This window comes from Achromobacter animicus, assembly GCF_040775605.1.
In the GTDB taxonomy this organism is placed as follows: domain Bacteria; phylum Pseudomonadota; class Gammaproteobacteria; order Burkholderiales; family Burkholderiaceae_B; genus Achromobacter; species Achromobacter animicus.
On the sequence record NZ_JAYGJK010000001.1, the window covers coordinates 2,831,824 to 3,059,639 of the forward strand.

Genomic DNA, 227,816 nt, shown 5'->3' on the forward strand with positions numbered 1-227,816 from the left:
CAGCGGGCGGCCAGCAGGCAGCCGGCGACGGTCTGATCGTTATTACGAAAAGAAGTAAAGACATTCGATATTGATCGTTTGGATTCATATAACGAATTGTTAGATTTGAGGCTCGTTTTCACGCGCGCTGACGATTCGTTCCATGAACCTGACTTTCGACCACGTCCACAAGCATTTCGGCGACCTGCCCGTCGTAGACGGCTTCACCAGTGAATTCAAGACCGGCGAGCTGGTCGCGCTGGTCGGCCCCTCGGGCTGCGGCAAGTCCACCTTGCTGCACCTGGCCGCCGGGCTCGAAATGCCCACGCAGGGCAGCGTGCTGGCCGACGGCGACAAGGTCACGGGACCGAATCCCAGCCGCACGCTGGTGTTCCAGGAACACGCCCTGTATCCCTGGCTGACGCTGGAAGACAATGTGGCGCTGGCGCTGGAATTTCAGAACACGCCCAAGAAGCGCGCCCGCGAAGCCGCACGCGAATGGCTGGCGCGCGTCAGCCTTGAAGGCTTCGAACACTACTATCCCCATCAGGTCTCCGGCGGCATGCGCCAGCGCGCTGCGCTGGCCCGCGCGTTCATCGCCCAGCCCCAGACCATGTTGATGGACGAACCCTTCGGCGCACTGGACGCGCTGACCCGCCTGAGCCTGCAGGATGTGCTGCGCCAGCTCATCGCGCAGGAAAAGCCGACGGTGCTGCTGGTGACCCACGACGTGGACGAGGCCCTGTTCCTGGCCGATCGCATCGTCGTCTTCAGCCCGCGTCCGGCGCGGGTGCTGCGCGAATTCAACCTGGCCCACCGCGTCAAGACGCACGACCTGTCCGACCTTGCCAGCGAAAAGCGCGAAATCCTGCGCCTGTTGGGCATCGGCGTCGGCGGTTCGGACGCGCACGCCGACATCGCGCTGGCCGCCTGACCTTCTTCCCCAAATATTCACGGCCGCAAGGGCGCGGCCGCTTATCGAATTTCCTGGAGCTCTTCTGATGAAACTGAAGCAATGGTTGTCCCTGCCGCTCGCCGCGGCGCTGCTGGCGGCTGCCCCCGCAATGGCTGCCGAGAAATTCCGCGTGGGCTACCTGCGCGTGATGGACGATGCGCAGGCGATCGTCGCGCAAGAGGGCGGCTACTACAAGAAGGCCGGCCTGGATTCCGAACTGATCGAATTCAAATCGGGCACCGATCTCATCAAGGCAATCGTCGGCGGCCAGCTCGACATCGGCGTGCTCGGCTTCACCAACGCGGTCGCGTGGGCCTCCAAGGGCGCTGACCTGAAGGTGGTGGGCGGTGCGCAGCAGGGCTATCACTCGCTGATCGTGCGTGACGATTCCGGCATCAAGGACATCGCCGGCCTGAAGGGCAAGACGCTGGCCTCGCAGGCCGAAGGCAGCACCGCCGACGTGGTCCTGAAGGGCGTCGTGCTCAAGCAGGGCAACCTGATGGCCGATGACGTCAACGTCATGGGCGTGAGCCCGGCGGTGGCCGTGCAGTCGCTGGTGGGCAAGCGTGTTGACGCCGCCTTCCTGTTCGAACCCTACGACCGCATCGCGCAACTGGTCGCGCCGGTCAAGCAGATCTATGAAGTGGGGCAGGCCTGGCCGTTCCCGTGCATGGTCGTCATCACCTCGGGCGAAACGCTGGCCAAGCGCAAGGACGATGTCTGGAAGGCGCTGGACGCCCAGAACCAGGCCATCACGCTGCTGCAGAAGGAACCGGCGCAGGCATCCAAGCTGATCGCGTCGTACTTCATCGCCGAGCCCACGCTCAAAACGCTGACCCGCGGCGAGCTGCCGCGCGAAACCGTCATTTCCGAGGCCATCAGCACGCAGGTGTTCACGCCCAAGCTGACGGAAAAGGACACGGCGCGCATGCAGGAAATTGCTGACATCCTGCAGGCCCAGGGTTCGCTCAAGACGCGCGACGGCAAGCCGTACGACGTCTCCAGCATCGTCGACCTGTCCTGGCAAGAGGCTCGCAAGCTTTGAGCGCATCTACCCGTGTGACCGGCGCCCGCAAGCATCTTGCGGGCGTTTTGGGCGTCCTGTTCATCCTGGCGCTGTGGCAACTGGCCGCGTTCGCGCTGCCCGACTTCCTGATGCCGGGCGTGCCCGCCGTCGTCGAGCGGCTGTTCGAAGACCTGGGCAAGCAGTCGTTCCACCAGAGCCTCATGGGCACGCTGGGACGGCTGGGCGCCGGCTATGGGCTGGCGCTGGCCGCGGGCGTGGGCTTCGGCCTCGTGGCCGCCGTGCTGTTCTTCTTCCGCGAAGTCCTGCGCAGCGCCATCGTCATCCTGCAATCCATTCCGTCCATCGCGTGGGTGCCGCTGTTTCTCATCGTGATGGGCTTTGGCAATACGCCCATCATCGTGGTCGTGGCGCTGTCGGCGTTCTTCCCGGCTGCGCTCAGCGTGATGAACGCCACCGAATCCGTGCAGCGCGTGCACGTGTCGGCGGCGCGCGTCATGGGCGCGACGCGCTGGGGGCTGATCAAGCGGGTGTACCTGCCGGCGGTCATGCCCGAGCTCATCACCGGCGCGCAGTTGGCGTTCGGCAATGCCTGGCGGGCGCTGATCTCGGCCGAAATGCTGATCGGCTTCGGCAAGGGGCTGGGCCGGTCGCTGGCGTACTCGGGCGAAATCGCGGACATGACCGGCGTCATGACCAACATCCTCGTGATCGCCGTGCTGGCTGCGTTGATCGACCAATTCGTGCTTGAAAACCTCAAGCATCGTTTGCTGCGTTACCAATACGTCTGACGTTGTCATCATGATGTCCCGCATGCGTCCATTCGTCCTTGCCGCGGGCCTGCTGCTCGCGGGCTTCGCGCAGGCGCAGCCGGAGACCTTTCCGGCGGCGCGGGCGCGCGGTGAGCTGGTCGTGGGCGTGCCGTATCTGGCGCCGCCGCCGGTCGCGGGGGCGAAGATCCGCACGCCCGAAGGCCTGGACGCCGCCATCACCGACAAGCTGGGCGCCAGCCTGAACCTGCCGGTCCGGCTGGTCCAGTTGCCGGCCGCTGACGCCGCCCGGGCGCTCAAGGCGGGCGAAGTGGATCTGGTGCTTGCGGACCGCGGCGACGGACAGCCGCAGACCGTCGCGGTGCAAGCCACCGGCTACGCGGCACGGCCCAAGGCCGTGATCCGCACCGACACGCGGATGCGCAAGCCCGCCGACGTGCAGGGCCGCAGCGTGTGCATGGCCGAAGCCGCCACGCAGGCGCAAGCCCTGGCGCAAAGCTGGGGCGCAACCGTCAAGACCTATCGCGTGCCGTCGGACGCGCTCGTCGCCGTGCGCGAAGGAGCGTGCGACATCGGTCTGGTCGACGATGCCGTCTGGGAGCCGCTGATGCGCTTTCCGGAATGGAAGAAGTTCTCCTCGACGCTGACGCCGGATGGCGCACGACAGGAGCGCGTGTGGCTGCTGCGCGCGCAGGACGAGGCCTCGCGCGCGTGGCTCGGGCAAGAGATGCGGGCGTGGGACCGCGCCGGCGCCTGGAAGGCCATGACCACGAAATGGGCGCGCGACGTCGCCTTCGACGTCTATCTGGATCAGGAAGTCCCGGACTGCCACGGCTGATGCGCGGCCGGTCCGCGCCGCGCAGGCCGGGGCGCGCAGGCCGCATCCGCGCAGGTCGCATCGCCTGCCGATCCGCGCACTTACAATGCCGGGCATGACGCACACGCTGACCGCTCCCTGCACCTACCAGGAAGACATCAAGAAAAGCCGCTTTGCCGCGTATGCCGCGCCGGTCGCCACGATCGACGACGCCATGCGCTTCTTTGCCGAGCACAGCGACCCCGAGGCCACGCACAACTGCTGGGCCTACCGCATCGGACAGGAATACCGCTTCAATGATGATGGCGAACCCGGCGGCACCGCGGGCAGGCCGATCCTGCAGGCCATCGAAGGCCAGGACATGGACCGCGTGGCGGTATTGGTCGTGCGCTGGTACGGGGGAATCAAGCTCGGCGCGGGCGGACTGGTGCGCGCTTACGGCGGATGCGCAGCCAATTGCCTGCGGTTGGGCGAGCGCACGGAAATCGTCGACATGGCAATGGTGCGCTGCGCATGCGGATTCGGCGAGATGGCGCTGTTGAAATCGCGGTTGGCCCAGGCAGGCGCCGCCATCTTGCAGGAAGACTACAACGCGGACGGCGTCACGCTCACGTTCACGGTGCCGCGTGTGGTGCTGACTGAATTGGAAGTCACTGCGGCGAACATCACGCGCGGCCGGTCCGCGTGGGAAGTCGTTTTGTAGCCAGCCAGCGTCCGCACCGGCCTGCCGCGCAGCGGCGTCCGGGAAGCAAATGTCCCGGTGCAAAAGGAAGGGGCCCGATCCGGGCCCCTTGCGGTTTTACGCGTCCTGGCTGTCTTGCGCCGCGGCGATTTCCTGGTGGACCTTTTCCATGTCCACTTCCTTGATCTTGGCGAGCAGTTCGTTCAACTGACCGCCGGACAAGGCGCCGGGTTGCGAGAACAGCAGGACCTTTTCGCGGAAGACCATCAGCGTCGGAATCGAGCGGATGCCCAGCGCGCCGGCCAGTTCCTGCTCGACGTCGGTATTCACCTTGGCGAACGTGACGTCCGGATGCTCGGTGGCGGCCTGTTCGAACACCGGCGCGAAACCACGGCACGGGCCGCACCAGGGCGCCCAGAAGTCGACGATGAGGGTGCCGTCGGGCGTGATGGCTTCCTGGAAGCTGTCTTTGGTGAGTTCAACAATACTCATAAGAAATCCTTGCCGCGTGGGCGGCGAAAAGCGGTGGCGGAGACACCGGGGGCCTGCCCCGGCGCTGATGCGGCGACGCGTATTGCCAGGCCTTGAAAGCCCATAGTAGAGCCGGTCCAGGCCGCGTCGCAATGGTTGGCGCCGTCAATGGCGCAGAATACGGCCCTCAGGCCGCCGATTTCGTGGAGACGCCTGCGCCATTTTTCAGCGAGGCGACGATCTCGAAAGAACGCAGGCGGTCTGCGATGTCGTAGAAGTCGGACACGATCATGACCTCGTCGGCCTGGGTTTCCGCGACCAGGGCTTCGAGTTCCCGCTTGACGGTGTCCGGTCCGCCCACGATCGAAGCGCCCAATCTCTGATTGACCGCCTCGCGCTCCCATTCGTTCCACACGCCGTCCATGCTTTCGACCGGCGGCTGCAATTGCAGGCGATGGCCGCGCACGAGCGACAGGAACTTCAGTTGCTGCGTGGTCGACTGGAACCGCGCGGCCTCGTCGGTTTCGGCGGCAATGACGGGCACGCCGATCATCGAATAGGGGCGCGCCAGCGTCTCGGAAGGCTTGAACAAGTGACGGTACAAGCGCATCGCGGCCATGCCTTCCGGCGAGAAATGCCCGGCAAACGAGAAGGGCAGGCCAAGTTCAGCCGCCATGCGCGCGCTGAAGTCGCTGGAACCCAGCAGCCAGATCGGCACATCCAGGCCTTCACCGGGGATGGCGCGCACGGGCTGGCCGGGGCGCGAGGGGGCCAGAAAGCCGCGCAGTTCCTCCACCAGGGCCGGGAACTCAAGACCGCTGCGCGGGCTGCGGCGCAGCGCCTGTTGCGTGGCGCCGTCGCTGCCGGGTGCGCGGCCCAGGCCCAGGTCGATGCGGCCGGGGTACAGGGTCTCGAGCGTGCCGAACTGTTCTGCGATGATCAGCGGCGCGTGGTTGGGCAGCATGACGCCGCCCGAGCCGACGCGCAGCGTGCGCGTGTGGCCGGCCACATGGCCGATCAGCACAGCCGTGGCGCTGCTGGCGATGCCGTTGATGTTGTGGTGCTCGGCCAACCAGAAGCGGTTGTAGCCCAGTTGCTCGACATGCTGCGCCAGCGCGACCGTATTGCGGAACGCGTCTGCGGCATCGCGGCCCTGCACAATGGGGGCCAGGTCCAGCACGGAAAAGGGGATATTCGCCAGGGCGCTCATGCGTGCGCCTCCGCTGCGTCATGACAGGCCGGCAGCGCGGAAATGAAAGGGGAAGGGCGCAAAATGTACTCCATATGCTGATCTACATGGGGAGTGTATCGGCGAATTCAACCGCGCCCGCCAGCAACCATGCCCTTGGCCGGGTTGATTGATTTTTCCGATCCCTACAATAGCAAGCACGAACGCGGCCTGGAATGGCCGCGCATTTGCCATTCCACACTTGCCATCCAACCAAAGGAGACGCGCATGGGCGCCAGCGGCCAGAACAACCGCATCGACAACATCGAATTCAACGTCGCGGACATCGCGCGCAGCAAGCGGTTCTATGGCGACGTCTTCGGATGGACGTTCACGGATTACGGTCCCACGTATTCGGAATTCACCGATGGCCGGCTGACGGGCGGCTTCACGACGGGTGAAGCGGTGCGGCCGGGCGGTCCGCTTGTGATCCTGTACGGCGACGACCTGGCCGCAACCCGGCAACGCATCACGGCCGCGGGCGGTCGCATCAGCCGCGACGAGTTCACGTTTCCGGGCGGCAGCCGCTTCCATTTCACGGACCTCGACGGCTACGAACTGGCGGTGTGGACGGCCGCCAAATGAAAAAACCGCCGCAAGGCATGGCCTGCGGCGGCTTTGCGCGAATAGCGTGTCAGCCTGACTATTCAGGGAAGAACGCGTAGCGGATCACGAACAGCACGGCTACGAGCCACGTGGCCGGGTGCACGTCGCGCATCTTGCCCGTGGCGGTCTTGAGCACCACGTAGCTGATGAAGCCGAAGGCAATGCCGTTGGCGATCGAGTAAGTGAACGGCATGACCAGCGCGGTCAGCGCGGCCGGCGTGGCTTCGCAGACGTCGTTCCAGTCGATGTCGATGAGCTCGCGCATCATCAGGCCGGCGACGTAGAGCAGGGCGGGTGCGGTGGCGTAGGCCGGCACGGCGCCCGCCAGCGGCGAGATGAACAGCGCGGCCAGGAACAGCAGGCCCACGATCAGTGCAGTCATGCCGGTGCGTCCGCCAGCCTGCACGCCGGAGGCGCTTTCGACGTAGGCGGTGGTGCTGCTGGTGCCCAGCATCGAACCGGCCACAATGGCGGTGCTGTCCGCGAACAGCGCGCGGCCCAGGCGATTGGGCCGGTCTTCAGGCACCAGGCCCGCGCGCTTGGCCACGCCCACCAGCGTGCCGGTGGCGTCAAACACTTCGACCAGCACGAACACCAGAATCACGTGCACGAAGCCGGAATGCAGCGCGCCCATGATGTCAAGCTTGAAGAGGGTAGGCGACAGGCTGGGCGGCGCCGAAAAGATGCCCTTGAACTCGTTGTAGCCCATCACCATCGACAGCACCGTGACCACGATGATGCCGATCAGGATGGCGCCACGCACGCGCAGCGCATCCAGCGACGCGATCACGAAAAAGCCCAGGATGGCAAAGAGTGGACCGTGCGTGGTGAGGTTGCCCAGCGTGACCTTGGTGGCCGGATGGGCGACCACGATGCCCGCGCTGGATAGCGCGATAATGGCCAGAAACAGCCCGATGCCGGCTGCGATGGCACTGCGCAGTGAATGCGGGATGCCTTTGACCAGCCAGACCCGGATGCCGGATATCGTCAGGAACAGAAAGATGATGCCCGAGATGAACACCGCACCCAGCGCCTGCTCCCAGGTGTAACCCATGGTCTTGACCACGGTGAAGGCAAAGAAGGCGTTCAGCCCCATGCCGGGCGCCATGCCGATCGGCCAGTTGGCGATGAACGCCATCACCAGCGAGCCCAGCGCGGCGGCCAGGCAGGTGGCAACAAAGACCGCGTCGCGGTCCATGCCCGTCGAGGACAGGATGTCAGGATTGACGAAGATGATGTACGACATCGTCAGGAATGTCGTCAGGCCGGCCACGACTTCCGTTCTTGCGGTCGTGCCGTGCTCACGCAGCTTGAATAGCTTCTCCAGCATTCGAGTCCCCAGGGTTTTTGCAGGATTTTCAGGTTGTGGCGGGCGGGGCGGAAAGCCCCGTCCCAGTCAAGAACCCGCGTATTTTCGCATCAGTTGTAAACTCTGCCGCCATGATCATTCTCGGCTTTGAAAGCTCCTGCGACGAAACCGGCGTCGCAGCCGTCTGTACGGAACGCGGCCTGCTTGCGCACGCGCTGTATACCCAGATCGCCATGCACCAGGAATACGGGGGCGTGGTGCCGGAACTTGCCTCGCGCGACCACATCCGCCGCGTGGTGCCGCTGACCCGCCAGGTGCTGCAGGACGCGGGTCTGCAGATGTCCGACATCGGCGCCGTGGCCTATACGGCCGGGCCCGGTCTCGCCGGCGCCTTGCTGGTCGGCGCCAGTGTCGCGCAGTCGTTCGCCTGGTCGCGCGGCCTGCCTGCCATCGGCATCCATCACCTCGAAGGCCATCTGCTGTCGCCGATGCTGGCCGATCCCCGGCCCGAGTTTCCCTTCATTGCCTTGCTGGTCTCAGGCGGCCATACCCAGCTCATGCGCGTGGACGGCGTGGGTCGCTACGAGCTGCTGGGCGAAACCCTGGACGACGCCGCGGGCGAGGCCTTCGACAAATCCGCCAAGCTCATGGGCCTGGGCTACCCGGGTGGACCCGCGCTGTCCCGGCTGGCCGGCAGCGGCGACGCCTCGCGCTTCGACCTGCCGCGCCCCATGTTGCACAGCGGTGACCTGGACTTTAGTTTCAGCGGCTTGAAAACCGCCGTGCTGACCCGAGTCAAGGCGGCCGAACAGAATGGCGGCCTGGACGAACAGACCCGCGCGGACCTTGCGGCCGCCACGCAGGCGGCCATCGTCGAGGTGCTGGCGGCCAAGTCCATCCGCGCGCTTAAACAGACCGGGCTGCGCCGCCTGGTCGTGGCCGGCGGCGTGGGGGCCAACCAGCTTCTGCGCGCCAAGCTCGATGCCGCGCTCAAGCCGCTCAAGGCCCGCGCATACTTCCCGCCGCTGGAACTGTGCACCGACAACGGCGCCATGATCGCGTTCGCGGCCGCCGAACGGGTGAAGGCCGGATTGGCCACGCTGGACGCCAGCGCCCATAGCTTCACGGTCAAGCCGCGCTGGGATCTGGCCGATATCGCCTGAGATGAAAAACGGGCGGCCAGGCCGCCCGCTTGTTTCACTCATCCGATCCGCCCATCGCGGGGGGATTACTTCTTCTTGCTGCCGATCCGGCTTTCGGTGCCCTGGATCAGCCGGGCGATATTGGCGCGGTGACGGTAGAACAGCAGGATGCCGATGATCGCCAGCGCCACGCCCAGCGCCGGCTGCGCCTGCCAGGCCAGCCCGGACCCGAACACGTAGTACACGGGGGCGAAGAACGCGGCCACCAGCGAAGCCAGCGACGAATAGCGGAAGAAAATGGCGATGATCAGCCAGGTTGCTGCGGTGGCGACGGCCAGCCAGGGCTGGATGGCCACCAGCACGCCCAGCGCGGTCGCCACGCCCTTGCCGCCCTTGAAACCCAGGAACACGGGGTAGAGGTGGCCGATGAAGGCGGCCAGCGCCACGCAGGCCAGGGCGACGGGGCCGATGCCGGGCGCCAGCTTCTCGGCCAGCCAGATCGCGAACCATCCCTTGGCGGCGTCCCCCAATAGCGTCAGCGCGGCGGCGGTCTTGTTGCCGGTGCGCAGCACGTTGGTCGCGCCGGGGTTCTTGGACCCATAGCTGCGGGGGTCTTGCAGACCCATCAGCTTGCTGACCACCACGGCGAAGGGCACGGAGCCGATCAGGTAGGCCAGCACGACGAGCGCGACGGTAAATGCCAGGGAGGGTTCGGTTATCGCCATGGAAGGGGAGTCCGTTGTTGTAGTAGTGGCTGCGGATTCTACCGCGGGTACAATCCGCCACGTCACCCGCGTTTTATTTTCTTTCGGATGCACAATGCGAATTCTGGTTTCGAACGATGATGGCTATTCGGCCCCTGGCCTGGAAGCGCTGGTCGCCGCGCTGGAAGGGCTGGGCGATCTGACCGTCGTCGCGCCCGAGACCAACCACAGCGGCGCCTCCAACTCGCTCACGCTGAACCGGCCGCTGTCGGTGCGCACCGCTTCAAACGGCTTCATCGCGGTCAACGGCACGCCGTCCGATTGCGTGCACGTCGCGCTGACCGGCCTCATGGATACGCGCCCCGATCTGGTCGTGTCGGGCATCAACAACGGCGCCAACATGGGCGACGACACCCTCTATTCGGGCACCGTCGCCGCCGCCAGCGAAGGGTATCTGTTCGGCATCCCCGCCATCGCCTTCTCGCTGGCGGAAAAGGGCTGGGAGCACATCGACTCGGCCGCGCGCGCCGCCCGCCTGGTCGTCGAGCGCCATCTGGCCCAGCCGCTCGCGGCGCCGGTGCTGCTCAACGTCAATATCCCGAGCCGCCGTTTTGAAGACATGCACGGGTTCGCGGTCACGCGGCTGGGCAAGCGGCATCCGTCGCAACCGGTCGTGCGCACCACCACGCCCTATGGCGACACGGTCTACTGGATCGGACCGGTCGGTCTGGCCGCCGACGCCACGCCCGGCACGGACTTTCACGCCGTCGAGCAGGGCATCGTGTCCGTCACCCCGTTGCGTCTGGACCTGACCCAGCACAGCCAGCTTGACGAGATCCGCACCTGGGCAGAGCCGCTATGCGCAAACGCATAAGCCAGCCGGACATCACGCCCGGCGCCGGCCGCAGCAGCCCGGCCCGCCACGACGCCGGCCGGCTCGGCCCGGGTTACACGCCGGCCAACAGCAACACGCGCATCTCGGCCGCCACCTTGCAGCGGCAGGCGCAGACGCCCGTGCCGCAAGCGGGCAGCAACCTTGGCCTGAACTCCGAACGCTTGCGCCAGGCCATGGTGCAGCGTCTTCGCTCTCAGGGGATCACCGACGAACGCGTGCTGAACGCCATGGCCGCAGTACCGCGCCATCTGTTTGTAGACGAGGCCCTTGCCAGCCGCGCGTACGAAGACGCCGCGTTGCCCATCGGTCACTCGCAAACCATTTCCCAGCCGTGGGTTGTGGCGCGTATGATCGCGGCTGCTTGCGAAGACCGCGCGCCTACCCGTGTGCTCGAGGTCGGCGCCGGTTGCGGATACCAGGCCGCGGTGCTCGCGCAGTTCGTGCGCGACGTCCACACCATCGAACGCATACGCGGGCTGTACGAGCTGGCGCGCGAGCATCTACGCGCCTTGCGGCTCACTACAAGGATCCGGCTCATCTATGGAGACGGCACTTTGGGGCTGCCCGGCGTGGCGCCGTTCGATGCTATCGTTGTGGCTGCCGCAGGTCTGGCCATCCCGCAAGCGCTGCTGACGCAGCTTGCTCCGGGAGGCCGTCTCATCGCTCCCGAAGGGGGCTCGAACCAGCGCCTGGTTCTGATCGAACGCACGGGCGCGGCAAGCTGGAAAAGAACCGAACTAGAGGCCGTGCGCTTTGTGCCGCTACGGTCCGGAATACAATCTTGAGCGACAGGAGAAACGTATGCTCAACGGGCAGTTGCAACTGACCGATATGAATTTGGGCGCGTCCATGACGCGTCTTCGCCGCCCGCTCTTCGCAGTGGGGGTTCTCAGCCTCGCCATCCTGGCCGGCTGCGCATCCAAAGGTACTCGTGCCCCGGTGGTCGACATGACCGGCGGGCAACCCGCGCCGACGGCCACGTCCGGCAGCTATGTGGTCAAGCCGGGCGACACGCTCTACAAGATCGCCCGCGCCAACAACGTCGACATCGAAAACATCAAGCGCTGGAACAACATCAGCGACCCCAACCAGATCTCGGTGGGGCAGGTGCTGCGCATGTCCGGCGGCGCCACCGGCGGCGGCGCGCAGACCGCGCCGATTGCCAGCAACCGGCCGCAACCGCGTCCGCTTGACCAGCCCGAGACTCCTGCGGCCACCACGCCCGCACCGGATGCCACGCCCACGCCGGCGCCGGCGCCGGTCGACACCAAGCCGGCCACGCGTGCGGCCGATGCGGGCGTCATCAACTGGGCCTGGCCGGCCAACGGCCAGATCGTGCAGGCGTTCAATGCCAGCAGCAAGGGCATCGACATCGCCGGCGCGCTGGGCGACCCGATCACCGCCGCGGCGGATGGCCTGGTCAAGTACAGCGGCAATGGCGTGCGCGGCCTGGGCAACCTCATCATCGTCGAGCACCAGAACGGCTTCATCACTGCCTACGCGCACAACCGTGCGCTGCTCGTGAAGACCGGCCAGACGGTCAAGCGCGGGGCCAAGATCGCTGAACTCGGCCAGAGCGACACGACGTCGCCGCGTCTGCACTTTGAAATCCGCCGCCAGGGTACGCCGGTGGATCCGATGCAATACCTGCCGCCCAAATGACGCCCACCCTGGTATTCGACCTCGAGACCATCCCTGACGCCGACGGGCTGCGCAAGCTCAACGGCTGGGGCGCCGACGTGCCCGACCACGAAGTGGTCGAGCGCGCGCTGACCGCGCGGCGTGAGGCCGTGGGCCACGACTTCCTGCCGCTGCATCTGCACAAGGTCGCGGTGGTAGGGTGCGTGTTCCGGGACGACCAGGGTTTTCGCGTCAAGACGCTGGGCCAGCCGGACGATCCCGAAGCGGCCTTGCTTGCGGGCTTCTTCAAGACCATCGAACGCTACACGCCCAAGCTCGTCAGCTGGAACGGCTCGGGCTTTGACCTGCCCGTCCTGCATTACCGCAGCCTGATCCAGGGTGTGCCCGCGCCGCGCTACTGGGACATGGGCGAAGAAGACCGCGACTTCAAGTTCAACAACTACATTTCGCGCTATCACAACCGTCACATCGATCTGATGGACGTGCTGGCCAAGTACAACGGCCGCGCCAACGCGCCGCTCGACGAACTGGCCAAGCTGTGCGGCTTTCCCGGCAAGCTCGGCATGGACGGCAGCAAGGTCTGGGAGGCCTGGAGCACGGGCCGCGCCGACGAAGTGCGCGCGTACTGTGAAACCGACGTGGTCAATACATGGCTGGTGTATTGCCGCTTCCGCTTCCTGCGCGGAGAACTCGACCGCACCGCCTACGAGACCGAAATCGCGCTGGTGCGCGACACGCTCTCGGCCAGCGATGCGCCGCACTGGAAGGAATACATGGCGGCCTGGGACGCGGACTGATCCGCGCGGGCGGCCAGCCAGCCTGAATCCTTGCCAATGCGCACGGGTCAGGGGATACCGACGGGGCCTGTGTGGCCCCGTTCTCGCGTCTGGCGGGCAAGCAATCGACTGAAACAAGACGGCCGTAAACGAAACCTGGATGAAACCAGGCGGATCGCACAATGGCCTCGCTTTCTTCACTTTCAGGAGACATCCATGTCCCGATTCGCTATCCGCTCCAATCTGGCCGTCCTTGCTATCGTCGCCGCGTCGAGCGGTTTCGCGGCTGGCTCCGCAATGGCTGCGCCGCCTCCTCCCGCCGAGGGCGGTCCGGCCGCCATGCACGAAGGCCATCGCGGCGGTGGTTTCCACAAGGGCATGCGCGACGGCCTGCTGATCCCCGGTCTGGGCCCCGTCTCCAAGGCCCAGGTCGCCGAGCTGAAGCTCGACGCCAAGCAGGAGGCCCTGTTCAAGACCGCCCAGGAAGGGCAGCGCAGCCTGCACGAAGCGATGCGCGCCGACCGCGGCACGCGCCATGACCTGCTCAAGTCGCAGCTGGACAGCGGCAAGCTGGATCCCCGCGCGCTCATCGAGCAGTCGGAAAAGCGCCGCGATGCGTTCGGCCCGCAAGCCAAGCAGGTGCGCGACCAATGGCTGGCCGTCTGGGATAGCCTGAACGACACGCAGCGCGGCCAGGTGACCAAGATCGTCAAGGAGCGTGAAGCCCGCATGGCCGAGCGCCACGCCAAGATGGACGCCCGCGCGGACGGCAAGGGTCGCCCCGGCATGCGCGGTGCCGACGGTCGTCCCGGCATGCCGCCGCCTCCGCCGGCTGCCGGCGACGTCCCGCCGCCCCCGCCGCCTGCCGCGCCCCAGGCCAACTGAGCCGGCAAGTCCTGGGCCAACACACTGGCCGCAAAGCGGAGCAACGCTCCGCTTGAACAGCAACCCGACACGCTTCCCGCGTGCCGGGGTGTTTGTTTTCCAGGCGGGGCGAAGCCGGATTTCCCCGTTTTGACGCATGGGCCTTGGCCGCGCCCCATAACAGGGCACCAGCATGGTGCATTGCCAGAGCCCGAAGGACACTGCGGCAGGCCGCACGCTGGCGCTGAAACCTGGCACGGACATTGCTTGAAGGGATTTGAGCCGGCTTTACCTGCACAAGCCGGCCAGCCGGATGCGCCGCGCGCCGTCCGCTCTTTCGACTATCCGATCAGGACCTTCGCACCATGAATAAGACGTTGCTAGCCTTGCCCCTCGCGCTTGCCGCTTGTTTTGCAGGTGTGGCGCAAGCCGAACCCACCGATCTGGGTGGCGGCTTTTCGCTCAGCGGTAACGCGACCATAGTCAGCGATTACCGCTTCCGCGGCTATTCGCAGACCGACTTCCGTCCCGCCGTTCAGTTGGGCTTTGACCTGAACCACAGTTCGGGCTTCTACCTGGGCAACTGGAACTCCAACGTCTCCAGCTTCGTGTTCACCGACGGCAACCTGGAAATGGATTTCTACGGCGGCTGGAAGGGTGACGTGGGCGGCGGCTTCACGCTGGATGCGGGCGTGCTGCATTACTACTATCCCGGCTCCAGTTCCCCCAAGGGCGGGAACTACAACAACACGGACCTCTACCTGGGCGCGTCCTACGGCAACTACAGCCTCAAGTATTCGTACACGCCCAGCGACTTTTTCAGCACGCCGGACAGCAAGGGCACCTGGTACCTGGACGGCACGGCCACATTCGACCTGGGCGACGGCTGGGGACTGCTGGGCCATCTGGGCTACCAGAAGCTCAAGAACCAGACCAACATGGACGGCGACTCGATCGGCCATTACGTCGACTACAAGGTGGGCGTGACCAAGGACCTGACGGGCTGGATTCTCGGTCTGGCGGCCGTCGGCGCCACCAAGGACAACTGGCTGCCCACCAAGTACGGTCACCCGTCGGGCCGTATCGGCGCTGTCTTCTCGGTCGCGCGCTCGTTCTGATATCCGTGGCGGCGCCTGAACGGCGCCGGCCTTTGGGGCTGTTCCGGCACGCCGCCTTGCTCGGCGGCGGGCCGGAACAGCCCCTTTTTTACCCGCGCGGGGCGCAGCACCACGCGGCGTGGTGCGGGCCGCTCCGGCCCCATCAAACCCGATTTCCGGTAAATCGCGAAGTCCTTCTACAATCACGGGTTGCGTGCAATTCTGGACTGCGTGAGATGTCTGACGTTTTGAGTATCGAATCCCTGGACCTGGAAGCCAGGGGGATCGCCCGCCGCGACGGGAAAGTCATTTTCGTGGAAGGCGCCTTGCCGGGCGAACGGGTCACCGCGGTCACGTTGCGCCGCAAGCCTTCCTATGAAACCGCCCGTGTCGACGAGGTGCTGCGTCCCTCATCGCAACGCGTGGAACCCCGCTGCCCGCATTTCGGCGTCTGTGGCGGCTGTGCCATGCAGCATCTGGAGCCCACCACGCAGGTGGCGATCAAGCAGCGCGCGCTCGAAGACACGTTCTGGCATGTCGGCAAGCTGCGCCCGGCGCTGATCCTGCCGCCGCTGCAGGGGCCGACCTGGGGCTACCGTTATCGCGCGCGCCTGTCGGTGCGCGTGGTGCCCAAGAAGGGCGGGGTGCTCGTGGGCTTTCACGAACGCAAGAGCAGCTTTGTGGCCGACATGCGCGAATGCCATGTGTTGCCGCGCCACGTCAGCGATCTGTTGATCCCGCTGCGCGAAATGATCGCGTCCATGTCCGCCCCTGACCGCATGCCCCAGATCGAGGTGGCGCTCGGCGAAGGCGTGACGGCGCTGGTGCTGCGCCATCTGCTGCCGCTGACCGACGGCGACATCGCCATCCTGCGCGCCTTCGCGGCCAATCACAACGTGCAATGGTGGCTGCAGTCCAAGGGTCCGGAAACGGTGCACGCGCTGGAGCGCGAGCACAACGATGCGCTGTCCTACACCATGCCGGAGTTCGGCCTGCGCATGCCGTACCGGCCCACCGATTTCACGCAGGTCAACCACGCCATCAACCGCGCGATGGTGTCTCGCGCGCTCAAACTGCTGGACGTGCAGCCTACCGACCGCGTGGCAGATCTGTTCTGTGGTTTGGGCAACTTCACGTTGCCGCTGGCCACGCAGGGCCGCGAGGCCGTGGGCGTGGAAGGCAGCAAGGCGCTGACCGACCGCGCCTTCGATGCGGCATCGCGCCACGGCCTGGGCGACCGCACCAGCTTTGCCACGCTGAACCTCTTCGAAGTCGACGCGACCTGGCTGCGCAGCCTGGGCTACTTCGACCGCATGCTGATCGATCCGCCGCGCGAAGGCGCCCACGCCGTGTCGCAGGCGCTGTCCGAGCTCACATACGAAGAGCGGCCGCGCCGCATCGTCTATGTGTCCTGTAATCCAGGCACCTTGGCGCGAGACGCATCCATCCTGGTCCACGAAGGCGGCTACGTGCTCAAGAGCGCCGGCGTGATCAACATGTTCCCGCACACGGGCCATGTGGAATCCATCGCCGTATTCGAAACGCTGGATGCCGAGGGTGTGCGGGAGGCGAAGGAACGCGCTCGTCAGCGCGCGATCCAGGCAGCGGCCGATGCGGCGGCCGCCGAGCAAGCCAAGCTGGCCGCGGCGGCTGAAAAGGCGGCAGCCAAGCAGGCTGCCACCGAAGCTTACGAGGCCCGTGTCGCCGCCGAGGCGCAGGCGGACCAGTAAAAAGCAGCGGCGGGCGAGCCCGCGGCGGGCGAACCCCGCGGCGGGCGTCTCCCGCGCCTGGCGTTATCCGGCGGCGGGAAAACCTCCGTCGCGTGTTGTCAGTGCGAGCAGCCCAGATTCTCCAGAATGGGGCAGTCGGGCCGCTCGTCGCCATGGCAATGCTGCGCCAGATGCTTGAGCGTGGCGGCCATCTCGCGCAGCGCCTCCGCCTTGCGCTCCAGCTCCTCAACGTGCTCAAGCGCAATGCGCTTGACGTCTGCGCTGGCTCGGCTGCGGTCCTGCCAGAGCGCCAGCAGCTCGTTCATCTGCTCCACCGAAAACCCCAGATCGCGCGCTCGGCGCACGAAGCGCAGCGTGTGCACGTCATGATCGCTGTACACACGGTAGCCGGAATCGGTGCGCACGGCGGGGCTGATCAGGCCGATGCTTTCGTAATAGCGGATCATCTTGGCCGAGATGCCGGATTGCTTGGCGGCTTGTCCGATGTTCATGCTTGCCTCCCGTGCGGGCGGAATGCCTTCAGGCGCAGCGCATTGCCCAGCACGAAGACGCTGGACAGCGCCATCGCGCCCGCCGCAAAGATCGGCGACAGCGACAGACCGAAGGCCGGATACAGCGCGCCAGCGGCCAGGGGAATCAGCGCCGCGTTGTAGGCGAACGCCCAGAACAGGTTTTGGCGGATGTTGGCCAGCGTGGCGCGGCTGAGCGCGATGGCGTTGGGCACGCCGTGCAGGTCGTCGGCCATCAGCACGACGGACGCTGCCTCGATCGCCACGTCCGTGCCGGTGCCGATTGCGATGCCGGTGTCGGCTGCGGCCAATGCGGGCGCATCGTTGATGCCGTCGCCCACGAACGCCACCTTGCGGCCGCCTTCGCGCAGCGTCGCGATAGCCTCGACCTTGCCGTCCGGCAGCACCTCGGCGCGCACTTCATCGATGCCCAACTGGCGCGCGACCGCCTGCGCGGTGTGGCGGTTGTCGCCCGTGATCATGGCGGTCTTCAGGCCTTGCGCGTGCAGCGCGGCGATGGCGGAGACGGCCGAGGGCTTGACCGGGTCCGTCACGGCGATCATGGCGCCCGCCTGGCCGTCGATGGCGACGTAGATCGGCGTCTTGCCTTCGTTGCCCCAGTCGGCGGCGCGTGCGCCGAATGCGCTGACGTCGACGCCACGTTCGGCCATCAGACGCGCTGCGCCCGCCAGCACTTTGCGGCCCGCCACCGTGGCCTCGACGCCGGCGCCGGTAATGGCGGCAAAGTTTTCGGCGGGAAGCAGTTCAATCTTGCGTTCGGCAGCCGCGGCCACGATGGCCAGCGCGATGGGATGCTCAGAGCGCGCCTGCACTGACGCCACCCACTGCAGGACCTGCTGCGGATCCTGGCCCGGCGAGGGCTCCAGTTCGGTGAGTGTGGGCTTGCCCAACGTCAGGGTGCCCGTCTTGTCGAAGGCCACGACGTTGACGTCGCGCAGCGTCTGCAACGCATCGCCCTGCCGGAACAGCACGCCCATTTCGGCGGCGCGCCCGGTGCCCACCATGATGGACGTGGGCGTGGCCAGCCCCATGGCGCACGGGCAGGCGATGATCAGCACGGCCACCGCGTTGACCAGCGCATGGGATAGCGCCGGTTCGGGGCCCATGAAGAACCACGCCAGGAAGGTGAGCAGGGCGGCCGCCATGACCGCCGGCACGAACCATGCGGTCACCTGGTCCACCATCGCCTGGATCGGCAGCCGCGCGCCCTGGGCCGCTTCGACCATGCGGATGATCCGGGCCAGCATGGTGTCCGCGCCCGTGTGCGTGACGCGCAGCGTGAAACTGCCGGACGTGTTCAGCGTTCCGCCGGTGGCCTGCATGCCAGGCTGCTTTTCCACCGGCACGGGCTCGCCCGTCAGCATGGACTCGTCGACATACGAGCTGCCTTCGATGATGTCGCCGTCCAGCGGAATCTTCTCGCCCGGCCGCACCATCACGATGTCACCCGTGCGCACGCGTTCGATCTCGATGTCCTGCGCCTGGCCGTCGCGCAGCACGCGCGCTGTGCGCGGCTGTAGCCCGATCAGCCGCTTGATGGCCGCGCCCGTCTTGCCCTTGGCCCGGGCTTCCAGCATGCGGCCCAGCAGGATCAGCGTGACGATGACGGCGGCAGCTTCAAAATAGACGTTGCGCGCCGCGTCCGGAAGCAAGCCCGGCGCAAACGTGGCGACAACCGAATAGCCCCAGGCCGCGCCCGCGCCCAGCGCCACCAGCGAATTCATTTCGGGCGCGCGGCGCCACAGCGCCACAAGCCCCTTGGTGAAGAACTGCCGGCCCGGCCAGACCAGCACGGCGGTGGTCAGTACAAACTGCAGCAGCCAGCTGTTTTGCCGGCCAATCGTTTCCATCACCCAGTGGTGCATGCCGGGAATCAGGTGCGATCCCATTTCCAGCGCAAACACCGGCAGCGTCAGGACCAACGCGGCGATGAATGCACGTTGCAAGCGGTGCGCCTCGGCGTCGCGGGCTTCGGACTGCCGCTCGGCATGGTCATCGTGGGCGGCGATCGGGCGCGCCTCATAGCCCATCTTGCCGACGGCCGCGACGAGCGCCTGCGGCTCGGCAGCAGTGGGGTCGAAGGAGACCCGCGCGCGCTCGGTTGCAAGGTTCACTTGCGCCTGCGCAACGCCGGGAACATTCGCCAGCGCTTTTTCCACGCGCTTGACGCATGATGCGCAGGTCATGCCTTCGATGGCGAGTTCCAATTCGGAAAATGAGGACGAGCGTGCTGCGTGCATGACTATCTCGATCTGGATGGGAGCGCCCAGTTTCATCCTTCCCATCGTGGGAAGGTCAAGCGCCATTCTACGCTTGACCTTGACATGATGGGAACGTTTAACCTGCCCGACATGGTGGCTAAACCGCCGCCGTCAACTTTTGGAGAAAACCATGAGCATCGCTTTCCAAGTGCCCGACATGACCTGCGGCCATTGCGTCAAGACCATCACCGGCGCCGTCAACGAGGCTGTCCCGGGCGCCGTGGTCGCCGTGGATCTGCCCACGCATCGCGTCACCATCACCGGCACCGACCAGGCCGACAAGGTAGAAGCCGCCATCCGCGACGCGGGTTACGAGCCGGCCCGAGTCTGAGGACGCGAACGCGGCTTTGTGATAGCTTCGGTCTTTCGCAAAATATTTAGTAATCGCCAAAAACTATCGATCAATTAAGTTAATTAAATTTGATTAATTGATAGTCGAGATTTATGATTCTTTTCATGGCGGGCCAGAAACCCGCCACTTAAGTTATCAAACCAAGGAGAGAATCGAATGCTGCAAAACCGCGAAGGCCAACGTGTTCCGAATGTGACGTTCCCCGTTCGTGAGGACAACACGTGGAAGAAGGTCACGACCGACGACCTGTTCAAGAACAAGACGGTCGTGGTCTTCTCGCTTCCCGGCGCTTTCACGCCGACCTGCTCGTCCACCCACCTGCCGCGCTACAACGAACTGGCTCCCGCGTTCTTCGCCGCCGGCGTCGATAGCATCGTCTGCGTGTCGGTCAACGACACCTTCGTCATGAACGAATGGGCCAAGGACCAGGAATCGGCCAACATCACGCTGCTGCCCGACGGCAACGGCGCCTTCACCGAAGGCATGGGCATGCTCGTCGACAAGAGCGACCTGGGCTTCGGCAAGCGCAGCTGGCGCTATTCCATGCTGGTCAAGGACGGTGTCGTCGAAAAGATGTTCATCGAGCCGGAAAAGGAAGGCGATCCGTTTGAAGTGTCGGACGCCGACACCATGCTGGCTCACTTCGCGCCGTCCGCCAAGAAGCCTGACCAGGTCGTGGTGTTCTCGAAGCCGGGCTGCCCGTTCTGCGTCGAAGCCAAGGCGCTGCTGGACAGCAAGGGCTACGCCCCGATCGAGATCCCGCTGGAAAACAAGGTCCGCGGCCGCGTGATCGGCGCAGTGTCCGGCAAGGGCACGGCCCCGCAGGTGTTCATCAACGGCGCCCTGATCGGCGGCCTGGAAGACCTGAAGGCGCACTTCGCCTGATAGACCGGCGAGACGGCCGGGCAGGGGCATGGCCCCCGCCCGGTCGCCCGGACGCGCGGCGGTTGATTCCGCACTGGCCGCCGCGCGCTCCGGCGCAATGGCCGGCAACGTAGCCGCCGCGCCACTTCCGCAAGTTTCCCTTCTTTTGCGCCCTTGTGCGGGCGCCGTGCGTCCGCAATCAGGACGCAGGACGGCGTTTGTCTCGAGGGCACGCAACAAGGCGGAATTTGCCTTCACATTCTGATCATTACGCGACCACGGGGGACTCCCAATCATGAAGACGCTGCATACCGACATTGCTGTCATCGGCGCCGGCACCGCAGGCCTGGCTGCTTACCGAGCCGCCAAGGCGGCGGGCAAGCGCGCGCTGCTTATCGAAGGCGGCCCTTACGGCACGACCTGCGCCCGGGTCGGCTGCATGCCGTCCAAGCTGCTGATCGCGGCCGCCGAGGCGGCGCACGCGGCGGCGCACACCGATGCGTTCGGCGTGCATGTCGGCGGCGAGATCACGGTCGACGGCGCCGAGGTCATGGACCGCGTCAAGCGCGAGCGCGACCGCTTTGTGGGCTTTGTTGTCGACGGCGTGGAAAACATTCCGGCCGAAGACAAGGTGCGCGGCTACGCGAAATTCGTGTCCGACACCGTGCTGCGTGTGGATGACCACACCGAAATCCAGGCCTCGCGTGTCGTGATCGCCACCGGCTCGCGGCCGTCCGTGCCGCCGCCTTTCCGCGCGCTGGGCGATCGCCTCGTTGTGAACGATGACGTGTTCGCGTGGGACGACCTGCCTAACCGTGTGGCGGTTTTCGGGCCCGGCGTGATCGGGCTGGAGCTTGGCCAGGCGCTGGCCCGGCTGGGCGTGGAAGTTCGCGTGTTCGGCATGAGCGGCAGCCTGGGCGGCATCAGCGATCCGCAGGTGCGGCAAACTGCCCGCAAGATCTTTCAGCGCGAGTTCTATCTGGACACCGATGCCCGCGTCCTGGAAACCGGCCGCGTCGGCGACGAGGTGGAAGTGCGTTACGTGGCGCTGGACAACAGCGAGCGCACCGAGCGCTTCGACTACGCGCTGGTCGCCACGGGCCGCCGGCCCAACGTCGATGGTCTTGGTCTGGAAAACACGTCGCTGGCTCTCAACGCGCAAGGCGTGCCGCAGTTTGACCGGCTGACGATGCAGGCGGGCAGCTCGCCGATCTTCATTGCCGGCGACGCCAACGCCGACGCGCCGCTCTTGCACGAGGCCGCCGACGAAGGGCGCATTGCGGGCGAGAACGCGGCGCGCTTCCCGGAAGTGCGCGAGGGATTGCGCCGTGCGCCGCTGGGCGTGGTCTTTTCGGATCCGCAGATTGCGCTGGTCGGCGCAGGACACGCGAAGCTGGTGCCGGGAACATTCGTCACCGGCGCGGTCGATTTCAGCGATCAAGGCCGTTCGCGCGTCATGCTGAAGAACCGCGGCATGCTGCACGTGTACGCCGACATCGAAACGGGCCGCTTCCTGGGGGCCGAGATGATCGGACCCAGCGCGGAGCACATCGGTCACTTGCTGGCGTGGGCCGTGCAGCAGGAGCTCACGGTGGCGCGCATGCTGGAAATGCCGTTCTACCACCCGGTGATCGAGGAAGGCCTGCGCACCTCGCTGCGCGATGCCGCGTCGAAGCTGGCGCTGGCGCAGGAAGCGATGCGACAGGCCGACGTGGAAACGGTCTGAGCGCCGCAGACGTGAGCGGGTCGCACACGTAAGCGGGTCGCAGACGTAAGCGGGCCGCGGTCGCAAAGGGTCGCTGACGTAAAAGGGTCGCGGACCTCATAGGATCGCGATCGCAAAAAAAGGGCCGCGCCATGAAGGCGCGGCCCTTTGTCGTCGGCGCGGCCGCATTGCCCCGGTGCGGGGCAGGGCGTCAGTCGTCCGATTGCTTCTTCGGCACCGGGAACGGGTTCTCGCGGTATTGCAGCGTGAAGCCTGCGCGTTCGTCCTGCGCCAGTTCGCGCGCCAGATACGGCATGGCCTGTTTCAGCGCGTCGTGCAACGTCCAGGGCGGGTTGATGAGGAACATCCCGCTGCCGTGCAGGCCGTAACCATCGATGGTCGCCTTTTTGACGGTCAGGGTGGCGTGCAGCCAGCTCTTGACCTTCAGGTTCTCGAAATGGCGCGCCATCTCGCTGGCCTCGCGGCGTTGCACCAGCGGATACCAGATGGCATACGTGCCGGTGGCAAAGCGCTTGATGCACTCCTTCACGGTGAGGAGCGTGCGCCGATAGTCGTGCTTGTCCTCATACGACGGGTCGATCAGCACCATGCCGCGTCGCGTGGGCGGCGGCAGCAGCGCCTTGATGCCCTCGAAACCGTCGTCGCCGTAGATCGTGGTCTGGCGCTGCGCGGCGCGGCCCTGGTGCTCCAGGTTGCCGACCAGCGTGTCGATTTCGGTGGGATGCATCTCGAACAGGCGCAGGCGGTCGGACGGGCGCAGCGCGTCCAGCGTCAGCCACGGCGAGCCCGGATAACGGCGCAGACGGCCGTTGGTGTTGTAGTCGCGGATGCGCGCAACGTAATCGGCCAGCAGCGGCGGCAGGTCCTGCGCTTCCCACAGGCGGCCGATGCCGTCCGCGAACTCGGACGTCTTGGCTGCCCAGTCGCTGTCCAGGCTGTAGAGGCCGGCGCCCGCATGGGTGTCGATGACCCAGTACGGGGCGTCTTTCTTGTTGAAGTAGTCCAGGGTATGGACCAGGATGGCGTGCTTGAGCACGTCGGCATGGTTGCCGGCGTGAAAGGCGTGGCGGTAGCTGAACACGGGGCTTTCTGCCTCAGGCGGCGGGCCGGATGGCGGCCAGCTCGTCGGTGAAAATGCCGTCGATGCCCCAGTCGAGCAGCAGGCGCGCGCGCTCGGGGTCGTTGACGGTCCAGGCCGCGATGCGGTAGCCGGCGGCGTGCACGGCGTCGATCAGTTCGCGGGTGGCGTCCTTCTGGTTGATGTTCAGCGCCACGCATTCATATTTGGCAAGGCGTTCGCGCCAGTCGGCGGGGACCTTTTCCACGAGCAGGGCGCGCGGCAATTCGGGAGCGGCCTGGCGGGCGGCTTCCAAGGCTTCTTCGGCAAACGAGGACAACAGCGGCGCGGTGCCGGCGCCTTGCCACAGTTCGCGGGCCGCCAGGGCGACGGCGCGGCCGGTTTCGGCTTCGCGGCCGGGGCAGGGCTTGATCTCGACGTTGCTGGCGATGCCGTTGGCCAGCGTGTAGCGGGCGACGGCGGCAAAGGTGGGGAGCGGTTCGCCGGCGTAGGCCGCCGAATGCCAACTACCGAAATCAAGCTGCGCCAGTTCGGCGTAGGTCTTGGCGGCGGCAGGGCCTTTGCCGTTCGAGGTGCGGTCGACGTCGTCGTCGTGCATCAGCACCAGCACGTTGTCGCTGCTGAGCTTCACGTCGTATTCAAACATGGTGAAGCCGTGTTCGGCGCCGACGCGCATGGCGGCCAGCGTGTTCTCCGGCGCCAGACGGCCGCCACCGCGGTGCGCGATGTGGCGGGAGTAAGGCCAGGAGGGAAGGTTTGCGGTCATTTGGTGCTGCTTTGGGGTTCTTTTGGGACAGGTTGCAAGGATACCTTGTTCTGCGACACGTCCATGATCATGCGCGTGGCCAGATACAGGCGCGGCACGATGCTGTTGACTAGGACGTACTCGGCGTCATTCGAATGCGCGCCGAATCCGCTCAGTCCCATGCCCTCGATGACGGGTCCGCGGGCCTTCAGCGCCGCAAAGGCGGCGTCCGTGCCGCCACCGCTGGCCCGGTCCACCACCTTCAGCGGCAGGTCGAGCTCCTGGTAGACCTTCACGCCGTGCTGGGCCAGGGCGCGCGACGCCGCAGTCGCCTCCAGCGGCGGGCGGCGGACCTCGAACTTCACGCTGACATTGGACTCGGGCAGCAGTTTCTTCTGGATGCGTTCCTCCAGCGTGCGCGCCAGGGCATCGAAGTCGGACACGCGCAGCGCCCGCGCGTCGCCCTGGGCGGTGGCCAGTCCCGGAATGACGTTGCGGTTGGTGCCTGCCTGGGCGACGGTCCAGTTCAGCTTCAGCCCCTCGTCGGGCTTGGAAAGATCGTCCAGCTGCAGGAGCTGGTGCGACAACTCGTAGAGCGCATTGACGCCGCCCTCCGGCCGGGCGCCTGCGTGCGAGGTCTTGCCCTGCACGGTCAGGTACGCCGCCCCGATGCCGCTGGTGGCCAGCGTCAGGCGCGGTTCCATGCCGCCGCCCTCGAACGAAAAGACCGCATCCTGGTCGGCGCCCAGGCGGGTGATGGTGCTGCGCGCGCCGGGCGAGCTGATCTCTTCGTCCCCGTTGATCAGCACCGTCAGCGTGCCGTAGTCGGCAAACTTCAGTGTTTTCAGGAGCGCGATCGTGTGCAGGATGGCCGCCACGCCGTGCTTGTCGTCGGCAATTCCCAGGCCATAGGCCTTGTCGCCGTCGATCCTGAACGGCTGGTCCTTCAACATGCCGTTGCGGTACACCGTGTCCATATGGGCGATCAGCATGATCTTCTTGCTGCCGCCGCCCTTGAATTCGGCGTGGACCATCGGCCCGACCTTCTCGGGGGTGTCGTCCAGCCGGAATACGTCGGTAGGCGCAATGATTTCGACGGCGCCGCCCAGTTCCTTGAGCCGGTCGCGGATCAGTTCGGCGATGCGTTCAACGCCTTCGACATCCTTGCTGCCCGACTCGATATTCACCAGATCACGCATGGTATCGAGCATGGCCTGCTGCTGGCCCTTGGCCGCCTCCAGCACATTGGCCACCGGTGCGGCCTGCGTGATGTGGGCGCAGCTCAGAAACATCAGGGCGACACAGGATTTCAGCATGGGGAGGCGGGAAGGCATGAACGGCATCGTGGGTGACCTTTTTGCGCGCGGGAAGGGAAACCGGCCTTGTGCCGGCCTGGCAGGGCGGCCCTCGATCTGCGGGCTAACCCCCGGTCCACGATACGAGCGCGGGGCGGGGGCGGTAATGGGGGATTCCCGGGTTGACGGACCTCGCCCTCCGTGGGGACGGATGGTCCACGACGCCGCGCATTGCCCGTTGGCTTGGACAATGGCCGCGCAATGAATGAGAAATGGTAAAATCCGCCCGCTGAACCCGGTTTGAACCGGTATGGGAATAGAGGCGAATCGACTTCGCCTTTTTTTATGCGTTTTCGTGCGGCCCCGGGCGTCTACCCCCGGAGCGCGGCAACAGGGATTCCATGTTCGAATTTATTCGCAGCCATCGGCGCTGGATGCAGTTCATCCTGCTGATCTTGATCGTGCCTTCCTTCTTCCTGGTCGGGATTCAAGGCTATGACAGCTTCATGAGTCGGGAGCCCGAGCTGGCGACGGTGGCTGGCCAGCCGATTTCCCGCGCCGAGTTTGATCAGGCGCACCGCAACCAGCTTGACCAGTTCCGCCAGCGGCTGGGCGCCCAGTTCGATCCGGCCGTGATCGATACGCCCGCGCTGCGTGAAGGCCTGCTGAACCAGCTCATCAACCAGCGCCTGCTCGCCAACGTGGCCGCCGACAACCGTTTCTCGGTGTCCGACGAGACGCTGCGCAACACGATCGCCGCCATCCCCGAAGTCCAGGATAACGGCCGCTTCTCGCCCGAACGCTATCGCCAGGTGCTGGCCGCGCAGGGCATGTCGCCGACGTCGTTTGAAGCCGGCCTGCGCCGCGACCTGGCCATCGCCCGTGTGCTCGAGCCCGTCGGCGAATCGGCCCGCGCGCCGGCCGAAGTGGTCGCCGCCGTGGAATCGGCGCTGACCCAGGCCCGCACCGTGCAACTGCGCAACTTCTCCGCCGCGGACTTCCGCTCGCAAGTCACCGTGAACCCGGCCGACATCCAGGCCTGGTACGACGCCAACAAGCAGCAATTGCAGGTGCCGGAACAGGTGCAGGTGCAGTACCTGGTGCTGGACGAAGCCGCCGCCACGCAAGGCGTGCAGGTCAAGGACGAGGACCTGGCTTCGTATTACGAACAGAACAAGAACCGCTTTGGCCAGCCCGAGCGCCGCCGCGCCAGCCACATCTTCATCGAGCTGCCGTCGGGCGAAGACGCCCGCAAGGCCGCGCGCGCCAAGGCCGAAGACATCGCCAAGCAGGCCGCCGCCGATCCCGCCAAGTTCGCCGAACTGGCTGCCAAGAATTCGCAGGACGCCGGCTCGGCCGCCAAGGGCGGTGACCTGGGCTGGATTGCCCCGGGTGCGCAGCCCGGCCCGTTGGACAAGGCCATCTTCGGCCTGGCCCAGAACCAGGTGTCCGGCGTGGTCGAAAGCCCGTTCGGCCTGCACATCGTCAAGGTCACGGAAATCAGCCCGGGCGCCGTCAAGCCGCTGGCCGAGGTCAAGGACCAGATCACCGCAGAAGTCCGCAAGCAGATCGCCGCGCAGCGTTTTTCCGAGATGGCCAGCCAGCTGAACAAGCAGGTCTACGACCAGCGCGACAGCCTGCAACCGGCTGCCGACGCCGTCGGCCTGAAGCTGCGCACCGCTTCCGGCGTCACCCGCGAAGGCCTGCTGCCCGCCGAGAAGGCCGGTCCGGGCTCCGCCGCCGACAGCCCCGACGCCGCGCTGCTGGACAACCCGCGCGTGCGCCAAGTGCTGTTCTCGCCCGACGTGCTGCGCGAAAAGCAGAATTCCGGTGTGATCGAACTCGCGCCCGACACGATGCTGGCCGTGCGCGTTGCCTCCGTTGAACCGGCCCACGTCCCGCCGCTGGACAAGGTCAGCGAAGTCATTCGCGCCAAGCTGCTCGACGAGCGCTCCGCCGAAGCCGCCAAGAAGGCCGGCGAGGCGGCCCTGGCGGCCGCCAAGGCCGATCCCGCCGCGACGCCCGAAGGCTTCGGCCCGGCCATCAGTGTGACGCGCCAGAATCCCCAGGATCTGTCGCGCCCGGTGCTGGACGCCGTGATGCGCCTGCCGTCGGCCACGCTGCCGGCCTTCACGGGCGTGCAGTCCGGCGTGGACTACACGCTGGTGCGTCTGGAAAAGGTGGAAGCCGGCAAGTCCGATGCGGCCGACATGGAGCGCCTGGCGCAGCAACTGTCGGGTGCATGGGGCCAAGCCGAAAACGAGGCTTTGATCCGCATGCTGCGCCAGCAGTACGAGGTGAACGTCACGCCCGCCGCCGCGGATGTCATCCGCGGCGATCAGGCCCAGGCCGCGGGCTGATCGCCCTGGCAGATAGTCAGTTCAACATGGGCCGCAGCGCCGGCCACACGTTGTCCAGCAATTGAGGCTGGGCATCCTCGTTAGGGTGGATGCCGTCAGCCTGAAACATCGCCCGGTTCGTCGCGATACCTTCCATCAGGAAGGGCACGAGCCGGGCGTTTTCGTTTTTGGCCACATTGGAAAACACCGCGGCAAAGCGTTGGGCGTAGTCCCGCCCGTAATTGGGCGGAATCTGCATCCCGACAATCAGCACCTCGGCATCGGCCTTGCGCGCCGCCTGGGTCATGGTCCGCAGGTTTTGCTCGGTCATGTTCAGGGGCAGGCCGCGCAAGGCATCATTGGCGCCCAGCTCCAGCACGACGACCGCCGGTGCATGCTGGCGCAGCAAAGCGGGCAGGCGGGCAACGCCGCCGCTGGTCGTGTCGCCGCTGATGCTGGCATTGACGACCTGGAACTTCGGGTATTGTTCTGAGATCCTCGCGGACAGCAGGGGCACCCAGCCCGTGCCGCGTTTGATGCCGTACTCGGCGGACAGGCTATCGCCCACCACCAGCACAGTGCGCGGCGTGGAACCCTGGGGCGCCGCGGCGGTCTGAGCGTGGGCGGGCGCCGCCGCGGCGGTCGCGAAGGCAGTCACAAGAAGCAGACGGGAAAATAGGCGCATGGATAGCAATAACTCAATCGTGGTGAAAGGGCTGGGCAAGCGGGTGGCCGATGCCGGTGGATCGCTTTCTATCCTGGAAGGAATTGATTTTACGGTCGCGGCGGGCAGCGCCGTGGCCATCACGGGCAGCTCGGGCTCGGGTAAGTCGACTCTGCTGGGACTGCTGGCCGGTCTGGATGTTCCCAGCGTGGGCAGCGTACACCTTGCCGGGCAGGACCTGTTCGCCCTGGACGAAGACGGCCGCGCGCGCCTGCGGGCCAATCACGTCGGCTTCGTGTTCCAGTCCTTCCAGTTGCTGCCCAACCTGACCGCGCTGGAAAACGTGATGCTGCCGCTGGAGCTGGCCGGCCAATCCGCGCGCGAGGCCGCGCAGGCCATGCTGGAACGGGTGGGGCTGGGCGCGCGCCTGCACCACTATCCGCGCACGCTGTCGGGCGGCGAACAGCAGCGCGTGTCGCTGGCCCGTGCGTTTGTCGTGCAGCCGGACCTGCTGTTTGCCGACGAGCCCACCGGCAGCCTGGATGCCGCAACCGGCGTGACGGTCATCGATCTGATGTTCGACCTGCACCGCGAGCACGGGACGACGCTTGTGCTGGTCACGCACGATCCGCAACTGGCGGCGCGCTGCGGACGGCAATTGGTGCTGGCGGCCGGCCGCATGGTCACGGACGATTGAGACGAATACCCATTGCTGTCGCAAATGTACGGGAGTAGGCTAACTCAAGGAGTTGCCATGTCTGCCCGTACATCCATCCATGCGTTCTTGGTTGTTGCGTTGCTGGCGCCCGCCGTTGCCGGCGCGAGCGGTGGTGTCATCCGCTTTGTCGGGGGCATCGTGGAACCGGCGGTCTGCCGGCCGCGCGTGACGCCGGCAAGCGCCGGTGGACTCCCCCGCGTGGTCTGCGTGCCTGAATCCCGGACCCGCGCAGTGGATCCGGCGCCGCGGGTCAAAACCTCCGTGCGGGAAGTGCCTGCGGACACTTCCGAAGACCGGGCCGCGGGTAAGCGCTATTTGGTGACGCTGGAATACCTGTAGGAATGGCGCCGTCCCGGTGCGCCGGGACAGCACGAGCAACGCGCGGTCGGCACGGCCGCCCCGCGCTCACCCCAGATTGCGGATCTCTACGACCGGATCGACGTCGGCCGCATAATCGACGCCGTCGATTTCAAACCCGAACAGCCGCAGGAAATCGCGCTTGTAGCCAGCAAAATCGGTCAGCGCATAGAGGCTGTCCGTATCGACCTGATCCCACAGCGCCTGCACCCGCGCCTGCACCTTCGGGTCCAGTTCCTTGTAGTCGGCCCGCAGCCGGCCTTCGTCGTCCAGGATCGGCGACGGGCCGCACAGGCTGTCGCGATAAAGCCCATACACCTGCTCGATGCAGCCTTCGTGCGTGCCGTCTTCCTTCATGACCTTAAATAGCAGGGACAGGTACAGCGGCATCATCGGGATGGCCGAGCTTGCCTGCGTGACCACTGCCTTGAGCACCGACACGCGCGCGTCGCCCCCGTGTTCCGAAAGCTTGGCCCGGATGTCCAGCACGCGCTGGTCCAGGTCTTTTTTGGCCGCGCCGATGGACCCGTTCCAGTAGACGTCGTGCGTGATCTTTTCGCCCAGATAGGTAAAGGCCGTGGTGGTGGCGCCCTCCGCCAGCACGCCGGCCTCCAGCAGCGCGTCGATCCACATCTGCCAGTCTTCGCCGCCCATCACGGCGACGGTGGCGTCGATCTCGTCCTGCGAGGCGGGTTCCAGCACGCCGTCCTTGATGAGCTCCTTGTCGGTGTCCAGGCCGCGCAAGGTCACGGATTTGCCGATGGGCTTGAGCGTGGAGGTGTAGACCTGGCCCGTCTTCGGGTGCGTGCGTCGCGGGGCCGCGAGGCTGTAGATGACCTGATCGACCTGACCCAGGTCCGCCTTGATGGCGGCGATGGTCTTTTGCTTGATCTCATCGGAAAAGGCGTCGCCGTTGATGCTCTTGGCGTACAGGCCTTCGGCCTCGGCAAACTTGTGGAAAGCGGCGCTGTTGTACCAGCCCGGCGTGCCCGGCTTGGCGGCGTCGCCCGGCCGTTCGAAGAAGACGCCCAGCGTCTGCGCGCCACAGGCAAAGGCCGCGCTGATGCGTGCGGCCAGCCCATACCCCGTCGACGCGCCCAGGATCAACACGCGCTTGGGGCCCCCAGGCACCGGTCCTTGCGCCTTCACGTAGTCGATCTGTTGCTTCACGTTGGCTTCGCAGCCGGCAGGATGGGTGGTGACGCAGATGAAACCGCGCACGCGGGGCTTGATGATCATGGGAGCCTCTTGTTGGGAATACGCCAGGGACGGATGCGGGAATGGGCATCAGGCGAAGCGCATTGTACGGGAGGCGGCCGGCCCGCGATTTCGAATCTGTCGCCGTTCAACGCCGGGCTTACGTGCCGCGGGCAGCCCGCGCCGCCGCGGCGCTTTGCGCGCGACCCCGGCGCCATTCGATCATGCCGATCCCCACGCCGCTGGCGCAGATGATGGCGATGCCCAGCCAGGTCAGCGGGTCGGGAAAATGGCCCCATACCAGCCAGCCCACGGACGTGGCGCTGATGATCTGCAGGTAGATGAACGGCGCCAGCGTGGACGCCGGCGCGCGGCGGTAGGCGGCGATCTGGAACAGGTGGCCCACGCAGCCCGTGATGCCGGTGGAGATCAGCACGGCCCAGTCGAACGCCGACAAGGCCTGCAGGAACGGTAGCGCGGGCGGCAGGATGAAGGGCAGGGCAAGGGTCAGGCAGATCGTGCCCACCGCACCGCTCCAGATCAGCGAGGTGAACGGATCGTCGCCGGCGACGCGGCGTGTGGCGATGAACTGGGCCGTGAAGCAACAGGCCGTCAGCAGGCCGAAGATCGTGCCCACCGGGTGCAGGCCGCCGCCGGGGCGGATGACGATCAGCACGCCGACAAAGGCGATGCCCGCCGCGACAAAGCGTGACATGCGCGCGGGTTCCTTCAGGATCCAGGGCGCCAGCGACAGCACGAGCAACGGCGCCAGGAAATTGATGGACGTGGCCTCGGCCTGGGGGATGTAGCTCAGCGTCGTGAAGAACATGAGCGTGGCCAGGAACATCGAGCCGCCGCGGATGAGCTGCTCGCGCGGCTTGGTGCTGCGCAACACGCGCATGCCGCGCGCGGGCAGCACAAGCGCCAGCACAAGCACCAGGTGGATGGCGTAACGGAACCACGACAGCACGAGCAAAGGTACGCCCGCGTCCATGACCCACTTGCCGCTCGCGTCCAGGCACGACAGGGTCCACATCGACAGCACCAGCAGCAGCACACCGATCATCGGGCCGCGCGCGGCGGACGCGCCGGGGCGCGGGCGACCGTTATCGGCCGGGGACATGGAGGGTACTCCTTTCAGCGTGCACGAGGCATGGCGCCTTTGGGGCGATGGGCGGCTGACATGATACGCTCATCGCGCCGGGGGAAAAGGCCAATGATAGAACTACGCAACGTCGAAACGTTTTTCTGGGTCGCCACGCTGGGCAGCTTTCGCGCCGCGTCCGACAAACTCAACACTACGCAACCCGCCGTCTCGCAGCGCATCGCTTCGCTTGAGGCCGACCTGGGCGTCAAGCTGTTCGAGCGTGATGCGCGCGGCGTCAAGCTGACCGCCAAGGGACACGAACTGCTGTCGCATGCCGAGCGCATGCTGCAGGTGCGGCGCGACATGTTCGAAGCCGCGCGCGAGCAGAACGTCATGTCGGGAACCGTGCGCATCGGCGTGGCCGAGACCATCGTGCAGACTTGGCTGCCCGCGCTCATTGAACTGATCCACGCGACGTATCCCGCGCTGGTGCTGGAAATCGAAGTCGATACCACGCATGTGCTGCGCTCGCACCTGATGTCGCGCCAGATCGATCTGGCGTTTCTGATGGGGCCGGTGCTTGAAGCACGGGTCGAGAATCTGCCGCTGTGCACCTATCCGCTGGCGTGGGTCGCCAGTCCGCTGCTCGATCTGGGTCCCGAGCCCCTGACACTTGCGACGATCGGCAAGCTGCCGATCATCACGTATCCCTCCAACAGTTCGCCGTACCGCGTGGTGCGCGACATGCTGACCCGTGCGGGTGTCACGTCGCCGCGCATGTATGGCAGCGCCTCGATGTCCATGGTGGTGCGGATGACGCAGGACGCCATCGGCACCAGCGTGATCGCGCCCGTGTTTCTGGGCAAGGAGCTGGCGCGCGGCGAGTTGCGCATTCTGCAGGTGCAGGCTGATCCGCTGCCCGAGTTGAGCTTCACCGCCACGTGGGTGCAAGGGCCGGACAGCCATGCCGTGCGCGTCATCGCGCAGATGGCGCAGAAGGTTGCCGCGCAGACCTGACCGGCAATTTGGCCGTAGGTGTTTTCCCGAGCGGGCGGCGTCGCGGATTGCTTGTTGCATAAGCGAGAAGGGGGCCGCCGCGATTGCCCGTCGGCCGCAAAGCCGCGCCGATGCGTCGTTTGCGCGGATTGGCGCCGCCGCACGCCGCGAGACCCAAAAAATATTTATACCCCCATATCGGAACTTACGATTGGACGCTCGCCGCCCCTGACGCTGCAATGGCGCTCATAACGGAGTAGCGGCTGGATACACATCCGAGACCACCGATTCCTACCGGCGCGCAACCAGGACAACGGGATCCCGCGCGCGGCACACGATCCCGCAGCCAGGAGTTTTTCCATGAAGAAGTCCCTTGCTTTTGCCGCCATCGCCGCCAGCCTTCTGGCCGGCGCCGTCCACGCCCAGGACCTTCCCAAGACCCACTTGAAGATCGTGGGCGGCCTGTCCAACCTGACCGCCTACAACGACTACGAAAAGCCGTTCTGGACCAAGACCATTCCCGAGCAGTCCAAGGGACAGGTCACGGCGGAGATCAAGGGCTTCAATGAAATGGGCTTGAAGGGGCCCGAGCTGCTGCGCCTGATGTCGCAGGGCGTCATCGAATTCGGCACCGCCACGCTGTCCTACTTTGCCAGCGACAACCCGATCAACGAAGCCATCGACCTGGCTGGCCTCGCGCCCGACGTCAAGACCGCGCGCGCCGTGACCGAAGCCTTCGAGCCCGTCTACGCCAAGCTGTACGGCGAAGGCAACAACGTCAAGTTGCTGGGCATCTCCACCTATCCGGCGCAGGTGCTGTTCTGCAATGCCGAGATCAAGGGCCTGGCCGACATCAAGGGCAAGAAGGTCCGCACCAGCAGCCGCACCACGGCCGAATTTGTCGAAGCACTGGGCGGTTCGAGCGTGACGATGGCCTTCGGCGAAGTCGTTCCCGCGCTGCAGAACAAGGTGGTCGATTGCGCCATCACGGGTTCGCTGTCGGGCTACTCCGCCAAGTGGTACGAGGTGTCGACGCACCTGGTGGCGCTGCCGATCAACTGGAACCAGCAGATCCATGCCGTCAACCAGAAGGCCTGGGACAAGCTGGATCCGAAGGTGCGCACGTTCCTGCAGGACAACGTCAAGACGCTGGTCGACAACATCTGGGATGCCGCCGCGCGCCAGACGCAGGAAGGCTATGACTGCAACACTGGCGCGGCTGCGTGCCCGTACCCGGTCAAGGGCAAGATGGTCCTGGTGCAACCCTCCGACGCCGACAAGGCGTTGCTCAAGAAGGTGGCGCAAGAGGCCGTCCTGCCCAAGTGGGCCGCCCGCTGCTCGGCGCAGTGCGTGAAGGACTGGAATGCCACGGTCGGCAAGACGCTGAACCTGACCGCCAGCAAGTAAGCGCCAGGACGCGCCGGCCCACGGGCCGGCGCGAACTCCGGCCGGTGATGGCGCGCGGTGGTCCGTGACCTTGGCATGAGGTCCGCGGCGCCCGCACGCGATGGCAGGCCGTGCCACCTGAGGTTCCATTCATGACTCAAACCGAACACTTCCGTCTGCTCGGCGGCCTGTTGCGGCGCGCGGAAAGCTTTTCCCGCGCTGCCGTATGGGCCGGCGGCGCCCTGACCGTGGCCAGCGTGCTGCTGATCTCTTTCGACGTGCTGGCCCGCAAGTTCCTGGGTTTCACGACCGGGGGCGCGGACGAACTGTCCAGCTACGCGTTTGCCATCAGCACCTCCTGGGCGCTGGCGTTTGCCACGCTGCAGCGCGCCAACGTGCGCGTCGACGTGCTCTATCAATATTTGCCCGTGCGCCTGTCGGCCGTGCTGGACTGGATTTCCATGGTGGCGCTGGCCGTCTTCATGGTGTTTCTGACGTATTACGCGTACGACGTGGTGGTGACGTCCTGGACGCAGAAGTCCGCGGCCAACACGCCGCTCGCCACGCCACTGTGGATTCCACAGGGATTGTGGGTGCTGGGTCTGGCATGGATGTGCATCACGGTCGCGCTGATGCTGGCGCGGGCATCCGCCGCGCTCGTCACGGGCGATATCGAACTGGTCAAGCAGATCTGCGGCGTGCGTTCGGCGCAGGAAGAGGCTGACGAGGAAGCCGCCGCGGGCGAGCGCATGGTGAAGGGAGAAGCCGCATGATTGCCACCGCTTTGACACTGCTGCTGGTCCTGATCGGCCTGTCGATCCCCGTGGGCGCTGCGCTTGGCGTCCTGGGCCTGATCCTTGACCCGATGTTCTCGATGTTGCCGCTGACGCGCGCCATCGGCGAGATCTCCTGGAGTTCTAACAACGAATTCCTGCTGGTCGCGATTCCGCTGTTCATCATGCTGGGCGAGGTCCTGTTGCGCGCCGGCTTTGCCGAACGCATGTACAGCGCGATGAGCCTGTGGCTGTCGTGGCTGCCGGGCGGGCTGATGCACGCCAACATCGGCGCCTCGACGCTGTTCTCGGCAACCTCCGGCTCCAGCGTGGCAACGGCCGCCACCGTGGGCACCGTCGCCATTCCGCAGATCCGCAAGTATGGCTACAACGAGCCCCTGTTTCTCGGCAGCCTTGCCGCGGGCGGCACGCTGGGCATCCTGATTCCGCCATCGATCAACCTGGTCATCTATGGCGTGCTGACGAACTCGTCGGTGCCCAAGCTGTACCTGGCCGGCATCATCCCCGGGTTCGCGATGGCGGCGCTGTTCATGCTGACCGTCGTGATCGCCTGCGTGGCCAAACCGTCGTGGGGCGGCAAGAAGATCCACGCAACGTGGGGCGAACGGATCGCCAGCCTCGTGCATCTTGCGCCGCCGCTGGGCATCTTCTTCCTGGTGGTCGGATCGATCTACGCGGGCCTGGCAACGCCGACCGAGGCCGCCGCGCTGGGCGTGCTGGGCGCGTTCATCCTGGCCGCGTGGTTCCGCCGCCTGACGTGGTCGATGCTGCGCGAGGTGATGGAGGGCACGATGCGGTCCACGGCCATGATCATGCTGATCGTCATTGCCGCCAGCTTCCTGAACTTCGTCATGTCGGCGACGGGATTGACCGATGCGCTGACCAAGTCGATCACCGGCCTCGGCCTGTCCCCCGGCTGGATGCTGCTGATCGTGGTGATCTTCTATCTGGTGCTGGGCTGCTTCATGGAAACGCTGTCGATGATGATCACGACGATCCCCATCGTGGCGCCCATCATGATCGGCCTGGGCTATGACCCGATCTGGCTGGGCATCGTCATCATCGTGCTGGTGGAAGCGGCCCTCATCACGCCGCCCGTGGGCCTGAACCTGTTCGTCGTGCAAAGCCTGCGCAAGAGCGGCTCGATGAGCGCCGTGATCGTCGGCAGCCTGCCGTTCGTGGCGGCCATGTTCGTGATGCTGGCGCTGCTGGCGTTCTGGCCCGACATCGCGTTGTGGCTGCCGCGCGTCTTCAGTTGATGACTCTTTGATTCCGGCGCGGCCCGTCGGCCGCGCCGCTTCCCACTCCTTCTTCGCAGGACTGATATGAAAGCCGTATTCAAGATCGACGACGCCAATCCCCGCCAGGTGGAAGTGGCCTTCAACAGCGTGATCGTGGCGGGCTGGGCCGGGCGTGACATGGCTGCCATCGAACACCACATCGAGGAACTGGCCGCCATTGGCGTGCCGCGTCCGAGCAGCGTGCCGCTGTACTACCGCATCGCCGAGAACCAGCTTACGCAGTCGGCCAACGTGCAGGCGCTGGGCGAGGAATCGTCGGGCGAGGTCGAGACGTTTGTTTTTGCGATTGATGGCGAGATGTACGTCAGCATCGCGTCCGACCATACCGACCGCAAGCTGGAGACCGTCAGCGTGGCGATGTCCAAGCAGGTCTGCGTGAAGCCCGTGGGCGCCGAAGCCTGGCGGCTTGCGGACGTGGCGGGGCACTGGGACGAGCTGATCATCCGCGCCTACATCGTTGAGAACGGCGAAAAGGTGCTGTACCAGGAAGGGCCGCTGTCCACGTTGCGCACGCCGCAGGACCTGATCGCGGGCTACACGGGCGGCGGCGCCGTGCTGCCGGAAGGCGCTGGCATGACCTGCGGCACGGTGGCCGCCATCGGCGGCATCCGCCCGGCCGCGGATTTCACGATGGAACTGCACGATCCGCGCCTGAACCGCACGCTGCGCCACCGCTATCATGTCGAGTCGCTGCCCGTGGTCGCCTGATGGCTGCCACGCTCGGCGCTGAATCCGGGCGCGTTCCCCGCGAAGGCGTCCGTCCGAACACTTACGCCGCCAGGCGGCATTAGGACAATGATGGTTTCGACCCTGAATGATCTGACCTCGGCCCTGCGTGAGGGCCGCAGCACCTCCGTCGCATTGACCGAAGCCGCGCTGGCGCGGGCTCAGGATCCGGCGGGCGAGGGCGCTCGCGCCTTCACCAAGCTCTACGCCGATTCGGCGCTGGCGCAGGCGCGCGCGTCGGACACGCTGCGCGCGGCCGGCATCGTGCGGTCCGCGATCGAAGGGTTGCCCATCAGCATCAAGGACCTGTTCGACATCGCGGGCGAGACCACGATGGCCGGTTCCGTGGCGCGCGAAGGCGAGCCGGCGGCCGAAGCGAATGCCGAGGTCGTGCAGCGCCTGATTGCTGCGGGCGCCGTCATCATCGGCCGCACCAATATGACCGAATTCGCGTATTCGGGCCTGGGCATCAATCCCCACTACGGCACGCCGCTGAACCCGTACGACCGCGCCACCGGCCGCATTCCCGGCGGCTCGTCGTCCGGTGCGGCGGTGTCGGTTGCGGACGGCATGGCCGTCGCGGGGATCGGGTCGGATACGGGCGGCTCCGTGCGCATTCCTGCCGCCCTGTGCGGCCTGACCGGGTTCAAGCCGAGCGCCTGGCGGGTGTCCATGCAGGGCGTGCTGCCGCTGTCGGCCAATCTGGATTCCATCGGCCCCATCGCCGCCAGCGTGCGGTGCTGCGCCGAACTCGACGCCATCCTGTCGGGCGATGCGGGTCCCTTGCCGCAGGCGCTGCCCGTGCGTGGCCTGCGTCTGGCCATTCCGACGACGCTGGCGCTGGACGCCATGGACAAGCATGTCTCCGACACCTTCGCGGCGGCGGTGCAACGCCTGGAGGACGCCGGTGCGCTGATCGACCGGATCGAGATTCCTGAATTCGCCGAACTGGCCGCCATCAACAGCAAGGGCGGTTTCACCGCCGCCGAAGCCTGGGCCTGGCACCGCGACCTGATCGCGCGCGCGGGCAAGCGTTACGACCCGCGCGTTGTCTCGCGCATCATGCGCGGCCAGGATATGACGGCCGCCGATTACATCGAACTGCTCGATGCGCGCGAGGCGTGGGTAGCCGCGGTGGACCACCGCATTGCCGGTTACGACGCGCTGATCATGCCCACGACGCCCATCGTGGCGCCGCCGGTCGCGGACCTGCAGGGTTCCGACGAAGCCTACTACGCCGCCAACGGACTCATCCTGCGCAATCCCACCCTCATCAATTTCCTGGACGGCTGCGCGCTGTCCTTGCCCTGCCACGCGGCCGGCACGGCGCCCGTGGGCCTGATGATCGCGGCCAGCAATGGTGCGGACCGCCGCGTCCTGGGCATCGGCCTGTCAGTCGAAGACCTGTTCGTCGCGCGCTGAGCGGCGCTTACCTGCCACGAGAGAACCCATGCCAGAAGCCGATAACGTTAGAACCAGCCTCGCGCTTGCCCGCCAGGCGCGGCTGGATGCCCGCAGCGGCCGCCTGACGGGTCCCACGGCGAATCTGGCGCCTGGGCACGTTCAGGCCAACCTGGCGATTTTGCCGCGCGCGCTGGCGGCGGATTTTCTGCACTTCTGCCAGCGCAATCCCAAACCGTGCCCGTTGCTGGCCATGTCCGAGCCAGGTGACCCGGCGTTGCCGGAGCTGGGCGCGGACATCGACATCCGCACCGACATCCCGCGTTACCGCGTCTGGAAGGACGGCGAACTCGTGGCGGAGCCGACGGACGTGCGCGACCTGTGGCGCGACGATCTGGTGTCCTTCCTGATCGGCTGCTCGTTCTCTTTCGAGGAGGCGATGCTGGACAACGGCCTGCCCGTGCGTCACATCGAGCAGGGCAGCAATGTGCCCATGTACCGCACCAACATCGCAACGCAGCCGGCTGGCGTGTTCGGCGGTCCGCTGGTGGTGTCGATGCGGCCCCTGAAGGCCGCCGACGCGATCCGGGCGATCCAGGTGACGTCGCGGTTCCCGTCGGTGCATGGCGCGCCCGTTCACATTGGCGATCCGTCGCTCATCGGCATCGCGGATATCGATGCCCCCGATTACGGCGATCCCGTGGAGATCCGCCCTGGCGAAATGCCGGTGTTCTGGGCGTGCGGCGTGACGCCGCAATCGGTGGTGGCGGCGGTGCGGCCGGAATTCTGCATTACGCATGCGCCCGGCCACATGCTGGTCACCGACCTCATCAACAGCCGCATGGCGGTGTTCTGATCCGGGCGCGGCCCGAGGGTGGTTTGTCGGCGGGGCGTCAGCGCTGTTGCATCAGCGCCTTCACGCGCTGGTCGTAGTCGGGCGGAAAGGTCCAGAAGCGCATGCCTTGCTGCGTAAAGCCTTCCTGCAGTCCGCGCTCGGCCGGCGCCTTGTGCCACAGGAACTGCATCAGCACGTCGCTGCTGACCCACGCGTTGCCGAACCAGAAGCTGTGGGCGCGGCGATTCAGATCGGGGATGGCGCGCGGATCGACCCAGATCATGTCGAAGTTCAGCCGCTGCGAGGCGGCATTGACAAAATCCACCTGCTCCTCGGTCAGATCGTCCGCATCGGGCCGGCCGGCCCGTGACGCCCGCTGGTGGCGCGCCGCGAAACGCAAGGCGCGATCACCCAGATTGGCGCCCAGGCTCACGCGTTCGGTCAGGTCGATGTACTGCCGCAGGTCCGTCACGAACCGGTAGGTGTCCTCGTCGGGCGCCGCAAAATAGATCTGGCCCAGGCGCAGCCGCGCGCGCAATGCCTCGCGGCTTTCGCCTTCGCGGGGCTGCGCCAGGGTGGCAAGCCCTTCACTGGCGATGCGCGCGCCCGCGCTGAACGCCAGCACGTTGATGTGCTCGGCATTCGTGTTGCGCGCGAGCAGTTCCAGCAGGCGCGCGAAGGCGGGCACCGATGCCCGCGCGGTGCGGACATCCGTGGCGTAGGACAGCAGACTGCCGGCGGACGGCCACAGAAAGGCCAGGACGACCGCCTGCCGGCCCGTAAAGTGATGAAACTGCGCGGCCTGCGCGGTGCCGCGCCATACGGCATTGTTGAAGCCGTGCACGTACACGATCAGGTCGCGGTGCCGGCTGACCGCCAGGGCGTCGTTGATTAGCGCGAAGTAGGCCTGGGCCTCTGGGGACGTCTCCGCATCGCTTTGCGGGGTGAGGGCGACAAGCTCCTCCATGCGCTCCAGGCTGAGCACCGGCCGGCCGCGCTGGCTGCCCGAGGCCGAAAGCTGGCGCAATTGATCCCAGTCCAGCGTCCCGTCGCCAATCTGCACTTCGGCAACGCCCATGCGCAGCGTGTCACTGGGAAAAATGGAATAGAACGGTTGGCGCGATTCCAGGAAGACGGCGCGGTTGGTGGCGTAGAGCAGGGGAATCGACGTGCCGTCGAGCGCGGTCTTGTGCGCAAACGGCTCCACCTGGCCGGTCGTGAACTTGACCGGCGTGGGCATCAACTGCACGGGTGAGGAGCAGGCGGCCAACAGCGCGGTGAAGCACGCCGCCAGGACGGCGCGGGCGGCCCACCACGGGCATAGCGGCGACGCAAGTGAGCGGGCTTCGAGAAAGCGCATGCGATGGGCCCGGTGCGTGTTGGGGGTTGGCGCGAATCGGCGAAGGGACGCGAGGATTGTCGCCGTGGTTCCGGCGGCGATCAAGGGGGAGGGAAAACGTGTGGCGCGGCTGCGAATGCCGCCGGGGGGGAGAGACTGCCGGGGGATGCGGGGAGGGGCGCCGCCCCGGTTGGGGACGCGGGGCGGCGGGGTCAAGCGCCGGCCCGTGAGGGGGCCCGCGCTTGGGGGGAACGGGGTTAGAAAATGTGGCGGTAGCCCACGGCCGCGCCGAACTGGTTGCTCTTGCCCGCGATTTCGCCGCTGGCGGCATCGCTGACCTTGTTCCAGTCGACGGTGCCGTACAGTTGCGAGCGCTTGGACAGCGAGTATTCGGCCACGGCGACCAGCGCATAGCGCTTGCCCTTGTCGCCTTCGACGACGACGTTCTCGCTGCGGTCGTAGTAGGCGGCGCCCGTGATGGCCCAGCGCGGGGTGGCCTGCCAGGTCACGCCGGCGAAGTAGCCGTTGTCCTTGCGGTCCAGGCTGGCGGTAGTGGTGCCGCCCATGACGCCGTTGACCCAGCCCGTTTCATCGCGGCCGTTGAAGTAACCCGCGAAGACCTTGGCCGACTCGAACTGATAGGACGCGTTCAGGTTCCAGGCGCGCTGGCGCTCGTCGGAATCGGTGGCGGCATAGGTTTGCTGCCACGCGGCGCCCAGGCCAAGCTGGCCGATCGTGTAGCGCAGGCTGGCGCCGTACTGCTGGCCGGCCTTGCGGTCTTCCCAGTCGTCGCCGTTTGCCCAGGATGCCACCACGGCCAGATTGCCGAACGTGTTGGCGTATTTGGTCATGTTGTTGGTGCGCACGCGCGACATGGCGGCGGGCAGCCAGGCGTTCTGTTCGTAGTTGCCGACGGTCAGCGGGTCGAAGTAGTCGGCCAGCAGGTCGAACATGGGGGTGTTCTGCAGGCCGAGCGTCAGCGTGCCGATGCTGCCGCCGTCCAGGCCGACATAAGCCAGGCGGCTGAAGGCCTTGGACGTGTCCGATCCCCGGCCGTTCTGCAGATTGATGCCATTTTCCAGGCGGAAGAAGGCGCGGTTGCCGTTGCCCAGGTCTTCGGAGCCGCGCAGGCCCCAGCGGCTGTTGGAGATGGCGCCGTTTTCCATGGAGATGCGGCTGCCGTCTTCGCCCACGGCGCCCGAGCTGGTGCTCAGGTAGCGGATGCTGACGTCGGCGATGCCGTACAGGGTGACGCTGGTTTCGGCGCTTGCCGCGCCGGCGGCCAGGCCAAGGCCGGCCGCAGCCAGCGATAAGGTGATGCGCTTCATGTTGGACTCCTCCAGGTGTAGCTGATTTGTGGTTGCGCCGCGCTTGTGGCTTGGCTTGCTGCGCCCGGCGGTTGGCCGGATGCCTGGCCGCTGCACCGACGCCAGGGTTGGCGCGGGTCCGGAGCAGAGGCCAGCTTGCAGAAATGCGCCGTGCCGTTGCCGGACACGAGCGACTGGGGATTCTAAGTAAGTTGGGGGATGGCGAATATCGAAAATATTCGGCGTTTTCCCGGGTTTACAGGCCGATAAACCCGCGCCGCCCCGTTGACGTGCGAACTGAAAAGAAAAAACCCCGTTCGCGGGAACGGGGTTTTTGTGGCGTCAGCGCGACGTTACAGCGTCATGTGCAGCGGCAGCCAGGTGGCGATGCCAGGCACCGCATAGAGCAGCAGCACGGCCGCGATCATCAGGAAGAACATCGGCAGCGATGCGCGCGCGATGTAGGGCAGTTCACGTCCGCTCATGCCGGACAGCACAAACAGGTTGAACCCCACCGGCGGCGTGATCTGTGCCATTTCCACCACGAACACGATGAAGATGCCGAACCAGATCAGGTCGATGCCCGCGGCCTGCACCGTCGGCAACAGCACGCCCATGGTCAGCACCACGATCGAGATGCCGTCCAGGAAGCAGCCCAGGATGATGAAGAACACCATCAGCGCCATGATCAGGCCGAACTGCGACAGGCCCAATCCGCCGATCCATTCCGCCAGCGCGCGCGGCAGGCCGATATAGCCCATCGCCAGCGTGAGGAACTGCGCACCCGCCAGGATCAGGGCAATCATGCAGTACAGCCGGGTGGCGCCCAGCAGCGACTGCATGAACGTCGAGCCGTTCAGCGATCCCTGCAGCGCCGACAGGATCAGCGCGCCCACCACGCCCACCGCCGCCGCTTCCGTGGCGGTGGCGATGCCGGTGTAAATCGATCCCAACACCGCGCCGATCAGGAGCAGCACTGGAATCAGGTGACGCGAGCGTGACAGCTTCTGCATGAAGGTCAGGCCGGGATCCGCCGCCGGCACCTGGCCGGGATTGCGGATGGCCCACCAGGCGATGTAGCCGCTGAACAGCAAGGCGAGCAGAATGCCCGGAAGGATGCCTGCGATGAACAGCTTGGCGATCGACACATCCGCCGCCACCCCGTACACGATCATGATGATCGAGGGCGGGATGAGCAGGCCCAGCGTGCCCGCGCCGGACAGCGTGCCGAGGATCTTTTCCTCGGGGTAGCCGCGGCGCGTCAGCTCGGGGATGGTCATCTTGCCGACCGTGGCGCAGGTGGCCGCGGACGACCCTGACACAGCCGCAAAGATTGCGCAGCCGATCACGTTCGTGTGCAAGAGGCGCCCCGGCAGCCGGTTCAGCCAGGGCGCCAGCCCCTTGAACAGGTCTTCGGACAGCCGCGTGCGGAACAGGATCTCGCCCATCCACAGAAACAGCGGCAGGGCGGTCAGCGTCCAGCTGGACGAGGCGCCCCAGATCGTGACGGCCATGGCGTCGCCGGCCGGACGGCTGGAGAAGATCTCCATGCCGATCCACGCGGTGCCCGCCAGCGTCAGGCCGACCCAGACGCCGCAGCCGAGCAGGACGAAGATCGAAACGACCAATAAGGTAATGACGAGAAGTTCATTCATGGGTTTGCTGCGAGGTGGCGGCGGCGACGCCGCGCGAACGGCGGACCAGCTCATCGACGAGGGCGACGAAGAACAGGACGGTGCCGACGGCCATGGTCGTCTGCGGGATCCAGAGCGGCGTGGCGTCGTTCGACGTGGACACGTCGTTGAACAGCCAGGAGTCGTAGGTCAGTTTGATGCTGAAGAAGGCGAAGGCGGCGGCCAGCAGGCAGCCGACGGCCAGCGCGAAAATGTCCAGACGGCGGCTGCCAGCGGGATTCAGCGAATTGAGCAGCAGCGTCACACGGATGTGTTCACCGTGCTTGAAGGTGCTGGCCAGCGCAAGGAAGCCCGCAGCGGCCATGAAATACCCGGCATAGGCGTCCGTGCCGGGTATGTTGAAGCTAAGCTGGCGGGCGATGATCGCCGCCAGCACCGAGACGAGCACACCTATCGTGCACAGGCCGGCCAGCAGGCCGGCCGCGCCGTACAGGCTATCTAGAAAACGGCGCATGGCGAAATCACTGCTTCTTGTAAGCGTCGATCATGGCCTGGCCGTCCGCACCGGCCTTCTTGAGCCAGTCTTCAAGCATGCGCTTGCCGATCACGCTCAGGCCTTCCTTGAGCTCGACGGTGGGCTGGATGGTTTCCATGCCGTTCTTGGCGAGCTCGGCCTGGTACCACTTGTTCTTTTCCTGCGACAGCTTCCAGCCGCGTTCCTCGGCCTGCGCGCCGGCTTTCTTCAGCGCTTCTTGCGTGGTGGGATCCAGCGCGTCGAATGCCTTCTTGTTCACGATGATGGCGTTCTTGGGCAGCCAGGCCTGGGTGTCGTAGAACTTCTTGATGTACTCGTACGTCTTGGTGTCGTAGCCGGTGGACGCCGACGACATGTACGAGTCAATCACGCCGGTGGCGAGCGCCTGGGCCAGTTCGGCCTGCTGCACGGTCACGGGCTGCGCGCCGACCAGTTCGGCGATCTTGGCCGTGACGGGGCTGTAAGCGCGCCACTTCAGGCCCTTCATGTCGTTGATCTGCTTGATGTCCTTGTTGGCGAAGATGCCCTGGGGCGGCCATGCCACCGCATACAGCAGCGTCATGCCTTGCGAGGCCAGCTTCTTTTCCAGGAACGGCTTTTGGGCCTGATACAGCTTGAACGAGGCGTCGTAGCCGGTGGCCAGGAAGGGCAGGCCGTCCAGTTCGTAGATCGGGTCTTCGTTGGCGAAGTTGGTCAGCAGGATCTCGCCGATCTGCGCCTGGTTGCCTTGCACCGCGCGCTTGATTTCGGGCGCCTTGTACAGCGAGGCATTGTTGTGCAGCGTGATCTTGAGCTTACCTTGCGACAGCGAATCGACGTCCTTGATGAAGGTCGTCAGGTTCTCGACGTGGAAGTTGCTGGCCGGGTAGGCGCTGGGCAGATCCCACTTGGTCTGGGCCTGTGCGCCCGCGCTGAATGCCAGGACGATGCTGCCGGTCAACAGCGAGATTTTCTTGTACATGGTGGTCCTTCTTTGCGAATGATGAAGACGGGTCTGACCCGATAGGCATTGCGAAAAAAAGAAAGCGCGGCGCCGCGTCGCGCCGCCTGAATGCCGTGCCATTCTATGTTGCTGTGCGGTAACAAAGCGCGGGAAATCGCCTTATTACGGGTAATTCCTAGGGGGACTTGTTGTTCATTGGTTGAAGGTTCAATGACCCCGCGAAGTTTGCGTTGCGCGCCGATGGCAAGCCATCCGGCGCGCATTTTTTTCTTCTAAGATTGCGGAATCGCAGATGTGGTGAAGAGGGTCGCGTGAATTTCGTTTTTCGCCGTGATGAGTTGCTGGTCGAAGCATCGTCCAGCGTGTTGCCGGATGCGGCGTTGTGTGAACGCATTGGCTTGGCGGCTGCGGCTCTGCAGCCGGTCTGGATGGAAACCGGGTCGCCGTATCGCACGGTCTGCGTCGACCCTGGCCTCGAAGCGCCCGAAGGCTACGCCTTCAAGAAGCTGCGTTCGCTCTTCGGCGTATTCGACGACGAAGGCATGGCGCTGGCCGGCCGAGCCTATCAGATCGCCGAATGGGCGCGCACCCACCGGTTCTGCGGCGCCTGCGGCACGCCCGCCGAACGTGTGGCGCACGAATTCTGCCTGCGCTGCCCGGCCTGCGGCCTGTCCGCGTATCCGCGCATCTCGCCGGCCATGATGGTCCTTATCCGCAAGGGCGACAGCATCCTGCTGGCGCGCCATGCCAATGGGCCAGCGGCGCGCTACACGGCGCTGGCCGGCTTTGTGGAACCCGGCGAAAGCATCGAGCAGACGGTCCATCGGGAGGTCTTCGAAGAAGTCGGCCTCAAGGTCGGCAATCTGCAGTACTTCGGCAGTCAGCCGTGGCCGTTCCCGCATTCGCTCATGGTCGCGTTCACCGCGGACTACGTGTCAGGCGACATCCGCATCCAGGAAGACGAGATCGCCGACGCCCGCTGGTTCGGCCCGGGCGACGAGATGCCCGACATCGCGGCCCGCATTTCCATCGCGGGCTGGCTGATCCGGGCCAATCTGCCCATGGGCTGGACCGCACCGTAAGGGGCCGCGGCGCCGCCCGTGCGGTAGGGGTATTCCCTCAAAACGAGGGATTTTTTCCGGCGATCGAGTATTTTTTATTGATGAAATGTAGATAAATTATTAGTATTTCGCTCAGTTAAACCTCGCCGTCCGCTCCTATGACCCCCACTTTGATTGCCTCGTCGGCGCATCTTGCCGGCGGCAGCGCGCCCGATCTATCCGAGGTGGAGTTCGGCCTCATGATCGCCAGCCACGCATTCGACCGCTGGACCGTGCGGTGCATGGCGGCCGCAGGCCTGCCCGATCTCACGCCCACTGACGTGATGGTGTTTCACCACGTCTACCACCGCGAGCGGCCCAAGAAGTTGGCGGACATCTGCTTCACGCTCAACGTCGAAGACACCCACATCGTCAGCTATGCGCTAAAGAAATTGGACCGGCTGGGCGTGGTACGCGGCGAACGCAGCAGCAAAGAAGTCTTCTACAGCGTCACGCCCGAGGGCGCGGCGATTCTCAAGCGCTACGGCGAAATCCGCGAGCAATGCCTGACCGCCGGCCTGGATGGGCCGGGCGGCGGCGGTCTGGAGTTCAGCCGGCAACTGGCGCACACGCTGCGCGCGCTGTCCGGCCTGTACGACCAGGCGGCCCGCGCCGCGACATCTCTCTGAACCCAACATGCGGGGCAACGCCCCGATCTGTCAGCAACCCGACCGTGGCCGAACGCGCTCCGGCGGTCTCTTGTTTTCAAGGACACCTATGAAGTGGCAATTCTGGATTGACCGTGGGGGCACCTTCACCGACATCGTGGCGCGCCGTCCCGATGGCACGACCACCACCGCAAAGATGCTGTCGGAAAACCCCGAGCAGTACCGCGACGCCGCAGTGGCCGGCATCCGCAAGCTGCTGGGCATCGCACCCGGCCAGCCGGTGCCCGCCGACCAGGTCGAGTGCGTGAAGATGGGCACCACGGTGGCCACCAACGCGCTGCTCGAGCGCAAGGGCGAACGCACCTTGCTCGTCACGACGCGCGGCTTCCGCGATGCGCTGCGCATCGCCTACCAGAACCGCCCGCGGCTTTTCGACCGCAATGTGCTGCTGCCCGAGATGCTGTACGAATCCGTGGTCGAGGCGGACGAGCGCGTCGCAGCGGACGGAGAGGTCATCCAGCCGCTGGACGAAGCCGCGCTGCGCCGCGACATGCAGGGAGCGTACGACGACGGCATCCGCGCGGTCGCCATCGTCTTCATGCACGCCTGGCACGCCACCGGCCACGAACAGCAGGCCGCGCGCATCGCCAACGAGATCGGCTTTACCCAGGTGTCTGTGTCGCACGAGGTCAGCCCGCTGATCAAGTTCGTCTCGCGCGGCGACACGACCGTGGTGGACGCCTACCTGTCGCCCATCCTGAAGCGCTACGTCGATCAGGTGGCCGGCGAACTGCCGGGTATCCGGCTCATGTTCATGCAGTCCAGTGGCGGCCTGACCGACGCGCATCGCTTCCGCGGCAAGGACGCAATTCTCTCGGGCCCGGCCGGCGGCATCGTCGGCATGGTGCGCACCAGTGAAATCGCCGGTTTTCCGAAGGTGATCGGCTTTGACATGGGCGGCACGTCCACCGACGTGTCGCACTACGCGGGCGAGTTCGAACGCGAATTCGAAACCCAGGTGGCCGGCGTGCGTATGCGCGCGCCGATGATGAGCATCCATACGGTCGCAGCCGGTGGCGGCTCGATCCTGCATTTCGACGGCGCGCGGCTGCGCGTCGGCCCCGATTCCGCGGGCGCCAATCCGGGGCCGGCGTGCTATCGCCGCGGCGGTCCGCTGGCGGTGACGGACTGCAACGTCCTCCTGGGCAAGATCCAGCCCGATTTCTTCCCGAAGGTGTTCGGACCCGATGCCAACGAGGCCCTGGACCGCGACGCCGTGGTCGAACGCTTTTCGGCCATGGCTGATGAAGTGCGCGCCGCCACGGGCCGCGAGATGTCGCCCGAGCAGCTTGCCGAAGGCTTTCTCGAGATCGCCGTGGGCAACATGGCCGAAGCCATCAAGCGCATCTCGGTGCAGCGCGGCCATGACGTGACCGAGTACGCGCTGACCGTGTTCGGCGGCGCGGGCGGACAGCACGCCTGCCTGGTGGCCGACGCGCTGGGCATGACGACAGTGTTCGCGCACCCGCTGGGCGGCGTGCTGTCGGCCTATGGCATGGGGCTGGCGGATCAGACCGACATGCGCCAGAAGACGGTCGAGAAGGTGCTGGACGCGAGCCTGATGGGCGAGTTGAAGGACGAACTGGATGTTCTGGCGGGCCAGGCGGTCGGCGAACTGCGCCGCCAGCACGTCGCCGAAGCGGACATCACCGTGCAGCGCCGTCTGCACTTGAAGTACCGGGGCACCGACACCGCGCTGGAAGTGGCGTACTCGGACCTGGATCAGGCGCGCCGCGACTTCGAAGCCGCCTACCGCCAGCGCTATTCGTTCCTGATGCCCAACCGCGAACTCGTGGTCGAGACCATCTCGGTCGAGGCGACGGGCGGCGGTGAGCGCGTTGGCGAAGCGTCCACGTCGCGCACCCGCGAAGGCGCGCTGACAGCCCGCCGCGTGGTCAGCATGTACAGCGCCGGCGCTTGGCGCGACACGCCGCTTTACGTGCGTGAAGACATGGCCGGCGGCGATGTGGTTGCAGGCCCCGCGATCATTTCCGAGCCCAACCAGACCACGGTCGTCGAGCCCGGCTGGCAGGCCGAACTGACGGCGCAGGATCACTTCGTGATCCGCCGCGTGGAAGCGCGCCGCGAGCAGCGCAAGGTCGGCACGCAGGCGGATCCCGTCATGCTCGAGGTCTTCAACAACCTCTTCATGTCGATCGCCGAGCAGATGGGCTACCGCCTGCAGAACACGGCGTACTCGGTCAACATCAAGGAACGCCTGGACTTCTCTTGCGCCATCTTCGACGCGCAGGCCCGCCTGATCGCCAACGCGCCGCACATGCCGGTGCACCTGGGTTCCATGGGCGAGTCCGTGCGCACGGTCATGAACGCCAATGCCGGCAAGATGATGCCCGGCGACGCGTACGTCGTGAACGATCCGTATCACGGCGGCACGCACTTGCCTGACGTCACGGTCATCACGCCGGTATTCGACAAGGCGGGGCGCGAGATCCTGTTCTACGTGGGATCGCGTGGCCACCACGCCGACATCGGCGGCACCACGCCCGGCTCGATGCCGCCGGATTCCAAGACGGTCGAAGACGAAGGCGTGCTGTTCACGAACTTCCAGCTCGTCAAGGACGGCGAGTTCCGCGAAGCGGCCGCGCGCGGGATCCTGGGATCGGGCCGCTGGCCGGCGCGCAACCCGGATCAGAACATCGCCGACATGCACGCGCAGATCGCCGCCAACGAAAAGGGCGTGCAGGAACTCTTGCGCATGTGCGATCACTTCGGCCTGGATGTCGTGCGCGCCTACATGGGCCACGTGCAGGACAACGCCGAAGAGGCCGTGCGTCGCGTGATCTCGGTGCTGAAGGACGGCAGCTACGAATACCCGCTGGACAACGGCGCGGTGATTCGCGTGGCCGTACGGGTGGACACCGAAGCGCGCAGCGCGGTGGTCGACTTTACGGGCACCTCGGCGCAGCTGGACAACAACTTCAACGCGCCGGGCGCGATCGCCGTGGCCGCCGTGCTGTATGTGTTCCGCACGATGGTCAACGACGACATCCCGCTGAACGACGGCTGCCTGGTGCCGCTGTCCATCATCGTGCCGGAAGGCTCGATGCTGCGTCCGAACCCGCCGGCTTCGGTGGTCGCGGGCAACGTGGAAACGTCCATGTGCATCGTCAACGCGCTGTATGGCGCGCTGGGCGTGCTGGCCGCCAGCCAGGGCACCATGAACAACTTCACGTTCGGCAACGCGCGCCATCAGTACTACGAGACCATCTCGGGCGGCACGGGTGCGGGTCCGGTGCGCATCGACGCGGCGGGTCCCCACGACGAAGGGTTTGCGGGTACGTCGGTCGTTCAGGCGCACATGACCAACTCGCGCCTGACCGATCCGGAAGTGCTGGAGTTCCGCTTCCCGGTCCGTCTGGAGTCCTACGAGATTCGCAAGGGCTCGGGCGGCAAGGGCCGGTATCCCGGCGGCGACGGCGGCATACGCCGCATCCGTTTCCTGGAAGACATGACCGCGGCCATCCTGTCGAACAACCGGCGGTACGCGCCGTTCGGTCTGGCGGGCGGCGAGCCGGGCGCCATGGGCCGCAACACGGTTGAACGCGTGGACGGCACCATCGAGGAACTCGGTCCGCAGGACAGCGCGCAACTGCGTCCGGGCGATGTCTTCGTGGTGGAAACGCCCGGAGGCGGCGGTTACGGCGCGCAGTGATGCACGCCAGGATGTCCAGTCCCGATCACTCGGGATCGGACATCACGTCCAGCGCGATATCGGCGCGTGCCTTACGGTCGTAGACGCGCAGGACGACCGCCTCATCGGTTATTTCGAACATCGCCGTCGCCAAGGTGTTCTCGTCATCGGGATCGTCCTTGGCGGTCCGCAGGATCGGCAGCTTGCCCTCAGTATCGAGCAGGGCAGCCAGCATGTCGGCGCTGCCCGATTCCGGCAGCCATCCATCCACCAGGCCTTCGATCCGGTTCTGCCGCGCCCGCGACGAATCGGTGACGATCTGCGCCTGGCCGCGGGTGGCCGCGTGCACCATGTGGTTGGCGTGGCCGTAGCGCCGGCCGATCTCCTGAATGGACACCGAACCCGGCGTGACCTCGGCGCTGAGCAGGCGCGGGTCCGACGCCGCGCCCAGCGTGTGATGAAAACCGCCGGCGTGGGGCAGGTCGTGCAGCAGCGCCACCGCCTCGTCCAGCGTCGTGCAGTCCAGGACCGCGCGCGCTGCGAACATGCGGGGCACGCCCGCATGGCGTTGCCGTGTACGCAGGTTGTTGATGGTCTGCACCAGGCCCACGCGATTGGCGGCGAAGGTGTGGCCGGGCAGGGAGCCCGGGTAGTAGAAGCTGAGATAACCCGGCGCGTCGTCCAGCGCCACGTCCACCAGATGGCAGCGGCCATACAGATAGGGGTCGCCGTCCTCGTTGTGGCCGATCCAGCGCGTGCCGTCGGCGGTGCGCAAGGCGGCCGACGTGCAGCCATCCGTGGTGCTGTGCAGCAGATCGCCGCGGCAATGCCATAGCAGCACGTCCTTGAGCGGCATGCGCAGGCCTTCGGCCAAACCTTCGAGTTCTTCCCAGATCTCGGGCAGGGCGGCCTGCGTCTGCTGCGCCAGCTCGTCGACGAAAGGATGACCGCGCCAGGGCCGCAGGGCTTCCCAGGTGCCGCTCTGTTCCAGATAGGACCCCATGATGGGACGGGCCAGCTTGCCCAGCGCCACGCCGACCTGGCGGCGGTTTCCAGCGATGCGTACGTATTTGCAGGCCATCGAAAACCTCCGGATGTCTCGCGGATTGTACGGGGTCTGCCGTTCCGCCGGGCTCCATCCGATGCGTTAAGATCGTCGATAAGTTGCGCCGGCGAACCCGGCGCGGCCCAGGAATCATGCCCTTACAACAAGCCCGGGGTGCCTGCCGCTCCCCAAGAGGAGAGTTTCATGATCAAACGTAAAGTCGCCGCCGCTATGGTGGGCCTGTCCCTGACCCTGTTCGGCGCCGCGTCGGCCGCTCAGGCCCAGGGCAGGGAATTGGTGGTGGCCACCGATACCGCTTTCGTGCCGTTCGAATTCAAGCAGGGCAACACGTACGTCGGCTTCGACGTCGATCTGTGGGCGGCCATCGCGAAGGAACTCAACCTCAAGTACAAGCTGCAACCGATGGACTTCGCCGGCATCATTCCCGGCCTGCAGACCAAGAACATCGACGCCGCGCTGGCGGGCATCACGATCCGCGACGACCGCAAGAAGGTCATCGACTTCTCGGATCCCTACTACGAAAGCGGCCTGGCCATCCTGGTGGGCGAAAAGAACACCGACATCAAGGACGCCAAGTCCCTGGCCGGCAAGACCGTCGCCGTCAAGACGGGCACCGCGACCGTGGACTTCCTGAAGGCCCAGGTGCCGGACGCCAAGCTCAAGCTGTTCCCCAACATCGACAACGCGTACCTTGAACTGGCCACCGGCCGGGTCGATGCCGCCGTCCACGACACGCCGAACGTCCAGTATTACGCCAATACGGCCGGCAAGGGCCGCGTGAAGGTGGTCGGCTCGGTCAAGAGCGGCGACTTCTACGGCATTGCCTTCCCGAAGGGCAGCGAACTGGTCCCCGAGGTCAACAAGGCGCTCGCCAACCTGAAGGCCAGCGGCGAGTACGACGCGATCTACACCAAGTGGTTCGGCAAGAAGCCCTGACCGGCTCGGCAAGCGGCACTTTTCACGGACGCGCCGTGTAAGCCGCGGTGAAGGACCGGGTCCGGCGCGTTGCCGGATTCGGTGGTGGCAAGCGCCACCGCTCCCGACCGCGAGGCGCGTCCGCCATGATGCGGGCGCGCCGCTGCGCGCCATAGGGGGAAGATCGTGGAGTTTGACTGGGCTGTCATCGAGGAAGCGTTACCCAATCTGCTGACGGGTACGCTCATGACCATCAAGATCACGTTCTGGGGCCTGGCGGGCGGCTTTCTGCTCGGGGCGCTGTCGGGCGTGACGCGGGCCTACGGGAACGCGATCTTGTCGGGCATCGCGCAGGTCTATGTCGCGGTCATCCGCGGCACGCCGATCGTGGTGCAGGTCATGTTCATCTACTTTGCGCTGCCGCTGCTGGCAGACATCCGGGTCGACGCCGAATTCGCGGCGATCGCCACCCTCATCATCAATTCGGGGGCGTACATCTCGGAGATCGTGCGGGGGGCGCTGCTGTCGGTCCATAAGGGCCTGAAGGAAGCAGGGCAGGCGATGGGCCTGCCGTTTCACAAGATCCTGCTGCACATCATTGGTCCCGTTGCGTTCCGGCGCATGATTCCGCCGCTGGGCAACCAGTGCATCATCAGCCTTAAGGATTCGTCGCTGTTCATCGTGATCGGCGTGGCGGAACTGACCCGTCAAGGGCAGGAAATCATGGCCAGCAATTTCCGGGCGGTCGAAATCTGGTCCGCCGTGGCGATCATCTATCTGATCCTCACGGGGCTGATGGCGTTGACCCTGCATCTGGTCGAAAAGAGGATGCGCATCATATGAGCATGGTTGAATTTCATAACGTCACCAAACGCTTTGGCGACTCGACGGTGCTGAACGGCATCTCGCTCAACATCGATGCTGGCGAGGTCGTGGTGGTGGTCGGGCCGTCAGGCTCGGGCAAGTCCACTTTCCTGCGTTGCATCAACGTGCTGGAGACGATCAACGACGGCGACCTGCTGGTCGATGGCCTCAGCGTGAAAGGCGACCCGGCCACCGTACGCGAGATCCGGCGCGAGGCGGGCATGGTGTTCCAGCAGTTCAATCTGTTCCCGCAGATGACGGCACTGGAAAACGTCATGTTCGGACCCGTCCACACCCGGGGTCAGAGCCGCGACGAGGCCCGTCAGCTTGCTCAGGGGTTGCTGGCAAAGGTGGGGCTGGCCGAACGCATGAATCACTACCCTTCGGAACTGTCCGGGGGGCAGCAGCAGCGTGTGGCAATTGCCCGCGCGCTGGCGATCATGCCCAAGCTGATGCTGTTCGACGAGCCCACGTCTGCGCTGGATCCCGAGCTGCGTCACGAAGTGCTGAAGGTCATGCGCGACCTGGCGGAGGAAGGGATGACGATGGTGGTCGTGACGCACGAGATGGAATTCGCGCGCAAGGTCGGCAGCCGGCTGATCTTCATCGATGCCGGCAAGATCGCTCATGATGGTCCGCCGGAGGAGCTGCTCAGCAATCCGCCCAGCCAGCGCTTGAAGGACTTTCTGCAGCACGTGACCTGACGTGACGTAAAAAAGGCGTCCGGCTTGGGGCCGGACGCCTTTTTAGGTTGGCGCGGTAAGGAGGGCCTCAGCCCTTCACGCGGACGATCTTCTGCACCTGCGGCACGTGCCGGATGGCGCGGATGACCTGGGCCAGATGCTTGCGGCTGTCGACCTGGATGGTCAGGTGCAGCGACACGGTGGACACGGCGTCGTCGTGCATCGTGACATGCATGATATTGGCGTCGGCGGCGGTAACTTCCGCTGCCAGCCGTCCCAACACGCCGCGTTCATTGCGCGTGACGATGTCCAGACGCGTCGCCAGATGCTTGGCGGTCTGCGCGTCCCAGCCCACGTTGATCCACCGCTCGGGCTCGCGCAGGCGCTGGCGCAACGCGACGGGGCAATCGGCCGTGTGCACCACCAGGCCGTGACCCATGCGCATTCCGGCCACGATGGGATCGCCGGGCAGCGGACCGCAGCAAGGCGCCAGCTGCACCGCCTGGCCTTCGTTGCCCTGGATCAGGATGGGGGCGCTGCGCGCCGAGGTCAGTTCGTCGACCGCGGCGGCCGTGGTGGCGACCAGTTGGTGCTCCGGCGCAAATCGGCGGGCAACCACCGCGGCAAGCCGCTTGCCCAGTCCGATGTCGGCCAAAATTTCCTCGCGCGAACTGGCGCCGGTGCTGCGCGCCAGCTTTTGCCAGCCCGGGTCGTCGGTGGCGGGCAAAGGCATGTGCAATTCCTGCATTGCCTGGGCCAGCAATCGTTCGCCGAAAGCCACCGACTCTTCGTACTTGACGGTACGCAGGTAGTGGCGGATTTCAGAACGCGCCCGGCCGGTGCGCACATAGTTCAGCCATTGCGCATTGGGGCGCGAGGCCGGCGACGTGACGATTTCCACGGTGTCGCCGCTGCTCAGTTCGGTGCGCAGCGGCACGAACTCGCCATTGACCTTGGCCGCGACGGCCTGATTGCCGATGTCGGTGTGAATCGCGTAGGCGAAGTCGACGGGCGTGGCGCCGCGGGGCAGCGAAATGATCTTGCCGCGCGGCGTAAAAACGTACACGGCGTCCGGGAACAGGTCGACCTTGACGTGCTCGAGGAATTCGCCTGAATCGCCGGTCTGGCTCTGGATGTCCAGCAGCGATTGCAGCCACTGGTGCGTGCGCTTCTGCAGATCGTTGAGCGTCAGGTCCGCGCCCTTGTACAGCCAGTGCGAGGCGACGCCTTCCTCGGCGACGTGGTGCATGTCGCGCGTTCGGAACTGGAACTCGACCGGCGTGCCGTAGGGGCCGACCAGCGTCGTGTGCAGGGACTGATAGCCGTTCACCTTGGGGATGGCGATGTAGTCCTTGAACTTGCCGGGCACCGGGCGGAACAGCTGATGCAGCGTTCCCAGCGCCAGATAGCACTCGGGCAGCGTGTGGACCACGATGCGGAAACCGTAGATGTCCAGCACGTCCGAGAAGGACTTTTTCTGGTCGACCATCTTGCGGTAGATGCCGAACAGCGTCTTTTCGCGGCCGCTGACTTCGGCCTCGATGCCGGCGGCGGGCAGGGCGGCCCTTACGGAGTCGGCGATCTTGGTGATGACCTCGCGGCGGTTGCCGCGCGCAGCCAGGACGGCCTTGTACAGCACCTGGTAGCGGTTCGGGTGCATCGCGGCAAAGCACAGGTCCTGCAGTTCGCGGAACAGCAGGTTCAGGCCGAGCCGATGCGCGATCGGCGCATAGATGTCCAAGGTTTCGCGGGCGATGCGGCGGCGCTTTTCGGGATTGACCGCGTCCAGCGTGCGCATGTTGTGCAGCCGGTCGGCCAGCTTGATGAGGATGACGCGCACGTCGCGCGCCATCGCCAGCAGCATCTTGCGGAAGCTCTCTGCCTGTTGTTCGGCCTTGGTGGCGAAGTCCAGGCGGTCCAGCTTGGACAGGCCATCGACCAGCTCGGCGACTTCCGGACCGAATTTCTCGGCCAGCTCGTGCTTGGCGATGCCCTGGTCTTCCATCACGTCGTGCAGCAGGGCGGCAGACAGCGCGTTGACATCGAGCTTCCAGCCCGCGCAGATTTCGGTGACGGCGATGGGATGAGAGATGTAGGGCGAGCCGCTGGCGCGGAACTGGCCCAGATGCGCCTGGTCCGCAAAGCGATAGGCTTCGCGCACGCGCTCTACATCATTCTTGTCGAGATAGCTGCCGATGATTTCGGTCAGCGGCGCCAGCGAGGCGACCGGGGATCCGGTCGCGTCCGCCGCTTCTTGTGCGGCGACGGACGGTGGCGTGGGGGAGTTCTTGTCTTTCTTGCCCGTGCGGCGCCCGAGACGGGAGCCGGCACGTAGTGCGGCAAGCAGACCAGATGAAGCGTACTTCAGCCCGGGAAAAGCCATGCTTGCAGCCCCCCGGAGCGTATCAGGTGGGAACTTTACGCAGCATTTCCACGCCGGTGAGTCCGCCAGCGATTTCGCGCAGGGCCGTGACCGTGGGCTTGTCCTTGCTGTCCAGGCGCGGGGCGTGGCCTTGCGCCAATTCACGGGCGCGGTACGTCGCGGCCAGCGTGAGCTTGAAACGATTGGGGATTTGATTCAGACAGTCTTCGACAGTGATGCGAGCCATTAGGACACCTGGTGCTGATGGATGATGGGGAGAATGCGTTCGGCTCAGTGTTCGGCCGGGATGCCAAGTTGAGCGAACAACTCTGCATGACGGGCGGCCTGAGATGAAAAACGCAGCCGTGCGGCGCTGACGATTTGGGTCAGCTCCGACAGGGCTACGCTAAATTCTTGATTAATAATAACATATTCGCATTCAGGCGCATGGGCGATTTCGCCGCCTGCGGCCATCAACCGGCGAGCGATGACTTGGGGCTCGTCCTGGCCGCGCGCCTTGAGGCGGCTTTCGAGCTCGTCGATGGACGGGGGCAGCACGAAAATGCCGATCGCGCGCGGAAAACGCTGCTTCACCTGGCGCGCGCCTTGCCAGTCGATTTCCAGCAGCACGTCGCGTCCCTGGCTGGTCGCCTCGTCGATGCGGTCGCGGGGCGTGCCATAGAAATTGCCGTGGACTTCGGCCCATTCCAGCAGGTTCTGCGCTTCGCGCATGCGCTTGAAATCGTCGATCGACACGAACCGGTACTCGCGGCCGTCTTCTTCGCCGGGGCGGGGCGCGCGCGTCGTGCAGGAAATGGAAAGCAGGATGGAGGAGTCCTGGGCAAGCAGGGCCTTCACGAGGCTGGACTTGCCGGCGCCGCTGGGCGCGACGACCATGAAGACGTTTCCGGGAGTGGCGTGCATGAATGAATGTGACCGGCTGTGATGCTGAGACTCGAAGAATAGCAAATCGCGCGGTTGGCCGCGCGGTCCGGCAACGCGTGAATCCGTGCCGGGCCGACGTTGAACCCAGGCGGCCGGCCCGCCGTGTGCGGGGCACGACGGGCTGGTCATCCCTTTAGCGGGAATGTAGAAAGTGTGTCGCGCCTGGAACCTTCGCTTGCAGCATCCGTAAGACGATTCGGGTAGGATTTCGCGCATTCATAAGACGGAGAATCCGATGAACACGAACGAGATCGATCCGCCCCGCGTCGCCCTGGTCACGGGCGCCGGCACCGGCATTGGCCGCGCAGTCGCGCTGGAATTCCTGGCGCAGGGTTACCGGGTCGTGCTGGCGGGCCGCCGGCGTGAGCCCCTGGAAGCCACCCGGACGGCCGCCGGGGAAGACGGTCTGCGGGCACTCGTCGTGCCCACGGACGTATCCGACGAGCAGGCAGTCCGCGATCTCTTCGATACCGCCCAGCGCGAATACGGCCGCCTGGACGTGCTGTTCAACAACGCCGGGCGCGGCGCGCCGGCCGTGCCGATCGAGGAATTGCCGGTGGCCGTGTGGCGCGAAGTCGTCGACACCAACCTGACGGGCATGTTCCTGTGCGCGCAGGCTGCGATCCGCATCATGAAAGCGCAGAACCCGCGAGGCGGCCGCATCATCAACAACGGCTCGATTTCCTCGCACGCGCCGCGGCCGTTTTCCATTGCCTATACCGCCACCAAGCACGCGGTGACCGGGCTGACCAAGTCGATCTCCCTGGATTGCCGGGCGTACAACATTGCATGCGGCCAGATCGATATCGGCAACGCCGCCACGGAAATGACCGAGCGCATGGCTGCCGGCATCCTGCAGGCCGATGGCAGCACCAAGGTCGAACCGCGCATGGACGTTGCGCACGTGGCGCAGGCCGTGGCCGCAATGGCCCGTCTGCCGCTGGACGCCAACGTGCAGTTCATGACGCTCATGGCCACCAACATGCCGTTCGTGGGCCGGGGCTGAGCGTCATTTAAGGAACGAAATCGCCGGCACGAGCGTGCCGGCGTTTTTGCGTTCATCCCCAGGCGCCCAGTGGGCGCCGTCCGCCGGCCTTGCGCTTAGCGCGAGGCCTGAGCAAGCAGTTGCTTGGGCGGGGTATCCAGATAGGCGCGGGCGCCCAGGTAACGTTTGGACCAGTAGGCCGTCTTCATGTCGTCGACGCGCACCTTGGTGCCGCGGCGGGGGGCATGAACGAACTTGTTCTGGCCAATATAGATGCCGACGTGCGAGGTGACGCCGCGTCCACGGGTGGCGAAGAACACCAGATCACCGGGGCGCAGTTCCTTCTTGGCGGACACGGTCTTGCCTTCGCTGCGCTGGGCGCGCGCGGTGCGCGGCAGCTCCAGGCCCGCGATTTCGCGGTAGACATACAGGACGAGCCCGCTGCAATCGAAGCCGTCGGCGTCATCGCCGCCCCAGCTGTAGGGCGTGCCGATGGCCTCCAGGCCGGCCTGCACGACGCGCTCGCGCAGCGTCAGGACGGTGGGCTCTTGCGCGAGGCTTAAGCCGCTGAGGGTGGGGCGGGCTTGTTCGGCGGCCAGCGAGGCTTGGGCGGCGCCAGGAATCCAGGAGAGCGTCAGGGCCAGCAGGGGCGCTGACAGAAATGCGGGCGTGCGGAATTGGGTAAAGCGAAACTTTCGCGTGGGCGGCGTCATTACGTCACTTCAGAAATCGGAGTGGGCGGCATGGCTTTGCCTATGAGGCAAGCCGGCGGAAAGGGGAGCGGTTTCCAGGCAGAAAGCAAGAAACGCCTCAAGATTATAGTGTAATAATGTTTCATTACATTTGTAGTGCAATGCAGCATAATCGTCGGCCTGTTGTTACTGTGCGCCCACCGCGCCACGTAACAGGCTCATCAGAAATCGCGTATGCGCGGGCCGTTGTGTGCGATAGCCACGACGGCGGCCCTGATGACATTTCATTGCCCAACGCCTCGGGCATAATCGACCGCATCGGCCGTCGGTATTGCCGTTGCGCAAAGCCGATGCCAAAAAAGACAGATAAGAAGGCGGAGTAAAGCTCAATGATGAACGCAGTACACCCTTTGTCGTCCATGAACCGGCCTGAGGCCCTGCCGTTTGAACCCTTCCAGGACGCGTTGTCCGCCGTAGACCGGCTGGCGGAAATTTATGCGCGCAATACGGCGTTCCTGCGTACCGCGTTTCGCGAGGTCTTGAAGGGCACGGGCAATGGCAGCGCGCGATTCCGCGCCTACTACCCGGCCATCCGCATCGTCGTCGAAACCTACGATCCCATCGACACCCGGCTTTCCTATGGCCACGTGGCCGAACCGGGTTACTACCAGACCACCATCACACAGCCGGTCCTGTTTCGCGATTACCTGATCGAGCAGATCGGCCAGTTGTTGCAGAACCATCGGGTGGCGGTCGAAGTGGGCGAGTCGGATTCCCCGATTCCGCTGCATTTCGCGTTTCCCGAGGGCGCCTACGTGGAAGGCGAGCACCTCGAGGCGCTCAAGCGCCCGCTGCGCGACCTGTTCGACGTGCCGGATCTGGCCGTCACCGACGACGCCATCGTGAACGGATCGTGGCGCGGCAAGGAAGGCGAACCCAAGCCGCTGGCGCCGTTTACCGCGCAGCGCGTGGATTATTCGCTGCACCGGCTGCAGCACTACACCTCGACGGCGCCCACGCACTTCCAGAATTTCGTGCTGTTCACCAACTACCAGTTCTATGTCGACGAGTTCTGCGCCCGGGCCCGCGCCCTGATGTCCAGCGGCAACGAAGACTACGAAATGCTGGTCGAGCCCGGCAACCGCATTACGCGCCGTGGCGAAAGCGGTCCGGGCGACGAGGCCCAGGCCGTGCGCTTGCCGCAGATGCCGGCTTACCACCTGGTGCGCGGCGATCACTCCGGCATCACGTTGGTCAACATCGGCGTCGGGCCGTCGAACGCCAAGACGATCACCGACCACATCGCCGTGCTGCGTCCGCACGCGTGGCTGATGCTTGGCCATTGCGCCGGCCTGCGAGATTCCCAGCGCCTGGGCGACTACGTCCTGGCGCACGGCTATGTCCGTGAAGACCACGTGCTGGATGACGATCTGCCCACCTGGGTGCCCGTGCCGGCGTTGGCGGAAGTGCAGGTGGCGCTGGAGCAGGCGGTCGAAGAAGTGGCCGGGCTGTCCGGTTGGGACCTGAAGCGCATCATGCGCACGGGCACCGTGGCGACAATCGACAACCGCAACTGGGAGTTGCGCGACCACGTCGATCTGGTGGAACGCTTTGCCCAGTCGCGCGCGATTGCGCTGGACATGGAATCGGCCACGATCGCGGCCAACGGATTCCGCTTCCGGGTGCCTTACGGCACCTTGCTGTGCGTGTCGGACAAGCCGCTGCACGGCGAATTGAAACTGCCCGGCATGGCCAGCGCCTTTTACCGGCGTCAGGTCAACCAGCATCTGGAAATCGGCATCCGGGCGCTGGAGCGGCTGCGCGACATGCCGCCGGAGCGGCTGCATTCGCGCAAGCTGCGCACGTTCATGGAAACGGCGTTTCAATAAGACGGCCGCTGCCGGGAGGGCTCCGGGGCGAATCCGTCCCCAGCTCCCGGCCATTTTTCATGTCGGGGCCGATTGCGCTATTCTCGCGCGTTGCTCGGTAATCCCAGGGCGTTCGCAGCGAATTGCGCGAGCGCCATCCAGACGTGAAGGAACGCATTTTGGCACCATCGGAACACGATGACCGTCGCTCAGGCGGCACGCGCAACGCGCAGGCGGACAGGCCGTCCGAATTGCGGCGCACGCTGTCGGCGCGCCACCTGACCATGATCGCGGTCGGCGGGTCCATCGGCACCGGACTCTTTGTGGCGTCGGGCGCGACCATCGCCAAGGCCGGCCCCGGCGGTGCGCTGCTGGGCTATGTGCTGATCGGCATCATGGTCTATTTCCTGATGACCAGCCTGGGCGAACTGGCGGCCGCCATGCCGGTGTCCGGTTCGTTCTCGACCTATGGCGCGCGCTATGTCGAAGACGGCTTCGGCTTCGCGCTCGGGTGGAACTATTGGTACAACTGGGCGGTGACGGTGGCGGTCGACCTGGTCGCGGCGCAGCTCGTCATGGCGTACTGGTTTCCCGACGTGCCCGGCTTCTATTGGAGCGCGCTGTTCCTGGCCATCACTTTCGGACTGAACGCGATGTCCGCCCGCGGGTTCGGCGAGGCCGAATTCTGGTTTGCGCTGATCAAGGTGATTGCGGTGCTGGCCTTCGTCACCATGGGCGTGATGATGCTGCTGGGCATCATCCGCGGTGGCGAGACGGGCGGGCTGGCCAACTGGACGGTGGGCGACGCGCCCTTCGCAGGCGGCTTTGCTGCGCTGATCGGCGTGGCGATGGTGGTGGGATTTTCGTTCCAGGGCACCGAACTGATCGGCATTGCCGCAGGAGAATCCAAGGATCCGGCCCGCAATCTGCCGCGCGCGGTGCGCCAGGTGTTCTGGCGCATTCTGCTGTTCTACGTGGCGGCGATCCTGGTCATCGGCCTCTTGATTCCCTATACCGACCCGCACCTGCTGCGCAACGATGTCGAGGACATCAGCGTCAGCCCGTTCGCGCTGATCTTCGAACGCGCGGGACTGTTGGGTGCGGCCTCCGTGATGAACGCCGTGGTGCTGACGTCGGTGCTGTCCGCCGGCAATTCGGGCATGTATGCGGCCACGCGCATGCTCTACAGCCTGGCGCGCGAAGGCAAGGCGCCGCGGATCTTCGGCCGGATTTCGCGTAGCGGCGTGCCCCTGTGGGCGCTGCTGGCCACCACCGTCGTCGCGGCGCTGTGCTTTTTCACCTTCCTCTTCAGTCCCAACGACGTCTATATCTGGTTGCTCAATACGTCGGGGATGACCGGGTTCATTGCGTGGCTGGGCATTGCCATCAGCCATTACCGGTTTCGGCGGGGTTACGTGAAGCAGGGCAACAGCCTGGCGGATCTGCCGTATGTGTCCCCGTTCTTCCCCTTCGGTCCGATCTTCGCGTTCGTGCTGTGCCTGATCATCACCTTGGGTCAGAACTACCAGGCGTTCCTGGAGGACAAGATCCAGTGGGGCGGCGTGGTCGCCACCTACATCGGCATTCCGCTCTTTTTGCTGATCTGGGCCGGCTACCGCCTGACGCGCGGATCGCGCTTTGTCAGCTACCGCGACATGCGTTTTCCGGACGCGCGCGCCCGTAGTGAATACCTGGATTCGGCCCTGCGGGGCGAGCCGGCGACGGGCGAGAGCCGCTAACAGGGTGGCCGGCAGGCGGGGGTAGCAACCCCAGCGGGCGCCGCGCCCCTTACTCGATGTTCTGCGCCTGCTCGCGCATCTGCTCGATCAGCAGCTTCAGGTCCATGGCGGCGCGGGTGACTTCCATGCTGCCGGCCTTGGAACCCAGTGTGTTGGCTTCGCGGTTCATTTCCTGGAACAGGAAATCCAGGCGCTTGCCCGCGCTGCCGGCGTTCTTCTTGCCGGCCGCGGGCTTGCCGCCGCCGTCGGACAGCAGGTGACGCAGTTCTTCCAGGTGCGAGCGCAGGCGGGACAGTTCTTCGGCCACGTCGATGCGCAGGGCAAAGAGGTTGGCTTCCTGCGACAGGCGTTCGGACAGTTCCGCGCCGGAAATGTGCGTGAATCCACCGGGGAATGCGGATTCGACGCTTTCGCGCAGCTTGGCGGCCTGGCGCTCGCGGTGGTCAGCCAGCAGTTGCGGCAGATGCGCCTGCACGATGTCCACGACGCGCGCGACGCCATCGGCGCATTCGCGCATCATGCCGGCCAGGCGTTCGCCTTCGCGCTCGCGGCCTTCCTGAAGCTGTGTCAGGGCCTGCTGCGCGGCCTGCAGGCACGCGGCGCCCCAGATCTGCGGGTCCAGGGCGTCGTTGCCGCGCTGGCCGGGCCAGTTGAACAGTTCGGCCAGACGCGGGGACGCGATGTCCGGAATGATGCGGCGCGCGGCCTGCAGCTGTTCGGCCAGGCTGTCGAGCCAGGCGGGATCCAGCTTGGACAGGTCGGCGTTGGCCGCACGGGTGAAGGACACGCGGATTTCGACCTTGCCGCGGGCCAGGTTGGTGGTCAGCAGCTCGCGCAGGGGCGTTTCCACGTGGCGCAGTTCGTCGGGAAGACGGAAATACAGGTCGAGAAAGCGGCTGTTGACGCTGCGCAGTTCTATGGCGAGAGTGCCTTGTTCTAAGTCTGCTCGGGCGTTGCCGAAGGCGGTCATGCTGCGGATCATGGTGTGCGTGTCCTGGTGATTCTTGGAATAGGAGCCGGTTGCGCCGGGGCCCGCGGCGCCCAGGTCCTGGGCAGCGGGTCTGTGTTTTCAACCGGATACATCGCGGCAGGATACTCCAAGCGAGATTGTCTTGTGACGCCTGCCCGTACAATGCCGCGAATCTAAGCCAAGTCTGGAGCCAGTTGTGACCACCATCCCCACGAATGTCCGGCCGTCGGGCCGCGCCGCCGACCAATTGCGTCCGTTCAGCCTGGAGCGTGGCTTTACGCGATACGCCGAAGGCTCCGTGCTGGTGAAGGCGGGCGACACCCATGTGCTTTGCACGGCAAGCGTCCTGGACAAGGTACCGCCTTTTCTGAAGGGCAAGGGCGAAGGCTGGGTAACGGCTGAATACGGCATGTTGCCGCGGGCCACGCACACGCGCGGCGACCGCGAGGCCGCGCGCGGCAAGCAGAGCGGCCGCACGCAGGAGATCCAGCGCCTGATCGGACGCAGTTTGCGGGCGGTGTTCGACATGAAGGCGCTGGGCGAACGCACGCTGCACCTTGATTGCGACGTGCTGCAGGCCGACGGCGGCACGCGCTGCGCCAGCATCACGGGCGCCTGGGTCGCGGCGGCCGACGCGGTTGGTCTGCTGATGAAACGTGGCGATCTGGCCACCAATCCGATCCGCGACGCCGTCGCTGCGGTGTCGGTGGGCCTGGTCAACGGCCAGGCGGTGCTGGATCTGGACTACCCGGAAGATTCGGCCTGCGACGCCGACGTGAACGTCATCATGACGGGCAGCGGCGCATTCGTGGAAGTGCAGGGCACGGGCGAGGGCGCGACGTTCACGCGGGCTGAGCTGGACACGATGCTGGTGCTGGCGGAAAACGGGATTGCCAACCTGGTGAAGGCCCAGCGCGCCGCGCTGGCGTGAGCTGTGTGGTGCCGGGTCCGTCGTGCGAACCCGGTGACAGACTTCTGCCGCAGACGCTTGCAGCGTGGCCACAACGCAAAAAAAGCCGCAGATGCGGCTTTTTTTGTGCCTGAGTTTCAGGCATTCGCGAGTTACTTCGGCAACAGCGCCTCCACCTTGCCCACTTTTTCAAGCCCCCAGATCGTCGCAATCAATCCGCGCAGTTCCTGTTCCGTCGCCGCATCGGCGTACCTGCCCAGGCTGAGCGTCTTGTCCTCGATTTCGGGGCGGCTGAGCGTGTTGCCCGGGTCGCCCTTGGGTTCGTCGACGCGGCCATGCAGCACGCGGCCGTCGCAGGTGTACACCGTGACCTTGCCGATCCAGCGTTGCGGATAGGCGCCGTCGACTTCGGGGTCGAGCGCCATTTCCACTTTCCCGCGGAAGGCGGCGACGCCCGGGTCGTCGAGGCCCGCGTCAAATTCCGCCAGACCGGCGCGGCCTTGTCGCGCGATCAGCGCCAGCACCGTGCCCATCGAAAACTTGGACTGGTGCACTGTCTGCGGATTCACAACCGGACCAAGAACGTCGATGGCGCCCTGGTGGACGTGCGCCACGACGCGTTCGACGTCGTCCTCGGTCAGGTGGTTGTCGCGCAGCGCCTGCTGCAGCGCGTCGGCGGCCGGATGCGTGTGGCGGCACGAGGCATGGAATTTGAACGAGGTTTCGGCTAGCGCCCAGCGCTGTCCCAGGCGGTCGCACAGGCGGCTGGGGTCGGCGTCGGTGGACATGCCGGCCGCCATGCCCTGCGGGCCTTCCAGGATGTGGCGTGCGCCGGTGAACCCTTCGCGCGCCAGGTAGGCCGCGGTGATGCCGTCTGCAGCCGCCTTGGCGGTGTGCAATTGCTTGGAATCAGCGGCGTCGCGCAGGAATTCCCACAGCCCCGCGGCCTGCGTGCCGGCCGAGCCCAGCGCGTGCAGCATCTGTTCAGGGGACAGGCCCAGCAGCCGGCCGGTGGTGACCGCGGCGGCCAGCGTGCCAGCCGTGCCGGTCGTGTGGAAGATCTTGTAGTGCGAGCGGCCCAGGAACTCGCCGACGCGAATGCCGACCTCGTAGCCGGCCACGGCGGCGGTGAGCAGATCGCGGCCCGAGGAGCCCAGCGCCTGCGCCACGGCCAGGGCAGGCGGAAACACCACGGCCGCCGGGTGAAAGACCGAGCCGTTGTGCACGTCGTCCTGTTCCACCACGTGCGCGGCGGCCGCGTTGACCATGGCGGCAAAGAGCGGCGTGGTGCGGCGGCGGGTGATCAGGACTTCACTGGGACCATCCGCCGGCCCCATCGCGGCGGCATAGCGGTCGATCGCCTGGACCGCGCGGGCCGACGCGCCGGCCAGGATGGAGGCCAGGCAATCGAGCAGCAGGTCTTCGGCGCGGCGCAGCACCGGGGCGGGAATGTCTTCGTAGCGCAGGTTGGCGGCAAAGGCCGCGAGTTCGGCGCTCAGGTGCGGGGTGTCTTTGTCTGCGGTCATGTCGGAAGATGGCGTGTCAGAAGGAGCGGGGCAGGCCCAGGATGTGTTCGGCGACGTACGACAGGATCAGGTTGGTCGAGATGGGCGCCACCTGGTAAAGGCGCGTCTCGCGGAACTTGCGTTCGACGTCGTATTCATTGGCAAAGCCGAAGCCGCCATGGAACTGCAGGCAGGCGTTGGCGGCTTCCCAGGATGCGTCCGCCGCCAGCAGCTTGGCCATGTTGGCCTGGGCGCCGCAGGGCTCGTGGGCATCGAACAGCCGGCAGGCCTCGTAGCGCATCAGGCTGGCCGCTTCGACGTTGATGTGCGCGCGCGCAATGGGGAACTGCACGCCCTGGTTCTGGCCGATGGGGCGGCCGAACACCACGCGTTCCTTGGCGTAGGCGGTGACCTTGTCGACAAACCAGTAGCCGTCGCCGATGCACTCGGCGGCGATCAGCGTGCGCTCGGCGTTCAGGCCATCCAGGATGTACTTGAAACCCTTGCCTTCTTCGCCGATCAGGTTTTCTTCGGGGATTTCCAGGTTGTCGAAGAAGAGTTCGTTGGTCTCGTGGTTGACCATGTTGGGGATCGGGCGGATCGACATGCCGTGCTTGACCGCGTGGTGCAGGTCGACCAGGAAGATCGACATGCCTTCGGACTTGCGCGTGACCTGATCCAGCGGCGTGGTGCGCGCCAGCAGAATCATCAGGTCCGAATGCTGCACACGAGAGATCCAGACCTTCTGCCCATTGATGACATAGCGGTCGCCGCGCTTGACGGCGGTGGTCTTGATCTTGGTGGTGTCGGTGCCGGTGGTGGGTTCGGTGACGCCCATCGACTGCAGGCGCAGTTCGCCGGCGGCGATGCGGGGCAGGTATTCTCGCTTCTGGGCTTCGGAGCCGTGGCGCAGCAGTGTGCCCATGTTGTACATCTGGCCGTGGCAGGCGCCGGAATTGCCGCCGCTGCGGTTGATTTCTTCCATGATGACCGAGGCTTCGGTCAGCCCCAGGCCCGAGCCGCCGTATTCCTGCGGGATCAGCGCCGCCAGCCAGCCGGCTTCGGTGAGGGCGCGGACGAAGTCCTCGGGATAGCCGCGCTCTTCGTCGACCTTGCGGAAATATTCGGAGGGGAATTGCGCGCAGAGGTCGCGCACGGCTTCGCGGATGTCCTGGTAGGCGTGGGAGGCTTGGTGCATGTGGCTGACTGTTCTATGTGAAGGAATGGTTCGGTACAGGATCGAATGTGCCGCAAGGGCGGCCAGGTGCCAATTCACGAATCATTAATACGGGGTTCCTGAACGCAAAAGCGCACCTTCATGACCGCTGTGCGTCATGTTTCCGCCAAGGTTGTGTCAAGAAATTGCCAAACTGCATCTCCATAATCCGTGGCACTGCCGCGAAGGCGGCCAAGGCTATACACGGATGGATATGCGGAAAAATCTGAGAGTCACGACGGCGCTATCGGCCATTCTTGCGTTGTTCGTCGTGCTGTTCGCTGTCGCTGCGGCGGCGGGTATCACGGTCTTGCGCGACAACCGCGCCGATATCGAGGCCCTGGGCCGGGGCAGCATCGAAAGGGCGAGTGATCTCGCGGATATGACCAGCCGGCTGTTTCAGGCGCGCGCGGCGCTGACCGACGCCAAGACGGCGATGGAAGGCGGGCTGGAAGGCGCGCGCAACGCGTCGCTGGCCCAGGCCGATGGGCTGCTCAAGCAGGCCGCCGCCAGTCTGGCGCGCCTGCGCGCCAATCCCGACTACAGTGCCCAGGGCGCGCCGCTGTTCGGCCAGGTGCTGACGGCCTATGCCGCCTTTGCGGACCAGACGCTTGCGCCGATGAGCAAGGCGATCCAGGGCTGGAACGGCATCGAGGTCAACCGGCTGACGGACAAGGCGCTGCCCGCCAGTGGCGCGGGCTATGTGAAGCAGGTCGAGGCCTACCAAGCCTACGCCCGCGAACACGGGCAGGAGGCGGTGGCCGGCGCAAGCCGCACGCTGGAGCGTGTGATCGTGGTGGCGGCCGCCGTGCTGGGTTTCGTCCTGGTGTTGGCGATCCTGATTCGGCTGGGATTCCGCCGCAGCATCGTGCGGCCGCTGAACGAGGCGGGGGCGCACTTTGACCGCATCGCGGACGGCGATCTGACCGGCGCGATCACGCAGCGCGGCGACAACGAGATCGGCGTGCTGTATTCGGCCATGCGCCGGATGCAAACAGGGCTGTCGACCGCGGTCGCGTCGGTGCGCCTGGGCGTCGAAGAGATCCATACCGGCGCCGGCGAAATCGCAGCCGGCGGCGCGGACATGTCGGACCGCGCGGCCCGGCAGGCGGGCTCGCTGCAGGAAGCGTCGGCCAACATGACGCAGCTGGCGCACACCGTGCAAATGACCGCCGGCAACGCGGACCTGGCCAGCCGGCAAGCGGTCAGCGCCACGCAGTTGGCGCAGCGCGGCGGCCAGGCCGTCGACGAAGTGGTGCACAGCATGCAGGGCATCGCCGACAGCGCGCGGCGCATCGGCGAGATCGTGGGCGTGGTGGACAGCATTGCGTTCCAGACCAACATCCTGGCGCTCAACGCGGCCGTGGAAGCGGCGCGCGCGGGCGAGCAGGGCAAGGGTTTTGCCGTCGTGGCGGGGGAAGTGCGGTCGCTCGCGCAGCGCAGCGCCCAGGCGGCGCGCGAGATCAAGGGCCTGATCGAAGACTCGGCCGCGCGCGTGGATGCGGGCGTGCGTCACGTGAACCTGGCGGGCGACACCATGCGCGATATGGTGGCTTCCGTGGACCGTGTGACGCAGATCGTGAACGAGATTTCCAGCGCCACCGCCGAACAGGCGTCCGGCATTGCCTCGGTGAACGATGCGGTGGCCGATATCGAGCGGTCCACGCAGGAGACGGCCGCCATGGTCGAACAGACGGCGGCCGCTGCGGCGGCGCTCGAAGCCCAGGCGCAAGGACTGCGCCGGGCCGTGGCCAAATTCCAGATTGCAGAGGGCGCGCAGGCGGCAGCGCGCGAAGCCTCAGCCGGTGAGCTGCGGCAGGATGGCGCCCGTGTAGCGCTCGGCCACGAGCGACAGGTTCCCGTGCTTGACCTTGTGCTTGACATGGGCAGCCGCCGAGGCGATGTCCTCAGGGCGGATGCGCTCGCATAACGAGGGCGTGACGGTCAGGGCGCCCACGCCCAGCGTCACGAACGGAAAGAAGCGCGGCACGCCGTAACGGTCTTCGGCCTCGATGCCCCCGTTGCGGCGGCCCTGTTCGTCGTACAGGGCCATGGCGCCCTCGTTGAATTCGGCAATGATGCGCTCGATGCGCGTCATCCAGTCCGGACTGCGCAGCAGCACCACAAAGTCGTCACCGCCCACATGCCCCACGAAATCGCGCTGCGGGTCGCAATGGCGTTTGATGACGTCGGCGGTCAGCATGATCATGTCGTCGCCGCGCCAGTAGCCGTAGACGTCGTTGAAGGGCTTGAAGTTGTTCAGGTCCCCGTAGCAGATCGTGAAGTCCGCGGCGTCTTCCAGCAGCGTGGCAATGTGCCGGCTGATGGGGATATTGCCGGGCAGGGACGTCAGCGGATTGGCGTAGCGCGCCGCCTCGATACGCATCTCGGTCACCGAGCGCACCAGGGTTTCGCCCGTGGCCAGGCCGTCATAGCGGCCGTCGCGCGTGATGATCAGCCCGTCCATCAGGTAGCGCTGGTCTTCGGAAATCAGCACGTGGCTCAGCTGGTCGATCGACACGTTCACGTCCACCAGCACCGGCTCGGCGTTCATGAAGGTCGAGCAGGCGTCGCGGCCGAAGAGCTCGCGCGTGTAGCGCTGCGCGTAGTGTTCGGAGAAGTCCCGCCGGTTGATGATGCCGACCGGCCGGTTGTCGGCGTCGACCACCGCCACGGCGTGCAGGTTCTTGTGCTCGATGAAGAGGCGATGCACGTCGTCGTTGGTGTGCTTGGTCAGGAGCGCGGCGGGGGCCTCGACCCGCAGACTGACGGCCGTGCCGCCGGCGGCGCGCTGCGACACCGGCGCCGACGTGCGCGAGCGCAGCGAGTCGCGCAGGGGTGGGGTCAGTTCGGTCAGCAGGGTTTCGTCGGGCATCCCCAGGAACCAGCCCTGCGCGTAGCGGATGTCCAGCTCGCGCACGACGGCAAGGTCCTCGGCGGTTTCGATGCCTTCGGCGATGACCGACGTGCCCAGGTGCTGCGCCACCTTCAGGATGGCGCGCACCATGTTCTGTTTACGCTCGTCGTGGCCGATGCCGTCAAAGAAATAGCGGTCGATCTTGACCAGCTCGGGCTGGGTTTCGGCCCAGAGCTGCAGGTTGGAATTACCGACGCCATAGTCGTCGAGCGCGATGCGCATGCCGGCCTCGCGCAGGCAGGCAAAGGCGTTGTGCAGTTCGCCCATGCGGTCCGACAGCGGATCCTGCTCGGTCAGTTCGACGACAATGCTGGCCGGTTCCAGCGCGCAGTCCTTGAGCAGCCTGCCGGGCATGTCGTGGCCCCAGAGGGTCCAGTAATGGAGCAGGGCGGAACCGGACAGGTTCAGGAACAGCTTGCCCGCAGCGTCGTTCTGTTCGAACCCGCGTGCGCCCGCGCGGAAGCTGGCCAGTTCAAGCTGGGGGTGCAGCCCCTGGCGTCGCGCTTCGGCGAACAGGGCGTCGGGAAAGTGCAGGGGGGTGTCGGCGGGACCGCGGATGAGGCTTTCGTGGCCGTAGATGCGGCTGTGCGACAGGTCGACCACAGGCTGGAAGCGCGGCCGCAATAATCTTTCGCGCAGAATGCCAGCCAGACTGGCGTGCGCGGGCGCGCCGCCGGGAGGATTGAGCGGAGCGCGGGCCGCGGCGGGCCGTGGCAAAGCGTGAATGGAGTTCATCGCCGGGGCATTGAGATACGATCAGTGACAAGATCGGTCATATTGACAACAAAATATGTCTGCGTTGTTGCGCCATGTCGTGACGTGCAATCTTCAGTCGCTGTTACATCCGTGTCAACAACGAATTCTCACGTACGTGGTACCCACGCCAATATCGTGGAATGCCCGCCCGCCGCCGGCCTCGCCCTATACAATCCGGCCTATGACTTCCCCCAAGATTCCCGACTCCCTGCGCCGTGTTGTCCTGGCGTCCAATAACGCCGGCAAGCTGCGCGAGTTTTCCGCCTTGTTCGCGCCGCTGGGCATCGAGCTGGTGCCGCAGGGCGACCTCGGCGTGCCGGAAGCCGAAGAGCCGCACGTCACGTTCGTGGAAAACGCGCTGGCCAAAGCCCGCCATGCCAGCCGCCTGACCGGATTGCCCGCGTTGGCGGACGACTCGGGCCTGTGCGTGGCCGCGCTGGACGGCGCGCCGGGCGTGTATTCGGCGCGCTATGCCAAGATGAACGGCGGCGAAAAGTCCGATGCAGCCAACAACGCACTGCTGGTGCGCAACCTGGCGTCCGTCGCCGACCGCAGCGCCTGGTATGTGGCGGTCCTGGCGCTGGTGCGTTCCGAGAACGACCCCCGTCCGCTGATCGGCGAAGGCCTGTGGCACGGCGAGATCATCGACGTGCCCGAAGGCGCCAACGGCTTTGGCTACGATCCGCACTTCTACCTGCCCGACATGGCGCTGACCGCCGCGTCGCTGGATCCCGATGAAAAGAACCGGGTCAGCCATCGCGCCCGGGCGCTGCGCGAGCTGCTCAGCAAGCTGAGCCACGCTTGACCACGGCGCCGCCAAGGCGCCAGGAATTTTTTCGCATGTCCATCACCATTCCCATCCGCAACGATATGGGCGCGACCAAGTCGCGCCTCGTTGTTCCCGCTGGCGCCACGCTGACCAGCCTGCCGCCGCTGTCGGTCTACGTCCACGTGCCGTGGTGCGTGCGCAAGTGCCCGTACTGCGATTTCAACTCGCACGCCGCGCCGGGCGAGATTCCCGAACGCGCCTATCTGGATGCGCTGCGCAGCGACCTCGAGCAGTCGCTGCCGTCCATCTGGGGCAGGCAGGTCATTTCCGTCTTCATCGGCGGCGGCACGCCCAGCCTGTTGTCGGCGGCCGGCCTGGACGAGCTGCTGGCAATGCTGCGGGCGTACCTGAACCTGTGGCCTGATGCCGAAATCACGATGGAGGCCAACCCCGGCACGGCCGAGGCGGGGCGCTTTCGTGACTATGCGGCCAGCGGCGTCACGCGGTTCTCGCTGGGCATCCAGAGCTTTGACGATGTGCAGTTGAAGAAGCTGGGCCGCATTCACGATGCCAGCCAGGCGCGCGCGGCCATCGAGATGGCGCAGCAGGCGGCGGCCCGGGTCAATCTGGACATGATGTTCGCCTTGCCCGGGCAGACGCTGGAAGCCTGTACGGCCGATCTGCGGCAGGCGATTTCGTTCGGCACCGAGCACCTGTCGCTGTATCACCTGACGATGGAGCCGAACACGGTCTTCGCGAAGTTTCCACCTGAAGACTTGCCGGACGACGACACGAGCGCCGCCATGCAGGACGCGGTGGAAGCCGAGCTGGCGGCGGCGGGACTTGCGCGCTACGAGGTATCGGCCTACGCCAAACCGGGCGCCCGCTGCCGCCACAACATGAATTACTGGGAGTTCGGAGACTACCTGGGCATCGGCCCCGGCGCGCACGGCAAGCTCTCGTTTCATGACCGCATCGTGCGCGAAGCGCGGCTGCGCAGTCCGGATTCGTGGATGCAGGCCGCCATGGCGCGCGACGGCAGCCATCTGGCCGAGAGCCGGCAGGTCGGGCCGGACGAGCTGCCGTTCGAGTTCATGCTCAACGCCCTGCGCCTGAAGGACGGCGTGGCCGCCCCGGCGTTCAACGAACGCACCGGTTTGTCGCTTGCCGTCATTGCGCACCAATTGGAGGCAGCCTCGAAACGGGGCCTGCTCGACGCCGATCCCACGCGCCTGCGCGCGACGCCCCTGGGCTGGCGCTTCCTCAATGACCTTCAGGAAATGTTCCTGTAAGGTGCAAGCACCAAGATGGGGCGATCATGCTCCATCTTTTGCACCACGATGGTGCTACATTGCCCCAAGACTGCCGTGCCTCCCCCCGGGAATACCGGGGCTAAACCTGGCACGCTTATTGCTTCCCTCTTTTATGCCAGTCGACGGGCAAAGCCCTCGACCCTTTTATCTAATGGAGATGACATGGCAAGCCCGAAAGACGTCCTGAAACAGATCGCCGATAACGAAGTGAAATTCGTGGATTTCCGCTTTACCGATACGGTTGGCCGTGAGCACCACGTTTCCGTGCCCACCACCGCTATCGATGAAGACAAGCTGGAAAGCGGGCAGGCTTTCGACGGTTCGTCGATCCCGGGCTGGAAGGGCATCGAAGCCTCCGACATGCTCCTCATCCCCGACTGCGCCACCGCCAACCTGGATCCGTTCCGCGAAGAGCCGACCCTGATCCTGTCGTGCGACGTGGTCGAACCGTCGGACCTGAAGGGCTATGACCGCGACCCGCGCTCGCTGGCCAAGCGCGCTGAAGCCTACCTGAAGTCCTCCGGCCTGGGCGACACCGCCTACTTCGGTCCGGAACCCGAATTCTTCGTGTTCGACGGCGTGACCTGGAACACCGACATGTCGGGCACGTTCGTCAAGATCAAGTCCGAAGAAGCCCCGTGGTCGACCGGCCTGGAATTCGAAGGCGGCAACACCGGCCACCGTCCGGGCGTGAAGGGCGGCTACTTCCCCGTTCCGCCGGTCGATTCGTTCCAGGACATGCGTTCGGAAATGTGCCTGCTGATGGAACAGATGGGCGTGCCGGTTGAAGTGCACCACCACGAAGTGGCTGCTCCCGGCCAGCTCGAAATCGGCACCAAGTTCAGCACGCTGGTGCAGCGCGCCGACTGGACCCAGATCGTCAAGTACGTCGTGCACAACGTGGCCCATGCCTACGGCAAGACCGCCACGTTCATGCCCAAGCCCATCGTTGGCGACAACGGCTCCGGCATGCACGTTCACCAGTCCATCTGGAAGGACGGCCAGAACCTGTTCGCGGGCAACGGCTACGCCGGCCTGTCCGAATTCGCCCTGTACTACATCGGCGGCATCATCAAGCACGCCAAGGCCCTGAACGCCATCACCAACCCGGGCACGAACTCGTACAAGCGTCTGGTCCCGCACTTCGAAGCGCCCGTGAAGCTGGCCTACTCGGCCCGCAACCGTTCGGCTTCGATCCGCATTCCGTACGTCGGTAACCCGAAGGGCCGCCGCGTCGAAGCGCGCTTCCCGGACCCCCTGGCCAACCCGTACCTGGCTTTCTCGGCCCTGATGATGGCCGGCCTGGACGGCGTCCAGAACAAGATCCACCCGGGCGATCCGGCCGACAAGAACCTGTACGACCTGCCGCCGGAAGAAGACGCGAAGATCCCGACCGTCTGCGCCTCGCTGGAAGAAGCGCTGGAATCGCTGGACAAGGATCGCGAGTTCCTGACCCGTGGCGGCGTGTTCAGCAACGACATGATCAACGCCTACATCGACCTGAAGATGGCCGATGTGACGCGTCTGCGCATGACGACGCACCCGGTCGAATTCGACATGTACTACAGCCTCTGATGGTTTGAGGCCGTGGCTGGGGGGAGCGCGATGAGGTAGGCAGAAGCACGGCTTACACCACGCGCACCACCAGGTAGCCGCCCGACGAATTGCCCGCCCGGCCCCGCGCCGGCGGGCAGGGCGCCGGGTTGGCGCGCCCGTCGCGGACGCGTTCCGCTTTCCCCTGTCCATTCGGGTACGTTGAAAATGAATGTTGAAGCTCTCGATCTGCTAGCCACGTCAGTCTTCCTGGTCAACGAGCGCGGCCACATCGAATACGCCAACGCCGCCGCCGAGGACCTGTTCGGCCGCTCGCGCAAGCAACTGGGCGGGCATTCCGCCGCCACCCTGTTCGACAACCCCGAGAATATCCAGTCATCCATCGACCGCGCCGCGGGCGGCAGGTACGCCGACGTGAGGCAACTGGCCTCGTTGCGCCGCGCCGCCGAATCCGTGGAAGTCGCCGTGACCACCGTCGGACTGACCGGCCAGCGTTGGCCGGTGCTGATCGAGACCCGCGAAATCGAGCAGCGCGTGCTGGCCGACCGCAACCACCGGCTGGTGGACGAGATCGAAGCCCACCGCGAACTGCTGCGCAACCTGGCGCATGAAGTCAAGAATCCCCTGGGCGGGCTGCGCGGCGCCGCGCAACTGCTGGAAGCCGAGCTGCCCAGCGCAGCCCTTGCCGAATACACCCAGGTCATCATTTCCGAAGCCGACCGCCTGCAGGCGCTGGTGGACCGCCTGAGCGGCCCGCAACGTGTGCCGCTCAATGCGCGGCCGGTGAACATCCATGAAATCTGCGAGCGCGTCTGCGCGCTGATCCAGGCCGAGTTCCGCAACGACGTCACGATCCAGCGCGACTACGACGCCTCGGTGCCGGACCTGAAGGGCGACGCCGCCCGCCTGATGCAGGCCGTGCTCAACGTGGCGCGCAACGCCGCGCAGGAACTGGTGGCGCGTCCGCAAGGCCCGCAGACCGATCCCGGCGTGGTGACGCTGCGCACCCGCGTAGCGCGGCAGGTCATGCTGGCGCACCGGCAGCACCGCCTGGCGCTCGTGCTGTCCATCATCGACAACGGTCCGGGCGTGCCGGACCACATCCGTGACCGCATCTTCCACCCGCTGGTCACGGCCAGGGCTGGCGGTACCGGCCTGGGCTTGAGCCTGGCGCAGGACTTCGTGCAACAGCACGGCGGCATCATCGAATTTGAATCCCGACCGGGGCGCACCGAGTTTCGCCTGGTCCTCCCGATGGAGCCCGCAAACTGATGAAACCCGTATGGATCGTCGACGACGACCAGGCCATCCGCTGGGTCCTCGAAAAGGCCCTGGCCCGCGCTGGCGTCCCCACCCGCAGCTTTTCCCAATCGGCCGACGTGCTCGAGGCGCTTTCGCGTGAAACGCCCGTGGCGCTGGTGTCGGATATCCGCATGCCCGGCGGCAACGGCCTGGAGCTGTTGCGCCAACTGAAAGAGCGGCATCCCGGTCTGCCGGTCATCGTGATGACCGCGTTTGCGGATCTGGACAGCACCGTTTCCGCCTTCCAGGGCGGCGCGTTCGATTACCTGGCCAAGCCGTTCGACGTGAACGAGGCCGTCGCGCTGATCCAGCGCGCCATGCAGGAATCGGCCCAACCCGAAAGCCCGGACGGGCAGGGCGAAGCGGCGCAGAACAACGAGCGCTGGATGATGACGCAATCGTCGTCCACCGCCATGCAGGAAGTCTTTCGCGCGATCGGCCGGCTGGCGCAGTCCAAGGTCACCGTCCTGATCACCGGCGAATCCGGCACGGGCAAGGAACTGGTGGCCCGCGCGCTGCACGGCCACGGCGTGCGCGCCAGCGGCCCGTTCGTAGCGCTGAACGCCGCGGCCATCCCGCGCGACCTGCTGGAGGCCGAACTGTTCGGCCACGAGCGCGGCGCGTTCACCGGCGCCAACAATCTGCGCCGCGGCCGCTTCGAAGAGGCGCACGGCGGCACGTTGTTCCTGGACGAAATCGGCGACATGCCGATCGAGTTGCAGACGCGACTGCTACGCGTGCTGGCCGAGGGCAGCTTTTACCGCGTCGGCGGCGCGCAGCCCGTGCGCGTGGACGTGCGCATTGTGGCCGCCACGCACCAGCCGCTGGAGCAGCGGGTCGAGCAGGGCCTCTTCCGCGAAGACCTGTTTCACCGCCTGAACGTGATCCGCCTGCGGCTGCCGCCGCTGCGCGAGCGGGTCGAGGATATTCCCGCGCTGGCCCAGCACTTCCTGACCGCCAGTGCGCGCACGCTGGGCGTGCCCGTCAAGCGGCTGACGCCCGAGGCGCTGGCCGTGCTGACCAAGTTCGACTTCCCGGGCAACGTGCGCCAGCTGGAAAACTTCTGCCACTGGCTGACGGTGATGGCGCCGGGCCAGACAGTGGATCGTATCGACCTGCCGCCTGAAATCCGGGCGATGGAACATCAGCCGCAGCCCGGGTCCGCACCCATGCGGCCCGCGACGCCGACGGCTGGCGTGGGTACGGTCGTGCAGTCGGGCGCCTACGCTGCGGAACCGGCTGAGGACGGCGCGCCGCGCAATTGGCAGGATTCGCTGCTGCGCGATGCGCAGTACCGGCTGGAGCGCGGCGAACCCGCGGTCATGGCGACACTGACGCGCCAGTTCGAGAAGATCCTGCTGCAAAGCGCGCTGGATGCCAGCCGGGGCCGTCGCGTGGAAGCCGCCTCGCGCCTGGGGATCGGCCGCAACACCATCACGCGCAAGCTGCGCGAGCTGGGTATCGAAGACGAGTAACCGATCCGGCGCCGGCCCGGCAGTGGGCCGGTTCCGGACGCCGGACCCGAGCGCATGTGGGCTCGGGCCGGCCTACAAGCCGAGCAGGCTTTCGCACAGGCGCGGCGACTTCAGTTTCTGCAGCCACCACTTCATGGCCTCGCCGGGCGGCTCCGCCCGCCACGCGTACGCCACGTGTTCCGTCAGGGACATGCCTTCATCCGTTTCGCACACCACCAGCAACCCTTGCGCAAGGTAGGGTGCGGCCAGCGTCAGCGGCAGATAGCCGCAGCCCAGGCCGCGCACCTGCGCGTCGATCTTGGCCTGCATCGACGGCATCACCAGCGTCGGCTGCTCCGACAGGATGCCGCGCGACTGCACGGGCAGGTTGCGCGAGGTATCGGCAATCACCACGGCGCAGTAACGCGTGATGTCCGCGCGGCTGAGCGGCTGCGGCAATGAGGCCAGCGGGTGATTCGCCGCCACGCAGAATCCGAACTGCATCACGCCGATCGCTTGTGAACGATACGGGCCCGTGGGTTCGCCAGCCGCGCCCGCGCCGATCACCAGGTCGGCGCGGCCGGAGGTCAAGGCATCCCAGTTGCCGCTCAGCACTTCCGTGCTAAAGCGCAGCGTCGTGGCGCTGCCCACCGCATGGAATTCGTCGATCAGGTCGTAGATGGGCCGCCACGGAATCACGGCACTGACGGCGATGCGCAGTTGCACTTCCCATCCCGTGGCAATGCGCTTGACCCGGCTGGCCAGCTCGTCCAGCGATTGCAACAGATGCCGCCCATCCTTGAGCAGCGCTTCGCCCGCCGGGGTCAGCAGCGCGCGGTGCCCCGAGCGGTCGAACAGCAGCACGTCCAAGCCGTCTTCGAGCTTGCGGATGGAGTAGGTGACGGCGGAGGGCACCTTGCCCAGTTCGCGCGCCGCCTTGGCAAAGCTGCCGTGGCGTGCAATCGCGTCGACAAGGACAAGAAGTTCCGGGGTGATGGGCTGCATGTCAGAGCGCGAAATGTGGGTATTCAAATAATTTGAACGAAGTCATCAAAATATAGCGCCAAAACCGAGGGGCAAGGCGCGCAGAATACCACTCATGCCGGGGATGCAGACAAACGGCAAGGCGGAAAGCCAGCCAGGATGCACCCCCTAATCATTCATATTATTGAAACAGGAGTTCAAGATGCTTACGATTCGCCGCGCTGCAGAACGGGGTCATGCCAACCACGGATGGCTTGATTCGTTCCACACCTTCTCCTTTGCCAACTACTACGACCCGGCTCACATGGGCTTCGGCGCGCTGCGTGTCATCAACGACGACCGCATTGCGGCCGGCCGCGGCTTCGGCACGCACGGCCACCGGGACATGGAGATCATCACCTACGTGCTGGACGGCGCCATCGCCCACAAGGACAGCATGGGCAGCGGCTCGGAAATCCAGCCGGGCAACGTCCAGCGCATGAGCGCCGGCCGCGGCGTGATGCACTCCGAGTTCAACCCCCGTCCCGATGCCGAAACGCACATGCTGCAGATCTGGATCGAGCCGAACGTGACCGGCATCGCGCCGGAATACGAAGAGCGCGCCTTCAGCGATGAGCAAAAGCGCGGCCGTCTGCAAGCCCTGGTGACGGGCGACGGCGCTGACGGATCGATGACGATCCATCAGGACGCCCGTCTGTACGCCGGTCTGTTCGACGGCGACGAGTCGGCCTCGCTGCCGCTGGCTGCCGGCCGCCGCGCCTGGGTCCACGTGGCCCGCGGCAGCGTGACGGTCAACGGCGCCGCGCTGAATGCCGGCGACGCCGTGGCGATCACCGACGCCGCCAGCGTCGAGGTGTCGGGCGGCAAGGACGCCGAAGTGCTGGTCTTCGACCTGGCCTGACGCCAACTGCCGGGCGGATCCTGGAATCCGCCCGGTTTCACACAATACCGGCCGCGAGGCCATTAAGATGGCCCCAGGCCTACCCATTGCGGAGCATTGCACCATGTCGACCCTGTCCCAAGCCGGCGAAAGCCAGATCGAAACCGTTGTGGTGCCGCGCACCAGCGACTTGGGCGGTTTTTCCGTCCGCCGCGCCATTCCTTCCATGCAGCGCCGCAGCGTCGGTCCGTTCGTCTTCCTGGACCAGATGGGACCGGCGGACTTCGACGTGGGCGCCGGCATCGACGTGCGTCCCCATCCGCACATCGGCCTGTCCACCGTGACGTACCTGTACGAAGGTTCCATGGTCCACCGCGACGGCGCGGGTCACACGCAGACCATTCTGCCGGGCGAAGTGAACTGGATGACGGCCGGTCGCGGCATCGTCCATTCCGAACGTTCCTCGCCGGAAAGCCGGCTTGCGCCGCAGCGCCTCTGTGGCCTGCAGATCTGGGTCGGGCTGCCCAAGGCGCACGAAGAGACCGATCCGGGGTTCACGCACTACGGGCTGGACGCGCAGCCGGTGATCGAAGGCGAGGGCGTGCGCGCCCAGGTCGTGGCCGGTTCGCTGTTCGGCAAGACCTCCTCGGTCAAGACGCTGTCGCCCCTGTTCTATGGCGACCTGCAACTGCAGGCAGGCGCGACTACGGTGCTGCCGGCCGAACACGAAGAGCGCGCCGCCTATCTGGCGCAGGGCGAGGTCGAAATCGACGGCCAGACGTACGAAAGCGGGCGCTTGGTCGTGTTCGCCCCGGGCAAACCGGTGCAAATCCGGGCCAGGACGGCCGCGCGGTTCGCGGTGCTGGGCGGCGAGCCGCTCGACGGCCCGCGCTTCGTGTGGTGGAACTTCGTGTCCAGCAGCAAAGACCGCATCGAACAGGCCAAGCAGGATTGGCAACGCACGCGGTTCGATCAGATCGTGCCGGGCGATGAGACCGAGTACATCCCGCTGCCGGAAGCCCGCGCCTGAGCGGGGCGGGATGACAATGCGTGATGGGGGGTGTAATGCCCCTCATGATCGTGTAACTTTTATTGTTTATTTTTGAGGGTTACACTGGCGCCGGAGATCATCATGAACACCAGCCACGCACCCGAATTCCGCCAACTGGGCGACCACGTCGCCCTGGATCTGATCAACACCGTCGAGCAGAGTAGCGCCGGCCCGGTCGACCGATGGCAATCGGACGCGGACGTGGCGGGCTGGCTGGCGCTGGCGGGATTCGCCGCCGCGCAGGGCCCCGCGCCGGCCGGTCTGCTGGAAAGCGCCCGCGGCCTGCGCGAAACCGTCCGGGAATTGGTCGCCCAGCGCAAGGCGCACGCGCCCCTGGCGCTTTCCGCGTTGAATCGCGCCCTGGCGGCGGGGGGCAGTCACCTCGAGCTTGCGCCGGCAGACGACGGCAGCCTGGTGGTGTCGCGCCGTTATCCCTCGCAAACCGCAGCACAGTGGTTGCTGCCGGTGGCCGAGGCGGCGGCCGACCTGCTCGCGTATGGCGATTTTGGATTGGTGCGCAAGTGCGAAAGCGATGCGTGCTCGCTGTGGTTCTACGACAGGACGCGGTCGCACAAGCGGCGGTGGTGCAGCATGGCGCTGTGCGGCAACCGGCACAAGGTGGCGGCGTTCCGGCAGCGCGAGGCCGCCGACGCCAGTGCCAAGGCGAAATGACAACGATCGATGGTTCTCAGCCCGGCTTATGCCGGGCTTTTTCATTGTTGGCGTCGGGAGGATGTGGGAGCCGGGCGGCCCGCACCGCCACATTCCATCACCGCATTACACGCCGATTCGATGTTGAGTAACCGGTAACACGGCTATTGACAGGTTACTTAAAATGCGTAGACTGTGCCGTGAAGCTTCGAAATCCCATCGTCATTCCTTGCCCGAATACCGGAGATCCTCATGACTGCCCACCCCGACCACACCGTCCATTACCGCCATGCGCAAGCCGACGGCCTGCGCTTCTTCTATCGCGAAGCCGGCGACCCGCAGGCTCCCGTGCTTTTGCTGCTGCACGGCTTTCCCACGTCTTCGCATCAGTTCCGTAACGTCATCCCGCAACTTGCCCAACACTTTCGCGTCATCGCGCCCGATCTGCCCGGATTCGGCTTTACCGAGGTTCCGGCCGAGCGCGGCTACCGCTACACCTTCGACAACCTGGCCAAGTCGCTGGAAGCGTTTGTCGACGAACTGGGGCTGACCCGCTACGCGATGTATTTCTTCGACTACGGCGCGCCGACCGGCTTGCGACTGGCGGTGGCGCACCCCGAGCGGGTGACCGGTCTGGTTTCGCAGAACGGCAACGCGTATCTCGACGGCCTGGGCGACGCGTGGGCCCCCATCCGCGCCTATTGGAACGACCCGTCGCCCGCAAACCGCCAGACCATTCACGATGCCATCCTGAACTTCGAAGGCACCAAGTGGCAGTATGTGCACGGAGTGGCCGACCCGGACAGCGTCGCGCCCGAAGGCTATACGCTGGACGCGGCCCTGCTTGAACGGCCGGGCAACAAGGATATTCAGCTCGACCTGTTCCTGGACTATGCGAACAACCTGACGCAATACCCCGCCTTCCAGGCGTTCTTCCGCCAGGCCCAGGTGCCCACGCTGGCGATCTGGGGCCGCAACGATCCGTTCTTCATTCCGCCGGGCGCCGAGGCCTATCGCCGCGACAACCCGGATGCCGTGGTTGAACTGCTGGACACCGGCCACTTCGCGCTGGAAACTCACGGCCAGTACATCGCCCAGCGCATCATCGATGTGATGGGGCGCTGACCGGCGGGGGCGGCCTGATGGTTGCCCCGGCCGGATTTCACGGCAGGAGCCTGCATGACGCGCCACTTTGACGACCTGCAGCTGGGCAGCATCGAGATGTTCTGCCTGGCTGCGGAACTCAGCAGTTTCACGGCCGCCGCCAATGCTGCGGGCGTCACGCCGGCAGCCGTCAGCCGCAGCGTCTCGCGGCTGGAGGCGCGGCTGGGCATTCGGCTGTTCGTGCGCAGCACGCGGCATATCCGGTTGAGCGACGAAGGGCGTGCCTACTTCGAGCAGGTGCGCCCCGCCATTGCGCAATTGGTCGACGCCGAACGCCAGGTGGGCGGGCAGGGCGCGGCCGGGCGGCTGCGCATCAGCCTGCCGACGCCCTATGCGCATTACCGCGTTCTGCCGCTGCTGCCCGCATTTCGCGACAAGTATCCCAACGTGGACGTGCACGTGCACATCAGCAACCGCAATGTCGATTTCGCCGATGACGGTTATGACCTGTCGGTGCGCGGGCGCGCGCCCGACGACTCGGCGCTGATCGCGCGCAAGCTGGAGGACGCGGAACTGGTGGTGGTCGGCGCGCCGGAATACCTGCGCCGGCGCGGCACGCCGCAAACGCTGGAGGATCTGGCTGCGCACGACTGCATCCAGTTCGACCGGCCTAGCAGCGGGCGGCGCATTCCGTGGACATTTCAGGTGGAGGGCGAAGCGGTCGACATCGTGACCGACGGCGCCTATGGCACGGCCGAGGATGTACTGGGCGGCGTGACGCTGGCCCGTGCGGGCGCCGGCCTCTTTCAGACGTATCGCTTCGTGGTCGAAGACGATCTGCGCGCGGGCAGGCTGACCGAGGTGCTGCAGCAACATGGCGGCAGCACCCGGCCGTTCGTGTTGTTGTACCCGCATGCCCGGCACATATCGCGCCGCGTGCGGGCGTTCGTCGATTTCCTGGTCGACAAGCTAGCGGACTGAGCGGCGTCAGACGCCTTTCAACTGCGCGATCACCACCAGGATCACTGCCGCGTTGCCTGGCTGCTGCGCAACCGAATTGGCGGTGCGCGCGTGGCCGGCCTTCTCGCCCAGCACCCGTGCAAACAGGCCGGACGCGCCATCCAGCACGGCGGGCTGATCCAGAAAGCCCGGCGCGCTGGCGACATAACCCTCGACGCGGACAAGGTGGTCCAGCCGGTCGAAGCTGCCGGTGTGCTGGCGGATCTGCGCCAGCACGTTCAGCGCGGCCAGTTCCGCGGCCTGCCGGCCCTGGTCAACGGTCAGCTCCACGCCGACGCGGCCCTGCCACACCACGCGCCCGTCGCGCAACGGCAATTGGCCCGAGATGAACAGCAGGTCGCCCGCCTGGCTGACGGCGGTGTACTGGCCCAGCGGCTGGGGGGCGGGCGGAAGGATCAGGCCAAGTTCGGCCAGTCTGGCTTCAATGGACATGGTGGGTCTCTCAAGGTGAGGACGCCCGCCGCGCGGCGGGCGGTCGTGGTGATGCTACCAATGACCCGCAGCGGCGCCGCCATCGACCGGAAGGATCGCGCCGGTGGTGTAGGCCGAATCGGTCAGATAGGTAACCGCACCGACAATGTCGTCCACCTTGCCCATGCGGCCGGCAGGCTGCAACGAATTCAGGAAGCCGAACGTGGCCGGATCGTGCATCGGCGTCTCGATGATGCCGGGCGCCACCGCGTTGACGCGGATGTTCCGGTCAGACAGTTCGATCGCCAACGCCCGCGTGGCGTGATTCAGGCCGCCCTTGATCAGCACGGGCAGTAGCGCCGGGACGCGGCTGCTGGGCTGCATGGCGATGCTGGCCGTGATGTTGACGATGTGGCCGTCGCGGTATTCCGACATGTGCGCGGCGGCCTGCTGGGTGATGTGGAAGAAGCCCTTCAGGTTGGTATCGATGATGCGGTCCAGGTCATCGTCGGTGTAGTCGCCCAGGGGCTTGGGAATGAAGATCCCCGCGTTGTTGACCAGCACGTCGATGCGGCCGAACCGCTCCGTGGCCTGGCGCACGATATCGCGGGCAGTGCTGGCCAGGGCGATGTCGCCGGCCACGGCCAGGAAGCGGTCGGGCAAGCCCAGGCCTTCCTTAGCCAGCCGCTCGGCGGCCGCGTTCAGGCCTTCCTGGCTGCGGGCGTTGCCCACCACGTTGTCGCCGCGGCGCAGGTATTCCTGCGCCAGGGCAAATCCGATTCCGCTGGACGCGCCTGTAATCACTACAGTCTTGTTCGACATTTCAATACTCCGGTTTGGCATTTGAGGGTGCCTGCGCGCTCAGACAGTGAGACGAACTATAGGAGCGGGCGCGCAGGCGATAAACGCCCGCGGCGGAACATGAATTGATACCCGGCGGAATAAGCGAGGCGGATCGTGCTGTGCGCCGCCGCTGTCCGGCGATAAGATGCGCTACCCGTGCATAACGACAAACGGGAGGGAGACATCATGCATCGCTACACCCACAATGCGCTGCGCGGCCTGGCCGCGTTGGCGTTGATCCAGGGCGCCGTGCCCGCGCACGCCGCCGGCTATCCGGCCAAGCCCATCACCTTCATCGTGCCGTACACCGCGGGCGGTACGACTGATCTGGTCGCGCGCACGGCGGGCCAGAAAGTGGCCGAAAAGCTCGGGCAGCCGGTCATCGTCGAGAACCGTCCCGGCGCGGGCGGCAACATCGGCATGGACGCCGTCGCCAAGGCCGCGCCGGACGGGTACGTCATCGGCTTCGGCGCGATATCCACGAACGCGCTCAATCCGTTCGTGTACCCGAAAATGCCGTTCGATCCGACCAAGGATTTCACAGGCATCAGCATGCTGGGGGCGTCTTCCGTGGTGCTGGAGGTGGGCCCGTCGGTGAAGGTGGACAGTGTCAAGGACCTGGTCGCGTACGCCAAGGCGAATCCCAATACGTCGTACGGCACGCCCGGTACGGGCACGTCCATGCACCTGGCGGGGGTGATGTTCGACCAGTTGACCGGGGCCGGCATGCAGCACGTGCCCTACAAGGGAAGCGCCCAGGCGTTGAACGATCTGCTGGGCGGACACTTGCCGGTCATGTTCGACAACCTGCCCGCGTCGCTGCCGCACATCAATGCGGGCAAGGTCCGCGCGCTGGCGGTCACCGGCAGCAAGCGCGCGCCAGCGTTGCCCGACGTGCCGACGCTGGCCGAACTGGGGTATTCGGGCGCGGTCGTGGATCCGTGGTTCGCGGTCTATGGGCCGGCCGGCATGTCGCCCGACGTGACGCGCGTGCTGAGCGACGCCTTCCAGGCGGCGCTTGCGATGCCGGACGTCAAGGACAAGCTGGAGAAGGCCGGCTTCATGCCTTATGGCTCGTCGCCGCAGGAAGTCGAGCGGCTGACCCAAAGCCAGCACGAGGCCTTCAAGGCCTTGTCGCAGAAGGTGAAGCTGTCGGCGGATTGATCTGCAGTGCGGGGCATGCGGGACGCGGGGGCGCCGAGGTCCGCGCGGGCCTCGCAGGTCCCGCTACCGGCCACGCGCCAGCGCCTGTTCGCGCTGTTCTTCAAGCGCTTCACGGCGGATGAAGTCGCGCACGAAGGTGTCGGCCGGGTTGTGGTGCAGGTTGTAGGGCGTATCCCATTGCGCGATGCGGCCCTTGGCCATTACCCCGATGCGGTCGGCGATCGCGAACGCTTCGGCCTGGTTGTGCGTGACCAGGATCGCGGTGTGGCCTGTGGTCTTCAAAATCTCGCGCACCTCGAAGGCCAACCGCTCGCGCGTGTCCACATCCAGGTTTGAGAACGGTTCGTCCAGCAGCAACAGGTCGGGCGAGGGCGCAAGCGCGCGGGCCAGGGCCACGCGTTGCTGCTGGCCGCCGGAGATCTCATGCGGATAGCTGTTGGCGGCGTGTGCCAGGCCGACGAGTTCCAACATTTCTTCGACGCGGCGGGCGCGGTCCGGACGCGGCAGCTTGCGCAATCCGAACGCCACGTTCAGCGCCACGGTCAGGTGCGGAAACAGCGCGTAGTCCTGGAACATCATGCCCACGCGGCGCAGCTCGGGCGCGACCTGTTCGGTGGGCGACGAGATTACCGTGCCGTCCAGCAGGATGCGGCCGGCGCGCACCGGCTCGAACCCGGCAATGGCGCGCAACACGGTGGTCTTGCCGCAGCCGGACTCGCCCAGCAGGCAGCCGATGTGGCCGGCGGGCAAGCCCAGCGACAGGTCCTGCACGATGGGTTTCAAGCCAGCGGGTGTGTCGTAGGCCAGGGAGATGTGGTCGATTTCTAGCAGATCGGGCACGATGATCAATGTCCCATTTTCAGATTGGTGCGCGCCAGCAGAATGACCGGCAGCAGGCCGGCCAGCACGATGGCCAGCGCGGCCACGGCGCCTTCTTCATACGTGCCGCGCGCGGCTTCCGCGTAAAGCCACGTGGCCAGGGTGTCGAAATTCATGGGGCGCAGCAGCAGGGTGGCGGGCAGTTCCTTCATGGCGTCCACGAACACCAGCAGCGCGCTCGCGGCCAGCGCGGGCCGCAGCAACGGCAGGTGGACGCGGCGCAACGTGCCGCCGGAGGTTTCGCCAAGCAGGCGCGATGCTTGTTCCAAGGACGGCGGGATGCGCGCCAGGCCGGCTTCCAGCGCCCCGGTGGAAATCGCCAGGAAGCGGATCGCATAGGCGCACACCAGTGCGCCCATCGAGCCCATCAGGAACAGCCCCGTGCCGCCGAACACCCGTGCGACCGCGGTGTCGATCCACACGAAGGGTGTCAGCAGGCCGATGGCCAGCACCGTGCCAGGCACCGCATAGCCCAGGCTGGCGATGCGCGCGCAGGCGCGGCCAGGATTGAAGCCGGCGCTTTCGCGCAGGGTGCGGCCCGCCCACGCAACGATCATCCCGCAGAGCAGGGTGACCACGGTGGCGCTGGACGCGACGATCAGGGTGTTGCTCAGGCCGCCGATCAACTGGTCCGACACACCGCCCACCAGGTGAAGCCGCTTGTAGGTTTCAACGACCAGATACAGCGCCGGCGCGACAAACCCGATCAGGACGGGAATCCAGCCCAGCAGGGCCGCGACGGCAGCCGCCGCGCCACGCAGCCGACGCGGCTGCATCGGGCGCATGCGCTGCGTGTTGGCGTAGCGCTGCCGCTTGCGGCCGTGGCGTTCCAGCAGAATCAGCCCGATGACGATCGCGAGCATGGTCAGCGCAATCTGCGCGGCGCCAGCCAGGTCTGAACGGGTGACCCAGGTGGTGTAGACGGAGACGGTCAGCGTTTGCACGCCAAGGAATTCGGAGGCCCCGATGTCGTTCAGGGTCTCGAGCAGCGCCAGGCTCACGCCCACCACAATTGCGGGACGAGCCAGGGGCAGGGCGACGCGGCAGAACACCGCCACGCGGCCCGCGCCCAACGTGCGGGCAGCTTCGAGCAGGCTGGCGGCCTGCGTCATGAACATGACGCGGGTGCTCAGGTAGACATAGGGGTACAGCACGAAGCCCAGGACAAAGATCGCGCCGTAGATGGAGCGCAGATCGGGCAGGCGGAATTGGCGCGGGCTGTCGAAGCCGAGCATGGCGCGGATCGCCGACTGGATGGGTCCGATGGGGTGTAGCAGGTCCAGGTAGGCAAACGCGATGATGTAGGTGGGCACCGCCAGCGGCAGCAGGAGCGCCCAGGTCAGGACCCGGCGCGTGGGAAACTCATACGCGGTCACGAGCCATGCGGCGCCGGTGCCAAGCAAGGTCACGACGATGCCCACTCCGGCCAGCAGCATGACGGTGTTCGCGAAGGCCTGCGGCAGCACATAGCTGGCCAGATGCTGCCAGTGTTCCAGGCTGCCGCCCATCGCCCACCAGCCGAGCGTCAGTACCGGCGCCAGCACCGCCAGCGCGATCAGGGCCGCGCCAACCAGCCAGCCGGTTCCGCGTTCAGACCAGCGCAGCCGCAGCGGCGTGGGCAAGGATTGTGTGTGCATGCTTCAAAGTCGGTTGCATCAATGGCAAGGCCTGTTCCCCCGGAAAAGCGGGAACAGGCCCTACGCGTTGCGCCCGGTGCCGGGCGCTCGCGTGTCACTGCATCAAGGTCACGCCATGCCCGAAGGTACGGCGGTCCGGCAGCTTATCAGTTGTCGAAGCCGACCTTGTCGACCAGTTCGCTGGCTTGCTTGCGATGCTTGGCGATCTCGGTCAAGGGCAGGGGATCGACCTTCAGTTCGCCGAAGCTTGCGATCACCGGGTCCAGCTTCACGCCCTTGCGGACGGGGTATTCGTAGTTGGCCTGCGCGTACAGGGCTTGGGCCGGTTCCGACACCAGGAAGTCCAGCAGCTTGACCGCGTTGGCCTTGTTGGGAGCGTGCGCCGCGACGGCCGCGCCGCTGACGTTCACGTGCGTGCCGCCGCTCTTGGCATTGGCGAAGGTCGGGCGGATGACCTTGATGGCATCGCCCCACTTGCGCGCGTCGGTGCCGGGCTCGGCGTTCTTCATGTGGCCGACATAGTAGGCGTTGGCCAGGCCGATGTCGCAGATGCCGCCCAGAATGTCGCGCGCCACGTCGCGGTCGCCGCCGGCGGCCTTGCGGGCCAGATTGGCCTTGACGCCGCGCAGCCATTTTTCGGTGGCCTCGGCGCCGTCATGCGCGATCATGGAAGCGACCAGCGCGGTGTTGTAGGGGTGCTGGCCGGAACGGATGCAGACCTTGCCCTTCCACTTGGGATCGGCCAGATCTTCGTAGCGGAAGGATTCCAGCTTCAGGTCCTTTTCCACATACAGCACGCGGTCGCGCAGCGACAGGGCGTACCATTTGCCATCGGCGCCGCGCAGGTTGGCGGGAATGACCGAATTCAGCGTGTCGGACTTGACCGACTGCGTCACGCCGCCGTCCACCAGATCCAGCAGGTTGCCGATATCCACCGTCATCAGCACGTCGGCGGGCGACTTGGCGCCTTCGGCCTTGACGCGTTCCAGCAGACCGTCCTTGACGAAGACGGTGTTGACCTTGATGCCGCTTTCCTTGGTGAAAGCATCCAGCAGCGGCTGGATCAGCTTGGGTTCCCGGGTGGTGTACAGGCTGACTTCCTCGGCGGCGTTGGCCGACACGGTGAGGGCAGCGGCGCCGGCGAGCGCCAGCGCGCGCAGCAGGGAATTCAATTGGGGACGCTTGATCATGAAGGAACTCCAGCTAGGGCCGAAACGAGTGTTGCCGCACGGCTCCGCCTGATTTAGCGGCGCGCCATTGCGAAAAACGGTCTGCTAACGAAAATGATTATCAAGTGAGAACGCGACAATAACAGGAAGCATTGCGCCGTTCAACTAGCAGTAAGCGTTGGGTTCAAGACGTTGATCCCCGTCAAACTGGAATAAGGGTATTACGGAATAATGAGAGCAGTTATCATCAAGACCCTGTAGAATAGGGACAACCCTAATGCCGACCGCGGCCTTTTTTTTGCGGTTCGGAATGACCTCGCGGCACAGCCGGGCTTCGCCCGACCACGATCCGCCCTTACTGAATACGACATGGCTGCTTTCAACACTGAGCGCGTACTTAGCGTGCACCACTGGAACGACACCCTGTTTTCCTTCACCACGACGCGTGATTCGGCCTTGCGGTTCCACAACGGCCACTTCGTGATGATCGGCCTCGAAGTTGAAGGCAAGCCGCTGCTGCGGGCCTACAGCATCGCCAGCGCCAACTACGAAGAAAACCTCGAATTCCTCAGCATCAAGGTGCAGAACGGCCCGCTCACGTCGCGCCTGCAGCACTTGAAAGAAGGCGACACCATCCTCGTCAGCCGCAAGCCGGTCGGTACCCTGGTCGTCGACGACCTCAAGCCCGGCAAGCATCTGTTCCTGTTCGGCACCGGCACCGGCCTCGCGCCCTTCATGAGCATCATCAAAGACCCGGACGTCTACGAACGCTTCGACAAGGTCATCCTGGTGCACGGCGTGCGGTGGGTCAGCGAACTGGCTTACGCCAACTACATCGAAAACGAACTGCCGAACAACGAATTCTTCGGCGACATCGTGCGCGACAAGCTGGTGTATTACCCCACCGTGACGCGCGAGCCTTTCCGCAATCAAGGCCGCATCACCGAACTGCTCGAAAACGGCAAGCTGTGCGCCGACATCGGCATTCCGCAAATCAACCCCGAAACCGACCGCGCCATGATCTGCGGCAGCCCGCACATGCTGGCTGACATCAGCGCCATGCTCGATAGCCGTGGCTTCGCGGTGTCGCCGGGCGTGGGCCAGCCGGGCGACTACGTCGTCGAGCGCGCCTTCGTGGACAAATAAGCCAAGCGGTTCCGGCTTTCTGGTTCAAAAAAAACCCATCGCAAGCGATGGGTTTTTTGCTTTGGTGCGCCTGGTGTGAATCACTCCGGCTGAATGCCGGCCTTCTTGATGATGTCGCCCCACTTCTTCGATTCCGCCTGCTGGAACTTTGCCAGCTCGTCGGGAGTCGACGATGCCGCGTCCGTGCCGGTCTGCGCGTAGAACTGCTGAGCGGGCTTGGCCTTGGTGGCATTGACCAGCAATTCGTTCAGGCGCTTGACCACGTCGGGCGGTGTGCCGGCCGGCGCATAGGCGGCAAACCAGTAGCCCATCTCGTAGCCGGGCACGCCAGCCTCCGAAATGGTCGGCACGTCGGGCGCCAGCGGCGAGCGCGCCTGGCCCGTGACGCCCAGCGCACGCAGCTTGCCGGACTTGACCTGCGGCAAGCCCGTGGCGGTGTCGGTGATCATCATGTCGATCTGGCCGCCCAGCAGGTCGGTGACGGCGAGCGGATTGCTCTTGTAGGGCACGTGCAGCAGTTGCACGTCGGCCATCTGCTGCAGCAGTTCACCAGCGATGCGGCTGCTGGAGCTGCCGCTGCCAAAGCTCAGCTTGCCCGGCGACTGCTTGGCCTGGGCCAGGAAGTCGCCCACCGTCTTGGCGGGCGAACTGGGATTGACGACCATGATCTGTCCGCCCTTGCCCAGCAGCGTGAGGGGCGCGAAATCCTTGACGGGATCGTAGGTCAACGATTTGTACAGGTGCTCGTTGGCCGCATGTGTGGTGTTGGTGGTGATCAGGACCGTGTAGCCGTCGGGCGTTGCGCGCGCGCCGGCTGCCGCGCCGATCATCGCGCTTGCGCCGGGCTTGTTCTCGATGACGACGGCTTGGCCGGTCTGTTCGGTGACGCCCTGGCCGATGGCGCGGCCGATCTGATCGGTGGCGCTGCCGGCAGCGAACGGGACGATGAAGGTGATGGGCTTGGTCGGGAATTGCGCCATGGCCGAAAGGGGCAGGGCGGCGGCCAACAGCAGGGCCAGCCGGCCCTTGGTAGCGATGCGCATGTGTGTCTCCTGTGGTGTTTTTTTATCGGAACTGCAAATCAGGCGGCCGCGGGACGGTCGCCGGGTATGTCTGGCAGACGGCTCGCCAGCGCTGCGCTGACCTCCACCGTCATGTCCAGCAATCTGAAAGACAGGCTCTTGCCGTGCGTGTCGAGATTCAGCGCGTCGTTGACGCCGCCGTCCAGCACGCCCTCCAGCACGAAATTCATTGCGTTGAGCATTGGCAGCGCATAGCGTGTCACACGTTTCGGATGGCGGTACGCGAACCACTGTGCGACGCGCGCTTCGGTCACTTGCGCGGCCAGCACGTCATAGCATTCGGGATCCCAGGCGATGAGGCTCAAGTTGGAGATATCTCCCTTGTCCCCGGATCGGCTGTGGGCCAGGCGGTACAGCGGCACGGCGAGCAAAGTCTGGGTCATGGCGCGATCTCCTCCAGGAAGTTCCAGCCGCTCTTTACGGCTTCGCGGGGAATGGTGCAGGACATCATGTTCAAGCGCGGGCGCAGAGCAGTGCGCACGCCGCCGCCGCCGGCCGGGCCGCAGGTGTAGAGCGCGGTCACTTCGCGCAATACCCGTTCGGCCTGCGCGCGATCGGCGTTTTCGGTGGCCAGACGCAGCCGCACGTCGCGGGCATGGCTGTCGGGCAGCGCGCGGCGCATCTCGCCCGCGTCGTCGCCCAGGATGCTGATCGCGCCGATCAGGTCTGCGCGCAGCTTGTAGCCGGCGCCCAGGCGCTTCTGGACGATATCTGCCGCGAGCCGTGCTCGGGCTTCGGCCTGCACGCCCGCATATGAAATCTCCGCTTCAGCCAGCCAGCCGCCGCGATAGCAGACGTTCACCTTCAGTTCGTCGGGCCGGGCGTGACCCGTAATGCCATGGACCGCAACCCGGTTGCCGCCCAGTTCGACGACACGCGCCTGGCTCAGGTCCGCCACCACGTCGGGGGTCAGATACCGAGCCGGATCGTGGACTTCGTACAGCAATTGTTCTTTCACCGTGCGCGCGTCTACGGCGCCGCCGGTGCCATCGGCCTTGCCGATCACGAATTCGCCGTCGGCCTGGATCTCGGCGATGGGGAAACCGGCCGCATGGACGTCCGGCACTTCCTTCAGCCCCGGCACGCAGAAATAGCCGCCGGTCACCTGCAGCCCGCATTCGAGCATGTGGCCGGCCATGGTGGCACGTCCCAGACGCGGCCAGTCGGCGGGATCCCAGCCGAAGTGCGCCAGTGCCGGTCCCAGGGTCAGCGACGGGTCGGCCACGCGGCCGGCAACGACGATCTGCGCGCCGGCGGCCAGCGCCTCGGCGATTTCGGTGGCGCCCAGATAGGCAGTGGCGCTCACGATGTCCAGGCCGTCCAGTGCGGCGCCCAGTCGATGCGCCAGCAGGTCGCGATGCTCGGCGCCGTTCAGCGCGTCGCCATACACGACAGCGATGCGCGGAACCGGCAAGCCTTGTTCACGCGCCAGCTCGGCAATACGGCGCGCGGCGGCGGGCGGATTGGCCGCGCCGAAATTGCTGACGATGTTGATGCCGTGGCGCAGGCAGTCGCCCAGTACCGGACCTACCAGTTCGTCCAGCAGGGGTTCATAGCCGCGGTTCGGATCGTCGTTGCGCGCAAGCTGCGCGAGCGCTAGCGTCCGCTCAGCCAGCGTCTCGAAGATCAGCGTGCCGCCGCCTTGGGCGGCCAAGGTGCGGACCACGGCCGCGGCGCCATCGGTGCGATCGCCGGAAAATCCGGAGGCGCAGCCGATAAGCAAGGGAGATTGAGGCATGAGCAGTCCAGGCGCGTTCAAGGGGTTGGGACGACTATAGGCAAGGCACGATCATCCGTAAAATAGAAAAATCGGATTGATTAATACAAGAAAGCCATGAATCTATCGTCCCGCCAATTGCGTGCCTTCGTGGCGCTTGCCGATGAACGGCACTTCACGCGTGCCGCGCAGCGCTGCCACCTGACGCAGCCGGCCTTCAGCGCGTTGATCCGTTCGCTGGAAGACAGTGCCGGCGTCCGGCTCTTTGATCGCAGCACGCGGCACGTCGAGCTGACTGCCGAAGGCCGCGTGCTGGACGCGACCGCCCGGCGCCTGCTGGCGGACATGGACCTTGCAATGGGCGATTTGCGGGATATGGCGGACCGCCGGCGGGGCAGGGTGACGCTGGCCGCGCTGCCGTCGCTTGCGGCGGGGTGGCTGCCGGATCTGCTGGCGCGCTTCCGGCAAGATCATCCTGGGATCGTGCTGGACCTGCGGGACGCCTTGCTCGATCCTTGCCTGGACATGGTGCAGAGCGGGGTGGCCGATTTTGCCGTGGCCTCGAGGCGGCCTGACATGACCGATCTGGACAGCGAATTCCTGCATGCCGATCGCTACTTTCTGGTGTGCCGCGTGGACCATCCTTTGGCGGACCAGCCTCGCGTGCGGCTGCGCGACGTGCTGCGGCATCCGATCATCCAGCTTGCGCGCGGCAGCAGTGTGCGCAAACATTTGGACGAAGCGCTGGGCGCCGAGGCGCCGCTGCCGGTTTTCGAGGTCGAGCATCTGGCGACCGTCACGGGTCTTGTGCGTGCGGGGCTGGGTGTGTCGGTCGTACCCGCAATGACGCTTTTTCATTTCCGCAGCGCCGATCTGCGCGTCGTACCTTTGGCGGGCCGCGCCTTGACGCGGCCGCTGTATCTGGTGCGCCGTAAAGGACGCAGCCTGTCCGTGGCCGCGCAGGCGCTGGCCGAACTGCTGATTGCGCATCGTGGCGATATCGGCGGGGCAGGGCATCCGCCGGCTGCGCAGGATCAGTCCTAAACCCTCTTTACGGCGAACCGCTACTTTCGCAAAAGTCTATTGCTGGATAAACTCCGATAGTTGTAGCTTCTATCCGTCACCAGAAGGATTCCGCCCATGAGCAAGCAAATCATTCATACCGACACCGCGCCCGCCGCCGTCGGCCCTTACTCGCAAGCGGTTGCCGTCAGCGGCACCAAGACTGTCTATCTCTCGGGCCAGATCGGCCTGGAGCCTGGCACCGGCGACCTGGTCTCTGAAAACTTCGACGCGCAGGTGCGTCAGGCGTTTGCCAACATGCAGGAAGTCATCAAGGCTGCAGGCGGCACGCTGGAAAACGTGGTCAAGCTCACGCTGTTCCTGACCGACCTGGGCAAGTTCACGGCGGCCAACGCCATCATGGCCGAGATTATCCCCCAGCCGTTCCCGGCGCGCTCCACGATCGGCGTGGCCAGCCTGCCCAAGGGCGCACAGTTCGAAGTCGAAGCCATCATGGTCCTGTAAGGCGCACCCGGACGTTTCATTTCAGGGGTTCGTTCCTACATGCCGGCCGCAGCCGTGGCCTCCAAGCGTACCGGCGCCGACAAGAACGGCGCCGGCAAACCGATGACGGATACGGAGCGCAAGCTTCGTAACCTGGGTTTGGTGCTGCCCGAGGACTTCGTGCTGCACCTGCCGCTGCGCTACGAAGACGAAACACGCGTCATCCCGATCAGCTCGCTGCGCCCCGGCTTTGCTGGCCAGGTCGAAGGCGAGATCACCAAATCCGAAGTCCTGTACCGGCCCCGCCGCCAACTGACCGCCACGTTGGCGGACGACAGCGGCGAACTGCAATTGCGCTGGCTGAATTTCTATCCCAGCCAGCAAAAACAAGTGACCGTGGGCAAGCGCCTGCGCGCCCGCGGCGAAGTGCGTGGCGGGCTGTTCGGCCGCGAGATGGTGCATCCGCGGCTGACCAACGCGGATTCGCCGCTGCCGACTGCTCTTACTCCCGTTTATCCCACTACCGAAGGGCTGCCTCAGCCGGCCTTGCGGCGCGCCATTGCACAGGCGCTGAACACTGCTGACCTATCCGACACGCTGCCCGAGGAGGCTCGCGCGCGCTACGACCTGCCGCCGTTCGAGCCCGCCATCCGCGCGCTGCACACGCCCGCGCAGGGCGAATCCGAACAGGCCTTGATGGATCGCGTGCATCCCGCATGGCGCCGCATCAAGTTCGATGAGCTGCTTGCGCAGCAGCTCTCGCTCGCCGCCGCGCGTGCGGCACGCCGCGTCAAGGAAGCCGAATCGCTGCCGGTGCAGAACGGCGCAGGCGGGCTGGTCGCACGGCTGTACGAAACACTGCCGTTCAAGCTGACTGGTGCGCAGCAGCGCGTCGTGGAGGAAATCTCGGCGGATCTGGCCAAGCCGTATCCCATGCACCGGCTGTTGCAGGGCGACGTGGGCAGCGGCAAGACCGTCGTGGCGGCCATCGCGGCGGCGCAGGCCATTGCGGGCGGGGCGCAAGTGGCGCTGATGGCGCCCACGGAAATCCTGGCCGAGCAGCACTTTCGTAAGCTGGTGTCCTGGCTTTCCCCCCTGGGCGTGAACGTCGCGTGGTTGAGCGGCAGCCTGACCGCGAAGGCCCGGCGCGAAGCCGCGGCCGCCGCTGCCGACGGCAGCGTGCAGCTTGTGGTCGGCACGCAGGCGCTGATCCAGGATCACGTCGAGTTCCACCGGCTGGGCCTGTCCATCGTCGACGAACAGCATCGCTTTGGCGTCGGCCAGCGTCTTGCACTGACGCGCAAGGGCGAAACCGTGCGCGGCCGCATCGTGCCGCATCAGCTCAACATGAGCGCCACGCCCATTCCGCGCACCCTCGCCATGACTTTTTTCGCCGATCTGGACGTCTCCGTGATCGACGAGTTGCCACCTGGCCGCAGCCCCGTCGTGACCAAACTGGTCTCGGACGCTCGGCGCGAAGAGGTTATCGCTCATATCGCGCAGGCCGCGCGTGGGGGCCAGCAGGCTTATTGGGTCTGTCCGCTGGTCGAGGAAAGCGAAGCCCTCGAATTGCAAACCGCCGTCGACACCTACGAAGGCATGCGGACCGATCTGCCGGACCTGCGGATCGGACTGGTGCATGGCCGTCTGCCGCAGGCCGAGAAGGCCGCCGTGATGCAGGCATTCCGCGACGGCGACATCGACCTGCTCGTCGCCACGACCGTCATTGAAGTCGGCGTGGACGTGCCGAACGCGTCGCTGATGGTGATTGAACACGCCGAGCGCTTCGGCCTTGCCCAACTTCACCAGTTGCGCGGGCGCGTGGGACGGGGCACGGCCGAGTCCGTTTGCGTGCTGCTCTACCAAACGCCGCTTTCGCAGGTTGCGCGCGAACGGCTGCGTGCCATGTTCGAAACGTCCGACGGCTTCGAGATCGCCCGGCGCGACCTGGAACAGCGCGGCCCGGGTGAATTCCTGGGCACACGTCAGTCGGGCATGGCGCTCCTGCGCTTTGCCGACCTGGAGACCGACGCCGCGATCGCCGAAGACGCGCGCGACGCTGCCGTGTGGTTGCGCGCCGAACATCCCGCCGTCGTCGAGGCCCATCTGGCCCGCTGGATGCGTGGCCGCGAAGACTTCCTGCGCACCTGACATGCGGCCCATCCACTCTCTTGAATCCTCAAGCGCCGGCCACCGGGCCGGCGCGTAACCCCGGGGGCGTAGTCCACCATGACTCTCACCGAACTCAAGTACATCGTCGCCGTCGCCCGCGAGCGGCACTTTGGCCGCGCGGCCGAGGCCTGTTTCGTCAGCCAGCCGACGCTGTCCGTGGCCATCCGCAAACTCGAGGACGAACTGGGCGTGACCCTGTTCGAACGCGGCGGCTCCGAAGTCGGCGTGACGCCCATCGGCCAGCGCATCGTCGCGCAGGCGCAGAAGGTGCTCGAGGAAAGCGCCAGCATCAAGGAGATCGCCCGGCAGGGCCACGATCCGCTGGCCGGCCCGCTACGCGTTGGCGTGATCCACACCATCGGACCCTACCTGCTGCCCAAGCTGGTGCCCGTGCAGATCGGCCGCACGCCGCAAATGCCGCTGCTGCTGCAGGAGAACTTCACCGTCCGTCTCGTTGAGCTGCTGCGGCAGGGCGAGATCGACTGCGCCATCATGGCCTTGCCGCTGCCCGAAGCCGGCCTGGTCATGCAGCCGCTCTACGACGAGCCCTTCGTGGTGGCCGTGCCCAACGACCATGAACTCGCGCAGCGCAAGTCCATCGACGCCCAGGACCTGAAACAGCAGACCATGCTGCTGCTGGGCAGTGGCCATTGCTTCCGCGATCAGGTGCTTGAAGTCTGTCCCGAACTGTCGCGCTTCTCGGCCGCTAGCGATGGCATCCAGCGCACCTTCGAAGGCTCCTCGCTCGAAACCATCCGCCACATGGTCGCGGCCGGCATCGGCGTCACCGTGCTTCCGGTCACCGCCGTCCCCGAAAACCCGCCCTCCAACAGCCTGTTGCGCTATCTGCCGTTCGAAGGCCATGTGCCCGAGCGCCGCGTCGTCCTTGCATGGCGCCGCAGCTTCCCGCGCCTGGCGGCAATCGAAGCGCTGGCGCAGGCAGTCTATGAGTGCGAGCTGCCGGGCGTGAAGATGCTGGCCGGCGAAGCGGCGGCCGTGCAAGATTGAACGCTAAACGACGGCCAATGGCCGGCGCGGTTTTGTGTGCGCGTCCTTGCGTAAGGCGCGTCCCTTGCACCGCGTCAATTGGTCGCAGCCCATCGTGAGAACGGCGCCTCCACAACGCCTGTTCTGTCGTGTTTGCAGTGGTATTCTTATTTCCGCCTTTTTCCATAGGAGCTAGCAATGGCCAAGTCCACCAAGAAGACCTCGAGCGTTCCGCGCATCAACATCGGTATTTCGGACAAGGACCGCGCCGCGGTTACCGGCGAACTGTCCAAGTTGCTGGCCGATTCATACACGCTGTACCTGATGACGCACAACTTCCACTGGAACGTCACGGGGCCCATGTTCAACACGCTGCATCAGATGTTCATGACGCAGTACACCGAAGAATGGAACGCGCTGGACAGCATCGCCGAGCGTATCCGCGCGCTGGGCCACTACGCGCCGGGCACGTATCGCGAATACGCCAAGCTGTCGTCGATCTCTGAACCGGAAACCGTGCCGGACGCGCTGGAAATGGTGCGCCTGCTGGTGGACGGCAACGAATCCGTCGCCAAGACCGCCCGCGCAGCCTTCGAAAAGGCCGACGCCGCCAACGACCAGCCCACGGCCGACCTGCTGACGCAGCGTCTGGACGTGCATGAAAAGAACGCGTGGATGCTGCGCAGCCTGCTGCAGTAATCGGTACGGCCGGCTCCCTTCAGGGAAGGCGGCCGATTCCTCATGCTCAAGTTGAAATGGCCGTCCGGATGGGCGGCCATTTTTTTAACGGCGGGAACGTCGCCTACAAGTCGTACACCGGAATCGGCGGAATGCGTTTGGCCGGCGGCGGAATTCGCCACGACGCTCTGCGGCGCAGCGCGCCCAGCAGTTTCAGCCCCTGCGGCCAGTCATCCAGACCGCTTTCCGCATTGATATGACCGGCGCCGGGCAGGACGACCACACGGCTTCCCCAGTCCGCCGCGAAGACGCGCGCGCGTTCCAGCGTGCAATAGGGATCGTTGTCGCTGGCAACCACCACGCTCTGGAAAGGCAGCGGCTGGCGCGAAATGGGCGCGAAGGCGCGCAGGCAATCGGGCATGTCGGCGCGTTCGACGTCGGCGGGTGCGACCAGCAGTGCGCCGGCGACCTTGGCGCGCAAGGGCACGGGCAGGGCCGCGCTGATCAGGCAGCCGAGGCTGTGCGCGACGAGCAGGACCGGGCTGCGGGCTTCGTCGACCTCGGCGGTCAGACGGGATATCCAATCGGCCGCGCGGGGATTTTCCCAGTCGTGCTGCTCGATGCGCCGGGCGTTGGGCAACAGGGCCTGCCACCGGGACTGCCAGTGGTCGGGGCCGGAGTTTTTCCAGCCCGGGACGATTATCGGTTGGAGTCTCATGCGGCACATGATGCCGCCGCCGTTTAGTAACTCAAACGAATTAATGGTCTTTTGCATATACGGCGTTCGGAATAAGGCCGGCGGTGCGAATCATGCCGCGGTGCAATAAAAAAACCCCGGAAAACCCTGCGCCAACCGGCCCAAAAGCCGCGAAATTTCAGTGTATGCTTGCCGGGCAAATGCACCGCCAACGGGCATGACATCTACGTTTCCGGCCGTCAGCCCGTTGATGGATCAACGATTAAAAGTCATTCGAGGAGTCCACTCATGAAGCCAGTTTTCCGTCTGACCCCGGTCATCGCAGCGCTGGGCGTCGCCGCTGGTTTGACGTTTGGCGCGGCCGCGCACGCGCAGACCATCAAGATCGGCGTCGTCGGCCCCACCACCGGCGCGGTCACGCAGTATGGCGATATGGTCCGTGAAGGGGTCGATACCGCGGTCGAGCGCATCAACGCCGCCGGCGGCATCAATGGCAAGAAGCTGGAAACCGTGGTCATCGACGACGGCTGCGAACCCAAGCAGGGTCCCAACGCCGCCAACCGCGTCGTGAACAGCAAGATCGGTTTCGTCGTGGGCCACGTGTGCTCGGGCGCCACCATTGCCGCCGCCGACATCTACAACAACGAAGGCGTGGTCATGGTGACCCCGTCGGCCACGTCGCCGGCATTGACCGACGGCAAGAACTACGAGTTCATCTTCCGCACCATTGGGCGTGACGACCAGCAAGGTCCCGCCGCCGCCAAGTTCATCCTCGACAAGATCAAGCCCAAGAAGGTCGCCGTGCTGCACGACAAGCAGTCGTACGGCCAGGGCATCGCCACCGCGGTCAAGAACGACCTGGAAAAGGGCGGCGTGGCCGTTGCCGTGTTCGAAGGCATCAACGCGGGTGACAGCGACTACTCGGCGGTCATCACCAAGCTCAAGAGCCAGGGCGTGGATTTCGTTTACTACGGCGGCTACCACCCCGAAATGGGCCTGCTGCTGCGCCAGGCGGCCGAACAGGGCGTGAAGGCCAAGTGGATGGGTCCGGAAGGCACGGGCAACCCGGACATCAACGCGATCGCGGGCGACGCCGTCGAAGGCATGCTGCTGACGCTGCCGGCCGACTTCACGCAGAACGCCGCCAACGCCGACATCGTCAAGGCGTTCGAAGCCAAGAAGCGCAACCCCAGCGGCGCGTTCCAGATGACCGCCTACGCGGCCACGCAAGTCATCGCGGACGGCATCAAGGGCGCGGGCTCGGACGATCCCACCAAGGTGGCCAAGTACCTGCACGCCAATTCCTTCGACACGCCGATCGGCAAGGTGTCGTGGAACAAGCAGGGTGACCTGACGAACTTCCAGTTCGACGTGTTCACCTGGCACAAGGATGGTTCCAAGACCGTTTACAAGTAAATCACCGGGCGGCGGGCCGATTCCGGCCCGCTTCACGCGAACGAACGGCGGCGCGTGTCGGATGCAGCGCATCCGGCCACACGCATCAGGCGCTGCAAAAGAGAACCGGGCCGCAAGCGATCAGCTTGCGGCCCGGTTTGTTTTTGCGGGGCGCGGGGCAGGGGGCTGACGCCCCGCCGACTTACAGGCCCTGGACGCGGCGGCCGGTGTCGGCCTCGAACCAGTGCAGGGGATGGCGGCCGTCCGGGCCCACGTTGACCTGCATGCCGACCTTGGCGGACGACTCGGAAAGCTGGCGCGTCGTGCAGCGCACGACCAGCGTGCTCTTGCCGCAGCGGGCGTGCACGAGTTGCTCGGAACCCAACGTCTCGACCATTTCGACTTCGGCGGGAATGCCCTGGGTGTTCAGCAGCATGTGCTCGGGGCGCATGCCCATGATGATCTTGCGGCCGCGGACCTGCGAGGGAACCTGCAGCGGCGAGATCTCGAGCTGGTTGCCGTCGGCGGTCTGCACCGTGCCGTCGCCAGCGACCTGGACTTCCATCAGGTTCATCGGGGGCGAGCCGATGAAGCCGGCGACGAATGTCGAGGCGGGCTTTTCAAACACTTCCATCGGGGTGCCGATCTGCTCGGGAACGCCCTGATACATGACGATCATGCGGTGCGCCAGCGTCATGGCCTCGACCTGATCGTGCGTCACGTACAGGCTGGTCGTGCCCAGGCGGCGATGCAGCTTCATGATTTCCAGACGCATCGCCACGCGCAGCTTGGCGTCCAGGTTGGACAGCGGCTCGTCGAACAGAAACACCTTGGGTTCACGCACGATGGCGCGGCCCATCGCGACGCGCTGGCGCTGGCCGCCCGAAAGCGCGCGCGGACGGCGGTCCAGCAGGTGACCCAGTTCCAGGATCTGCGCGGCGATGTCGACGCGCTTCTTGATCTCGTCCTTGGAGAATTTGCGGATCTTCAAGCCATAGGCCATGTTCTCGAACACGGTCATGTGCGGGTAGAGCGCGTAGTTCTGGAACACCATGGCGATGTCGCGCTCGGCGGGTTCCAGGTTGTTGACGACCTTGTCGTCGATGACGATGTCGCCGCTGGTCACGGTTTCCAGGCCGGCGACCATGCGCATCAGCGTGGATTTGCCGCAGCCCGACGGGCCGACGATGACGATGAATTCACCGTCCTTGACGTCCATGTCGATGCCATGGATGACCGGCACGTTGCCGGCATAGGTTTTCTTGACGTTGCGGAAGCTGAGAGTAGCCATGAGATATTCGTGTTCGAAGTCGTTTTCGGTAGGCGAGGGATGGGAGCGATCACTTCTCAGTGTCGACCAGACCCTTGACGAACCATTTCTGCATCAGGATGACGACCAGCGCCGGCGGGATCATCGCGAGCATGGCCGTGGCCATGGTGATGTTCCATTCGGTCACGCTGTCGCCGCCGCTGATCATCCGCTTGATGCCGATGACGACGGGGTACATGTCTTCCTGCGTGGTGACCAGCAGGGGCCACAGATATTGGTTCCAGCCGTAGATGAACTGAATCACGAACAGCGCGGCGATGCTGGTTTTGGACAAGGGCAGCAGCACGTCAAAGAAGAAGCGCACGGGACCGGCGCCGTCGATACGCGCAGCCTCGATCAGCTCGTCCGGCACCGTCAGGAAGAACTGGCGGAACAGGAACGTGGCCGTGGCGGACGCGATCAGCGGCAGGGTGAGGCCCGCGTAGCTGTTGAGCAGGCCCAGATCGGCCACGACCTTGTAGGTGGGCGCGATGCGGACTTCGACCGGCAGCATGAGCGTGACGAAGATCATCCAGAAAAAGAACATGCGGCCCGGAAAGCGGAAGTACACGACCGCAAAAGCCGACAGCAGCGAGATCGCGATCTTGCCGATCGAGATCGCCAGCGCCATGATCAGGCTCACGTACATCATGCGGCCGACGGGCGCGCCCGACGAGCCGCCTGACGAACCGCCAAAAAGCGCCTGCATGTAGTTGTCCACGAAATGCGGACCGGGAATCAGGGACATCGGCGCCTGAGCAACTTCCTGCGCGGTCTGGGTGGACGCGACGAAAGTGACGTAGAGCGGAAATGCCACCATCGCCACGCCGCAAAGCAGAATGACGTGGGCCAGAATATCCAGCCAGGGACGGCGTTCAACCATTGTTATCAGCCTCGGACAAAATCAATACTGCACTTTGCGGTCGACGTACCGGAACTGTACGACCGTCAAGGCAACCACAATGAACATCAGGACGACGGACTGGGCGGCGGACGAACCGAGGTCCAGACCGCGGAAGCCGTCGCTGTACACCTTGTAGACCAGGATCGAGGTCGCCGTGCCCGGGCCGCCTTGCGTCGTCGTGTCGATCACGGCAAACGTGTCGAAGAAGGCGTAGATGATGTTGACCACCAGCAGGAAGAACGTGGTGGGCGACAGCAGCGGGAAGACGATGGTCCAGAAGCGGCGCGCGGGGCTGGCGCCGTCGATCGCGGCGGCTTCGATGAGCGAGCGCGGGATCGATTGCAGGCCGGCCAGGAAGAACAGGAAGTTGTACGACACCTGCTTCCAGACGGCCGCGATGATCACCAGGGTCATCGCCTGGTTGCCGTCCAGGCGGGGATTCCAGTCCACGCCCGATTTGCGCAGGGCTACGGCCAGGATGCCGACCGACGGCGAGAACAGGAACAGCCACAGCACGCCGACGACGGCGGGCGCCACGGCATACGGCCAGATGAGCAGGGTCTTGTAGAGCCCGGCGCCGCGGATCACGCGGTCGGCCATCACGGCCAGCACCAGCGACACGCCAAGGCCAACGCCGGCCACCAGCACCGAGAAAACGGCGGTGACGCGGAAGGAATCCAGGTAGCTCTGTTGCGAGAACAGTTCCATGAAGTTGTCCAGGCCGACGAACTGCGAGGACAGGCCGAAGGGATCTTCAAGGCGCATGGACTGCCACATGGCTTGTCCGGCGGGCAGGAAGAAGAACACCACGGTAATGATCAGCTGCGGCAGGAGCAGCAGATAGGGCAAGGTCTTGTGCCCGAATACAACGCGTTTTTCCATAGGGGGAACCCAAGGTACAGAAAAGCGGCGGTTGAAATAACCGCCGCCTGAAACCGCCAGCGCGCGTGTCGCGCGTGGCGCCCGGAGCCCGAAAGCACCGGCACTCATAAAAAGCACGATAGGCTTAAAGCCCCTGAAAAACCAGGGCTTTAAGCCTCGTATGTCCTTGTCGCAACATGGAAAATGCCGATTGACAAGGCGGCGGTCAAGTCGCGCGAAAGGGCGTTACTTTACACTCTTCTCGAACTTTTCCAGCAGCTCGTTGCCGCGCTTGACGATGTTCTCGGCGCCGTCCTTGGGAGCAACCTTGCCCGAGACGATGCGTTCGATTTCAGCATCCTCGATTTCGCGGATCTGGGGCAGGAAGCCAAGACGCAGGCCGCGCGATTGGGCGGTGGTTTCGACGTTCAATTGCTTGACGCCGACTTCGGTGCCCGGGTTCTTGTCGTAGAAGCCTTCCTTCTTGGTCAGCTCGTAGGCGGCCTTGGTGACGGGCACGTAGCCGGTCTGCTGGTGCCAGCGGGCGGCGATTTCGGGGCTGGCCAGGAACTTGAAGAACGCGGTCACGCCCTTGTAGGTTTCGGGCTTCTTGTTGGCAAAGACCCACAGCGAGGCGCCGCCGATGATGGTGTTCTGCGGCGCGCCTTGCACGTCGGCGTAGTAGGGCAGCGTCGAGGTGCCGAATTCGAACTTGGCGTTCTTGGCGATGTTGGCGCGCAGGCCGGACGAACCGGTGATCATGGCGCACTTGCCGCTGATGAACAGCGAGTTCGGCTCGTCGCCGCGGCCGCCGTACATGAAGATGCCTTCCTTGCCGAGCTTGGCCAGGTTTTCCAGGTGACGCACGTGCAGCGGGGTGTTGATGGCGATGCGCGCATCCAGGCCGCCGAAACCGTTGTCCTTGGTGGCGTACGGCACGTTGTGCCAGGCCGAGAAGGTCTCGAGCTGGGTCCACGACGGCCACGACGTGGTGTAGCCGCATTCCTGGCCAGCGGCCTTCAGCTTCTGGCCGGCGGCGGCCAGTTCTTCCCAGGTCTTGGGGGGATTGTCGGCGTCCAGGCCAGCCTTCTTGAAGGCGTCCTTGTTGTAGTAGAAGACGACGGTCGAGCTGTTGAACGGCATCGACACCAGTTTGCCGTCGGCCGACGAGTAGTAGCCGGCCACGGCGCCGATGAATTCCTTGGGATCGATCGGGTTGCCGGCTTCTTCGGACATCTGTTGCACCGGCTTGATGGCGCCCTTGGCGTACATCATGGTGGCGGTGCCGACTTCGAAGACCTGCAGGATGTCCGGCGCGTTGCCGGCGCGGAACGCGGCGATGCCGGCGTTCATGGATTCACCGTAGTTGCCCTTGTAGATGGCCTTGACCTGGTAGTCGGGGTTCTGCTTGTTGAATTCCTCGACCAGGCCGTTGACGCGGTCGCCCAGGGCGCCTTCCATCGAATGCCAGAACTGGATCTCGGTGGCTGCTTGCGCGGAAGCGCCGGCGAAAGCCGTCATGATGGCGGCAAAGGTCAGTGCAATACGATGGGATCGCATAAAGGGTTCTCCAGTTGGGCGTGTTGCGAACGGGTTGTCCGGCCGCATGAAACACGACACCTTATGAATTGTTTGTGACAAAACCGTGACTTTCACATCACTCCCTGCGCCTGTCAAATTGCGCGTTTCAGGCGCGAACGAACATTTCGCCGCACTATCCGCAGGGAGCCGACCGTTTACAATCGCCGCCTATGGAAAACGAACTTTCGATTGCGTTCACCGGCGCGGGCAGACGGCCGCCTGCGACGGCCTCGCGCGCGGCTGCCAAAGTATGCGCCGTGCGGGACGTTCATGTCATTGACATAAACGAGCAAGCGCGCGGTGCCGGGCAAGGCCGTGACACGGCCGGTGTGCGGGTTTGTGGCGCCCCGCGCGCGTATGCTGGCGGGCTGTTCGCCGGCGCGACACGGAACATGCAAGGTGTTGTGGGTTGGAGACGTCATTCGTCGCGCATTGACGGGCCGATGACGCGCATGGCGAGCGCCGGACGGGCGCGCGGCGCGGCCGAGGCGGGCCGCAAATGAAACCGTCCGCCGTGCGCTTTCCCGCCATGACGCGCCTGCAGTTCGGCATTTCGGTGCTATGCATGCTGGCCGTCGTGGTGGGTTCCAATATCCTGGTCCAGGTGCCGCTCAATGACTGGCTGACATGGGGCGGGCTGTCGTATCCGGTGGCTTTCCTGGTCACCGATGTTCTCAATCGGCGATTCGGCCCGGCCGCCGCCCGGCGCGTGGTGTGGTTTGGCTTTGCCGCCGCACTGGCGGTGTCGGTCTGGGTGGCGTCGCCGCGAATCGCGTTGGCGTCGGGGCTGGCTTATATATGTGCGCAGCTCGTCGACATCCAGGTGTTCGATCGCCTGCGCGACCAGCGCTGGTGGCGCGCGCCGCTGGCGTCGGGCGTGCTGGGCGCCATATTGGATACGGCGGTGTTCTTCAGCGTGGCATTCGCCGCTACCGGGGCGCCGTGGGTCACATGGATGCTGGGCGATCTGGCGATCAAGCTGGTCGTCAATATCAGCATGCTGGCGCCATTCCGTGCCTTGATGTGGAATCTGGCAAAGCCTGCAAACGCCTAGCCGAACTTCAACCCGCCTTCGCGGCGTAATGAATGCGCGCGTCCGATGCTGATCTCAGCAGGGCGCGCGTTTTTCATTAATGCGCCGGACATTATTTCTGAGGCCTTTCCGCGGCATGTAGTAAGTCCCGCGTAAGCACTGTATTTAAATGCGAGTTTAAACACCGTATTAATCCACTCGGTATTAATCGCCCAACCATAAATCCCGGAAAAGCGCCAGCAGACAACGCAGCTGGAATTGCGATTTCTCCAACGAATTCACGGCACTACGCGGCCTATCCGTCACGAATAAAAGCCCCGCGTGAAATATTGGGGATTACACGCAGTGACAGTATGACGGCTTGCTTTCAGAATACCGCCCACACCGTGTTTTTGCCCAAGAAGCCGGCGACGGGCAATGCGGACGTAGGGGTACTCTCCCGATAAACCGTGTTGGACAGAGCCGCTCAAAACCTCGCTGGAGAACTCCGCATGAAGTTTCTGAATCGCCTTACCCCGGTAGCCATGGCGCTTGGGGCACTTGCCTTGGCTGGCGCCGCGCACGCCGCCGACACGATCAAGATCGGCATTCCCCAGCCCATGACCGGTCCCAACACCCAATACGGCGACCAGATCCAGGCCGGCGCGCTGACCGCCATCGAGACCATCAACGCCAAGGGCGGCGTCAAGGGCAAGAAGCTCGAGCCGATCCTGATCGACGACGGCTGCGAACCCAAGCAGGCCGTGCCCGCCGCCAACCGCGTGGTCAACTCCGGCGCCAAGTTCGCCGTGGCCCATGCGTGCTCGGGCGTCACGGTCGCCGCCGTGAAGGTCTACGAGGAAGAGGGCATCGTCGGCATCACCCCGGGCGCCACGTCGCCGCTGGTCACCGACACGATCAAGCCGCACTTCTTCTTCCGCACGATCGGCCGCGACGACCAGCAGGGTCCGTACGCCGCCGGCTACATCGCCAAGACCTTGAAGCCGCAGAAGGTTGCCGTGCTGCACGACAAGCAGACCTACGGCTCGGGCGTGGCCACGCAGGTCAAGGACGCGCTGGCCAAGGAAAAGGTCAACGTCGCGCTGTTTGAAGGCATCAACGTCGGCGACAGCGATTACTCGGCCATCATCACCAAGCTGAAGTCTTCGGGCGTGGACCTGGTCTACTTCGGCGGCTACCACCCCGAGCTGGGCCTGCTGCTGCGCCAAGCGCGTGAACAGGGCCTGAAGGTCCAGTTCATGGGTCCGGAAGGCACGGCCAACCAGGATCTGGTGGCCATTGCCGGTCCGGCCATCGACGGCCTGCTGGTCACGCTGCCGGCCGACTTCACCAAGCTGCCGGGCAACGAAAGCATCGTCAAGGCCTTCAAGGACGCCAAGCGCGATCCGGACGGCGCCTTCCAGATGCCGGCCTACGCCGCGGTCCAGATCCTGGCGGACAGCATCAACGCTGTCGGCGAAGATCCGGCCAAGGTTGCCGACTACATGCACAAGACCACGTTCAATACGGGCATCGGCAAGGTCGAATACGATGCCAAGGGCGATCTGAAGGACTTTGAGTTCGCCGTCTATAAGTGGGACAAGGACGGAAAGAAGACCCAGCTGTAAACTCGCGATCCCGCCGGCGTGTTGCCGGCGTGTAGGGCCTGCTGTCTCCGTCTTGCCGAAATCCGCGTAGCGATGCGCCAAAAGCGCTGTGCGGCCGGCAAGGCGGCGCCGGCAGGCCCTTATAAAATACGCCCAGGTTTCCGGCTCCGGGTCTCACTACCGGAGCCGGAACTATTTGGAGCAATGGAATCATGTCCGACCTCATACCCCAACTTACCCAGCAATTCTTCAACGGATTGTCCCTGGGAGCGATCTATGCGCTGATTGCCATCGGCTACACAATGGTCTACGGCATCATCGGGATGATCAATTTCGCCCACGGCGAAATCTATATGATCGGCGCCTATGTGGGCCTGGTCACCTTGACGGCGATCGGCACCAACAGCGGATTGCCGACCCCGTTCATCATCGCGGCCATGCTGCTCGTGGCCATCACGGTTACCGGCATCTACGGCTTCTCGGTCGAACGCGTGGCGTATCGGCCGGTGCGCGGCAGCCCCCGTCTGGTGGCGCTGATCTCCGCCATCGGTATGTCGATCTTCCTGCAGAACTGGGTGGCCCTCGGCCAAGGCGCGCGCGACATGGCCGTGCCCTCGCTGGTGTCCGGCGCCATGCAGTTCCACATGGGCTCGGACTTCGATGTGACGGTGCCGTACTCGCGCCTGATGATCATCGTGGTGACGGTGGTGCTGATGATCGCGCTGACGCTGTTCATCAAGTATTCCCGCATGGGCCGCGCATCGCGCGCCTGCTCGCAGGACATGCACATGGCCAACCTGCTGGGCATCGACACCAACCGCGTGATCTCGTTCACGTTCGTGATGGGTGCGATCCTGGCGGCGGTCGGCGGCGTGCTGATCGCCATCACCATCGGCAAACTCAATCCCTTCATCGGCTTCCTGGCCGGCATCAAGGCCTTCACGGCGGCGGTGCTCGGCGGCATCGGCAGCATCCCCGGCGCCATGCTGGGCGGCGTGCTGCTGGGCCTGGCGGAAACCTTTGCGGCGGCCTACATATCGTCGCAGTACAAGGACATCGTGGCGTTCTCGCTGCTGGTCCTGATTCTGCTGTTCCGTCCCACCGGGCTGCTGGGCAAACCTGAGGTGGAAAAAGTCTGATGTCGACCAACAATCTCAAAAACGCCACGATGGCGGCCGTGCTGACGGCGGTCATCGTCACCCCGGTCTTCGGTCTGCAGCTCATCCGCCAGGGTGCGCGCACGTCGATGGAGTCGAACTGGTCGCTGGTGGCGCTGGCCGCGGCGGTGGTGTTCGTGTTCCAGCTGCTGCGTCCGTGGCTGGCCATTCCGTTCAAGAAGCTCAAGACCGGCCTGCCCACGCTGTCGTCGGCGCCGGCCCGCAACCACAAGCCGCTGATGGTGCTGTTGCTTGCCATTGCGGTGATCTGGCCGTTCTTCGCGGGCCGCAGTTCGGTGGACATCGCCACGCTGGTGCTGATCTACGTGATGCTGGGCCTGGGCCTGAACATCGTGGTGGGCTTTGCCGGGCTGCTGGATCTGGGCTTCGTGGGCTTTTACGCCGTCGGCGCCTATACCTACGCGTTGCTCTATCACTGGGGCGGCTGGAGCTTCTGGGAAGCGCTGCCGTTTGCCGGCGCGATGTCGGCGCTGTTCGGATTCGTGCTGGGCTTTCCGGTGCTGCGGCTGCGCGGCGATTACCTGGCCATCGTGACGCTGGGCTTCGGTGAAATCATCCGCCTGCTGCTGATCAACCTGAACCAGGTCACCGGCGGTCCGGACGGCATTTCCGGAATTCCGAAGCCTACGTTCTTCGGCCTGGAAATGACGCGCCGCCCCAGCACCGAGGGCGGCACCACGTTCCATGAGTTCTTCGGGCTGACGTTCCAGAACCAGGACATGGTGATCTACCTGTACATGATGGCGCTGCTGCTTGCGCTGGTGACGCTGTTCGTGTCCACGCGCCTGATCCGCATGCCGGTCGGCCGCGCCTGGGAGGCGCTGCGCGAAGACGAGATCGCCTGCCGTTCGCTGGGCCTGAATCCCACCCGCATCAAGCTGTCCGCGTTCACGCTGGGCGCCATGTTCGCCGGCTTTGGCGGCGCGTTCTTCGCAGCGCGCCAGGGCATGGTGAATCCGGAGTCCTTCACGTTCATCGAGTCCGCGCTGATCCTGGCCATCGTGGTGCTGGGCGGCATGGGTTCGCAAGTCGGTGTGATCCTCGCTGCCATTCTGCTGACCGTGCTGCCCGAACTGGCGCGCGAGTTCGCCGAGTACCGGATGCTGATGTTCGGTCTGGTGATGGTATTGATGATGATGTGGCGTCCGCAGGGGTTGTTGCCCATGAAGCGTCCCCACGTGGAGCTGGCTAAATGAGCGAGGCATTGCTGAAAGTTTCCGGCCTCACCATGCGGTTCGGCGGCCTCCTGGCCGTCGACAGCGTGGGTTTCGAGGTCATGTCCGACGAGGTCTTTGCCATCATCGGCCCGAACGGGGCGGGCAAGACCACCGTGTTCAACTGCGTGGGCGGTTTCTACGCGCCGACCGCCGGTGAAATCATCATGGACGGCAAGCCCATCACGGGTCTTGCCAGCCACAAGGTGGCGCGCCATGGGCTGGTGCGCACGTTCCAGAACGTGCGCCTGTTCAAGCAGCTGACGGTGCTGGAAAACCTGCTGGTCGCGCAGCATACGCAGGTGGAATCGCGCCTGCTGCCCGGCCTGCTCAAGACCCGCGGCTACCGCCAGTCCGAATCCGAGGCGCTGTCGCGCGCGGCGCAATGGTTGGATTTCATGGGCCTGCGCGAGTTCGCCAACCGCGAAGCCGGCAATCTGGCTTACGGCCACCAGCGGCGCCTGGAGATCGCGCGCTGCATGATCACCAAGCCGCGTCTGCTGATGCTGGACGAGCCCGCGGCCGGCCTGAATCCTCAGGAAAAGCGCGATCTGCAATCGCTCATCGACCAGCTTCGCCGCGAATTCGGCGTGGCCGTGCTGCTGATCGAGCACGACATGAGCCTGATCATGGGCATTTCGGACCGCATTCTGGTCATGGAACACGGCAAGCCCATCACGACCGGCACCCCCGAGCAGGTGCGCAACGACGAGCGCGTCATCAAGGCGTACCTGGGGGAGGAATGATGCTGAAGCTGGAAAACATACACACGTACTATGGCGCCATCCAGGCGTTGAACGGCGTGTCGGTGGACGTCAACCAGGGCGAGATCGTCACGCTGATCGGCGCCAACGGCGCGGGCAAGACGACGCTGCTGATGACCGTTTGCGGCAACCCCCGGGCGCGCGAAGGCAAGATCACGTTCGAAGGCGAGGACATCACGAACAAGGACACGCACCACATCATGCGCAGTGGCATCGCCATTTCGCCTGAAGGGCGGCGCGTGTTCAAGGACCTGACGGTCGCCGAGAACCTGATGATGGGCGGCTTCTTTTCCAAGCGCGACGAGATCGAGGCGGGGATTGACCACGTCTACGGTCTGTTCCCGCGCTTGAAGGAACGCGCCAGCCAGCGTGCGGGCCTGATGTCGGGCGGCGAACAGCAGATGCTGGCCATCGGCCGCGCGCTGATGACCCGGCCGCGCCTCTTGCTGCTGGACGAACCGACGCTGGGCCTGGCCCCGCTGGTGATCGCCCAGATCTTCGACATCATCCGCGAGATCCGGGAGCAGGGCGTGACCGTGTTCCTGGTCGAGCAGAATGCCAACAAGGCGCTGGGCGTGGCGGACCGCGGTTACGTGCTGGAAAACGGCCGCGTGGTCCTGCAGGACACCGGTGCCAACCTGCTGGTCAACGACAAGGTCCGCAAGGCGTACCTGGGCGGTTGACCTCTTCCCCGCGAAGGAAGTGGGCGCATCGAAAGATGCGCCCTTTTTTTTACGCGGCGATGCGTTCGGCCGGCTGGTCGGCCTGGTAGTGCGCGATGGCGGCGCGGGCGAGGGCGTCGATGGAGTCCGTGAGGGTCACGCCGAGGCTGGGGCGCAGGGCGTGCGGCACGGCCAGAGGCAGTTCCGTGCAGCCCAGCACCACGGCGTCGGCGCCGCGGGCCTTCAGGCGGGCGATGCATTCGGCGGCGGGCGCGAAGGCGTCTTCGAGCTGGTTGCCCTTGACCGCGCGGATCGAGCCCATGCAGAAGCGTTCGACTTCGTCGTCGTCAGGCACGATGCACTCGTAGCCCTGGGCTTCGAGGTGACGCTGGTAGAGGCCGAGCTTGAGCGTGGCGGCGGTACCCATCAGGCCGATGCGGCCGCTGGGCAGGCCAAGGCGGCGCAGATCTTCGATGACCGCTTCGATGATGTGCAGCACCGGCAGACGCGTGGAGGCGGCGATGTCGTCGAACCACAGGTGGGCGGTGTTGCACGGGATGGCGATAAGCTGGGCGCCGGCCTGTTCCAGGAAGCGCACGCCATCGACCATGTGGGGCAGGGGATTCTCGCCGCCGGCCATGTAGGCGCTGGAACGGTCGGGAATACGGGGATCGTTGCGCAGCAGGGTGGGGATGTGTTGCTGGTCAACCGTGGCGGGCGTCAGCGCCGCCAGGCGGAGGGCAAAGGCCGCGCCGGCCATGGGGCCCATTCCGCCCAATACACCCAGGTAGCAGCCCTGGGAAAACGTCTTCACTTTAAGTACTCCGTGCTCATGCATCACCGGGTGTCAGGACCTGGCCCGGGCGTTCGGTGCCCGTCCGTTCCCCGTCCCAGACCTGCCTGCCGTTGACCCACACGGCGTGGATGCCCCGGCTTGCCTGAATGGGCGCTGAAAAAGTGGCCACGTCGGTGACGGTGGCGGGATCGAACAGCACCAGGTCAGCATGATACCCCTCCCGGAGCAGGCCGCGCCCGGCGACGCCGTACTGGGCCGCGGCCAAACCGGTCATCTTGTGGATGGCGGCTTCGAGCGACAGCAGGTTCTGTTCACGCACCATGGTGCGCAACACGTTGGTGAACGTGCCCCATTGGCGGGGGTGCGGATGCGGGTCGAAGGGCAGGCCGTCCGAGCCGACCATGGTCAGCGGATGGGCAAAGATGCGTTTGACGTCCGCCGGGTCCATCAGGAAATAGATGGCGCCGGCCGGGGCCAGCCGGGCGACCGCGGCTTCGTCGTCCAGGCCAAGTTCGGCCATGACGTCACTGAAGTCACGGCCCGTGGCCTCGGGGTACCCCGTGGACCACGTGATCATCGTGCGGCTGGCCAGCCGCGCGCGGTCCAGCCGCAGCATGGTCGAGGTGGCCGGATAGGGATGGCAGTCCAGGCAGACCGGCTGCGCGGCCGCGGCGCGGCTGATGAGGTCCAGCGTTTCGCGGGTGCGGCCGTGATTGCGTTCGCCCGCCAGCTTGTGATGCGAGAACACCACGCGGGAATCGGTTTCGCGGCCGATGAGCAGGGCCTCTTCCATGGCGGGCACGATGTGGTCGGCCTCGTCGCGCAGGTGCGTGGCGTAGATGCCGGCGCGGCCGCGCAGCGGCTGGCACACGTCGATGATCTCGTCCGTGGGCGCGGCGCTGGCCGGCGGATAGAAGGTGCCGGTCGACACGCCGAACGCGCCGGCGTCCAGCGCTTCCTGCATCAGGTCGCGCATGGCGGCCCGTTCCACGTCGTTGGCCGCGCGCGAGGTGTCGTCCATGACGGCGACGCGCAGGGTGGTGTGGCCCACCAGCGGAATCACGTTGACCGCGGCCGGCATGTCGCGCAGAGCGTCCATCCAGGCGCGGAAGGTGCCAAAGCGGAACAGCGCCGGCGGACCCAGCAGGTCGAGCGGCTGCGGGATCTGCGTGCGCGCCAGGGGCGCCAGGCTGATCCCGCAGTTGCCGGTGACGACCGTGGTGATGCCTTGCGACACCTTGGGCAGCATGTCGGGATGCGCCAGCAGGTAGCCGTCGTCGTGGGTGTGCGAGTCGATGAAGCCCGGCGCCAGGACCTGGCCCCGGCCGTCGATGACCGGCACGCCGGCGGGATGGGCAAAGCTGCCCACCGCCACGATGCGTCCGCCGCGCACGGCCAGGTCGCCCTGGGTGGCGGGCCCGCCCGAGCCGTCGATGAGCGTGGCGCCCGCGACGATGAAGTCAGCCTGCAAGGTGTCTGCCGTCATGAAGCGTGCTCAGTCGAGTTTTTCGATGCCGGCGTTGTCGATGATCTGCTGCCACTTGGCGGTCTCGCGATCGATCAGCTGCTTGAAGTCGGCGGGGGAGCCGGTGGCCGGTTCGGCGCCCAGCGTTGCCAGGCCCTGGCGCACTTCCGGCGCTTGCAGCGCCTTCTGGATGGCGGCGTTCAGCGTGGCCACCACGTCGTCGGGCGTGCCCTTGGGCGCCACCACGCCGCCCCAGGCGACTGTCTCGTAACCCTTCAGGCCGGACTCGTCCAGCGTGGGCACGTCGGGCATCAGCGCCAGGCGCTTCAGGCTGCTGACGCCGATGGCGCGGACCTTGCCGCTCTTGACCAGCGGCGCGGCCTCGGAGGTATTGACGAACAGGTAGTCCAGGCGGCCGCCCAGCAGATCCTGGATGGCGGCGGGGCCGCCGTTGTAGGGGATGAACATCACGTCCAGCTTGGCCATGCTCTTGAAGAGTTCGCCGCCCATGTGGCCGGTGGTGCCGACGCCCGACGCGCCGTACGACAAGCGGCCCGGCTCCTTGCGGGCTCGGTCGATCAGGTCCTGCACGCTGGTGACCGGCGAGTCGGCCGGGACGATCAGGGCGTTGTACAGGTCGAACATGTGCGCGACGGGCGTCAGGTCCTTGTCCACGTCGTAAGGCAGGCGCTTGAACAGCGAGCGGTTCACCGCGAGCGTGTTGATGTTGCCGTAGCCGACCGTGTAGCCATCCGGCGCTGCGCGCTTGATGAGCGCGATGCCGATGTTGCCGGCGGCGCCCGGGCGGTTTTCGATGACCATCGTTGCGCCGGTGTCGCGGGCAATCTGCGTGGTGATCAGGCGCGACAGCACGTCAGGCGAGCCGCCGGCGGCAGACGGGACCACGAAAGTGATGGGCTTGTCGGGATAGCCGGCGGCCGAGGCGGCGCCGGCGAAGACGACGCTGAGCGCCGCCATGGAAAGACTGCGAAGGAGCGTGCTGCGCATGGTGGATTTCCCCTGGTTTTGTTTTGTGGAGCGGGCAGATTACACCCGGCCATGCGGCACTGCGTCATCGAAAAATGTCTCAAACCTATAATCCCTCGTTATTGGAAAAGGGGAAGAAATGGAAGCCGATGCGTATGCCGACGAGGCCGGGCCGAGCGCCGGGCGGCCGCTGAACCTGCGCCAAATCGAGGTGTTCCGCGCCATCATGATGGCCGGCTCGATCAGCGGGGCGGGGCGCATGCTGCACGTGTCGCAGCCGGCTGTGAGCCGGGTGCTTGCCCTGACGGAAAGCCGTCTGGGCTATCGGCTGTTCGAGCGCGTCAAGAGCCGGCTTTCCCCCACGGCGGAGGCGCGGCGTCTGTATGCCGAGGTCGAGCAGGTATACGGCGGCATCCAGCGCGTGAACGACCTGGCCGCCAGCCTGGGGCAGTCCGGCGCGGGCATGCTGAAGATCGTGGCAAGCGCCAGTTTCGGGCAGCGCCTGATCCCCATGGCGCTGGAGCGGTTTCGCGGTCGCAATGCGGGCGCGCGCGTCGATTACCGCAGCGTGACGTTCGACGAACTGGCGGCGTATTTTCTGTCGGGGCAGGCAGACATCGGCATTTCCATGCAGCCGCCGGATCATCCGAACCTGACGTCGGTCCGGCTGGCGCGGGTGCCGGTGGTGTGCGTGCTCCCGCCCGGGCATCCGCTTGCCAGCCACGACGCGGTGCGGCCGGAGGACTTTTCGTCGGCGGCGTGGATCGGCTATCCCCGCGATACGCCGCTGGGACGCGCGCTGCAGCCGTTCTTTGGCGAAGGCCCGCACTGCGCGGCGGCGATCGAGGTGCATTCGCCCGTGACCGCCTGTTCCTTCGTGCAGCAGGGCTTGGGCCCGGCACTGGTGGATGCCTGGTGCGTCACGCCGGACCAGGCCGCGCACATGGCGCTGCGTCCGATTACGCCCGAGGCCAGCGTTGAGATCTGGGCGACGCATTCCAACCTGAGTGCGCCACCCCTGCTGGCGCGGCGCTTTCTGGCCGCCGTCAAGAAGATCCTTGAGAGCGAGGCGCTGCCCGGGGTGACGCCGGAATAGGGCTTCCGGGCGTCAGCGGGGCAGCGCAGACCCTTACAGCCCTTCGGCCTGCAGCGCGGCCTTGACGCCGGCGTTGGCCTGCATGCGCTCGAAGAACGCGGACAGGTTGGAAAGGCCGGTCAGGTCCACTTCCTTGGCGTGCGCCCAGCGCAGCACGACGTACAGGTAGGCATCGGCAACCGAAGGCGCGGCACCCGCCAGGTATTGCTTGCCGGCCAGTTGCGTGTCCAGTTGCGCGAACAGCTTGGTCAGCAGCGCCGAGGCCGATGCGGCCAGTTCCTTCTGCGCGCCTTCGTCCTTCAAATAACGCTGCGCGCCGAACAGCAGCGAGAACGTCTTGTGGACGTCGGAATTGATGAAGCCGACCCAGCGGCGCACTTCGGCGCGCGAACGTGCGGAGCCGTCGCCCAGCAGCGTGCTTTCGGGCGCCTGTTCGGCCAGATACTCCAGAATGGATACGTTCTGCGTCAGGGTCCAGTCGCCATCGGTCAGCGCCGGCACGGCGCCCATCGGATTGATCCGCAGAAACTCGGGCTCCTTGAGCGCCTCGCGGCTGAGCTTGTGCGTTTCATACGGATTGCCGATCCATTCGAGCACGATATGGGAAGCGAGCGAGCACGCGCCGGGCATGTAGTACAGTTTCATCTGTCGGAGACTCCTGGAAGGAAGAACGGGAGAGCTCCCGTCCGTGGGCGCTATGGTACGCCAACCGGGTATGCCATTCGCGAGTGGTCCCGCGTCTCTCTGTCATGCCTTCCGCGCCCGCTTTTCAATCTGTCGCCGCCGGAGATGTCCATGCAGTCACGCACCGCCGCGAGCACGCGCGCGATCCCCTTTCTCTTGTCCTTGACCCTGGCCTGCGCCGCTGCGCCCGCCATCGCGCAAGCCTCGCAGGAACCGCCCTCGGCGCCTGCGCGCGTGATGCCGGTTGTCGGCGGCCTGGATCATCCCTGGTCCATGGCGTTCCTGCCCGACGGCGGCATCCTGATCACCGAACGTCCCGGGAATCTGCGGCTGTTGCGTACGCCCGGCGGGTTGTCCAAGCCGCTGACCGGCGTGCCCAAGGTGGCCGCGCGCGGCCAGGGCGGTCTCCTCGACGTGGCGCTGTCGCCAAACTTTGCGACCGACCGCTACGTGTATCTGTCCTATGCGGAGTCGGACGGCGACAAGAGCGGCACGGCCGTGGGACGCGGCCGGCTGGCCGACGATGCCAGCGGACTTGAAGACTTCAAGGTCATCTTCCGCCAGGAACCCAAGCTGTCGTCCGGACTGCATTTCGGCTCGCGCCTGGTGTTTGACGGCAAGGGTTACCTCTACATTGCGCTGGGCGAGAACAACCAGCGGCCAACCGCGCAGGACCTGGACAAGCTGCAGGGCAAGGTCGTGCGGCTCAAGGCCGACGGCGCGCTGCCTGACGACAACCCCTTCGTGGGCAAGCAGGGCGCGCGGCCCGAGATCTGGTCGTACGGCCATCGCAATCCGCAAGGCATGGCGCTTAATCCCTGGACCGGCGAGCTCTGGGAAAACGAACACGGGCCGCGCGGCGGCGACGAGATCAACGTGGTGCAGCCGGGCAAGAACTATGGCTGGCCGCTGGCGACCTACGGCATCAACTATTCGGGTCTGAAGATTCCGGAAGCCAAGGGCGAGACGCTGCCGGGCATGGAGCCGCCGGTCTACTGGTGGCCGAAGTCGCCCGCCATCAGCGGCATGGCGTTCTATGACGCCGACCGTTTTCCGGCCTGGCGCAATTCGCTCTTCATTGGCGCGCTGGGCAACCAGAACCTGATCCGCCTGACCGTCGACGGCAAAAACGTGGTCGAGAAGGAAAGGCTGCTGGTCGACCGCAAGCGCCGGATCCGCGACGTGCGGCAGGGGCCGGACGGTTATGTGTATGTGTTGACGGACGCTTCCCCGGGCGAACTGCTGCGGGTGGCGCCGGCCGAAACAGGAGGGTGACCGTCATGAAGACCTATGAGCTCATCGGGTCCGCGGGGTGCGGCTCCGCCATCGTCGAGATGGCGCTGGTGCTGGCCAATGTGCCGCACGTCCTGACGGACGTGCCGTACCTGAAGCCCGGTCCCGAGCGGGACCGGCTGCTGCATCTGAATCCGCTGGGGCAGGTGCCCACGCTGATCCTGCCCGACGGCGAGGTCATGACCGAGAGCGCGGCGATGATCCTGCATCTGAACGACCTGGCGCCGCAGGCCGGTCTTGCCCCCGCACCGGACAAGCCGGAACGGGCGCGCTTTCTGAACCTGCTGGTGCGGGTCGTGGCGGCGGTCTACCCGACGTTCACGTACGGCGACGATCCCGCGCAGTGGACGACGCCGGGCGATGCGGTGGACCTGCTGCGCGAACGGGTCCACACGCGCCGCGCCGAGCTGTGGCAGGAGCTGGAACGCCAGGCCGGCGCGCCGCACATGCTGGGGCGGCGTTTTTCAGCGCTGGACCTGTATGTGACGGTCATGACGCATTGGCGTCCCGGCCCGTCGTGGTTTAGCGCGATGTGTCCGGCATTGACCGCTGTCGCCCGCGAAGCAGCGTTGGAACCGAACGTGGCCCGTGTGTTGCGGCGGCACTTTCCGCCGCCCACCGAATAACGCGGGCAGCTTCAGGTGGCGGCACGCCGGCGCGATTTTCCGCGCGCCTCGCGCACGGCGATGTACACGCCGCTGCCGGCAATGAAAACGGCGCCCAGGTACGCATAGGCGTCGGGCGCTTCGCGCCAGAAGATCCATCCCAGAATCGTGGCCCACACCAGGCCCGTGTAGTCGAAAGGCGCGACCACGGATGCCGGACCGATACGGAATCCCTGCGTGATGAGCGCCAGTCCCAGCGTGCTGAACAGCGCGACGCCACCGAAATAAGGCAGGTCTTCGATGGCCGGCGCGCGCCACACCCAGGGTAGTCCGATCGCGCTGCACACCACTTGGCCCAGCACGATGTAGAAGGTGGTGGTCAGCATGCCTTCTGCGCGGTTGATGCCGCGCGCGGTGATCATCATGACCGCGTAGAGCAGGGCGGTGGTCAGCGGCAGCAGGGTGGCGGCCTGGAAGGCCTGCGTGCCAGGGCGAACCACGATCAGCACGCCGACAAAGCCTGCCAGCACCGCCAGCCAGCGCTTGCCGTCCACGCGTTCCTTCAGGATCAGCACCGACAGCGCCGTGACGAACAGCGGCGCGGCGAACGCGATGGCGGTGGCCTCGGCCAGCGGCAGCGCCTGCAATCCCAGATAGAAGCAACAGGCCGAGACCACGTTGATGGCGCCGCGCGTCAGGTGCAGGCCGGGATGCGTCGTGCGCAACACGCGGCGTCCGCCCAGCCACAAGGCCAGCGCGGTCACGAAGGGCAACGCGATCAGCGCGCGCAGAAAGAGGATCTGCAGCGGGTTGTAGCTGGCGCCCAGCCATTTGGCATTGGCGTCGCTGAGCGTCAGAAAGAAGATGCCGCCCGCCACGCAGGCGATGCCTGCGGCGGCGGAATGTTCACGGACGGCGGGTAATGCGGTGCTTGGGGACATCTGAAACCTGCAAGGGCGGCGGTTCCTGCCGCCGGAGGGTGAAGAACGGATAGGTGAAGATCGGGAAGGGCTTTCAGCTCTGCGCGCGGTAGGCGGCAATGGCGACCATCGCCCAGGCGGCCAGGAAGGCCGTTCCGCCGAACGGCGTCACCGCGCCGAGCCAGCGGGTGCCGGTCAGCGTCAGCAGGTACAGGCTGCCCGAAAACAGCACGATGCCGACGAACATGACAACGCCAGCGGCCGACAGCAGCGGCGACCCGAAGCGGGCGCCCAGCAACGCGATGATGAAGATGCCCAGGGCGTGGACCAGGTGGTACATGACGCCGGTCTGCCAGACGGCCAGCAGTTCTGGCGTCAGGATGCGCTTGAGGCCATGCGCGCCGAATGCCCCGGCGCCCACCGCCACCATGAGGTTGATCGCCGCGAGTATGGTGAGCTGCCGGTCCGTCATTGCGTGTCCTTGAGAGAAATGCGAGGGGCGAATTTGCCGCCGCCTATGATAGGCCCAAATATGGTGCATGACGGGGCCGCGGACGAGGGCAAAGCGCGGCCCGCGGCCGGCTCGGCATCCGCCGTCTTGCAAGCCGATTTCCAAATGGGATATTATAAATTCAATTTGGTAATTAAGCCGCTGTGCAAGTCTGGCCGGTTTCTCCGGCTTTCGCTTCGTCCACGCGGCGCCCGGAGCAGACCATGACCATCGCGCTGACTGACAAATCGCCCGCCAAGCGCGGCGCCTCCACCAAGCGCCCGCCGCGCCCCAGGCAGCTTTTTCGCGGCCTGGTCGACAGTCCGCTGACCGATATTGCGCGGGATGTGCACCGCGGACTGCCCGCGCAGATGGTCGACGATGCTGCCGATTACCTGCAGGTGCCCAAGTCGGAAATCATGGCGATCACGGAGGTCAAGGCGGCGTCGCTGTCGCGCTGGACGCGCGAAGGGCAGGCGCTGCCGCTCGGTGAATCCGACCGGCTTGCCCGCGTCGCCCGCGTGGTGCGCGTCGCCCGTCAAGTGTTGGGCAGCGACGAGGAAGCGGTGCTGTGGCTGAACACGCCCGTGCCGGCGCTGGGCAACGTCAAGCCGCTGTCGCTCCTGACGTCGGATGCCAGCAGCCGCATCGTCGAAGACACGCTGGCCCGCGCCGCCGCGGGCGTCTACGCATGACCGATTACGTTTCGCTCTGGCGCATTGGCACCACGGCGGGCAAGTACCGGGCTGACGACCTCTCCGGCGCCGGGGCGGCCGCGGTGGGCGGACGCTACAACAGCCCGGGCACGCCGGTGGTGTATGCCTCGGCCAGCGTGGCGCTCGCCGTGCTGGAAACGGTGGTGCATTTTGCGGCGCGCGCGTCCGAGCACGCCAACCGCTACCTGATTGAACTGGCCGTGCCCAATAGCATCTTCGAGGCGCGCCAGTCACTGTCGCTGGCGCAACTGCAAGACGACTATCCGTTCTGGGACGCGGTGCCCTTTGCCGAAGCGTCGCAGGCGGTGGGCGACAACTGGGTGGCGTCGGGGGTGTCGGCGCTGCTGGAACTGCCCAGCGCGATCGTGCCGTATCGCGGCGTGCCGGACTGCAATTTCCTGATCAATCCGGCGCATCCGGACGCCGAGGATATCGTGGTGGTGCGGCGCGAACGCTTCATCTACGATCCGCGGTTGCGGCCGGCGTAGGCGTCGAAATTCAAGCGTCAAAAAAACGCGCCCGCTGCCGGGCGCGTTCAGTCGCAATCGCCGCAAGAGCCTCAATCAACTGTCAACACCGCCCGGCCCACGACCTTGCCTTCTCGCAGCGAGGCCAGCACGCTGTCCGCCTCGGCCAATGCGTGACGGTGGACCGGCATCGGCGGCACCTTGCCCGCCCGCACCAGTTCCATCAGTTCCTTCAGTTCGGCCAGGTTGCCCACGTAGCTGCCGATGATGGACAGCGCCTTCATCGGAATCAAGGCGATGGGCCAGGTGGAGCCACCGCCGAACAGGCCAACGATGATGAGCTTGCCGCCCTTGGTCAGGAAGTCGAACGCCAGCGAGGTGGTGGCCGGCGCGCCGACCAGATCGATCGCGGCCCGCACCGGCTTGCCACCCGCCGCCTGCATGATCTGCTGCGCGGCGTCCGGGGCGGCGCCGTCGATGGCCGCCAGCGCACCCGCATCCAGCGCCGCCTGGCGCTTGGCGGGGTCGATGTCCACCACGATGGCGCCCGCGCCACCCAGCGCCTTGATCAGCGTCAGACTCATCAGGCCCAGGCCTCCCGCGCCGAAGATCACGACGGGATGCTCGCGGTAGATGTCTGCGCCGATCTTCTGCAACGCGGAGTACGTGGTGAGACCCGAGCACGCGTAAGGCGCGATCTGCGCGGGGTCCAGGTCGCCGATGTCGATGAGGTAGCGCGGATGCGGCACGACGATGTGGTCCGCGTAGCCGCCAGCGCGGTGGACGCCCAGGCAGGCCGGCGCGGTGCAGTGGTTTTCCATGCCGGCCATGCACGACGGGCACTTGCCGCAGCCGATCCACGGATAGACGAGGTAATTGCGGTCGGTGGCCAGGCCCTGCGCGTCGGGGCCGGCCGCCACGACGGCGCCCACCGTTTCATGGCCCATGGTCAGCGGCAGCGACACGCCCCGGTCCTTGAGCGACAGGGTCCGGCCCTGGCCCAGGTCGTAGCCGCCTTCCCACAAGTGAATATCGCTGTGGCACACGCCGGCCGCGCGGACCTTGAGCAGGACCTGCGTCCCTTGCGGCGTGGGGGTGGGCTGGTCCATTTCCTGCAGCGGTTCGCGGAAATTGACGACGCAATAGCACTTCATGGTTGTCTCCTTTATGTAATTGCCTGCACCCTGCGGCCGGACCGGAATCCGGCGCGCCGGGCGTGACCTATTTCTTGACCAGCGGGCATTCGCTGTCGGCGAGCGACACGAAGACCTTTTCGCCGGGCACCGTGGACAGGATGCGGTAGTAATCGTTCGGATGCTTGGACTCGGCGGGCTTTTTCACCTCGACCAGGTACAGGTCCATGATGACGCGGCCATCTTCAGGGCGCACCCGGGCATTCTTGATCAGTTTGGTGGTGATGGGCAATTCGCGCATCTTCTGGTTGACCACCGCGGCATCGAAGGTGCCGGCGGCCTGCGCGGCCTGCAGGTAATGCGTGGTGGCCACGTAGCTCAGGGCCTGGACGATGGAGGGGGCGCGCGTGACGCCCATCTTCTTTTGCCAGCGCTGGGTCCAGGCGCGGGTGTCCTCGTCGGCATCCCAATAGAAGCCGGTGGGGAAGGTCAGCCCTTGCGCAACGGGCAGCCCCATTGCATGGACGTCGTTGATGAAGGTCAGGAACGTCAGCATCCGCTGCTTGCCGCCCGCCAGGCCGAACTCCTGCGCCTGCTTGATGAGATTGACCAGATCGCCGCCGGCGCTGGCCAGGCCCACGACGTCGGACTTGGATGACTGCGCCTGAATGAGGAACGACGCAAAGTCCATCGCGCCCAGCGGATGGCGCGTGCTGCCCACGACCTTGCCGCCCGCGGCCTCGACGAAGCGTGATGCGTTGCTTTCCAGCGATTTGCCGAAGACGTAATCGGTGGTGATGAAGTACCAGCTCTTGCCGCCGCTCTCGACGACGCTCTTGACCACGGCGTTGGCCAGCGCATAGGTATCCGGCGCCCATTGCGTGCTGAGGTTGCTGCATTGCTTGCCGCTGAAGTCCCCGGCAAAACCGCCGCTGATCAGCGCGGTGCCGCCTTTTTCGCGCGCCACGCCCTGGGCGGCCAGCCCGGCCGAGCTGGCGCCGCCGTCCACCACTGCGACCAGATTCTGCGTGTCGAACCAGCGGCGCACCAGCGCGGATGCCACGTCGGCCTTGTTCTGGTTGTCCGCGCCGACGACTTCGACGGTCTTGCCGGCCACCTTGCCGCCGAAATCCTCCACGGCCATGCGCACGGCGGTCTCGGACCCGAGGCCGCCCAGGTCGGAATAAATGCCGGAACGGTCGTTGGACACGCCCAACCGCACGACGTCGGACTGGGCTTGGGCCGCGCAGGCGGCCAGGGCGGCGGCAAGCGCCGCCAACACGGGTTTGATACGCATCTTTCTGTCTCCCAGTCCTGAAGCGGACCGTTTTATTGAACGTTATGGATGACGCGGCAACTCGGGAAGGCGGGGCGCCGGTGCTCCAGCCGGCTGAAATGTATTTCACATTGGTGAATGCAAATTCCTGTGCAAGAATTTAGGTACCTGCACATGAAAAGTCAACACGGTGGAACACCCTAGTCCGGGTGCCGGAAACGCATTGCCACGAAGGAGGGCTGACGCCGTGGAAGTCAAGCTTGTCGCTCGCACGCTGGAGTTGCTGGAGCTGTTTGCGCAGACGAAGCGGCCCATGCCGCTGACCGAGCTGGCCCAGGGGCTGGGCGCGCCGATGTCGAGCTGTCTGGCACTGGTGCGCACCTTGGTGGCTCGGGGGTATCTGTACGAGGTCAGGCGCCGCGCCGGGTATTACCCCACCGGCAAGTTGCACGGGTTGGCGGCGCAGATTCTCGCGGGCGACCCGTGGCTGGATCTGGTGCGGCCGCGGTTATTGGCGCTACGCGATGCCGTCAACGAGACCGTGATGCTGGGCAAGATCCAGGATGGCGCCGTCGTGTTTCTGGACGTGGCCGAGTCGACCCAGCCCGTTCACTATGCGGCGCGCGCCGGCGAACGGCGTCCGCTGCACACGAGTTCGGTTGCCAAAGCCATCCTGGCGCGCCTGCCGGCCACTGACCGCGATCAGGTGCTGGCGGCGGCGCAATACACGCGCTACACGGATAGCACGCTGACAACCCGCGAAGCCCTGCTGGCCGACGTGGGCAAGGTTGCCGAGCGGGGCTGGGCCTCGAACGTGGGGGAAAGCGTCGCCGACCTCACGGGACTGGCCGTCGCGCTGGATCTGGGCGGCGAATGGTACGCGCTATGCGTGGCAGGTCCCACGCCGCGCGTGTGGGCGCAGCGCGAGGAAAACCTGATCCATTTGCGCGACGCAGCTCAGGCGATCCGGCGTGATCGCGAGGGATAAGGGGATATTTCCATCGGTCTACGCCGCCGGAAGCGAGGCGGTCAATGCGCCGCGCGTCATCGACCGCGCACGTCAAGGCCCCCGCCGCACCAGCGTGGACTTTCCGAACAGGCTTTCGATCAAATCCACCGCCAGTTCCGCCGTGCGGTTGCGCACGTCGAGCGCCGGATTCAGCTCCACTACGTCCAGCGACCGCATGAGCCCGGTGTCGGCAATCATCTCCATGCAGAGCTGCGCCTCGCGATAGGTTGGGCCGCCCATCACCGTGGTGCCCACGCCTGGCGCTATCTCGGGATCCAGAAAGTCCACGTCGAAACTCACGTGCAGATGCGTGTCGGCGTCCAGCCCGGCCAAGGCGGCCTGCATCGTGGCGCGCATGCCCATCTCATCCAGATACCGCATGTCGAAGACCTCGAGGCCGGCGTCGTGCAGCAGGCGTTTTTCGCCGGGATCGACGCTGCGGATGCCGATCTGGCGCACGCAGGACGGCTCGATATCCGGAAACTCGCCCGACATGCCGGTCAGCGGCGCGGGGCCATTGCCGCACAGGCAGGCTACCGGCATGCCGTGCAGGTTGCCCGTGGGCGTGAGCAGATGGGTGTTGAAGTCGGCGTGCGCGTCCAGCCATAGCACGCGCAGTTTCTTGCCGGTGGCGCGGCAGTGGCGTGCGACGGCGCTGACCGAACCGATGCCCAGACTGTGGTCGCCGCCCAGCAGGACGGGCAGGCGGCCTTCGGCCAGTTCTTCGTACACGGCATCGTGCACCGCCTGATTCCACGCGGTCACTTCCTCGAGGTGGCGGTAGCCGTCCACGGGCGGCAGCCAGGGATTGGCGGGGCCGTACAGGTTGCCGCGGTCGCGAACCTGAAAGCCCTGCGCTTCGATGACCGGCCCCAGGTCCGCGACGCGCAGCGCTTCAGGTCCCATTGACGCGCCGCGCGCGCCGGCGCCGATGTCGGTCGGTGCGCCGATCAGGGTGACTTGGGTGGGCAGGGTGGGGGTTTTCGTCAATGCGTTCGTCAATTCGCATGCTCCGTATTGCAGTGTTCACGTTGCGGCGCGTGGGGTCACGCGGCGGACAAGACCGCCGCCAGTTGATCGCACGCCCAGTCCACTTCGTCCCGCGTGACGATCAGGGGAGGCGACAGGCGCAGGGTATGACCGTGGGTGTCCTTGACCAGCAAGCCTCGCGCCTGGAGCCGTTCGCACCAGAGGCGGGCGCCGCCGGCGTCCGGCTCCAGTTCCACGGCCAGCATCAGGCCGCGCCCGCGGACCTCGCGCACCGGGCCGGGCAGGCTGCGCAGGCGCTCCAGGAAATGCGCTCCCACGGCGGCCGCATTTTCGATCATGCCTTCCTCGGTCAGCACGCGCAGCGCGGCGCGCGCGATGGCGCACGCCAGCGGATTGCCGCCAAAGGTGCTGCCGTGCTGACCGGGCTGGAACACGCCCAGCACGTCGGCGTTGGACAGCACGGCGGACACGGGATAGAAGCCGCCGGACAGCGCCTTGCCGATAAGCGTGACGTCGGCTTCGATACCTTCGTGCTCCTCGGCCAGCAGCTTGCCCGTGCGTCCCAGGCCGGTCTGGATCTCGTCCAGGATCAGCGTGATGCCGCGCTCGGTGCAACGTTGGCGCACGCGGCTGAAGTACCCGGGCGGCGGCATCACGACGCCGGCCTCGCCCTGGATCGGTTCGACCAGGAACGCGACCGTGCGGTCGCTGATGGCGGCGTCGAAGGCCTCGAAGTCGCCGAAAGGCACGACCTTGAAGCCGGGTGCGAACGGGCCGTAATGGCCATAGGCGTCGGGGTCGGTCGAAAACCCCACGATGCCCAGCGTACGGCCATGGAAATTGTTGGCGCAGACGATGATCTCGGCTTGGCCCTCGGGCACGCCGCGCACTTCATAGCCCCACTTGCGCACGGCCTTGATGGCCGTTTCGACGGCTTCGGCGCCGCTGTTCATGGGCAGGATCTTGTGAGCGCCCGTCAGGCGCGCCAGGTCTTCATAGAAGCCCGCCATCTGGTCATGGCGAAACGCACGCGAAGTCAGGGTGAGTTTTTGCGCCTGCTCGGTCATGGCCGCCAGGATGCGCGGGTGGCAATGGCCTTGGTTGACCGCGGAATAGGCGGCCAGGCAGTCCAGGTACTTGCGACCGTCCACGTCGTAGACCCAGACGCCGCTGCCGCGCGCCAGCACGACGTCCAGCGGATGGTAGTTGTGCGCGCCCAACTGGTCTTCGATGTGGTCGCGGCGGCTGGCGGCGGACTGCGGGTCGGGTTGGGGGGTCATCACGGCACTCATGAACGTCTCCCAAAGGCGTACTGCGGCCATCTTAGCGCCGTGGGCGCAGCTTGGCATTGCCATTGCATGACAAAGGCCTTTCCGTGACCGGCGCGCCGGGTGCTGCACAATAGCGCCTGTGCCGGACCGTCGTCCGGCGTTCCGATTCTGTGGATGGCTGACATGCTTGTGCACCAATTGCTTGAGAAACTGATGCGCGGCGCCGCGGTGGCGGCGCTGGGATTGGCGCTGATTGCCCCGGCGGCGGCGCAGGAACAGCCCCTGCGCATCGGCGTGATTGCCAGCGTGGCCAACGAGGCCACCGAACTGGCCATCGCGCAGGCCAAGCAGCAAGGGTTGGACGTCAAGCTGGTGGAATTCAATGACTGGGTGCTGCCCAACATTGCGGTGGCCGACGGGTCGGTGGACGCCAATTTCTTCCAGCACGCGCCGTTTCTTGAACTCTTCAACCAGCGCCGCGGCGCCAACCTGCAGCCCATCGCATACGGCTATTCGACCACCATCGGCCTGTTTTCCAAAAAGCTGAAGAAGGGGGATCCGGTGCCCGAGGGCGCGACCATCGCGGTGCCGAACGACCCGGTCAATACCGGCCGCGCCTTGCTGCTGCTGCAGTCGATGGGACTCATCACGCTCAAGCCGGGCGTCGCACACCAGGCCAGCCTGCAGGACGTGGTGGCCAACCCCAAGAAGCTCAAGTTCGTCCAGATCGAAGGATCGCAGTCGGCCCGCACGTTCGACGACGTGACGGCGTCGGTCACCTACACGACGTTTGCAAAACAGGCGGGCCTGAACGAAAAGGACGGACTGGCCTTCGACAATACCGATCCGGACAGCATCCGGCGCTACGCCATCCGTTGGGTGGCCAAGCCGGAAAAGGCGCAGGACCCGCGCCTGTTGAAGTTCATTGCCATTTATCAGAACTCGCCCGAAGTGAAGGCGACGCTCAAGCGGCTGTACGGCGACCTGATTTCGTTCCCCTGGTAAGGCGGTTTCAAGACGGCAATCGGAATAAAATCAGGGTTTGCCCCGACAAACCCTTTTCATCAAAGGCCGGCCGCACTGCGCGCCGAACCTGATTCCAATGTCTGACCTCGATGACCGCGACCGGAAACTCTTGACGCTGTTGGCCGACGACGCCACGCCCAGCTATGCGGAGCTGGGCAAACAGCTCAACCTGTCGGCGCCCGCGGTGCACGAGCGGGTCAAGCGGCTCAAGCGCGACGGGCTGATCAAGGGCATCGCCGCCAAGCTCGACGGCGCAAAGATGGGCCGGCCGTTGTTGGCCTTCGTGCATGTCGACACGATCAACTGGACCATCACGCAGCAGGTGCTGGGTTTGGCCGAGCTGAATGAGGTCGAGGAGATTCACACCATCACCGGCAAGAGCGCCATGCTGCTGAAGGTGCGTGTGCGCGATACCCAGGCGCTGGAATTGCTGCTGGCGCGTATCCACCAGATTGAAGGCATCTCCAACACGACCAGCGATATCGCCCTGACCAGTTATCTGGAGCGCGGACCGCTGCCTGAGGCGGCATGATTGCTGGCCGCCTGAACAACATCCCCAGGCGGCCTGATTGCTGGCCGTCTCGAGAGCATCCCGCCCTTCAGCGGGCGGGGGCGGCGCGCAGACGCAGGCGCGTGATCTCCGACGGCGCCCACAACCGCTTGGGCGGTCCCCAATAGCCGGTGCCGCGGCTGGTGTAGACCCACATCTGTCCCAACCGGTGCAGCCCCGCCGTAAACGGTTGCTGGAACCGCACGAAGAAACCCCACGGAAAGAATTGCCCGCCATGCGTATGGCCGGAGAGCTGCAGCGTGTAGCCCGCCGGTTCCGCCGCGGCCGCGCTGCGCGGCTGGTGGGCCAGCAGGATGCGCGGAAAGGCGTCGGCCGGCGCGTTGGCCAGCGCCGCACGCGGATTGCTGCGCTGCTGCGGATCGAAGGCCCCGGCGCTGAAGTCCGTGACGCCCGCCACCACCACAGGCAGGCCCGAGGGATGGATCACGGCATGTTCGTTCAAGAGGACGCGCAGGCCCAGGCGGCGGAATTCAGCGATCCAGGGGCCGGCGCCCGAATAGTATTCGTGGTTGCCGGTGACCAGATACACGCCGAACGGTGCGCGCAGATCGCCCAGCGGACGGGCTTGCGCCGCAAGCTGCTCGACGCTGCCGTCCACCACGTCGCCGGTGATGGCGATCATGTCGGGCAACTGTTCGTTGACCGCGTCGACAATGGCCTGCACATAACGGCGCTTGATGGTCGGGCCGACGTGGATATCGCTGATCTGCACGATGGTGAAGCCGTCCAGGTCTTGCGGCAGGCCGGCGATCGGTACGTCCACGTCAACCACGCGGGCGCGGCGCCGGGCGTTGTAGAAGCCCGCCAGCGTGCCAGCCAGCGATAGCCCGATGACCGTCCACGCGCTGGCGCGTCGCAGGTCGAGCCAGGGCAGATCGGCGCCAGCCGCCAGATTGCCCAGCCACAGAAGCAGCATCAGCGCGTCGCGCAGCACGGTCAGCACGAAGAGCGATGAGAACAGTCCCATGGCCAGCAGGCCGACCCAGGCGATGCGGTCGCCCCAAGGCGGATTGACGGAAGAGCGCGCCAACATGCCCATCGGGATCAGCACGCACGAAAGCACCAGGAAGAGGATGGCGGCGGCAGTGCCTTCGCCACCAAGCAGCAGGTCGGGGATCAGGCGGGCGCCTACGTACACATGGGCGAGGGCGCCCAGGGTCAGGAACCGCAGGAAGAATGAGGATTGGCGCAGGGACACGGCGGCGGGCGCGCGCGCCGCAGCGGACGCGCAGGGAATCAGGGAACCGCCATTCTATGCTCCGGCGGCGCCGCGATTGATAAACGCGGCGCTGCGCGTCCGCCGGGCACCGCACCTGGGGGCCTGGTGAAGCAGCGTCAGGCAGGCAGTTCGCCTTCCCGGCAGATCAGGCTGGCGTCCATCTCGTCAAGGCGATTGATGCCCAGCATGGCCATGTTGCGGTCGACCTCGGCGCGCAGCAGTCCGATGGCATGCGCCACGCCTTGCTGGCCACCTACGGCTGCGGCGTAGTTGAAGGGGCGGCCCACGAACACGCAGCGCGCGCCCAGGGCCAGCGCCTTGAGCACATCGCCGCCGCGCCGCACGCCGCTGTCCATCATCACGGTCATCGCGCCGGCCTGGGCGACCACGCCAGGCAAGGCGCGCAGCGGCGAGATGGCGCCATCAAGCTGGCGCGCGCCGTGATTGGACACGATGATGCCGTCGGCACCATGCTGCCTTGCCAGCGCCACGTCGCGCGGGTGCAGGATGCCCTTGATGACGAGCGTGCCCGGCCATTGCCGGCGGATGCGCGCCACGTGCTCCCAACTGAGGTGGTCGCGTGCCGTGAAGTCGCGCAGCACCGAGGCGGAGACGATGGGCGCGCCGCGCGTGGCGAAGGAATTCTCGAAGTGCGGCATGCCATGCGCCAGCAGCGTGCGCACGAACGTGCCGGCCAGCCAGCGCGGGCGCGCCAGCCCGTCCAGGGCCAGGCGCAAACTGGGCTTGAGCGGCGTCGAGAAACCCGTCCGCACGTTGTTCTCGCGGTTCGCGGACACGGGAATGTCCACGGTCAGCACCAGGGTTTCGAAGCCTGCGCGCCGCGCGCGTTCGATCAGCGCGTCGATCTTGGCGGGGTCGCCGGGCAGGTAGGCCTGGAACCAGGTGCCAGGCGCTTCGGCGATGACGGCTTCAAGGGGAATCAGCGAGGTGCCGCTCAGGATCGCGGGCACGTTCTGCTCGCGCGCCGCGCGCGCCAGCACGATATCGCCCCGGTAAGCCGACAGCGCGCTGATGCCCATGGGCGCGATGCCGAAGGGCGACGCGTAGGTGCGGCCAAACAGATCGGTCTGTTGCGTGCGGCGGGAGACATCCACCAGGACGCGCGGCGTGAACGAGTACTGCGCGAAGGCTTCGCGGTTGCCTTTGAGCGATTGGTTGTCTTCGGCTGCGCCGGCGATGTAGCCGAAGATCGGGCGCGGCAGCCGGCGGCGAGCCGCGGCTTCGAAATCGTCCAGGGACAGCATGCGCCCGAGCGCTCGGGGCAGCTTGCGGGCGAGGGCGCCAGAGGCGGCGTCAGGGGTCGCGGCGGGCAGGGCGGTGGTAGTCATGGCGGGCCGGTAAAAGCCCGTAATCTAGCAACGGCCGTCGAACGCAGAAAGCGAATAAAACTGAAGTGGCCTGTTCGCTTCTGGCGAACAGGCTTCGCGCTTTATGCCTGCATGGGCAGCGCCAGCAGCTCGCCCATGCGCACCGGGCCCGTCACCGAGGGCGTGTCGGCCCAGCGGATCTTGTCGGGTCCGAACAGGACGATGGCCGTGGAACCCAGCTTGAAGCGGCCCATCTCGGCGCCCTTTTCAAGAAAGATGGGCGCGCGGGCAGCCGCGTCGTAGCGCACGGACTTGACCCGGCGCTTGAACGGCGTGACCAGGCCTGCCCACACGGTTTCGATGGACGCCACGATCATCGCGCCCACCAGCACCACGGCCATGGGGCCGTGCTCGGTGTCAAAGATGCAGACGACGCGCTCATTGCGCGCGAACAGGCGCGGCACGTTGCGGGCGGTCAGCGGGTTGACGGAGAACAGGCGCCCGGGCACGTGGATCATTTCGCGCAGCGTGCCGGCGACGGGCATGTGGACGCGATGGTAGTCCTTGGGCGACAGGTAGATGGTGGCGAACTGGCCGCCCTGGAACGGCGCGGCGCGCTCGGTGTCGCCACCCAGCAGGTCCGCGAGTCCGTAGCTGTGGCCCTTGGCCTGAAAGATGCGGCCCTGTTCGATCGCGCCCATCTGGCTGATGGCGCCGTCTGCCGGGCACACCACCGAGCCAGGTTCGTCGTCCAGCGGGCGCGCGCCGTCTTTCAGCGCACGCGTGAAGAAGTCATTGAAGCAGTCGTAGGCCAACGGATCTTCTTGCAGCGCCTCGCTCATGTTCACGCCGTACTTGCGGACGAAACGCGAGATCATCCAGTTCTTCACCGCGGGTTCGCGGCAGTCCGATGCGTATCCGAAGAAGCGCGACACCAGGTGGTGCGGCGCGAGATACTGGCTGGCAAGAAAAAGTTGGTCTTTGATAGGCATCTATGGCGCTAAAAAAACGCGTCCCGCATACAGCGGGACGTGGTTGATGGTTGCCGTGCGGGCCAGATTGGCGCTGGAGTCCGGCAATTCGGCGCGATTGTAACGCGGTTGCGCGCGCACGGCGCGCAAAAACGCGCTCAGGCCGCCTTGGCCGCCAGCTTGGTCTTGTAGAGCCAGTCCTTGTAGTCGTCCAGGTCGCCGTCGAACGGGTTGACCTTGCCGTCGGCAACGATGATGAACTGGTCGGTCGTGGCGCGCAGCAGATGGCGATCGTGCGACACCAGCACCAGCGTGCCTTCGAACTGCGCCAGCGCATCCGTCAGCGCCTCGCGCGTTTCCAAGTCAAGGTGGTTGGTGGGTTCGTCCAGCAGCAGCAGGTTGGGGCGTTGCCACACGATCAGCGCCAGCGCCAGCCGCGCCTTTTCGCCGCCAGAGAAAGGCGCGATCGAGCTGGTGGCCATCGTGCCGTTGAAGTTAAAGCTGCCCAGGAAGTTGCGCAGTTCCTGTTCGCGTACGGTCGGCGCAATCTTGGTCATGTGCCACAACGGAGATTCGTCGTGCCGCAGCATCTCGACCTGATGCTGCGCGAAGTAGCCGATGGACAATCCCTTGTTGAACTGCGTGTCGCCGGCCAGCGATTCGATCTCGCCCGCGATGGTCTTGATGAAGGTCGACTTGCCCGCGCCGTTGATGCCCAACAGGCCGATGCGCTGGCCCGCCTGCAGCGAGAAGTTGATGCCCGACACGATGATCTTGTCGGACACGGCTTCGGTGGCCTCGTCCTCGATGCGATAGCCCGCGCTGACCTTGTCCATCGTCAGCAGCGGATTGGGCGCGCGCAGCGGCTCGCGGAATTCGAACGAGAACTCGGCCGCGGCGCGCAGGGGCGCCACTTCTTCCATGCGGGCCAGAGCCTTGATGCGGCTCTGCGCCTGGCGTGCCTTGCTGGCTTGCGCCTTGAAGCGGTCAATGAACGATTGCAGGTGCGCGCGCTGGCGCATCTGCTTTTCCATCATGCCCTGCGCCAGTTCAAGCTGCGCGGCGCGCTGGCGTTCAAAGGACGAATAATGGCCCGAGTAGCGCTTGAGCTTGCGTTCGTCGATGTGGACGATCACGTTCACCACGCCGTCCAGGAAGTCCCGATCGTGCGAGATGACGATGAGCGTGCCCGGATAGCGCTTGAGCCAGTCTTCCAGCCAGATGATCGCGTCCAGATCCAGGTGGTTGGTAGGCTCGTCCAGCAGCAGCAGGTCGGACGGGCACATCAGCGCCTGCGCCAGGTTCAGTCGCATGCGCCAGCCGCCTGAAAAGCTGGTGAGCGGCAGGTGCATCTGCGCCTGCGTGAAGCCCAGGCCGGTCAGCAACTGCTCGGCGCGCGAGTGGACGGTGTAGGCATCGGCGTCGGCCAGCGCGGCGTAGATCTCGCCCATGCGCAGGCCGTTTTCGGCGCTTTCAGGCTCGGCTTCCAGCGCGGCCAGTTCCGCTTCCAGCTTGCGCAGCGTGGTGTCGCCGTCGATCGCGTACTCGATGGCGGGGCGGTCCAGCGCAGGGGTTTCCTGCGCGACGTGGGCCACGCGCCACGACGCCGGGTAGTCCAGATCTCCCTGATCCGCGTGCAGCGTGCCGCGCAAGAGGCCGAACAGACTCGACTTGCCCGCGCCATTGGCGCCGATGAGGCCGATCTTGTCGCCGGGGTTCAGAAGCAGGTCGACCTTGTCGAGCAACGGCTTGACGCCGCGCATGAGTGAAACTTGTTGGAAGCGGATCATGAATGTAGGACTGGATGGCGCGATGCGCGCGCGGCAAGACGCCCTCTGGGGGCTGTATGCAGGAAAGCAGGAACCGCGGCGGGATGGCACGCGCATCATGCGCGCCGGCGCGAACGTGATCGGATGAAAGCGGACTCAATCCGAACGAAGGGGGGGATTGTACCTGGGCGGGAAGCTCCGGCCGGGCAGGTCTGGGCGGGAAGCTCCGGCCGGACAGTTCCGGCCGCATCCCCCTACGGCGTCTGAATTGCCGCCGCCAGCGCCAGCACGCGCTCGGCCTCGCTGGCATGCAGGTTCTCGACCAAGGCCCCGTCAACCACCGCGACGCCTTTACCTTCGGCCTGCGCGGCCCGCCACGCGTCCAGCCGTTTGCGCGCCGTATCGAGCTCTTCTGCCGTCGGCGCAAAGGCGGCATTCGCAGCGGCGATCTGGCGCGGATGGATCAGCGTCTTGCCATCGAAGCCCTGGTCGCGTCCTTGCCGGCAGGCGTCGTGCAAGCCAGCATCGTCGTTCAGATCCAGATGGACGCCATCCAGAACCGCAAGGCCGTGCGCCCGTGCCGCCATCACGGCAAGCGAGCGCGCCAGCAGCGTCTCGTCGCGCGACGGCGTGTGGCGCGCATGCAGATCCTTCACCAGATCAGACGTACCGACGACGATGGCGGCCAGCCGCGCATGGCCGCCGGCGATGGCATCGAGCCGCAGAAAGCCCAGCGGTGTTTCGGCCATGGCCCACAACGGCAGATCCACGGGCGCGCCCGCTGCGTCCAGGGCCTGCGCCAGCGCGGCCAACTGGGCGGGGGATTCGACCTTGGGCAGCAGCACGGCATCGGCGCCGGCTTGCGCAACGGCGCGCACGTCGTCCATCCCCCACGGCGTATCCAGCGCGTTGACGCGCACGATGCACTCGCGCCGTCCGTAGCCGCCTTCGCGCAGCGCCGCAGCGACCTGGGCACGGGCTTGCGCCTTGGCGTCGGGCGCCACCGCGTCTTCCAGGTCGAGGATCAGCGCGTCCGCGTCGAGCGTGCGTGCCTTGTCCAATGCGCGCGCGTTGGCGCCGGGCATGTAGAGAACGGAGCGGCGGGGGCGGATAGGAGCGTTCATGCGGGCGGTCTCAGAGTTTGGGCAGGCTGCCGACGATGGTGACGGGCGTGGTGCAGACGTAGCCCACGCCATAGACGGTGCGGATGCCCAGGTCGCCACCGGCCAGCTCGCGCAGCTTGCGCCGCAGCCGATGCATGTGGGCGTCCAGCCGATGCGTGTCGTAGGCCTCGGCGCTTGCGCCCAGGGCTTCAACGAGGCGGGCGCGCGTCAGCGGCAGTGGCGCCGCCTGGATCAGCGCGCCGATCAGGCGGCTTTCGGTATCGGTGATGTCGACGCTGATCTGACTGGGCGAGGTCAGCGTGCGGCGCGCGGGGTCGAAGCGCCAGGCGTCCGATTGCGCATCCTCTGTGTCGGCGGCCGGCACGACGCGCAGGCGCCGCGACAGCGACACCAGCGTGGCGCCGAGTTCGGCCAGGTTGACGGGCTTGGTCAGGTAGTGGTCGGCGCCCAGGCTCAGGCCCGATACCTTGTCTTCGCTCAGAAGCCGTCCGGTGAGCATGATGATGCCCATTGACGGATAGGAGGTGCGCAGATGCGACACGCGCGCCAGCCCATCGCCGTCCGGCAGCATGGCGTCCAGCACGAGGATCGCGGGCGTTACGGTGAGCAACAGCTCGTCAAGCTCGGCCAGCGAGCCTGCGGTGAGGATGGTCTTGTCCAGGCCCAGGTCCTGGATGTACTCGGCGATGGAATCGCGCCAATCCCCGTGGTCGTCGACGACGATGATCGTCACGGTGTGGCGCGCTTGGGCGCTCCGGGGGCGAACAGGTGTGTTCTGGTCATGCTGTGAATTCTTGAATGGCCGCGATCGCGCGGAAAAATCAGAGGACGACGGTATACGTCTTTGGCGTGCGTGCGCGCAGAATATCATTCCCGCCGATGCGGCGGCGCGGCATGGATCAAGGATGCGATCCAGGCGGCAGGGAAAAATCAGTTGGTCAAAAATTGCGCAGCCCGGTGCGCATCCCCCGAAAGGCCATCAGCCGGGCGTTTGGGTTTTTCTTATCCACAAATTCTGTGGATAAGAAGAACCGGGGTGGATACCGTCCCGTCTACGAAGGGAGTAATTCGACCGGCACACCCTCAGGCACTTTGCGCATCCGATCGCGTTCAATCCGGGCCGGCGCAAAGCGCGTTTTGCGCGCAGCAGCATTTTGCAGCAGCACCGACAGCACCGAGCCCTTGTCCTGGATCCAGCGCGTCTTGCCGCGCAAGAGCTTGACGGCATTGTCCGCGGTGCCCAGCCGGTACGACATGGCATTGATCTCGATCGAGGACTTGCCGTTGAACCGCGATTCGTCGATCTCGGTGATGGCGGCCGCGTCCAGATTGTTGCTCTCGTGGTCGATGCGGTAGACGTACTTGAGCCCGTGAAACGGGTCTTCCACGACGATGAGTTTTTCCGACCCGGACACGTCGGACATCATGCCGATCACGCGGGACTCGACCATCTGGTTGCCGCGTTGTTCTTCGGTGTAAATGAAAATGCTGTGCCGCATGGGGGCGGACTGGGCCGGTGCGGCCCCTACAAGGCGAGAACGATCCATACCTGAACGAAAAGAAGCGGGAGGGGGCGCGAGGCCCCCGACGACGCGCATGATACCAATTGTTTCAGGTGCGTGCTGTAACAGGCGGCGCGGGGGGCTATCCCGCGCGGCGCCCGCGAGCGATCAACCGCGCGCGGCGAGCTTCTCGCGGCGCTGGCGCACGGCCAGGGCCAGGGCGGCCAGCACGGGCTCGGTCTGCGTCCAGCCCAGGCAGGCGTCGGTGATGGAGACGCCATGACGCAGCGGCTCACCGGGCTTGAGGTCCTGGCGGCCTTCTTCAAGATGGCTTTCGATCATGACGCCCGTGATGCGGGAGTCGCCTTGGGCAAGTTGGGCGGCAATGTCGTTGGCCACGTCGATCTGGCGCACGTGCGACTTGTTGGAGTTGGCGTGCGAGCAGTCGATCATGACCTGTTCGCGCTGGCCGGCCTTGCGCAGGGCATCGCAACAGGCTTGCACGCTGGCGGCGTCGTAGTTCGGACCTTGCTTGCCGCCGCGCAGGATCACGTGGGTGTCCTGGTTGCCGCGGGTTTCGAAGATGGCGGCCATGCCCATCTTGGTCATGCCCATGAACGCGTGCTTGGCGCTCGCGGCGACCATCGCATCGGCCGCGATCTGCACGCCGCCGTCGGTGCCGTTCTTGAAGCCCAGCGGGCAGCTCAGGCCGGAGCTGAGCTGACGGTGGCTGGGGCTTTCCGTGGTGCGTGCGCCGATGGCGCCCCACGCGATCAGGTCGGCGATGTACTGCGGGCTGAGCAGGTCCAGAAATTCCGTGGCGATGGGCAGACCCAGGCCGCTGATGTCCAGCAGCAGTTCGCGGGCGCGGCGCAGGCCTTCGTTGATGCGGAAGCTGCCGTCCAGGCGCGGGTCGTTGATGTAGCCCTTCCAGCCGACGGTGGTGCGGGGCTTCTCGAAGTAGACGCGCATGACGATCAGCAGGTCTTTCTTGTGCTCGTCGGCGGCGGCGCGCAGCTTGCGCGCGTATTCCATGGCTTGCGCGTGGTCGTGGATGGAGCAGGGGCCCACCACCAGCACCAGCCGGTCGTCGCGGCCGTGCAGCACGTCGGCGATCTGCGCGCGGCTTTGCTCGACGAGCGTCTGGATGTCGGCCGACACCGGCAATTCATCCTGCAGCAGCGCGGGTGAGATCAGCGGGCGCACGGCGCTGATGCGGGTGTCGTCGGTGCGCGTGTTGTCCTGGGTGGCGTCGGCGGCGCCGACCTCGCGGTCGTGCAGGGGGTCGTCAATGCGGGTCAAGAGAAGCTCCGTGCCGGTAGATGCGGGAAAGTCCGCCATTATCGCACCCGCGGACGGTGGAGGCGGATGGGTGGCTGCGGCAAGTCCGTGCGGCGGGGACAGGCCCCAATGAACGGAGCCGGACGGCGGAGGCGCCGCTGGCTACGCCTATCGGTGACGAACTGAATTAACCCGTTATCGATAAAGACATGTTTCGCGTGGATGCCTTAGCATTGATTCACGCTCTCAGTTGGCCGGCTGCAACCGGCTTGCGGCAGGCGCAGGCGGGGGCCGCGTGCGGCTTCTTACCGTGTATACAGGTCCAGGACGGTCAGCAATGCCAAAACCCGATGCCGGAGCGTCCCGACGGATCCTTCTCGTGGAGGATCACCCAGTCGAACGCGCCTACCTGCAGAACATGCTGCTGGCATTGGGCTATCGCCGCGTGGCGGGCTTGGCAAGCAGCATCGAGGCGGTCGGCGCGATCACGCGTCAATATCATGACGTGCTGATCAGCGACATCGTGATGGGCGAAGGCGATGGCACGCGGCTGCCCAACGACCTGCGCAGGCTGGTGGACGCGGGGCGCCTGAAAAGCATGCCGCCGATCATCTGGATCAGCAGCCTGAGCGACGAACTGCTGCAGTCGCATGTCCGCCTGGCCCTGCAGGCCGGTTGCCCTTCGGCGCAGGCGCTGTCCAAGCCCGTGTCGCGCGTGGCGATGCAACAGGCCATCAAGAATGCGCTGCACAGCATCGACGACGAATCGGCGTCGCCGGACAAACCCAAGTCGGTGCGGCGTGAAGTCATGGAAGCCGCGCTGAGCCAGGCGCTGCTTTCCGGCACCGGCATGAGCGTGGTGCTGCAACCCCAGATCAGCCTGTCGACGGGGCGCGTGGTCGCGGCCGAGGCGCTGTCGCGCTGGATCGATCCGAAGCTGGGCGCCATTTCCGCCGCCGACTTCGTACCGGCGGCGCACCGGCTGGGCATGGACCGCATGCTGTTCAGCCGCGTCACCGACCGCGTGCTGAACGTGTTGCGTCAGATGCAGGACGAGGACATCGCCGTGCCGATTGCGATCAACGCCTCGGCGTCCACGCTGTGCTCGCGCGACTTGCCCGGCCTGCTGGAGCAGAAGGTAGGGCAGGCGGGACTGCCCGCACGGCTGATCAAGGTGGAGCTTACCGAGGATGAGCCGGTCAACGACTGGCTCGCGCTGTCGTCGACGCTGAACCTTCTACGTGTGCGCGGCTTTGAGCTGGCGATGGACGATTTCGGCGCCGGCATCGCGTCCATGCGGCTCTTTTCGGCCATGCCGTTCAATGAATTGAAGATCGACCGCGACTTCATCGTGCATATGCACCGCGAGCCCGCCTCGCGCGCCGTCGTGGCGGCCGCGATTGAAATGGGGCGGGTGCTGGGCCGGCGCGTGGTCGCCGAAGGCGTCGAGCAGGAGCGCGATGTGCAGCTCCTGCGCGAACTGGGTTGCGATGTGGCGCAGGGCTACGGGATTTCCGTGCCCCTGGACCCCGATGCGTTCATCGAGTTCTGCCGCACGCATTGAGCGTCACAGGTTGCACGTCACAGACCGAACACGGCAACGTCACCCGGATAGTCGACCGAAAACTTCAGCACCGTCTCGCGCGACTTGCCCGGCTCAAGTTCCCAGTCCCACACCAGCTTGCCGTCTTCCTCGCGCTTGATGTCGCGCTCGGACGGCGACAGCAGCTTGACCACGATCTTCTCGTTGCGGGAGATGGGCAGGCGGTCCGCGAAGGACACCTGTTCCTTGGTGGCCTTGTTGTTCTTGACGGTGATCTTGTACTCGTAGGTGACGCGCTTGCCGCTGCCCGAGAAACCGGTGCTTTCGGTATAGCGGTTCACCAGTTGGCGCTTGATGGAAATGCCATCGTCGGCGCCGAGCGCCAGCTCCAGTTTTTCGCCGGGCATCACGGCCTTCATGGCGCCTGACGCCACGAACGCGTCATCCAGGAAGGTATTGAGCGGACCGGCCAGGAAGGGGAAGTCGGTGTTGTTGCTGGCCTGCGCAGTCAGGTAGACGGTCTCGCGCAGCCCCGGCGTGGATTGGTATTGCAAGGTCGCAGGCAGTTGGGTCGTTGCGATGGCGACGCGTTGCGTGGTGTTGTCCGACAGCAGCGTGGCCGGATTCTTGATCTGGAACGACGCGCTGGTCGCGGCGTTCTGGACCTGGGCCGTCGAGACATCGATGACTTCGGCTTCGGGCTCGGGCAGCACGGCGCTGTCTTCCACCGCACCGGCGCGCGGCGCGCGCTTGGCGTGCATCTGGGCCTGCACGGCGGCGGGGGCGGGCGCGGCAACGGGCCGGGGCGGCGGGGGCGGCGCGGCCACGTCGATGATCCACGGACGCAGCGTCGGCGCGCCGCCGCCCAGGGACGGCCGGGCAGTGGACAGCGTGAGCTTCACGTTCTTCCAGTCTTCGCCGGTGTTCTGGCGGATGACGCCGAAGTAGCCCAGATCCACATTGCGGTCGGCAGGGCGCAGGCGCGCGTCGTAGGCCGGCGTCCAGCGTGCGCCCGCCACCGCATACGACAGCGCCAGGTCCAGCTTGCCCGCGCGCGCCATGTTGACCCGCAATGTGACGGTCTTCGTGCGACGGCCCGATTCGCCGCGCACCAGGCCAAGCTGGGTTTGCAGCGCCGTCATCTCGCGCTCCAGCTCGGTCTTTTGTTCTGCCACGCGCCGCAGGCCCGCCAGCGTCGTGGCCAGCGACTCGGCGCTGAGGGTCTGGATCGCCTTCAGTTCGTCCAGCGTGAGCCGCGCGCCGTCCTTGGCCGGTTCCGTGGCGCCGCGCTGCATCATCAGGATGAGTTCGCGCTGGTTATCCAGCACCGCGGCTTCGTCGTCCAGCGCGGCCTGGCGGCTGACCAGCTTGTCGATCTGCGCCTCGATCTGGCGCACGCGTTCGTTGGCGGTGGCGGCCTGATAGACGTCGCTGACCTTGACGTCAAGCAGCGTGGCCTGGCCGGTGCTCTTGGCAGACACCTGCAGCGAGTTTTCCTGGAGCGACGCGGGCAGGTTTTCCAGCACCAGCTCGTGTTCGCCCGCGGCAAGCTCGCTGCTGGCGGCGCGGGTGACGACGGCGCGATCCTGGTAGACAGTGACGGCGCCGATGGAGGAGGGCAGCGCGGCGGCGGCAGCCAGTCCGGGGATCGATGCAAAAGCCAGGGCCAGAAGGGTACGTCTCACGGGAGCACCTTTATAAAGTTGAACGCGGCTGACAGCGGGTCTCCCACGGGGACGCATCGCCGGCAAGCGCGAGAGTCTATCGCCGGCTTCGCCCGGACGGTTTACAGGAAATGACAAACGCGACAGGGGGATACGGCTGGTTCGTGAAAACTCAATCGCGTTCGGGATGCGCCAGCCGCCGCAACATGCCGACCGCGTTTTCCGCAGCCACCGATCGGTCGTGCCGCCGGTACGCCATGTCCAGCAGGGCGTGCGGGGCATCGCCCTTGATGGGCCGGTACTCGATGCCTTGCGCGCCCATGTGCCGCATGGCGGCGGGCACGATCGAAATGCCGACGCCCGCCGCCACCAGACTCACGATCGACGCCATCTGCGGGGCCTCCTGGATGACGCGCGGCGCAAAGCCGGCACGCTGGCAGGCGGACTGGATGGCGTCGTACAGGCCCGCGCCGATGGGCCGCGGATACAGCACAAAATCCTCGTCAGCCAGTTCGGCGATGGGAACGGCACGTTTGCGGCTGAGCGGATGGCCGGGCGGGAGGGCGATCAGCATCGGCTCGTCCAGCACGCGCTCGGATTCGAATTCGGCGTCCAGCACGTAAGGGGGGCGCACAAAGGCGACATCCACCTCGCCAGCGCGCAGCCCGCGCAGCAGCGAGATGGTATTGCTTTCGGTCAGGGTGATGCGCACGTCGGGATAGCGGTCGCGGTAGGCACGGATGGCACGGGGCAGGTAGGGGTGGAATACTGCCGATGCAGTGAAGCCCACCGTGATGGCGCCGCGTTCGCCGCGGCCCAGCCGTCTGGCCATGTCGATGGCGCGGTCGGCGCTGGCCAGGATGGCGCGCGCATCTTCCAGGAACTGGGCGCCGGCTTCGGTCAGCGCGATGCCCCGGGGCAAGCGCAGGAACAGCGGTGTGCCGATCTCGCGTTCCAGTTGCTGGATCTGCTGGCTGAGCGGAGGCTGGCCGATGCCCAGGCGGGCCGCCGCGCGCGTGAAGTGCAGTTCCTCGGCAACGGCGGTGAAGTAACGCAGGTGGCGCAATTCCATCGTTTTTAAATATGAACGGTTCAGGTTTCATATATTGGACATATGCAGGGGAAAAGTCTACTTTGTCTGCACGGGCTCAAGCCCGGTGTTTTTCGAGAATCCTGATGTCTACCCCTTCTGCAAGTCCCGCAACCGAACGTGGCGCCACGGCGCCCGAATATCTGGCGCGCGGTACGCCGGGACTGCGCCGTGCCCAGTGGGCGCTCTTTGCCGCCGGTTTTTCCACCTTTTCCCTCCTGTACTGCGTGCAGCCGCTGATGCCGCTGTTCACCCATGCGTTCAACGTATCGCCGGCGCAGAGCAGCCTGGTGCTGTCGCTGTGCACGGGGTTGCTGGCCATCGCGATCTTCTTTGTGGGCCTGTTTTCCGCCGCCTTGCCGCGCAAGCGGGTCATGGCGTGGTCGCTGTTTGCCTCCGCCGTCCTCGGAACCGTCGCGGCCGTCGCACCGGACTGGCAGAGCCTCCTGGCGCTGCGCGCGCTGCAAGGCGTGGCGATGGGCGGGGTGCCCGCCGTGGCCATGGCCTACCTGGCCGAAGAGGTGGAGCCCGGCACACTGGGCTTCGCGATGGGGCTGTACATCAGCGGCAGCGCATTCGGCGGGCTGTCGGGACGGGTCATCACCGGCCTGGTGTCCGACCATTTCGGCTGGCGCGCGGCGATGGGCACGCTGGGATTGCTGGGCCTCATCGCGGCCCTGCTGTTCGTGTGGCTGCTGCCGGCCTCGCGCCGGTTCACGCCACGCCGGGGCCAGGGATGGGCGGGCGTGTGGGCGGACGTGCGGGAAGGAGCCGGTGCGCACCTGAAGAATGGTCCGCTGTGCGCGCTGTTCGCCATGGGCGGGCTGCTGATGGGCGCGTTCGTCGCGGTCTACAACTATGTCGGCTTTCGCCTGCTGCTGCCGCCGTTCTCGCTCAGCCAGACCTTCATCGGGTTCATCTTTGTCGTCTACCTGGTGGGCATCTTCGCCTCGACCTGGTTCGGCCGCCTGGCTGACCGGCACGGGCGCGGCGCGATGCTGGCCGCTGCGTCCGGCCTTGCGCTGGCGGGCCTGCTGTTGACCCTTTCCAACGCGTTGCCCGTGCTGATCGCAGGCATCGTCGTCTTCACCTTCGGCTTTTTTGCGGCCCACGCCGTCGCGAGCGGCTGGGTCGGGCAGATGGCGCGTGGCTACAAGGTGCTGGCCGCCTCGTTCTACCTGCTGGTCTATTACGTGGGATCGAGCGTGCTTGGGGCACTTGGCGGCCAATTCTGGACCGTCGGCGGCTGGCATGGCGTGGCCGCCATGGCAGGCGGGTTGCTGGCCGCCGCGCTCGTGATCAGCGCGGCTCTCGCCTGGCGCACGGGACGGCGGCATGCCGCGGCGGGCGCCGCTGGCCCCGCCTGACCGCACCCTTTTTTTCGGGGAAGGGTAGCGTCGCGTTACGCAGGGTTGCGCCACGCGCGCTTCTATCGCGATACATTCTGTATTGCGATAGGGGGAACCATGCTGACCAAGCAAGACCGCGTGTCCCTGCCATGGACCGACACGCTAGCTCGTCTGGAAGACGAACGCATCATGCTGGAGCGCATAGCTGCCGGCGTACCGATCCGGCAGGTACTGGAACATGTGCTGAACGCCGTCGAGGCGCAGTCGAGTGTGACGCTGCGCGCGTCCATCGCGGTGGTGGACGACGCAGGAACCGAATTGCGGCATTGCGCCGCACCCGGCCTGCCGGACGCGTTCAATGCCGCCGTGGACCGGGTAGCCATCGGGCCGATGACCGCCTCGTGGGGCGCGGCAGCGCATTCGGGCAAGCCGGTCTACACGGACGATATTGCCAACGATCCGCGTTGGGCGCCGTGGCGCGACCTTGCCTTGGAGAATGGCTTGCGCGCGTGTTGGTCCACGCCGATCAAGGCGCCAGACGGACGGCTGTTGGGCGTCTTCTCTAATTACTACGAAGAAAGCCGGCTGCCGACCGCGCAGGATATCGACGCGATCGCGCTGGTCACGCGCAGCGCGGCGCTGGCGATCGAAAGGCATCTGCTGGACGTGGCCTTGCGACGCAGCGGAGAGCGCTGGCGGGCGATGTTCGACGGCATGCAGGAAGCGTTTTTTCTTGCCGAAGCCCTACGTAGCGAGGACGGCCGCATCGCCGACTTCCGCTTTCTGGAGGTGAACCCCGCCTTTGAACGCCAGAGCGGCATGCGCGAGGGCGACACGCTGGGCCACACGCTGCGCGAGATGATTCCCGGCGTTCCCAGCCAGATCCTGGATACGTTCGCGCAGGTCGTGGAGTCGGGCGAGCCCGCCCAGTTTGAGTTTGCCGTGCCCGCGCCCAAGGATGCGTGGTACGAGGCGCGGGCGCGCAAGGAAGGCCCCGATCGCATCATGGCGTTGTTTCTTGACGTCACCGCGCGCAAGGCCGCCGAGACCGAGCTGTGGGAAGGCCAGCATCGCAAGAATTTCCTGCTGGCGCTGGGCGACCGCATGCGAGAACTCCATCTGCAGCCGGCCATCGAGGAAACCGCCTGCGCGGGATTGGGTCAGCACCTGTCGCTGGGCCTGGTGGCGGTTCTGGACTGGGCCGGCGACGGCGCGGCGCCGGTGGTGTCGACCTGCTGGCGTTCCGAGCATGATGTGGCGAGCCACGGCGCACTGGCGACAGAACAACTGGGCGAAGATTTTTTCGACGCCGTCCGCAAGGGGCGCACGACCTATCTGCAGCCGCTGGTGGCGCAAGAGGGCGGCGACATCCGCCCGTCGGCCATCGTCGTGCCGATGCGCCGCTGGGCGCGGCAAGGCGGTGCGCTGCTGGTCCGCCCCTTGTCGAGCAGCCGGCTCAAGCCGGCGGATCTGGCGTTCATCGAGGAAGTCGCCGAACGGATGTGCGACGCGGTCGAGCGTTCGCAATACGCACGCATGCTGGAGCAGCGGGTGGAGCACGCCATTGCCGAGCGGGATCGCATCTGGCGAATGTCCCCCGAGCTGCTGGCCGTCATCGACAGCAGGGGCCGGTTTGCCAGCGTGAATCCGGCCGTGCAACCCATTCTGGGCTGGAGTCCCGACCAGTTTCTGTCGATGGGGCTGGCCGAGCTGATCCACCCGGACGACCTGGACGCGACGCGCACCGCCTGGTCGCCGCACGCGCAGGCGGACGGCACGCAACCCGCCCGGCACCTGGAAAACCGGGTCCTGCGGCGCGAGGGCGGCTACAGCTGGATCACGTGGAGCATGTCGTGGTCGCAAGAGAGCCTGTACGTCGCGGGACGTGATGATTCCGATCTGAAAGCGCAGGCCGAGGCGCTGGCCGACACCGAGAATGCATTGCGCCAGGCCCAGAAGATGGAGGCGGTGGGACGCCTGACCGGCGGCATCGCGCACGATTTCAACAACATGCTCCAGGGCATCACCGGTGCGCTGTATCTCATTCAGCGCAAGCTGTCTGCCGGCGTGCCCGAACAGGCGCAGCGGTTCATCACGGTGGCCATGGATTCGGCGAACCGTGCCGCACACCTGACGCAGCGCCTGCTCACCTTCTCGCGGCGCCAGCCGATCGACCCCAAGCCGTTCAGCGTGGAGGGCACGCTGCATTCCATGATGGACCTGTTCCATCGGTATACCGGCGAGCGCGTGAATCTGGTCTTCGATCTGGACCCGGACCTGTGGCCGATCAATTGCGACAAGAACCAGTTTGAGAACGCGATGCTCAACCTGGTGATCAACGCCTGCGATTCCATGCCCAATGGCGGCGTGTTGACCATTGCGGCGGCAAACACGCAGCTGGACGAAGCGTCGCTGCGCCAGAGCCCGGGCGTCACGCCGGGCCCGTTTGTCGAGGTCACGGTGTCAGACGTGGGCTGCGGGATGTCGCCCGATGTGCTGGCCCACGCCTTCGACCCGTTCTTTACTACCAAGCCGCTGGGCGAAGGCACGGGGCTCGGGCTGTCCATGACTTATGGCTTTGCCAAGCAGGCCGGCGGCAGTGCCGTGCTGGAAAGCGCCGAAGGCGTCGGGACGTCGGTGCGGCTGTACCTGCCTCGCCATCAAGGCGTGCCGGAACAGGCCGCGGATGCGCCGCGGGCGACCGGCACGCAAGCGGCGTCGGCCGGCCAGGCCTTTGTCATCGTCGTGGAAGACGACACGAACGTGCGCGAAATGGTGCGCGAGTCGCTGGTGGATATGGGCCTGCATGTGTTGACGGCCGGCGACGGGGAGGCAGGTCTCGAATTGGTGACGTCCACGCGTAACCTGAGCCTGCTGGTGACGGACGTTGGCCTGCCCAACCTGAACGGCCGGCAGTTGGCGGACGCCGCGCGCGTCGCTCACCCCGGCCTGCGCGTGCTGCTCATGACGGGCTACGCCGAAAGCGCGGCCAGCGCGGGTGGTTTCCTGGAGGACGGCATGGAACTCATCGTCAAGCCGTTCTCGCTGGATGCGCTAGGCGAACGGGTGCAGCGGATGCTGGAGGAGAGCGCGGGGCCGCAGCGGGCGGGGTAGAGGTCAAATAGGCGGTCAAGTGTTTCAACGGCAGGTAAAAAATGCCCCCCATGGCGGACTACCGCAGGGGGAGTAGATAAAGCGGGGGTCAGGCACGGGGCTTGCGACTAGGTTGAAGCATTTCAACCAAGGAAGGAGCTACGCTATGAAATACCGTGCCATGACTTGCGCGTTTGCCATGATTGCCGGCCTTGCCGCCGGCGGTGCCTATGCCCAATCCACGGGCCGCAGCTCGCCCCCGACCTCGCCGTCCACGACGCCGAATGACGGGGCTGCCGTGCCGCCCAACACCCAGGTGCCTCCGGGCCAGATTCCGCCCGCCCCGAACGCGGCGCCCCAGACCGGCACCACGCCGCCGAACCTGGACAAGAGCGGTCACATGAAGTCCGACAAGCATGGGTCGGAAATGCCCAATCGCAAGCGCGAAGCCAATGACAATGTGCCGGCTACTCCGGCCGGTGGCGCCGCGCCTCCTCCGGGATATCCGAACACGGGCGGCAGCAAGTAAGCAGCCCCACACAAAAAGGCTTCCGAAAGGAAGCCTTTTTTTGTGCCGCGGAAATCAAGTCGGGGTCAAGGGCCGTCCCCGCGCAAGCAATCGCGGCACCGGTTCATGCCGGTGCCGCGATTCAGTGCTGGCGGCGCAATTCCGCCGGTGGCACGCGCAACTGGCCGCGGTATTTGGATACGGTGCGGCGGGCGAGAAGAATGCCGTTGGACGCCAGTTGCTGCGTCAACGCCACGTCGGAAAGCGGCATGGACGGATCTTCGGCGTCCACCATTTCCTTGATCAGCGCGCGGACGGCTGCGGCGGAACACGAGCCGCCCGATTCTGTTGCGAGTTCGCGCGAGAAGAAGTGGCGGAATTCAAAGACGCCGCGCGGGGTGGTCATGTACTTGCTGACCGTGGCGCGCGACACCGTGGACTCGTGCATGTTCAGATCATCGGCGACTTCGCGCAGCATCAGCGGACGCAGGGCGACTTCGCCGTACTCAAAGAACATCTGCTGGCGCTTCACGATCGCTTCGGCCACGCGCTGGATGGTGGTGTAGCGCTGCTCGACATTTCGCACCAGCCAGCGCGCCTCCTGCAGCTCTTGCGCCATGGGGCTGCGGTCGTCCAGCCGGGCGCGGCGGAAGAGGTCCGCATAGGCGCTATGCAGACGTGCGCGCGGCATGGCGCTGCGATTGGGCAGCACGCGCCAGCGTCCCTGCCATTTGTCGACAAACACATCGGGCACGACGTACACCGGCGCGTCGCCACTGTAGCGGCCGCCGGGCTTGGGATCCAGGCGCCGGATCAGCGCGCAGGCGTCGCGCAGGGCATCGTCCGAACATGCCAACGCGCGGCGCAGGCCGGCGTAATCGTTCTTGCCCAGACGTTCCAGATGGTCCTGCACGATGCGCTGGGCCAGCGCCCGCGTGGCGTCGTCTTCGTCGGGCAGCGCCGCCAGTTGCAGCGTCAGACATTCGCGCAGATCGCGCGCAGCGATCCCCGGCGCATCCAGTTGCTGCACCAGGCGCAGGGCCGCCATCCATTCGCTTTCGTCGGGAATCGGATTGATGTCTTCGTCGGCGGCCGTACAAAGATTTTCCAGCGGGGTGCGCAGGTAGCCGTCGTCGTCCAGCGCGTCGATGATGAATTCAGCCAGCAGGCGGTCGCGCGGCTGCAGGTGGTAGTTGCCTAATTCGAAGGACAGGCGATCACGCATCGACACGTTGGCGCAGGCCCATTGGCCCAGATCGCTGTCGCCGCCGGACGGGGCATGGGTGGGATAGTCGCCGGAATAGGCCGGCGCGTCGGGCAGGGGTTCATCCATGTCCGGGCTTTCGGATGCCGCGACCGGTTCTGGCGCGGACTGTCCGTCGGCCTGCTCCGTCATCTCACCGCGGACGCCGGGCGCAGCCGGGGCCGCCTCGGGCTCCGATTCGTCCGGATCTTCGAGAAAAGGGTTCGTCGCAAGCGCATGTTGCACGGCCGTGGTGAACTCCAACGCCGACATCTGAAGCAGCTTGACGGATTGTTGCAGACGCGGCGCAAGCGTCATTTGCTGGCGCAGGCGAAGTTCTTGCATCGGGTGGCCCAATCGAGTCTCCTGAAGGGGCAGCCGCCGGAAGGCGGCTCGTTCCTTTCATAGACGCAAAAATCGTGCCAACCCCATCTGAAGGGGGGAGCCGCGGCGGGAACGCGGCATGCTGGGACAGTATTACAAAGGGGGTGGTAATAACTGCTCAGGCGGCCGCTTCGGGCTCGTCCTTTTCATAGACATCCAGACGGTTGTACAGCGTCTTCAGACTGACGCCGAGCGTCTCGGCGGCCAGGCGCTTGTCGCCGGCATGATGCGCCAGCGTGGCCAGGATGAACTCGCGCTGGGCCCGGCCAAGCGGCATACCAACGGGAAAGTTCAGCGAGCCTTCGCGCATCTGCGCCTGGTTCGGGCCGCGCTTGCGCGTGAGCAGCTCGGCGTCCAGCTCCGTGTCGGCCATGATGTAGGCGCGCTGGATCACGTTGCGCAGTTCACGGACGTTGCCCGGCCAGTCGTGCGCCTTGATCGCTTCCAGCATGTGCGGCGAAAACGTCTTCTGCGTGCCATGCTGCGCATTCAACGTGTCCAGGAATTGCTTGGCAAGAAGCAGGGCGTCGTCGCCGCGCTCGCGCAGCGGCGGCACGCGCAGCGGAATCACGAGCAGACGGTGCAGGAAGTCCTGACGCAACCGGCCGTCCGCGACGGATGCAGCGGGGTCGCGGTTGCTGGCGCAGATGACGCGCACATTGGCGCGCAGCACGTCGGTACCGCCCACGCGTTGATACGTGCCGACTTCGAGCACGCGCAGGAAGTGCACCTGCATGTCCGGCGGCATTTCGGTGACTTCGTCCAGAAACAATGTGCCGCCGCTTGCAAACTCGAAATAGCCGGCATTCTGGGACACGGCGCCGGTGAAGCTGCCTTTTTCGTGACCAAAAAGTTCGGCATGCGCCAACGATCCGCTGATCGCGCCGCAGTTGACCGCCACGAACGGCTGGTCGCGGCGATCGCTCGCATCGTGGATGGCCCGCGCTACGATTTCCTTTCCAGCGCCACTTTCACCGATAATGAACACGCTTGCATCGGTGGCCGCCGCAAGGGCGATCTGGTTTCCCAGCTTTCGCATCTGCGGCGACATGCCGCTGGTGTCGGCGAACACGGAAGTGGGCGAAGGCGCGGTGGTGCGCGTAGCGGTATTTCGACTAGCCATGCTTGATCCTCAGTCCCGGAAGCGGGCCTGCAATAAGTGCATCGTAGAGTGCAGCCTACTCTCTGATTGCGACGAGTTGCAAGCATTGGAAAACGTTGGTGGAATCCGAAAAATATTTGCACTGGCCGCCCCCATAGTGACTATTCTGAGCGTTATAGAAGGGATACGGAGATAGCATGCCTCACCTGCTAATCGTCGATGACGACGATGCGATACGAGAAACACTGGCCGAAATCGGCCGCGATAGCGGGTTTTCGGTGGCCCTGGCAGCCAGCGTCAAGGACGCCCTGATCCAGCTCGAACGGCAAGCGCCCGACCTGGTGCTGACTGACGTCCGGTTGCCGGGCGGCAGCGGCATGGACATTTTCAAGAACGTTAATGCGAGTAGCGCGGAAGTGGTGGTGATGACCGGCCACGGTACTGTCGACAACGCCGTCCAGGCTTTGCGCCTGGGTGCGACCGACTATCTGGTCAAGCCGATCTGCATGGAGCGCCTGGAAGAAATCCTCAAGCGCATCATGGTCAATTCGGGCGGCGAGCTGCCCGGCACGCCTTTCGAGGAACCGGGCCGTTTCGGCAAGCTGTACGGCAAGTCCGAACGGATGCAGACGCTGTACCGCCAGATCGGGCGCGTGGCGCCAACCACCGTCACCACCTTGCTAATCGGCGAAAGCGGCACCGGCAAGGAACTGGCTGCCCATGCGATCCACGAACTCAGCCCGCGCCGCCAGCGGCCGTTCATCGCGGTCAACTGCGGCGCGATTTCGCCCAACCTGATCGAAAGCGAAATGTTTGGCCACGAGCGCGGCAGCTTTACCGGTGCCGACCGCCAGCACAAGGGGTACTTCGAACGCGCGGACGGCGGCACGCTGTTCCTGGATGAAGTCACCGAAATGCCGCTGGACCTGCAGGTCAAGCTGTTGCGCGTGCTGGAGACAGGGCAGTTCATGCGCGTGGGGACCAATCGCGAGATCGCCTGCGACATCCGCGTGGTGGCCGCCACGAACCGCAATCCGGAACAGGCGGTGCAGGAAGGCAAGCTGCGCGAAGACTTGTACTACCGGCTGAGCGTGTTTCCCATCGAATTGCCGGCGCTGCGCGATCGCGGCAGCGACATCCAGTTTCTGGCCCAGCGCTTCCTGCAGACGCTCAACGAGGAATCCGGAAAGAACAAGGCATTTTCGCCCGAAGCGGCCGCGGCACTGGAGCAGTACGAATGGCCGGGCAACGTGCGCGAACTGAAGAATTTTGTTCGCCGCGCGTTCATCATGGCTGACGGCGATGTGCTGGATCTGGAAATGCTGGTGCCGCAGGTCTCGCCTGCTGGCGAGTCGTCTGGCGGTCAGGTCAGCGTGCCTGTCGGAGAGACGCTGGCAGAGGCCGATCGGCGTCTTATCCTGGCGACGCTCGAACGCTGCAACGGCGTGAAAAAGCAAGCCGCTGCCGTGCTGGGCATCAGTCCCAAGACGCTCTACAACCGTCTTGAGGAATACGCGGCAGCGGGCTATCCGCTGCCTGGCGAGAATTCCCGGGCGGGTGGACCGTCCCGGGAATCCGCCTAGACCCGCTTATTTGTTGTAGCGGGTCTTCAGGTCTGCCATGCAGGCGTCCTTGGCATTACCGGACATGGCGTCGCACTTTTCCTTGCCGACTTTATAGTCGGCATCATTGCGCGTTTTCGCGGCGTCATGCGAGGCTTCGGCCTTTTCCTTGGCGGCCTTGGCGTCTGCCTTGGCCTTGTCGCGCGTGGCTTCGGCCTGTTGCTGGCAGACATCCTTCTGGTTGCCCTTCATGCCGTCGCATTGTTTTTTGTCCATCTTGTATTGGTTGTCGATCTGATCGTTCGTGCGAACGCCGGCAGCGCCAGTCTGCGCGGAGGCCTGGAACGCGAGGACCGAAAAGCAGAGGGCGAAAGCGGGGCAAATCGTTTTGGACAGCTTCATGACTGACTCCTTGGGAAAGTGGTCCGGTAGTTGGCGGACCCGACCAGGGTCAGAGCAAGCGCCGTGCCCAGGTTTTTCAGGCACGGCGCTTGCGCATTGAGCCGCTGCCTGTCCGCCATCTTCGGACGGGCGCGTTTCAAGGAGAGCATTCATGACGACCCAACACGAACAACAGCCGGGAAAGTCCAAGGCCAACACCCCTAAGGACGAAACGGAAGCGTCGAATCAGAGCGGACAGTTCGGCGCGGATAAACCGACCGACAAGGAAGAACCCTACAAGCGTGAATCAGACAAGAAGCCTAACCGCGGAGGGCCTGAGTTCGAAGAGGGCGGTCAGTATCCCGGGAAGCGGCCCGAAGGGAAGTGACCGTTGCGCTTCGCGCTGCGCGGCTGGCGCCGCGCGAAGCAGACGCCGGGCTTAGCCGCCATTGCGGACGGGATCGGGCGCATCGCGCGAGATGCCGGCTTCGTCTGCGTCGGTGACGCGATCAGTGGCGACGTCTGCACCGTCGTCGTCCACGAAGTCCGGTTCCACGCTCTCGCGTTCGCCGGTGGCCTGGGAGTCGCTGTCGGTGTGCCGGCGGTCCAGCGGCAGGTCGCTGGCCGAATCGGAAGAGTCGCTTGGGCCCAGGTCGGGCCGCCCGCTGTCGTCAAGGTTCAGGTCGGTGTCGGGGATACGGGGCATGGGGGATCTCCAAGTTGGGAAAAGCGCGTCCAGGACACATCCGCGGACGTCGCCATTTGCCGCCGAATTGCAGCAAGCGCCATGCCGCGATGGCCAGACAAGGACCGAGCGGCGCCGCGTGGGTATGGAAGTTGCTCCTGCTGGGTGAATTTTCTACCGGGAGATTGTCATGTCCTTGATTGTCGCTGCACGGTTCCAGACCTTCGACGAAGCCACGCTGGCCGCCCAGAAGCTGTTTGCCGAGGGCTATACCGAGGACGACATCCACACGTTCTACGTCAGCATCGCAGGCGAGCACGGACGCTTTCCGTTGGGCGGCGACCGCGTCGCTGATCCGGACGCCAAAGGCGGGCACTTCGGCGCAGTGGCCGGCGCGTCGCTGCTGGGCCTGGTGTTCGCCTTGGTGGCGGGGGTAATCGCCGCGCAATTGGCCGCGTCCATCTTCATCACCATCGCAGCAGCAGGCGTGGGCGCTTATATCGGCGCGCTGGCGGGCGCCATGTGGGTGATCGGCCGCAAGAAACGCGTGCGCACGGCGCCGGGCGAGCCGGAGAAGTCCCATCCGCCGGTGCGGCAGGCGGGCGTGATGCTGGCGCTGCATGTGGATATCGGGCGCGAACAGCAGGCGCGTCAGATTCTGCGCGCGGCAGGCGGCACGGACATCGAGCGCGCGAATGGCCGCTGGCAGGACGGCAAATGGCAGGATTTCGATCCGCTGGACCCGCCGCGCCGCGTCGAAGCGCCGACCACCGCGAACTGAAGGCCGCCTGGCCGCTCACGGAGACAGCTGGCCGCTCACGGAGACAGAACAATGAAGCCATTTACCATCCCCTCGCTGGCGGCTGTGGCCGCTGCGGTCGTCCTGGCGGGCGTTGGCCATGTAAGCCACGCCGCCGAACTGGACGCGTCCGACGCCCGCTTTCTGCAGGCGGCGTCGGGCTCGGGCATGTTTGAAGTACAGGCCGCCGAGCTCGCCGGCAAGCGCGCGCAGGATGCGCAGGTGCGCGCTTTTGCGGCGAAGATGCTCGAACAGCACACAGCGGTAAACAAAGAACTGAAGGCGCTGGCCGCGGCGAAAAACGTGGCGCTGCCGGATCAGCCGGCCGAGCCTGAACGCGCGACGCTCCACGAGCTGGGCGGCATGACCGGCGCGTCATTCGACCAGCTTTACATCCAGAAGGCCGCCGTGGACGCGCACGCAACCGCCAACCGCCTGTTTGAGACTGCTGCGAAAGCGTCAGAAGACGCGCAGGTGCGTGATTTTGCGGTCCGCACCTTGCCGATGCTGAAAGATCACTATGCGATGAGCCGCGCGCTGCAGCGTGAGCCGGCCGTCAATGGTGAAAAGATCCACCCCGCGCCGAAGGGGGAAGCGCCGCCCGTGTCCCCCGCGTCCCGCGCCGCGCCGGCTTCTGTTGTGCCGGAAAAGTGAAGTCCGGCGCACGGCGCGGCAGGGTGGGTGGGGGATCGGCGGCCGCTCAGTCGCCCGCGCTGCCGGTGATGGGCAGCACGATGCCCGTGATGTAGCTCGAGCATTCGGGCGATGCCAGAAAGACGTAGGCCGGTGATATTTCCTCGGGCTGGGCGGGGCGTTTCAAGTCCGTCTTTTCGCCAAACGACTTGATCTCTTCGGCGCTTCGGTCGGCCGGATTCAGGGGTGTCCACACGGGGCCCGGCGCCACCGCATTCACGCGGATGCCTTGCTCGGCCAGATTGGATGCGAGTGATCGCGTAAACGCATGGATCGCGCCCTTGGTCGATGAGTAGTCCAGCAGCTTGCCGCTGCCGTTCAGGCCCGTGACGGATCCTGTGTTGATGATGGCGTCGCCCGTCTTCAGGTGTTCCAGCGCCGCGCGTGCCATGTAGAAATAGCCGGTGATGTTGGTGCGCAGCGTCTTGTCCCATTTCTCGTCGCTGATTTCCGGCAGCGTGTCGGTATGCAATTGGAAGGCGGCGTTGTTGACCAGGATGTCGAGCTTGCCGAAATGCTTGACGACCTGCGCCACCGCTTCGTTGCAGAAGGCTGAATCCTGCACGTCGCCGGGGATCAGCAGGCACTGACGGCCTTCGGCCTCGACCGCGCGGCTGGTCTCCTTGGCGTCTTCGTGTTCGTTCAGGTACAGCACCGCGACGTCTGCGCCTTCGCGCGCAAACAGCACGGCCACCGCGCGGCCAATGCCGGAGTCGCCGCCGGTGATGATGGCGACCTTGTCCTGCAGCTTGCCGCTGCCTTTGTAGCCGGGCGCCCGGTACTGCGGTTTGAGCACCATGTCGGCTTCAACGCCTGGCTGTTCGTCCAGGTGCTGGCCCGGCATGGGCGGCGTGGGGTGCGGGCGGTCGCCGGTCTGGGCGTTCTTGGGTGTGCTCATGTTTTCTCCCATTGGGCGGCGCGGGATGCGCCTTGCGCCCGGGAGTCAAGCAAACGCCGTTCCCGGCGACCGTGCCGACCGGCTACTGACGGCCGACGATGATGCCGAGCAGAAACGCCGCACCCGCCGCCAGCCCGACTGCCTGCCAGGGGCGCGCGTGAATGTATTCCTCGGTGCAATCCAGGGTTTCGCGCATCAGGTCATGCGCGTTGTCGGACGCGTCGCGCAGGCTTTGACGCGTGGCTTGAAGCTGGTCGCCCAGGCGCGCCTTCAAGGCCTCAAGGTCAGTTGCCGAGCTGTCGCTGAGTGTGGCTTCCAACTCGTCGATCCAGCTTTCCGGATGCCGCGAGCGCCTGTAGGCGCCACGATTGTCGGGGCCGTTCTCGGGGAAGTCGGAAGGCATAGGGGTATTCGTCGTGGCCATCGAAAGCTCCTTGACTGTCGGGCGGAAAATGCGCCGTCGCGGCCGGCCCGGACGGCCGCGTGGCGGGGCGAGGCTTACGCCTCGACCATGTCTCGGCATGCCAGCGTGCAGGCAATGCAGGCGCCCGCGCAGATCTGACACTTTTCGGATTCGTGCGTAGAACACTCGCGCGCGCAGGCATCGCAGACCAGCGCGCACAACGTGCACAGCGCTTGCGCAAATTCGCCATCGCGCGCCAGCATGGCCGCGCATAGCCGGCAGACTGCCGCGCAGTCGACGCACAAGGCGATGCAGGCCCTGAGCTGCGCCGGATTCTGCCGCAGGCAGCTCGCGGCGCACTGGTCGCACGCCACCGCGCATTCATAGCAGGCTTGCACACATTGCTCGAAGTTTGGGTCTCGCATTGCATCTCCTTGTGAACGGCCGACGCCGCGCAGCCACACAAGGGCAGGGCGCCCGGCGGCACATCCGCTTGCAATTTGAAGGTCTTGACAGTTTGTCCAGCGGGCGAGGGGCCGTAGGATGAAGGTTCGCACTGGCTGGAGACCACCATGAAACCTTCGTCCGCACCCAAATCCACCCCGTCGGCGCGCGCCGACAACTCCGCGCAGGACAACGCTAAGATACTGCCGCCGAGCGGTCCCGTCGACGTGCCGAATCTACCGGACAAACCCGATGCCGATACGCCCGACGAGGCCGCCCGCGACAAGCGCGAAGTGGTCGACAACAAGACCGAGTCGAACTGGGCCGACGGTTCCGCGCCGCAGCCCCGTGCCAAAAACGCGCGCTCGTCGATCTTCTGATTAAGCATCGGCCGCCTGCTGTTCATGAAGGAAAGCGAGCAGGCGCCGCTCGTCGGCGCTGAGCCCGCGTGGACCCGCCGGCGCGGCCTTGCGGGCCGGCAACGTGCCGGTCAGGTAGGCTTCCATGATCGCCGGATGCACGTAACACGCGCGGCAGACGGCCGGCGTATTGGCTAGACGCTTGGACACCTGTTTGATGACGTCCACGGCCTCCTGTTTGGCTTGGCGCTCGTCCTCGAACGGACGCGCCTGCAGCGCGGCATAGGCCATGACCGACCCCGCCCACGTGCGATAGTGTTTCGCGGTGTATTCCCCGCCGCCCGCGTGGCGCAGGTAGGCGTTGACCGCGCCCGAATCCACCGGACGCTTGTCGCCGTCCGCATCCAAATATTGAAATAGCTGCTGGCCTGGGATGTCGAGGCATTGCTTGATGATGCGGGCGACCCGCCGGTCCGTAACCGTGACGTCGTGCGCCACGCCGCTCTTGCCCTGGAACCGGAACCGGAAGCGGCTGCCGGCCACGGTGGTGTGGCGGCGCGTCAGCGTCGTGAGGCCGTAGGATTTGTTTGCCCGCGCGTATTCGCGTCCGCCAATGCGGATCAGCGTGATCTCCAGCAGGCGCACCAGTACGGCAATCACCTTGTCCTGCGTCAAACCCGGTATCTTCATGTCGCGCTCGACCTGGCGCCGGATGCGCGGCAGGGCATGGCCGAAGGACAGGAGATTCTTGTACTTGGTGGCATCGCGCACCGCCGTCCAATCCGGGTGGTAGCGGTACTGCTTGCGGCCACGCGCGTCGCGCGCCGTGGCTTGCAGGTGCCCATCCTTCAACGGACAGATCCACACGTTTTCGTAGGCCGGCGGAATCGCCAGCGCGTTGATGCGCTGGATTTCCGATTCGTTGGTGATACGGGCGCCTTTCTCGTCCAGGTAGTGGAACGTATGGCCATTGACCCGCACGCGGGTGTAGCCGGGTTCCGTGTCGTCCACATAGGTCAGCGCCGCCTCTTCGACGGGCAGGGGATCCGGGTCCTTTTGCGTGCGGGTGCTCATTCAATCTCCGGGTGCGCGCGGTAGCGCCCCGACCCAGCATGCCGCGTTCCCGAACGCCCCGCGCCGGGCGGCGCGCGGGTTTGGGCACGGCGCTTGCTGAAGGCGTTGTCGGCAATCGTGCTACCGGAACCGCCCGCCGGACCGGCAGCGCCGCCCGCGAGAGAATCTTCAGAGGAGAGTGCAATGCAAACCGTCCTGCAACTACATGTGCCGCCGAAGCCGGACCCGATTCCGCCCGGCTCGCCGCCGGGCGACCTGCCCGTGGACCCGGATACCGATGAGCCGGACGTGGATCTGCCGCCGCTGTCCCCGCCGGTCAAGGAAATCGTGCCGCCGAAAGACGCTTGAGGCGTCGCTCTTACACAACTCGAATCAATAAGACCAAGGAGTCATTATGTCGACCATCCTGCTGATCATCCTGATCCTGCTGCTTATCGGCGCCGTGCCTGCGTGGCCCCATAGCCGTAGCTGGGGCTATTACCCCAGCGGCCTGCTTGGCATCGTCGTGATCGTGCTCATTGTGTTGCTGCTGATGGGACGCATATAGCGCCTTGACGCGCTGACGGCCGCCGGGCGCGTGCGCGCGTCTGGCGGGCCGCATCAGGATGGACTGCGGCGGCACACGCCGCATCGGTGGGCCATCACGGCGCCAGTCCTGGCGCGCGCGCCGCGTCGGGCGTAAGATCTGCGGGTTTCAGCAGCAACCCACATAGACCCGCAGCCCGACATGAGCATCCCCTTATTGATCCTGATCGACAGCGTTCAGGACTATCTTCCCGTCATCGAATCCCAGGGCTTTCGCCCGATCCTCGCCACCACCGACCAGACCCGCGCCCAGGCCATCGAGGACCACGGCGCCGGGATTCGTGCCGTCCTGACGCGCGGCGCCACCGGCCTGCGCGCCGATGAAATGGCGGCGCTGCCCCAATTGAGCATCGTGTGCTCGCTGGGTGTCGGCTATGAAAATATCGACCTTGCTGCGGCGCACGCGCGTGGCATCGAGGTCACGAATGGTCCCGGCGCAAACGCTGTATCCGTGGCCGACCACGCGATGGCGTTGCTGCTGGGCGCCGCGCGCCGGCTGCCACAGGCTGACGCCTGGGTCCGGCAGGGGCACTGGAGCGGGTTCATGGGCCCGCAGGTCAGCGGCAAGCGGCTGGGCATTCTGGGCCTGGGCACGATCGGCCTGGAAATCGCCCGTCGCGGCGCGAACGGCTTCGGCATGAGCGTGGGGTATTACAACCGCCGCGCCCGTCCTGAGTCCGGCTACACGTATTTCGACAATCCGCGCGCGCTGGCGGCCGGGTCTGATTTTCTGGTGGTGGCCACGCCCGGCGGCGCCGGCACGCATCATCTGGTGGACGCCGGCGTGCTGGAGGCGTTGGGTCCGGACGGTTATCTGATCAACATCGCGCGCGGCAGCGTTGTCGACACGGACGCGTTGATTGCCGCGCTGGCCGAGAAGCGCATTGCCGGCGCCGGACTGGACGTGGTGGACGGCGAGCCGACCATTCCCGATGCGCTCAAGCAGCTGGACAACGTGGTGTTGACGCCGCACAGCGCAGGGCGTTCGCCGGAAGCGGTGGCGGCGACCGTGGCGCTGTTCCTGGAAAACGCCACGGCGCATTTTGCCGGCAAGCCTGTGCTGACGCCGGTGCGGGACGCGAACCTCGTGGCTGCGTAACGCCGCGCGGCCGATTGCCGGCGCGAGTATGGCGCCGGCGGATGCGCCAATATTGAATACGCCGACGCCGCGCCCTTTGTGGATGCGGCGTCGGCGTCTTTGCGGGCTACGCCCTCAGTGCGAGAACATGATCGGCACCGTCATGCTCTTCAGAATGGAGGCGGTGGCGCCGCCCATCGCCCATTCCCGGAATTTGCTGTGGCCGTACGCGCCCATGACGATCAGGTCGGCGCTGTAATCGGCGGCGGCGTTCAGGATGGTGCTGCCGACGCCAACGCCCTTGATGTCTCGGCGCACGTGGTCCGGCGCGGAGATGCCGTGCGCCACGAAGTAGGTGACCAGATCTTCGAAGGGGATGGATTCGACGTTGCGGGTGGCCGCGCCTTCGTCCATGGTCAGCACGACGACATGCGAGGCGCCTTGCAGCAGCGGGGTGGCATCGGCCAGTGCGCGGGCGGCTTCGCGGCTGCCGTCCCAGCAGAGCAGGACGCGGTCGCCGACGACCGGGAATTCGCCGCTGGACGGCACCACCAGGACGGGACGCCCGGCGGTCAGCAGGGTTTGTTCGACGAATTCGTTTTCGTGGGCGGCCTCGACATCGTCGCGGTTTTGCTGGCTGACGATGATGAGGTCGCTGGCGCGGCCGTGCAGGGCGACGGTGGCGCTGGGCGAGGATTCACCGGCGCGGACGACGGCCGGTACGTCTGCGATGGCGGCGGATTCCAGAAAGGCGTTCTGCACCTCGCCGCGGTTCTGGGCCTGCAGGTTCTTCATGATATTGAGCGTGCGCGACATCATGACGGATTCGCCGTAGTAGTACTGCGGCGGCGCGGAGCTGGCGTAGACCCCCACCAGTTCGGCCTTGTGGCGCTTGGCCAGTTCCAGCGCCAGCGCGGTGCGGCGCTTGCAGTCAAACCCGTGGTCCAGGTGGACGGAAATGCGGCGGTACATGGTGGGCCTCCTTGGTTAAACAAGCCATGTCCGTATGGTTGCCGTTTAACCAGGGCGCTCTATTGATGCGCATCAAGCCGGTTTGAGTTTCGCCCCGCCGGCTCAATGCAAGCCGCCATTGCAAGCACCTATTGCACGCGGCTATTGCGGCGCCGGATCGCGCTGCACGCGGTCGCGCAGTTGGCGGATCTGACGCGCCTGCTGTGCGATGCGGTCGAGCGGCGCGGCCAGCGCCGGTTCGGCTTCGGCAATGACAGCGGGCACCGCCATCCCGCGGGCCTCGGGGACCGGGCCGGAGCCTTCCGGATGCAGCACGTGCGCCAGCACCGCGCCGTAGTCCCGCAGTGCGGCCGCCGCCGGCGATTCTGGCGGCAGCGCTGGCTGGATCTCCAGCACGGTGCCCGCCGCCGTAATGCGGCGCATGGCGTTGAGCAGGTTCACGGCGGTGTCCACGTTACGGTCGCGATGCACCGGATTCTGCTGCAGCCGCTGGAGCGACGCCTCGGCGTTGTCGGCCGACAGGCAGGCGAGCCGACGCAGGCCGACGATGTCGCGGGAAGCGGCGTCGCCGCTTTTTTCCTGGGCCAGCGCCAGGGCGTAATCGGCATGCCGCTGCAACGCGCGCGCCAGGGCGCCGGCCAGCTGCCGCGGCTCTTTCTCGGGCCAGACCAGAAAGCCGACCAAGAGCGCCAGGATGCCGCCCAGCACGCTGTTGAACGCGCGCAGCGCGGCCAGCGTCGGCTCGTAGATCTCGGGCTGCTGGATGTGGCTGACCAGCACGAACTGCGACGTCAGGAAGAAGGTGTACAGCGCGTAGTGGACGGTGCGCGCGGCAAACGTGCCCAGCGCGATAGGCAGGACCGCCAGCGCCACGGACAGCGGCGTCGTGAGCAACAGGCCCAGCAACGAGGCGCTGATGGCGCCGGCCACGCTGCCTATCACCCGCTCGACAGTGCGCTGCCAGGTCGTCGCAAAGTAGGGCTGCAGGATGAAGATCAGCGTCAGCGACATCCAATAGCCGTGGTTGACGGCAAAGGTCTTGGACAGCGCCACGGCAATGGTGGCGCCCACGCCGACCCGCAGCGCATGGCGGAAGGCATCGGATTCAAACCGCAGGTTCTGGCGCAGCGTGCGCCAGGCCTGCCGGGCGCCGGTGCCATCGCTGGCGCGGTGCGCGGGTGCGGCGGGGGTCGCGCCCAGATCGAACAGCGACTGCGTGACCGCCTGGGCGTTGTGCAGCAGGCGGTCCAGCACCGGCACCACGGAGGCCAAGTCCGGCGCATAAGCCATGGCCCCGCCACGCAGGTCGCGCAGTCCGGCGTTGTAGTGGGCCAGGCGCTCGCGCAGGCACTCGGCCTGCTTGGCGTCGCTGACGTCGGACGTGCTGGCGATCGCGTTGCAGACGCTGGCGTAGCGATGCAGCGCGTGCGACAGGTGCGCCCCGGCGCTGCGGCCCAGCCAGCGCGGCGCATTGGACTCCAGCAGGTCGGCGGCGGCGACCAGCGCAATGAAGCTGTCCTCGGCGCTGTCCAGCAGGTAAAGCAATTGATGCGCGCGGGCCCGGCGCGACGGGCGGGCGTCCAGCACTTCGCGGATCCGGACGCGGGCGGCTTCCAGCGCGGCGCGTTGGGCGCTGCGCTGCGGGCGGACGACGGCGCTCCAGGCCTGCGGCCCCGCGGCCGGCGCAAGGCCGGAATACATGCGGGCCAGCGCATCGGAAAAGTCCGCGAGACCCCGGTAGCAGTGGGCGACCGCATGGGTGGCGTCCTTCCAGGGCCGGCGGCGCCAGACAAGCGCCGTCATCAAAATTGCCCACACCGCGCCCGCCAGGAAGAACAACGTGTACCAGAGGCTTTCGGTCAGCGTCGGGGCCGGCAGCTCGGCGGCCACGACGAAGCCGGCCGACAGCAGCGTGCCCACGATGGCGGCGGCGGGGCCCAGCACGCGCAGCAGTCCGCCGAAGGTGCAGCACACAAATGTCAGCGGCAACAGCAACCAGACATGTGAGGCGCTGGCGCTGGCCAGCAGGCAGTACAGGGCGCCGATCAGGCCCAGCGCCAGCATCGATCCGGCGCGCTTGCGCAGCGGACCGCCGGGGTCGCCGAAGCAGGCCCAGAACGCGGCGATGGCGGTCCAGCCCAGGCGCGGTTCGTGCACCAGCACGGCAAGGATGACGGGGGCCGCGCTGATGGCGGCAGCTTGCAGGGCATCGAGCCACAGCACATTGCGCAGGGAGGCGCGCCAACGGGTAAGCAGACTAGTCACGCGGATGAAATGCAGCGGAAAAATTGGCTGGGCAGGCCGGAAAGATGGCAACCCTACCATGTCGACAAGACAAGGGCGGGAGATTGCACCACGCGGCGGAGACCCGCGGCACAACGGCCGGACGAAGCGGCACCCGAGCCGCCCGGAAACCCGCGCCAAACATGAATTTGCGCACCTTAACACCGTTGGTTACATGTGTGTGACTTTATGGCGTGGAGAGCGCAGAATGCGTCAATATCGTGTCCCGATCTGCGCCCGGACAGCGCAGGCAACCTGTCGGGACGCATCTGGAGCAAGCCGATGATCAATACCGAGTCTTGCCAACAACCCGTGGTCAGCGATGCGGAAATTACCGCCATGGTCACCGGACGTGATGGGCTGCGCGTACTCTTGCAGCCGCAAGTCGACCTGCTCACAGGTCGCATCGTTTCTGCCGAAGCGCTGGTGCGCTGGCAGCATCCGCAACTGGGCATCGTCATGCCTGCCGACTTCATCCCCGCGGTGAACCGGCTGGGGCTGGACGGCATGCTGTTTGAGCGCGTATGCGTGCGGGTCATCGACGCGCTGCAGACGCTGCGCCGCGTCGGCGTGGCCGTGCCGCTGGCGATCAACGCGCCCGCCACGACACTGTCCGAACTGCGCTGCGTGGATTTCCTGCTTGACCGCGTACGCGCCGCGGAATTGCCCCCGTCGCTGGTGCGCGTCGAACTGACCGAAGACCAGCCCATCCACGACCTGGACGTGCTGCGCGCGTCGCTGCTACGACTGGAAGAGGCGGGCTGCGAGGTCAGTCTGGACGACTTCGGCACCGGCCATGCGTCACTGAAGCTGCTGTCCGCGCTTCCCCTGTCCGAAGTGAAGATCGACCAGTATTTCGTCACGCGCATGCGGCGCAGCGCCGTTGCCTTCGAGGTTCTGCGCACGGCTGCGGAGCTGGCGACCCGCCTGGGCTGGCGCGTGGTCGCGGAAGGCGTGGAGAACGTGGCCGACATACCCGCTCTGCGTGCGGCCGGATGCCGCTATGGGCAGGGGTTCTCATTGGGCCGTCCCATGCCGCTGGACGAATTGATTCTGCGCCTGCGCACGCAGCGGGACGGCGGCGAGCCGCTGGCGGCGCCCGCCGCCTATGCGTCGTCTTGGCTGGATGCGTTCGACGGTCCCAGCCAGGAAGCGGAACCGGGCCGCCCGGTTGTGCACTCCACCTTGCTGTAGCGCCTGTGCAAGGGTAGTTTTTACCGATCGGCGCGGGAATTCCGCCCGCTGCCTCCGTCCCCGGAAACAGCCATCCCCGCTTCCCCCAGCGCACCGGGTTGGGCACGGCGGTTGCTCAAGGATAAGTGCGGAATATCTCCGCTTCTATTCAGGAGACGTGTAATGGCCAACCAGAACCAACCCGACCAGCAGAAGCAACCGCAAAAGCAACAATCCCAGGAAAATCCCCGGGATCGCAACCAGCCGGGTCAGCAGCCCGGCCAAGCTGGCCAGCAAATGGAAAAAGACCGTAATCAGCAAGGTCAGACTTCCGGTCAGCAAAACAAGAATCAGCGCTAAAGGCGTTGGCTACGCAAGCCGTGTGACCAGCGCGCGGCTGTTTGCGTAGTACTTGACGGCCCCGGCCGCGTCCCCCTCCGTGACGCGTCCGGGGCCGAATTGCATTTGGAAGCTGTTGACCGCCGCCCTAGGCAGACAGGCAGAGTACGGCTGGCCCGTCGCGAAGCAGCTCCATCATCGGCAGCAGCCCGTCGGCGCCAGCGCGCACACGGCGTCCTGTCAGGGCGTCGTGCAGTGACAGGCCGGGGATGCAGTCGGGCAGGCGCAGCGCCGTGTCGCCCCAGAATCCTCGCGCCCCGGCGGCATCGCCCCGCGCGTATCCGGCCAACTGCAGCGCGCACGTCCGCGCGCCGACGATGAGGGCGGTCTGGCCGCCGTGCTGGCGCACATAAGCCAGCACGTGACCGGCTTGCGGGCCCTGCGCCGAAACAGCCTGGAAGCTGCCGCCCGCAAAAGGCTCGGGTGCCCGCTGGCGGGCCATCAGCACCCGGTGGATCAACGCCTGCTTGACCGCACCCGTGCGCCAGGCCGATTCGGACAGGTCCATCGCTACGTCGTGCGAACCATCCGCGAGCAGCTTGGCGCGCAGGGCGTAATCGACCGGCCGGCGATTGTCGGGGTCGACAAGACTGAAATCCCACAGATCCGTGCCCTGATAAAGATCCGGCACGCCCGGCAACGTATTGCGCAGCAGCGTCTGCGTGAAACTGTTGACCATCCCGGCTGGCGCAATGTCGAGCGCGAAGGCGGCAATGCTGGCCAGCACGCGGCGGCCTTCGGGATCACCGCCCAGCCATGCCAGGCATTCTTTCGCGGCGGCTTCGTAGGTGGGATCCTGATCGGTCCAGCTCGTGTGCAGCTTGGCCTCGCGCAGGGCCTTTTCCTGCCATTGGCCGATCCGGTCCAGCCATTGCTGCAGGGCGTCGGGCGCCCAGTCGGCCGGGTCCGCACGCCATTCGCAGGGCCAGGCGCCGATCAGCGTCTGGATGAGCATGTAGCGGTCTGCGCGGCTGATGCCGCCGGGCAATGCGTCTATCCAGCCCCGCGCCGCTTCCTGCCAGCGGTCGGGCATCTCGGTCAGGACGGCGAGCCGCATCCGCGTATCTTCGCCGCGCTTGTGGTCGTGTGTGGCGGTGGCCAGCATGGCGCGGGGATGCGTCCGCGCGCGCGCGGCGCTGGCGGCGAAGAAGTCCTCGGCGGACAGGCTGAAGCAGCCCGGCGACGCGCCAACCTCGTTGCGCGACAGCAGCGGGCCGTATCGGTAGAAGAGGGTGTCTTCCAGCGCCTTGGCGGCCAGCGGTGGCGTCAATTGCTGGAAGCGGCGCAGGGCGGTGGGGTGATCCGTTTCGCCGTTCAACCACTGCGCAAGCTGCGCCAGCAGCGTCGTGTCGGCGGAGCCTTCGCGGGCCGCCATCGCCGTCGCCGCGCCCTCGACCGCGATCTCGCGCTGCAGCGCGTCTGCCGGATTGCGGCCCTCGTCCTCCGCATAGGTGCGGTAGACGGGGAAGGCGGCCAACAGGGCGCTCAGCGCGCGGTCGATCGCCGTGGCGGTCCAGTCGCGCGTGCGCAGGTCGCGAGCGGCGATCTGTTCCAGGCAGCGCACCAGCGCCTGCCGTTCCGCCGGGAAATGGCGGGCAAGCATGCGCACCCGCGCTGCGCGCAACTGCTCGGCGGGGTCGCGCTCATCGCCGGTCAGTGTTTGCCAGAACTCCCGCAGCGGCGCTTCGGCCTGCGGGTCGTGCAGCACCGCGCTCACCTGATCCATGAAGTCGTAGCCGGTGGTGCCGTCCGTCAGCCAGCGCGGGTCCAGCGCCTCGTCATGCGCCAGGATCTTTTCGATCACAAGGTAGGGCTGCTCCTGGCGCAGCGCCGCGGGGCGGTTGGCGTTGGCCTGCTCAAGCCGCGCCGACAGTCGGCGCAGATACCCGCCCGGCGACGCCAGCCCATCGATATGGTCGATGCGCAGGCCGTCGAGGACGCCTTGCGCGTACAGCCGCAGGACCAGCGCGTGCACGGCGTCGAACACCGCTTCTTCCTCGACGCGCACGCCGACCAGTTCGCTGATCTCAAAGAAGCGCCGCCAGTTGATCTGGTCCGGCGCCGTGCGCCACCACGCAAGACGGTAGTGCTGGCGTTCCAGCAGTTCATGCAGGCGCTGACGCCCGCCGGGCTGAGCCGGGTCGTGCTCGCGCAGCCAGGCCTGACTCTCGGCGCCGCGCGGCACGGACGACGGCGTCAGCGGGAAGCGTTGTCCATGCACGTCCAGCTCGGGGGTGGACGCGCCGGTGTCCCATTGCGGCGTGATGGCGCCGTGCTCCAGCGCCGCGCCGTACGGGTCGCCCAGCACCGGCAGCAGCACCTTGTTGCGCAGTGCCGGCGCGGGCGGGTTCCATTCGATATCGAAGTAGCCCGAGAACGCGCTTGCCGGTCCATTGGCCAGCACGTCGCGCCACCACGCGTTCGCGGGATTCGCCGCCATGTGGTTGGGAACGATGTCCGCGATCAGGCCCAGGCCGCGTGCGCGTGCGGCGCTGGCCAGGCGGAGCAGGGCGGGCTCGCCGCCCAGTTCCGGACTGACGACGGCATGGTCGATGACGTCGTAGCCGTGGGTGGAGCCCTCGCGCGCGCGCGTGATGGGCGACAGATACAGATGGCTGACGCCCAGGTCTGCGTAATAGTCCACCTGCGCGCACGCATCATCGAGCGTGAATCCTGCATGCAGTTGCAGGCGGGCGGTGGCTAGCGGTGTGCTCAAGATTGTCTCCTTCCGGCGCGCGCGGCATCCAGGCGGATTTGCGCGGCGGGGTCTGCAAAGGTCGCGCGGATGCTCAAGGGCAAACGCTGGCGCCAGTTGGGATGGGTATCAATGGTGCCCGGCAGGTTCGGCTGATCCAGCACGCCGGCGATGTCTTCCATCGGCACCAGCAACAGCGGGCACGGACTGGACGACACAAAGCGCAACAGCTCGGGGACCGGCGCCTCGTCGGGCGGTGCTTCGACATCGAGGTCCAGGGCGCGGCAGAGCATCTCGCGGTCCTGCGCGCGGGCGGCCCGCAGGCTTGCCTCGTCGTCGTCGGCGCCCAGCAGGTTCAGTTTGACGCGCCAGTCGATGTCGCGCGCTTTCCACCAGCCGAGCAGGGTCGGCAGGTCGTGGGTGGTGGTCATGGCGGCGGCGTTCTCGGGCCATTCGGCGGGCGGCGTGAATCCGGCAGGCGATTCGGCGTCCACTTCGTCCGGGCCCACGTCTTCTGCACCCGCAGCATGAGAGCGTGGCGCCTTCGCACCTTCGGCCCCCGCTTCCGGCTGCGCTTGCGGCGCCTGGCGCATGAACCACAGCACGTTCATACCAAGCACGCCGTTGTCCTTCAACCGGTCGTCGAACCCTTCGGGCACCGTGCCCAGGTTTTCGCCGATGGCGCAGGCGCGGTGGCGCCACGCCTCCAGCGCAATCAGCGCCAGTATCTCGTCCAGCGGGTAGCGCAGATAGGCGCCGTCGGCGGGCGACGCGCCTTCCGGCACCAGCCACAGCCGCGCCATGCCCAGGATGTGATCGATGCGCACACCGCCCGTGTGGGCCAGCACCGCGCGCAGCATCTCGATGAACGCGGCGTAGCCGTTCGCGTGCAGCGCGCGCGGCGAAAACGCGGTCAGGCCCCAGCCCTGTCCAAGCGGGTTGTAGATGTCAGGCGGCGCGCCGACCGACATGCCGCGCATCAGGTCGGCCTGCCGGCTCCATGCGTGGCTGCCGTCCGGACTGGCGCCCACTGCCAGGTCGGCAAGCAGGCCGAGACGCATGCCGGCCTCTCGGCCGGCCGCGTGTGCCGCGGCCAGGTTTTCCGCTGCGAGCCACTGCGCGAACTGATGAAAATCCACTTCAAGCGGATGGTCCTGCGCAAAACGCCTGACCTGTGAAGAGGCCGGATCGCGCAGGGCGGCCGGCCATTTCTGCCACGGCGGGATGGTGCCGTCCGGCGCGCGCTGCGCGGCATGCAGTGCCTCGAAGGTTGCGTGGTCGCGCAGCGCCTGCCCGCGGTCTTCGCAGAACTGCGCGTAGCGCGCCCGCTGGCTGACGGCGCCGCTGCGCTCAAACTCCGCATGCAGCGCGCGCAGCACCCGCAGCCGGATCGCTGCGGCGGCCGGCCAATCGATGAGATCCAGCCCGTCCAACGCGGTGAGTTCGGCCGGCTCCACGCCGGACAGCGCGCGCATCATCGCGTCCTGCCCCAGCACCGAGCCGGGCGCCGCGTACAGCACGTTCAGGAAGAGGCGGTTGGACGGCGAATACGGGCTCGAGCGCTCGGGTTGTGCCGTGTACATCGCGTGGACAGGGCTGATGGCCAGCATGTCGGCGCCTTGCTCCGCGGCGGCCACCGCCAGTTCGCGCAGCGCGCCGAAATCGCCGAATCCGTGCGTGCGCGGCACGGCGGCATGCGCATCCTGGCGCAGGCTGTAGACCTGCGCGGCCAGACCCCAGCAGCGCGGGCTGGCCGCGCCGGTCAGGTCGGCCAGGCTGGGCGCTTTTTGCGGGGCAACCGCCAGCGTCGCCTCGGCCGATGTCAGCAGCAGCCGGTGGTAGCCGGGCTCGTCAGGCGCAACCAGGCAGGGCACGCCGTCCGCGCCCGCCTGTATGTGGCCGTCCAGGATGCGGCCGGACTCGCACAGGATGCGATACGGCCCGCGCGCCGTCTTGGGCAATGCGGTGCGGGCGTTGCAGCGCGTCACCACCATGGGCGGCAGGGCGTCCGCGGCCTGCTCCGCCAGCCGGCGGCGGCTGTCCTCGATATCGCGGGCCGTGGCGGCCGGCAGGTCCATGGCGGCAAGCAGCGCACGCAACGTATCGGGCGACACCTGTTGCGGCCGCTGCCGAGCATCCGACCAGTGCTCCGCGATGCCGGCGTCTTGGGCCAATGCGGATAAGCCGTCCGGCTCGGCCTTGGCGCGCTTCATGCCGGTTCCTCCAGCAGCCACACGGTGCAATCCGGGCACAGCTCGCCTTGTGCGAGGCGGTCTCGTCCGCCGGGGGGTGATTCGAACAACAGCGTCGCGAACACGTCCGGGCCGGGCATGAGCGATTCCGGGACGGTCTGCGGCATGGGTCCCAGGTTGGAGTAGACCGTCAGGCGGGCACCGTCGGCCAGTTCCCAACGGGCGAACACGCTGCGATCGCCGACCGCCGCGGCACCCAGGCTGACCGCACCCGCCAGGCGCGGCGCAATCGACCGCGCCCGCAGTTGCAGTAGCGCGGAATAGTCGCGCATCCACTCGGCCGCATCCGGCTCGTCCTGCCAGGGCGAACTGGCGTGGTAGGTGGCTTCGTCGTTCGGGTCGGGCAGCTGCGCGGTGGGCGAGTCGCCCGCAAACTCCGGAAAGGCCGAGAACTCGCGCTGTCGGCCGTCTCGCACGGCCTGCGCCAGTTCCGGGTCGGTATGGCTCGTGAAGTACAGGAACGGCGCGCGCGATCCCCGTTCCTCGCCCATGAAGATCAAGGGGATTTGCGGCGCGAGCAGTTGCAGCGCCACGGCCGCCCGCAGCCGTTGGGTGTTGTCGACCAGGGCGGTCAGCCGTTCGCCGCGTGCGCGGTTGCCGGTCTGGTCGTGGTTTTGCAGGAACAGCACGAAGGCGGTGGGCGGCAGGTCCGCGCTGCGCTCGCCCCGCGGCTGGCCACCGCGATAGGGCGACGGCTGGCCTTGGTACACCCAGCCCTCGGCCAGGCAGCGGGCCAGCGCCTGCGCGGGCGCCTCGGCGTAGTCGGCGTAATAGCCGCGCGATTCGCCGGTCAGCAGATGGTGCAGCACATGGTGCGCATCGTCGTTCCATTGCGCCTCGAAGTCGCCGCGCAGCAGGCTGGCCCGGTTGTCGTCGTTTTCAACGACCAGATGCACGTTGCGTTCGGCCGAGACGCCATCGCGCACGAAGCGGGCCAGCTCGTGCAGCCACTCGTGTCCGGCGATGGCGTGGACGGCGTCCAGACGCAGGCCGTCGAAGCGGTATTCGGTCAGCCAGTACAGCGCGTTTTCCTTGAAGTACGTGCTGACGGCTTCCTGGCGGAAGTCGATGGCGGCGCCCCACGGCGTATCGATGTCGGTGCGGAAGAAGGGCGCGGCGTAGCCGGACAGATAATTGCCGTCCGGCCCGAAGTGGTTGTAGACCACGTCCAGCATCACGCCCATGCCGTGGCCATGCGCTGCGTCGATGAGCTGTTTCAGGTCGTCCGGCGAGCCGTATGCCGTGTCGGGCGCATACGGCAGCACGCCGTCGTAGCCCCAGTTCCGTTCGCCGGGAAAATCGGCGATGGGCATGAGTTCCAGCATGGTGATGCCCATGGCCGCCAGTTCAGGCAACCGCGCGATCAGGCCTGCGTAGCCGCCGGCCAGACCCGCGTGGACCTCGTAGATGACCGTTTCTTCCCACGGCCTGCCGGTCCACTCCGGATGGCGCCAGCGGTAGGCGCCAGGCTCCACGACGATGCTGTCGCCATGCACGTCGCCGTCCTGAAGGCGGGAGGCGGGATCGGGCATGACGGTGTTGTCGTCCAGCCGATAGTGGTAGCGCGTGCCCGGCGCGCAGTCCACGTCGGCCTGCGCGTAGCCGTCCTGGCCGGGGCGCATCGGAATGGGCGGATGGCCCTCGACCTCCAACGCGAGACCGGGCGGGGCGCTGGGCGCCCACAGCCGGAAGCGCGTGACGCCGCTTTCCAGCGGAATCGCGCCATAGGAATACGGATGCGTCATGGCGCTTCTCCGGGTTCCGCACGCTGGGCCAGCAGGACCAGGCTATGCGGGGCCACCGTCACGGTCGGCTCGTCCCACGGCGCGGGCGCGGCGGGCTTGTCCGAATCCAGCTCCAGCGACCAGGCGATCGCGGGCTCCGGCAGCGTGAAGGTGACCGCTTCGTGGGTAGGGTTCATCAGCAACAGCGTCACGTCGGCGCCGCCTTCGGGGCGCTGCGCGGCGCGCCGCAAGCCCATCACGCGTTCCTGCTCCGCTTCCCAGGCCGGACCGTCCAGCTGCCCGCCGGAAGCGTCGAACCAGGAAATCGCGGGGATGCCCGGCAGGATCTCCTGGCCGGCATCGCCGTAGCGGGCGCTGCGCACGCTGGGATGCGCGCGGCGCAACGCGGTCAGGCGGCCGACATAGCGGCTGAGCGCGCGGCCGGCGTCGCTCTGCGCCTGCGTCCAGTCCAGCCACGAAATCGGGTTGTCCTGGCAGTAGGCGTTGTTGTTGCCTTCCTGGCTGTTGCCGAATTCGTCGCCGGCCAGCAGCATCGGCGTGCCGTCGGACAGCATGGCCGATCCCAGCAGCGCGCGCTGCACGCGGCCGCGCGTCTCCAGGATCTGCGGATCGTCGGTGGGTCCTTCGGCGCCCCAGTTGTGGCTGAAGTTCTCGGAATGGCCGTCGTTGCCGTCCTCGCCGTTGGCCTCGTTATGGCGGCCGTCGTAGCTGACGATGTCTGCCAGCGTGAAGCCGTCGTGCGAGGCCACGTAGTTGACGGTCGACCAGGGGCGGCGATGGCGGCGATCGAAGATGTCGCGCGACCCGCACAGCCGGGCCGCCATGTCGCCGCGCATGCCCTCGTCACCGCGCCAGAAGCGGCGGGTGGTGTCGCGGAACTTATCGTTCCACTCCGCGAACCCGGGCGGATGGTTGCCCAGCTGGTAGCCATCCGGACCGATGTCCCACGGCTCGGAAATGAGCTTGAGCTTGGACAGGACCGGGTCCTGCAGGATGACGTCAAAGAACCCCGAGCCGGGGTCGTAGCCGTTGCCCTCGCGACCCAGCGTCACGCCCAGGTCGAAGCGGAAGCCGTCCACGCCGTAGGACGTGGCCCAATAGCGCAGCGAGTCGGTCACCATCTGCAGCACGCGCGGATGCGACATGTTGACCGTGTTGCCGCAGCCGGTGTCGTTGATGTAGTAGCGCTCTTCGCCCGGCATCAGGCGGTAATAGCTGGCGTTGTCCAGGCCGCGCCAGGACAAGGTCGGCCCCATCTCGTTGCCTTCGCAGGTGTGGTTGTAGACCACGTCCAGGATGACCTCGATGCCCGCCGCGTGCAGGCGGCGGATGGCGAGCCGCAGCTCGTTGGGGTGCTGCATCAGGTAGCCGGGCTCGGGCGCAAAGTACGACAGGGTGCTGTAGCCCCAGTAATTGCGCAGGCCGCGCTCGGTCAGGAAGTGGTCCTGCAGGAAGGCATAGACGGGCAGCAGCTCTACCGCCGTCACACCGAGCCGTTGCAGATGTTCGATGAAATGCGGATCGGCCAGGGCGGCGCAGGTGCCGCGCAGCGGCTGGCGCAGGTCTTCGCGCTGCATCGAGGCGCCGCGCACGTGGACCTCGTAGATGGTGGTGTCGTTCCACGAGGTGCACGGCGCCTTGCTGTTGCCCCAGTTGAACGGGACTTCATCGGCCACGATGGCCTTGGGCATGGCGGGCGCACTGTCGCGGCGGTCAAAGCTCATGTCCGCCCGCGAGTGATTCATGCGGTAGCCAAACAGGGCGGGGCTCCAGTGCAGCGGCCCGCTCAACTGGCGGGCGTACGGGTCCAGCAGCAGCTTGTGGGGATTGAAGCGGTGCCCGTTCTGCGGATCGTACGGGCCGTGGGCCCGGTAGCCATACAGCAGGCCGGGCTGCGCATCCGGCAGGTAGCCATGCCAGATTTCGTCCGTGCATTCGGGCAGGTCGAAGCGCCGCAATTCCTTGCGGCCCTTGGGGTCGAAGATGCACAGCTCGATGCGGGTGGCGTGCGCGGAGAACACGGCGAAGTTCACGCCGAGGCCGTCGCTGGTGGCGCCCAGCGGTGTCGGCTGGCCGCCGGTGATACGGGTCAGTTGGGACGGATCCATGGATTCAGCCTTCGTGCATCAGGAAGAGGGTCGAGAGAGGCGGCAGGGTGAGCGACAGGGCCTGCGGCTGCCCATGGGCAGCCATGTCGCCGGTGTGAGCCCCGCCCTGGTTGCCCTGGCCGGACCCGCCGTAGTGGGACGCATCGGTGTTCAGCCGTTCGGCCCAGCGGCCGGCGCGCGGAACGCCAATGCGGTAATCGTGCCGGGTGACCGGCGTGAAGTTCGACACCACCAGCATCTGCTGCTGGCCATCGGTGCGCAGGAACGCGACGACGCTGTTGTCCTGATCGTCCAGGATCGTCCACGCGAAACCCGACGGGTCCGCATCCCGCGCGTGCAGCGCCGGCACGTCGCGATACAGCCGGTTCAGGTCGGCCACCAGGCGCTGGATGCCCAGGTGGCCGGCGTGGTCCAGCAGGTTCCAGTTCAGCGTGGCGTCGTGGTTCCATTCGGCGGGCTGGGCCAGTTCGCCGCCCATGAACAGCAGCTTCTTGCCGGGGTGCGCCCACATGAAGCCGTAGTACGCGCGCAGATTGGCCAGCCGGGTCTGCGTGTCGCCGGGCATCTTGCCCAGCAGCGAACCCTTGCCGTGCACCACTTCGTCATGCGACAGCGGCAGGATGAAGCGCTCGCTGAAGGCATACACCATGCCGAACGTGATGTCGTGGTGGTGGTAGCGGCGATGGATGGGATCCTGCGACAGATAGCGCAGCGTGTCGTGCATCCAGCCCATGTTCCATTTGTAGTGAAACCCCAGGCCGCCTTCCGACACGGGCGCGGTGACGCCCGGCCACGCGGTCGATTCCTCGGCCACCATGATCGCGTCCGGGACCTCGGCGCGCACCGTGTCGTTCAACTCCTGCAGGAACTGGACGGCTTCCAGGTTTTCGCGGCCGCCATAGCGGTTGGGGATCCATTCACCAGGCTGACGGCTGTAGTCGCGGTAGAGCATCGACGCCACGGCGTCCACCCGCAGCCCGTCGATATGAAAACGCCGCAGCCAATGCATCGCGCTGGCGATCATGAAGGCCTTCACCTCGTTGCGGCCCAGGTTGTAGACCATGGTGTGCCAGTCGGGGTGATAGCCTTCGCGCGGGTCCTCGTATTCATAGAGCGAGGTGCCGTCGAAGGCGGCCAGCCCGTGCGCATCGTCGGGGAAGTGAGCGGGCACCCAATCCAGAATCACGCCGATTCCTGCCGCGTGGCAGCGGTCGATGAAACGCGCGAAGGCCTCGGGCGGGCCGTAGCGCGCGGTCGGCGCAAACATGCCCAGGGGCTGATAGCCCCACGAGCCGCCGAACGGATGCTCCATGATCGGCATCAGCTCAAGATGCGTGAACCCCATGGCGCGGGCGTAGCCGGGCAGCTTGTCGGCCATCTGGTCCCAGCCGCAGACGCCAGACTCGCAGCCTGCCCAGGACCCGGCGTGAACTTCGTAAATGGAGATGGGGGCATCGGGCGACTGACGCGCGCCGCGTCCCTGCATCCAGTCTTCATCGGACCAGGTGTAGGGCGCGGGGTCGTCCACGATCGAAGCCGTGGCCGGCGCCATCTCGCTGCGCCGCGCCATCGGATCGGCCTTCATGAACTGGTTGCCGTTGCGGTCGGTGATGGCGAACTTGTAGCGTTCGCCAGGCCGCACGCCCGGAATGAAGATCTCCCAGACGCCTGCCGCATGGCGCAGCCGCATGCCATGGCGGCGGGCGTCCCAGCCGTTGAAGTCGCCCGCCACGGCGACGCGTCGGGCGTTGGGCGCCCAGACCGCGCAGCGCAGGCCGCTGACGCCGTCGACCTCGACCAGATGCGCGCCGAGCGCCTCGCCGGCCTCGCGCCAGGCGCCTTGCGCCAGCCGTTGCAGCGTGGTGTCGTCGAGCAGCGCGCCGAAGGCGTACGGGTCCGCGGTGATCTGCTCGGCCGCCGGCCATTGGATAGCCAGGCGGTACGACGACCCATCACCAGCCTGCGCGTACGGCGCGCGGCCGATGAACAGACCTTGCGCCTGCTCCGTCAATGCCGTGCGTTCGCCGTCCGGATCCAGGACCGCCACCTTTGAGGCGCCGGGCACGAAGACGCGCAGCCAGCCGTCGTGCGGGCCCAGCACGCCGAACGGATTGTCATGCAGCCCGTGGGCCAGCGCCGTGAGTTCCTGGGGGTTGATATGACCCTCCGCCACATCGGCGGAGGGCGAAGAGGTTTGAGCTCCGCTCATGGCGTTTTTCCTTCGGCGTCGATGGCGGCGGAAAGCAGGACACTGCGCGCCAGTTCCGTCAGGGCGCACAGCGGAATCGAGATCCAGTCCGGACGGTGGGCGGCTTCGTAGCTGACTTCGTAGGCGGCCTTTTCAAGCTGCGCCAGCGTCAGCAGCGTGTTCTCGCGGTCCGCGCCGTCGGCGAGGTCGCCGCCGCGCGCGCCGCGGTATCCCTGCAGGAAGGCGTCGCATGCCTGCTGCCGGAACCGCGACAGGAGTGCGTCGCGCTGTTCGGCCGGCGCAACGGTCGGCGCCGGCACCTCGTCCGCGCCCGCGTTGGCGTCCAGATGTGCGCCGCCGATGAGGTCGGTGCGGGCAATGGATGCCGCGGCGTAGTCGAACGAGCGCAGCATGCCGGCCACGTCTTTGTACGGCGAGGCCAGCGCGCGCCGCGCCTCCAGGCTGCTGATCGGTTCGCCCTCGAAGTCGATGAGGTAGGCGTCCGTCTGCGCGACCAGCACCTGGCCCAGGTGGAAGTCGCCATGGATGCGCAGCCAGGGCGACCCGGCCTCGGCCTGCGCCATGGCGGACACCCGCTCGGCCAGGCGCGCGTGATGCTCGAAGAACCATTCGGCGCAGGCGCGCGACGGCTCTTCCAGCTTGTCGAGCGCGGTCCGCAGGTTCTTTTCGGCGCGGTCCAGCAGCGCGCGCACCTGTTCGGCCCGGGCCTCGGCGTCGGCCTCGCTGGCCGGACGCGACTGGAAGCCGGCGTCATCGGTGGGCGCCGCCAGCACCGTGTGCATCTGCCCCAGGCGCTCGCCGATGGTTGCGGCCATCACCGCGTAGCCCTGCAGCGTTTCCTCGTACTCCTCGGGCGAGGTCCCCACCAGCAGCGCGTTGGCCAGCGTGCGCTTCAGAAAGTCCAGCGTCCAGCTCCAGGCATCGCCTTCGTTGGGCACGTAGCCGTGCGCCACCGCCAAGGTATGCACGATGCCGTCGGCGTCCACGCGCTGCACTTCGCCCAGCAGCGGCGGAATGTTGCCGTAGCCCGCGCGGGTCAGGTAGCGCGTCATTTCCGATTCCGGAGACAGGCCAGGCTGCACGCTGCGGATGATCTTCAGGATGACCTGGTTTCCGACGATGACCGAGCTGTTGGACTGTTCGCCCGCCAACCAATGCATGTCCACGTCGCCATCGAAGTCCATGTCTTTCAGGCCGGCCTCGGGCAGGAAGCGGATCACGCCCGGCTTATCGCCCGGCTTGCCGCCGCTGCGTCCGTCCAGCTCCCCACCGGCCTGCATGGCCTTGAGCGTGCTGCGCACGAACCCCGGCTGCAGGAACGCGTCGGCCAGCACGCCGACCTCGGCGCCGCGGCGCACGCGGGCAATCGCGTACTGGATGACGGCGGTTTCGTCCCAGACCAGGACGAAGGGCGCCTGCGCACGGATACCCTTGGCGCCGTCCTCGGGCTCGATCTCGGCCCAGTAGTATTCGCCGTCCGCCGACTCGAACGGCGTGGCGTAGGCCAGGCGCGCACGAGAGGGCGGTTCGGAGCCGGGAAACCAGCGCTGGCGCGCCAGATACTGCGGCAGGATTTCACGTTCCAACGTGGCGCGCGACGCATCGGTCAGCGCCGCGCCACCGCGCGTCTTGAGCACCAGAGTGATCAGTTCGGGCATCTGTTCGGGCGCCGTCGCATGCCATCCGGGCGGCGCGGCGTCCTGGCTGAGGTCCATCCAGTAAAAGCCGTAGGGCGGCAACGTCAGCAGGTAAGGCAGTTCACCGATGGCGGGGAAGGGCGTGCCCCCCAGCATCTCCACCGGCACCCGGCCATTGAACTCCTGCATGTGCAGCTCGACCGGCTGCGCCGCGTTCGACAGGTTGGCGACGCACAGGATCGTGGTGTCTTCCCATTGCCGCAGGTAGGCCAGGATCTTGCGGTTGCCGGCAAAGATGAAACGCAGCGTGCCGCGCCCGAAGGCATGGCTTTGGCCGCGTTGCGCCAGCAGGCGGCGCGTCCAGTTCAGCAACGAATGCGGGTCGCGCTGCTGCGCCTCGACGTTGACGGCCTCGTAACCGTACAAGGGTCCCATCAACACCGGCAGCGGCAGGCGCTCCGGATCGGCGCGAGAGAAACCGCCATTGCGGTCCGGCGACCATTGCATCGGCGTGCGCACACCGTCGCGGTCGCCCAGATGCACGTTGTCGCCCATGCCCAGTTCGTCGCCGTAATACAGCACCGGCGTGCCGGGCATCGACAGCAGCAGGCTGTTCATCAGTTCGACGCGGCGGCGGTCACGCTCGAGCAGCGGCGCCAGGCGGCGGCGGATGCCCAGGTTGATCCGGGCGCGCGGCTCGGCGGCATAGACATTCCACAGGTAATCGCGTTCGCGGCTGGTCACCATTTCCAGCGTCAACTCGTCGTGGTTGCGCAGGAAGATGGCCCATTGGCAGGTGGGCGGAATGTCGGGCGTCTGGCGGATGATGTCGGTGATCGGAAAGCGGTCTTCCTGCGCGATCGCCATGTACATCCGCGGCATCAGCGGAAAGTGGAAGGACATGTGGCATTCGTCGCCCGCGCCGAAATACTCCTGCGCGTCTTCGGGCCACTGGTTGGCTTCGGCCAGCAGCAGGCGGCCCGGATACTCGGCCTCGATGACCGCGCGGATCTGCTTGAGCACATCGTGCGTCTCGGGCAGGTTCTCGTTGTTGGTGCCCTCGCGCTCGACCAGGTAGGGCACCGCGTCCAGGCGCAAACCATCCACACCCATGTCCAGCCAATAGCGCATGACGGACAGCACTTCCTTGAGCACCTGCGGATTGTCGTAGTTCAGGTCGGGCTGATGCGAATAGAAGCGGTGCCAGAAATAGGCGTTGGCCACCGGGTCCCAGGTCCAGTTCGACTTTTCGGTGTCGCAGAAGATGATGCGCGTGCCGGCGTAAGCCTTGTCGTTGTCGGACCACACATAGAAATTGCGCGCCGCCGAGCCGGGCTTGGCCGCGCGCGCCCGTTGAAACCACGGGTGCTGGTCCGACGTGTGGTTGACCACCAGCTCGGTGATGATGCGCAGGCCGCGCGCGTGCGCGGCCCGGATCAGCTTGCGCACGTCGGCAATGGTGCCGTAGTCCGGATGCACGCCGCGGTAGTCGGCGATGTCGTAGCCATCGTCGCGGCGTGGCGAGGGGTAGAAGGGCAACAGCCAGATGGTATTGACCCCCAGGCTGGCGATGTAGTCCAGCTTGGAGATCAGGCCTGGCAGGTCGCCGACGCCGTCGCCGTTCGAGTCAAAAAAGGATTTGACGTGCAACTGGTAGATGACGGCGTCCTTGTACCAGAGGGGATCGTCCTGAATAGGTTGGGCTTTACTCATCATGGCGTTGGGCGCGGGCTTCATCCGTGCAGCGAAAGCCGCCACACGCGATAAGGTTGGTCGGGGGTCAGCGTCAGCGTGCGGTGCTTCTCGTGCCAGGTCTCGCGGGTTTCAGTCAGCAGGTCTTCGGCGGACAGCTGGCCGGCGTCGGCCTCGCCGAACAGCCAGAACGGCGCCTCGACCCGCGTCTGCTGCGCCTGGAACGGATCCAGGCTGATGACGGTCAGGACCACGTTGCCGTGGCCCGGCGTGGACTTGTAGAACGCGAGCACACGGTTGTTGGTGCTGGTGGTCAGCGTCAGGCCGCGATGCGTCTGCAACGCCGGATTGGCGCGGCGGATCTGGTTCAGGCGTGTGATTTCGGCGCGAATGTTGCCCGGCGCGTGCCAGTCGCGTTGCCGCAGTTCGTATTTTTCGGAGTCCAGATATTCTTCCTTGCCCGGCAGCGCCGCGCCTTCGCAAAGCTCGAAGCCGCTGTAGACGCCCCAAAGGCCCGACCCCAGCGCGGCCAGCGCCGAGCGGATCAAAAAGCCCGGGCGTCCCGAGGTCTGCAGGAAGAACGGGTTGATGTCCGGCGTGTTCACAAAGAAATGCGGCCGGAAGAAGTCGGCCGCGGGCGGCGACGAGATCTCCTGCAGGTAGGCTTCCAGTTCGGCCCGCTCGTTGCGCCACGTGAAGTAGGTGTACGACTGCGTGAAGCCGATCTTCGCCAGGCGGTACATCATCTTCGGGCGCGTAAACGCCTCGGACAGAAAGATGACGTCCGGATGCTTGGCGTGGACCTCGCAGATCAGCCACTGCCAGAACGGAAGCGGCTTGGTGTGGGGATTGTCGACGCGGAAGATGCGAACGCCATGGTTCACCCAGAACAGCACCACGTCGCGCAGTGCCCGCCACAGGCCCAGCTTGCGTCCGCGGCGATTCTGCCCGCCATAGAAGGACACATTGACGATGTCCTCGTACTTCTTGGGCGGATTTTCGGCGTAGCGCAGCGAGCCGTCGGGCCGCCACGAGAACCAGTCCGGATGCTGAGCCAGCCACGGGTGGTCCGGCGAGCACTGGATGGCAAAGTCCAGCGCGATCTCCATGCCGTGCTGCGCGGCGGCATCCACCAGGTTCAGGAAATCCGTCAGCGTGCCCAGCGCGGGCTCGATCGCGTCGTGCCCGCCACTTTGCGCGCCGATGGCGTAAGGACTGCCCACGTCGCCGGGCTCGGCGCGCAGGCTGTTGTTGCGCCCCTTGCGGTTGCGCTGGCCGATCGGATGGATGGGCGGCATGTACAGCACATCGAAGCCCATCTCGCGCACGTCGGGCAGCCGCGCGATCACGTCGTCGAAGGTGCCGTGGCGCCCGGGTTCGGCGGCTTGCGATCGCGGAAACAGCTCGTACCAGCTTGAATGGCACGCCTGGACGCGGTCCACCCAGACCGGGTAGGCAATGGCGGTGACGGCTTCAAACGGATGGTCGTCCAGTTCGTGCATCGCCCGCGCCAGCGCGGGATCGAGCAGCACGGCGACTTGCTCAGCCGTCGGCGGAACGGGGTTGGCCAGGTCGGCGTCCGCAAAGGCGGCCAGCGCCTCGCGCACCGGCTCTGCGTCAGCGCCAGCGGGTGAGCCCGCCTGCGCCCGCGCCAGGGCATCGCGCAGCAGCGCCAGGCCCTCGTGCACTTCCAGGCTCAGGTCGCGGCCGGCCTGGTGCTTGACCTCGATGTCATGCGTAAATGTGTGCCACGCGTCAAACCAGGCGGCGACGACGAATTCATGCGCGCCGATGCGGCGCGGCCGGAAGGCGGCCTCCCAGCGGTCGTTCAGGCCGCGCGTCATGGGCACGATGTGCCAACGTGCCTCGTCCTTGGCGCGCCAGCGCACTTCAGCGGCCAGCTGATCGTGGCCGTCCATGAAGATGTCGGCCTGCACGACGATACGCGCGTGCGGAATGGTCTTGACGGGATAGGCCCCGCCATCGACGGCCGGACTGATGTTCTCCAGCGCGACGCGCTGGTTGGCCAGATCATCGGCCCGGGTGCGGTGATGGCGCACGGCGTCGCGCACCGGCTGCGTCGGCTGGAACATCAGCATCGCGCACTCGCCGCCCGCCAGATCGTTGGCCTGATTCTGCAGACCGGTGGGCGGGGTGAACGGCACGAGATCTGCCGGCGGCAGCATAGGCGCCAGCGCGTCCCAGTCCATCGCCGCATCCTGGGTGGCCGAGGGGTTGATCGCCAGCGCCAGCGTGGCGCCGTCGCCCGCGTCGCGCAGCAGCGCCGTGCAACTGCCATCGCGGCCGCCCAGCATGCACAGTGGCCCTTTCAGCCGCGGTCCGGCAAACCAGGCGTTCACCGTTTCCACATCCGGCAGCCGCCGTTCGTCCTCGTCCGTCAGCATCAAGCCATCGCCGGTGACGGCCGCGCTCCAGATGGCGCGTCTGCCGTCCTCCGTTGGGCGCAGCGCACCGGACTGCGGCGGCGCCGCGATGACCTCGCCGATGGCGCGCAGCCGCGCGTCTTCTTCGGCCAGCCATGAAGACTTGAAGTCCCACCACGGCAGCGACGAGAACGCCGCGTCGAACGCCGCGTCGCGCAAGGCCGCCAGATCCGCGGGCGACAGACCGGGTGTCCACGCCAGCAGCCGCACGTCGGGATTCTGTGCGCGCAGCGCGCCGCCCAACTCACGCCAGGCCTCTGCAGGCAAGCGGTGGGGCGCCTGGAAAACCAGCCCCTTCACGCCGCTACGGGCCCAGCCCAGCAGACGTTCCGTCCACGCGGTCAGAAATCCGGGGGGCAGGGCGCCTTCGGGCAAATGCAGCACCCCCCGCTCTTCCTGCGTCAGCCGCGGATCGCGCGCGGGTTCTTCGTGCAGCGAGCGGTACCAGCCCGGCGCGGCGGTTGCCGCCACGGCGTTGCGCGCGCTGCGGTCCAGAATCACATCCACGAACAGCGCCAATCCGTGCGCCGACAATTGCGCCGAGGCCTGCGTGTACCACTCGATGATCGGCGTTGCCTGCCCATCCCGCATCGCCGTGTCGGCGTCCTGCGCGGCCAGCGAACCCGGCTGCGGCCCAGTCAGCCAGGGGGCCGGCACCAGCACGGCGTTGAAGCCGCGTTGGGCAAGCCGTTTGCTCAGCGCCTGGACGGCGGCTTCGCCGTCCGGCAGGCCGTTGCGGGCGTGATAAAGACGTATCGGGGCGCGGGACGGCGCGGGGACGGCGGGATGGGACACCGGTGTCGCTCCTTAGATGGCGGCTGGCATGGCGCCACCTGTGCGCGGCTGGCGGCGGTTGACGGCGGAAACGGTGGCCGGCTGCAAGGCAGGGGCGGGCGCCGCATCGCGGTAGTTCGGCTCCACCAGCGACCGGTACAGGCTGGCGTACAGACTGACGGCGGCGCGCCAGCCAAAGTCGGTATTCATCGCGTTGCGCTGCATGAGCCGCCACAGAATGCCGTGAGCGCGCAGATCGATCGCGCGCTCGATGGCGGCGCTCATTGCCTGCGGCGTGTCGCCTTCGAAGAGCAGGCCGGTGGCCGATGACATGGCCGACAGCGGCGCGCGCGGGCCCGGGTCCTGGATGGTGTCGGCCATGCCGCCGACGCGCGATCCGATGGGCAGCGTGCCATAGCGCATGGCGTAGAGCGGCGTCAGGCCGAAGGGCTCGAAGCGGCTGGCGTGCAGCAAGATGTCGGACCCGGCGTGCAGGCGATGGGCGATGCCCTCGTCGTAGCCGATGTGGGTGCTGCAGCGCCCCGGGTAGCGCCGGGCGATGTCCTGCAACGCTTCTTCAAGCCGGTGGTCACCCTGGCCCAGGATTGCGATCTGCAGGTTGGGGTGGCGGTCCAGCGCTTCCGGCAGCGCGTGCACGGCGACGTCAGCCATTTTCTGTTCAGTCAGGCGGTTGCCCATGCCCATCAGCGTCGCGCCCGGATCCGGGCGCAGGCCGAACTCGCGCTGCAGCGCGGCCTTGCAGTGGATCTTGTTGGTCAGGTCGCGGACGGAATAGCGATGGCTGCGCAGGTACGGATCACGCGCAGGATTCCACAGCACGTCGTCGATGCCGTTCGGAATCGGCAACAGGTCGTCCGCACGGCTGCGCAACAGCTCGTCCAGGCCGCAGCCGAACGCGGGGGTCATGATCTCGCGGGCGTACGTGTGGCTGACCGTCGTCACGCGGTCGGCGTAGCGGATGCCAGCCTTCAGGAAATTGAGCTGGCCCCAGGCCTGCGCGCCGTCATCGTTGCGAGCCCATTCCGGCACCCCGAATTCGTCCGCGTGGGCCATCGGGAACAGGCCCTGGAACGCGAGGTTGTGAATGGTCATCACGCTTTTGACGTCCGGCAGGTCTGCGGCGCGCAGCAGCAGCGGCACCAGACCGGCGTGCCAATCGTGCGCGTGCACCAGTGTGGGGCGCATGACGCCCGGCAGGCCGGCCGCCACGCGCACGGCAGCGTGCGCCAGCGCGGCATAGCGCAGTCCATTGTCCGGATGTTCCTTGCCGTGCTCGTCGACATACAGGCCGCCGCGGTCATACAGGGCATCGTTTTCCAGAATCAGGTAGTCGATGCCGGACTGCGGGCACTTGCCTTCCAGCAGCGCGGCCGGGCCGCCCGGCAGGTCCTGCAGCGTGGCAACCTGCCGGACGCGGTTCAGCTTGGCTTTGACGCCCCGATACCCGGGCAACATCACGCTCAGGGGCATTCGGGCCTCGATCAGCGCGCGCGCCATCCCCGTTATCGCATCCCCCAGGCCGCCTGTTTTGGCCAGAGGGAAAGCTTCTCCCGCCACGATCAGGATTCTCGTCTTTGCCATGCTTGCTCCAGTTGATAGGCCGGTCGAGACAGTTGCGACTCGATCGCGATTACGCCGAGGCCTCTCCTTACGCAAGCGCTGTGCCCAAACCGTGGCCCGCACTAAAAATTGCGCAATGCAGCAGAAATACCTGTCATCCAAATGATGGACAGGCGACGCGCGCAACGCTTATCGCCCGAGCGCTTTGTAATTTTTATCTGCGCACGACCTCCCAAATTCCCATCGGGGCCAGGAACGGCGGTTGCTGAATGCAGTCGCTTTCAACGACGACCGCCGGGAGAAATGTATGGAAACAGTGTCGGACTTCGTGTTGAAGCGGCTGTCGCAGTGGGGCGTGCGCAAGGTGTACGGTTACCCCGGCGATGGCATCAACGGGCTCATCGGCGCCTTCGGCCGCACCGAGGAGCCGCTGGAATTCATCCAGGCCCGTCACGAGGAAAGCGCGGCATTCATGGCCTGCGCGCACGCAAAGTTCACCGGTCAGGTGGGGGTGTGCCTGGCGACGTCGGGTCCGGGCGCCATCCACCTGCTCAATGGTCTATACGACGCCAAGCTGGATCACCAGCCGGTAGTCGCGCTGGTCGGGCAGCAGGCGCGCAGCGCACTGGGCGGCGACTACCAGCAGGAGGTCGACCTGATCAGCCTGTTCAAGGATGTCGCGCACGACTACGTGCAGATGGCGACGACCGCCGAGCAGGCGCGTCACATGGTGGATCGCGCCATGCGCATCGCCTTGGAGCGCCGCAGCGTCACCTGCGTCATCTTTCCGAACGACGTGCAGGATCTGCCGGCCGTGCCGGTGCCGCCGCGCGAGCACGGCACGGTGCACACCGGCATCGGCATCACATCCCACGCCGCCGTGCCGGGGCCGGACGCGCTGCGCAACGCGGCCGACATCCTGAATCGCGGCGAAAAGGTGGCGATCCTGGTCGGGGCCGGCGCGCTGCAGGCGGGCGAACAGGTCAGCCAGGTCGCCGAGCTGCTGGGCGCGGGCGTGGCCAAGGCGCTGCTCGGCAAGGCCGTGCTGCCGGACAGCCTGCCTTACGTGACGGGCGCCATCGGCCTGCTGGGCACGCAGCCCAGCTGGGACATGATGAACGAGTGCGACACGCTACTGATGGTGGGGACGTCGTTTCCGTATGCGGAATTCCTGCCCCAGGAAGGCCAGGCGCGCGCGGTGCAGATCGACCTCGACGGGCGCAAGCTCAGTCTGCGCTATCCCGTCGAAATCGGCCTGGTGGGTGATAGCCGGCTGACGCTGGAGGCGTTGATTCCGCTGCTGGAACCCAAGAAAGCGCGGCGCTGGCGTGACCGGATCGAAAAGCAGGTGTCCGCCTGGCGCGAGACGGTGCATGCCCGCGCCATGGTCGACGCCAAGCCGATCAATCCCCAGCGGCCGTTCCTGGAGCTGTCCAAGCGGCTGCCGCCGCAGACCATCCTGACGTGCGATTCGGGCTCGGCCGCCAACTGGTACGCCCGCAATATCGACATTCAGGCGGGAATGATGGGATCGGTGTCGGGCGGGCTGGCCACGATGGGTTGCGGCGTGCCGTACGCCATCGCGGCGAAGGTGGCCTATCCCGACAGGCCGGTCATCGCGCTGGTGGGCGACGGCGCCATGCAGATGCTGGGCATCAACGAACTGATCACTATCGCCCATCGCTGGAAGGACTGGAGCAACCCTACGCTGGTCGTCATGGTGCTGAATAACGGTGACCTGAACCTGGTGACGTGGGAGCAGCGGGTGATGGGCGGCGATCCGCGTTTTCCGGATTCGCAGTGGCTGCCCAAGTTTTCGTACGCGGAGTATGGCCGGATGCTGGGCCTGGAAGGCATCCGGGTCGACAGCCCCGACGACGTGGGCCCGGCGTGGGACCGCGCCCTGGCGGCAGGACGTCCGGTGGTGCTGGAGATGGTGACCGACCCCGAGATGCCGCCGTTGCCCCCGCACATTCCGGCCAAACAGATCGGCGCGTACTTCAAGGCGTTGCGCAAGGAAGATGCCGCCTCGGGCGGCGCCGCGCTTCGCGCCACGATCAAGCAATGGTGGGCGGGCTGACACGCCGGCCCGACGATCTTTTCATTTCAGGAGGCACATCATGGCAAATACCGGAGGGACGAGTTCCCAACAGCCCGGGCAGGGCGGTCAGCAAACGCCCGACCATTCGCCCGCCGAACAACCCAAGCCGGATGTCCCGGAAACGGGCAAGGACGAGAAAGGCAACTGGCCTCCCGACAGCATTCCGAATCCCATGCCGGGTCTGGACCCGCAGCAGACGCCGGGCATCGACCATCTGTGACGGTCCTGCAAGGCATGCGGCCTGCGGGCCGCGCTCCGCGTGCGCCGTGCCGCGGGGGGAGCGACCCGCAGTTTTTCAAGGAGAACTCATGAACAAGCGAGATAGGCTGCGCGATATGTTTCACTCGTCGGACACGTCTTCGCAAACGATGCGTGACCTGATTTCGGGCACCGAGGATCTGCTGCGCAGCACTGCCAGCTACAGCGGATCCGAAATCGAATCCGCGCGCGACAAGCTCAAGCAGCGGCTGGACGCCGCGCGCGATCAGGCACGCGGCTGGGAACGCGCCGCGTGGTCGCGGGCACGCGAGGTATCGCACGCGACGGACGACTACGTGCATGAAAACGCCTGGAAGAGCATCGCAGGCGCGGTGCTGCTGGGCGTGCTGGCCGGCATCTGCATGATGTCGGATCACGGCAAGCGCCGCTAACGCCCGCCGGGCGTAATGCCACCGCCGGAGCCGGCTCTGCGCACTGCAGGGCCGGCTCCGGCATTTTTGTGGGGACGAATGTAAAAAATGCCGCTACTCCAGGCGCCGGTCCCGCGCAGACAAGACTCCGCGGCTTTGGCACACGGCTTGCTTGATGGCGGGGCGGCGTGGCGAGCCGTTCGCCACGCGGACCATTCATCGAAGGAGACTCACCATGAACCAACCATTGACAGGCGCCGGCCAGGCGCAAGGTGAAACCAAGATCGTGGGCGGCCCGAAGAGCGATCCAAGCGGACCCGGACCGGAAGTCATGGCGGCCAGCACGCTGGAAGGCAACGACGTGTACAACCCCGCTGGCGAAACGCTGGGCAGCATCCAGGAAATCATGGTGGACGTGCCACGCGGCCGCATTGCGTATGCCGTGCTGTCGCGCGGCGGCATCCTTGGCATCGGCGACAAGCTGTACGCCATTCCGTGGAGCGCGCTGACGTTGGATACCGACCGCAAGTGCTTCGTGCTGAATGTGGACAAGGACGTGCTCAAGAACGCGGAAGGGTTCGACAAGGACAATTGGCCCAGCATGGCGGACGAGACCTGGGCGCGTGGTATCCATCAGTACTACAACCAACCCCCGTACTGGTAAGCCGGACAGCGAGGACGGGATGCTTCGCGAGGGCAGACTGGTCGCAGTTTCTTCCTGCTTCAACGACGCTGTCGTCAGTTGTGCGGGGCTGCTCGCCGCGCGTCCGGACAGCACCGTTCTGACGGTGTACTCCGGCTTGCCGTTGGTGGCCGACGCGATCAGCGCGGCGGACCGCGACTGCGGTGTCAAGAACGGCCGGCAGGCCGTTCTTGACCGCCGCGCCCGCAACGATCGCGCCTTGTCGCTGCTTGGCGTGCGGGGCGTGCAGATGGATTTGCTGCACGACGAGTATCTGGAAAGCGGCGAGGAGGGGCGCCTGACGGGCGCATTGGCCGCGGCAGTGTCCGCCCTGCGGCCGCGTGTCGTTCTGATGCCGCTTGGGCTGTGCAGTGCCGCGCACGTGCGCGTGTCCGAGGCTTGCCTCACCTTGCGCGCGCTGTTCCACCGCGTGGAGTGGGTGACCTACGAAGAGGTCGCGGAGGCCGAGCCGGGGGCCGTCCAGCAACGCCTGGCCGAATTGCTGGGCCGCAGGATCCTGGCCTCGCCGCTGGATGTCGGGCCGGAGGTTGACGTCGGCCGCGCCCGGCAACGCGCATTGGCCGCACGCAGCAGCCTGGCGCTTGATCCGCTCGACGCGCAGCCTGACATGTCGCTGGCAGGCGCGTCGGCCTTCCGTCCCGAACGCTATTGGCGCCTGTCGTGGCGGCGGGACAAGGTTTGAGGCGTAGAACGGATTGAGGCATCCTTGCGCCGCAAACCGTCTCATCCTTATCGAGCATTGATGAACGATTGCGCATCCCGGACGATGGTCAGGTTGCGCCGGCCGCCGCGCCTCGCTATGGTGCAAGGCATGCGGCGGCTTTCGTGCCGACGTCCCCTACAACTTCGGAAACCATAATGAGTTCGAACGCAGCCGACGCGCGAGGCCGGTCACGCTGGGGCACCGCCCTGGCGATTTTGCTGTTGATTGGCGCGGTGATCGCGGTACTGGCGCTGGCCGCCACCCGCGTGGTCGAGCAGCGCATCGCCAGCATTCTGGGGCCGCGCAGCCAGGTCGGCAACGTGCAGGTTGGCCTGCATCAGGTGGTGCTGACAGACGTCGCCGTGCCGGGCGCGTCCGGTCAGCCCGGCGCGCGTGCCCGGCGCGTTGAACTTGAACCGGAATGGACCGCGTTCCTGCGCCGCGAGGCCGTGTTCAAGCGGATCATCGTCGAAGGCTTCGACTTCGCCGTGGTGCGCAATCCCGATGGCGACATGCAGATTTCTCCCGCCTTGCAGGCGGCGCTGCGCGCCGGCGACGGCGACGGCAAGACCCGGCGCAACGGTCCCATCCGCGTGGCCGAGCTCATCCTGCGCGACGGCCGCCTGGATTATCTGGACGGCGCGGTGTCCAAGCCGCCGCATCGCATTCCGTTCAAGGACGTGCAGGCTCACCTCCAGCCCGTCGTGATCCCTGGCGACGGCACCGCCAGCGACCTGGAATTCACCGGCAAGGTCGAAGACAACCGCAACGGCGAGGCCACCGTGCGGGCAAAGGGCAAGCTGGTGGTGGGCGATGCGGATGCCGACATCACGGTGGCGGTGCGCAACATGGATATCCGCCATGCGGCGCCCTATCTGGCCGATAACGGCGCGGGCTCGCTGTCCGGCGGCTCCATGGACCTGGACATGAAGACGGCCATCGCGCGCCGCGAACTCAAGGCGTCGGGCACCGTGGCGTTGCACAACCTGAAGTTCAGCGGCGACGGCAGCCTGTTTTCTTTGCCGCGCAAGGCGGTGCTGGCGGCCATGAAGGACAAGAGCGGAGTCATCCGGTTTGAATTCGCACTGGCTGGCAGCCTGGACAACCCCAAGTTCTCGGTCACGCGCGGCTTTTCCGCGCAGGTGGCGCGCGGGTTCGGGCACGCCATCGGGGTAGGGGCAGAAGGCGCGGCGGAAGGCGTGGCGGGCGCCGTCAAGGAACTGGGCGACGCGCTGTCGGACATGTTGAGCCCGAAGCCCTGATCTGCCGTCGCCCGGCTTGCCGTTGCCGCGGCCGCGGCTACGGCACAGGCCGCGCCCGGCCGACCCGCGCGCCCATCACCATCTCCGTCACCCAGTTCACCAGGATCGAGGTGTAGGCCTGCTGCGAGGCCTTGTCGGTCAGCGCATGGTCCGCGCCGTCCAGGATGCGGTGAGTCAGCGAATGCGACCTGCGAAACGCCGACCGGTAGTTCATGATCGTGGAGTGCGGGATATAGACATCGTGCTCAGCCTCCACGATCAGCACATCGCCTGTGAAGTTGGCGCAACACGACAGCGCGCGGTTGCTTTCAGGTTCGATGTGGGAATTGCGGTAGGCGCGTAAGGTTTCTCGGTTGAGCTGGTTCTTGGGCAGCATCCATTCGTCGTCGCGGTACAGCGCGGGCACGTGCAGGCCCAGCCAGCGCACGCGGCGCAGCCCGGTCAGGATGGCGGCCAGGTAGCCGCCGTAGCTGCTGCCCACCACCGCCACCGAGCCGCTGTCCAGGGACGGATGCGCGGCCAGCCGGTCGTAGGCGGCCATCACGTCGCGCAGGTTGTCGTCGCGCGAGACCTGCATCTGCTGCGCCTGCGTGGCGGCATGACCGCGCAGGTCGAACGTGAGGCAGACGCAGCCCAGCGCGGCGATGCCCTTGGCGCGGGCCAGATCGAACTTCTGGTCGCCGCCCCAGCCGTGAATGAACAGCACCCCCGGCACCTTGCTTTCGGGCGTGAGAAAGGTGCCGGCCAGCCGCTGGTCCGCCACCTCGATATCGATTGGGTCGCTAAAGGCGGCCATTGTCGTCCTCCAGAATGCCCCCCGATTTGGTGATCATACCCACGGCGGAATCCTCGCCGCGATACACGTATTGCTCCGACGTGGGCGCCGGCTCGTCCGCGCCGTAGCGTTCGCGCGTAAAGGCGGACACCGACTTGAGCGACGGGGACAGCATGAACGCCTGCAATGCGGAAAGCTCCGCGATGCTGGCGCCGCCGGCTCGCCACGATTGCTCGAGCACGCCCGCGCGGGGCTCACCGCGGGCATTCTGGCCGATCGCCACGTCGTAGTTGCGGCGCGACGCGAAAAAATCGGGATACGCGGTGGATACCGCCGTGTCGTAACGGCAGCTCAGGTCCACTGCCTGCCGTTCTTCGTCAGACAGGTTCAACGCCCGCAGTTCGTCGAACCCGCCGCGCGCGAATGTCAGCGCCGAGCCGCCGTACACCGGCTCGCCGTTGTTGTCCCGGGTGAGGCTTTGCGTGCCCACGTACGACGCTTCCAGCTTGCCCACGCGGATCCAGCCCACACTGTAGGTCGCGATCTGCGCCAGGTCTTCTTCCAGCACCAGCCCCAGCCGGCGCATGGTGGCGGCGTCCTGGCCGTTCAGCGCGGCGCGAAGCTCCTGCGCATTGCGCACGACGACCTGGCCGCGCCCGGCGTTGGCGTCGGCCGGCTTGAGCCGCAGCGGGCCCGCCTGCAGCAGACGTTCGCCCGCGCGGTGCGCATCGTCCAGCGTGAACGCGGTGTACCCGCGCAACACGACCTCTTCCAGCTCGCCGGCCAGCGGGCGCACCCAGCCCTGCGGCGATTTCGCCTGCGCGTCGACGACGCCATGGGTGATGGATTTGGTCGCCACGAAGGCGTGCGGCGTCACCCCGCCAAACAAGTCGGCCGCGCGCGTGATGCCCAGTTTGTTCGCGCGGGCCAGGCTGGTGATGCTGCGATCGGGCACGTAGTAGGGCGGCGGCTCGCCGCGATTGCGGGTCGGCCGGAAGTCCGGCACGAAGCGCCGGCCCAGCAATGCCGCGATCCGCAACGCCAGCGCCTCCTGCGACGCAATTTCATGTTCGGACGCGCCGGTGCGCCGGGGGTAGGCGGCGACGGTGCCTGCTGAGTCGGGTTGGGGTCGATTCATGGCGGGCCTCATGGCAGATGGCGAGCCTGACCGGGGGGAGCGGCTTCTCCCTTGCGTTTGCGCATGCCCAGTTTCAGCTCGATCAGGGGATAGGCCACCAGCGCCAGGCACAACGGCGCCAGCGCATACACCGCGCGGTACGCCAGCGCCGCGCCGAGCACTTCGGTGGGCGGAATCTGCGAACCCAGCGCGGCCACGAAGATGGCCTCGGTGGTGCCCAGGCCGCCGGGCACGCGGGTGATGACTGACGCGAAGCTGGTGCACAACAGGATGCCGAGCACCGCGGGGTAGCTCGCCTTGCCCTGCAACAGCACAAAGCAGATGGCGCCCATCAGGGACCAGGACAGCGCGGCCACGGCGCATTGCGCCACCGCCATGCGGGCGCGTGGCAAGGTGATGTGGTGGCCCATCCAGGTGACGCTGCGGCGCTTGGCCCTCGCACATGTCACCACGTAGGCGATCCCCAGCGCCAGCAGGGCCAGGCCCAGCAGACGCAACATCCCGGAGCCGATTTCCCAGCCTGCCGGCACCGGCACCACGCCCAAGGCGAACACGATGCCCGCCAGCCAGGCATAGCCGATCCAGTTCGATGCCGCCGCAAACAGGGCGACGCGCGTCGCCACGGACTTGCGGCAGCCCAGCCGGGTGTACAGCCGCAGACGCGCGCCCAAGCCGCCCACCAGCACGCCCAGGTTCAGGTTCAGCGCGTAGCTCAACATGGCCACGCCCAGCGCCTTGGGCGCGGGCAGGTGATGCCGCGTGTACTTTTTGCCGAGCAGATCCAGGCTGCCATAGGCAAGGTAACCCGCCACCACCAGGCCGGCCGCAATGGCAATGGTCTGGCCGGGAATCTTGCGCATCGCCACCCACACCTGCGGCCAGTCCACGGACCGCCCGAAGTAATAAAGCAGGCCGGCCACCACGATCAGGACCAGCACGGGCAGAATGCGCTTGATCCGCGGCCAGCGGCGCCGCAGGGCCCGCATGGGCGACGAGTGCAGGATCTTCATGCCGTCTCCCTGCCGGTGTCCGCCGTGACGGTCTGCAGGCGCGGCTTGTGCGCCGGGAGGCTGCCGGCCCATGCGGGAAAGCGCCGCAGAAAGTGGAACACCACCACCCCGAGCCACAGGCGGCGCAACCGGCGCCGCGAGTTTTTGGGCATTTCGACGGGGCGGCAGTCCTCTGCAATCAGCCGGTCCAGGCTCTTGCGCAGGGCCGCATTCAGCGACGCGTCGCGCACCACGACGTTGGCTTCCAGATTGAGCGCAAGGCTCAGGGGGTCCAGATTGCTGGAGCCGATCGTCGACCAGTCCTCGTCCACGCACGCCACCTTGCCGTGCAGCGGCTGCTTGCAGTACTCGTGGATCTCCACGCCGTTGTCCATCAGGTAGTCGTAGAGCATCGAGGCGGCAAGCCGGGCGACCAGCACGTCGGGTTCGCCCTGCAGCAGCAGGCGCACGCGCACCCCGCGGCGGGCGGCCTTCACCAGATCCCGCAACAGGTGGTAGCCAGGAAAGAAGTACGCATTGGCGATCAGCACGTCCGAGCGTGCCGAGCGCACGCCCGCGCGGTAGTAGCGTTCAATGTCGCTGCGATGGCTGACGTTGTCGCGCACCACGAGCCGGCCCCCGCCGTCGCCGGCGGGCAGGGGATCCATGCGCGCGGGACGGCGCCGCAGCCCGCGCTTGCCCTTGCCGAGCGCCGCGCGCGCGTAGTCGGCAATGTCGGCCGCCAGCGGGCCTTCCACCAGAACGGCGTAGTCCTGTTTCGCTTCCGGTCCGTAATCGGGCAGGTGGTCCGCGGAAAAGTTGATGCCGCCGATGAAGGAGCGTTGGCGGTCGACGGCCACGATCTTGCGGTGCATGCGCCGGAACACGTTCGTGCGCACGCCCAGAAAGCGCGGACGCGGATCAAAGACGTGAAAGCGCACGCCGGCCTCGGTCATGGCGCCGATGAAGGCCTCGCTCAGTTCGTCGGAGCCGTAGCCGTCGACCAGCAGGTCGACGCTGACGCCCCGGCGCGCCGCGCGGATGAGGGCCTGCTGGATCTCTTTGCCGACGACGTCGTCGAACAGGATGAAGGTTTCCACCAGCACTTCGCTGGCCGCCGAATCAATGGCCTCGACGACCGCGGGAAAGTACTCCGTGCCGTTTTCCAGCAGGGTGTATCGGTTGTTTTCGCGCCAGCCCAGGTTCATAGCGCAATCTCCGCGCAAATTGGCACATGATCGGAAAGGCGAGACCACACGCGGGACGCCAGCGGCACCGGCTGCCAGTCACGCACGCTGCGCACATAGATGCGGTCCAGCCGCAACAGCGGCCAGCGCGCGGGAAACGTCCGCGCGGGCCGGCCCAACCGCGAGGTGAACACCTCCGAGGTCCCGCATTCGCGCATCAGGGCATCAGCGCGCAGCCGCCAGTCGTTGAAGTCGCCGGCAATCAGCAGCGGGTCGTCGGCCGGCACGTCGTTCGACACCAGCTTGCACAAGCGGCGCAGTTGCTCGCCGCGATGACGCTCGAGCAGGCCTAGATGCACGCATATCGCATGCACGGGCGAGGCGAGGGCAGGGGGCCGCAGCACGCAGTGCAGCAGACCGCGCCCCTCGTGGCCGTCCACGCTCACGTCGTGGTTGTGGTGACTTTCAATCGGGTAGCGCGACAGGATGGCATTGCCATGGTGGCCTTCCGGATAAACGGCGTTCTGGCCGTAGGCAAAGTCCGTCCACAGCGTGTCGGCCAGGAACTCGTACTGGGACTGCGCCGGCCATGACTCGTGGCGGCCGGCATGCGTCTGATGTTCACCCAGGACTTCCTGCAGGAACACCACGTCCGGCTTTGCGGTGCGCAATGCCTCCCGCAGGTCGTGCAGCATGAAGCGGCGGTTGAAACTGGTAAAGCCCTTGTGGGTATTGACCGTCAGCACCGTCAGCGTCGTGGTGTCGAGGGAATGCGAAGCGGGCATGAAAACTCCGGCAGATGCGATCCGTCGGTTTGAGCAAGTGGCGTGCCCGGCGAGTAACGAAACGTGAAGCGACACGACTTGTTCTGTCGGCGGCGATACGGGGGGACGCATGAGCAAATGAGAAATCAGCATTTCTCAAGCCATGTCGCGCAGGCCTAAGATCCGCAGCTTCCAACCAGGTAGAACTAGAGTCCGACATGCGCACCACCCGCCGCGAGTTCCTGTTGTCTTCCGGGGCGCTTGCCGCCGCGATGGCATTTCCCACGTCGATCTTCGCGCAATCCGCCGCGCCGCGTCATGGCGGCGTGCTGAACGTGCACCTTGGGTCCGAGCAGCGGATCCTGAATCCCGCGCTGCGCGCCTCGACCGGCGTGTACATCGTTACCAGCAAGATCATCGAATCGCTCGTGGACCTGGATGCGGCCGGCAAACCCGTCGGGCAGCTTGCCACCGCGTGGACCGCCGACCCCGACGGCAAGACCATCACGTTCAAGCTACGCGAAGGCGTGACCTGGCACGACGGCAAGCCGTTCACGTCGGCTGATGTCCAGTACAACGCGCTGGAATTGTGGAAGAAGCACCTGAATTTCGGCACCGCGCTGCAGCTCTATCTGGAGGCAGTCGATACGCCCGACGCGCATACGGCGGTGTTCCGCTACAGCCGGCCGATGCCGCTGGACCTGTTGCTGCGCGCGCTGGCGGATCTGGGCTATGTCGTCCCGCGCCATCTGTACGAAGGCACCAACGTGCTGGAGAACCCGGCGAACACCGCGCCGGTCGGCACGGGCCCGTTCAAGTTCGTGCAGTACCAGCGCGGCCAGTTCATCATTGCCGAGCGCAACCCCAATTACTGGCGCAAGGGCGAGCCGTATCTGGACCGCGTGGTCTGGCGCATCATCACGGACAAGTCGGCCGCCACGGCCGCGCTGGAAACCGGCCAGCTTCAGCTCAGCGCCTATTCGCAGTTGACGCTCGCCGACCTGGACCGCCTGAAGCAGAACCCGCAGTTCGAGGTGCGCAGCAAGGGGTTGGAGGCCAACGTGTTCAACAACACGTTGGAATTCAACTTCCGCCGCAAGGAACTGGCCGACGTGCGCGTGCGCCGTGCCATTGTCCATGCAATCGACATCGAATTCTTTATCGAGAACTTCCTGTATGGGCTGGGCAAGCCGGCCACCGGCCCCATTCCGTCGTCGTCCGAGGCCTTCTTCCCGGCGGGCAGCAAGCCGCCGTATCCGTTTGACGTCAAGCGCGCCGAGGCGCTGCTGGACGAGGCCGGGTACAAGCGCGGCGCCGGCGGCGTGCGCTTCGCGCTGAAGCTGGTGCCCATCCAGAACGGCGAAGACGTGCCGCTGCTGGCGACCTTCATCCAGCAGTCGCTGGAAGCCGTGGGCATCAAGGTCGAGATCGTGCAGTACGACATCGCGGGCGCGCTGTCTTCCGTCTATAAGGAACACAACTTCGACATCGCCACGGGCTGGCACCAGTACCGCGGCGACCCGGCGGTGTCCACGACGGTCTGGTACCGATCGGGCAGCCCGGCGGGCGCGCCTTGGACAAACCAGTACGGCTGGCAGTCGGACAAGGTCGACAAGCTGATCGACGACGCCGCGTCCGAAATCGACGCGGCCCGCCGCCGCGCGCTGTACGCGGAATGGGTGCAGGCCGTCAACGACGAGCTGCCCATCTGGATGGCGACCGAACGCCAGTTTTATTCAGTGGCAAGCTGGAAGCTGCAGAACGGCCACAACAATGCGCGCTGGCCGTCCAGCGACTGGCATGACGCCTGGCTGTCGGCCTAGGACCGCGGCATGGGGTTCCTGACTCTTGCGGCGCGGCGGCTTCTGGCGGCGGCGCCCGCGCTTCTGATCATCCTGGCGGGCCTGTTCCTGCTGCTGCAGCTGGCGCCCGGCGATACCGTTGACGCGCTGGTGGCGCAGATTGGTGGCGCCGACCCCGCCACCATTGCGGCCATGCGCTCGCATTACCAACTGGACGAGTCAGCCAGCGCGCGCCTGGGCAACTATCTGTGGCGGCTGGCGCATCTGGACCTGGGCTATTCCGCCATCTATGGCAAGCCGGTGGCCGCCGTGATCGCCGAGCGCCTGCCGGCGACCCTGCTGCTGATGGGATCGGCGCTGTCGTTCGCCTTTGCGGGCGGCATGGCGCTGGGCGTCGTCGCGGCGCGGCGCGTCAACGGCTGGGCCGACGGGCTGATCTCGACGCTGGGGCTGGTGTTCTGCGCCACGCCATCGTTCTGGTTCGGCCTGATGGGCATCTTCGTGTTCGCGGTGTGGCTGGACTGGGTGCCGGCCGGTGGGTTCGAGACCATTGCGTCCGGCTACACGGGCCTGACCCGTATCCTGGACATCGCGTGGCATCTGATCCTGCCCACCGCGACGCTGGCGCTGATCTTTCTGGCCATCTACCTGCGCATCATGCGCGCATCGATGCTGGAAGTGGCCTCGCACGATTTCATCCGCACCGCCCGCGCCAAGGGGCTGCGCGAAACGGCAGTCGTGGCGCGGCACATGCTGCGCAATGCGCTGCTGCCGATGGTGACGCTGCTGGGCCTGCAGGCCGGGACCATGCTGGGCGGGTCGGTCGTGGTCGAAAGCGTCTTCGCCTTGCCCGGCCTGGGCCGCCTGGCGTACGAATCTGTCGTGCAGCGCGACCTGAACACCTTGCTGGGCATCGTGTTCGTGTCCGCGCTGCTGGTGATCGCCATCAACTTCATCGTCGACCTGCTGTATGCGCGGCTTGACCCGCGCATTGTCCGGAGCTGAACCATGGAAACGCTACGCCGTTACTTCCACAGCCCCGTCGCCGTGCTGGGCCTGGTGCTGCTGACGGCCGTCTGCGCGGCCGCGCTGGGCGCCGACTTCTGGTATCCGCGCAATCCGCTCAGTCTGGCCGGCCGTCCGCTTCAGTGGCCCGGCGACAACGCGCGCTTTCTGCTGGGCACCGATCAAGTGGGGCGCGACATCGCCGCGCAGATTTTGCACGGTGCGCGCGTCACGCTGGCCATCGGCCTTGCCGCGACGGTCGTGTCGGTGCTGATCGGGGTGGTGCTGGGCGCCGTGGCGGGCTATTACGGCGGCCTGGCCGACGACCTGCTGATGCGCGTGACCGAGGCCTTCCAGATCCTGCCCAACTTCCTGTTGCTGCTGGTGCTGGTGGCCGTGTTCGGCTCGGACCTGCGCACGGTGGTGCTGGCGATCGGGCTGGTGTCGTGGCCGCCGGTGGCGCGGCTGACCCGCTCTGAATTCCTGACGCTCAAGACCCGCGAGTTCGTGCAGGCAGGCCGGGCGCTGGGCATGGGCGACCTGCGCATCATTTTCCGCGAGATCCTGCCCAACGCCTTGCCGCCTGTGATCGTCTACGCCAGCGTCATCATGGCCACGGCGATCCTCCTGGAAAGCGCGCTGGCCTTTCTGAACCTGTCGGACCCCAACGTGCCGTCCTGGGGTAACCTCATCGGCGGCGGCCGCGGGGTGATCCGGGTCCAGTGGTATGTGTCCGCCATTCCCGGCATTGCCATCCTGCTGACCGTCCTGGCGATATCGCTGGTCGGGCAGGGGGTGAACGACGCTCTCAATCCCAGGCTGAAACGATCATGACCGAACTGCTTCGCATCGAAAACCTTACCGTCGACCTGCCGCCCGGCGCCGACCGGCCGCATGCGCTCAAGGGCGTGACGCTGGCGGTCAACCCGGGCGAGATCGTCTGCGTCGTCGGGGAAAGCGGATCGGGCAAATCGCTGACGGCCGGCACGATTCTCGGCCTGCTGCCGCAAGGGGTGCATGCCAGCGCCGGCCGCGTGCTCTGGGAAGGGCAGGACTTGCTGAAGCTTGCGCCCGATGCGCTGCGCCGGCTGCGCGGCCAGCGCATCGGCATGATCTTCCAGGAACCGATGACCGCGCTCAATCCGCTGCGCACCATCGGCGACCAGATCGCCGAGGTGTTCCGCACGCACACGCGGCTGTCGCGCGCCGTGATCCGTCAGCGCACGCTGGACCTGCTGGAATCCGTCCGGCTGCCCGACCCCGCGCAGGCGCTGGGCGCCTATCCGCACGAGCTGTCGGGCGGACAGCGGCAGCGCGCGATGATCGCCATGGCGCTGGCGCTGGAACCGGCGCTGCTGATTGCCGACGAACCGACAACCGCGCTGGACGTCACGACGCAGGCGCAGATCCTGCATCTGATCCACGACCTGCAGCGCCGCAAGGGTACGGCGGTCCTTTTCATTACGCACGATTTTGGCGTGGTGGCCGAGATTGCCGACCGCGTCGCCGTCATGCAGCGCGGCGAACTGGTGGAAAGCGGCACGGCCGACCAGGTGCTGGAACATCCGCGCCATCTGTACACCCGCGCGCTCATCGCCGCGGTGCCGCCGCTGGCGCCCGCGCCGGTCCGCGTCGACCTTGACGGGAACGCGCCTGCGATCCTGACCACGCAGGGGTTGTCCAAGACCTACCGCAAGCGCGGCTGGTTCGGCCGGCCCGGCCGTGTGACGCACGCGGTGGACGACGTGACGCTGACGCTGCGGCGCGGCGGCACGCTGGGCATCGTGGGCGAAAGCGGGTCAGGCAAGTCCACGCTGGCGCGCACACTGCTGGGACTGCTGCCGCCCGATGGCGGCGACATTACGCTGGCCGGCGAGCCGCTGTCGTTCAAGGGCGCGCGCGCCCGCCGCGCCCATGCGCAGCGCGTGCAGATGGTGTTCCAGGATCCGTACGGATCGCTGAACCCGCGACAGCGCGTTGGCGAGATCGTGGCGCAGGGCCCCATCGTGCATGGCACGCCGCGCCGCGAGGCGCTGGCCCGCGCGCAGGAACTCTTTGAACTGGTGGGCTTGTCGCCTGATGCCGTGCGGCGCTTTCCGCACGAGTTTTCGGGCGGCCAGCGCCAGCGCGTCGGCCTGGCGCGCGCGCTGGCGATGCGGCCGCAAGTGCTGATCGCCGATGAACCGGTGTCGGCATTGGATGTATCCGTGCAGGCGCAGGTGCTGGCGCTGCTGGCCCGGCTGCGCGAGCAACTGGGCCTGTCCATCGTCTTCATCACGCACGACCTGCGCGTGGCCGCGCAGGTCTGCGACCACATCGCCGTCATGAAGTCGGGCCGCGTCGTGGAAGAGGGCGTGTGCGCCGACGTGTTCAGCAATCCCTCCCATCCCTACACGCAGGCGCTGCTGGCGGCCGTGCCGGGCCGCCGCTGGGATCCAGCCGCGGTCGTCACGCGGCTCGCCGCCTGAATTTGGCCTTCATCGAAACCTAGGCCAGATGACAGGCGCGGCGCGGGTCAATGCCCCGCGGACGCGCCCGGCTGCGCGTAGCGGCCGACCAGCGTCGCGCTGGCCTCGTTCAGCCCCACGACGTCGACCTGGCGGCCGGCCCGGCGCAGCTTGAGCGTCACCTTGTCCAGCTCGCCGACGGCCGAGATGTCCCAGAAGTGCGCGGCCGACAAGTCGATCACCACGCGGTCAACGTCCTCATGGAAGTCGATCGCCGCCGAGAACCGCGACGCGGAGGCGAAGAAGATCTGGCCGGCATAGCGGTAGGTGCGCGTGCGGCCGTCCTCGGACAGCGACGCGTCCACGTCGAGCAGCCCTTTCACCTTGCCGGCAAAGAACAGGCCGCTCAGCACCACGCCGACCAGCACGCCGCGCGCCAGGTCATGCGTCCAGACCACCACGGCCACGGTGGCCAGCATGACCACCGACGACTGCCACGGATGCGAGCCCAGGTTGCGCAGCGAGCGCCAGTTGAAGGTGCCGATGGACACCATGATCATCACGGCCACCAGCGCCGGCATCGGAATCCGCGCCACCAACGGGCCCAGCGCCACGATCAGGAACAGCAGGAAGACGCCCGCCACGCAGGTCGACAGCCGCGTACGGCCGCCGGCGCGCACGTTGATGACCGATTGGCCGATCATGGCGCAGCCGCCCATGCCACCCAGAAAGCCGGTGACGAGGTTGGCGATGCCCTGGCCCTTGCATTCGCGCCGCTTGTCGCTGGGCGTGTCGGTCATGTCGTCCACGATCTGCGCCGTCATCATCGATTCCAGCAGGCCCACCGCGGCCATCGTCAGCGAGTACGGCAGGATGATGCGCAGCGTCTCCAGCGTGAAGGGCACGTCGGGAATTGCGAACGACGGCAGGGCCGACGGCAGCGTGCCCATGTCGCCCACCGTGTTGACGTCCAGGCCGGCAAAGATGGACACGGCCGTCATCACGATGATGGCGATCAGCGGCGACGGCACGGCGGTGGTCAGGCGCGGCAGCAGGTAGATGACGGCCAGCGCGGCGGCCACCATGGCATAGGTCACCCACGTGACGCCGATCAGCTGCGGCAACTGCGCCATGAAGATCAGGATGGCGAGGGCGTTGACGAAGCCGGTCACGACCGACCGGGACACGTACTGCATCAGGAGGTCCAGCCGCAAAAAGCCGGCTGCGATCTGCACGACCCCCATCAGCACCGTCGCGGCAAACAGGTAGCCGACGCCGTGATCGCGCACCAGCGGCGCAACCAGCACCGCGACGGCGGCCGTGGCGGCCGAGATCATGCCGGGTCGCCCGCCCATGAAAGAAATGATGAACGCGATGGAAAACGAGGCGTACAGGCCGACGCGAGGGTCGACACCGGCGATGATGGAAAAGCCGATGGCTTCGGGGATCAGGGCAAGGGCGACGAGCACGCCCGAGAGAATGTCCGCGCGCGGATTGGCCATCCAGTCGCGACGAAGCTTGGAAAGAACTGACATTGATTGGCTAAGCTGAATTGAACAAGCGCCAGGCGTGGGTCGCGTTGCCGGTGTGCGCGGCAGCGGAGTGCGGCAGCCGACTATGGCAAATGAGGGCGAACGCCCGTGGTGCTTGAGAGTTGTCCGAGGGATAGGCGCCCGGCCGAGCCACCCGGCAGGCCGGGTCCATCTGGGATCGCGACAGCGTCGCAGCCGCGCACCCATTGCGGGTGCGGCGGACGCGATTGTACTCCCTTGGGGCGTTACGCCGTCATGACGCCATCGACACTAGCGCGGCGCAGGCGCAGGCCCCGCGTAGTACGCCGCCAGCGCCTGGATCTCGGCATCGGTCAGGCGTTGCGAAAACGCCCGCATCACGCCCACGTCGTCGTTCTGGCGCGAGCCATTGCGAAACGCGTTCATCTGGTCGGTGAAATACTCGCGCGATTGACCGGCCAGACGCGGCAGCAGCGGTCCTTCGCCCATGCCGCGCAGTCCGTGGCAGTTGGCGCAGGCGGGCAGCGCGCGAGCGCCGTCGCCGTCAACGTCCAGCCGGCGGGCGGCCTCGCCGCCAAACTCGCCCACGTGCAGCGGCGGTCCGGCAAGCGTGCCGTAGTAGGCCGCCACCTGGCCGATTTCCTGTTCGGTCAGCGCGCGGGCAATCGAATTCATCAGCGGCTGCACGCGCGTGCCCGAGCGGAAGTCGGCAAGTTGCTTGGCCAGGTATTCGCTGCGCAGGCCTGCCAGGTTGGGGAAGATGCCGCCGGTTGGCGTGATGCCGGCGGGGCCGTGGCAGGCCACACAGGCCTGCACCGCGGCGCCGGGTTTGCCGTTGGCGGCAAGCTGCTTGCCCGCTTCGGGATCGGCCTCGTTCAGCCATTTTTCCCAGTCAGGGCGCGACGCGGTGAAATCGGTGGCGCTGCGTCCGGGCACGGGTTTCATCGGGGCGGGAGCTGCGCCCGGAGCGGCAGGGGCGGCAGGCGTTGTGCCTGTTGCCGAAGGTGCTGCTGCCGGTGCGGCAGGCGCGGCGGCCTGGCCAGCCGCCACCTGCGGCGCCGGGCTGGCTGCCGGTGGCGGCGGCTGCGGCACGGCGGAGGCCCGGATCGCCTCGTCGCCGCCGGCGCCCATCATCTGGACGCCGGTGGCGACCAGCGTGATGACCGGCACCGCGATCATCAGCCCGACGGTGAAAAAGATGCCTTTGCGATGTTCGCTCATGATGACACCAGCGGGCCCGGCGAACGCAGATAGTCCGCCTTGATTTTCTCTACGATCCAGTAGGCGGTGGCGCCCACGGTGCCGGTCGGGTTGTAGCCCGAGTTTTGCGGAAACAAAGCCGCGCCCGTGACGAACACGTTGGGCACGTCCCACGACTGTCCGTAGCGGTTGACGACGCTGGTGTTGGGATCATCGCCCATGGCCGCGCCGCCCGTCAGGTGGGTGGACTGGTAGGCCGTGGCCGAAAACGGCCGCTTGCGCGGGCCGGGCTCGGTGCGGGCGATGCCCTTCATGGCGCGTGCGATCTCATCGCCTTTCTCGGTCAGGAACGCCGACATGCGGATGTCGTTGTCGGGAAAGTCGTAGGTCACGCGCAACAGCGGCAGGCCCCAGGCGTCCTTGTACGTGGGATCCAGGCTCAGATACCCGCCGCGCCACGGCTGCGCCGAGCCCGTGATGGTGATGTTCGCCGCATGGTTGTAGTGGCGCGCGACGGCCTTCTTCCATTCCGATCCCCACGACGGCGTGCCCTTGGGCGTCGGATGAAAACCGATGGGCGCGCCGCTGACCACCTGGATCTGCAGATAGCCGCCGCCCACAAAGCCCACCGGCCCGTGGTCGAAGTTGTCGGCGCTGAAGTCGTCCATCGTCACCGCCACCGCGCCGGCCCCCATGAACGGGTTGATATTGACCGACTCATCGAAAAACAGATTCACGCCTGAGGTGGTCTGGTGCGTGTAGTTGCGGCCCACGACGCCGGTGTTCGTGACCGGATCGAACGGCTTGCCGATGCCGGACAGCAGCAGCAGGCGCACGTTGTTGATGCCGAATGCGCAGAGGAAAACGATGTCCGCGGGCTGAAAGACTTCTTCGCCGGCCGCATCCACGTACGTCACGCCGCGGGCGCGCTTCTTGTCCGGAGTCAGCTCCACGCGCAGCACGTGCGCGCCGGTGCGGATCTCGAAGTTCTCCATTTTCATGGCCACGGGCAGAATGCAGACCTGCGGCGAGGCCTTGGCAAAGTGCTCGCAGCCAAAGTTCGAACAGAACCCGCAGTACACGCACGCGCTCATGTGCAGGCCTTCGGAGTTTACGTACGGCCGCGTGCAGAGCGCGGACGGCTGCACGTAAGGGTGATAGCCCAGCTTGCGCGCGGCCTCGCCGAACAGCGCGGGCGCGTAGGGCACCTTCATGGGCGGGTTGGGGTAGGGGCGCGAGCGCCAAGGCTCGAACGGATTGCCCCCTTCCTGCTTTTCGCCCTTGATGTTGCCGGCCTGGCCCGACGCGCCGATCAGGTAGTCGAAGCGGTCGAAGTAGGGCTCCAGTTCGTCGTACGTCACGCCCCAGTCCTGACAGGTCAGCTCCTTGTCGAAGATGTCCTTGCCATAGCGTTCGTTGTAATGGCTGCGCATGACGAAGTCGGTCGGATCGAAGCGGTAGTAGGCGCCCGACCAGTGATTGCCCGCGCCGCCCAGATGCGTGCCGGGGTAGGCGAACTGCCAGCGCCGCATCGGCAGCGCCTTCTGGTCCGTGTTGTTGCGGAACGTGTAGGTTTCCGTCGCGGCGTCCTGGTGCAGTTCATGGCGCCGCGTGTACTTGAGTTCGTCGTGGACATTGGGGCCCTGGAAATCGGGCGAGGGCCAACGCGCCTCGCCCCGTTCCAGCACCACGACCCGCTGCTTGGCGGCCGCGAGTTCCTTGCCGATGATGGCGCCGGTCCACCCGCCGCCGATGATTGCCACGTCTACCGCAGGCAGCGTTTTAGCCATGCTTGCCTCCCGGCGTCATCGTGTGGCCCACGGCGTTGGCAATCGACACCGGCTGGCCGGCCCAGATCACGCCGTGGCGTTCGATATCGTTAGAAAACGAGGCAAACGCGCCGGGAAATCCCACCAGTTTCCAGCCCACCATGTCGGCATTGCCGCCGTACAGCGGGTCGGAAAAGAAGCCTTCGATCGTGCCTTCGAGCAGCGCCTGAAAAAACACGCCTGACGGCAATGGCGAAAAATCCGGCTTGCCTTCCTGCATGTCGCGCAGCCAAGCGTCCTGCCGCGCGGCGTCCAGCTCGGCGAAAGGCTTGCCGTCCTGCTTGCGCGCGGCGGCGTCCAGCGCGGCAAGTCCGCGGCGGAACATCTCGGCCGGCGTGAACGACAGCTGGTAGCCCTGTTCCGGCGTGCCTTGTTCAAACGGGCCTTGCCGGTAGAGCTGGCTGCCCGCACCCCAGGCGCCGGCCAACTGGCCGTCCAGAAAGAACGTCACGCCAGCTTCCTTGGCGCCCGGCCCCAGGTCGTCGGCCGGAATCAGGCGCGCGGCGATGGCATCCATCGTCAAGGCTTCCTGCGCGTTGAAAAATTTGAGCGTTCGGTTGGCGGCGCCGCCCGTGGCGGCACCTTCTTGATGGGGAGTGGGGGAGGCAGGGTCCGGGGCGCTGATCGCGCGGGGCGCCCACGCTGCGCCGGGGACACCGACGGCCAGGGCTTTGAGCAGCCCCCGCCGGCCGGGTACAGGTTTATCACTCATGGTTTTCTCCATGGCGAGGCAGGCACGCGACTTGCCCCTGGATGAAAAGAGATCCCGCGTCAGCTCGTTGGCCTGGGGCCCAGTGTGTCACCGTTGTCGACGAAGGAGCAACCATGAAACAACCGATTCTGTATCTGTGCGCTACGGCGATGAGCGGCTTGCTTGCCACCAGCGTTTCCGCGCAGCGCATTGAAAAAACGCTAGTCGCACAGGCGCAGACGACCACGCCTGACAGCCGCATCGGCAGCCAGACCCAACCGGATCGCAAGGCGGGCACGCCGAAGACGCCGGCACAGGAGAAGTCCATGCCGCACCAATCCAAACAAGGAGACAAGGGCGATCACGGCAAGCGCGATGCATCGCGTGCCGGGTCGAGTCCTCGGCAGGACGACGCCGGCACCGACACGCGCGGGGCGAAGGGGACGCCGGGCAGCAATACGGGGTCCACGGGACACGGCGGCATGCCGGGGTCGGGCGCGTCATCGGGTTCTGGCGGCACGGCGGATCCGCGCGGCCAATGAAGGTGGTGACATCCCCTAGTCGCGTGGATTTCCGATTCAGGTAATATTCAGGGTCCTGTAAGAAAGAGAGCGCGGCGGATATTCCGACTTTTTGCTGCCCCGGCAGCCTGGAGCCATCCGCCATCTATGAACGAAGACCCTCCTCCTAGCAGGGCGCCGCGGATCTGCCGGCGCCCGTTATCTTCTCCCCACACTGCCGCGGCAAGGGCTGTTTCCCTGCGCGCCGCATTCCCCAGCGTCTCCGCGGCCACCCCGCGACTCGGCGGCCGCGCGCCGCCTCGCCAGGCCGTGCCCGTCGGCGCGCCTGTGCAGCCTTTGCGGCGCGCTCCTGACACTACGCCTTCCCGCCGACGCGCATCGCTTGCGCGTCCGCTTACGTTTTCCGTGGAAACCTGATGATTTTCGACTGGATGTCCGACCCTACCGCCTGGCTTGGCCTGGCGACGCTGGTCGTGCTTGAAATTGTGCTGGGTATCGACAACCTGGTGTTCATTGCGATCCTGGCGGACAAGCTGCCGCCCGAGCAACGCAACCGCGCACGCCTGATCGGCCTGACGCTCGCGCTGGTGATGCGCCTGGGCCTGCTGGCCAGTATTGCGTGGGTGGTCACGTTGACCGCGCCGTTGTTCACGGTGATGGGCGCCGAGATTTCCGGACGCGACCTGATATTGATCCTGGGCGGCCTGTTCCTGCTCTTCAAGGGGACGATGGAGCTGCACGAACGCGTCGAAGGCAGCGCCAGCCATGACCAGGCGCAGAAGCCGCAGCATGCTGTGTTCTGGCAGGTCATTTTGCAGATCGTGGTGCTGGATGCCGTGTTCTCGCTGGACTCGGTCATTACCGCCGTGGGCATGGTGCAGGACCTGAGCATCATGATGATCGCCGTGGTGGTCGCGATGGCCGTCATGATGCTGGCCAGCCGCCCGTTGATGGCCTTCGTGGGCCGCCACCCGACGGTCGTGATCCTGTGTCTGGGCCTGTTGCTGATGATCGGCTTCAGCCTGGTCGCCGAAGGCCTGGGCTTCCATGTTCCCAAGGGCTACCTGTACGCGGCCATCGGCTTCTCGATCCTGATCGAGCTGTGCAACCAGTTGGCGCGCCGCAATCGCGCCCGCGGCACGCATGCGCTGGGCCGCCGTCAACGCACGGCGCAGGCCGTGCTGCGCCTCTTGCGCGGCGGCCGCGCCGGCCAACCCGTGTCGCAAGCCGACGAAGTGGTGGCGCTGGTCGACGGCGCCGGCGACGAGCCCGCTTTTGCGCCCGAGGAAAGCTCGATGATCGAACGCGTGCTGTCCATCGGCGCGCGCGACATCCGCTCCATCATGGTCCCGCGCGGCGACATGATCTGGCTGGACGTTGCCGACACGCCGGACGTCATCGTGCGCAAGTTCGCTTCCGGCCATTCGCGCCTGCCGCTGTGCGCGGGCGACCCGGCCAACGTGCTGGGCGTGCTGCACTTCAAGGAAGTGCTGCCGCTGCTGCAGAACCCCGGCCCGATCGACCTGGTGGAACTGGCGCGCGAACCGCGCTACGTAATGGAAACCACGCCGGTGCTGAAGGTGCTGGATGAGCTGCGCGCCTCGCGCGATCACATGCTGATCGTCGTGGACGAACACGGCGTGTGCGAAGGCCTGGTCACGCCGATGGACGTGCTGGAAGCGGTGGCGGGCGACATGCCGGAGCACCAGGAAGACCAGCCCGAAGCCTTGCAGCTTTCCGACGGTTCGTGGTTGCTGGGCGGACGGCTGTCCGTGGACGAAGCGGCGCGCCTGCTGGAAGCGCCGGCGCTTGCCGACGATTACCCCGATGCGACGCTGGCCGGGTGCCTGCTGCGCGCGGGCGGCCGGATCCCGGAAACGGGCGACACCGTGATGCTGCGTGACTGGGGCTTTGAGGTGACGCGTCGTGACGGGCTGCGCATCGACCAGGTGCATGCGCGGCCGCATCAGCCGCAGGCCAGCGCGGCCGATTGATCGAAGGGCGGGGCGGGCGACCGCCTCAGCTGCAGATGCGGCGCCACGGCGACCGGTTCACCGGGCAATAGCCCGGGCACCGCGTCGCTACCGCCAAGCCGCTGACGCACTGCTCGTTCGGCTCGGTAAAGCCGTATTCCATGCTGCCGTAGCATCCGCAAAGCTCCAGCACGGTGCCCGGCGGGTGCTTCTGCGGCTCGGTCGGCGCCTTGCCCGACGGTTTGGCGGCGCTGGCCGACGGCGCGGTGGCCGCCGTTGCCGCGGATCTCGTCGCGGCAGCTGCCGCGGATTTTGCTGCGGGCTTTTCGGCGGCGTTTTCGGCGGACTGCGCTGCAGAAGTCGCGGCGGATCCTGCCGCCGCCGCGCGCGTTTCCGCACCAGGCGTCGCGCGCGGCGTCACTGCTTCGGCAGGCGCGCGGCTGGCTTTCGCGTCGCCCGCTCCCAGCCTTTCCTTCACCGCCGCCGCGCTCATGCCACAGCGTTTGGCAATTGTGGTCACGCTGCGACCCGCGTCGGCCATCCCGCGCAAGGTCTTGTCGCTGCATGCGGCCAGCGCGCCGGCCGGCGCCAGTAAAGCCAGCATCAGCAACGCGCACGCGAATGCGCCAGGTTTGCTCAGCGTCATGACGCGCCTCCCGCACCTTGGTGCGCCAGGGCAGAACCACGCCCGGTTGGACCACGAGTGCGGGGTAGCGTAAAGCGCCTAAATCAAGGGTGTCAATGCGGCCCGAACGGATCGCCCGAAGGCATTGCGCCCTCGGCCGCCAGCGGGTCGGACAGGCGCCATCCGGATACCAGCCGGATGGCGCCGCGTGCGTCAGAAGTTCCAGCGCACGTTCAGGAAGCCCGCATTCTCGCGGCTGCCGCTGCCGAACTGGCCCTGGTAGCTCAGGCCGATCGCGGCGTTCTTGGACACGGCGACTTCCGCACCCACTTCAGCCACTGCGGCGTTGCGGGCGATGGGCGTGCCCGCAACCGTGAACGCCGGACCCGAACCGAAGGCCATCGTACGGTCGGGGTCTACATCTCCCATGGCGTGGCGCCAGCCGAGCGTGGCGCGCAGGCGGGCGGGCGCGCCCGCGATCTGCGTGTCCAGGTTGCCGCGCAAGCCGACAGTGGTGGTGGTGATGTCGTTGCTCTGGCTGTCTGCCGACAGCGCCGCGGAGCCGCCGTCTTCCGAGAAGCCGCCCATGCGCTGCTTGATCCACGCGGCGCCGACAAAGGGTTCGACGGTCGCATTCGGTGAGACCGGCATGGCATAGCCCAGCTCGCCGAAGATCTGCGTGGTGTTGCCGCGGTAATCCGCCTTCAGCTCCTGGCTTGCGCCGCCGATGGCCAGGTTGCGCTTCGTCTCGATGTCCTGCCAGCTGTACGCCGCGCCGGCCATGACGTTCCACGCATTGCCGCTGGGCTGGACGAACGACTTGCCGCCGAACACCGTGACGCTGTAGCTGTCCACGTCTGCCTTGGCATTACGGCTGTCCTGCCAGATCGTGCTGTCCTGGTAGCCCAGCGCGATGCCCACGCGCCAGCCGTCACCGACCCGGATGTCGCCGCCGGCCAGCACGCCTCCGGTGCGCTGGCGATAGCTGGGCGCATTGCCGTCGCCGTCCTGGCTCTGCCAGTTGCCCAGCACCTCGGTCCACACATTGCGCTGGCACGAGAAGCGCTCGGCGTAGCCGCCGGCACTGCGGCCGGGTTCGCCGCACGCGCCGTCCTGGCCGCGGCCTTCGCTACGCAGGCTGTCGCGCAGGTGATTCAGCGGCAGCGTCCGCACCGATTCCGAACTGCGCACGATTGCCGACGACAACGACGCGTGACTGTCGCCCGACAACTGCTTGAAAGCCTCCGGTGCCTCGTCCCGGCTCAATCCCACGATCGACGAATACAGCGGGGAGTCCGGATCGATCTGTCCCAATGCCTGCGCCACCGCGTTCTGGTTCGCCGTGTCCGTAACCGTCTCGAACCCGGTGTCGTTGCGCTGGAAGGTCACCGTGACGTTGTTGGGGTCGTAGATCACCGCGCCGTCCAGGAAGGCAAGCTGGGGCAGGGCCGTCGAGGCGAAGGTGCCTTGCACGCCCTGGTCCGCCGTCACCACCGTGTAGGCGCTGTTTGCGGTCAGTGGCGCGGTGTTGGTCACCTGCAATTCGCCGTCAAGCGTTGCGGTGCCGGCCACGTGCAGGTTGGTGGCCGCGCTGGGCCCCACATTTACGGCCAGCGTGGCGCCGGCGGCATTGCTGAAGTTATTGCTGACCTTCAGGCCGCCGCCCGCAGCGGGCGCGCTTTGGACCGTGCCGGCGTTGACCAGCCCCGCGATGGTGCCAGTGCCGGCCAGCGTGGCGCCGGGGCTGACCTGGACGGACGCGGGCAGCGTGGCGGGCGACTGCGCGCTGCCCAGCACGACCGTGCCTCCCTCGATCGTGGCATTGCCGGTGTACGCGTGGCTGCCGTTGATGGCGAGCGTGCCGCTGCCTTGCTTGACCAGGCTGCCGCTGCCGGACAACGTCCCGCTGAACGCGCCGTCCGCGCCCTGGTTGAAGACCAGCGCCGCGTTGTTGGCGATGGCGCCTTGCAGGCTGGACGTGTCGCCGATCAGCGTGCCGGCATTGATCTGCGTGCCGCCGCTGTAGCTCGACACGCCGGCCAGCGTCAATGCGCCGGCGCCTTCCTTCACCAATTGGCCCTGTCCGCTGACCGGGCCGGCCAGGACGCCGTCCGTGGACTGGTTCACCCGCAGCGTCGTGCCGGCCGCCGTGCTGACCGCGCCGGCGATGCTGGTGCTGCTGCCTTCCAGCGTGCCGCCGGCAATGACCGTGCCGCCGGTGTAGCCGTTGGCGCCGTTCAGCACCAGCGTGCCGTCTCCTTGCTTGGTGAGCGCCCCGGTGCCGTTGAGGGCCTGGTTCAGCGTGAAGGTCTGACCCGCCGCGACGACATCGATGCCGCCGCCCACGCCATCCAGCGAGATGTTGCGCGCCGTCGTGGCAAAGGCCGAGTCCGCGATGCGCAGCGTCCCGCCGTCCAGCGACACGGCGCCGCCGTTTCCAAGCTGCTCGTCGGCGCTGACTTCCAGCACGCCGCTGCGGATGGCGGTGTTGCCGGTGTAGGTGTTGATGCCGTCCAGGACCAGCGTGCCGCCGTTCAGCTTCTCGATGCCGCCGGCGCCGGTGATGGGCGCGGAGATCGTGGCGGTGGCGCCGCTTTCAACCCGGACCGGCGTCTGTGCCTGCGCGATCGCGATGGCGCCGGCGGCGCCCGGTTCCAGCGTGTAGCCGTCGGTCAGGAACTGCAGGCCGGTCACGTTCTGCGCGCCTTCGACAGTGACCGTGCCCGCCGCGCCCGAGAAAGCCGCGTACTTGCCGTTCCAGCGGTCGGCGGTGGTCCCCGCCGTGTCGGTCCAGTTGGTGCCCGCGGCGTTCCACGTGCCGGTGCCACCCGCGATGATGCCGTCGGGCGTGGTCTTGGCGCCGTTCCAGAACTGGATCTCGCCGGGTTGCGTCTGCAGCACCAGGTTGATCTGGTTGGGCTGGTTCTGCAGTTGCAGGTCAGCGGTGGCCAGGCTGGACGGCAGCGTGCCGAACTGCACGCCGTTGTCCGTCAGCGTGCCGCCGTAGGCAAACAGGCGGTAGACGCCCGTGCCCAGGTTGCCGCCGTCCGTGATGTTCAGCACGCCATCCAGCCGCAGGTTCTGGGCCACCGTCACGGCCGTCGTGGCCGAATTCGGCGTGCCGAGCGTGAAGTCGAGCTGCGTCCCGTTGGACAGCGCCAGGCTGCGCGCAAACGAGATCGGATTGCCGGGGGTGCCTGCCACCAGTCGCGCGTTGTCCTCCAATTCCACGTCTGCCGCGACGGAGCCCGAGCCGCCCAGATTGCCGCCGGGGTTGATCGTGACGGGGCCACCGGTCAGCGTGCCGTCGACCAGCAGCGTGCCGCTGTTGACCGTGGTGCCGCCGCCAACGTTATTGGAGCCGGTCAAGGTCAGCGACGCGTCGCCGTCCTTGGTCAGCGTGCCGGTGTTGTTGCCGACCGTATTGATGTTGCCGGCATAGGTGCCGTCGGCGCCGTTCTGGTTGAACACGATGGCGCTGCCGTCCACCACGGTGATGTTGCCTTGCAGGCTGGTGGCGTTGCCGGCCAGCGTGCCGGCGTTGACTACCGTGCCGCCCGTATAGGCATTGGGACCCGTCAGCGTGACCGTGCCCGCGCCGTCCTTGACCAGTCCACCGCCGCCGGTGATGGCGCCGGCGTACGTGCCGCTGCCCGGCGCCTGGTTGAAGACGACGGACGTGCCCGTCGAGGTGGCGATGTTGCCCGTAAGGCTGCTGGTGTCGCCGATCAGCGTGCCGCCCGCCAGCGTCGTGCCGCCCGTGTACTGGTTTTGGCCCGTCAGCGTCAGGGTCGAGGCATCGGTCTTGATGAGGCTGCCGGGGCCGGTAATGTTGCCGGCCAGCGTCAGGTCGTTGACGCCCGACACCGTCAGTGGCGCGCCAAGTCCAATATCATTGCCCAGCGCAATGCCGGGCGCGCCGGCCTGCAGCGTGCCCGCACCCGCGACGGTCAGGCCGCCGGTGCCCAGTGCGGCGTTGTTGCCCGCGATGATCGTTCCGCCGGCCAGCACGGTGCCCCCGTCGTAGGTGTTGGCGTTGCCCAGCGTCAGCGTCGACGTTCCATCCTTGGTCAGCGGACCGGAGCCCGACACGACGCCATTGAGCGCCAGGTTGCCCGCGCCGCCCACGGTGACCGGACCTTGAAGTTGCACGTCGTTGGTCAGCGCCGCGCCCAGGCCCAGCAGGGTGGTGCCGCCCGCCGCGGTCAGCGCGCCCGTGCCCAAAGCGGTGTCGCTGCCGATGGCAAGCGTGCCGCCGGAAAGCTGCGTGCCGCCTTGGTAGCTGTTGTCGCCGGACAGCGTCAGCACGCCGGCGCCGGTCTTCACCAGTCCGCCCGCGCCGTCGATGTCGCCAGACAGGCCGAAATCGGCGCCGGTGATCGTCGTCGTGCCGGCCAGCGTGATGGCGTTGCTGGCGTTGACCGGGACGCTGGCCGAGAGCGTGGTGCCGTCGGCCGCGGTCAGCCGCCCGACGCCCAGGGCCGTATCGCTGCCCAGCGCGAGCGTGCCGCTGTTGAGCGCCACGCCACCCTGAAAGCTGTTTGCGCCGTTCAGCGCCAGCGTGTCCGTCCCATTCTTGATGAGGCCGCCAGTCCCGCTGATGTCGCCATTCAGCGTCAGCGTGGCGCTGCCCGGCAAGGTCAGCGTGCCGTCGAGCTGCACGTCGTTGGCCAGGGCTACGGGCGCCGACGCGTCCAGCGCCGTGCCGTTGGCCGCCGTCAGCGTGCCGGTTCCCAGCGCGCCCGGCGCACCCACGGTGATCTGGCCGGCATTCAGGCGCGTGCCGCCTTCGTAGGAATTCGCGCCTGACAACGTCAAGGTGCCGGGGCCGGTCTTGATGATGCCGCCCGCGCCCGATACATCGCCGGACAGCGTCATGTCCGCGCCGTTCGCGACCGTCACGCCGCCTTGCAGGGCGACATCGTTCGCCAGCGCGACGGCGATGTCGTTCGACAGGGTGGTGCCGTCGGCCGCCGTGAAGAGGCCGGTGCCCAGTGCCGTGTTCGAGGCGACCTTGATCTCGCCGTCTTGCAGCACCGTCCCGCCCGCGTAGGTGTTGACGCCTGCCAGCACCAGCGTGCCCGCGCCGGTCTTGGTGAGCGTGGCCGCGGGATCGGCGCCCGATATCGTGCCTGACGCGGTGAGCGCGCCGCCGGTAACGTCGATGGCGCCTGTGCCTTCCAGCGCAATCTCCCGTGCAGTCGTGCCGGGCGCGGTATTGGCGTAGCGCAACGTGCCGCCATCGAAGACGACGCGATTGGCGGCGTTGCCAAGCTGGTCGTCCGCGCTGATCTCCAGCACGCCGCCTTCCAGCCGCGTGTCGCCGACGTAGCTGTTGGCCTGCGTAAAGACCAGGGTGCCGCCGTCGCGCTTGGCGATGGTCGTATTGCCCTGGAGGGTTGTGTCCAGCGTTGCCGTCATCGACGGTTCGACGCGCAAGGTGGCAACGCCATCGCTGCCAGACAGCGCGTTCAGCGCGCCGCCGGTGAGGGTGTAGCCATCGGTTGAGAACTGCAGGCCCTGGAAGCCTTGCGTGCCGGCCAGCGTGACCGTGCCCGCAGTGCCTTCAAAAACGCCGAAGCGGCTGCCCCACGTACCAGCCGTGCCGGTGGCGTCGGCCCAATTCTGGGTCGTTGCGTCCCAGGTGCCCGTGCCGCCTTGCCAGAACTGGATTTCGCCAGCCTGGGACTCGTTCAGGACGTTCACCTGGCCGGCCACGTTGGTCTGCAGCGTGATGACGCCCGGCGGCAGGGTGCCCAGCGCCAGGTTCATCGACGTCGCCGTGCCCGAGTAGGCAATGATGCGGTACACGCCCACGCCAAAGTCAGGTGTGCCATCGATGTTCAGCGTGCCGTTCAAATCGACGTTGCCGTGCACGTTGATGAGGCTGCCCGCGTTGGGCGCGCCCAGCTGCGCGTCGATGAAGGACGCGTTGTCCAGCGTCAGCGACCCGAGTGTCAGCGCGCCCGGCGCGGCCGAACTCACCGCAATCCGGCCGCCGTCGTTCACGTTCACGTTGCCGTTGGCGGTGCCGGTGCCGGTAAGGGTGGCGGCCGGGCCGTTGACGTTGACCGTGTTGCTGGCCAGCGTGCCGCCCAGGTTCACCGTGCCGCCGTTGATGTCGAACACGCCCGAGTGGCTGCTGGCGCCGTTCAGCGCCAGCGAGCCGGTGCCGGTCTTGGCGATACTGCCCGCGCCGGCCAGATCGCCACCGAAGACGCTATCCGCCGCGCCGCCCAGCCCCAGGCTGCCATCCACCTGCAGCTTGCCCGCGCCGGAAAGCGCTGCGATGGATTCGGACCCGCTCAGTTGCAGGGTGGCTCCGTCGTCAATGCGCACGCCGGACGCCGAAGCGAAGAGGTTGTTGCCCTGCGTGACCAGCGTGCCTTGCGCGACGCCGACGCCACCGGTCAGCGCGTTGCTGCCGCCGAGCGTCAGCGTGCCCAAGCCCGCCTTTTCCAGATTGCCCGCGCCGGACAGCGCGCCAGCGTAGGCGCCCGCGGCGGCTTGATCGAAGGTGAGGGTGGTGCCCGCACTGGCCACGACGGGTCCGTTGATGCTGTCGGTGTCGCCGGTGATGGCGCCGGCCTGGAGCTGCGTGCCGCCGGCGTAGCTGTTGCTGCCGGCCAGCGTCAGTGTGCCAGCGCCGGTCTTGACCAGTGCGCCGTTGCCGGTAATGTCGCCAGCTAGCGTCCAATTGCCCGCGCCATCCGCCGTCAGCGAGTCCGTCAGCGCCACGGCGTTGGCCAGCGTCACGCCGTCGGCCGCCGATAGCGTTGCGCTACCCGTGACATCCAGCGCGCCCGTCCCAAGCGCGGTGCTGCTGCCCGCGACCAGCGTGCCGGCCGACAGCGTCGTGCCGCCGGCGTAGCCGTTATCGCCCGACAGCGTCAGTGTCGCGCCGCCGTTCTTGATCAATGCGTTGCCGCCGTTGATGTCGCCCGTCAGCGTCAGATCCTGGCTGCCGTTCACGGTCAGGTCGCCGCCGGCCAGTGCGATCTGATTTGCCAGCGTCGTGGCGGCGGCCGTGTCAAGCGCCGCATCGCCCGAGACGGTGAGCGCACCCGTGCCCAACGCCCGGTCCGATCCAACCACGATCAGGCCTTGTCCCAGCGTCGTCCCGCCTTGATAGGTATTCTCGCCCGTCAGCGTCAGCGTGTTGGCGCCCAGTTTGGCAAGACCGCCCGTGCCGGACACGTCGCCCGCCAGCGTCACGTTCTGCGCGCCCGACACTTCGAGCGGGCCGCCGTTCAACGCCACGGCGTTGGTCAGCGTCACCGGCGTGCTCAGCCCCTGCAGAACCGCCGCGCCACCAATCGTCAGGGCGCCGGTGCCCAGCGACGAATCGCCGCCGACCTGGAGCGTTCCGCCATCGATCTGCGTTCCGCCCGCGTAAGTATTGGCGCCGGCCAGTGTCAGCGAGCCCGCGCCGGCGGCGGCAAGACCGCCGGTTCCGGAAACCTCGCCGTCAAAGCGCAGTCCGTTGGTCGTATCCAGGTTCAGCGCCTGACCCAGAATGACGTTGTTGACCAGCGTCACGGCCTGGGTCGACCCCAGCGTCGCCGCGCCGTTGACCGTGAGATCGCCGGTCCCCAGCGCCGCATCGTCTCCAACGCGCAAGGCGCCTGCGGCCAGCGTGGTGCCGCCGGTATAGGTGTTTGCACCGGCAAGCGTCAGCGCCGATGGGCCGCTCTTGGTCAGCGAACCTGCGCCATCAACCACGCCGCTCAGCGTGATGTCGCGGTCTCCGGTCACGTTCAGGGCCGCGTTCAGCGTCGCGTCGTTGATCAGGTTCAACGCCGGGCCGCCCGTCGTACCCGACAGGCCGGCGTCGGCGTTGACGAGGAGGGCGCCGGTGCCGAGCGACCCGTTCTGGCCCAGCTGCAGGTTGCCACCGTTCAGTTGCGTACCGCCCGTGTACGTGTTGGCGCCGGAAAGCGTCAACGTGGTGCCCGCGCCGCCAGCAATGAGGCCGCCGTCGCCGCTGATGGTCCCGAGCAGCGTGGCGTCCTGCGATTGCGCCAGCGTCAGATCGGCCCCCGATGCCACATTGATGGCGTTGCCCAGCGTCAGGCCGGTGGCGCTGTCCACCGCGGCGTCGGCCGTGACGGTCAACGCGCCCGCGCCCAGCGCGTCATTGTTGCCCAGCACCAGACGGCCGCCGTCCAAACGTGTGGCTGCGTACGCATTCACGCCGTTGAGCGTGAGCGTGCCCGCGCCCGACTTGATGAGGGTGCCGTTGCCCGAGATCGTGTTGTTCAGCGTCAGATTGCCGGCCCCGCCGGTCGTCAGCGCTGCGTCCAGCACGATGTCGTTGTTCAGCGCATGCGTGCCGTCGGACAACAGACTGGACGCGCCGGCTACGTTCAGCGCGCCCGCGCCCAGCGCAGTGTCGCTACCGACGCGGATGGCGCCGCCGATCAACGCCGTTCCGCCGCCATAGGTGTTGTTGCCGGCGAGCGTCAGCGTGCCGCTACCTGCCTTCGCCAGCGAGCCGGTCGCGCCCGACACCACGCCGTTCAGCGTCAGGTCGTTCGTGCCTGCATTGGTCAACGTCGCGCCCGCGCCGATGGCGACGTCGTTCGCCAGCGTCACGGCGGTTGTCGCATTCAGTCCGCCGCCGCCCGTGACGTTCAGCACGCCCGAGCCCAATGCCGTGTTGCTGCCCGCGGCAATCGTGCCGTCCGCCAGCGTCACGCCGCCGATGCCGGCGTTGTTGCCGCCCAGTGCCAGCGTGCCCGCGCCCGACTTGGTGATGCGGCCCGCGCCGGACAGGGATTGGTTCAGGGTAAAGACATTGCCGGCATCGGCGATGTCGAAGCCCGCGCCGGCGCCGATGTCGATGGCGCGCGAGGTGCCGGTGTAGCCGGTGCCGGTCACGCGCAGCGTGCCGCCGGCAAAGGCCAGACCCGTGCCCGCGGCGCCCAGATTGTTGTCGGCACTGACTTGCAGCACGCCTTCGCTGATCTGCGTGCCGCCGGTGTATTCGTTCGCGCCGCCCAGCACCAGCGTGCCTTGGTCACGCTTGTTCAGCGCGCCAGCGCCACGGATGACGCTGTTCACCGTGCCGGTCAGCGCCGGATCCACGCGGAAATTGTTGGGGCCCTCAGCCAGGCGGATTGCGCCGTCTTGCAGCGCGTAGCCGTCGGTGAAGAACTGCATGCCGGTCACGGCCTGTTCGCCGGCCACAGTGACCGCGCCGCCCGACGCGCCGCCGAACACCGCGAAGTTGCCCGCCCAACTTTGGGTCAGCGCGCCCGCCTGATTGGTCCAGTTGGTCGAACCCGCCTGCCAGGTGCCTGCACCGCCGGCCAGCGTGCCATCCGCAAGCTGTTTGGCGCCGTTCCAGAACTGCACGCTGCTGCCCGTGGTCTGCACCACCAGGTTCACCTGCTGGTTCACGGCGGTCTGGATCTGCAGATTCGACGGCACGGTGCCCGGGGGCAGTGATCCCAGCGCCAGCCCGTTGTCCGTGAGCTGGCCGGTGTAGGTGATCAGCCTGTACACGCCTTCACCAAAGCCGCCCTTGTCGGTGACGTTCAGGTCACCGTCCAGCGTCAGATTGCCGTTGACCTGCACCAGCGTCTGCGGCGAGGACTGCGGCGCGCCCAGCGCCACGTTGAACTGCGAGCCCTGATTCAGCGTCAGTCCGCCTAGCGTCAGGGTCTGGCCTGATGTGGCCGACAGCGCGCCACCCGAGGCAATCGTCGTCGCGCCGCTCAGGACGCCCGAGCCCGCCAGCGTCGCGCCGGCGCCCACATTCACTTGCGTGCTGGCCAGGCTGCCGTTCACGTCCAGCCCGCCGGACACCAGGTCGAACGAGCCGCTTTGCGTGCTGTTGCCCGTAAGCGTCAGCGTGCCGGTGCCGTTTTTGACCACATTGCCCGCGCCCGTCAGCGCGCCGCCGAAAATCGAGCTGGCGTTGTCCTGCCCCATCTGCACCGTCGCCCCAGCGCCCAGGTCCAGCCGGCCGGCGCCGGCAAGCGAGCCGAACGTCTCGCTGTCCGCCAGCCGCAACACCGTGCCGGCGCCCAGGTTTACGGCCACGCTGTCAGCCAGCGCCTGTCCGCCGCGCGTCTCCACCGTGCCGGACAACAGGTTCAAACCGCCGTTGAATGTGTTGTTGCCGCTCAGCACCAGCGTCTGCGCGTTGGCCGCCACGTCCACGCTGCCTGATCCGCTGATCGCGCCCGCGTAAGTCGCATCCACGTTCTGGCCGATCACAAGCTTCGAGTTGTTCAGCACGCTTGCGCCCAGGCTGCCCGCGCCAGCCAGCACGGTGCCGCTGCTGATGGTTGTGCCGCCATGCGTGTTGGCGCCCGACAGTGTCAGCGTGCCCGGGCCGTTCATCACCACGCGCCCGGGTCCGGCAATCGCGCCGGCCAAGCCGACATCGTTCGCACCGGCCACCGTCAGGTTGCCGGTCAGTGCAACGTTGTTGACGAAGTTTCGCGCCGCCGTGCTCTGCAGCGTGGCGTCTGCGCCGACGGCCAGTGTGCCGCTGCCCAGCGCGGTGTCGCTGGCGGCGATCAGCGTCCCCGCGTTCAGCGCGACCCCGCCGCCATGCGTGTTGTTGCCCGAGAGGGTCAACGTGCCGGCGTCGTTCAAGGCGATGGCGCCGCCGCCGGACAGGTTGCCCGACAGGTTCAACGCCTGTCCGCCGGTGGCGATGCCCAGCGTGTTGCCGAGGCGGACGTTGTTGTCCACGGTCAGATTGCCCGCGGCCAGCGTTGCCGGGCCTCGGACGTCAAGCAGTCCGGAGCCCAGGCCTTGCGCATTCGCCAGCGTCAACTGGCCCGCGTTGAGCAGTACGCCGCCGGAGTGCGTGTTGACGGCAGACAAGCTCAGGTTCGCATTGCCGTTCTTGACCAGCGTGCCGCCGCCCGATAGCGCCCCGGCCAGGGTCAGCGCCTGGCTGCCGCCCACGGTGAGCCGGTCGCCCAGCACGAATTGGTTGCCCAGGCTGACGGGCGCAGTGCTGTCCACGGCAGCCGCGCCGGTCACGTTGACCACGCCGGTGCCCAGCGCGTTGTTCGCGCCTGCGATGATCGTTCCCGCCGCAAGCGTGCCGCCGCCGAAGCTGTTGGTGCCGTTCAGCGTCAAGGACCCGGTGCCTGTCTTCACCAGCGTGCCGCCGGCGCCCGACAACGTGCCGTTGAGCGTCAGGTTGTTGGCGCCAGCCACGGTCAGCGCGTTGCCGAGCGTAAAGTTGTTGCCCAACGCCACGCCCGAACCGGCGAGGGTGGTCGCGCCACTGACGGTGACCGAGCCGGTGCCAAGGGCGCCGGACGCGCCCACGTTGACCGTGCCGCCAGCCAGCGTGGTGCCGCCCGCATAGGTGTTGGCGCTGTTCAGGTTCAACACCCCAGGCCCGGTCTTCACCAGCGATCCCGCGGCACTGATCGGCCCGTTCAGCGTCAGCGTTTCGGCGCCGTTCAGCGTCAGTGCATTGTTCAACACCATCGCGTTCTGCAGCGCGACGCTGGTTGATGAGGCCAGTGTCGCCGCACCGTTGACGGTGAGCGGCCCCGCGCCCAGCGCCGTGTTGTTGCCCACGACCAATCCACCGGCGCTGATGCGCGTCTCGGCATGCGAGTTCGCACCCGTGAGGGTCAGGATGCCGGCGCCGCTCTTGACCAGCGCCGAGCCGCCCGACAGCGCGCCGGAAAGGGTGAGGGCGGAGGGGTTGGTCAGGGCAAGGTCGGCGCCGAGCACGATGTTGTTGGACAGGCTGGTGGCGCTGCCGGGCTGCAGCGACGACGCGCCGTACACAACGAGGTCGCCCAATCCCAGCGCGCTGTTGCCGCCCAGCGCCAATCCGCCGCCGCCGAGCCGCACGCCGCCAATGTGCGTGTTCGTGCCATTGAGCGTCAGGACGCCCGCGCCGGACTTGTCCAGCGCGCCGGCGCCGGAGATGTTGCCGGCCAGCGTCATGTTGTTCGTGCCCTGGACGCCCAGGCCGCCCGCATTGAGCTGGATGGCGTTCGCCAACGACAGCCCCGACGTGGCCGGCGCAATGGCGCCGCCGTTGCCGACAAGCGTGCCAGCGCCGAATGCGGTGTTGCTGTCGAAGTTGACCAGGCCGCCGTTCAGCGTGGTCTGGCCGCTGACCAGCGGCCCGTTGATCGTCCAGGTGCCGCCATTGACGCGCAGGTTGTTGAAGTTGCGGTACACCGTCGAGCTTGCCGTGCCGGTGCCGGTGGTGCCGGTTGCGCCGGGGTTTTGCAACACCAGCGTGTTGTTGCCGTTCGCGCCGCCGTCCACCGTGCCGCCCTGGGCAAAGCCCAGCGCGATGCTGACGTCCAGGCCGGCCACGGCCAGGTCGACGCCCACGTCCGGGCCGCCCGCCGAGATGGTTGACCCGGTCACGGCGGTGAACGTGTTGGTGCTGTTTTGCCCCATGCTCACGCTGCCATTGATCGTGCCCGCGTTGACGAAGCTGTTGCCGGTGGCCGATCGGCCCAGGCCCACACGGCCGTTGATGACACCGCCCGCCGCATTGTTCACGGTGACCGGCGCGCCGCCATAGGCCGCAATGACGGGGCTGAGATTAAGCAACGACAGGGAAAGCAGGCCCGGTTTCAGGCCGATCGTGCCCGAGTTGTCGATGTTGATGCTGCCCGTGGCATTGCTGCGCAGGGAAAGGGCGGCGCCGTCCAGCGTGGTGAGCACCTGCAGACCCAGCACCGACAGGCCGGCGCCGTACAACGTGCCGCTGTTGTTGACGCGCACTGCGCCGGCGTTTGACGCGTTGCCCATGATCGCGCCCGAGGTGCCGACCGCCGCCAGGGACAGCGTGGGATCGATCAGTCCCTGGTTGGTGAGCGTGGTGTTGCGCCCGGTCAGCTTGACAGCGGCCGAGCCCGGCAGTGCGACCAAAGGCCCTGAGGACTGGCCTGCCGGCGTCACCAATACCGAAACGTCGTTGGCGCTGCTGGTGACCGTGTTCGGGTTCAACAGCGTCCATGCGTCATTGCAGAGGATGCTGGCGCCGGTAGTCGTGCATGCCAGCGCGGCTGGCATGGGCAGCATTAGCAGCGCGAGGACGCGCCAGACATAGTTCAGATGAAGGGGAACGGGGAAATAGCCATGCCGGTGGCCAGATGTCATTGTCAGCTCCAGGGGACGGAAGGAGCCTTACCCGTTTTTCGCACACATCAACCAGCCGCAAACGGACAAGGCGGTGCTGCAACTTCAGGTACCCGGCGGCGGTTGATGTTGTTGTCCCGTCCGCTGAATAGGGGTCAGTGTTGGGGGCAAATGAGGGTCGCGGCTGTAAACAATTCGCGTCAAACGTAACGACATAGTTCGACATAATTGCGGATTATCTCTGTATGCAACCTACGTTTAGTTTCTGATGTTTCAGTTTGAATTAGTGGTGATTGATAATGTTGCGGCGCAATGACATTTAATCGTTCGCAGATTTATGAGCAAAATAAATACTTGAATACGATTGCAGGATTGAATTCAACTTAGTGGCTCAAGCCATTGAAAAGACGCATGTATTTCTACGATATGGCCGAAGCGGGCTGCTATGAAATTTCTTCGGCACGTTATTTCATCTGGCGATCCGGGAATGCGAATTGCTGGGTTCGGATAAATCCATTGCGAATATCCGCGCCTCGTTTTGCGCTAAATCTGGAAATGAAAAGTCCCGAAATCCTGCGGGATTTCGGGACTGTCAGGTGCGTCGTTCGCATCAAAACGCAAGCAAGCGTAAACGGCCTCAGGCGGGCGCTTCCTCCGGCGTTCTTTCGAACGAAATTGTGCCCAGCGCAGCCTGGGCACGCGACCGGGCAACCTCCAGCCATTCCGGGCCCCGGGCCGTTCCCTCGACCGCGACAAAGGTCACCTGCGTCAATCCGATCGTCGCCAGCACGTGACGCAGGTACGGTGTCAGGAAGTCCGGCTGACGGGCCTCTTCACCGCTGAACGCGCCACCCGACGAAATCGCGACATACACCGGCCTGTCAGCGAGCACGCCAACCTTGCCTTGGGGCGTGATGTGAAACGTGTGGCGGACCCGGACCACGTGGTCCAGCCACGCTTTCAGCGAGGAGGGCACGGTGAAGTTGTGCATCGGCGTCGCCAACACGACGTGGCTGGCCTCGTCCAGCATCCGGATCAGATCGCCGGACGCGAGCAGCGAGCCATTTTCCAGTCCGTCGGCTTCGGGTTCGTCTCGCGCCGCCAGCACAGCCGCATAGTCGCCATCCGCATGGGTGAGGGTGGTGGCGTCGAACTCCACGACGTCCAGGCCGCCGGCCGGACCCGTCCGCGTCAGCCGGTCGATGATCTGCTGCGACAGGCGATAGCTTTCGGACTCGAGCCCCCGCGGGCTGCAGCGAATTCGAAGAATGCTCATTCGGAACTTCCTTTCAAGGGTTTGCTGAACCGGATGGCGCTGGTCAACAGGCCCTGCCGGAAATAGAAGCGTTGCGCCAGCGCGTTGCCCAGCCCCGTATCGAGCACAAACTTGTCGCAGTCCGCATCGCGTGCGAGTTGGTCCAGTTCGGCGATCAGCCGGGCGCCCCAGCGGCTGCCGCGCGCCGAGGGATCCACCACCAGGTCGTCCACGTACATGAAGCGCCCATAGATCAGGTTTTCCTGATAGCGGTATCCCGCCAGCGCCACCGCCTGGCCGTCACGCATGACGGCGAGCAGCCGGTAGTTCTCCTGGTGCATCCGGGCCAGGCGTTGGACGAAGTCGTCCGCCTGGGCCAGATGCGGACGAAGTTCGCGCATCAGCGGCAGGCAAGCCCGCCATTCTTCCGGCGTTTCCAGATGGCGCAGTGCCGGCTCAGTGGAGGATGTATGCATGGATCAATCCCTCAGGGGTTGGGGCGCTGAACGTACGCCCACCGTGAGTACGAATCTTAAAAAGCGCATGCCATAATTTGAAGGGCCATAAATGCGCTTACGGACTATGCCATGATTCCTGCAACACCCGACGCTCTGCAAACCGTCTCCGACGCCGCCGGCCTCCCGCTGTACCGGCAGGTCTACGAGCGTTTCCGTAGCGCCATCGCCGAAGGCGCCCTCAAACCCGGCGACCGCATCCCGTCGGCACGCGCGCTCGCCAAGGAAATCGGCGTGGCGCGCGGCACCATTGAAGTCGCTTACTCGCTGCTGGCGTCGGAAGGGTACATCCAGGCGCGCGGCCAAGCGGGCACCGTGGTCGCACCCAACCTGCAACCCGCCGCGCGTATGGCCTCGGCGGCCCCGGCGGCCCGGGCCCGGCCCGCCGAGGCGGTCGAAGATCGCTGGCCGCGGCCGGCCGCGCCGCTGCCATTCCAGATGGGGCTGCCCGCGCTGGACGCCTTTCCGCGCAAGATCTGGGCGCGACTGGGCGCGCGGCATCTGCGCGGCATGCAGCCGCCCGACCTCGGCTACCCGGATCCCGCCGGACTGCCTGGGCTGCGGACCGCCACGGCGGCTTACCTGCAGGTCGCGCGCGGCATCCAATGCACGCCGCGCCAGGTGTTCATCACGTCGGGCTACAACAACACCATGCAGCTCATCATGCAGGCGCTCTTCAAGCCCGGCGATTCGGTCTGGGTGGAAGACCCCGGCTATCCGCCCACGCGGGTGCTGCTGGCGCAGGCCGGGATGCAGGCCGTGCCCGTGCGTGTGGACGCGGAAGGTTTGGTGGTGGAGGCGGGCATCGCGCAGGAGCCGCGGGCCCGGGCGGCCGTCGTGACGCCCGCGCATCAAAGTCCGCTGAGCCTGTCGCTGTCGCTGCCCCGGCGCCAGGCCTTGCTGGACTGGGCCGAACGCAACAGCGCTTGGATCGTGGAAGACGACTACGACGGCGAGTACCGCTACGTCGGCCGTCCGCTGCCCGCGCTGAAAAGTCTGGACCGGCAGGGCCGGGTGCTGTATTCGGGCACCTTCAGCAAGGTGCTGTTCCCGGGTATGCGGCTTGCCTATCTGGTCGTGCCCGAAGAGCAGGTGCCGCGTTTCGAGCGCCTGTGCATGCTGCTGGCGGGCGGCGCACCGGCGTTGACGCAGGCCGTGTTGACGTCGTTCATCAACGAAGGCCATTTCGCGCGTCACATCCAGCGCATGCGCCGCCTGTACAGTGAACGGCGCCACGCCACGGCGGCAGCATTGACCGATGTCATGGGGTCCCGCTTGCGCATCGATTTGCAGCCGGGCGGCATGCACCTGGTGGCGCGCCTGGAAGGCCATCAGACCGATCGCGAACTGGCGTCGCGCATGCTGCAGCACGGCCTGTATGCGCAAGCCTTGTCGCACTGGTCGGCGGCGCCCGATGCGCGCTCCGGCCTGCTCATGAGCTTCACCAACATCGTGTCGGCCGAGCAGGCGGAGCAACTGGCCCGCCGGATCCTGCAACTGATGTGAATCGCAGAAGGCAAGCGCTGGTCAGTTCAGGCCCGCCTTGTCCAGACCAAAGGCCTGGTCGGCCGAACCCGGAACAGTGCGGAAGGCGACGTTCAGGCGATTCCATCCATTGATGGCGACCACCCGGAACGTCAGGTCCGAGAGCTCGCTTTCCGTGAACTGGGCGCGCACGGCGTCGTAGATTGCGTCCGGCACGCCATGAGGGGGCAGGGTGGTCAGCGCCTCGGTCCATTCCAATGCCGCGCGTTCACGTGGCGAGAAAAGCGGCGATTCGCGCCAGATGGCGACGTGATGCAGGCGCAACGCGCGCTCGCCTTTGATCGTCGCCTCCTTTACGTGCATGTCCAGGCAGAATCCGCAGCCGTTGATCTGCGAGGCGCGGATATCGACCAGGTCTCCCAATTCCTGGACCACGACGGTTTTCTTGAGCGCCATGCTCAAATCGACATACTTCTTCGACAGGACTTCGGACACCTGGAAATAATTCAAACGCTGGCTCATGTGCATACCTTTCTGATGCGATGGAAGTTGAACTGACCGGACCATGATGCGGCCGATTGGCCTAACGCTGAAGTGCCATGAATCCGCTTTTGGTATGGGCCATGATCCGCCGCGAGCAAGGCGCGGCAAGCGCCAATTCCTGACATTTATCCGATTGAATCCCGGCCGTGGCCCGGCTATAAGCTTGGAACTGGGGCCCGAAAGACATCGCCGCCCCGACTCCCAAGAAGCCCGAGCCGATGCCGCACCCATCCCCCCATGACGAACATGTCGACAGCAAGCCGGCCACCGGCGCACGCGCCCAGACAGGCCGCGGATCCTGCCTTGAAGTGTTTCTGGTCTTCCTGCGCCTGGGCTTGACGTCCTTTGGCGGACCGGTGGCGCACCTGGGTTATTTCCGCACTGAATTCGTCGACCGGCGACGCTGGCTCGATGACTACGCGTTTTCCGATCTGGTCGCGCTGTGCCAGTTTCTGCCAGGTCCCGCCAGCAGCCAGGTCGGCATGGCGATCGGCCTGCGCCGGGCCGGCTGGGCCGGCATGCTGGCCGCGTGGATCGCATTCACGCTGCCATCGGCGCTCGCCCTGATCGGCTTTGCCATGGGACTTGCCCACTATGGCTGGCTGTCCGAATCGGCCGCCATCCATGGCCTGAAGGTCGCGGCGGTCGCCATCGTGGCGCAGGCGGTCTGGGGCATGGGCAGATCGCTCTGTCCGGACAGGCCGCGCGCCGCGCTGGCTATCGCCGCCGCATTGCTCACCGTGGTGCTGCCCACGGCGCTGGCGCAGATCGGGGCCCTCGTGCTGGGTGCGGTGATCGGCGCGGCCTTCCTGCAATTGCCGCCCCGGCCCGTCCTGTCCAATGCATCGTCGGGCGTGCCGCGCGCGGCGGGTCTGGTGTCGCTGGGCCTGTTTGCGGCGTTGATGGCGGGGTTGCCATTGTGGGCGCTGCTGTCGGACGGCGCGCTGGCCAGCCAGATTGCCGGCTTCTACCGCGCCGGCGCCCTGGTCTTCGGCGGCGGGCACGTGGTGCTGCCGCTGCTCGAAACCGCGTCCGTTTCTTCCGGGATGGTGTCCAACGCGGAATTTCTGGCCGGATACGGCGCGGCGCAGGCCATGCCCGGCCCGTTGTTCACCTTCGCGGCGTTCCTGGGCGCCATGTCGTCCGGCCCCTTGTCCGGCTGGGCGGGCGGCCTGACGCTGCTGTGCGTCATCTTCGTGCCGGGCGCCTTGCTGCTCGCCGCGGCGCTGCCATTCTGGGATACGTTGCGCCGCCGGCCCGGGGTGCGCAATATGGTGGCCGGCGTGAATGCCAGCGTCGTCGGCATCCTGCTCGGCGCGCTGTACGACCCCGTCTGGACCAGCGCGATTCTCGGCAAGGCCGACTTCGGCCTGGCGTTGCTGCTGTTCGCGCTGCTGGTCTATGGCCGGTGGTCGCCGGTGTGGGTGGTGCTGCTGGCCGCCGTCAGCGGCTGGTCGCTGGGCTGGCTGGTCTAGCCATTGCGTGCATCAAGCCGCCGGCCCAGTGCCGGCGACAGCAGCAGCAACGGCGCCACAATCACCGCCCCGATCAACGCCATGGCGGCCTGCGGCGCCATCCCGCTATCGAGCAAGACGGTCGCGATTACGGCCGACCCGCTCATCTGGAATAACCCGTAGACCGCTGCAGCGGTGCCCGCCCGGTCCGCGAACGGTTCCAGCGCCAGACTCAACCCCGATCCCAACGCCAGCGAGAACCCCACGGTCAGCACCGCCACCGGCAGCATGAAGATCCAGGCGGAAAGCGGCGCCCACAGCCATGCCCCCAGATGCAGCGCCGACGCCAACAGCAGCGCCGCCATGCCGACGCGCACCATGGTGTAGCGGCCATACCGGGCGATGAACGCCGGCGCCAGGAAGAACGCGGCGATGTTGATGGCCGCATTGCCACCGAACCACGCCGAAAATCCCAGCTCTGAATAGCCGAGTTGCTGCACCAGCACGACCGGCGCGGCCGACACGAACACCAGGATCATGGCCATGCCCGCCATGCCGAAACACGCGAAGTACAGGAACCTGCTGCTGGCAACGATGGGCGCATAGCGGGGCAGGCTGTACAGCGCGCCGGGGCGGTGGCCCGGCTTGGCCCGCGTCTCCTCGAAGCGCAGCGCAAGCAGCGCCGCCAACGCCAGCGCGAACACCGCCATGAACACGAACGTGCTGCGCCAGCCCGCATGGAGCGCCAGCATGCCGCCCACCATCGGCGCCAGGGCGGGCACCGTACACAGCGCGCCGTTCAGATAGCTATAGACGCGCGCGCCGACGGCCGGGCTGAAGCAATCGCGGACGGCGGCAAACGCCACCAGCGACGCGGAACACGCGCCCAGTCCCTGCACAATGCGCGCGGCATAGAACACGTCGAGCGATGTCGCCGCCGCGCCCAGCGCGGAGCCCGCCAGATACGCCAGCGCCCCGCACAGCGCCACGGGCCGCCGGCCATAGCGGTCGGCAAGCGGTCCGATCAAGACCTGACCCAGACCGACCGCGAAGATGAAAAGCGTGATGCTGGCCTGCAGCGCGCCGATGGGCTCGTCAAACGCGTGCGCCATGGCGGGCAGGGAGGGCAGGTAGATGTCGATGGCCATCGGCGTAAGCGTGACCAGTCCCATCAAAAGACCGATCAGCCAGCGCTGGCCTCGGGGCGTCAAGGCAGACTTCATTGCAGGCTCTGGGCCCATTGCAGACCCGGGAAAACCCGACATTATCCATGATCGCGCGTCGCTGGCCTGGCGTAGAATGCCTTTCCCATGAACCCGCCCGCCTTGCGCCCTCGCATCGTCATCCTCTACTGCACGCAGTGCCAATGGCTGCTGCGCGCCGGCTGGATGGCGCAGGAACTGCTATCCACGTTTTCGACCGATCTGGGCGAAGTGGCGCTGCAGCCGGGTACAGGTGGCATCTTCCAGATCACCTACAACGGCGACCTGATCTGGGACCGCAAGCGCGACGGCGGTTTTCCCGACGCCAAGGTGCTGAAGCAGCGCGTGCGCGACCGCCTGGATCCCGGCCGCCCGCTTGGGCACATCGACGGTCATGGCGGCAGCGACGCGTCCGCACCCGAACACTGAAAAGCCCGCTTCGGGAAAAGGTGGGGATGCCGCTGGCCAGGACGGGGCGCGGTCATCTTGGATCAGTCAATACGCCAATTCTTGGCCCTGTTGCACCGGCATCCGGCAGGGTAATGTTGCGGTCATCAACAACCGCAGCAAGGAACTGGAATGACCCGCCTGAACTGGCAAGAAACCGCACCCGACGGCGCGAAGGCGCTCTTTGGTATCCATCACTACGTCACGCAGCGCACGGCGCTTCCCGCGGAACTCGTGCATCTCGTTTTTCTGCGCGTCTCGCAGATCAATGGCTGCGCACACTGCATCGACCTGCACACCCGTGACCTGCGCAAAACCATGTCGGTCGACAAGATCACGCTGGTGCCCGTGTGGGACGAAGTTCACCACCTGTTCTCCGACCAGGAGCGCGCCGCGTTGGCGTGGGCAGAGGAAGTGACCCGCGTCAGCGAAACGCACGCCTCGGACGAAGCCTACGCCGCCGCCTCGGCCGCGTTTGCACCGAAGGACCTGGTCGACCTTACGATCGCGATCGCTGCCATGAACGCGTTCAATCGATTGGGCGTTCCCTTCCGGGTTCCCGTCGCCGCCAAGGCATAAAAGCCCCACAACGCCAGCCAGACGTGCGCGGCGTTTGCGGTCAGCCAGCGATACGCAAAAAAAAGGCCGGTCCTTGCGAGACCGGCCAAAGCAGCACTACCCCGAAACTTGCCGTGCGGTTACGCAGCAGACTCCGCGTGCTTGAGCGCTTCGCGCGCCTTGCGTGCGCGCAGGGCCGACACTGCGAGCAATGCGATCAGTCCCACGCACGCCAGGATGAAGCCCAGGCTGATGGGCCGCGTCACGAAGATCGACAGCTCACCACGCGACAGCAGCAGGGCGCGGCGGAAGTTTTCTTCCACCATCGGCCCGAGCACAAAGCCCAGCAGCAGCGGCGCCGGTTCAAACCGCAGCCGGATCAGCGCGTAACCCGCCGCGCCAAACAAGGTCACCATCCCCACGTCGAACAGGTTGTTGTTCGTGCTGTAGACCCCCACGCAGACAAAGAACAGCGCGGCTGGGAACAGATAGCGGAAGGGAACGGTCAACAGGCGCACCCACATGCCGATCAGCGGCAGGTTCAAGAGCAGCAGCAGCACGTTGCCGACCCAGAAGCTGGCGATCAGCCCCCAGAACATGTCGGCGTGCTCGATCATCATCTGCGGACCCGGCTGGATGCCGTGGATGATGAGCGCGCCCAGCATCAGCGCCATGACCGGGTCGCCAGGGATGCCCAGGCTCATGGTCGGGATGAAGCTGGTCTGCGTCGAGGCGCTGGTGGCCGCTTCCGGACCGGCGATGCCTTCGATGGCGCCGCGGCCGAAACGGCGCGGTTCCTTTGCAACCTTCTTTTCCGTTGCGTACGAGATGAACGACGCAATGGTCGGACCCGTGCCCGGCAGGATGCCGAACGCCGCGCCGATGGCCGTGCCGCGCACCAGCGCGCCGCGCGATTGCTTGATGTCGCCGGCTTCCGGACGCATGGACTTCAG

195 protein-coding genes, 1 pseudogene and 1 other annotated feature (2 of these 197 only partly in view) are annotated in these 227,816 nt (G+C 66.3%); of the genes and pseudogenes, 102 read left to right on the plus strand and 94 right to left on the minus strand.

The features are described 5' to 3' along the window. From AB3147_RS12820 to AB3147_RS12845, 6 genes are all read left to right on the plus strand, one after another. Window positions 1–36: the end of an MFS transporter gene (locus tag AB3147_RS12820; RefSeq protein ID WP_367352086.1), read on the plus strand. Its footprint begins 1,182 nt before the window's first position; the window shows 36 of its 1,218 coding nt (coding positions 1,183–1,218); its start codon lies beyond the left edge, outside the window; the stop codon is at window positions 34–36. A 106-nt stretch (window positions 37–142) separates the two neighbouring features. Further along, window positions 143–913, plus strand: a complete 771-nt coding sequence (locus AB3147_RS12825) for an ABC transporter ATP-binding protein (RefSeq protein WP_175185370.1) — start codon at window positions 143–145, stop codon at window positions 911–913. Window positions 914–980: 67 nt separating this feature from the next. Beyond that, the gene (locus AB3147_RS12830) at window positions 981–1,979 is read left to right on the plus strand and encodes an ABC transporter substrate-binding protein (protein ID WP_367352087.1); all 999 of its coding nucleotides are present in this window, start codon (window positions 981–983) and stop codon (window positions 1,977–1,979) included. Beyond that, window positions 1,976–2,749 carry an ABC transporter permease gene (locus AB3147_RS12835; protein ID WP_175121720.1) on the plus strand — a complete coding sequence of 258 codons (774 nt, stop codon included), beginning with the start codon at window positions 1,976–1,978 and terminating at the stop codon, window positions 2,747–2,749. The genes AB3147_RS12830 and AB3147_RS12835 overlap by 4 nt, the downstream gene beginning before the upstream one ends. Window positions 2,750–2,759: 10 nt before the next feature. Then, the gene (locus AB3147_RS12840) at window positions 2,760–3,566 is read left to right on the plus strand and encodes a transporter substrate-binding domain-containing protein (protein ID WP_367352088.1); all 807 of its coding nucleotides are present in this window, start codon (window positions 2,760–2,762) and stop codon (window positions 3,564–3,566) included. Between the two features lie 94 nt (window positions 3,567–3,660). Beyond that, window positions 3,661–4,248 carry an IMPACT family protein gene (locus AB3147_RS12845; protein WP_367352089.1) on the plus strand — a complete coding sequence of 196 codons (588 nt, stop codon included), beginning with the start codon at window positions 3,661–3,663 and terminating at the stop codon, window positions 4,246–4,248. 96 nt (window positions 4,249–4,344) lie between these two features. On the opposite strand, the gene AB3147_RS12850 is transcribed toward AB3147_RS12845, so the two are convergent. After that, window positions 4,345–4,719, minus strand: coding sequence for a thioredoxin family protein (locus AB3147_RS12850; protein ID WP_006388150.1), 375 nt, complete (start codon window positions 4,717–4,719; stop codon window positions 4,345–4,347). Window positions 4,720–4,885: 166 nt separating this feature from the next. Then, complete coding sequence (locus tag AB3147_RS12855) at window positions 4,886–5,908, minus strand: LLM class flavin-dependent oxidoreductase (protein WP_175121717.1); 1,023 nt, start codon at window positions 5,906–5,908, stop codon at window positions 4,886–4,888. A 246-nt stretch (window positions 5,909–6,154) separates the two neighbouring features. Here AB3147_RS12855 and AB3147_RS12860 point away from each other — a divergent pair, with 246 nt between their 5' ends. Then, window positions 6,155–6,511, plus strand: a complete 357-nt coding sequence (locus tag AB3147_RS12860; RefSeq protein ID WP_218343687.1) for a VOC family protein — start codon at window positions 6,155–6,157, stop codon at window positions 6,509–6,511. 58 nt (window positions 6,512–6,569) lie between these two features. On the opposite strand, the gene AB3147_RS12865 is transcribed toward AB3147_RS12860, so the two are convergent. Next, window positions 6,570–7,862, minus strand: coding sequence for an NCS2 family permease (locus AB3147_RS12865; protein ID WP_056560820.1), 1,293 nt, complete (start codon window positions 7,860–7,862; stop codon window positions 6,570–6,572). A 110-nt stretch (window positions 7,863–7,972) separates the two neighbouring features. Between AB3147_RS12865 and tsaD the strand changes: the two genes are divergently transcribed. After that, window positions 7,973–9,004, plus strand: coding sequence for a tRNA (adenosine(37)-N6)-threonylcarbamoyltransferase complex transferase subunit TsaD (gene tsaD, locus AB3147_RS12870; protein WP_367352090.1), 1,032 nt, complete (start codon window positions 7,973–7,975; stop codon window positions 9,002–9,004). 65 nt (window positions 9,005–9,069) lie between these two features. On the opposite strand, the gene plsY is transcribed toward tsaD, so the two are convergent. After that, entirely contained in the window at window positions 9,070–9,708 is a 639-nt protein-coding gene (plsY, locus tag AB3147_RS12875; protein WP_175121713.1) for a glycerol-3-phosphate 1-O-acyltransferase PlsY, read from the minus strand. A 94-nt stretch (window positions 9,709–9,802) separates the two neighbouring features. Here plsY and surE point away from each other — a divergent pair, with 94 nt between their 5' ends. The 7 genes from surE to rlmD all read left to right on the plus strand — a co-directional run bounded on the left by surE (window position 9,803) and on the right by rlmD (window position 16,690). Continuing rightward, window positions 9,803–10,561 (plus strand): 5'/3'-nucleotidase SurE, encoded by a 759-nt coding sequence (gene surE, locus AB3147_RS12880; RefSeq protein ID WP_175121712.1) that lies wholly within the window; start codon window positions 9,803–9,805, stop codon window positions 10,559–10,561. Continuing rightward, a complete protein-coding gene (locus tag AB3147_RS12885; protein WP_175121711.1) occupies window positions 10,546–11,367 on the plus strand; it encodes a protein-L-isoaspartate(D-aspartate) O-methyltransferase in 822 nt (273 codons plus the stop codon). Before surE ends, AB3147_RS12885 begins: the two co-directional genes overlap by 16 nt. A gap of 16 nt (window positions 11,368–11,383) precedes the next feature. Further along, entirely contained in the window at window positions 11,384–12,244 is an 861-nt protein-coding gene (locus AB3147_RS12890; protein WP_175121710.1) for a peptidoglycan DD-metalloendopeptidase family protein, read from the plus strand. Continuing rightward, window positions 12,241–13,020 carry a 3'-5' exonuclease gene (locus AB3147_RS12895; protein WP_367352091.1) on the plus strand — a complete coding sequence of 260 codons (780 nt, stop codon included), beginning with the start codon at window positions 12,241–12,243 and terminating at the stop codon, window positions 13,018–13,020. The genes AB3147_RS12890 and AB3147_RS12895 overlap by 4 nt, the downstream gene beginning before the upstream one ends. A 195-nt stretch (window positions 13,021–13,215) precedes the next feature. Continuing rightward, entirely contained in the window at window positions 13,216–13,884 is a 669-nt protein-coding gene (locus AB3147_RS12900; protein WP_367352092.1) for a hypothetical protein, read from the plus strand. Between the two features lie 344 nt (window positions 13,885–14,228). After that, on the plus strand, window positions 14,229–14,981 hold the full coding sequence (locus tag AB3147_RS12905; protein WP_367352093.1) for a TorF family putative porin: 753 nt from the start codon (window positions 14,229–14,231) through the stop codon (window positions 14,979–14,981). 215 nt (window positions 14,982–15,196) lie between these two features. Beyond that, a complete protein-coding gene (gene rlmD / locus AB3147_RS12910) occupies window positions 15,197–16,690 on the plus strand; it encodes a 23S rRNA (uracil(1939)-C(5))-methyltransferase RlmD (RefSeq protein WP_367352094.1) in 1,494 nt (497 codons plus the stop codon). 98 nt (window positions 16,691–16,788) lie between these two features. Here the strand turns inward: rlmD and cueR are convergent, their stop codons facing one another. Together cueR and AB3147_RS12920 are read right to left on the minus strand one after the other, a co-directional pair. Further along, the gene (cueR, locus tag AB3147_RS12915) at window positions 16,789–17,181 is read right to left on the minus strand and encodes a Cu(I)-responsive transcriptional regulator (RefSeq protein WP_175121705.1); all 393 of its coding nucleotides are present in this window, start codon (window positions 17,179–17,181) and stop codon (window positions 16,789–16,791) included. Further along, window positions 17,178–19,460, minus strand: a complete 2,283-nt coding sequence (locus tag AB3147_RS12920; RefSeq protein ID WP_367352095.1) for a heavy metal translocating P-type ATPase — start codon at window positions 19,458–19,460, stop codon at window positions 17,178–17,180. Before AB3147_RS12920 ends, cueR begins: the two co-directional genes overlap by 4 nt. A 151-nt stretch (window positions 19,461–19,611) precedes the next feature. Between AB3147_RS12920 and AB3147_RS12925 the strand changes: the two genes are divergently transcribed. The 3 genes from AB3147_RS12925 to AB3147_RS12935 all read left to right on the plus strand — a co-directional run bounded on the left by AB3147_RS12925 (window position 19,612) and on the right by AB3147_RS12935 (window position 22,423). Next, a complete protein-coding gene (locus tag AB3147_RS12925) occupies window positions 19,612–19,812 on the plus strand; it encodes a heavy-metal-associated domain-containing protein (protein ID WP_175185363.1) in 201 nt (66 codons plus the stop codon). A 177-nt stretch (window positions 19,813–19,989) separates the two neighbouring features. Further along, window positions 19,990–20,718, plus strand: a complete 729-nt coding sequence (locus AB3147_RS12930) for a glutathione peroxidase (RefSeq protein WP_108005634.1) — start codon at window positions 19,990–19,992, stop codon at window positions 20,716–20,718. A 274-nt stretch (window positions 20,719–20,992) separates the two neighbouring features. Beyond that, entirely contained in the window at window positions 20,993–22,423 is a 1,431-nt protein-coding gene (locus AB3147_RS12935; RefSeq protein WP_367352096.1) for a dihydrolipoyl dehydrogenase, read from the plus strand. 190 nt (window positions 22,424–22,613) lie between these two features. On the opposite strand, the gene AB3147_RS12940 is transcribed toward AB3147_RS12935, so the two are convergent. The 3 genes from AB3147_RS12940 to AB3147_RS12950 are packed head-to-tail and all read right to left on the minus strand — an operon-like array spanning window position 22,614 to window position 25,589. Further along, entirely contained in the window at window positions 22,614–23,504 is an 891-nt protein-coding gene (locus tag AB3147_RS12940) for a 23S rRNA (adenine(2030)-N(6))-methyltransferase RlmJ (RefSeq protein ID WP_175121701.1), read from the minus strand. 13 nt (window positions 23,505–23,517) lie between these two features. Further along, window positions 23,518–24,267: a glycerophosphodiester phosphodiesterase gene (gene ugpQ / locus AB3147_RS12945; protein WP_175136628.1), complete on the minus strand. Its 750-nt coding sequence runs from the start codon at window positions 24,265–24,267 to the stop codon at window positions 23,518–23,520. After that, complete coding sequence (locus AB3147_RS12950; RefSeq protein ID WP_367352097.1) at window positions 24,264–25,589, minus strand: M20/M25/M40 family metallo-hydrolase; 1,326 nt, start codon at window positions 25,587–25,589, stop codon at window positions 24,264–24,266. The genes ugpQ and AB3147_RS12950 overlap by 4 nt, the downstream gene beginning before the upstream one ends. A gap of 353 nt (window positions 25,590–25,942) precedes the next feature. On the opposite strand from AB3147_RS12950, the gene AB3147_RS12955 reads away from it, so the two are divergent. Further along, on the plus strand, window positions 25,943–27,901 hold the full coding sequence (locus AB3147_RS12955) for a SurA N-terminal domain-containing protein (RefSeq protein ID WP_218343698.1): 1,959 nt from the start codon (window positions 25,943–25,945) through the stop codon (window positions 27,899–27,901). Between the two features lie 16 nt (window positions 27,902–27,917). Here AB3147_RS12955 and AB3147_RS12960 read toward each other — a convergent pair whose 3' ends face one another. Next, window positions 27,918–28,565 carry an arylesterase gene (locus tag AB3147_RS12960; protein WP_175136625.1) on the minus strand — a complete coding sequence of 216 codons (648 nt, stop codon included), beginning with the start codon at window positions 28,563–28,565 and terminating at the stop codon, window positions 27,918–27,920. Between AB3147_RS12960 and AB3147_RS12965 the strand changes: the two genes are divergently transcribed. Together AB3147_RS12965 and AB3147_RS12970 are read left to right on the plus strand one after the other, a co-directional pair. Beyond that, a complete protein-coding gene (locus AB3147_RS12965) occupies window positions 28,564–29,241 on the plus strand; it encodes an ABC transporter ATP-binding protein (protein ID WP_105238766.1) in 678 nt (225 codons plus the stop codon). The genes AB3147_RS12960 and AB3147_RS12965 overlap by 2 nt on opposite strands. A gap of 57 nt (window positions 29,242–29,298) precedes the next feature. Then, entirely contained in the window at window positions 29,299–29,601 is a 303-nt protein-coding gene (locus AB3147_RS12970; RefSeq protein WP_218343700.1) for a hypothetical protein, read from the plus strand. Window positions 29,602–29,667: 66 nt separating this feature from the next. Here AB3147_RS12970 and fabV read toward each other — a convergent pair whose 3' ends face one another. After that, window positions 29,668–30,858, minus strand: a complete 1,191-nt coding sequence (gene fabV, locus AB3147_RS12975; protein ID WP_218343701.1) for an enoyl-ACP reductase FabV — start codon at window positions 30,856–30,858, stop codon at window positions 29,668–29,670. 118 nt (window positions 30,859–30,976) lie between these two features. Further along, window positions 30,977–31,939: a DMT family transporter gene (locus AB3147_RS12980; protein ID WP_367352098.1), complete on the minus strand. Its 963-nt coding sequence runs from the start codon at window positions 31,937–31,939 to the stop codon at window positions 30,977–30,979. A gap of 93 nt (window positions 31,940–32,032) precedes the next feature. On the opposite strand from AB3147_RS12980, the gene AB3147_RS12985 reads away from it, so the two are divergent. From AB3147_RS12985 to AB3147_RS13015, 7 genes are all read left to right on the plus strand, one after another. Continuing rightward, window positions 32,033–32,920, plus strand: coding sequence for a LysR family transcriptional regulator (locus tag AB3147_RS12985; protein WP_175121693.1), 888 nt, complete (start codon window positions 32,033–32,035; stop codon window positions 32,918–32,920). A gap of 339 nt (window positions 32,921–33,259) precedes the next feature. Then, a complete protein-coding gene (locus tag AB3147_RS12990) occupies window positions 33,260–34,306 on the plus strand; it encodes a TRAP transporter substrate-binding protein (RefSeq protein WP_367352099.1) in 1,047 nt (348 codons plus the stop codon). Window positions 34,307–34,437: 131 nt separating this feature from the next. Next, window positions 34,438–35,058 carry a TRAP transporter small permease subunit gene (locus AB3147_RS12995; RefSeq protein ID WP_175121692.1) on the plus strand — a complete coding sequence of 207 codons (621 nt, stop codon included), beginning with the start codon at window positions 34,438–34,440 and terminating at the stop codon, window positions 35,056–35,058. After that, window positions 35,055–36,338: a TRAP transporter large permease gene (locus AB3147_RS13000; protein WP_367352100.1), complete on the plus strand. Its 1,284-nt coding sequence runs from the start codon at window positions 35,055–35,057 to the stop codon at window positions 36,336–36,338. The genes AB3147_RS12995 and AB3147_RS13000 overlap by 4 nt, the downstream gene beginning before the upstream one ends. Before the next feature lie 66 nt (window positions 36,339–36,404). Further along, on the plus strand, window positions 36,405–37,088 hold the full coding sequence (locus AB3147_RS13005; RefSeq protein ID WP_367352101.1) for a DUF2848 domain-containing protein: 684 nt from the start codon (window positions 36,405–36,407) through the stop codon (window positions 37,086–37,088). 90 nt (window positions 37,089–37,178) lie between these two features. Next, on the plus strand, window positions 37,179–38,528 hold the full coding sequence (locus tag AB3147_RS13010; RefSeq protein WP_175122008.1) for an amidase: 1,350 nt from the start codon (window positions 37,179–37,181) through the stop codon (window positions 38,526–38,528). 28 nt (window positions 38,529–38,556) lie between these two features. Next, window positions 38,557–39,363 (plus strand): putative hydro-lyase, encoded by an 807-nt coding sequence (locus AB3147_RS13015; RefSeq protein ID WP_175121689.1) that lies wholly within the window; start codon window positions 38,557–38,559, stop codon window positions 39,361–39,363. Between the two features lie 37 nt (window positions 39,364–39,400). Here the strand turns inward: AB3147_RS13015 and AB3147_RS13020 are convergent, their stop codons facing one another. The 5 genes from AB3147_RS13020 to AB3147_RS13040 form a co-directional block, all read right to left on the minus strand. After that, window positions 39,401–40,702: an alpha/beta hydrolase gene (locus tag AB3147_RS13020; protein WP_367352102.1), complete on the minus strand. Its 1,302-nt coding sequence runs from the start codon at window positions 40,700–40,702 to the stop codon at window positions 39,401–39,403. Window positions 40,703–40,938: 236 nt separating this feature from the next. Next, complete coding sequence (locus tag AB3147_RS13025) at window positions 40,939–42,009, minus strand: porin (RefSeq protein ID WP_218343708.1); 1,071 nt, start codon at window positions 42,007–42,009, stop codon at window positions 40,939–40,941. A gap of 332 nt (window positions 42,010–42,341) precedes the next feature. Next, window positions 42,342–43,643 carry a TRAP transporter large permease gene (locus AB3147_RS13030; protein ID WP_367352103.1) on the minus strand — a complete coding sequence of 434 codons (1,302 nt, stop codon included), beginning with the start codon at window positions 43,641–43,643 and terminating at the stop codon, window positions 42,342–42,344. Next, the gene (locus AB3147_RS13035; protein WP_175121685.1) at window positions 43,636–44,136 is read right to left on the minus strand and encodes a TRAP transporter small permease; all 501 of its coding nucleotides are present in this window, start codon (window positions 44,134–44,136) and stop codon (window positions 43,636–43,638) included. Before AB3147_RS13035 ends, AB3147_RS13030 begins: the two co-directional genes overlap by 8 nt. A gap of 7 nt (window positions 44,137–44,143) precedes the next feature. Further along, a complete protein-coding gene (locus AB3147_RS13040; RefSeq protein WP_367352104.1) occupies window positions 44,144–45,118 on the minus strand; it encodes a TRAP transporter substrate-binding protein in 975 nt (324 codons plus the stop codon). Between the two features lie 293 nt (window positions 45,119–45,411). On the opposite strand from AB3147_RS13040, the gene nudC reads away from it, so the two are divergent. From nudC to AB3147_RS13055, 3 genes are all read left to right on the plus strand, one after another. Then, window positions 45,412–46,182: an NAD(+) diphosphatase gene (nudC, locus tag AB3147_RS13045; RefSeq protein WP_175121683.1), complete on the plus strand. Its 771-nt coding sequence runs from the start codon at window positions 45,412–45,414 to the stop codon at window positions 46,180–46,182. Between the two features lie 137 nt (window positions 46,183–46,319). After that, the gene (locus tag AB3147_RS13050; protein ID WP_191578669.1) at window positions 46,320–46,829 is read left to right on the plus strand and encodes a winged helix DNA-binding protein; all 510 of its coding nucleotides are present in this window, start codon (window positions 46,320–46,322) and stop codon (window positions 46,827–46,829) included. A gap of 88 nt (window positions 46,830–46,917) precedes the next feature. After that, window positions 46,918–50,541: a hydantoinase B/oxoprolinase family protein gene (locus tag AB3147_RS13055; RefSeq protein WP_367352105.1), complete on the plus strand. Its 3,624-nt coding sequence runs from the start codon at window positions 46,918–46,920 to the stop codon at window positions 50,539–50,541. A gap of 25 nt (window positions 50,542–50,566) precedes the next feature. Here the strand turns inward: AB3147_RS13055 and AB3147_RS13060 are convergent, their stop codons facing one another. Further along, window positions 50,567–51,601, minus strand: a complete 1,035-nt coding sequence (locus AB3147_RS13060) for a C45 family autoproteolytic acyltransferase/hydolase (RefSeq protein ID WP_367352106.1) — start codon at window positions 51,599–51,601, stop codon at window positions 50,567–50,569. A 168-nt stretch (window positions 51,602–51,769) separates the two neighbouring features. Between AB3147_RS13060 and glnH the strand changes: the two genes are divergently transcribed. From glnH to glnQ, 3 genes are all read left to right on the plus strand, one after another. Then, complete coding sequence (glnH, locus tag AB3147_RS13065; RefSeq protein ID WP_175121679.1) at window positions 51,770–52,522, plus strand: glutamine ABC transporter substrate-binding protein GlnH; 753 nt, start codon at window positions 51,770–51,772, stop codon at window positions 52,520–52,522. Window positions 52,523–52,687: 165 nt separating this feature from the next. Next, the gene (gene glnP, locus AB3147_RS13070) at window positions 52,688–53,344 is read left to right on the plus strand and encodes a glutamine ABC transporter permease GlnP (protein ID WP_175121678.1); all 657 of its coding nucleotides are present in this window, start codon (window positions 52,688–52,690) and stop codon (window positions 53,342–53,344) included. Then, window positions 53,341–54,069, plus strand: coding sequence for a glutamine ABC transporter ATP-binding protein GlnQ (glnQ, locus tag AB3147_RS13075; RefSeq protein WP_175121677.1), 729 nt, complete (start codon window positions 53,341–53,343; stop codon window positions 54,067–54,069). The genes glnP and glnQ overlap by 4 nt, the downstream gene beginning before the upstream one ends. 67 nt (window positions 54,070–54,136) lie before the next feature. On the opposite strand, the gene AB3147_RS13080 is transcribed toward glnQ, so the two are convergent. From AB3147_RS13080 to gmk, 3 genes are read right to left on the minus strand one after another with little or no spacing between them, the layout of a single operon-like run. Continuing rightward, complete coding sequence (locus AB3147_RS13080; protein ID WP_175121676.1) at window positions 54,137–56,431, minus strand: RelA/SpoT family protein; 2,295 nt, start codon at window positions 56,429–56,431, stop codon at window positions 54,137–54,139. Window positions 56,432–56,453: 22 nt separating this feature from the next. Beyond that, window positions 56,454–56,657 carry a DNA-directed RNA polymerase subunit omega gene (gene rpoZ / locus AB3147_RS13085; protein WP_006219679.1) on the minus strand — a complete coding sequence of 68 codons (204 nt, stop codon included), beginning with the start codon at window positions 56,655–56,657 and terminating at the stop codon, window positions 56,454–56,456. A 44-nt stretch (window positions 56,658–56,701) separates the two neighbouring features. Continuing rightward, a complete protein-coding gene (gene gmk, locus AB3147_RS13090) occupies window positions 56,702–57,334 on the minus strand; it encodes a guanylate kinase (RefSeq protein WP_175121675.1) in 633 nt (210 codons plus the stop codon). Window positions 57,335–57,590: 256 nt separating this feature from the next. Between gmk and AB3147_RS13095 the strand changes: the two genes are divergently transcribed. Then, window positions 57,591–58,361 (plus strand): SDR family oxidoreductase, encoded by a 771-nt coding sequence (locus tag AB3147_RS13095; protein WP_175121674.1) that lies wholly within the window; start codon window positions 57,591–57,593, stop codon window positions 58,359–58,361. A 95-nt stretch (window positions 58,362–58,456) separates the two neighbouring features. On the opposite strand, the gene AB3147_RS13100 is transcribed toward AB3147_RS13095, so the two are convergent. Further along, window positions 58,457–59,053, minus strand: a complete 597-nt coding sequence (locus tag AB3147_RS13100) for a C40 family peptidase (RefSeq protein WP_175121673.1) — start codon at window positions 59,051–59,053, stop codon at window positions 58,457–58,459. A 368-nt stretch (window positions 59,054–59,421) separates the two neighbouring features. Here AB3147_RS13100 and AB3147_RS13105 point away from each other — a divergent pair, with 368 nt between their 5' ends. Together AB3147_RS13105 and AB3147_RS13110 are read left to right on the plus strand one after the other, a co-directional pair. Continuing rightward, window positions 59,422–60,921: an AMP nucleosidase gene (locus AB3147_RS13105; protein ID WP_370633028.1), complete on the plus strand. Its 1,500-nt coding sequence runs from the start codon at window positions 59,422–59,424 to the stop codon at window positions 60,919–60,921. Between the two features lie 158 nt (window positions 60,922–61,079). Further along, window positions 61,080–62,639 (plus strand): amino acid permease, encoded by a 1,560-nt coding sequence (locus AB3147_RS13110; RefSeq protein WP_175121672.1) that lies wholly within the window; start codon window positions 61,080–61,082, stop codon window positions 62,637–62,639. A gap of 49 nt (window positions 62,640–62,688) precedes the next feature. Here AB3147_RS13110 and AB3147_RS13115 read toward each other — a convergent pair whose 3' ends face one another. Further along, the gene (locus AB3147_RS13115; protein ID WP_175121671.1) at window positions 62,689–63,621 is read right to left on the minus strand and encodes a YicC/YloC family endoribonuclease; all 933 of its coding nucleotides are present in this window, start codon (window positions 63,619–63,621) and stop codon (window positions 62,689–62,691) included. Between the two features lie 184 nt (window positions 63,622–63,805). Between AB3147_RS13115 and rph the strand changes: the two genes are divergently transcribed. After that, the gene (gene rph / locus AB3147_RS13120) at window positions 63,806–64,540 is read left to right on the plus strand and encodes a ribonuclease PH (protein ID WP_175136609.1); all 735 of its coding nucleotides are present in this window, start codon (window positions 63,806–63,808) and stop codon (window positions 64,538–64,540) included. 131 nt (window positions 64,541–64,671) lie between these two features. Here the strand turns inward: rph and AB3147_RS13125 are convergent, their stop codons facing one another. Together AB3147_RS13125 and AB3147_RS13130 are read right to left on the minus strand one after the other, a co-directional pair. Then, the gene (locus tag AB3147_RS13125) at window positions 64,672–66,045 is read right to left on the minus strand and encodes an MmgE/PrpD family protein (protein WP_367352107.1); all 1,374 of its coding nucleotides are present in this window, start codon (window positions 66,043–66,045) and stop codon (window positions 64,672–64,674) included. 16 nt (window positions 66,046–66,061) lie between these two features. Continuing rightward, complete coding sequence (locus AB3147_RS13130; protein ID WP_105238791.1) at window positions 66,062–67,222, minus strand: acyl-CoA dehydrogenase family protein; 1,161 nt, start codon at window positions 67,220–67,222, stop codon at window positions 66,062–66,064. A gap of 232 nt (window positions 67,223–67,454) precedes the next feature. Between AB3147_RS13130 and AB3147_RS13135 the strand changes: the two are divergent. Then, window positions 67,455–68,888 (plus strand): annotated as a pseudogene (locus tag AB3147_RS13135) (methyl-accepting chemotaxis protein); the annotation flags it as partial. 150 nt (window positions 68,889–69,038) lie between these two features. On the opposite strand, the gene AB3147_RS13140 reads toward AB3147_RS13135, so the two are convergent. Next, window positions 69,039–70,892 carry an EAL domain-containing protein gene (locus AB3147_RS13140; protein WP_254594874.1) on the minus strand — a complete coding sequence of 618 codons (1,854 nt, stop codon included), beginning with the start codon at window positions 70,890–70,892 and terminating at the stop codon, window positions 69,039–69,041. A gap of 202 nt (window positions 70,893–71,094) precedes the next feature. Here AB3147_RS13140 and rdgB point away from each other — a divergent pair, with 202 nt between their 5' ends. The 5 genes from rdgB to ntrC all read left to right on the plus strand — a co-directional run bounded on the left by rdgB (window position 71,095) and on the right by ntrC (window position 77,326). Beyond that, a complete protein-coding gene (gene rdgB, locus AB3147_RS13145) occupies window positions 71,095–71,718 on the plus strand; it encodes an RdgB/HAM1 family non-canonical purine NTP pyrophosphatase (protein WP_175121668.1) in 624 nt (207 codons plus the stop codon). A gap of 35 nt (window positions 71,719–71,753) precedes the next feature. Next, window positions 71,754–72,974: a radical SAM family heme chaperone HemW gene (hemW, locus tag AB3147_RS13150; RefSeq protein ID WP_367352108.1), complete on the plus strand. Its 1,221-nt coding sequence runs from the start codon at window positions 71,754–71,756 to the stop codon at window positions 72,972–72,974. Between the two features lie 183 nt (window positions 72,975–73,157). Next, on the plus strand, window positions 73,158–74,570 hold the full coding sequence (gene glnA, locus AB3147_RS13155) for a type I glutamate--ammonia ligase (RefSeq protein ID WP_175136605.1): 1,413 nt from the start codon (window positions 73,158–73,160) through the stop codon (window positions 74,568–74,570). Between the two features lie 186 nt (window positions 74,571–74,756). Beyond that, a complete protein-coding gene (gene glnL / locus AB3147_RS13160) occupies window positions 74,757–75,821 on the plus strand; it encodes a nitrogen regulation protein NR(II) (RefSeq protein ID WP_367352109.1) in 1,065 nt (354 codons plus the stop codon). Further along, window positions 75,821–77,326 carry a nitrogen regulation protein NR(I) gene (ntrC, locus tag AB3147_RS13165; protein WP_279973953.1) on the plus strand — a complete coding sequence of 502 codons (1,506 nt, stop codon included), beginning with the start codon at window positions 75,821–75,823 and terminating at the stop codon, window positions 77,324–77,326. The genes glnL and ntrC overlap by 1 nt, the downstream gene beginning before the upstream one ends. A 72-nt stretch (window positions 77,327–77,398) precedes the next feature. Here ntrC and AB3147_RS13170 read toward each other — a convergent pair whose 3' ends face one another. Continuing rightward, window positions 77,399–78,310 (minus strand): LysR family transcriptional regulator, encoded by a 912-nt coding sequence (locus AB3147_RS13170; protein ID WP_175121665.1) that lies wholly within the window; start codon window positions 78,308–78,310, stop codon window positions 77,399–77,401. A 181-nt stretch (window positions 78,311–78,491) separates the two neighbouring features. Here AB3147_RS13170 and AB3147_RS13175 point away from each other — a divergent pair, with 181 nt between their 5' ends. The 5 genes from AB3147_RS13175 to AB3147_RS13195 all read left to right on the plus strand — a co-directional run bounded on the left by AB3147_RS13175 (window position 78,492) and on the right by AB3147_RS13195 (window position 82,956). After that, window positions 78,492–79,190, plus strand: coding sequence for a pirin family protein (locus tag AB3147_RS13175; RefSeq protein WP_175121664.1), 699 nt, complete (start codon window positions 78,492–78,494; stop codon window positions 79,188–79,190). A 103-nt stretch (window positions 79,191–79,293) separates the two neighbouring features. After that, window positions 79,294–80,199, plus strand: a complete 906-nt coding sequence (locus tag AB3147_RS13180) for a pirin family protein (protein WP_175136602.1) — start codon at window positions 79,294–79,296, stop codon at window positions 80,197–80,199. Between the two features lie 102 nt (window positions 80,200–80,301). After that, on the plus strand, window positions 80,302–80,892 hold the full coding sequence (locus AB3147_RS13185) for a CGNR zinc finger domain-containing protein (RefSeq protein WP_239213411.1): 591 nt from the start codon (window positions 80,302–80,304) through the stop codon (window positions 80,890–80,892). 231 nt (window positions 80,893–81,123) lie between these two features. Continuing rightward, on the plus strand, window positions 81,124–81,996 hold the full coding sequence (locus AB3147_RS13190) for an alpha/beta fold hydrolase (RefSeq protein ID WP_367352110.1): 873 nt from the start codon (window positions 81,124–81,126) through the stop codon (window positions 81,994–81,996). 54 nt (window positions 81,997–82,050) lie between these two features. Beyond that, window positions 82,051–82,956: a LysR family transcriptional regulator gene (locus tag AB3147_RS13195; RefSeq protein WP_175121660.1), complete on the plus strand. Its 906-nt coding sequence runs from the start codon at window positions 82,051–82,053 to the stop codon at window positions 82,954–82,956. Window positions 82,957–82,962: 6 nt separating this feature from the next. Here AB3147_RS13195 and AB3147_RS13200 read toward each other — a convergent pair whose 3' ends face one another. Next, entirely contained in the window at window positions 82,963–83,427 is a 465-nt protein-coding gene (locus AB3147_RS13200; protein ID WP_218343725.1) for a RidA family protein, read from the minus strand. A gap of 54 nt (window positions 83,428–83,481) precedes the next feature. Further along, window positions 83,482–84,228 (minus strand): SDR family NAD(P)-dependent oxidoreductase, encoded by a 747-nt coding sequence (locus AB3147_RS13205; protein WP_218343726.1) that lies wholly within the window; start codon window positions 84,226–84,228, stop codon window positions 83,482–83,484. 207 nt (window positions 84,229–84,435) lie between these two features. Here AB3147_RS13205 and AB3147_RS13210 point away from each other — a divergent pair, with 207 nt between their 5' ends. Next, window positions 84,436–85,413, plus strand: coding sequence for a Bug family tripartite tricarboxylate transporter substrate binding protein (locus tag AB3147_RS13210; protein ID WP_175121657.1), 978 nt, complete (start codon window positions 84,436–84,438; stop codon window positions 85,411–85,413). Between the two features lie 63 nt (window positions 85,414–85,476). Here the strand turns inward: AB3147_RS13210 and AB3147_RS13215 are convergent, their stop codons facing one another. From AB3147_RS13215 to AB3147_RS13225, 3 genes are all read right to left on the minus strand, one after another. Continuing rightward, window positions 85,477–86,253, minus strand: coding sequence for an ABC transporter ATP-binding protein (locus tag AB3147_RS13215; protein ID WP_218343727.1), 777 nt, complete (start codon window positions 86,251–86,253; stop codon window positions 85,477–85,479). Window positions 86,254–86,258: 5 nt separating this feature from the next. Further along, on the minus strand, window positions 86,259–87,929 hold the full coding sequence (locus tag AB3147_RS13220; RefSeq protein WP_367352111.1) for an ABC transporter permease: 1,671 nt from the start codon (window positions 87,927–87,929) through the stop codon (window positions 86,259–86,261). 146 nt (window positions 87,930–88,075) lie between these two features. Continuing rightward, window positions 88,076–89,119, minus strand: coding sequence for a Fe(3+) ABC transporter substrate-binding protein (locus tag AB3147_RS13225; RefSeq protein WP_367352112.1), 1,044 nt, complete (start codon window positions 89,117–89,119; stop codon window positions 88,076–88,078). A gap of 348 nt (window positions 89,120–89,467) precedes the next feature. Here AB3147_RS13225 and AB3147_RS13230 point away from each other — a divergent pair, with 348 nt between their 5' ends. After that, complete coding sequence (locus AB3147_RS13230; RefSeq protein WP_175121654.1) at window positions 89,468–90,244, plus strand: ferredoxin--NADP reductase; 777 nt, start codon at window positions 89,468–89,470, stop codon at window positions 90,242–90,244. 80 nt (window positions 90,245–90,324) lie between these two features. Here the strand turns inward: AB3147_RS13230 and AB3147_RS13235 are convergent, their stop codons facing one another. Genes AB3147_RS13235 through AB3147_RS13245 form a run of 3 tightly spaced genes read right to left on the minus strand, consistent with a single transcriptional unit; the run spans window position 90,325 to window position 93,064 of the window. Then, the gene (locus AB3147_RS13235) at window positions 90,325–91,287 is read right to left on the minus strand and encodes a Bug family tripartite tricarboxylate transporter substrate binding protein (protein ID WP_175136599.1); all 963 of its coding nucleotides are present in this window, start codon (window positions 91,285–91,287) and stop codon (window positions 90,325–90,327) included. A 38-nt stretch (window positions 91,288–91,325) separates the two neighbouring features. After that, on the minus strand, window positions 91,326–91,709 hold the full coding sequence (locus tag AB3147_RS13240) for an AtuA-related protein (protein ID WP_367352113.1): 384 nt from the start codon (window positions 91,707–91,709) through the stop codon (window positions 91,326–91,328). Then, a complete protein-coding gene (locus AB3147_RS13245; RefSeq protein ID WP_367352114.1) occupies window positions 91,706–93,064 on the minus strand; it encodes an acyclic terpene utilization AtuA family protein in 1,359 nt (452 codons plus the stop codon). Before AB3147_RS13245 ends, AB3147_RS13240 begins: the two co-directional genes overlap by 4 nt. Window positions 93,065–93,160: 96 nt before the next feature. Here AB3147_RS13245 and AB3147_RS13250 point away from each other — a divergent pair, with 96 nt between their 5' ends. The 5 genes from AB3147_RS13250 to AB3147_RS13270 all read left to right on the plus strand — a co-directional run bounded on the left by AB3147_RS13250 (window position 93,161) and on the right by AB3147_RS13270 (window position 98,407). Then, window positions 93,161–94,087, plus strand: coding sequence for a LysR family transcriptional regulator (locus AB3147_RS13250; RefSeq protein ID WP_175185336.1), 927 nt, complete (start codon window positions 93,161–93,163; stop codon window positions 94,085–94,087). Window positions 94,088–94,183: 96 nt separating this feature from the next. Next, a complete protein-coding gene (locus tag AB3147_RS13255) occupies window positions 94,184–94,570 on the plus strand; it encodes a Rid family detoxifying hydrolase (protein ID WP_056561027.1) in 387 nt (128 codons plus the stop codon). A 39-nt stretch (window positions 94,571–94,609) separates the two neighbouring features. Beyond that, window positions 94,610–96,700: an ATP-dependent DNA helicase RecG gene (gene recG, locus AB3147_RS13260; protein WP_367352115.1), complete on the plus strand. Its 2,091-nt coding sequence runs from the start codon at window positions 94,610–94,612 to the stop codon at window positions 96,698–96,700. A 78-nt stretch (window positions 96,701–96,778) separates the two neighbouring features. Further along, window positions 96,779–97,729 carry a LysR substrate-binding domain-containing protein gene (locus tag AB3147_RS13265; RefSeq protein WP_175121648.1) on the plus strand — a complete coding sequence of 317 codons (951 nt, stop codon included), beginning with the start codon at window positions 96,779–96,781 and terminating at the stop codon, window positions 97,727–97,729. Window positions 97,730–97,906: 177 nt separating this feature from the next. After that, the gene (locus tag AB3147_RS13270) at window positions 97,907–98,407 is read left to right on the plus strand and encodes a Dps family protein (protein WP_175121647.1); all 501 of its coding nucleotides are present in this window, start codon (window positions 97,907–97,909) and stop codon (window positions 98,405–98,407) included. Window positions 98,408–98,510: 103 nt separating this feature from the next. Here AB3147_RS13270 and AB3147_RS13275 read toward each other — a convergent pair whose 3' ends face one another. Further along, window positions 98,511–99,104 carry an RBBP9/YdeN family alpha/beta hydrolase gene (locus tag AB3147_RS13275; protein WP_367352116.1) on the minus strand — a complete coding sequence of 198 codons (594 nt, stop codon included), beginning with the start codon at window positions 99,102–99,104 and terminating at the stop codon, window positions 98,511–98,513. A 267-nt stretch (window positions 99,105–99,371) separates the two neighbouring features. Here AB3147_RS13275 and AB3147_RS13280 point away from each other — a divergent pair, with 267 nt between their 5' ends. After that, window positions 99,372–100,499, plus strand: coding sequence for a branched-chain amino acid ABC transporter substrate-binding protein (locus AB3147_RS13280; protein ID WP_175136576.1), 1,128 nt, complete (start codon window positions 99,372–99,374; stop codon window positions 100,497–100,499). A 181-nt stretch (window positions 100,500–100,680) separates the two neighbouring features. On the opposite strand, the gene AB3147_RS13285 is transcribed toward AB3147_RS13280, so the two are convergent. The 4 genes from AB3147_RS13285 to ugpB all read right to left on the minus strand — a co-directional run bounded on the left by AB3147_RS13285 (window position 100,681) and on the right by ugpB (window position 105,112). After that, window positions 100,681–101,769 (minus strand): sn-glycerol-3-phosphate import ATP-binding protein UgpC, encoded by a 1,089-nt coding sequence (locus AB3147_RS13285; RefSeq protein WP_175121632.1) that lies wholly within the window; start codon window positions 101,767–101,769, stop codon window positions 100,681–100,683. A 49-nt stretch (window positions 101,770–101,818) separates the two neighbouring features. After that, window positions 101,819–102,670: a sn-glycerol-3-phosphate ABC transporter permease UgpE gene (ugpE, locus tag AB3147_RS13290; protein ID WP_175121631.1), complete on the minus strand. Its 852-nt coding sequence runs from the start codon at window positions 102,668–102,670 to the stop codon at window positions 101,819–101,821. Between the two features lie 21 nt (window positions 102,671–102,691). Beyond that, complete coding sequence (gene ugpA / locus AB3147_RS13295; protein WP_175121630.1) at window positions 102,692–103,573, minus strand: sn-glycerol-3-phosphate ABC transporter permease UgpA; 882 nt, start codon at window positions 103,571–103,573, stop codon at window positions 102,692–102,694. A 225-nt stretch (window positions 103,574–103,798) separates the two neighbouring features. After that, window positions 103,799–105,112 (minus strand): sn-glycerol-3-phosphate ABC transporter substrate-binding protein UgpB, encoded by a 1,314-nt coding sequence (gene ugpB, locus AB3147_RS13300; protein ID WP_175121629.1) that lies wholly within the window; start codon window positions 105,110–105,112, stop codon window positions 103,799–103,801. Window positions 105,113–105,632: 520 nt separating this feature from the next. Between ugpB and AB3147_RS13305 the strand changes: the two genes are divergently transcribed. The 6 genes from AB3147_RS13305 to AB3147_RS13330 all read left to right on the plus strand — a co-directional run bounded on the left by AB3147_RS13305 (window position 105,633) and on the right by AB3147_RS13330 (window position 111,591). After that, window positions 105,633–106,187: a queuosine precursor transporter gene (locus tag AB3147_RS13305; protein WP_175121628.1), complete on the plus strand. Its 555-nt coding sequence runs from the start codon at window positions 105,633–105,635 to the stop codon at window positions 106,185–106,187. A 470-nt stretch (window positions 106,188–106,657) separates the two neighbouring features. Further along, entirely contained in the window at window positions 106,658–107,773 is a 1,116-nt protein-coding gene (locus tag AB3147_RS13310; RefSeq protein WP_105238831.1) for a high-affinity branched-chain amino acid ABC transporter substrate-binding protein, read from the plus strand. Between the two features lie 191 nt (window positions 107,774–107,964). Then, a complete protein-coding gene (gene livH / locus AB3147_RS13315; RefSeq protein ID WP_175121627.1) occupies window positions 107,965–108,891 on the plus strand; it encodes a high-affinity branched-chain amino acid ABC transporter permease LivH in 927 nt (308 codons plus the stop codon). Further along, window positions 108,891–110,126, plus strand: a complete 1,236-nt coding sequence (locus tag AB3147_RS13320; protein ID WP_175121626.1) for a high-affinity branched-chain amino acid ABC transporter permease LivM — start codon at window positions 108,891–108,893, stop codon at window positions 110,124–110,126. The genes livH and AB3147_RS13320 overlap by 1 nt, the downstream gene beginning before the upstream one ends. Then, window positions 110,123–110,890, plus strand: a complete 768-nt coding sequence (gene livG / locus AB3147_RS13325; RefSeq protein WP_175121625.1) for a high-affinity branched-chain amino acid ABC transporter ATP-binding protein LivG — start codon at window positions 110,123–110,125, stop codon at window positions 110,888–110,890. Before AB3147_RS13320 ends, livG begins: the two co-directional genes overlap by 4 nt. After that, window positions 110,890–111,591 carry an ABC transporter ATP-binding protein gene (locus AB3147_RS13330; RefSeq protein ID WP_175122001.1) on the plus strand — a complete coding sequence of 234 codons (702 nt, stop codon included), beginning with the start codon at window positions 110,890–110,892 and terminating at the stop codon, window positions 111,589–111,591. The genes livG and AB3147_RS13330 overlap by 1 nt, the downstream gene beginning before the upstream one ends. 49 nt (window positions 111,592–111,640) lie before the next feature. On the opposite strand, the gene AB3147_RS13335 is transcribed toward AB3147_RS13330, so the two are convergent. The 3 genes from AB3147_RS13335 to AB3147_RS13345 are packed head-to-tail and all read right to left on the minus strand — an operon-like array spanning window position 111,641 to window position 114,839. Further along, window positions 111,641–112,384, minus strand: a complete 744-nt coding sequence (locus AB3147_RS13335; protein ID WP_175121624.1) for a cysteate racemase — start codon at window positions 112,382–112,384, stop codon at window positions 111,641–111,643. Between the two features lie 16 nt (window positions 112,385–112,400). Then, window positions 112,401–113,852 carry an N-acyl-D-amino-acid deacylase family protein gene (locus tag AB3147_RS13340; RefSeq protein ID WP_367352117.1) on the minus strand — a complete coding sequence of 484 codons (1,452 nt, stop codon included), beginning with the start codon at window positions 113,850–113,852 and terminating at the stop codon, window positions 112,401–112,403. A 9-nt stretch (window positions 113,853–113,861) separates the two neighbouring features. After that, a complete protein-coding gene (locus tag AB3147_RS13345; RefSeq protein ID WP_218343732.1) occupies window positions 113,862–114,839 on the minus strand; it encodes a Bug family tripartite tricarboxylate transporter substrate binding protein in 978 nt (325 codons plus the stop codon). Window positions 114,840–114,957: 118 nt separating this feature from the next. On the opposite strand from AB3147_RS13345, the gene AB3147_RS13350 reads away from it, so the two are divergent. Further along, window positions 114,958–115,914, plus strand: coding sequence for a LysR family transcriptional regulator (locus tag AB3147_RS13350; RefSeq protein ID WP_191578701.1), 957 nt, complete (start codon window positions 114,958–114,960; stop codon window positions 115,912–115,914). A gap of 33 nt (window positions 115,915–115,947) precedes the next feature. Here the strand turns inward: AB3147_RS13350 and AB3147_RS13355 are convergent, their stop codons facing one another. Continuing rightward, window positions 115,948–116,559, minus strand: a complete 612-nt coding sequence (locus AB3147_RS13355; protein ID WP_367352118.1) for a glutathione binding-like protein — start codon at window positions 116,557–116,559, stop codon at window positions 115,948–115,950. Between the two features lie 150 nt (window positions 116,560–116,709). On the opposite strand from AB3147_RS13355, the gene AB3147_RS13360 reads away from it, so the two are divergent. Then, a complete protein-coding gene (locus tag AB3147_RS13360; protein WP_175121619.1) occupies window positions 116,710–117,873 on the plus strand; it encodes a PQQ-dependent sugar dehydrogenase in 1,164 nt (387 codons plus the stop codon). 5 nt (window positions 117,874–117,878) lie between these two features. Continuing rightward, the gene (locus AB3147_RS13365; protein WP_175121618.1) at window positions 117,879–118,517 is read left to right on the plus strand and encodes a glutathione S-transferase family protein; all 639 of its coding nucleotides are present in this window, start codon (window positions 117,879–117,881) and stop codon (window positions 118,515–118,517) included. An 11-nt stretch (window positions 118,518–118,528) separates the two neighbouring features. Here the strand turns inward: AB3147_RS13365 and AB3147_RS13370 are convergent, their stop codons facing one another. Continuing rightward, complete coding sequence (locus AB3147_RS13370) at window positions 118,529–119,437, minus strand: DMT family transporter (RefSeq protein WP_367352119.1); 909 nt, start codon at window positions 119,435–119,437, stop codon at window positions 118,529–118,531. A 73-nt stretch (window positions 119,438–119,510) separates the two neighbouring features. Next, window positions 119,511–119,888, minus strand: a complete 378-nt coding sequence (locus AB3147_RS13375; protein ID WP_175121616.1) for a DUF423 domain-containing protein — start codon at window positions 119,886–119,888, stop codon at window positions 119,511–119,513. Window positions 119,889–120,130: 242 nt separating this feature from the next. Here AB3147_RS13375 and parS point away from each other — a divergent pair, with 242 nt between their 5' ends. Continuing rightward, window positions 120,131–120,601, plus strand: coding sequence for a type II RES/Xre toxin-antitoxin system antitoxin (gene parS / locus AB3147_RS13380; protein ID WP_239213378.1), 471 nt, complete (start codon window positions 120,131–120,133; stop codon window positions 120,599–120,601). Further along, a complete protein-coding gene (locus tag AB3147_RS13385) occupies window positions 120,598–121,110 on the plus strand; it encodes an RES family NAD+ phosphorylase (RefSeq protein WP_367352120.1) in 513 nt (170 codons plus the stop codon). The genes parS and AB3147_RS13385 overlap by 4 nt, the downstream gene beginning before the upstream one ends. 71 nt (window positions 121,111–121,181) lie before the next feature. Here the strand turns inward: AB3147_RS13385 and AB3147_RS13390 are convergent, their stop codons facing one another. Continuing rightward, window positions 121,182–122,243 carry an alcohol dehydrogenase gene (locus AB3147_RS13390; RefSeq protein ID WP_175136565.1) on the minus strand — a complete coding sequence of 354 codons (1,062 nt, stop codon included), beginning with the start codon at window positions 122,241–122,243 and terminating at the stop codon, window positions 121,182–121,184. A gap of 67 nt (window positions 122,244–122,310) precedes the next feature. Then, window positions 122,311–123,519: an ABC transporter substrate-binding protein gene (locus AB3147_RS13395; RefSeq protein ID WP_239213377.1), complete on the minus strand. Its 1,209-nt coding sequence runs from the start codon at window positions 123,517–123,519 to the stop codon at window positions 122,311–122,313. A gap of 226 nt (window positions 123,520–123,745) precedes the next feature. Here AB3147_RS13395 and AB3147_RS13400 point away from each other — a divergent pair, with 226 nt between their 5' ends. After that, window positions 123,746–124,486: an IclR family transcriptional regulator gene (locus AB3147_RS13400; RefSeq protein ID WP_367352121.1), complete on the plus strand. Its 741-nt coding sequence runs from the start codon at window positions 123,746–123,748 to the stop codon at window positions 124,484–124,486. Window positions 124,487–124,558: 72 nt separating this feature from the next. Here the strand turns inward: AB3147_RS13400 and rocF are convergent, their stop codons facing one another. Both rocF and rocD read right to left on the minus strand, forming a co-directional pair. Beyond that, the gene (gene rocF / locus AB3147_RS13405; protein ID WP_279974090.1) at window positions 124,559–125,497 is read right to left on the minus strand and encodes an arginase; all 939 of its coding nucleotides are present in this window, start codon (window positions 125,495–125,497) and stop codon (window positions 124,559–124,561) included. 56 nt (window positions 125,498–125,553) lie between these two features. After that, window positions 125,554–126,789: an ornithine--oxo-acid transaminase gene (gene rocD / locus AB3147_RS13410; protein WP_367352122.1), complete on the minus strand. Its 1,236-nt coding sequence runs from the start codon at window positions 126,787–126,789 to the stop codon at window positions 125,554–125,556. Window positions 126,790–126,981: 192 nt separating this feature from the next. On the opposite strand from rocD, the gene AB3147_RS13415 reads away from it, so the two are divergent. Further along, on the plus strand, window positions 126,982–127,773 hold the full coding sequence (locus tag AB3147_RS13415; protein WP_367353535.1) for a MetQ/NlpA family ABC transporter substrate-binding protein: 792 nt from the start codon (window positions 126,982–126,984) through the stop codon (window positions 127,771–127,773). 97 nt (window positions 127,774–127,870) lie between these two features. Continuing rightward, a complete protein-coding gene (locus AB3147_RS13420; protein WP_056561122.1) occupies window positions 127,871–128,326 on the plus strand; it encodes an Lrp/AsnC family transcriptional regulator in 456 nt (151 codons plus the stop codon). 67 nt (window positions 128,327–128,393) lie between these two features. On the opposite strand, the gene AB3147_RS13425 is transcribed toward AB3147_RS13420, so the two are convergent. The 4 genes from AB3147_RS13425 to AB3147_RS13440 all read right to left on the minus strand — a co-directional run bounded on the left by AB3147_RS13425 (window position 128,394) and on the right by AB3147_RS13440 (window position 133,673). Then, window positions 128,394–129,563, minus strand: coding sequence for a metallophosphoesterase (locus AB3147_RS13425; RefSeq protein WP_367352123.1), 1,170 nt, complete (start codon window positions 129,561–129,563; stop codon window positions 128,394–128,396). Window positions 129,564–129,700: 137 nt separating this feature from the next. After that, on the minus strand, window positions 129,701–130,933 hold the full coding sequence (locus AB3147_RS13430) for an alpha-hydroxy acid oxidase (protein ID WP_367352124.1): 1,233 nt from the start codon (window positions 130,931–130,933) through the stop codon (window positions 129,701–129,703). A gap of 101 nt (window positions 130,934–131,034) precedes the next feature. Then, on the minus strand, window positions 131,035–131,904 hold the full coding sequence (asd, locus tag AB3147_RS13435) for an archaetidylserine decarboxylase (protein WP_367352125.1): 870 nt from the start codon (window positions 131,902–131,904) through the stop codon (window positions 131,035–131,037). A gap of 137 nt (window positions 131,905–132,041) precedes the next feature. Then, on the minus strand, window positions 132,042–133,673 hold the full coding sequence (locus tag AB3147_RS13440; protein ID WP_367352126.1) for an ATP-binding cassette domain-containing protein: 1,632 nt from the start codon (window positions 133,671–133,673) through the stop codon (window positions 132,042–132,044). On the opposite strand from AB3147_RS13440, the gene AB3147_RS13445 reads away from it, so the two are divergent. After that, window positions 133,672–133,800 (plus strand): hypothetical protein, encoded by a 129-nt coding sequence (locus AB3147_RS13445; RefSeq protein WP_302477431.1) that lies wholly within the window; start codon window positions 133,672–133,674, stop codon window positions 133,798–133,800. The genes AB3147_RS13440 and AB3147_RS13445 overlap by 2 nt on opposite strands. A gap of 106 nt (window positions 133,801–133,906) precedes the next feature. Here the strand turns inward: AB3147_RS13445 and AB3147_RS13450 are convergent, their stop codons facing one another. From AB3147_RS13450 to AB3147_RS13465, 4 genes are all read right to left on the minus strand, one after another. After that, on the minus strand, window positions 133,907–134,776 hold the full coding sequence (locus AB3147_RS13450; RefSeq protein WP_367352127.1) for an HpcH/HpaI aldolase/citrate lyase family protein: 870 nt from the start codon (window positions 134,774–134,776) through the stop codon (window positions 133,907–133,909). A 10-nt stretch (window positions 134,777–134,786) separates the two neighbouring features. After that, the gene (locus tag AB3147_RS13455) at window positions 134,787–135,509 is read right to left on the minus strand and encodes a response regulator transcription factor (RefSeq protein WP_175121605.1); all 723 of its coding nucleotides are present in this window, start codon (window positions 135,507–135,509) and stop codon (window positions 134,787–134,789) included. A 319-nt stretch (window positions 135,510–135,828) separates the two neighbouring features. Then, entirely contained in the window at window positions 135,829–136,323 is a 495-nt protein-coding gene (locus AB3147_RS13460; protein WP_175121604.1) for a hypothetical protein, read from the minus strand. Window positions 136,324–136,446: 123 nt separating this feature from the next. Then, a complete protein-coding gene (locus AB3147_RS13465) occupies window positions 136,447–137,580 on the minus strand; it encodes a 3-deoxy-7-phosphoheptulonate synthase (RefSeq protein WP_239213366.1) in 1,134 nt (377 codons plus the stop codon). 316 nt (window positions 137,581–137,896) lie between these two features. Between AB3147_RS13465 and AB3147_RS13470 the strand changes: the two genes are divergently transcribed. Continuing rightward, a complete protein-coding gene (locus AB3147_RS13470; protein ID WP_175136557.1) occupies window positions 137,897–139,123 on the plus strand; it encodes an EAL domain-containing response regulator in 1,227 nt (408 codons plus the stop codon). A gap of 17 nt (window positions 139,124–139,140) precedes the next feature. Here the strand turns inward: AB3147_RS13470 and AB3147_RS13475 are convergent, their stop codons facing one another. Beyond that, window positions 139,141–140,787, minus strand: a complete 1,647-nt coding sequence (locus AB3147_RS13475) for a mucoidy inhibitor MuiA family protein (RefSeq protein WP_367352128.1) — start codon at window positions 140,785–140,787, stop codon at window positions 139,141–139,143. 151 nt (window positions 140,788–140,938) lie between these two features. Further along, window positions 140,939–141,838, minus strand: a complete 900-nt coding sequence (locus AB3147_RS13480) for a LysR family transcriptional regulator (RefSeq protein WP_239213362.1) — start codon at window positions 141,836–141,838, stop codon at window positions 140,939–140,941. Window positions 141,839–141,942: 104 nt separating this feature from the next. Between AB3147_RS13480 and AB3147_RS13485 the strand changes: the two genes are divergently transcribed. The 3 genes from AB3147_RS13485 to AB3147_RS13495 all read left to right on the plus strand — a co-directional run bounded on the left by AB3147_RS13485 (window position 141,943) and on the right by AB3147_RS13495 (window position 146,827). Then, on the plus strand, window positions 141,943–143,223 hold the full coding sequence (locus AB3147_RS13485; protein ID WP_367352129.1) for an MFS transporter: 1,281 nt from the start codon (window positions 141,943–141,945) through the stop codon (window positions 143,221–143,223). Between the two features lie 99 nt (window positions 143,224–143,322). Then, the gene (locus tag AB3147_RS13490) at window positions 143,323–146,319 is read left to right on the plus strand and encodes a GAF domain-containing protein (RefSeq protein WP_367352130.1); all 2,997 of its coding nucleotides are present in this window, start codon (window positions 143,323–143,325) and stop codon (window positions 146,317–146,319) included. Window positions 146,320–146,464: 145 nt separating this feature from the next. Then, window positions 146,465–146,827 carry a hypothetical protein gene (locus AB3147_RS13495; protein ID WP_175136553.1) on the plus strand — a complete coding sequence of 121 codons (363 nt, stop codon included), beginning with the start codon at window positions 146,465–146,467 and terminating at the stop codon, window positions 146,825–146,827. Window positions 146,828–146,948: 121 nt separating this feature from the next. On the opposite strand, the gene AB3147_RS13500 is transcribed toward AB3147_RS13495, so the two are convergent. Both AB3147_RS13500 and AB3147_RS13505 read right to left on the minus strand, forming a co-directional pair. Continuing rightward, window positions 146,949–148,394, minus strand: a complete 1,446-nt coding sequence (locus tag AB3147_RS13500) for an RNA polymerase factor sigma-54 (RefSeq protein WP_218343757.1) — start codon at window positions 148,392–148,394, stop codon at window positions 146,949–146,951. Between the two features lie 157 nt (window positions 148,395–148,551). Continuing rightward, window positions 148,552–149,556 carry a sigma-54 interaction domain-containing protein gene (locus tag AB3147_RS13505; RefSeq protein WP_255595686.1) on the minus strand — a complete coding sequence of 335 codons (1,005 nt, stop codon included), beginning with the start codon at window positions 149,554–149,556 and terminating at the stop codon, window positions 148,552–148,554. Between the two features lie 176 nt (window positions 149,557–149,732). On the opposite strand from AB3147_RS13505, the gene AB3147_RS13510 reads away from it, so the two are divergent. Continuing rightward, the gene (locus AB3147_RS13510; protein WP_175136551.1) at window positions 149,733–151,118 is read left to right on the plus strand and encodes a sigma-54-dependent transcriptional regulator; all 1,386 of its coding nucleotides are present in this window, start codon (window positions 149,733–149,735) and stop codon (window positions 151,116–151,118) included. 6 nt (window positions 151,119–151,124) lie between these two features. On the opposite strand, the gene AB3147_RS13515 is transcribed toward AB3147_RS13510, so the two are convergent. Further along, a complete protein-coding gene (locus AB3147_RS13515; RefSeq protein WP_175185471.1) occupies window positions 151,125–151,499 on the minus strand; it encodes a hypothetical protein in 375 nt (124 codons plus the stop codon). Between the two features lie 151 nt (window positions 151,500–151,650). Here AB3147_RS13515 and AB3147_RS13520 point away from each other — a divergent pair, with 151 nt between their 5' ends. Next, entirely contained in the window at window positions 151,651–151,866 is a 216-nt protein-coding gene (locus AB3147_RS13520) for a hypothetical protein (RefSeq protein ID WP_175136550.1), read from the plus strand. 51 nt (window positions 151,867–151,917) lie between these two features. Here AB3147_RS13520 and AB3147_RS13525 read toward each other — a convergent pair whose 3' ends face one another. Continuing rightward, entirely contained in the window at window positions 151,918–152,184 is a 267-nt protein-coding gene (locus AB3147_RS13525; protein ID WP_175136549.1) for a hypothetical protein, read from the minus strand. A 169-nt stretch (window positions 152,185–152,353) separates the two neighbouring features. On the opposite strand from AB3147_RS13525, the gene AB3147_RS13530 reads away from it, so the two are divergent. Next, window positions 152,354–152,944, plus strand: coding sequence for a hypothetical protein (locus AB3147_RS13530; RefSeq protein ID WP_175121594.1), 591 nt, complete (start codon window positions 152,354–152,356; stop codon window positions 152,942–152,944). A gap of 84 nt (window positions 152,945–153,028) precedes the next feature. Continuing rightward, entirely contained in the window at window positions 153,029–153,616 is a 588-nt protein-coding gene (locus tag AB3147_RS13535) for a DUF4142 domain-containing protein (RefSeq protein WP_367352131.1), read from the plus strand. Window positions 153,617–153,662: 46 nt separating this feature from the next. Here the strand turns inward: AB3147_RS13535 and AB3147_RS13540 are convergent, their stop codons facing one another. The 3 genes from AB3147_RS13540 to AB3147_RS13550 all read right to left on the minus strand — a co-directional run bounded on the left by AB3147_RS13540 (window position 153,663) and on the right by AB3147_RS13550 (window position 155,381). Then, a complete protein-coding gene (locus AB3147_RS13540) occupies window positions 153,663–154,553 on the minus strand; it encodes an SDR family oxidoreductase (protein WP_239213352.1) in 891 nt (296 codons plus the stop codon). 82 nt (window positions 154,554–154,635) lie between these two features. Continuing rightward, window positions 154,636–154,956: a DUF883 family protein gene (locus AB3147_RS13545; protein WP_224776797.1), complete on the minus strand. Its 321-nt coding sequence runs from the start codon at window positions 154,954–154,956 to the stop codon at window positions 154,636–154,638. Window positions 154,957–155,051: 95 nt separating this feature from the next. Beyond that, window positions 155,052–155,381 carry a four-helix bundle copper-binding protein gene (locus tag AB3147_RS13550; protein WP_239213350.1) on the minus strand — a complete coding sequence of 110 codons (330 nt, stop codon included), beginning with the start codon at window positions 155,379–155,381 and terminating at the stop codon, window positions 155,052–155,054. 147 nt (window positions 155,382–155,528) lie between these two features. Here AB3147_RS13550 and AB3147_RS13555 point away from each other — a divergent pair, with 147 nt between their 5' ends. Continuing rightward, window positions 155,529–155,780 (plus strand): hypothetical protein, encoded by a 252-nt coding sequence (locus tag AB3147_RS13555; RefSeq protein ID WP_367352132.1) that lies wholly within the window; start codon window positions 155,529–155,531, stop codon window positions 155,778–155,780. On the opposite strand, the gene AB3147_RS13560 is transcribed toward AB3147_RS13555, so the two are convergent. Further along, the gene (locus AB3147_RS13560; protein WP_175136545.1) at window positions 155,781–156,833 is read right to left on the minus strand and encodes a DNA topoisomerase IB; all 1,053 of its coding nucleotides are present in this window, start codon (window positions 156,831–156,833) and stop codon (window positions 155,781–155,783) included. A gap of 183 nt (window positions 156,834–157,016) precedes the next feature. Here AB3147_RS13560 and AB3147_RS13565 point away from each other — a divergent pair, with 183 nt between their 5' ends. The 3 genes from AB3147_RS13565 to AB3147_RS13575 all read left to right on the plus strand — a co-directional run bounded on the left by AB3147_RS13565 (window position 157,017) and on the right by AB3147_RS13575 (window position 158,517). After that, window positions 157,017–157,181: a hypothetical protein gene (locus tag AB3147_RS13565; protein ID WP_167427925.1), complete on the plus strand. Its 165-nt coding sequence runs from the start codon at window positions 157,017–157,019 to the stop codon at window positions 157,179–157,181. 46 nt (window positions 157,182–157,227) lie between these two features. Beyond that, entirely contained in the window at window positions 157,228–157,380 is a 153-nt protein-coding gene (locus AB3147_RS13570) for a DUF3309 family protein (RefSeq protein WP_076520934.1), read from the plus strand. 180 nt (window positions 157,381–157,560) lie between these two features. Beyond that, window positions 157,561–158,517 carry a 2-hydroxyacid dehydrogenase gene (locus AB3147_RS13575; protein WP_367352133.1) on the plus strand — a complete coding sequence of 319 codons (957 nt, stop codon included), beginning with the start codon at window positions 157,561–157,563 and terminating at the stop codon, window positions 158,515–158,517. 114 nt (window positions 158,518–158,631) lie between these two features. On the opposite strand, the gene AB3147_RS13580 is transcribed toward AB3147_RS13575, so the two are convergent. Both AB3147_RS13580 and AB3147_RS13585 read right to left on the minus strand, forming a co-directional pair. Then, window positions 158,632–159,468 (minus strand): universal stress protein, encoded by an 837-nt coding sequence (locus AB3147_RS13580; RefSeq protein ID WP_175136543.1) that lies wholly within the window; start codon window positions 159,466–159,468, stop codon window positions 158,632–158,634. Between the two features lie 141 nt (window positions 159,469–159,609). Then, window positions 159,610–161,733, minus strand: a complete 2,124-nt coding sequence (locus AB3147_RS13585; RefSeq protein WP_367352134.1) for an FUSC family protein — start codon at window positions 161,731–161,733, stop codon at window positions 159,610–159,612. Window positions 161,734–162,033: 300 nt separating this feature from the next. Here AB3147_RS13585 and AB3147_RS13590 point away from each other — a divergent pair, with 300 nt between their 5' ends. Continuing rightward, window positions 162,034–162,945 carry an EAL domain-containing protein gene (locus AB3147_RS13590; protein ID WP_367352135.1) on the plus strand — a complete coding sequence of 304 codons (912 nt, stop codon included), beginning with the start codon at window positions 162,034–162,036 and terminating at the stop codon, window positions 162,943–162,945. Between the two features lie 162 nt (window positions 162,946–163,107). Beyond that, window positions 163,108–163,284 carry a hypothetical protein gene (locus AB3147_RS13595; protein ID WP_175136540.1) on the plus strand — a complete coding sequence of 59 codons (177 nt, stop codon included), beginning with the start codon at window positions 163,108–163,110 and terminating at the stop codon, window positions 163,282–163,284. Between the two features lie 127 nt (window positions 163,285–163,411). Here the strand turns inward: AB3147_RS13595 and treY are convergent, their stop codons facing one another. The 8 genes from treY to glgA are packed head-to-tail and all read right to left on the minus strand — an operon-like array spanning window position 163,412 to window position 182,481. Beyond that, complete coding sequence (treY, locus tag AB3147_RS13600; RefSeq protein WP_367352136.1) at window positions 163,412–166,039, minus strand: malto-oligosyltrehalose synthase; 2,628 nt, start codon at window positions 166,037–166,039, stop codon at window positions 163,412–163,414. Continuing rightward, entirely contained in the window at window positions 166,036–168,231 is a 2,196-nt protein-coding gene (gene malQ, locus AB3147_RS13605; RefSeq protein WP_367352137.1) for a 4-alpha-glucanotransferase, read from the minus strand. Before malQ ends, treY begins: the two co-directional genes overlap by 4 nt. Further along, window positions 168,228–170,015: a malto-oligosyltrehalose trehalohydrolase gene (treZ, locus tag AB3147_RS13610; RefSeq protein ID WP_367352138.1), complete on the minus strand. Its 1,788-nt coding sequence runs from the start codon at window positions 170,013–170,015 to the stop codon at window positions 168,228–168,230. The genes malQ and treZ overlap by 4 nt, the downstream gene beginning before the upstream one ends. Beyond that, window positions 170,012–172,123, minus strand: coding sequence for a glycogen debranching protein GlgX (gene glgX, locus AB3147_RS13615; protein ID WP_367352139.1), 2,112 nt, complete (start codon window positions 172,121–172,123; stop codon window positions 170,012–170,014). The genes treZ and glgX overlap by 4 nt, the downstream gene beginning before the upstream one ends. 4 nt (window positions 172,124–172,127) lie before the next feature. Then, window positions 172,128–174,332 carry a 1,4-alpha-glucan branching protein GlgB gene (glgB, locus tag AB3147_RS13620; protein WP_367352140.1) on the minus strand — a complete coding sequence of 735 codons (2,205 nt, stop codon included), beginning with the start codon at window positions 174,330–174,332 and terminating at the stop codon, window positions 172,128–172,130. Beyond that, window positions 174,329–177,706, minus strand: a complete 3,378-nt coding sequence (gene treS, locus AB3147_RS13625) for a maltose alpha-D-glucosyltransferase (protein WP_438860973.1) — start codon at window positions 177,704–177,706, stop codon at window positions 174,329–174,331. The genes glgB and treS overlap by 4 nt, the downstream gene beginning before the upstream one ends. Further along, a complete protein-coding gene (locus AB3147_RS13630; protein WP_367352142.1) occupies window positions 177,703–180,900 on the minus strand; it encodes an alpha-1,4-glucan--maltose-1-phosphate maltosyltransferase in 3,198 nt (1,065 codons plus the stop codon). The genes treS and AB3147_RS13630 overlap by 4 nt, the downstream gene beginning before the upstream one ends. A gap of 12 nt (window positions 180,901–180,912) precedes the next feature. Further along, a complete protein-coding gene (gene glgA, locus AB3147_RS13635; protein ID WP_367352143.1) occupies window positions 180,913–182,481 on the minus strand; it encodes a glycogen synthase GlgA in 1,569 nt (522 codons plus the stop codon). A gap of 286 nt (window positions 182,482–182,767) precedes the next feature. On the opposite strand from glgA, the gene AB3147_RS13640 reads away from it, so the two are divergent. The 6 genes from AB3147_RS13640 (at window position 182,768) to AB3147_RS13665 (ending at window position 187,858) form a co-directional block, all read left to right on the plus strand. Further along, window positions 182,768–184,540 (plus strand): thiamine pyrophosphate-requiring protein, encoded by a 1,773-nt coding sequence (locus tag AB3147_RS13640; protein ID WP_343737512.1) that lies wholly within the window; start codon window positions 182,768–182,770, stop codon window positions 184,538–184,540. Between the two features lie 40 nt (window positions 184,541–184,580). Next, on the plus strand, window positions 184,581–184,781 hold the full coding sequence (locus AB3147_RS13645) for a hypothetical protein (RefSeq protein ID WP_175121576.1): 201 nt from the start codon (window positions 184,581–184,583) through the stop codon (window positions 184,779–184,781). Between the two features lie 88 nt (window positions 184,782–184,869). Then, window positions 184,870–185,211, plus strand: coding sequence for a DUF883 family protein (locus AB3147_RS13650; RefSeq protein WP_175121575.1), 342 nt, complete (start codon window positions 184,870–184,872; stop codon window positions 185,209–185,211). Between the two features lie 214 nt (window positions 185,212–185,425). Next, window positions 185,426–185,854 (plus strand): PRC-barrel domain-containing protein, encoded by a 429-nt coding sequence (locus AB3147_RS13655; protein ID WP_175121574.1) that lies wholly within the window; start codon window positions 185,426–185,428, stop codon window positions 185,852–185,854. 19 nt (window positions 185,855–185,873) lie between these two features. Beyond that, window positions 185,874–186,575 (plus strand): PIG-L family deacetylase, encoded by a 702-nt coding sequence (locus AB3147_RS13660; protein ID WP_367352144.1) that lies wholly within the window; start codon window positions 185,874–185,876, stop codon window positions 186,573–186,575. Window positions 186,576–186,751: 176 nt separating this feature from the next. After that, window positions 186,752–187,858 carry a DUF748 domain-containing protein gene (locus AB3147_RS13665; RefSeq protein WP_367352145.1) on the plus strand — a complete coding sequence of 369 codons (1,107 nt, stop codon included), beginning with the start codon at window positions 186,752–186,754 and terminating at the stop codon, window positions 187,856–187,858. Window positions 187,859–187,895: 37 nt separating this feature from the next. On the opposite strand, the gene AB3147_RS13670 is transcribed toward AB3147_RS13665, so the two are convergent. From AB3147_RS13670 to AB3147_RS13690, 5 genes are read right to left on the minus strand one after another with little or no spacing between them, the layout of a single operon-like run. After that, a complete protein-coding gene (locus AB3147_RS13670) occupies window positions 187,896–188,654 on the minus strand; it encodes an alpha/beta hydrolase family protein (protein ID WP_175121571.1) in 759 nt (252 codons plus the stop codon). After that, a complete protein-coding gene (locus AB3147_RS13675; RefSeq protein ID WP_175136528.1) occupies window positions 188,641–189,771 on the minus strand; it encodes a DUF3182 family protein in 1,131 nt (376 codons plus the stop codon). Before AB3147_RS13675 ends, AB3147_RS13670 begins: the two co-directional genes overlap by 14 nt. An 8-nt stretch (window positions 189,772–189,779) precedes the next feature. After that, on the minus strand, window positions 189,780–190,781 hold the full coding sequence (locus AB3147_RS13680) for a lysylphosphatidylglycerol synthase domain-containing protein (protein WP_175136527.1): 1,002 nt from the start codon (window positions 190,779–190,781) through the stop codon (window positions 189,780–189,782). Further along, window positions 190,778–191,968 (minus strand): cardiolipin synthase ClsB, encoded by a 1,191-nt coding sequence (gene clsB, locus AB3147_RS13685; RefSeq protein ID WP_175121568.1) that lies wholly within the window; start codon window positions 191,966–191,968, stop codon window positions 190,778–190,780. Before clsB ends, AB3147_RS13680 begins: the two co-directional genes overlap by 4 nt. After that, a complete protein-coding gene (locus AB3147_RS13690; RefSeq protein ID WP_175121567.1) occupies window positions 191,965–192,732 on the minus strand; it encodes an endonuclease/exonuclease/phosphatase family protein in 768 nt (255 codons plus the stop codon). Before AB3147_RS13690 ends, clsB begins: the two co-directional genes overlap by 4 nt. A gap of 197 nt (window positions 192,733–192,929) precedes the next feature. Between AB3147_RS13690 and AB3147_RS13695 the strand changes: the two genes are divergently transcribed. The 4 genes from AB3147_RS13695 to AB3147_RS13710 are packed head-to-tail and all read left to right on the plus strand — an operon-like array spanning window position 192,930 to window position 197,986. Next, on the plus strand, window positions 192,930–194,534 hold the full coding sequence (locus AB3147_RS13695) for an ABC transporter substrate-binding protein (RefSeq protein WP_367352146.1): 1,605 nt from the start codon (window positions 192,930–192,932) through the stop codon (window positions 194,532–194,534). Window positions 194,535–194,543: 9 nt separating this feature from the next. Then, entirely contained in the window at window positions 194,544–195,518 is a 975-nt protein-coding gene (locus AB3147_RS13700; protein ID WP_367352147.1) for an ABC transporter permease, read from the plus strand. A gap of 3 nt (window positions 195,519–195,521) precedes the next feature. After that, the gene (locus AB3147_RS13705; RefSeq protein ID WP_367352148.1) at window positions 195,522–196,352 is read left to right on the plus strand and encodes an ABC transporter permease; all 831 of its coding nucleotides are present in this window, start codon (window positions 195,522–195,524) and stop codon (window positions 196,350–196,352) included. Further along, window positions 196,349–197,986, plus strand: a complete 1,638-nt coding sequence (locus AB3147_RS13710) for an ABC transporter ATP-binding protein (RefSeq protein WP_367352149.1) — start codon at window positions 196,349–196,351, stop codon at window positions 197,984–197,986. Before AB3147_RS13705 ends, AB3147_RS13710 begins: the two co-directional genes overlap by 4 nt. Before the next feature lie 47 nt (window positions 197,987–198,033). On the opposite strand, the gene AB3147_RS13715 is transcribed toward AB3147_RS13710, so the two are convergent. The 4 genes from AB3147_RS13715 to AB3147_RS13730 form a co-directional block, all read right to left on the minus strand. Continuing rightward, window positions 198,034–199,500 carry a SulP family inorganic anion transporter gene (locus tag AB3147_RS13715; protein ID WP_367352150.1) on the minus strand — a complete coding sequence of 489 codons (1,467 nt, stop codon included), beginning with the start codon at window positions 199,498–199,500 and terminating at the stop codon, window positions 198,034–198,036. Between the two features lie 117 nt (window positions 199,501–199,617). Next, window positions 199,618–199,670 (minus strand) — a sequence feature (sul1 is cis-regulatory element that is thought to sense ions involved in sulfur or methionine metabolism; They are found in Alphaproteobacteria). A 97-nt stretch (window positions 199,671–199,767) separates the two neighbouring features. After that, on the minus strand, window positions 199,768–200,697 hold the full coding sequence (locus tag AB3147_RS13720) for a c-type cytochrome (protein WP_286896350.1): 930 nt from the start codon (window positions 200,695–200,697) through the stop codon (window positions 199,768–199,770). Next, window positions 200,694–202,466, minus strand: coding sequence for a GMC family oxidoreductase (locus AB3147_RS13725; protein WP_175136521.1), 1,773 nt, complete (start codon window positions 202,464–202,466; stop codon window positions 200,694–200,696). The genes AB3147_RS13720 and AB3147_RS13725 overlap by 4 nt, the downstream gene beginning before the upstream one ends. Continuing rightward, entirely contained in the window at window positions 202,459–203,217 is a 759-nt protein-coding gene (locus tag AB3147_RS13730; protein WP_367352151.1) for a gluconate 2-dehydrogenase subunit 3 family protein, read from the minus strand. Before AB3147_RS13730 ends, AB3147_RS13725 begins: the two co-directional genes overlap by 8 nt. Before the next feature lie 113 nt (window positions 203,218–203,330). Here AB3147_RS13730 and AB3147_RS13735 point away from each other — a divergent pair, with 113 nt between their 5' ends. Further along, window positions 203,331–203,738: a hypothetical protein gene (locus tag AB3147_RS13735; RefSeq protein ID WP_367352152.1), complete on the plus strand. Its 408-nt coding sequence runs from the start codon at window positions 203,331–203,333 to the stop codon at window positions 203,736–203,738. 395 nt (window positions 203,739–204,133) lie between these two features. Further along, complete coding sequence (locus AB3147_RS13740; protein WP_175121557.1) at window positions 204,134–205,711, plus strand: TerC family protein; 1,578 nt, start codon at window positions 204,134–204,136, stop codon at window positions 205,709–205,711. A gap of 25 nt (window positions 205,712–205,736) precedes the next feature. Here the strand turns inward: AB3147_RS13740 and AB3147_RS13745 are convergent, their stop codons facing one another. The 4 genes from AB3147_RS13745 to AB3147_RS13760 form a co-directional block, all read right to left on the minus strand. Then, complete coding sequence (locus AB3147_RS13745) at window positions 205,737–206,336, minus strand: hypothetical protein (RefSeq protein ID WP_367352153.1); 600 nt, start codon at window positions 206,334–206,336, stop codon at window positions 205,737–205,739. 192 nt (window positions 206,337–206,528) lie between these two features. Continuing rightward, entirely contained in the window at window positions 206,529–219,425 is a 12,897-nt protein-coding gene (locus AB3147_RS13750) for an autotransporter-associated beta strand repeat-containing protein (RefSeq protein WP_367352154.1), read from the minus strand. 616 nt (window positions 219,426–220,041) lie between these two features. Beyond that, a complete protein-coding gene (locus AB3147_RS13755) occupies window positions 220,042–220,680 on the minus strand; it encodes an FMN-dependent NADH-azoreductase (RefSeq protein ID WP_367352155.1) in 639 nt (212 codons plus the stop codon). Next, window positions 220,677–221,135 carry a GNAT family N-acetyltransferase gene (locus AB3147_RS13760; RefSeq protein ID WP_175121554.1) on the minus strand — a complete coding sequence of 153 codons (459 nt, stop codon included), beginning with the start codon at window positions 221,133–221,135 and terminating at the stop codon, window positions 220,677–220,679. Before AB3147_RS13760 ends, AB3147_RS13755 begins: the two co-directional genes overlap by 4 nt. Window positions 221,136–221,246: 111 nt before the next feature. On the opposite strand from AB3147_RS13760, the gene AB3147_RS13765 reads away from it, so the two are divergent. After that, window positions 221,247–222,680, plus strand: coding sequence for a MocR-like pyridoxine biosynthesis transcription factor PdxR (locus tag AB3147_RS13765; RefSeq protein ID WP_367352156.1), 1,434 nt, complete (start codon window positions 221,247–221,249; stop codon window positions 222,678–222,680). Window positions 222,681–222,701: 21 nt separating this feature from the next. On the opposite strand, the gene AB3147_RS13770 is transcribed toward AB3147_RS13765, so the two are convergent. Beyond that, the gene (locus AB3147_RS13770) at window positions 222,702–223,181 is read right to left on the minus strand and encodes a carboxymuconolactone decarboxylase family protein (protein WP_367352157.1); all 480 of its coding nucleotides are present in this window, start codon (window positions 223,179–223,181) and stop codon (window positions 222,702–222,704) included. A 239-nt stretch (window positions 223,182–223,420) separates the two neighbouring features. Here AB3147_RS13770 and chrA point away from each other — a divergent pair, with 239 nt between their 5' ends. After that, window positions 223,421–224,677, plus strand: a complete 1,257-nt coding sequence (chrA, locus tag AB3147_RS13775) for a chromate efflux transporter (protein ID WP_367352158.1) — start codon at window positions 223,421–223,423, stop codon at window positions 224,675–224,677. On the opposite strand, the gene AB3147_RS13780 is transcribed toward chrA, so the two are convergent. Next, the gene (locus AB3147_RS13780; protein WP_367352159.1) at window positions 224,674–225,879 is read right to left on the minus strand and encodes a multidrug effflux MFS transporter; all 1,206 of its coding nucleotides are present in this window, start codon (window positions 225,877–225,879) and stop codon (window positions 224,674–224,676) included. The two genes, chrA and AB3147_RS13780, sit on opposite strands and share 4 nt — an antisense overlap. Window positions 225,880–225,966: 87 nt before the next feature. Between AB3147_RS13780 and AB3147_RS13785 the strand changes: the two genes are divergently transcribed. Together AB3147_RS13785 and AB3147_RS13790 are read left to right on the plus strand one after the other, a co-directional pair. Beyond that, the gene (locus AB3147_RS13785) at window positions 225,967–226,287 is read left to right on the plus strand and encodes a SelT/SelW/SelH family protein (protein WP_175121549.1); all 321 of its coding nucleotides are present in this window, start codon (window positions 225,967–225,969) and stop codon (window positions 226,285–226,287) included. A 150-nt stretch (window positions 226,288–226,437) separates the two neighbouring features. Next, on the plus strand, window positions 226,438–226,884 hold the full coding sequence (locus AB3147_RS13790) for a carboxymuconolactone decarboxylase family protein (protein ID WP_175121548.1): 447 nt from the start codon (window positions 226,438–226,440) through the stop codon (window positions 226,882–226,884). 119 nt (window positions 226,885–227,003) lie between these two features. On the opposite strand, the gene AB3147_RS13795 is transcribed toward AB3147_RS13790, so the two are convergent. Next, window positions 227,004–227,816 carry the 3' portion of a tripartite tricarboxylate transporter permease gene (locus tag AB3147_RS13795; protein WP_175121547.1) on the minus strand. The gene runs 714 nt beyond the window's last position, so only the last 813 of its 1,527 coding nucleotides appear in the window; its start codon lies beyond the right edge, outside the window — the gene reads right to left on this strand; it ends in the stop codon at window positions 227,004–227,006.

Excerpts from the sequence above, each read along its gene's own strand:
- AB3147_RS12825 (WP_175185370.1), top strand. The coding sequence starts at position 143 with ATGAACCTGACTTTCGACCACGTCCACAAGCATTTCGGCGACCTGCCC.
- AB3147_RS12830 (WP_367352087.1), top strand. The coding sequence starts at position 981 with ATGAAACTGAAGCAATGGTTGTCCCTGCCGCTCGCCGCGGCGCTGCTG.
- AB3147_RS12840 (WP_367352088.1), top strand. The coding sequence starts at position 2,760 with ATGATGTCCCGCATGCGTCCATTCGTCCTTGCCGCGGGCCTGCTGCTC.
- AB3147_RS12845 (WP_367352089.1), top strand. The coding sequence starts at position 3,661 with ATGACGCACACGCTGACCGCTCCCTGCACCTACCAGGAAGACATCAAG.
- AB3147_RS12850 (WP_006388150.1), bottom strand. The coding sequence starts at position 4,719 with ATGAGTATTGTTGAACTCACCAAAGACAGCTTCCAGGAAGCCATCACG.
- AB3147_RS12855 (WP_175121717.1), bottom strand. The coding sequence starts at position 5,908 with ATGAGCGCCCTGGCGAATATCCCCTTTTCCGTGCTGGACCTGGCCCCC.
- AB3147_RS12860 (WP_218343687.1), top strand. The coding sequence starts at position 6,155 with ATGGGCGCCAGCGGCCAGAACAACCGCATCGACAACATCGAATTCAAC.
- AB3147_RS12865 (WP_056560820.1), bottom strand. The coding sequence starts at position 7,862 with ATGCTGGAGAAGCTATTCAAGCTGCGTGAGCACGGCACGACCGCAAGA.
- tsaD (WP_367352090.1), top strand. The coding sequence starts at position 7,973 with ATGATCATTCTCGGCTTTGAAAGCTCCTGCGACGAAACCGGCGTCGCA.
- plsY (WP_175121713.1), bottom strand. The coding sequence starts at position 9,708 with ATGGCGATAACCGAACCCTCCCTGGCATTTACCGTCGCGCTCGTCGTG.
- surE (WP_175121712.1), top strand. The coding sequence starts at position 9,803 with ATGCGAATTCTGGTTTCGAACGATGATGGCTATTCGGCCCCTGGCCTG.
- AB3147_RS12885 (WP_175121711.1), top strand. The coding sequence starts at position 10,546 with ATGCGCAAACGCATAAGCCAGCCGGACATCACGCCCGGCGCCGGCCGC.
- AB3147_RS12890 (WP_175121710.1), top strand. The coding sequence starts at position 11,384 with ATGCTCAACGGGCAGTTGCAACTGACCGATATGAATTTGGGCGCGTCC.
- AB3147_RS12895 (WP_367352091.1), top strand. The coding sequence starts at position 12,241 with ATGACGCCCACCCTGGTATTCGACCTCGAGACCATCCCTGACGCCGAC.
- AB3147_RS12900 (WP_367352092.1), top strand. The coding sequence starts at position 13,216 with ATGTCCCGATTCGCTATCCGCTCCAATCTGGCCGTCCTTGCTATCGTC.
- AB3147_RS12905 (WP_367352093.1), top strand. The coding sequence starts at position 14,229 with ATGAATAAGACGTTGCTAGCCTTGCCCCTCGCGCTTGCCGCTTGTTTT.
- rlmD (WP_367352094.1), top strand. The coding sequence starts at position 15,197 with ATGTCTGACGTTTTGAGTATCGAATCCCTGGACCTGGAAGCCAGGGGG.
- cueR (WP_175121705.1), bottom strand. The coding sequence starts at position 17,181 with ATGAACATCGGACAAGCCGCCAAGCAATCCGGCATCTCGGCCAAGATG.
- AB3147_RS12920 (WP_367352095.1), bottom strand. The coding sequence starts at position 19,460 with ATGCACGCAGCACGCTCGTCCTCATTTTCCGAATTGGAACTCGCCATC.
- AB3147_RS12925 (WP_175185363.1), top strand. The coding sequence starts at position 19,612 with ATGAGCATCGCTTTCCAAGTGCCCGACATGACCTGCGGCCATTGCGTC.
- AB3147_RS12930 (WP_108005634.1), top strand. The coding sequence starts at position 19,990 with ATGCTGCAAAACCGCGAAGGCCAACGTGTTCCGAATGTGACGTTCCCC.
- AB3147_RS12935 (WP_367352096.1), top strand. The coding sequence starts at position 20,993 with ATGAAGACGCTGCATACCGACATTGCTGTCATCGGCGCCGGCACCGCA.
- ugpQ (WP_175136628.1), bottom strand. The coding sequence starts at position 24,267 with ATGACCGCAAACCTTCCCTCCTGGCCTTACTCCCGCCACATCGCGCAC.
- AB3147_RS12950 (WP_367352097.1), bottom strand. The coding sequence starts at position 25,589 with ATGCCGTTCATGCCTTCCCGCCTCCCCATGCTGAAATCCTGTGTCGCC.
- AB3147_RS12955 (WP_218343698.1), top strand. The coding sequence starts at position 25,943 with ATGTTCGAATTTATTCGCAGCCATCGGCGCTGGATGCAGTTCATCCTG.
- AB3147_RS12965 (WP_105238766.1), top strand. The coding sequence starts at position 28,564 with ATGGATAGCAATAACTCAATCGTGGTGAAAGGGCTGGGCAAGCGGGTG.
- AB3147_RS12960 (WP_175136625.1), bottom strand. The coding sequence starts at position 28,565 with ATGCGCCTATTTTCCCGTCTGCTTCTTGTGACTGCCTTCGCGACCGCC.
- AB3147_RS12970 (WP_218343700.1), top strand. The coding sequence starts at position 29,299 with ATGTCTGCCCGTACATCCATCCATGCGTTCTTGGTTGTTGCGTTGCTG.
- fabV (WP_218343701.1), bottom strand. The coding sequence starts at position 30,858 with ATGATCATCAAGCCCCGCGTGCGCGGTTTCATCTGCGTCACCACCCAT.
- AB3147_RS12980 (WP_367352098.1), bottom strand. The coding sequence starts at position 31,939 with ATGTCCCCGGCCGATAACGGTCGCCCGCGCCCCGGCGCGTCCGCCGCG.
- AB3147_RS12985 (WP_175121693.1), top strand. The coding sequence starts at position 32,033 with ATGATAGAACTACGCAACGTCGAAACGTTTTTCTGGGTCGCCACGCTG.
- AB3147_RS12990 (WP_367352099.1), top strand. The coding sequence starts at position 33,260 with ATGAAGAAGTCCCTTGCTTTTGCCGCCATCGCCGCCAGCCTTCTGGCC.
- AB3147_RS12995 (WP_175121692.1), top strand. The coding sequence starts at position 34,438 with ATGACTCAAACCGAACACTTCCGTCTGCTCGGCGGCCTGTTGCGGCGC.
- AB3147_RS13000 (WP_367352100.1), top strand. The coding sequence starts at position 35,055 with ATGATTGCCACCGCTTTGACACTGCTGCTGGTCCTGATCGGCCTGTCG.
- AB3147_RS13005 (WP_367352101.1), top strand. The coding sequence starts at position 36,405 with ATGAAAGCCGTATTCAAGATCGACGACGCCAATCCCCGCCAGGTGGAA.
- AB3147_RS13010 (WP_175122008.1), top strand. The coding sequence starts at position 37,179 with ATGGTTTCGACCCTGAATGATCTGACCTCGGCCCTGCGTGAGGGCCGC.
- AB3147_RS13015 (WP_175121689.1), top strand. The coding sequence starts at position 38,557 with ATGCCAGAAGCCGATAACGTTAGAACCAGCCTCGCGCTTGCCCGCCAG.
- AB3147_RS13020 (WP_367352102.1), bottom strand. The coding sequence starts at position 40,702 with ATGCGCTTTCTCGAAGCCCGCTCACTTGCGTCGCCGCTATGCCCGTGG.
- AB3147_RS13025 (WP_218343708.1), bottom strand. The coding sequence starts at position 42,009 with ATGAAGCGCATCACCTTATCGCTGGCTGCGGCCGGCCTTGGCCTGGCC.
- AB3147_RS13030 (WP_367352103.1), bottom strand. The coding sequence starts at position 43,643 with ATGAATGAACTTCTCGTCATTACCTTATTGGTCGTTTCGATCTTCGTC.
- AB3147_RS13035 (WP_175121685.1), bottom strand. The coding sequence starts at position 44,136 with ATGCGCCGTTTTCTAGATAGCCTGTACGGCGCGGCCGGCCTGCTGGCC.
- AB3147_RS13040 (WP_367352104.1), bottom strand. The coding sequence starts at position 45,118 with ATGTACAAGAAAATCTCGCTGTTGACCGGCAGCATCGTCCTGGCATTC.
- AB3147_RS13050 (WP_191578669.1), top strand. The coding sequence starts at position 46,320 with ATGACCCCCACTTTGATTGCCTCGTCGGCGCATCTTGCCGGCGGCAGC.
- AB3147_RS13055 (WP_367352105.1), top strand. The coding sequence starts at position 46,918 with ATGAAGTGGCAATTCTGGATTGACCGTGGGGGCACCTTCACCGACATC.
- AB3147_RS13060 (WP_367352106.1), bottom strand. The coding sequence starts at position 51,601 with ATGGCCTGCAAATACGTACGCATCGCTGGAAACCGCCGCCAGGTCGGC.
- glnH (WP_175121679.1), top strand. The coding sequence starts at position 51,770 with ATGATCAAACGTAAAGTCGCCGCCGCTATGGTGGGCCTGTCCCTGACC.
- glnQ (WP_175121677.1), top strand. The coding sequence starts at position 53,341 with ATGAGCATGGTTGAATTTCATAACGTCACCAAACGCTTTGGCGACTCG.
- AB3147_RS13080 (WP_175121676.1), bottom strand. The coding sequence starts at position 56,431 with ATGGCTTTTCCCGGGCTGAAGTACGCTTCATCTGGTCTGCTTGCCGCA.
- rpoZ (WP_006219679.1), bottom strand. The coding sequence starts at position 56,657 with ATGGCTCGCATCACTGTCGAAGACTGTCTGAATCAAATCCCCAATCGT.
- gmk (WP_175121675.1), bottom strand. The coding sequence starts at position 57,334 with ATGCACGCCACTCCCGGAAACGTCTTCATGGTCGTCGCGCCCAGCGGC.
- AB3147_RS13095 (WP_175121674.1), top strand. The coding sequence starts at position 57,591 with ATGAACACGAACGAGATCGATCCGCCCCGCGTCGCCCTGGTCACGGGC.
- AB3147_RS13100 (WP_175121673.1), bottom strand. The coding sequence starts at position 59,053 with ATGACGCCGCCCACGCGAAAGTTTCGCTTTACCCAATTCCGCACGCCC.
- AB3147_RS13105 (WP_370633028.1), top strand. The coding sequence starts at position 59,422 with ATGATGAACGCAGTACACCCTTTGTCGTCCATGAACCGGCCTGAGGCC.
- AB3147_RS13115 (WP_175121671.1), bottom strand. The coding sequence starts at position 63,621 with ATGATCCGCAGCATGACCGCCTTCGGCAACGCCCGAGCAGACTTAGAA.
- AB3147_RS13125 (WP_367352107.1), bottom strand. The coding sequence starts at position 66,045 with ATGACCGCAGACAAAGACACCCCGCACCTGAGCGCCGAACTCGCGGCC.
- AB3147_RS13130 (WP_105238791.1), bottom strand. The coding sequence starts at position 67,222 with ATGCACCAAGCCTCCCACGCCTACCAGGACATCCGCGAAGCCGTGCGC.
- AB3147_RS13140 (WP_254594874.1), bottom strand. The coding sequence starts at position 70,892 with ATGAACTCCATTCACGCTTTGCCACGGCCCGCCGCGGCCCGCGCTCCG.
- rdgB (WP_175121668.1), top strand. The coding sequence starts at position 71,095 with ATGACTTCCCCCAAGATTCCCGACTCCCTGCGCCGTGTTGTCCTGGCG.
- hemW (WP_367352108.1), top strand. The coding sequence starts at position 71,754 with ATGTCCATCACCATTCCCATCCGCAACGATATGGGCGCGACCAAGTCG.
- glnA (WP_175136605.1), top strand. The coding sequence starts at position 73,158 with ATGGCAAGCCCGAAAGACGTCCTGAAACAGATCGCCGATAACGAAGTG.
- glnL (WP_367352109.1), top strand. The coding sequence starts at position 74,757 with ATGAATGTTGAAGCTCTCGATCTGCTAGCCACGTCAGTCTTCCTGGTC.
- ntrC (WP_279973953.1), top strand. The coding sequence starts at position 75,821 with ATGAAACCCGTATGGATCGTCGACGACGACCAGGCCATCCGCTGGGTC.
- AB3147_RS13170 (WP_175121665.1), bottom strand. The coding sequence starts at position 78,310 with ATGCAGCCCATCACCCCGGAACTTCTTGTCCTTGTCGACGCGATTGCA.
- AB3147_RS13175 (WP_175121664.1), top strand. The coding sequence starts at position 78,492 with ATGCTTACGATTCGCCGCGCTGCAGAACGGGGTCATGCCAACCACGGA.
- AB3147_RS13180 (WP_175136602.1), top strand. The coding sequence starts at position 79,294 with ATGTCGACCCTGTCCCAAGCCGGCGAAAGCCAGATCGAAACCGTTGTG.
- AB3147_RS13185 (WP_239213411.1), top strand. The coding sequence starts at position 80,302 with ATGAACACCAGCCACGCACCCGAATTCCGCCAACTGGGCGACCACGTC.
- AB3147_RS13190 (WP_367352110.1), top strand. The coding sequence starts at position 81,124 with ATGACTGCCCACCCCGACCACACCGTCCATTACCGCCATGCGCAAGCC.
- AB3147_RS13195 (WP_175121660.1), top strand. The coding sequence starts at position 82,051 with ATGACGCGCCACTTTGACGACCTGCAGCTGGGCAGCATCGAGATGTTC.
- AB3147_RS13200 (WP_218343725.1), bottom strand. The coding sequence starts at position 83,427 with ATGTCCATTGAAGCCAGACTGGCCGAACTTGGCCTGATCCTTCCGCCC.
- AB3147_RS13205 (WP_218343726.1), bottom strand. The coding sequence starts at position 84,228 with ATGTCGAACAAGACTGTAGTGATTACAGGCGCGTCCAGCGGAATCGGA.
- AB3147_RS13210 (WP_175121657.1), top strand. The coding sequence starts at position 84,436 with ATGCATCGCTACACCCACAATGCGCTGCGCGGCCTGGCCGCGTTGGCG.
- AB3147_RS13220 (WP_367352111.1), bottom strand. The coding sequence starts at position 87,929 with ATGCACACACAATCCTTGCCCACGCCGCTGCGGCTGCGCTGGTCTGAA.
- AB3147_RS13225 (WP_367352112.1), bottom strand. The coding sequence starts at position 89,119 with ATGATCAAGCGTCCCCAATTGAATTCCCTGCTGCGCGCGCTGGCGCTC.
- AB3147_RS13230 (WP_175121654.1), top strand. The coding sequence starts at position 89,468 with ATGGCTGCTTTCAACACTGAGCGCGTACTTAGCGTGCACCACTGGAAC.
- AB3147_RS13235 (WP_175136599.1), bottom strand. The coding sequence starts at position 91,287 with ATGCGCATCGCTACCAAGGGCCGGCTGGCCCTGCTGTTGGCCGCCGCC.
- AB3147_RS13240 (WP_367352113.1), bottom strand. The coding sequence starts at position 91,709 with ATGACCCAGACTTTGCTCGCCGTGCCGCTGTACCGCCTGGCCCACAGC.
- AB3147_RS13245 (WP_367352114.1), bottom strand. The coding sequence starts at position 93,064 with ATGCCTCAATCTCCCTTGCTTATCGGCTGCGCCTCCGGATTTTCCGGC.
- AB3147_RS13250 (WP_175185336.1), top strand. The coding sequence starts at position 93,161 with ATGAATCTATCGTCCCGCCAATTGCGTGCCTTCGTGGCGCTTGCCGAT.
- AB3147_RS13255 (WP_056561027.1), top strand. The coding sequence starts at position 94,184 with ATGAGCAAGCAAATCATTCATACCGACACCGCGCCCGCCGCCGTCGGC.
- recG (WP_367352115.1), top strand. The coding sequence starts at position 94,610 with ATGCCGGCCGCAGCCGTGGCCTCCAAGCGTACCGGCGCCGACAAGAAC.
- AB3147_RS13265 (WP_175121648.1), top strand. The coding sequence starts at position 96,779 with ATGACTCTCACCGAACTCAAGTACATCGTCGCCGTCGCCCGCGAGCGG.
- AB3147_RS13270 (WP_175121647.1), top strand. The coding sequence starts at position 97,907 with ATGGCCAAGTCCACCAAGAAGACCTCGAGCGTTCCGCGCATCAACATC.
- AB3147_RS13275 (WP_367352116.1), bottom strand. The coding sequence starts at position 99,104 with ATGAGACTCCAACCGATAATCGTCCCGGGCTGGAAAAACTCCGGCCCC.
- AB3147_RS13280 (WP_175136576.1), top strand. The coding sequence starts at position 99,372 with ATGAAGCCAGTTTTCCGTCTGACCCCGGTCATCGCAGCGCTGGGCGTC.
- AB3147_RS13285 (WP_175121632.1), bottom strand. The coding sequence starts at position 101,769 with ATGGCTACTCTCAGCTTCCGCAACGTCAAGAAAACCTATGCCGGCAAC.
- ugpE (WP_175121631.1), bottom strand. The coding sequence starts at position 102,670 with ATGGTTGAACGCCGTCCCTGGCTGGATATTCTGGCCCACGTCATTCTG.
- ugpA (WP_175121630.1), bottom strand. The coding sequence starts at position 103,573 with ATGGAAAAACGCGTTGTATTCGGGCACAAGACCTTGCCCTATCTGCTG.
- ugpB (WP_175121629.1), bottom strand. The coding sequence starts at position 105,112 with ATGCGATCCCATCGTATTGCACTGACCTTTGCCGCCATCATGACGGCT.
- AB3147_RS13305 (WP_175121628.1), top strand. The coding sequence starts at position 105,633 with ATGAAACCGTCCGCCGTGCGCTTTCCCGCCATGACGCGCCTGCAGTTC.
- AB3147_RS13310 (WP_105238831.1), top strand. The coding sequence starts at position 106,658 with ATGAAGTTTCTGAATCGCCTTACCCCGGTAGCCATGGCGCTTGGGGCA.
- livH (WP_175121627.1), top strand. The coding sequence starts at position 107,965 with ATGTCCGACCTCATACCCCAACTTACCCAGCAATTCTTCAACGGATTG.
- AB3147_RS13320 (WP_175121626.1), top strand. The coding sequence starts at position 108,891 with ATGTCGACCAACAATCTCAAAAACGCCACGATGGCGGCCGTGCTGACG.
- livG (WP_175121625.1), top strand. The coding sequence starts at position 110,123 with ATGAGCGAGGCATTGCTGAAAGTTTCCGGCCTCACCATGCGGTTCGGC.
- AB3147_RS13330 (WP_175122001.1), top strand. The coding sequence starts at position 110,890 with ATGCTGAAGCTGGAAAACATACACACGTACTATGGCGCCATCCAGGCG.
- AB3147_RS13340 (WP_367352117.1), bottom strand. The coding sequence starts at position 113,852 with ATGACGGCAGACACCTTGCAGGCTGACTTCATCGTCGCGGGCGCCACG.
- AB3147_RS13345 (WP_218343732.1), bottom strand. The coding sequence starts at position 114,839 with ATGCGCAGCACGCTCCTTCGCAGTCTTTCCATGGCGGCGCTCAGCGTC.
- AB3147_RS13350 (WP_191578701.1), top strand. The coding sequence starts at position 114,958 with ATGGAAGCCGATGCGTATGCCGACGAGGCCGGGCCGAGCGCCGGGCGG.
- AB3147_RS13355 (WP_367352118.1), bottom strand. The coding sequence starts at position 116,559 with ATGAAACTGTACTACATGCCCGGCGCGTGCTCGCTCGCTTCCCATATC.
- AB3147_RS13360 (WP_175121619.1), top strand. The coding sequence starts at position 116,710 with ATGCAGTCACGCACCGCCGCGAGCACGCGCGCGATCCCCTTTCTCTTG.
- AB3147_RS13365 (WP_175121618.1), top strand. The coding sequence starts at position 117,879 with ATGAAGACCTATGAGCTCATCGGGTCCGCGGGGTGCGGCTCCGCCATC.
- AB3147_RS13370 (WP_367352119.1), bottom strand. The coding sequence starts at position 119,437 with ATGTCCCCAAGCACCGCATTACCCGCCGTCCGTGAACATTCCGCCGCC.
- AB3147_RS13375 (WP_175121616.1), bottom strand. The coding sequence starts at position 119,888 with ATGACGGACCGGCAGCTCACCATACTCGCGGCGATCAACCTCATGGTG.
- parS (WP_239213378.1), top strand. The coding sequence starts at position 120,131 with ATGACCATCGCGCTGACTGACAAATCGCCCGCCAAGCGCGGCGCCTCC.
- AB3147_RS13385 (WP_367352120.1), top strand. The coding sequence starts at position 120,598 with ATGACCGATTACGTTTCGCTCTGGCGCATTGGCACCACGGCGGGCAAG.
- AB3147_RS13390 (WP_175136565.1), bottom strand. The coding sequence starts at position 122,243 with ATGAAGTGCTATTGCGTCGTCAATTTCCGCGAACCGCTGCAGGAAATG.
- AB3147_RS13395 (WP_239213377.1), bottom strand. The coding sequence starts at position 123,519 with ATGCGTATCAAACCCGTGTTGGCGGCGCTTGCCGCCGCCCTGGCCGCC.
- rocD (WP_367352122.1), bottom strand. The coding sequence starts at position 126,789 with ATGAGTGCCGTGATGACCCCCCAACCCGACCCGCAGTCCGCCGCCAGC.
- AB3147_RS13415 (WP_367353535.1), top strand. The coding sequence starts at position 126,982 with ATGCGCGGCGCCGCGGTGGCGGCGCTGGGATTGGCGCTGATTGCCCCG.
- AB3147_RS13420 (WP_056561122.1), top strand. The coding sequence starts at position 127,871 with ATGTCTGACCTCGATGACCGCGACCGGAAACTCTTGACGCTGTTGGCC.
- AB3147_RS13430 (WP_367352124.1), bottom strand. The coding sequence starts at position 130,933 with ATGACTACCACCGCCCTGCCCGCCGCGACCCCTGACGCCGCCTCTGGC.
- asd (WP_367352125.1), bottom strand. The coding sequence starts at position 131,904 with ATGCCTATCAAAGACCAACTTTTTCTTGCCAGCCAGTATCTCGCGCCG.
- AB3147_RS13445 (WP_302477431.1), top strand. The coding sequence starts at position 133,672 with ATGAATGTAGGACTGGATGGCGCGATGCGCGCGCGGCAAGACGCCCTC.
- AB3147_RS13440 (WP_367352126.1), bottom strand. The coding sequence starts at position 133,673 with ATGATCCGCTTCCAACAAGTTTCACTCATGCGCGGCGTCAAGCCGTTG.
- AB3147_RS13450 (WP_367352127.1), bottom strand. The coding sequence starts at position 134,776 with ATGAACGCTCCTATCCGCCCCCGCCGCTCCGTTCTCTACATGCCCGGC.
- AB3147_RS13460 (WP_175121604.1), bottom strand. The coding sequence starts at position 136,323 with ATGGATCGTTCTCGCCTTGTAGGGGCCGCACCGGCCCAGTCCGCCCCC.
- AB3147_RS13470 (WP_175136557.1), top strand. The coding sequence starts at position 137,897 with ATGCCAAAACCCGATGCCGGAGCGTCCCGACGGATCCTTCTCGTGGAG.
- AB3147_RS13480 (WP_239213362.1), bottom strand. The coding sequence starts at position 141,838 with ATGGAATTGCGCCACCTGCGTTACTTCACCGCCGTTGCCGAGGAACTG.
- AB3147_RS13485 (WP_367352129.1), top strand. The coding sequence starts at position 141,943 with ATGTCTACCCCTTCTGCAAGTCCCGCAACCGAACGTGGCGCCACGGCG.
- AB3147_RS13490 (WP_367352130.1), top strand. The coding sequence starts at position 143,323 with ATGCTGACCAAGCAAGACCGCGTGTCCCTGCCATGGACCGACACGCTA.
- AB3147_RS13495 (WP_175136553.1), top strand. The coding sequence starts at position 146,465 with ATGAAATACCGTGCCATGACTTGCGCGTTTGCCATGATTGCCGGCCTT.
- AB3147_RS13500 (WP_218343757.1), bottom strand. The coding sequence starts at position 148,394 with ATGCAAGAACTTCGCCTGCGCCAGCAAATGACGCTTGCGCCGCGTCTG.
- AB3147_RS13505 (WP_255595686.1), bottom strand. The coding sequence starts at position 149,556 with ATGGCTAGTCGAAATACCGCTACGCGCACCACCGCGCCTTCGCCCACT.
- AB3147_RS13510 (WP_175136551.1), top strand. The coding sequence starts at position 149,733 with ATGCCTCACCTGCTAATCGTCGATGACGACGATGCGATACGAGAAACA.
- AB3147_RS13515 (WP_175185471.1), bottom strand. The coding sequence starts at position 151,499 with ATGAAGCTGTCCAAAACGATTTGCCCCGCTTTCGCCCTCTGCTTTTCG.
- AB3147_RS13520 (WP_175136550.1), top strand. The coding sequence starts at position 151,651 with ATGACGACCCAACACGAACAACAGCCGGGAAAGTCCAAGGCCAACACC.
- AB3147_RS13525 (WP_175136549.1), bottom strand. The coding sequence starts at position 152,184 with ATGCCCCGTATCCCCGACACCGACCTGAACCTTGACGACAGCGGGCGG.
- AB3147_RS13530 (WP_175121594.1), top strand. The coding sequence starts at position 152,354 with ATGTCCTTGATTGTCGCTGCACGGTTCCAGACCTTCGACGAAGCCACG.
- AB3147_RS13540 (WP_239213352.1), bottom strand. The coding sequence starts at position 154,553 with ATGAGCACACCCAAGAACGCCCAGACCGGCGACCGCCCGCACCCCACG.
- AB3147_RS13545 (WP_224776797.1), bottom strand. The coding sequence starts at position 154,956 with ATGCCTTCCGACTTCCCCGAGAACGGCCCCGACAATCGTGGCGCCTAC.
- AB3147_RS13550 (WP_239213350.1), bottom strand. The coding sequence starts at position 155,381 with ATGCGAGACCCAAACTTCGAGCAATGTGTGCAAGCCTGCTATGAATGC.
- AB3147_RS13555 (WP_367352132.1), top strand. The coding sequence starts at position 155,529 with ATGAAACCTTCGTCCGCACCCAAATCCACCCCGTCGGCGCGCGCCGAC.
- AB3147_RS13560 (WP_175136545.1), bottom strand. The coding sequence starts at position 156,833 with ATGAGCACCCGCACGCAAAAGGACCCGGATCCCCTGCCCGTCGAAGAG.
- AB3147_RS13565 (WP_167427925.1), top strand. The coding sequence starts at position 157,017 with ATGCAAACCGTCCTGCAACTACATGTGCCGCCGAAGCCGGACCCGATT.
- AB3147_RS13570 (WP_076520934.1), top strand. The coding sequence starts at position 157,228 with ATGTCGACCATCCTGCTGATCATCCTGATCCTGCTGCTTATCGGCGCC.
- AB3147_RS13575 (WP_367352133.1), top strand. The coding sequence starts at position 157,561 with ATGAGCATCCCCTTATTGATCCTGATCGACAGCGTTCAGGACTATCTT.
- AB3147_RS13580 (WP_175136543.1), bottom strand. The coding sequence starts at position 159,468 with ATGTACCGCCGCATTTCCGTCCACCTGGACCACGGGTTTGACTGCAAG.
- AB3147_RS13590 (WP_367352135.1), top strand. The coding sequence starts at position 162,034 with ATGATCAATACCGAGTCTTGCCAACAACCCGTGGTCAGCGATGCGGAA.
- AB3147_RS13595 (WP_175136540.1), top strand. The coding sequence starts at position 163,108 with ATGGCCAACCAGAACCAACCCGACCAGCAGAAGCAACCGCAAAAGCAA.
- malQ (WP_367352137.1), bottom strand. The coding sequence starts at position 168,231 with ATGAAGCGCGCCAAGGCCGAGCCGGACGGCTTATCCGCATTGGCCCAA.
- treZ (WP_367352138.1), bottom strand. The coding sequence starts at position 170,015 with ATGACGCATCCGTATTCCTATGGCGCGATTCCGCTGGAAAGCGGCGTC.
- glgX (WP_367352139.1), bottom strand. The coding sequence starts at position 172,123 with ATGGATCCGTCCCAACTGACCCGTATCACCGGCGGCCAGCCGACACCG.
- glgB (WP_367352140.1), bottom strand. The coding sequence starts at position 174,332 with ATGAGCGGAGCTCAAACCTCTTCGCCCTCCGCCGATGTGGCGGAGGGT.
- treS (WP_438860973.1), bottom strand. The coding sequence starts at position 177,706 with ATGAAGCCCGCGCCCAACGCCATGATGAGTAAAGCCCAACCTATTCAG.
- glgA (WP_367352143.1), bottom strand. The coding sequence starts at position 182,481 with ATGGCAAAGACGAGAATCCTGATCGTGGCGGGAGAAGCTTTCCCTCTG.
- AB3147_RS13640 (WP_343737512.1), top strand. The coding sequence starts at position 182,768 with ATGGAAACAGTGTCGGACTTCGTGTTGAAGCGGCTGTCGCAGTGGGGC.
- AB3147_RS13645 (WP_175121576.1), top strand. The coding sequence starts at position 184,581 with ATGGCAAATACCGGAGGGACGAGTTCCCAACAGCCCGGGCAGGGCGGT.
- AB3147_RS13650 (WP_175121575.1), top strand. The coding sequence starts at position 184,870 with ATGAACAAGCGAGATAGGCTGCGCGATATGTTTCACTCGTCGGACACG.
- AB3147_RS13655 (WP_175121574.1), top strand. The coding sequence starts at position 185,426 with ATGAACCAACCATTGACAGGCGCCGGCCAGGCGCAAGGTGAAACCAAG.
- AB3147_RS13660 (WP_367352144.1), top strand. The coding sequence starts at position 185,874 with ATGCTTCGCGAGGGCAGACTGGTCGCAGTTTCTTCCTGCTTCAACGAC.
- AB3147_RS13665 (WP_367352145.1), top strand. The coding sequence starts at position 186,752 with ATGAGTTCGAACGCAGCCGACGCGCGAGGCCGGTCACGCTGGGGCACC.
- AB3147_RS13670 (WP_175121571.1), bottom strand. The coding sequence starts at position 188,654 with ATGGCCGCCTTTAGCGACCCAATCGATATCGAGGTGGCGGACCAGCGG.
- AB3147_RS13675 (WP_175136528.1), bottom strand. The coding sequence starts at position 189,771 with ATGAATCGACCCCAACCCGACTCAGCAGGCACCGTCGCCGCCTACCCC.
- AB3147_RS13680 (WP_175136527.1), bottom strand. The coding sequence starts at position 190,781 with ATGAAGATCCTGCACTCGTCGCCCATGCGGGCCCTGCGGCGCCGCTGG.
- clsB (WP_175121568.1), bottom strand. The coding sequence starts at position 191,968 with ATGAACCTGGGCTGGCGCGAAAACAACCGATACACCCTGCTGGAAAAC.
- AB3147_RS13690 (WP_175121567.1), bottom strand. The coding sequence starts at position 192,732 with ATGCCCGCTTCGCATTCCCTCGACACCACGACGCTGACGGTGCTGACG.
- AB3147_RS13695 (WP_367352146.1), top strand. The coding sequence starts at position 192,930 with ATGCGCACCACCCGCCGCGAGTTCCTGTTGTCTTCCGGGGCGCTTGCC.
- AB3147_RS13700 (WP_367352147.1), top strand. The coding sequence starts at position 194,544 with ATGGGGTTCCTGACTCTTGCGGCGCGGCGGCTTCTGGCGGCGGCGCCC.
- AB3147_RS13705 (WP_367352148.1), top strand. The coding sequence starts at position 195,522 with ATGGAAACGCTACGCCGTTACTTCCACAGCCCCGTCGCCGTGCTGGGC.
- AB3147_RS13710 (WP_367352149.1), top strand. The coding sequence starts at position 196,349 with ATGACCGAACTGCTTCGCATCGAAAACCTTACCGTCGACCTGCCGCCC.
- AB3147_RS13715 (WP_367352150.1), bottom strand. The coding sequence starts at position 199,500 with ATGTCAGTTCTTTCCAAGCTTCGTCGCGACTGGATGGCCAATCCGCGC.
- AB3147_RS13720 (WP_286896350.1), bottom strand. The coding sequence starts at position 200,697 with ATGAGCGAACATCGCAAAGGCATCTTTTTCACCGTCGGGCTGATGATC.
- AB3147_RS13725 (WP_175136521.1), bottom strand. The coding sequence starts at position 202,466 with ATGGCTAAAACGCTGCCTGCGGTAGACGTGGCAATCATCGGCGGCGGG.
- AB3147_RS13730 (WP_367352151.1), bottom strand. The coding sequence starts at position 203,217 with ATGAGTGATAAACCTGTACCCGGCCGGCGGGGGCTGCTCAAAGCCCTG.
- AB3147_RS13735 (WP_367352152.1), top strand. The coding sequence starts at position 203,331 with ATGAAACAACCGATTCTGTATCTGTGCGCTACGGCGATGAGCGGCTTG.
- AB3147_RS13740 (WP_175121557.1), top strand. The coding sequence starts at position 204,134 with ATGATTTTCGACTGGATGTCCGACCCTACCGCCTGGCTTGGCCTGGCG.
- AB3147_RS13745 (WP_367352153.1), bottom strand. The coding sequence starts at position 206,336 with ATGACGCTGAGCAAACCTGGCGCATTCGCGTGCGCGTTGCTGATGCTG.
- AB3147_RS13750 (WP_367352154.1), bottom strand. The coding sequence starts at position 219,425 with ATGACATCTGGCCACCGGCATGGCTATTTCCCCGTTCCCCTTCATCTG.
- AB3147_RS13755 (WP_367352155.1), bottom strand. The coding sequence starts at position 220,680 with ATGAGCATTCTTCGAATTCGCTGCAGCCCGCGGGGGCTCGAGTCCGAA.
- AB3147_RS13760 (WP_175121554.1), bottom strand. The coding sequence starts at position 221,135 with ATGCATACATCCTCCACTGAGCCGGCACTGCGCCATCTGGAAACGCCG.
- AB3147_RS13765 (WP_367352156.1), top strand. The coding sequence starts at position 221,247 with ATGATTCCTGCAACACCCGACGCTCTGCAAACCGTCTCCGACGCCGCC.
- AB3147_RS13770 (WP_367352157.1), bottom strand. The coding sequence starts at position 223,181 with ATGAGCCAGCGTTTGAATTATTTCCAGGTGTCCGAAGTCCTGTCGAAG.
- chrA (WP_367352158.1), top strand. The coding sequence starts at position 223,421 with ATGCCGCACCCATCCCCCCATGACGAACATGTCGACAGCAAGCCGGCC.
- AB3147_RS13780 (WP_367352159.1), bottom strand. The coding sequence starts at position 225,879 with ATGAAGTCTGCCTTGACGCCCCGAGGCCAGCGCTGGCTGATCGGTCTT.
- AB3147_RS13785 (WP_175121549.1), top strand. The coding sequence starts at position 225,967 with ATGAACCCGCCCGCCTTGCGCCCTCGCATCGTCATCCTCTACTGCACG.
- AB3147_RS13790 (WP_175121548.1), top strand. The coding sequence starts at position 226,438 with ATGACCCGCCTGAACTGGCAAGAAACCGCACCCGACGGCGCGAAGGCG.